We start from the raw sequence: 222641 nt of genomic DNA on the forward strand, positions 1-222641 counted from the left end.
TACTATTTAAACGCATAAAAATCCCCCTAAAGTAGTTTTACTTTTTTAAGTGTCTACTTTAGGGGGAGCATATCAATATAATGACAGGAGCCATTTTTTTATTTGAACGGGTATTGCTTTTCTTCGTAATTCTACATGACATAATCATTCTTCTTATACTTAAAATGAAGCTTAATAAACTGGTTCATCATTTTTTTATACATTCCCTCATCTCTGAGTGCAATCATCGTTTTTTCCGGCTCCAATTTCTCACAAAGTGCTCCAACGAATTGGACGAGTAATGGTTCAAAATGAAGGTAGCCTTCCTCTATCCATTCCTCAAATTGACCCTCTAATCGTTTTAAAAGATCTAGGGTTTCTTGATATTCATATTCTGTTACTTCATTTTCAAATAACATTTGGGTAAAAGGATGGTCATTTAATTTGCTTATAGAGCGCAATAAATAAAGTTGAAATTGTTGTTTTTTCAATTCTGCCTCCATTTTTGACACGTTTCCTACCACCTTTCCAAAAACCATTGTTCTATTCTAAATTTTTGCAGGCAATTTCACTCAAAAATTCTTTCGTAATTTTTTCGTAAAACCTATTGATTTTTCTTATGAAACATACTATATTCATGAGGTGCTTTTTTAAAATGAAAATAAAAACCCAATCATCCTATGTAAGAAAGAGGTGATCCAATTGAATTGTTGGGATTCCATAAATGTTACTAAGCAATTAGGGTTTTATCGTAGTATGATCCTTTCGTTATTATTCGGTTTCTTATCCTTTATATTATTATATTTGCCTTTTAATTTTATACATGAAAATACGTCGATTCGAGAATATGGACTATTCCCATTGATTGTTGGATTAGCTATACTACCATTATTACACAAATTCTTGCATATTGTACCTCTAAAATGCGCAAATAAACATCTGAAATTAAAATGGTCTTTAAAACTGAAGGTACTTCCATATTTTGAGGTTTGTAGCAATACTAAGACATCAAAGCCTGTCTTATTAATTGGTCTATTAGCACCGACAATCTTTATTACCATTCCTTGTGTTATCATGGGATACCTTTCTTCTGGCTATTATCCATATTTTATCTTATTTGGTGCCATTAATTTGAGCCTCTCCTATGTTGATTTTGTTTACGTCAATAGATTATGGCGTGCACCGAGACACTGTGTGATTGCAAATGATGATCGAGGCTATGATATACTAATTCAGAAATAATACAAGGATTTTTATCCTTGTATTATTTCTATTTTACCTAAAGGACATACTGTTCAAATATACAATTTTTTGATAAAGTAGTAACATGAGAGAAGGAGGTAAATGCATGATTTTTGTATTTATAGTATTTTCTGTATTTGTATTATTTATTTTTAATTCTTTAACATATAGGTTATGTCTACAAACCGATATGGCGAAAGAGAAACAGCCAAACGTATTTCGAACGATCAATATTCTAATTACCATCCTGCTTATTTCATCCTATGTGGAAGTAATCTATACATAATAATATTAAAATATGTAAAAATAGAGTAATCTTCTTTTTCTCTATTTATTTTTATAAAAAGTATGTTATATTATTGCAAGAACGAAAAAATAGTCTTAGAAAACAGTAGGAGTGTATGTATTATGAAAAAGTTAGCAATAACAGCAACTCTAGCAGCTAGTGTATTAACCCTTTCTGCCTGTTCCTCAGATCCCGAAACAGTGGTAGAAACAGATTCAGGTGAAGTGACAAAAGAGCAATTCTATGAAGAATTAAAGGCAAACAGTGGAGAGCAAGTTCTTCAGCAACTAGTGCTTGAAACGATCTTAAATGATAAATATGAAGTTTCTGATGAAGAAATTGATGCACAAATCGACCAAATGAAAGAACAATATGGCGATCAATGGGAAACAGCTTTAAGTGGTAGTGGTTATGCAGATGAAGATGCATTACGGGAGGATATCCGTGTTAGCCTACTTCAACAAAAAGCTGTGACCGAAGATGTGGAAGTAACCGATGAAGAGATTCAACAACGTTATGATCGTATGGGTACAAAGCTAGTGGCAAGTCATATTCTTGTTGCAGATGAGAAAACAGCGAATGAGGTTATTGAGAAATTAGATGCCGGGGAAGATTTCGCTGCCTTAGCAGAGGAATACTCAACAGATACAGCAAGTGCCGCTAATGGTGGTGAACTTGGAGAGTTCGGACCAGGGGAAATGGTACCAGAATTTGAAGATGCTGCTTACAATTTAGAAATTGATGAAATTAGTGAGCCAGTACAATCTTCTCATGGATGGCATGTCATTAAAGTAACTGATCATGTAGAAAGTGAAGAAGAACTTGAACCATTAGAAGATATCAAAGATCAAATTCGCCAAGAAATTGCGCTATCTAAAGTAGATCAAACGGCAGGTCAAGAAAAACTTCAAAGCCTAATTGATAATGCTAAAGTGGATGTTAAACTCGATGAGTTTAAAGATCTATTCAAGAAAGAAGAAGCACCTGCTGAATCAGGAGGAACAGAGTCTGGAACGGATGCAGAATCTGGAGAAGGTGCTGAATCAGAGGAAGGAACAGAATCCAACAGTGATTCTGCAGAGGAAGAAACAGAATCAAATTCTGACGCTGAGAAAGAGTCTAATGCAAATGACGGAGATGAATCTTCAGCTGAATAATTTATCTTTTCGCCCTATCTCTCCACACGAAGAGATAGGGTTTTTCTAAGCATCGAAATTTAACTCGGCTCGGTAATCTTCGAGTTTTCTATATAAGGAGTGTTATCATGACTCAACTCACCTATTTTTATGATATGATTCCCATTCAATATGAGGTAAGCGATGAATTAGCAGCACATATTACTTCCACATTCTCACTACCACCACTCCCTGAAGAAACGGCTAGTTTCGATTTAAACCAATCAAAAAAGGGTACAACGATAACAACTAGAGTATTACTGAATGAGTTTGAAATAAGACAAACAAAGACAAAAAAATCCTTTCTCAAGATCACCTTCAGTAATCAAGCTGGAAATATTCCTGCTAAAATGTGGGATAATAATGGTGCTGTACTGAATACAATACCATTACTAGAAAAGGAAGCTATTTTTGATATTCATGCACAGGTAGATGAGTTCAATGGTTATAAGAGTCTCACCATTAATAGCTTAGCACCTTGTCAGGATCAAATCGATCCATTTCAATTGCTAGCATACACGAAGCAGGATTTATCGCAGCTCCGATTGGAATTATTCGCCTATTTATATGAATTAAAAGAACCTTTTCAGCAAATTTCGATACAAGCAATGGAACAATTATGGGATGCCTTTCGACTGAGCCCAGCTGCTAAAGGGCATCATCATAATTATCTCGGTGGTCTATTAAAACATACGGTTGGGTTAATGCGATTTTGCCGATATATCGTGCTACAAGAGGAAAATCCTTTTAAAGCAGTCATGAAACTAATTAACAAAATTGAAACACAATATAAATTGGAAATCTGGGACTCATTAAAATCAGACGACCAAGTCTCCTCCTTTGTCTGGAAGGATACGATCGACCATTTATACCATATGCTACAAGGAATGACAGCACATAAGTTTGATGATGTGCATTACGATGCCTTGATAACAAGTATTCTTTTCCATGATATTGGTAAACTAATGGAATACGACTATGCCGGAAAATCATTAGATATTTTTCGTTATTTATACCCAACTGCACATTTTGCTGAAAACGATACGCGTAAGCAAGCTGGGATCACCATGGATCCATTAGGTGTATTGATTGGACATATTCCTTATGGTGTACTTCTATTAACAAAAATTATCGAGGAAAAGAAGATATCGATAAGCATGGAAGAAATTCATTTAATGTCACACTGTATTTTGTGTCATCACGGCTTACCAGAATGGGGTAGTGCTGTCCGAAAACCTCTAAATCTAGAAGGCTATATTATTCACATAGTAGATTATTTAGACAGCCGTTATGAAAATACAGAAACATTTGATCAGAAGTAAGTTACATCTATGAATAAAGGAGTTTATTAGAAAAATGAACTGGAGATTATGGGAAAAGATTAGTCTCGAAGATTGGATTCAAATCGCCATTTCGATTGGGATTATCCTTTTCTTCCTAGTATTACGCAAGCTGTTTACAAAGTATGTATTCTACCTACTTGTAAAGCTCTTCAAAAAAACGAAATCAGATTTCCTCAATCAAGTATTAGAGGCATTTGAACGACCATTAAGATGGGTGTTTATTCTAATTGGTCTTTATATTGCAGCCATCTATTTTCCGTTTTTTAATCATAGAAATGAATTATTTGGTGATTTACTTAGAGCTGGCTATATTTTACTTATTACTTGGGGACTGTTTAACTTATCCTCCAAAACTTCCATATTATTTATGAAAATTAGTAATAACTCAGCAATCGAAATCGATCAGATTCTCATCCCATTTTTATCTAAGACGGTTCGAGTGATCATCATCCTCATCAGTATTAGTGTGATTGCTGAAGAGTTCGATTATGAGGTCAGTACATTTGTTGCTGGACTTGGTCTTGGTGGATTAGCATTTGCTCTAGCTGCTCAAGAGGTGATCAAAAACTTATTTGGTGGAATTGTCATCATAACCGAAAAACCTTTTTCGATAGGGGATTGGGTTCAAACACCAAGTGTCGAAGGGGTTGTTGAGGATATTAATTTCAGAAGTACGATTATCCGAACATTTGCCGATGCCCTAATCACCATTCCAAATTCCACTTTATCCAATGAACCCATTACGAACTGGAGTAAAATGGGCAAAAGGCAAATTAGTTTCCATTTAAGATTAGAGTATGGCACCCCTAAGGAAAAAATAGAAGCAGTGACGAAAAAAATTCGAAGCCTGCTTGAGAACCACGAGGAAATTCATAAGGAAACTATATTTGCCAGATTTACTGATTTTGGCGAGAGTAGTATGGATATTATGCTATACTTCTTCACGAAAACGACAAATTGGGGAGAATATTTACGAATTCACGAGGAGACCAACCTTCTCATTCTAGAAATATTAGAAGAAGAAGGAGTCAAAGTAGCAGTTCCTGTTAGAGCAATCCATGTGAATGAACAGGATGAAAGACCAGATTCTCTGTAAACCAATCATAAAAAAAGCTCCTTCCTTCTGGAATGGAGCTTTTATTCTCTAATTTATTTTTATCATACTGCCACTGGAAACCTCAGTAGTGAAGTATAATATTTGGTGGTCCTCACTTAATTCTTGTAATATTTCTAAAATGGACTCCTTTCTGTATTGATCGAAGTGGACAAAACCATCGTCTATTAAAAAAGGTAACGATAAATCCTTTGCCATCACATTACTCAAGGCTAGCCGAATGGCAATATATAATTGGTCTTTTGTCCCTTGTGATAATTCATCTACAGTATAGAAAAATCCCTCACGATCCTCTACTTGAATCCAATTACTCTCTTCTAGTAGTACAAGCTGTTGGTATCTTCCTAATGTTAGCCTGGAGAAATAATTACTTGCATGCTGAAAAACCTTTGGCACATAAATTTCGTAGTAACGATTTTTGGCTTGTAGTAATCTTTCTAAGGCAATTTGATCAATGGCCCATTCTCCTGCTAGCTTTTCTAATTTCTCTTTTTTTAAGGCAATTTGATGCTTTAATAGTGACACTTCTTCTCTAACTTCTAGCATTTCTAGTGCTGCCCGTTGATCACTTAGCTGCTGACTTTTTTGTTTCCATTTCTCTTTTACATCGTCTATTTCCTTGCTTATTTTCGTTAATTGTTTCTTAAGCAGAACTTCATCATCATATTCCCCTGCTCTAATTTTTTTGATTTCTGTTACGTCCATCCAAACAGTAAGACTATCGAATAATTGGCTAGCCTTTTTTTCTATTTCTCGTTTCTCATGTGTTCTTTCTCCTTTTTCAATAAATTCATGCTCATCCTTCGTATTAGCTGCTTGGAATAAAAGAGAAATTTCCTCCAAATAAGGTTGCTGTCTGTCGATACAATGATTTTGTTCATCGACTAATTGTTGATAGTGATTTCGTAATTGTAAATATTCTTTTCTTTTCATCTCTTCTGCCGTTAGTTTTTCCTCTATTTCTGTAGCATCGATATTTAGAGGATTCAATGCTTCTGCTTGTTTGCTTTCTAATTGCTTAAGCTGATCCCTACAAGAGGAGTTTTTTTCCTGTTCCTTATACCTCTCTATTATTCTTTCCTGTAAAAGCATTAGCTGTTGATATAACTTTGGCCAGTAGGTTAACACGATATTTTCTAAAAAGGGATATGCTTCGATTTGATCAGTTATTTTCTCCTGTAACTGTTGATACCGACTTTGAATAGAGCTTGCTCTCTCTTCTAGTTTTAGCTTTTCCACTTGATTTGCTGTTAAATCCCTTTCTACTTTATCTAATAACTGTTGTACCTTTTCTTGTTCGGAAATTATTTCTTCCCTTTTGGTGAGGTCTTCATCGGTTAGGAACGTCTCGGTAGGATTCATTTGAAGCATCCATTTATTAAATATTCTTCGATTTAATTGGAAATAGATAAATGGTAGAGCGGTCACAATGACTAGTAGGCTTCCCCAAAGCAATTCATTTTTCCAAAAAACTAAGCCTATTGCAATAATGAGACCAACAATTAAAAGCATCATCGATAGTAGATAGCTTGTCTTTCCTGCTTGTTGGTTTGTCATTTGCTTTATTTGAGACTGTTGTTCTCTGTTTAGTTTGGATTTTTCTACCTCTTGTTGATATTTTGATATAATCGCTGCATCGACTAAGCTTGACTGACAGCTCTGCTTTTTTTCCTTTAACTCCTTGATTATTTTATCCAATGCTTGAAGTTCGTTCCTAATATATTGATTTTCTAGTTCTAGCTGATCCTTTTGTTTACTTAGGTCTGTCCATAATTCTTCTAAGTAAAAAGGTAATGTTAAGGCTTCTAATTCCTCTACTGATAAAGTAATTTGAAGTGATTGTAGTTTCGTATGCACTTCCACTTCGATATTTTTTATTTTCTGCTCGTGCTCATTCTTTTGTTTTTTCCATTGCTTTATTGCATCTGATAGCTCCATTGCTTGCTTTAATAAGCCTATATCTTCTTCTGAAAAAACGGTGTCAGAAAGTGTATCAAGTTTATGCTTGATCTCTTCTATGTTCCTTTGAAGCATGAGGTTTTCACTTTTGTATGGGAGCAGCTCTTCCTTCAATTGTTTATACCGCTCTAACCCGTGTGCAGGAAAAGCAGTCAATCCCGTTAAACGATCAAGCCGTTGGATCGTTAAATAATACTCTTCTATTTGTGCATAATAGGATAAGATCTTCTCAAGCTGTAATTGATGAGCTTGCTTTTCTTCGATTGACTTTTCCAATTGAACGATTTCTTCTTCTAATGCTCTAATTTTGGTTAGCCTGTCATTGTAAGTTGCTTCTTCCTCTTTCGCTACGCTTAACTTCTTTTTCAGCAGGCTTAACTCTGCTAATACTTGATTAATAGCTGGCTTTTTTCCAAATGGTTTAAATAGATCTGAGCGGTCTTTTTCTAGTTTTTTTTCTGCATAATAGATCCTGTCAGATCCTGTCATTCCCACTGCTAGTAGTACATCATTTAGACTATCATTATTCAATTGATGAATCTGTCTTAGATCTGCAGAATCAAAAGAGTAAATAGCTTCATATTGTGCTCTATCTATACCTCTTATGTGTTGTAGTAACCAGGCTTCCTCTTCTCTCTTCCCATTTTCCAAGTAGATAATGGCCTTTCCTTTATTTTTCCCCTGCACACGTTCAACCGTTACTTCCTTACTTGACAAAGCTGATATCACCATTCTACCACCAATTTGTGCTCCTTGTTTTGGAAGATATTTTTCGAGCTTTTTACTCGGTAACCCGAACAACATATATAAAATAAACTGTCTTAATGTAGACTTTCCAGCCTCATTTTCTCCTGTTATTTCTAGCAAGGAAGAATTATTTAAATAGAACTGTTTATTTTGCCATTTTCCAAAACCATAAATATGTACGGACTCTATTCTCATCTTTTTCACACCTCCCTCTCATGGAGCATTTGATAGACTTTCTCCTTTGCTTGTTTATTCAGATCTTCTTGCTCTTGATCGGACAGATTTTTTAACCATTTTCGACCCTCTGGATGTTGCCAAAGCGATGAAAGCAATGTCATTGTATGATTACTATCTTCAAATGTAGCTACTAATTGCTCCAAAAATTGCTCTCCATGGTGCCATTCATGAAAGCTAGCAGGTTGTTTGCTTTTGACTGAGATGATTTGCACCCAATTTTCTTGATCAATAAGAGTCGAATTGATAATTTCTATCATGTCTGTTATTAAACCTTGCCTTTGCCATACTTCAAACATTTCGGTCGTATTCGTCCATTCAATTTCAAGAAATACCTTGCCTAATTTGTTACAATGACGACGAATAACTGTTACTAATTGCTCAGTTGCATCCGCAATGTCTGTCCAATTTGTCGTATCAATGTCTAGTCTTTCAAAACGAATTTGACCTAAAGGGCAGAATTCCAATCTTGAATGGTCACCGGTCAAGATTACATGGTAACAACCTTTTATGCCCCTTTCTTTTATCGATCTACCCTGCATATTCCCTGGGTAGATAATGGGTGGTTGATTCGATAAGTGCTCCCTCTGATGGATGTGACCTAATGCCCAATAATCAAATCCTGACTCCTTCAGTCTGCTTAATTGGAAAGGAGCATAATTTGCATGATCTTTTGATTCCGAAGCTCCGAGACTACCATGAAGCATTGCAATATGATAACTAGCATTTCCTGTTTTGATGAATTCTCTTGATTTATCGATATCGACTGCTCTTTCTATATAACTAAAACCGTAAATTGTTGCAAGTATTTCTTCATCCTTTCTATAATGATATGCCTCCACTACATCCTTTTCAAAAACAAATACATTACTTGGATAATTTCGAGAAAAGGTTTGACTATTTATATAATCATGGTTTCCAAAGGATAAATAGACTGAAATATTATAGTTTTGTAATGTTTTAAACGCACGAACTAATGCGATATGTGCTTTCATACTCTGCTCTTCCTGATCAAATATATCTCCAACCATTAGAACAAAATCAACCCGGCGTTCGATAGCTGTTTGTACTAATTTCTCTAGTGCAAGAAAGGTACTATTTCTAACTTCATCAAAAAGATGTGCTGGCAAATTGCTCAATCCTTTAAATGGACTATCTAAATGTAAATCCGCACAATGGATAAAAGAAATACCTTTGCCCATTTGATCACCTACTTTCTGTATACTAGTTTATCAAAGGCAGAAACAGAATGCACGTTCGATCATTCTATCAAGAAGTTTCATTAGAAGCTATGCCTTCGATCTTCTTTTGTGAATGCCTAGTTTTGCTTATACGTGGTACCTTAAAATTTTAGTTATGTCGAAACTTCTGCTGTGTAAAAATTTAATACTTTCCTAATGTGTTAAAAAAGCTATTCCGCTTTAAATTGCGAAATAGCTTTTTTGTCTAGTCTTTTTTAGATAATTGTAAGGCTTTTTTGAAATCTTTTAACGAGGTTGATGTTCCATACATGAGTACACCACCACGATAAACTCTTGCACCAACAATAGCTAGAATAACTATGGTGATGATTAAAATAGCTATACTTAAACCTACCTCCCAGAACGGAATATTTAACATTCCGACACGTAAGAACATTGCCATAGGGGAGAAAAACGGTATATACGATGCAATGGTAACAAACTGAGAACTCGGATTGGATAAGCCGAAGATCGAGATCATAAAGGCGACTACAATTAATAATATGACTGGAGTCATCAATTGCTGGACATCCTCTGTTCTACTTACAAGGGAACCGAGCATAGCTGATAATGTCGCATATAGAAAATAGCCTAACAAGAAAAAGACAATGGCATAAACAAATGTAGAAGCACTTGTTTCGGAAAGTCCGAAAAATTCAAAAAATCCACCGACTAGCTCTTCTTGCTTTTGTTGAATGACAATATAACCTACTCCTAAATAGAGTAACATTTGCACTAATCCAACACTACCGATCCCTAAAATTTTGGCAAACATTTGGCTAACAGGAGAGGAGCTTGATATTAATATTTCCATGACACGAGAAGTTTTTTCATTGGCAATATCTGTTGCAATCATATTGCCATATGCAATGACGGCAAAATAAAGGAGAAAGAGAATAACATATACTAATCCTCTGGCACCACTTAATTCTTCCTCTGTTTTGACACTTCCCTCTTCACCCTCAGCTACAATTGGTTCTTTCTCGAAGCTCATTGGTTCATAAATTGTTGCAATAGTTCCAGGATCTAATCCAGCCTTGTTTGTAGCTATTTCTGTTTTAATTTGTTCCAATGCTTGATTCAGAGTGGATTCAATAGAAGTACTACTCATATCCGCTGTATAGTAAACAGCTGCTGGTAATTGTTCTTGTTCGGTAATTTCTAATACTGCACTATACTCTCCATCTATAACCTGTTCTTGGGCTTTCTCTAGCGTACCATTATATCGTACAATTTCAATATCTGATTCAGCAGCCTGTAGGCTGTTATCTAAAGATTCATAAAAAGAATCCGTTTCCGTTACAACAGCCACTTGGTCGACCTCTTCTTGATCAAATATATCCATAATTGATTGAATGTTTGACATAATAATAATAAAAGCTAGAAAAAGTGCAGTAGTAATAATGAAGGATTTTGCCTTTATTTTAGACATAAACGTATGAGAAAAGACAATCCAGAATTTATTCATAGGATTCACCCGCCTTTTCAATAAAGATATCATTTAAACTAGGTTCATCTAACTCAAATTTTCGTATAAATCCTTTACCTATCAATTTTTCTAATACTGCTTGTGATACTGCTTCACTCTCGATCTGGCAAACCATTCCTCCAGAAAATGGGGTTGTTTTTAGAACACCAGGTATTTGATTAACAAAGTCTAAATCACAATCTGCTTCAATGGATAAATTCTTCTTCCCAAAGGAACGTTTAATTTCTTTTAAATTCCCATGTAAAATCGTTTTTCCTTTTTGAAGCATACAGAGATGCTCACAAAGCTGTTCAACATGCTCCATCCTGTGCGATGAAAACACAATTGATGTACCACTTCTTCCAAGCTCCTCAACTGCTTCCTTAAGCATTTCTACATTAACTGGATCGAGGCCTGAGAAAGGTTCATCCAGAATTAATAGCTTAGGTTTATGTATCACTGCTGAGATGAATTGTATCTTTTGTTGATTCCCCTTGGATAACTCTTCTACTTTTTTGTCTAGATATTGTGGTACTTTTAATCGATCTAACCATTTCTTTAACTCATTGGAAGCATCGTTCTTAGATAGACCTCTTAATTTACCAAGATAAATTAACTGGTCACGCACCTTGAGTTTAGGGTATAAGCCTCTTTCCTCCGGTAGATAGCCAATTCTGTCACTATTATTGTAGTTAATTTCCTCACCATTCCACGTAATCGAGCCATCAGATTGATCGATTAAATTCAAGATCATACGAAATGTCGTCGTTTTTCCAGCTCCATTCGCTCCTAAGAAACCGAATATATTGTTCTCAGGTATTTCCAACGATAAATTATCCACCGCTGTAAATGAGCCAAATCGTTTTGTCACATTTTTTAGTTCTAATGTCAATGCTCTACACTCCCTTCTCCTTTAGATACGATTAAATAATGAAAAAGTTTCACTTATTCCTAGAAAAACTCGCATTCCTTTACAGAATGCATTCAATTTTATTATAATTTAATGCTTAAATTTGTGCTATTCCTAACATATAAAAAATGACGAGCCTATTCAGTAGGAATCCTTTCACCGAATAGAGCTCGTATTTTTGTATTGTCCTATTTTACTATTTCTTATTGCTGTTCTGCACTATATAATTCTTCTAGTGGCTTTGTAATAATGCGACTTATGTCATTAATGAGCACATTCACTCGTTGTTCCTGCTCCATTAATTTTGAAATATCTTCATGCTGTTGAACAAGTTCAACGACTTTCTTTGCCTTTTCTACTTCTTCTTCTGTGATTTCCATTCCTTGCATTTGCTTTTGCTGCAACTCTAATTGTGTGTTGCGGAAATTATCAAACATTTGTTTAGATGATGGATCTCCCATTACTTTATCGTAAGCGGCTTTTAAGTCTTGGAACTCCTCACTTTGCTCAATCGCTTTTTCTAACTCTTTTGCACTATCCTGGATCGTTGCCATAAAAATAAATCCTCCTAATATTTAAGCTTAACTAGCTGCTATTTTCTTGCGTGCATCTACCACTATAACAGAGATTATTATCATTATCCAACTAAGATAAAGAGAAGTCCTTGAATTAGTCCAATTATCCCGCCTAAGAGTGCCCCTAAGTAAGTAATTAGTTTGAATTCCTTCCTAGAAATTGACAAGATAATTTGTTCAATTCTTTCCGTTGGGAAGGCTGCCACTTGCTTTTCCACCATTTTCTCCATTTCTAAATGCTTGAAAGCTTCTGGTATATTCTTTACCATTTTCTTAAAAATAGCATTCACCACATCTGGAACTACTTTTTGCTTTATTGTAGTTGCAAATGGTCGTAAAAGGCTAGGCGCATTGGTTTGAAGCCATTTTTGAATAGGCAGATTGCTTCTAACTAATTGGTTAATCATACTTTTTATTAAATCCCTTTCTAAAACATGACGATAATCAGAGAGCGTACTATCCTTTAATTTAATCCATTCCTGTTGGACTGCTTGATGTAACCATCTATAACCATCTGCTGACTGTATATATTGAACGAACAAGACTTGTACCTTTGTGGATAAATCCTCACTACTAAACATAGATAGAACCATGTTCCCAAAAAAACCTTTTGACTGTGCATACTGGTTGATAACTTTTTCTATTTTGACCTGTGTTGATGGTGCTTCTAGCATAGAAACAATTCGTTTGTGCAAATAGGTAGAAACCTTTTCAAGTACTTCCTCTATCTCTTTTTCTGCTTCGGTATTGAAAAAATCTTTCAACTGGGTAGATTGGTGTTGATCAAGTCTTTGTTGGTATAGTTCCACTATCCACTCACCAACTCTTTTTTCTACATCTTGCTTCGATATTGACAAATGGAATTGCCGTAACAATTGATCAATGGTTATTTGTTTTTGTAAGAATTGATCGAATTCTTTAGATAAAAGCTTGATCAGTTGATTCCTTAAACGTTCTTCCTTTAATTTTGCTTGAATACTTTCCTCCGTAATTAAATGGTTGACGACAAGCTGTCCCAATTGTACAGCTAACTGATCACGCCTTTTAGGAATAAGACCTGGAGTAAATGGTATTCTCCACTTACCTATATATTTCGCTTCATATGGTCGGAAAAGCATTTTTATTGCTAGAGAATTGGTTAATCCTCCAATCAACGCACCTACGACGATCATCATACATAATGTAAGGAATATATTCATTTATAGTTAACACCTTTCTTAGATATTTACTACCACTAACCAAAGGAATAGAGCATCATTTAGTATCATATAATGGATTAACTTTTCCACATTTTAATATGTAGTCTACGGACAATTACTGTGATAAAGAAAGGAAGTATGATCATGGATCAACTTCGAATTAAGGAATATACGAACCCAAAACCACGCATTATTGTGCCACACGACATTTATCGATATAATACTGTCATCCGCAAAATTAAAAATGGACCATACTCCACTACTTGTGAATGTCTAAGTCATTACCAGCGAACGGACACCATATATATTTCCTCTGCACTGATGCAACAATTGCATCTCCAAAATAATCATCATTATTCTATGCGATTTATTGGAGATACTTGTGTGATTACTTATACCTTAGGCATATTCATCGCCAATTCGAGACAATTACATCGAAGTGCTCACCAATTAAAAGAGATTGTCCAAGTAGGGGAGAAATATGGTTTTATCACTTATGTTTTTGGATATAAGGATGTAGATTTATCGAAACAAAAAATACAGGCTTATCAATATTATAAGCAGCAATGGTTAACAACTAATGTTGACATCCCATTCGTTATTTATAACAGAATTCCAAACAGAAAATTAGAAGCTCACCATCAAATTAAAAAAATAAAGCAAGGATTACAATCCACTTCTATTATATTTAATCATGATTTTTTTAACAAATGGCAGGTGTATGAATATCTTTTCCAGGATAATGAATCAAGACATCTTTTACCACAGGCAATATTCCAGCCTTCCGAACAGTCGGTTAAGGACTGGCTAAATTCTACCTCCATCTATTTGAAACCATTACAAAAATATCGTGGGGAAGAAAGCTATTTAATAGTAAAAAGAAAGGAGCAATTTATTCTTATTCAGACGGATGCGCCCCCTAATAGCAAAGAGATGTATTTTCCTTCATTTGATCTATTAAAAACTAGACGTTTTCCCAAAGGCTTTCAGCATTATGTCATGGAGGAAGCACATGCTCTATTTACTTATCATGATAGTGAGATTATATTTCGTGTAAACAGTAATAAAAATGAAAACAATAAATGGGTAACCACGCTAATTGCAGCTTATCAAGTTAGACATTCTAATCGCTCAAACTTAGTCCCATTGTCCAACCTTTTTACCGAAAAAGAGGAGGAAGCCTTTCAAATAAAGATTGCAAAAATGGCTGTAACATTAAGTAAAATCTTAGAAAATCGGTTAGATAAAAACCTTGGTGAGCTTGCTTTTGATGTTGCTATCGATAAAGAAAAAAGAACATGGTTACTTGATGTCTACTCTCGTCCGAGCTGGAGAATTCTAGACCACGGTACGCTATATCCATTTGCTCTGGATATGATTGAGCACCTCTTCCGCTACTCCTTCTATTTACACAATCAAAAAAGAATGAACCTTTCCTAGTTTGTGCAAAATAAAAGGCAAGGAGGGATGAATATGGCAAAACCATCTTCAAAGAAAGAAAAAGATCCAAGAGAAACACATGAATTAGACGTAGATCGCATGATTAATGAAGGAATGGCAGGTGGTACTACCTATTCGATTCATGGAAGAATGCAAATCGAACAAGCTAGAGAATTACCAAAGCAAAACGACAAATTTCCATCAGAAAGCGATGATTAAATAAAGTGACTGGAAGGAAAAATCCTATGTGCACTGAAACCGCCCAATCAGAAGTTTACTCGGATTCTCTCTACTCTATTTAGTTATGTCTCAGCCTCCATGATGTTTGGTCTCCGCTTGCACTACACGAAAAGCGCACACTCAAGTGCGTTTTTTCTATTTATCATTTATGCAATCACTGTACACTTTGTTATACTAAAGTTAAGACTGAATGAAAGAGGCTAGAATATGCTTGTGCAATTACAACAAATGTTCCCTAATTTAACCAAAGCAACAGAAGAAAGCAGCTATGATTCTGCAGAGTACAAATGGTTTATAACGAAGGATAATGAAATTATTGGTATACCTGCGAGTGATTTATCCGATAGAGAAAAAGAGCTACTGGAGATTTTGTTGACACCATATTTTGCAAATGAACCTCCTACAAATGCTCGGGAAAAAAAATGGATGGATGTTTTATTTCATCATGAAATTCCTAGAACATTAATGGAGGATAGTTTTGAGAAGTATTATTTTGTTTATTTCTCCTTTTCAGATGATACCGTAGACCCTGAAGCATTTCGTGAAGCTATTTATGGGTTATTTCCTGTACAAATACCGATTCTGTGGGAAAATAATCATGAAGGAATACTTATCATAGAAGGAGAACAAACAACGGACGAGGATATTTCCTATTCTGAGATTATTGAAGTATTAACAACGGATTTCTATATGAACATCCAATTATTTATTGGGCCTACTCTCTACCATATCACAGAGGCAGCCAAATATTACCAATGGTTAAAAAAATGTTATAAGCTAACGAAAAGTCAAAACAGAGAAGTAATGTATTATATTAAGGCTATTCCATATCTTGTCATGCAACATTTATCTGATGAGGAGAAACATCTTCTTTATCACTCCATTCTTCATACTGTTATAGAAGAAGAGGAATTACTTAAGACGATACAAGTGTTCTTGGAATCCAATTCAAACACGACTCTTGCAGCTAAGAAAATGTTTATGCACCGAAATAGTCTCCAATACCGTGTAGATAAATTCATTGAAAAAACGGGGATTGATGTGAAGAAATTTGATGGTGCGTTAGCGGTATATCTGTGCCTAATTTTAAGAACACAATTGGCTTAGTATTTTTTGATGATTCTCCAACCGTGAAAGGTGGATCTCTAGGTCGATAAGCACGCTGTGAAAAGCTTGTATCCGTTTTCTGTAATCGTGCACAAAGCCCTCGACATTTTTTGTGCACGATAGCTATTTACGTTTGGATACTTTATTAGTAAACTATAACCTATAGATGAAACGCTTTCAACAAATTTAGGAGGGAATACAATGGCAGAACTATCATTAAGAAATATTGACAAAATCTATAACAAAGATGAAGGTAAAGCAGTAGATAACTTTAACCTTGAAATTAAAGACAAAGAGTTTATCGTTTTCGTAGGTCCTTCAGGTTGCGGTAAGTCAACCACATTACGAATGATTGCAGGTCTAGAAGAAATTTCAGGTGGAGAATTCTATATTGATGATAAATTAATGAATGATGTAGCTCCAAAAGATCGCGATATTGCGATGGTATTCCAAAACTATGCCCTCTATCCTCACATGAATGTATACGATAACATGGCATTTGGTTTGAAACTACGTAAATTTAAGAAAGACGAAATCGAGCGTCGTGTAAAGGAAGCTGCTCGTATTCTTGGACTAGAAGCATACCTAGATCGTAAACCAAAAGCACTCTCCGGTGGTCAACGTCAACGTGTTGCGTTAGGACGTGCGATTGTCCGTGATGCAAAGGTATTCTTAATGGATGAGCCTTTATCAAACTTGGATGCAAAGCTCCGTGTACAAATGCGTGCAGAAATTCAAAAGCTTCACCATCGCCTTCAAACAACTACTATTTACGTTACACACGACCAAACAGAAGCGATGACAATGGCAACTCGACTAGTTGTATTAAAAGACGGAATTATTCAACAAGTTGGTGCACCAAAAGAAGTATACGATAAGCCTAACAACATTTTTGTTGGTGGATTTATCGGTTCTCCAGCAATGAACTTCTTTACTGGAACATTAGATGAAGGTCACGTTAATCTTAGTGATACTAAGGTAGCAGTACCAGAAGGTAAAATGAAGGTTCTACGTGAGCAAGGTTATGTTGGTAAAGAGATTGTTTTAGGTGTTCGTCCTGAAGATATCCATGATGAGCCAGTTTTCTTAGATGCAAACCCTGGTTCCAAGATTACTGCAACTATCGACGTTTCTGAATTAATGGGTTCTGAGTCTTACCTTTATTCAGAGGTAAATGGTCAAGAATTTGTAGCACGTGTAGATTCTCGTACGGACATTCATGGTGGAGAGAAAATCGATCTTGCTTTTGATATGCATAAGTCTCACTTCTTTGATAAGGATTCAGAAGAACGTATTAAATAGTCTGCCAATTTTCAACTATATGAGTAAACGCATAGCAAGTGGTGCTATGCGTTTATTTTATTACATTCTATAACTTAGATTGTGTCTTCTTCAATACTAACTTCTTGGACATAACTACATGCTGGACAAACCCCGAAATGTATACACCTGTGTTCATCACTACTTACTGGATCACCATCAATCATTTTTCCGTCTTCTATCTCTATATAAGGGGAATAATCTCCATAAAAATCAACGACCTTCCCACCATCCCGCATCTCGGTATGACAAGCAGGACAAGTATAGGAAAAGGATTCCATCCCATTACAAACTAAACATACAAACATCATGATCACCTTCTCGAATCACATTCTATTGACGACTAGTATTGTGACAACTTATCAGTACAAAAAGAGGCGCATCATTGCGCCCCTTTCTTCATATCAAACAATTTTCGTTATTGTGGTCTTCCGCCAAACTGTTGTTCAGCCATTTGTACTAGTCTTTTAGTGATTTCTCCACCAACAGAACCGTTAGCGCGAGAAGTTGAATCTGCACCTAAGTTTACTCCAAACTCTTGTGCAATCTCATATTTCATTTGATCTAGAGCTTGTTCAACGCCAGGAACAACTAATTGATTGGAATTGTTAGTTGCCATTTATAATCACCTCCTGTACACCATATTGTGAACAAAAAGGAAATCAATATGCCAAAATCCCATTAGTAATTTCTAGCAATATATCCATTTAATAAAGGTCATTTCTATTTAGGGTAAGTCATTTCTTCAGGCTTAATCCACTCATCAAATTGTTCTGCCGTTAATAAACCTAATTCGATTGCCGCTTCTTTCAATGTAGTATTATCATTAAATGCCTTTTTGGCAATTTTAGCTGCATTCTCGTAACCAATATGAGGATTTAACGCCGTTACAAGCATCAAGGAATCATTAAGATTTTTCTTGATTTGCTCATAATTTGGTTCAAGTCCAATTAGACATCGATCATTAAATGATAGCATACTATCAGCTAAAAGTTGGGCAGATTGAAGAAAATTATATGCAATAACTGGTTTGAAAACATTTAGCTCAAAGTTTCCTTGACTTGCCGCAAAGCCAATTGCTGCATCATTCCCCATTACCTGTGTTGCTACCATTGTTATTGCTTCACTCTGTGTTGGGTTAACCTTACCAGGCATGATTGAGCTACCCGGTTCATTAGCAGGGATAGCAATCTCACCAATTCCGCAACGTGGTCCGCTTGCTAACCAACGAACGTCATTTGCGATTTTCATTAAATCTGCTGCTAACCCTTTTAAAGCACCATGAGCAAATACTAGTTCGTCATGACTTGTTAAAGCATGGAATTTATTCGGAGCTGAAATAAATTGTTTTTCCGTATATGCACTAATTTTTTCGGTCACTCGTTCTGAGAATTCAGGGTGGGCATTTAAACCAGTTCCTACTGCTGTACCACCAATTGCTAATTCCTTCACATGTGGGAGGCTGTTCTCGATCATTAACTCCGTTTTTTCGATCATACGATGCCAGCCACTAATTTCCTGACCTAACGTTAATGGTGTAGCATCTTGAAGATGTGTTCTCCCGATTTTCACAACATCATGAAACGCTTCCATCTTCTCTTTTAATGTTTGCTTAATAATGTGTAAGGCAGGTATCAATACATCCTCTAATTTTCTCACTGCAGCAATATGTAAGGCGGTTGGATAAGTATCATTCGAGCTTTGCGACTTATTTACATCATCATTTGGATGTAAGGTTATCTCACTATTTTGTTCTTTTAACCATTGGTTACCAACATATGCAATAACCTCGTTCACATTCATATTCGATTGAGTACCACTACCAGTCTGCCAAACAACTAGTGGAAAATGCTCTGTTAGTTCACCTGCTAATATTTTATCTGCTGCATAGGTTATAGCCTCAGCTTTTTCTTTTTCCATTAATCCTAATTCACTATTAACGATAGCAGCACTTCGCTTTAAAATAGCAAAGCCTTCAATTATTTCAAGTGGCATTTTTTCGTTGCCAATTGGGAAGTTTTCCTTGCTACGCTGTGTTTGTGCCCCCCAATATTTATCACTTGCGACTTTGATTTCACCAATCGTGTCACGTTCCAAACGATAATCCATTTCCACTCTCCCTCTCTAATCTTCATTCCCTTTTATTGTACCAAAAAAAGCGATAATTGTATTCTTCTATCATGTGAAAACTTTACGTCCGCCACTTGTTAATTTAAGTAAAAAAAAATAGTGACATCCATGCCACTATTTCGTCTCCACATATGGTAAGCCTGTTCGAAACAAGCCTTTTGTTTCCATGCCACCTAATCCTTTTTCTCCTGTCATCGTATTCTTTAAAACATCATATACATTGACCTTATCCATAAACGGCGTATAAGCGATCTTTGCAATGACATATACGGGGTCTAATGCATGAATATTAATGCGTTCCGGAGAACTAGCAAAATTTGCTCCAGCACGGATGATCGACTCAAAATGGGATTGACAGGCACCAGCAAAAATGATTAATTGATCTAGATTAGGCTCCCACATTCTTGCTTTTCTTACCGTTTCCACAAAGTATTTGGAGTTCCGATAGGCAGTTAGTTCCTTTTTTGCCCCTTTAGATTTGGAATAGGCATCATGTCCTGTTACTACTAAAATCTCTGGCTGTATCTTTCGAATAATAGTATCTATTTCTAGGGGAAGTTCATTTTCTTGAAGATAGACACCATGGACTTGCAATCCAAGTCTTTGATATAAATCAATGCATTTTTTTAAGTAGAGCCGGTCTCCATCGATATGGAGAACTTTAACAGGTAGCTGAAAGCGAGCAATATTACTAGGCTCATCCCGTTTATGTTTCATATCCTTCTTTTCTTTCATTAATTGGTAATCTTGACGGAACATACGATAAGAATATTCCTCTTTATCCTTCATCTCCTCTTGTCGCTCTCGTATATCATCCTCAGGTAGAACTCTAACATCTTCAATAGGAGCATCTGCTTCTAAACGTAAATCCTCACCATGGAGAATTACTGTATTCTCAACGATATTCTTAATACGAAAAACAATATCATGTTGATGGGAATATCTCGTTACTAGCATTCCAGTCATCAGTTTCACCAAATCACCAGCTTCCTTCAAAACATTGTATGTTATAGGCTATGATCATAAGTGACATTTGGTGAAATGACATCATTAATTTTTACGGATATAACCCAAAAAATTCCTCCAGCGTTGTTTGTTGTTCATACACTTCTGTTGCAATTTCTTTTCCGACATATCTGACATGCCACGGCTCATAGCTATATCCTGTAATATCATCCTTGCCTTCTGGATATCGAATAATAAAGCCATATTCATGGGCATGTTCCTCTAACCACTGTCCTTCCTCCGTCTGGATAAAGCTTGGCTCAAGAACAGAAACTAAGGCTGCTGAGGCAACATCCATCGCAAGACCTGTTTGATGTTCACTTGTTCCAGGTCTTGCAGAATATTTATCCGCATGCTCCTGACCGTTTTGTGCCACATTGTTCTCATATATTGCTTTTTGTCTATCATAGGAACGATAGCCTGAAACCGCCACTAACTCTAAGCCATCAGCTTTAGCACCTTCAAATAACTTCTCCAAGGCCGTTGCAGCTATTTGACGTAATTGACGTTTTGGATCTCCTTCTTCTGCATAAAAAGAAACATTTGGTTCCACTAAATCTGTCGGCTCATACCCATCAGGCAACCTTCTCTGTTTATTTACAATTACTTCTACACTTTTTGGATTATCAACGATTAAAAGCCCATTCTCATCCACCTTGAGCTCTTCTTCATCTGAAACATTTTTATCTTCTGTAGTACTTGCTTCTTCTGCTTTATTTTGTTCCTCTTGCTGATCATTTTTTTCTTGATCAGAAGGGGTTTCCTCCTGTTGGTTGTTTTCCACAGTAGGTGTTTCTTCTTTCTGGTCTTTATCTGTTGAATTCTCTTGTTGACATCCTACTAAAATGGTCCCCATTAGTAGCATAACGAAAAGCTTTTCCTTCATCAAATTTCTATCCTCTCTATTTTTTCACTTCTTCTACTATAACAAATATAATAAACCTCGTCACTCAATTACGGACGAGGTTTATCTCTATGCTTCCCATATATAACTTTTATAAGAATCGCTTAAGCGCTTAAATGATTCGATGTCCTGTTGATCAATAGCTTCATTTAATTTCTCTTCTAAGCGTGCTTTGTTCCAACTAAAACAAAGATCATCAAGCACTAACTGTGAAGCAAGCTTAATTTCAAATGGTATTTCTCTTTTGGCGATCAGCTTTTTATCACCGTTTTGTTGAAATGATTTTAAACGATAACTTACCTTCTGCTTTTTCATGGAGCACGCCTCCTTTAATTCTTTGTTACTAAGTAATTCCCTAAATAGAACGCCATTAAACCTCAAGAGATGCTGTGTATTTCAGGTTCGTGAAATTTATCACCGATCATTGTTCTGTAAATCTAAACAATTAGGTAATACTAATCCGTAGAGAAAAGAGTAAGACTAGACATTACTTTCATACATTTGATAAGCTTATTATACCAAAAACCGAAAGTGCGGGGACGATTCATGAATCCATATGAAAAATATAAGAAGGCGGAAATAGGAGCATGGATAAGCATTGTTGCCTATTTATTGCTTGCTACGATAAAATTGATTGTTGCTCAAATTGGGAACTCTTCTGCTCTAAAAGCAGATGGACTAAATAACGCTACAGATATTATTGCATCTGTCGCTGTGTTAATTGGTTTAAGAATCTCTCGAAAACCTCCTGATGAAGATCACCATTATGGTCATTTTCGAGCAGAAATGATTGCATCTCTTCTTGCAGCATTTATTATGATGACAATCGGTTTACAAGTATTATATGATACAATCCGGTCAATTGTTATAGGTCATTACACAGAGCCTAATTTACTTACAGCTTGGGTTGCTATCGGCTCTGCAATCTTTATGTATCTCGTTTATTTGTACAACCTCCGGCTTGGCAAAAAAGTGAATAGTACGGCACTATTAGCAGCAGCACAAGACAATAAATCAGATGCTTTAGTCAGCATTGGTGCTTTTATTGGTATAATTGGTGCACAATTTCAACTATTTTGGCTTGATCCTTTAGCAGGCTCTATTGTGGGAATCATTATTTGTAAAACAGCTTGGGATATCTTCCGCGAAGCCACTCACACGTTGACAGATGGATTTCAGCCGGATGATCTTGAGGAAATTAAACAAGCGATCTATTCTCATTCTGAGGTTCTGGAAATTAAAGATGTGAAAGGAAGAATGCATGGAAATCAGGCTCTTATTGAAGCAACGATTTTTGTTGATCCTCAGCTTACGGTTGAGGCAAGTCATCGTATAACAGATCATCTAGAGGATATGCTTAAGCATAATCACAATGTGCCCCATACGCATATTCATATTGAGCCCTTTAAGAAATAGTGAGGATCCAGTGGGGTTATTCACCCCACTGAGATCGTAAGAACCACAACGGTGAGGATGCTCAACAGAACAACGAAAATAATATGTACCCTAAACCATGCTAATAATATGGCAGCAACTCCTGCAACTAACCCGACGAAAGGCTTATCAGGAATGACAGATAGAATTCCTGGAAAAATGAGAGCACCTAATGCGGCATAAGGGATTGCCTTTAACCATTTATTTACCCACTCAGGAAAATGAATAAGATCTACGATAAAAGCCGGGATTATCCTAGGAATTATCGTCACTAATGCCATCCCAATAATAATCACCCAAATCATACCTTATCCTCCTCCAGTATAAACACTCCCGCAAGACCACCAAGAATGGTGCCAACAACAATTCCCCATCCTTGTCCAATATACGGTGTGACTAAATAATTGATAAGCATTGCAACAACACTAATTACTGCAACACGTTTATATTTCCTAACTGAAGGAATTAATAGTCCAATGAACATCGCATAAAGTGCAACTCCCATACTTTGACTGAGCCTTTCTGGAATAACATCACCTAAAACTCCTCCTAATAATGATCCTATTACCCAAGATAAGTAGGAGGTTAGTATAATGGTTCCATAAAAGTAGGCTCCATATCTATGATCTACTTGCTTTTTGTAAATGGAGGAAACGGAAAAGGTTTCATCGGTTAGCCCAAGGACAAGAGGTAGCTTCCATTTTAAAGGATATTGCTTCATTTGATTGACAAAGGAAAGACTTAAAACAAAATGCCTAAAATTAAGAACAAAGGTTGCTACAATAATCTCTAAAGCACTTGCACCTAGGCCAATCATCCCAGCTCCCATAAATTGAGAAGCACCAGCATAAACAAGAATACTCATGCCAGTTAACTCAAATAGGCTCATACCTGCTTGTTTAGCAAGTACACCATACGCTATCGCTATTGGGATATAACCAATAACAATTGGGGAACCTGCTATAAAGCCATCCCTTATCTGTATTCTTTTTAGTGATCGCTTCTGTTTGTCCATTTTAGCTTTCAGTCAATTTCTCCTTCTTGGTCTGTTAAAATCAATGGACCATCATTAGTAATAACGATCGTATGTTCAAATTGCGCAGAACGACCTCCATCAATAGTTCGAGCTGTCCAATTATTATCATCCATTTTACTTTTCCAATCACCTTCATTAATCATTGGTTCGATTGTTACGACCATTCCTTCTTTTAGACGAGGACCTTTTCCCGGTAGTCCATAGTGTGGAATATGTGGATCCTCATGAATTGTTCGACCAATTCCATGACCGGTAAAATCTCTAACGACTGAGTAACCTTCTCCTTCAGCATATTGCTGTATAGCATGGCCGATATCTCCAATACGATTTCCTGGCTGTGCTTGTTCTATCCCTTTGTACAAAGAATTTTTTGTTACATCTAATAATTTTTTGGTTTTATCGTCCGCTTCGCCAACAACATAAGTCCATGCAGAGTCGGCTAATCCACCTTTTAAATTCACTACCATATCAATTGTAACAATATCACCTTGTACTAGTTTTTCTTCCCGTGGAAATCCATGACAGATTTCATCATTCACAGACGCACAAGTAGCATAGGGATAGCCACTGTAGCCTTTTTGTTCTGGTGTTGCCCCATGTTCTGCAAGAAATTCCTCAACAAAATCATCAATTTCCTTTGTTGTTATTCCTGGCTTTATTCTTTTCGCGATTTCTTTATGGCACTTAGCAAGTAATTTTCCTGCATCGTGCATCATTTCTATTTCACGTTTACTTTTTCTTGTAATCATTTCAAACTTCCTTTCTACCAATACCAAAAACTTATATCATTCCTTAAACAGTTTATCATATTTTGCTAAGAAGTTGTGTACTGACCTCTTCACCTACAAAAAACTGGCGTGGAGCTTTTAGCCATGCCAGTTTTTTCTTTATTAAAGATAATATATAGATGAATAAAACGCAGGCTCCCGCTAAATTGCGAGAAGCCTTGTGTGAATAACCTTAGTATCCGCCGTAACCCCAAGAAGCACCGATAATGATCAATAGAATAAATAAGACAACGATTAGCGCGAAGCCTGAACCGTATCCTCCACATTGTTGTGCACCCATGATTCATCCCTCCTTTAATACTTACACTTATAACGTATGTAAAAAAGGGGAAAATGTCCTTCGTTTTTTAAAAAATGGGTTGTTACCTATACTCGGCTATATAATGTCTTTTACACTTAAGTACTCTCCATTTTTGACCAATGTAGGATTCAATAGACGATCTACTAATACTTTTGCTACTTTACTTGTATCACGTAGATTGTTTTCGGTTTTATATGCTTTAAATTTCTCTACATCTATAAATTGGCTTTTATCAGCAGATCTAATCTCTCCCTGCATATCTGTATCCATGATGCTTGGATCAAAAAGGAATACTTTATTTTCTGTTTCTAACTCTTCTTGCTCTAATGCAACTGTTTTAGTATATCGATCGAGAGCTGCTTTCGTACTTCCATAAGCATTCCAACCATAAACGGATCGATTTGCTGCTCCAGAGGTTACATTAACGAGAATAAGTGGAAATGTTGTATTTCTCCAAGCATCGAGCCATATGTTAGTGACGATCATCGGTGATGCTAAATTGATATGAACATGATCTATAATTTGATCATTGTTCTGTTTACCAACCTGTTCAATCGGTGTCACAACTGCTGCATTTTGTACCAGTACTAACGATTCTAGCTCTTTATCTTGTAATGAATGAATGATTTGGTTAAAAGTAGCTTCTGTTGCTTTTAGATCTGACAAGTCTGTTTGATAATGCTGATAGCTCCCATGTGTTGATAATTGCTTCAACTCATCATTTTGACTACGTGCTAAACCAATCACATGATAAGAAGCTTCCATAAGCAATTTTGCAATAGAAGCACCTAATCCTTTAGACGTACCAGTAATGACCGCATATTTCATTAAACTCACCTCATTTTTTAGCAATATTTAACGCATGTGTTATTGCTTCAATAATATCAGATGCTTCCTCAATTCCTACAGAAATCCGTACTAAACCTTTTGTAATTCCTAACTCCTTTTGAGCAGCTTCAGGCAAGTTTCGGTGAGAGGTTCCGATTGGATAGGATACCGTTGTTTCCACCCCTGCTAATGTTGCGACAATTTTAATCCATGCTAATGATTGGAAAAAGGTATCAATATCAGCATTTTCTGCTAATTCTATTGTAACAATAGCACCATTTCCCTGTTCAGACACAAATGTAGGATAATAAACCCTTCTAACAGCTGGATGTTCCTCTAACGATTTTGCTAGTTTTTGGGCATTTTGTACATGACGTTCCATTCTTACCCCTAATGTCTTCATCCCTCTTACTGTTAACCATGCTTCGAACGGACTCAGGTTTGCTCCTAGGTTAACACACTTCTTTCGTGCGTTCGCTATTAAATTCTCGCTGCCAACCACAACACCAGCAGTAATATCACTATGCCCACCTAAATATTTCGTAGCACTATGGACAACTAAATCTACTCCTAATACATATGGTTGAACTAAGTAAGGTGTTGCAAATGTATTGTCTATCATTGTTTTCAGCTGATGTTTCTTTGCGATTTCGACAACTTTTTTAAGATTTTCCACACGTAATAACGGATTCGTAATGGATTCTGTATATAATAAGACAGTATTTGGCTGAATATGCTCTTCTATTTCTGCATCAAAGGATATGAAGCTAACCTCTATTCCGAATTCCGTCAATTCATTGGCAAGTAGCTCATAGGTACCTCCGTACAAATCATTGGATGCTAATACATGATCTCCTGATTTCACTACAGAAAGTAATCCCACAAGTATAGCCGATAATCCAGACGATGTTGCTATCCCACTCGGAGCACCCTCAAGCTTCGCAACTGCTTGACCGAGCTCATCTGTGTTAGGATTTCCAACACGTGTATATAAATAATCACGTTCCCCTGTATAAAAGTTTTCAATATCTTCTAAATCTTTAAATGTAAAAGCAGAGGTTTGATGAATTGGTGTAACCTTTGTTGGAATTCCGTCTCGTTTCATTGTAATATGTACAGATTTTGTATCAAATCCTTGTCCCATTCTCCTCTTCCTTTCTATTTGTCTATGTATTACTTTAACGCAATCTCAACCTATTTCCAAATAAGAAGATGTCAAAGAGCTACCTCTGACATCTCCTATCCTTATTGATCGCGTAACCATGCCACACACATTGTTCCATGACCTGTGTGTACACCTGCTACTGGTACTAATGTTTGTATTTGAATTTTCAATTCCTGATAGAGCTGTTCAAGCTCACTCTTCCATTGCTGGGCTTGGTCGATTACCCCACCATGTAGAATACATATTTCCTTTAATGAATAAGCATTCATCGCTTCATCTATTAAATGAAACATTTTCTTCTTTGCCCTTTTTTTTATTCTTACTTTGTCCTTGATGACCACCTTACCATTATCAAATCCAAGAATAACATGTATATTTAACAAGGAAGCAAATATGGATTGTGTAGTGGTTACTCTACCACTTTTACGCATTTGCTCAAAGCTTTGTGGCATTAAGTACATTTGAGCAAGCTTAGGCAAATCGCGAATCTTTTCAACAATTTGTTGAAAGCTCTTACCATTTCTGTGCATTTCCAGACCATTTTTAATCATTTTCCCTAAAGCAAAATCACCTATCTTAGAATCAATGACCTCCACTTCAAATCCGGTTAATTCAGATGCAGAAACAGAGCTTTGGTACGTGCCTGTTAGTTGACTTGAAGCATGGAGTGCAATACCGCAGTCATACTCTTTTTTTAGTTTTTCATATAATTCCACAAAATCACCAAAGGCTGGCTGACTTGTTTTCGCATCGTCCCCATGCTTTTGTAAAAGCTGATAGAATTCCTCTTTCGTTAAGTCGACATCCTCACGATAGGTTTTCCCGTTTATAATAACATTAAGTGGAAGGATGTATATATTATGTTTCTCCGCGAATTCCTTTGATAAACCTGAAGAACTATCGGTAATCCATGCTATCTTTTTCATCTAACCGCCCCATTTTCTGCAATTATTTATTACCTTATATTTTATCGAACAATATATAAGAAGTAAAATTATTCGACAAATTATCACAGTATTAGTCTTTCACTATTTTTTATTTTGTATAAAGCAACTTAGATAATTTCGCTATGTTCGACTTTCTCCATTGTTAAAGGTGTAAAAAAAGCGAAGAGGTCTCCCTCTCCGCTTTTTTAGTGCGCTGCATGGCCTGATGTTAGAACCCAAATGGATCCAAATACAATAACAAGTGCTAAGAACACACTATAAACAATATTTACAATATTAATGACCCCTTCTTTACCTTCCGTTACGTGCATGAACATAAACAACTGAATTAATGCTTGGAAAATGGCAAATGCACCAATAATCCACAAGATCACCAAACTTGAGAAGTCTGTATAAAACTTAACAAAAACAGCAAGTAATGTTAGTGCAATCGACAGAAGAAACCCAATTAAAAGATTCCATGGAAAATGATTTGACTTTGCACTCATCTATATCACCATTCCTTTCAGATAGACGAATGTAAAAATAAAAATCCATACAACGTCTAAGAAGTGCCAATATAAACTTGCGATAAACAATTTACTGGAAGTCTTTTCAGTAATTCCACGGCGAACTAATTGCACTAGTAATAAACTAATCCAAATAATCCCGAAGGTTACGTGAGCACCATGAGTACCTAATAACGTGAATAATCCAGCAGTAAAACCACTCGTTTGAATGGTTGCACCTTCATGAATGAAATGAAGAAACTCATTAATTTCAAAATATAAGAATCCTGCACCCAATAATAAGGTCACAATCATCCAAGTGAGTAAGCCTTTTTTATCGTGATTTCGCATAGCGTGAATAGCAAGGCCTGAAGTGAAGCTACTAGTTAATAGTAAAAAAGTTTCGATCAAGACATCCTTTAAAACAAAAATGTCTTGACCTGCAGGACCACCTGCTGTGTTATGCTCTAGAACGAAATAGGAAGCAAACAAGGTAGAGAATAGGACAATCTCAGCACCTAAAAATATCCAAAAGCCTAATATATTCATTTGACTCTGTTGTGATTTATATTCTAAAGGTGTTTCTGTGTGTGAGCTCATTTTAATTCACCCCTCCATTCTCGTTCTTCTTCCTCTAATTCTTCAACAGGTATATGATACCCATAATCGTAATCAAAACTATTCGCAATTAATCCAATAATAATCAATACACTTGATATAATCGCTAGCGTAAACCATTCAAATACTAGGAAAAATCCAACAATGCCAAATGCTACACCAAGGAAAACTGGAGTCCAACTATTACTTGGCATATGGACAGGCTTCAATTCAGATTTTTTCAGACCTAGCTTGCCTGATTTCTTCTTGTGCCAGAAATCATCTAAACGATCAACTTTTGGAACTACTGCGAAATTGTAGTGTGGCGCAGGTGATGCTGTTGACCATTCTAGCGTTCGAGCATTCCAAGGATCATTGCCTGCATCACGTTTTGCATAGCGGAAGCTCCAGTAAATGTTATAGCATAATGCTGCAAATCCTGCCGCCATAATCAGTGATCCTACTGCAGAGACTCCTAGCCATGCTCCCCAGCCAGTGCTTTCCGCATAGGTGTATAGACGTCGAGACATACCATCTAATCCGACAAAGAACATTGGCATAAAGGTTAGGTTAAAGCCTATAACAAATAACCAGAAATGCCATTTTCCAATTTTTTCATTTAATTTAAATCCAAACATTTTTGGCCACCAGTAATATAGAGCTGCAAATACAGCAAATACGACACCTGGAATCAATACATAGTGGAAGTGTGCCACTAAGAACATGGTATTGTGATATTGGTAGTCAGCTGCTGCCATCGCAAGCATTACTCCAGTTACCCCACCGATTGTAAAACATGGAATAAAGGCCAAAGCCCAAAGCATCGACGTTGAAAATTCAATTCGACCTTTTCTTAAAGTAAATAGCCAGTTAAATATTTTTACTCCTGTCGGTATGGCAATCATCATGGTAGTTAAGGAGAAGATTGAGTTAACTGCCGCACTATTACCCATTGTATAGAAATGGTGTACCCATACGAGCATACTTAGAAATGCGATACCCGCAACGGCAAATACCATAGATTTATAGCCATATAAATTTTTACGTGCAAAAGTAGCAATAACCTCAGAGAACATACCGAAAGCTGGTAGCACAACAATATAAACTTCTGGGTGTCCCCATAACCAGAACAAGTTGAGCCATAGCATTGGATCTCCACCACTCGCCACAGTAAAGAAGTGTGTACCGAATAAACGGTCCATGGACATATATAGTAAAGCAACAGTGAAGATTGGGAATGCTGCCACGATAATGATGGATGTGATTAAACTAGTCCATACAAAGATAGGCATCTTCATCCAAGACATACCAGGTGCACGCATTTTTATAATTGTCACAACAAAGTTAATCCCTGACATCAATGTCCCAATACCGGCGATCTGAATGGCTATTGCATAATAGTTATTTCCGACGCCAGGAGTAAATTCCTTACCTGCTAGAGGAAAATAAGATGTCCATCCTGCATCTGGCGAACCGCCAATAACAAAGGATACGTTAAATAGCATCGCTGCAGCAAAGAATAGCCAAAAACTTAATGCATTTAATTTAGGGAAAGCAACGTCTCGTGCTCCTATTTGTAATGGAACAACAACGTTCATAATCCCGATTAACATTGGCATTGCCATAAATAAAATCATGATCACACCATGTGTTGTGAAGATCTCATCATAGTGCTGTGCATCTAAAAAGTCTAACTCAGGTCTGGAGGTTTGAGCCTTCATTAATAGCCCATCAACTCCCCCTCTGAAAAACATTAAGACACCTGAGATAATGTACATAATTCCAATTTTTTTATGATCAACAGTTGTAAACCATTCATTCCACAACCATTTCCATCTCTTTAAATAAGTGATCAATGCTAAAAGCCCAATCATCGTTAAGCCAATTGCAATTTGAGATCCTAGTATTAATGGATCACCAGTTACAAAAAATTCATCTAAGGACATGTTCTTCACCACCTCTTTTAATGATTAGAGTGATCTTCCATATGGGAGGAATCACTATGTTGTTCGGACTGGTCGTTTTCTGATTGATGCTTAGATTCTATTTCAGGTTGACCATCTAATTCTTGCTCTTTTTCTTCTCCATGCTGAATCTCATAAAGTTCAGGATGAATATAATCGGCTGATCCGCCTTTAGCATGGTCTATCCAATCTAAATGAGTATTATTAAAGGTCATACGACCAACCACTCCAGGCTCTAACAACTCATCATATTGATCCTCTGTTAGTTTGTTTGCTGTTTTCTTCACATCATGAATCCATTCATTAAAGTCCTCTTTAGATTGTGCTTGGACTTCGAAATCCATATGGGCATAACCTCTACCATTGAAGTTAGTATTTCTACCATAAAAAGAGCCTTCTTGGTCTGCGACTAAGTAAAGGTTTGTTTGCATATTTGCCATGGTATATTTTTGGCCACCCAATTCAGGTACCCAGAAGGATTGCATCGTTCCAGCTGAGGTTAGTTTAAATTGCACTGGATGATCCTTCGGAATATTAATATAGTTCACTGTTTCAATATTTTGGTCTGGATAGCTAAATATCCATTTCCAGTCAGCTGAAGTTACATGGATAACCAGTGGTTCTTCCTCTTCATATCCTTGCGGGATATCTTCCACTTCATAGATCGTTTTTGTTGTAGGGATCATCAATGCAATAACGATCAATACAGGGATACCAAACCATATGATTTCTAAAATATGGTTCCCTTTCTCTTCTTTCGGTTCAAAATCTCCATCATTTGGTCTTGCCCGATATTTCCACACAATGACAGTGAACAAAATGAATACTACTGCTACTATAATGAGCATAAAAATAATAGAGAATATAATTAAATCTGATAAATTTCTAGCTACAGGTCCCTTCGGATCAAAAACTATTAATTTATTTTCACAACCAGCAAGTATTAGCGGTGTGACTAATAATAAAAATAGACCATAGACCTTTTTCAATGCCTTCATCTTATTACTCCCTCCATAAAGCATCTATACAAAACAAATCCAGTTCAGTAATGGGAATGATTACCCCTCTTTCTTCTCCATTGTTACATCTAAATATGATGAAATTATGATGAAAGAAAATTTGTCATAGAAAGTTCAATTTTGAACCAAAGAGGGAATAGAAAAGGAAGTGAAAGTGTTTTACGTAATGCACAAATAGGAAATAGTGAAAAAGATCACAGACATTGATAACATAACTTTTATGATTAGATGGTTAGCACTGTGATACAACAAATTGAAAAAGACTGGAACCTTTACTATTCCATCAAATTTCTATACTATTTTAATGAGGATTATTTTAGCTAAAGAGGGATAGACATGATAAAACCGACAGTTTTAATTGTAGATGACGAAAGGCAAATGCGAACAATGCTTAAACTACATCTTCGCAATAAATATGAATGGATAGAAGCTTCCAATGGTAGGGAAGCCATTGATAAAATGAAAGAGAACGATGTAAGTATTGTGTTACTAGATATTATGATGCCGGAATTAGATGGAATGGAAGCATGTAAGAAGATGAAGGAAATGAGACCAGATGTACCTATCATCTTATTGACCGCATTAAATGATACATCACAAAAGGTAGAAGGGTTAAACATTGGTGCAGATGATTATATCGTCAAGCCATTTGAGCCAGAAGAGCTGATTGCACGTATGAAAGTACAGCTCAGACATTTTTCCCATACAAAGGAAAAGACGACGAATCAGCAGGTAAACTTTGCAGAATGGTCTATTGATCCTCAAGCTAGATCTGTGAAGGTAAAAGGAAATGAACTGAAGTATAGCCCAAAAGAATTCGATCTTCTATACTTGCTTGCCTCCCATCCAAATCGCGTATATACGAGGGAACAATTATTGGATATGATTTGGGGAATGGATGAGATTGTCGATATAAGAACAGTGGATTCACACGTTCGCTATGTGAGAGATAAATTAAAAAAAGCAGGACTTCCTTATCAGCCAATTCAAACTATTTGGGGAGTTGGTTATAAATTTATAACGGAGGATTCCAATGAGGTTAAATAGTGTGGTTTTTAAAATTGGTGCGACGATTTTATTTTTGCAATTAATCATTTTAATTCCATTTGGATATATTGTCTTACAGCTTATTCTAAATTATTCCATTAATCAAACAGAAACACAGCTTGTGCAATTATCGGAAAAATATGCTGGGGAAATTAATGAATTAGAAGATCCTGAAAATATTCAGTTATTAGAGCATTTAACAGAAATGACGAATACAAGTGCTGTCATTGTCGATCAAGATGGTAAAATTATTACAAAGGCAAATTGGCATGATGAATTAACGAATCAAATAGTAACAGACGATCAATTACAGCATCTACATAAAGGCGAAACAGTTATTGAGGAGGTCTCCTTTAATGGTTCTACCTATTTAAAGGTCGGTCAACCGATTGTGAAAGAAAATAAAAATGAGGAAAATGCTAGTGTGATCTTATTCTCGTCCTTTGGTTTAATCAGTAATTCTATTCATAATATTATCATCCTCGTAATTTTAGCAAGTCTAGGTGCAATTGGTCTGGCAATAGGCTTTACTATCTTTATTTCCAAAAAAATTGGTGGTCCACTAATAGCTATGGAGAAAGTCGCAAAACAAATAGCGGAGAAAAAAGATTTCTCTCGAAAAGTAGACTATCAAGCAAATGATGAGATTGGATCACTCGCAACTGCCATCAATCATCTGTCACAAACTCTTGAGAGATATCAGACAAACAGAAATGAATTTTTTTCTAATATTACCCATGAGTTAAAAACACCATTAACCTACGTAAAGGGATATGCTAATGCAGTAAGACATGAAATGTACCAATCAGAAGAAGAAAAACAAGAGTTTCTTGAAATTATTGAAAATGAAGCAGACCATATTAGTAATTTAATGGATGATTTAACCGATTTATCCAAAATTGAAGAGGGTAAAATTGATTTAAACAAGGAAGCATTTAATCTCAATATGCTAGCAGAAGAAATGATGCGTCGTTCACAATTTAGAGCGAATCAAAAGGGTTTAAAGCTTCATGTCTATACACCGAATACCCCTATTCACTTATATGCAGATAAGAATCGGATGGAGCAAATTTTTACTAATCTTATCGAAAATGCAGTCCGTTATACAGAAAAAGGAGAAATAAAAATAGAAGTAACCGATATAGGAAATCACATTCAGGTAAAAATTATCGATACAGGTATCGGAATAAAAAAACAAGATATTCCGTTCTTATTTGAACGGTTTTATCGAGTCGATAAATCTAGATCTAGAGCAAATGGTGGAACAGGTTTAGGACTTTCGATTGTGAAGAATCTTGTGGAAATGCACGAAGGAACAATTGACTTTGATAGTGAATTAAACAAAGGAACAACAGTTACATTAACATTCCCTAAATAAATAATCGATGGAGTTCTATGGTTAGCCCCCCTACACTTATAATAATCCTATCATTGGGTAAAATCTTACTAATGTTGTTGTGAAGGGATTGGCAAGCATGGAACTCCAATTAATCGAAGTATATATTCCTACTGACCGGTTTGAGGCATTTGAAAAAGAGATTAAGGCATATGAATATATTGAAAAATGGCATCACCAAGTCTCTAAGCAAGTACAACTAGTGAAAATAGTCCTTAATAAAAAACAAACAGAGGAAATCCTTGATTTTCTTGAAGTGAATGATGATCAAACAAATGAATTGAAAGTAATTCTATACAACATCTCCACCTATTTACCCCGAATAAAACAAGAAGTTGCTCCAAATGAAAAGGAAGAAGAAAATAGAGAAATCGCTCGAGCGAGTAGGCACGAGTTATATAATGTAGTTCAATCTTCTAGTAGAATCAACTTGAATTACATTTGGTTGCTTATTTTATCAGCTATTGTAGCAACTGCAGGAATTGTCAAAGACAGTGCTGCTATTGTTATTGGTGCAATGGTGATTGCTCCGTTAATCGGACCATTTACTGCTATTGCATTTTCTTCCATCCTAGGAGATTATCAAATAATAAAAAAAGCTGTTACAACCGCGCTACTCGGTCTTGTAATTCCTATTAGTATTGCCATCTTATTTGGAGTCATCTTTCCATTACCAAGCCAAAGTAGAGAATTTCTAGCTCGAACGAATATTGAATTAATGGATATCGTTGTGGCCATTGCAGCAGGTGCCGCTGGCGCGTTGTCTTTTGCAAGAAGAGTATCGGAGGCGCTTGTAGGCGTTATGGTATCTGTGGCATTACTTCCCCCAGCTATTGTATTCGGGATGATGATTGGTTCTGCAGCGTTTGAAGAAGCTGTTACCCCTATTTTGTTATTACTAGTCAATATTAGCGCCATCTTACTTTCTGCTATTATTATTTTTTGGATTAGTGGAATCGAACCGAACAATTGGAGTGACCTTCAAGCTGCCTATACTTCTAAAAAATATGCACTGCTTTTTGTAAGTATTGTTATCCTCATCTTAGCTACTGTCATTTACTTTATAAATTTTTAATATCCATTGTAAAGAAAAATTTACAAAATATAGCCTTGTCGATTAATGTATCTATTAGTAGAATGAGAACTAACTATTTCATTTTAAGGAGGCTTTATGAAAAAAAATTTACAAAACTATCTTAATATTTTATGGATCGCGACAAGATTGGGATTCACCTCCTTTGGTGGGCCGATCGCACACCTCGGTTATTTTCACGAGGAATACGTGCGTCGTAAAAAATGGCTAGATGAAAAAAGCTATGCAGATTTAGTGGCACTATGCCAGTTCTTACCAGGACCAGCTAGTAGTCAAGTTGGTATTGGGATTGGAATGATACGTGGAGGTATCTTAGGTGGAATTTTTGCATTTATCGGATTTACTTTACCTTCCGTTATAGTCCTTATGTTATTCGCGCTTGCGCTCCATCAATTCTCTTTTTATGATGCAAGCTTTATTCACGGTTTAAAAATTGTGGCAGTTGCTGTAGTAGCACATGCTATTATGGGTATGGGGACGAAGCTAGCACCAGATCTTTCGAGAAAAGCCATTGCACTTATAGCGCTCATTATCATGGTTGCATGGCAATCCACTTTAACTCAGGTTGCTATTATTCTAATGGCAGCATTGATTGGTTTACTTTTTTTTAAGAAGAAGGATACAACCGAATCTACCTTTACTTCCTTAGTGTTATCCAAGAAAACAGGACTATTTAGTATTTTACTATTTTTTTTATTCTTGCTCATTCTCCCTATCTTTAGTCAATTAACGAATTGGCAGTGGTTAGCTATGTTTGATAGCTTTTATCGCTCAGGTGCATTAGTTTTTGGCGGCGGTCATGTTGTTTTACCACTACTTGAGCAAGAATTTGTACCTACAGGTTGGCTTACAGAACAAGAATTTCTTGCAGGATACGGAGCAGCCCAGGCAGTTCCTGGACCATTATTTACTTTTGCCGCTTATTTAGGGACTGTTATCAACGGGATTCCGGGAGGACTACTAGCTACATTTTCCATCTTTTTACCTGCATTCCTACTTATTATTGGGGCATTACCATTTTGGCATGCATTAAGGCATGTGAAGGCTATACAGGGTGCTTTAATTGCTGTTAATGCAGCGGTTGTCGGAATATTAATTGCAGCCTTCTATCAGCCTATTTGGACAAGTACCATCACCTCAGGTAAGGATTTTATTCTCGCCGTCATCTTGTTTAGCTTGTTAGCTTTCTGGAAATTGCCTTCATGGATAATTGTCATAATCGGACTAATCGGTGGCATGCTATTACCATATCTACCCTCTTAGCAAATCTTATCATACTTATGAAAATGGTGTTGAAGATTTTAAACTTTTCTTGCACCATTTTTTATTAAGTATTATAATATGAATATATGTTCATATATTATATTATGGAGGTATTCTTATGGGACATTCACATGATCACGGTCATGGACACCACCATCATACGAATAATAAAAAAGCTTTAATGCTTAGCTTTTTTATCATTTTTGGTTATATGATCGTGGAAATAATTGGAGGATTATTAACGAATAGTCTTGCACTTTTATCTGATGCAGGACATATGTTCAGTGACGCATTTGCCTTAGGATTGAGTTTATTTGCATTTAAATTAAGTGAACGGATGGCAAGTCCATCTAAAACATTTGGCTATAAACGATTTGAGATAGTGGCAGCCTTTATCAATGGAATAACGCTTATTGCGATTTCTGTTTATATCTTTTGGGAGGCATATCATCGTTTCTTAGAACCTCCTACTGTTAGTCCGACAATGCTTTGGATCGCTATTGTTGGTTTTGTAGTCAATATTGTGGTTGCATTAATTTTGATGCTTAGTGGTGATACAGAAGATAATCTGAATATGAAAAGTGCTTTTCTACACGTATTAGGAGACCTTCTTGGATCTGTCGGAGCCATTGTAGCTGGAGTGCTAATTTTATTTTTTGATTGGTATTTAGCAGATCCTATAGCAAGTATTTTAGTAGCCATCCTCATTTTAATAAGTGGCTTTCGTGTGACAAAAGATTCAATTCACATCTTAATGGAAGGCACACCGATCAATGTTTCTTTTGAAAAGGTGGAAAATTTACTAGTAAAAATAGATGGTGTCATAAGTATTCATGATTTGCATCTTTGGACGATCACCTCTAATTTTCCTGCATTTAGCTGTCACATGATCGTTGAAAGGGAAGTCAACCGTGATGAACTATTGAAAAAAGCTTCGAAAATCTTACATGATCAGTTTGGAATTCACCACTCTACGATCCAGATAGAAGGTATTGACGCAAATATTGAGAACCATGAAGATAGCTGTAACTAAAGGAGGCAAACAGAGCAATGACTGAAAGCAAATATGAAGAACTTGATGAAGAAACGCTTTTCCTTGTGTCACAAACCTTTAAAGCACTTGCAGATCCAACTAGAATTCGTATTTTACATCTTTTATTTGAACAGGAGCTATCTGTTTCAAACATTGCTACTACCCTAGAACTAAATCAATCAAATGTTTCACACCAATTGCGCTTCTTAAAAAATTTACGTCTGGTTAAATATCGTCGCGATGGAAAAACAGTCTATTACTCTCAGGATGATGAGCATGTTATGAAGATATTACAGCAATCCATCGATCACGCCTGTCATCATTAAAGCTTTAATGCTTTGAATAAGGTTGTGGCAGTACTAAAGCCATCCAAAAGTTTAAATAAAAACATTTGGATGGCTACAATCTTTTAAACACACGTAAATGAATCAATACGTTCTAGATCTATACCAAAGTATATCCAATTAAATCCAGTCCATCGATAACCAGCTACTGATCGTCTCCCAACAAAAGTTGGATAAAACCAAAAGCCTTGGAAACGATTGAGCCAAATATACGTATATCGATATAAACAACCTCTTATTCCGCCTGGATCAACCGCTTTTACTTGTGGTCCTCCTAATGCTTGTGGCTGCTGTGGGATCTGCTGAGGTGGTGGTCCTAATGGAGCTCCACCAGGTGCTGCTTGTGGTGGAGGTCCAGGAGGTGCTTGCCCTTGACCTGATCCTGGGAATCCAGGGAATCCCGGAAAGCCTCCGCCAGGAAAGAAAGGAAACTGCCGATCCTGATAAACCAAATTACCATGATGATCATATACTTCAGAGTGAGATGGATACATATATTCCACTATTATAACCTCCTATCTCTTACACTATATGATGTAAAACAAAATAGGCAATTTGTCCATCACAAGATTCTCGGTCAAGTCCATGGCAGTTCGATATAAAGATGGTGCTCTAACTCTTTTCCTTCCACAGTATAGCCTTTATCTATTTTCATCTTTCCAGCTGATAAACCATTGAATTTCGCATAATCATACATTGCTCCAAAGGTGTTAGCGATATTTTCTCGTTTACCATTGTGAAGATGATACAAATAGTTTTTCTCTGGTATCGTTATCCTTTTCATATCACTTGGAATTTGACTTTCTCCTTCCATTTCTACACAAATAAACTGAGTATAAACCCCGTTCTCTTCATAAAGACTAATATCCATCATTACATCAGTTTTTCTGTTCTCTATCTCTGGCAACCTTTTTTTAAAATGCTCCCATTTCAGTGGCATCTCACGATGAAGTCCTTCCCAATTACTTTCGACAGTGATTCCTATTGCATGAAATTCTGGTAATTTAATCTTTTCCATATGTTTACCTCCGTTTACATTAGCTTATTAGTTCTATTATTCGATAAACGGAGACATATTCCTGCTTGAAAAGCCGAGAAAGCTCATTATGGAAAATAGCAATATATAATTCTTCTAGGCTAAAATATTATAAATACTTCTTTACTACTTTTGTTTCATGACAGGAAAAAAGGCTATCCCTGCCCTCCATAACCGTTTCTAAATGAACATCCCGCCCCCAGAGCCGATAAATATAGGGAAGCGTCTTTTCCAAATATTTTATATCTAATTCCTGACCTTCAAAATGGTGTTTTAAATAAAGCTCCCCATTTCTTGAATAATCCCCATTTTCTACTGTAATATATGGAAAACCACCATTTAATCGATCAGAAATCAGCTGGTCTCTTACCTCCTCCCAATTTTTATCAACTATCTTGTATTGGTGGTTTTGTTTCTGGAATAAATATAAATCTTCACGATCGACTAAATCCTTGGTTAAATAGTTTCGCATAAAAGAGATATCAGACTCTATTTCACGAACTTCAAATATTTTCTCACGACCTGTACCTGGCTTTATTCCCATCTTCTTCATTTCTTCTGTTGGATTATTGTAACGCGATTCTATATCCTCTAGAATCCTCACCCCGAGATAATACGGATTAATATGAGTTTTGGAAGGCTGAACCACGCTCGCATTTAATGAAGCAAACTCAATTATTTCATCACTCGTTAAGTCTAGTTCTCTTAAAATCCTTTGGTGCCAGAAAGTGGCCCAACCTTCATTCATGATTTTCGTTTCGAGCTGTGGCCAAAAATAGAGCATTTCTTCCCTCATCATTGTTAAAATATCTCGCTGCCAATCGTCCAATTCCTTGCTATGTTCCTCAATAAATAACAATAAATCCTTCTCAGGTTCTGGTGGAAAGGGTTTTTTCCGCTTTGGTTGGTTTGACGATTTATTTTCGATGTCTTTATCTAGCTCCCATAGATCATCATAAGCTGTGATTCTAGGCTTTTGTACATTCTCCTCTTGATCCTTTTCCCAATTCAGCTTTGCTTTTAGCAATGTTGGATCAATATGCTCCTGAATGGCAAGTACTGCATCTAAAAATTGTTCCACTTCCTTAATTCCGTATTGTTTTTCATATCCATTAACCCTTTCAGCAGTTGCAGCCATGCTCTCCACCATATCCCGTTTCGTATTTTGGAAGCGAATATTATTTTTGAAAAAGTCACAGTGGGCCAACACATGTGCAACAATTAATTTATTTTGGATTAGTGAATTGGAATTTAGTAAAAAAGCATAACAAGGGTTCGAATTAATGACAAGCTCATATATTTTACTCAAACCGAGATCGTATTGAAGCTTCATCCGATGGAACTGCTTACCAAAACTCCAATGGGAAAATCGGGTTGGCATCCCATATGCCCCAAAAGTATAGAGTATTTCTGGTGGACAAATTTCATACCTCATCGGATAAAAATCTAGGCCAAATTCTTCGGCTACTTCTGTAATTTCACTGATAGCCGCTTCTAACTGCTTTTTTTCCTCACTCTTCAAAGCATCTACACCCCCAACTAACGATTGTTATAGTATATGAAAGAATGCTAAAAAAAGGACATCTGATTCCAGATGTCCTTGATCTACTCTATATTTTTATTACAACACTACCTATTAGTCTGGGACGTACGAGCTTCTGCTGATGGAAATCTCTCTTAATGTCAATTATTAGTGTATTAATCCTAATCTTAAGCTAATTTACCAAATTTATCTTTGCATTTACCATTTGTTAAGCTGTAGCCTTTAATATGAAAGCCTTTATTTTTCAAAAAGCGAATGGCTACATTTTTTTCAAGATGATCAGATGCAATGATATGAAGAGAACGTCGTGGTATTTCCTGATAATACCGATGCAAATAAGGCACAGGCATGACCACTGCATCATGAATCTTGTCATTGGAAGCCTGCTGATAATCACGAATATCCAATAATACATTCTCCATCGAATCTTCCTTATGAAAATCAAGGCAAGGAATTCCTTTTATTGGAACATATCTAACGTATAACCATTGAACGATCAAAGCCAATATAGCCAATCCAATAATTGCTGTTATCAGCATTTTCTTATTCCTCCAAATTCATAGAAGAGCTTAGATTTTAACAAAACATAAGACATTACATATCGTATAAATTTACTGTTAAATTGTCAAGCTTTTCCTTTTTTGAAAATTTTATTGGCTTACTTTTCCCCAATATGTTGCGATGGTTTGCATCCCCTTCTCAAAATGATCTACAGGAAAGCTTTCATTTGGAGAATGCAAGCGATCTTCTGGTGTTCCAAACCCTAGTAATACAACAGGAATATGATAAATACTATCAAGCCATTCAACTACAGGAATAGAACCACCCATTCGAACATAAACTGCTTCTTTTCCAAACGTCTCCTCGAAGCTTTCTGCTGCCTTTTTCATTAATGGATGATTAGGATCGACTCGATATGCCTTTGCAGATAGAGGTTCTTTTTTTATTTCTGCTGTAACTCCTTCTGGTAGATGATTCTCTATATGCTTAATGAGTAAATCCTGAATTTCCTGAGGTTCTTGTCCTGGTACTAAACGACAAGTCAATTTAGCGGTTGCGGTTGCTGGAATAATAGTTTTCGTACCTTCTCCCTGATATCCACTATATAATCCATTGATCTCCAGTGTTGGTCGGGCCATTGTATGTTCTTTTGCCGTAAATCCTTTTTCAGAAACCGTTCCGCTTGCTCCAGTCGTTGTAGCATAATCTTCACTAGGCGCTTGCGCCATGAGTTCCCTTTCCTCTTCTGTTAATTCTTCTACTTGATCGTAAAATCCATTTACCAATACGACTTCCTCTAAGTTCTTCATTGATGCTAAGACATGAGCCATCGCCATCGCTGGATTCCTTATTGCTCCACCATACATACCGGAATGCAAATCACTATCAGGTCCTTTTATCGTAAACTCAAGACCCGTAAATCCTTTTAATCCATAAAGAATAGTCGGTTGATCATTGTCCACCATGCCAGAATCAGAAATAACAGCAAAATCTGCTTGGAACTGGTCTTTTTTTTCATTTAACCGTTCATAAAGGTTCGCACTTCCAATCTCTTCTTCCCCTTCAATGCAGATCTTTACATTGATAGGTAGCCTTTCTTTTGTTTGAAGATAGGCTTTAAATACTGCTAAATGCATAAAGACTTGCCCTTTATCATCACTTGCACCGCGAGCGTAAATTCTCCCATCTCTAATTTCTGGGGAAAATGGTTCACTTTTCCACTCATGAAGAGGCTCGGCAGGCTGTACATCATAATGACCATAGAACAAGACAGTTGGCGCATTATCACTTGCTTCTAACCATTCTGCATATACTAACGGATGTCCTTTTGTTTCTTGAATCTCCACTTGATTAAATCCTGCTTCTTTTAAATAGCCTGCAACAAATGTTGCTGCATCCTTCACATCTTTTTTATATGTCGAATCTGTACTTACACTTGGAATTTTTAAGAACTTTAATAATTGATCGAGATTTTCTTGTTGATGTTCATTCAAATACTTGATGACTTGTTCATCCAATCTACTCAATCCTTTCCTTTTCTATCCATTTCATAGTGTAACACGGATGATACAGAACATTCATGTTTTTTGCACTATAAAATAGCAAAAAACCATCCTTCCTAAGAAGAATGGTTCTTAAACTATACTAAAGCTTGAGATAAATCCTCGATTAGATCTTCGATATCCTCTATTCCAATGGACAAACGGATTAAACCGTCTGTGATACCTAGTTCCTCTCGTCGATCTTTCGGAATAGATGCATGGGTCATTCTAGCTGGTATCGAAATTAAGCTTTCCACTGCACCTAGACTTTCGGCTAAGGTAAAATATTTTACTTTACTTAAGACTTGATCAGCTTTTTCACTACTTCCTACATCAAATGCAATCATACCACCGTATCCAGCTGCCTGTTTACTTGCAAGTACATGGCCATGATGCTGCTTAAGACCTGGATAATATACTTTCGTAACATTCTCGTGCTGATCTAAGAAAGTAGCGATTTTATTAGCATTTTTCTCAATAGCTTCCATACGTAGTCCTAAGGTTTTGATTCCACGTAGTAATAACCAAGAATCCTGCGGTCCTAATATTGCTCCAGCAGAGTTTTGGATGAAATGAATCCTCTCTGCTAGTTGATCATCCTGGACAACCACTAAACCTGCCACAACATCACTATGTCCCCCAATGTATTTTGTTGCACTATGAAGAACAATGTCTGCTCCAAAGTCAAGTGGTAATTGAATGTAAGGTGTGGCAAAGGTATTATCTACCACAAGAAGTAAATCATGCTTCTCTGCCAATTGCTTCATTTTATTTAAATCAGTGACTTTTAATAAAGGATTTGTTGGTGTTTCTATATAGAGAATTTTTGTGTTCGGTTGAATTGCCTTTTCCACTGCATTTGGATCACTTGTATCCACGAAGCTATGGGTTAAATTCATATGGTTTAACACTTTTGTTGTTAATCGGTAGGTTCCCCCGTAAACATCATCCGTTAAGACAACATGATCCCCAGCCTTTAGCAGCATCATAACCGCATTAATTGCTGCCATTCCTGATGCAAACGCAAAGCCATGAGTACCATTTTCTAGTTCAGCTATAACCGTTTCAAGAGCGTGTCTTGTCGGATTTCCCGTTCTTGAATATTCATACCCCGTATGCTTTCCTGCTTCAGGTTGCTTGTACGTACTCACTTGGTAAATAGGGACAGAAACTGCACCCGTCCTTTCATCTCCGGTTATACCACCATGAACCATTTTCGTTTTTCTTCTCATTTTCTCCACCTCAATCAAATGAATAGATCTCTTTACTTAGATAACGTTCACTACTATCTGGGAAAATGGTGACAATATTACTGCCTTTTCTCGCGTTTTGAGCTTCTGTTAATGCTGCACACATTGCTGAACCAGAGGAGCTACCTACAAGCAACCCTTCCTTCAACGCCAGTTTCTTTACCATTTTAAATGCATCATCATCATTTATAGTATAAATTTGATCAAAATAAGAACGATCCATATATTCGGGGAGGAATTCCATCCCTATCCCTTCCGTTTTGTGGGGGCCTGGCTTCCCGTTAGCAATAACTGATCCTTCAGGCTCAACAATTACGGTCTTAATATTAGGGTCTTTGTCCTTAAAATATCGCGCAGAACCCATAAAAGTTCCACCAGTACCTGCGCCGGCTACAAAAACGGAAATATTCCCATCTAACTCTTGATAAATTTCTGGTGCGATTGATTTGTAATAAGTGTCTGGGTTCGCTGGATTAGCAAATTGCTGAACAGTATAACTATTCGGAATCTCCTTTAATAGCTGATTCGTTTTCTCGATTGCACCTTGCATACCCTTTGCTTTAGGTGTATGCACAATTTCTGCCCCTAAAGCTCGCATAAGCAATTGTTTTTCTTGGCTAAAATGCTCCGGTACACAAAATATAATGTGAAAACCTTTATTTACAGCAGCTAAAGCAATACCAATACCTGTATTACCAGCGGTCGGTTCAATAATCGTTCCACCTTGCTTTAATTCCCCAGACCTAATAGCTTGATTTATCAAATACAAGCCTAATCGATCTTTTATGCTACCACCAGGGTTAAAAAACTCTAATTTCGCAAAAAGTCTCACATCATCTGGGAGATCAAAGTTGGTGATTTCTAATAATGGTGTGTTTCCAATCAATTGCTGTATATTCCTATAAAGTGTCAACGTTAATCCCTCTTATTCAGCAAAAACAATATGCCATTCATCTTTACCTTCTAACATTTTTTTGGCGATGTCCTTCGCACCTTCTAGGCTATGATTAGCAGCCCAACCACATTGAACTTCATTACATGCTGGAACTTCTGTAGCATTTAGCACATCATGTAATGTTTTTTCTAATGCATCAACTACATCATCAAAGTTATCATTGTTAAGAATAGATAAATAAAATCCTGTTTGACATCCCATTGGACTAATATCTAATACATTATCAATATGGTTACGTATATTCTCAGCCATTAAATGCTCAATAGAGTGTAGTCCTGCCATTTCCATGTGGTCTTTATTTGGTTGACGGAAACGAATATCATATTTGTATACTTTATCACCATTTTGACCGGTAGTGACTCCGACAAGTCTCACATATGGCGCCTTTACTTTTGTATGATCTAGATTAAAGCTTTCTACATTCATTTTTTTAACCAAGTTAAACACTCCTTTTTCATTGTTTTCTTGCCATAATTAACCAAACATATTTGTTACACTGCTTTGCCTCGAATTGAAATCCATTTTGTGTAAATAGGACCTTTAAATCTTGAAGAAAAGGATAATATTCTGTTTGTAAATCATGTAATAAGTCCGTATATTCATTTGCTTCTGCTTCCTGATGAAGTTTTTGCTTCGCTGCTTGATTCTTATATACCGTATCAGCAAATACTATACGACCATTGTCTGCCAGTATTTCATAGAACTGTGTGATTGCCTTATTCTTTTCTTCATCTGTTAAATGATGAAAGGCATAGGTACTCACGATCGTATTGATTTCAACAGCTGGTTTATGATATTGAAGAAAATCTCCGTCTTTAATATCTAATTGTGGAAATTTCTTTTGAGCAAGCTCTCTCATTGGATCTGAAGGCTCAATGCCAAACACGGTGTGGCCTTTTGCGATGAGCTTTGCCGAAAGGTTCCCTGTCCCAACCCCAAATTCTAATACATTCCCTACCGTGAGCTTTGCCACTTCATTTAGTATTGTATCATATCCTTCGAATACATCTCTATATTGAGGGTCATTTCCAGTCACTGCATCATCATAGGAAGACGCCCATTCTTCAAATACATCCAAAAATTCTCTCCCCACTTTAAACCCTCCGTCAATATTATTTAATTCATACTATTTTACTCTGTTTTATCAGAATTGTTACCACTATATCATAAATAAGTAGAATATGCAAAAAAAGAACAGGTATCCATGTTCGGTACCTGTCCTTTTATATAAATAATTAAGAAGCTTCTTCTTGCTCAGGAAAAACTCGATTTAACATATTTCCAATTCGATTAAAAAAGCCTTCCACTGGCTCGCCAGCATCTAAATCTTGTGCATAACGATCAGCTAAATCGAAGAAGTCTGGATTTGTAGTAACATACACATTATCGATATCTTTATTAACAGATTTCACAATATCGGTAATCTGTTTTCGGACCTTATCACTAATTTCGTTCCCTGTTTCACTTGTATCATTTCCATCTTTGTTCCAAGATGCAGCAACATAAGCATTGTTTTCAGTCGTTAATACATATACGCGATTAATTTCTGGAAGTTCTTCCTTAATACGATCCTGTGCTTTTTCTGCGACTTCATAATTGTCGGACTCTTGATTAGTATTTTGGTTATTGTTATTCGTCCCATTATTACCATTATAGCCAGGGTTTTGATTATTCATAAAGCTACCTGGATCTCGACCTTCTTGGTTTTGATATTGATCATTTGGTCCATGACCTCTGTTTATATCTCTATCGTTCATTGGATCATCAGAGGTCTGATTATATCCAATTGGCCTAGTATTATTATTTACATCATTATTACCTTGTCCGTAATCATTATTACCACAAGCGGCTAAAGAAATTGTCGTAGCACATGTGATGGCTAGAGCAGTTCTTTTCCAATTCATGACATTCCCTCCTTTTCATCAGAATTATCATTATTATTTGTTGAAAAATAAAGGTTTATCCTTGTATTCCATATAAAAATCTTGGAAAATCCACCATAAAAACTGATGGTTTCACAACCTAGAAGTCGTGCATACTATGTATAAAGCGAGACTTTCCAACGGTTTGGGCATGTCGGACCTGCCATGATCACGACGATGAGGTGTTTTCCTTCCATTCATCCTCTACTGTTGGTTAGCAAAAATTCACATGAATAATTATCGCCTATATTAACTCTTAATTTTGGATTATTGGGCGGTATGGAAATGATAAAACGAAGAATCCCCTCCACTAGATGAAATAAAAAGGTAAGAAAGGGGAATGAATGGTGCAAAATATAGACTATGACAAAGCTTTATACTTTACTTTATGGGGGCATTGGGACGATTTGTTAGTCTTAATGGTTCGAACAAATGATGATTTACTTGCAAAAAAAATTGAACAATTTCTCCACGCCTATCATTACCCTATTTCAAGGGAATGGTTATCGATGACACATGAAGAATTGTTACACTATATAGATCATGCCTTACTAAGCCAAATGACGGTAAAGTGAGACTTCCATCAAGGGGGTGATTTTTCCCCCTTGATGGTTAGCGAAACTTACCAGGATGTTTAGCGACCGTTTCCTCCTTAACTTCCTTGAGCTTCTCCATTTTTAAGGAGATGGTTAGCGAAACTTACCAGGATGTTTAGCGACCGTTTCCTCCTTAACTTCCTTGAGCTTCTCCATTTTTAAGGAGGATTACGGACGCTTTACGCTGTGGTAAAGTGAGACTTCCATAAAGGGGGTGATTTTCCCCCCTTTATGGTTAGCGAAACTTACCAGGATGTTTAGCGACCGTTTCCTCCTTAACTTCCTTGAGCTTCTCCATTTTTAAGGAGGATTACGGACGCTTTACGCTGTAATTAAAAGAAAGTGGCCACTAATTTGGTCACTTTCTATTTCTCATACATATAAAATTAAATTATGATGACATGACTGAAAACCATTCACAATCTGAACGGTTATGGAACAAATAAAGATTATGGATATGCCCTTCTCGAATTAGGAGCAGCGTTTGATTTTCCATTCTTTGCATTATGATTAGCTTTGGAATTAAATTTTTTTTCTTGTTTCTTCTTGTTGACATTGGGTCGACTTTCTTGTTTCTTTTGATTAGCTTTTTGCTTCTTATGGTTGTCTTTACTTTGACTGATCTGTTTAGTATAGCTATTGTTTTGGTTCACACGGCTTTTTTCCTTCGCATGCTCAGGTATTCGTTCGTTTATTGTATCTTTAACTTTGTTTTGGCTCATTGCAAGACCAGGCTTCTGGGAGTTCTGCCCCTTTATTGCGTTATTTTCCCTTGCTTGATCATTAGCTTGTGGAGGTAACAGAGTGGCAACAGAATCGTTTGTTTCTTTACTTTTTTCGCTTTCAACAGGTACAGGATCGCTATCGTCTTCGTCTTCCTCTAGATGATCTTGGTAAAAATTATGAATAAGTTCTTCTTCTTCTTCATCCAAATCAGGAAGTGACTCCTCATTCTCCTCTACCGAAGATGTCGAAATAGCCGTTGCCTCTTTCTCTAGTTCCTGTGCCGCAACCTCATTCATTGACTTTTGTTCTTTTTGAGCCTCGTTTCTAATTGCTTCCTTTACCTCATATATCGCCATCTCATGTTGATTCTCCCCATAATACTGATTAAGTTCATCCATCATATTCTTCTCATTTTTTTGATGAAGATAACTAATCGCCATTAAAACAGGAGAATCATTGGAAAGTTCAAAAGTATTTTGGGATAATTCAATAATTTTTTCAGATACTATAAAAAATGATTTGTTTTGCCAATTAATTTGACTAACAACCTGCTTTGCATCTTCATTTAGCGCCTCTAATTTCAAAACTTGAAAGTTTTGGTCAATCGACACATTGATACTTGGATTAATATCAATGCTTACTACTGCGTATACGTCTTCCTTCGAAACCCATAAATATATAGGACTTAAAAGTAAAACACATATAATGGCCATTGTAGCGATTTTGAACGGTACTCCTCTAAATAGTGGCAATATATGATCCCATATGTAGGATTTAGATTTAAATTGGATTTCCATCCCAATTTCTTCCTTTTGTAATGGCCTAACCTTGTGGAACAATCCTTGCCTGTCCATGACAATGGAATACCTTTTTTTATGTTCCACAATAATACCTTTTTTCACGGATCTACCCCCTCAAGGTATTCTCTCAAGTAAACGAAATCACCAGTTAAGATGATAAAAATAGTCAGAATATATTTTCTGTTTCTTTCTAGTGTTTTCTTACTTACTGGAACTTCCTTTAGTAATTTTTTTATTGGAACCCTTTTCTTAGTCAATACATATTCCCTTAAGGCTTCTTTTTTCGCTAGAATATTCGCAGCAAACATTGCTGATTCCCTTGCATCCTGGTGTTTCGGTGAAATAAGCGTTAATTCTTGAAACGTTATTTTATATGCTTTTAATTGCCTCGTTAATTCTAGTATTTCCTGTTGTCGGTTCCATGCATCCATCTTTAATTGATGAATACGTGTTGCTTCTTTAATCTCTTGAGGTGTCTGATTAAATTCTGTTTCCTCCATGTTTTCAAGGGATGGAACAATATACTGCCTTTTTTCTTTTCTTATATAATCAATTACTTTTCGCTTAATAATCACCTGCGAAAAAGCGAGAAAAGACGTTCCTTTTTCTCTTGAATACATATTCATAGCATCATGGAAGGCAATCATACCGATACTGAATTCATCATCACTCGATTGTTCAATATACCTTTTACATACTTCGGATACACATTTCGCGATAAAAGGCTGATATGCTTTAATTATATCATTCTTTAGCTGCTCATCACCTCTTTGTATCATTTCGATCTGATCTTCTAATGTTATTTCATTTGCTAACTGGTTCTCTAGCATTGTAGATCACCACCAGCATTTATAATTTTCGCTATATTTATATTATTTTTGGCTGTATTATCCATAATATTTTTGAGAATGTTATCTAGTTGTTTATATTGTAACAATTTTCATTCACCAACTTTTAATAAAAACTTTACACTGTTCTAGTTTAATTGATAACAAAGTTACAGTGCTACCATGCTTTCATTACAAATCATTAAATTTCATTTTCAAAACCTAGTATAAAAGTCACGTTGCGGTAAAACACTCGATATCTTTATGAAAATTTACCTACCTAACCGGTAATTGGTTGTTAATTTCTTCTATTGGAATTGCTAGACCTACTTTACTATACTGTTCGTGATTTATCGTTGCGAATACGACACCTATTACTTCTCCTGCTTGGTTTAATACTGGACTACCACTATTTCCTCTATACACAGGGGCATTTAACATATACACAGGGGTATTCCAATCTGTTAGTTGTGTTGTCCCAATAATTTGGCCCTTATTGGCAATTCCATTAAAACGTAGTGGATTTCCGATAAATAAGACATTCTGATAATCTTTTTCTGTCACTTTATCCGCTAAACGAAGAAATGGTAGCTTCTCCCCGTCTATTTTCAATAAAGCAATATCTATTTCTGGTAAAGCCTTGACTACTTCTGCATGATAAAGCCCTTGTTTTTCAAAAGCTACAGTTATAGTCGGCTGTGATTCTATGACATGATAATTCGTTAAGATATACCCATTTTCAGAAATAGCAAAACCTGTTCCCTTGTTGTTTTCTCCTTCGATAACAACAACTGCTTCGCGATATTGGTTCACTTGGTCGTCTTGCATTAATATAGTGGAGGTTCTAATAAAATCAATGGCGGGTATGGAGAAGGTCTGTGGAAAAATAGCGATAACCTGGATAAACATGGCGATAACAATAGACATTAATGCCCATTTTGGAATATGAAGTGTTCTTTTCTTTTTTTCGTTTTGCTCTTCTTTTTCTAATAATTGTCGTCGTTCTTCTTCTAATAATTCGAGCATTTCTTCGGCACTCAGTTCTTCATACAAATCCTCATCTATGATATCCCATTCCTTGTCATCCGAATTTCGCATTACATCACCCACCTTACACAACATACTTAGAATAGATTATAACACTTTTCACAGGAATAGTGGGAATTAGGATTTTTGGTAAATGCTTCTTTATTAAATGTTTAATACAGAAAAATCCGATCGATAATTCGACCGGATTCGTTTCTATACTTTTGTTATTCATTTACAGAGTTCTTTTCTTCCTTCGTATGAGAACCAACCCAACCAAGAGAAGGGCGAGTCCTGCTAAAATAAAATTACCAAAGAAGCTGGAGGTGTCTGGTAATTCGTTCATTTGGCTCTCTTTATTGTCTGCAATATTTCGTTCTCTTTCACTTTTTACAACGTCAGCGTCATTTTCAGGCTGGTTGGAAGTAGGTTCTGCATTTGCTGATTCCTCTTCTTTATTGTTTACTATTGGTTCTACTGTTTGATTGTCTTCCTTCATTTCTTCCGGCAGAATAGTTACCTTTATTAGATGCTCAGAGGAATTACCTTCATCATCTGTTGCTTGATAAAGGAATTGGTATTCTCCTGGTTTTTTGGTGGAAAAGGCATTCTTCTCTATTGTTTCTCCATCACTATTTTTAATGGTTAATAATAACTCAACATTTTCATCTATATTATCTACTGCTTGTACCTCTGGAAAAGTGAATTTATCTCCGTAAGCGATGGTTATGTGGTCCTCCTCCACGCCAGTGATCATCGGAGCCTCCGTATCTTCCTTGACGATAATATTTAGGACAAGTCGATCCGTATTTTTTACAGAATCAACAGCAGTAGCTTGAAGTGTATATTCTCCTATAGCTAGGGATTTGGAGAATTCCTCCCACGCAATTTCTTCCCCTGTCGCATTGTTTGTTAGTACATTCTCAACCGGAACCTTTTCATCAAAATCATCTGTTGCCGTTATCTCAGGAAAATCAAAGGGCTCGCCAACTGGTATTGTTAACGTATCCTTTTCCCCCTCATATGCAATCACTGGTGGTTTATCAGAGTAATGTACAAGTCCAAAACCGTATTCAGAATCACGACCTTGTGGCCCTAAGTCATTGGCGAGATTTTGTGCTAATTCTCTTAATTCAGTTGCCGAATGATTAGGCAATTTTTGTTTCAGAATCGCAAGGATTCCAGTTACATGTGGTGTTGCTTGGGAAGTACCACTGTTTTGGGTATAGCTATTTTCCGTAGACAAACTAGTAATATTAACCCCAGGTGCTGTTAGTTCATTTTCTGAACCTGTTGCAGAAAAGCTTGCAATACTTTGATCACTTTCCACTGCTGAAACTGCAATCACCTCTTCAAAGGCAGCAGGATACTCTACAGCTCCACCATTATTTCCACTTGCAGCAACTAGTAGGATTCCTTCCTCATAAGCTTTTACTATCGCCTCATGAACAGCTTCATCCTCTGTTGGTGTTCCTAAGCTCATATTGATAATATCAACCTCTTTTTCAATCGCCCAACTAATCGCTTGAATTAAATCAATCGAGTTACCTTTTATTTTTCCTTTTGTTTCATCGTATTCAAATACTTTTGCACCATAAAGATCTGCATCTGGTGCTACTCCATAAGTACTTGACCCGATAATTCCTGCCACATGTGTGCCGTGTCCCTCGTAATCAACATCATATTCCTCTGTGTTACTATTCTCTTCCTCATTCTCGTTAATGGCTGAAAAGCCCTCTTTTATTTGATAATCGTCATGCTTAGCAAAGCCTGTATCTAGTATAGCGATTTTCACATTATCACCAGTAAGCTTATGCCTATGTGCATCATCTGCCCCAATCATTTCTAAGTTTGTCTCATTTATCGTAGCTTGAGGATTTTCTTCCGCAATATCTATCGTATAATTTTGATTGATGGAAACAGACTTTACATTTGGGTCTTTTTTAAATTTTTCCATTTCTGTAGTTGGCACTGTGACTATTTTCATCGATAAATTATGGAGGTTACGCTCATTTTCATATTTCTCCACATGATAGTTTTTTGATAGTTCTTTATTATTAGGTACACCATCATTATATGTAACAATAATATCGATCATTTCTTCTTCTGTTTGTGCACTCGTCATAGGTATAAATAAATGAAAGAAAGCGAAAGCGAAAACGGACATTACGACCATTCTATACCAATTTACATGTTTCAAAATTTCCTCTCCTCTTCTGTGCAGGATCATTTGCCTACTGATATCTCTTTTAATATTAAAGTTTAATAGACAATTCGTCAATTTTCATAGAGTAATAGTTTGACGATTAGAAACAGGTTTGAAACCTGCCGAAAATTGTATTATGATATTTATGTATAGAAAAAAGGAGATGGACATCATGTTATTAGATGAAATTCTTTCATTCAACGAGAAGTTTGTAGTAGACAAAAAATATGAGGCTTACGCTACAGACAAGTTTCCGAATAAGCGTGCCGTTATATTTACTTGCATGGATACGAGACTCGTTGAACTTTTACCAAAAGCATTAAACCTAAAAAATGGTGATGTCAAAATGGTCAAAAATGCTGGGGCAATTTTAGATGATCCTTATGATAGTACAATGAAAAGTATATTAGTGGCCATTCATGCACTTCAAGCAGACGAAGTATTTGTCATTGCTCACCACGGCTGTGGTATGACGAACTTCGATTCAGATGCTTTTCTTGAATTAACGAAGGATAGAGGAATTGAACAATCGGCCATTGATCAACTAAAAGTAGATCCAAATGAATGGTTGGTTGGCTTTGAGGATCCAGCGGCATCTGTCAAGAAATCGGTTGAAATTATTGAAAACCATCCATTATTGCCAGAGGATGTACCAGTACATGGTCTAGTAATCGACCCAGCAACAGGTAAACTTGATTTAGTGAAAAAAGGATATTAATGAAAAGCAACATGCGCCGGGATTATTCTAGGTGTTTTGTATGAACGAAAAAGAAGTCCAAAATGAATCCATTTTAAAATGGGTCACTTTGGACTTTTTTTTAGAATAGCTTAGCCTAAAAATCTGTTCTAAACACCATAATCAAATTTGTCAGGATGTTTACCGATTCTATTCCCGATATCCATTTCTGCGATTTTATCCATATCGTCTTGTGATAATGTAAAATCGAAAATGTCCACATTTTCTTCTTGACGATTTTTATGAACAGATTTTGGTATCGTGATGATCTTACTCTGATACTGCCAACGCACAATTATTTGGGCAGGTGTTTTCCCATGCTTTTTCGCTAACTCTTGAAGAGTAGGGTGATCAAAATACTGTGCTTTTCCAAGAGGTGCCCATGCCTCTATTAACATGTCATGTGCATGACAAAAGTCTCTTGTCTCCTTTTGTTGAAGCTGTGGATGTAATTCAACTTGATTTACAACAGGTTTAATTTCAGCTTCTTTCAACATATCCTCTAGATGATGTGGTAAGAAATTACTCACTCCAATCGCTTTTGCTTTGCCATCACGATATAATTCTTCTAGCGCCTTCCATGTCTCCGTAAATTTACCTGGTACGGGCCAGTGAATTAGATAGAGATCAACATAATCCATCTGCAATCGTTTTAAGCTGTTTGCCATTGCCTGTTTTGTGTTCTCATAACCTTGTTCATCATTCCAAACCTTTGTTGTGACAAAAATCTCATTTCTTGATATACCACTATCCTTAATGGCTTTCCCTACATCCTCTTCATTTGCATAAAGCGAAGCAGTATCAATATGACGATAGCCAATTTCAAGTGCAGAGCGAACCGCCTGATATACCTCCTCACCTGGCTCTGCCTTATAAACACCTAATCCGATGGCTGGAATTTCTGTACCATTATTTAATACTAATGTGTCTGTCAAACCCATCTATAAAACGCCTCCTTTTATTTTATAAAAAAACTTAGTTCTCTTCTTATTAGCAATTCTTTGCCGTCTGTTATAGGTTTAGCACTCTTTAAACTTAAATTAGAATTGCGGTAACACTGATTGCTTTTTTACTTATGATTTTGCTTGTTCTAAGATGATATCCATCACCTTCTGTTTTGCTTCACTCACCTTATATTCGTTCATCTTATCTTTTATATCGTATTTTTGTTGCCTTAAGTCTTTTAATGATTGAATTAATGTGGATTTCGTCACATTCTCTTCCTCTAAGACTTTGGCATATCCTTGCTTCGCAAATGATTGTGCATTAACAATTTGATCGCCCCTACTTGCTTGTAATGATAATGGAATCAAAAGCATCGGTTTATGTAATGCCAAAAATTCAAAAATAGCATTAGCACCAGCTCTAGAGCACACAAGATCCGTAATAGCTAAGAAGTCCTTTAGTTCGCCTTGTACATATTCGTATTGTACATAGCCCATTCGATTAATAGAATCATCGACCAAACCTTTGCCACAAATATGAATAATGTGAAAATCAGAAAGTAGTTCATCTAAGCCTTCCCGGATGGCATCATTTATCTTTTTCGATCCAGCACTTCCACCCATTATCAGCAATACATTCTTACGGCTATCCAGTCCAGTTAACTCATAACCTTTTTTCCGATTACCATTAAATAGCTCCTCACGTACTACTGCACCTATCCATTCCGCTTTTTTCTCGGGTAAATATTTCATCGTTTCAGGAAAAGTCGCCAAAATCTTTTTAGCAAATGGCATTGCTAACTTATTTGCAAGCCCCGGTGTATAATCTGATTCGTGAATCACTGCAGGTATTCCTCTCATTTTTGCTGCAACTAATACTGGTACAGAGACAAAACCACCCTTGGAGAAAATCACGGCAGGCTTCTTTTTCCCAATAATGCGATAAGCTTGTAAAGTCCCTTTTAACACTTTAAACGGATCCTTGAAATTTTCCTTTGAAAAATATCTTCGCAGCTTTCCAGTAGAGATCGGATGATAAGTTACTCCTTCTATTGTTGCAATTAACTCTTTTTCTATTCCAGTTTTTGAACCAATATAGTCCACATCCCACCCATCTTTAATAAACTCAGGGATAATGGCCATATTAACCATGACATGCCCAGCTGTTCCTCCACCTGTAAATATTATTTGTTTCCTATTCATTAGAGTTTCTTCCTCTCCTATCTTCACCATTCTGTTACATTTATGTATATAAAATAATGCTTTTTATAATAAACGAAGCTATTAATGATTATACTTATACTTATTCTAATCACGCAAGTAAGTATGTATGGGAGAACTGTAAAAACCTGCTCCAAATGATGGAAACAGGTTTCACTTTAATTATTTTCTCAAATTCATTACAATCAAACGTTCTTCTGTCATCTCTTCTATGGAGTATTTTGGTCCTTCCTTTCCGTTTCCACTATCCTTTACTCCACCATATGGCATTAAATCAACACGATATTGGGAACCATCGTTTATCATAAAACCGCCAACCTCTACATTTTTAGCTGCATAAAACGCTGTGTCAAGGTTTTGCGTGAAAATTCCGCCTTGTAAGCCATAATCTGATTGGTTTACTTCACGAATACATGCATCAAGATCATGGAATGGAATCACACTTGCGACAGGCGCAAAAATCTCTTCACACACTACCCTAAATTGAGGCTGCACATTCGTAAGAATGGTAGGCTTTAATAAAGCCCCCTCTCTTTCCCCACCAATAGCAATTCTTGCTCCTTTTTCTACTGCTTCTTGAATCCATTTCTCTGCTCGCTCTGCTTCTTTTACATCAATCATTGGACCGACATCTGTCTCGGGATCATTAGGATCTCCAACCTGTAATTGGTTAATCTCAGAGATCAATTTCTCTAAAAAAATGTCTTTAATCGTTTCATGCACATAAATTCTTTGTACTGAAATACACACTTGTCCAGCAAAGGCAAAGCTTTGACCAGCTAGTGTCTTAGCCGCATGATTAAGGTCTGCCTCTTTATCGATAATTACTGGCGAATTATTGCCTAATTCTAAAATGAGCCGATTAAGACCAGTTTCTTGTTTTAATTGAAGTCCCACTTTTGCACTTCCGGTAAATGTATAGAGTGCAATCCTTTCGTCATCCATCATTAATTTTCCAACAGTAGAACCAGAACCTACCAAGACTTGTAAAAGTCCAGCTGGAAGTCCTGCCTCTTCAAGAATTTTTGCAAGCTTCAAGGCGGATATAGGTGTTTTACTTGCCGGCTTTAATACAACAGCATTTCCTGCTGCAAGTGCCGGGGCAATCTTATGAGCTACTAAATTTAATGGGAAATTAAAGGGGCTGATGGCGCCAATTACACCTACAGGTACCTTTATAGTAAAAGCAAGTCGATTCTCTGAACCTGGTGCTGCCTCTACAGGCACTCCTTCACCATGAATTCTTTTGGCTTCCTCTGCGGCTATTAAAAAGGTTTGAGCTGATCTATCAATTTCACTACGCGCCTGCTTTAATGGCTTACCAGCTTCTAAAACAATCGTTTTGGCTAAATCCTCCTTATTTGCGAGCAATAATTCTGAACTCTTTTGCAAGATTTTATACCGATCATATGGAGATAGATTTTTTGTTTCGAATGCCTCCAATGCACTAGAAATTGCCAGATCCACATCGTTTTCAGATGCTTTTGATACTTTTGCAAATGGTTTCTGTGAATACTTATCCAGTACTTCTAATGTATCTTCTGTATTGATCCATTTTCCGTCTATGTACAATCCATATTTATCCATCATCTGACACCTCTTTTTTATTGATTACTAAGGTTATTCCACGTATCCATCCTTTCAAACATGCTTGATAAACCTATCTATTAAAAAAGCCGGCTCATCTTCTAACATCGCTAAGGATCGAAATTCCTCTTTCATAAATCCTTCTGATACCATATGATCTAACCATTTTGCCAATGGTTGGTAATATTGTTGTATATTTAACATACCAATTGGTTTTTGATGGATACCAATTTGAGCCCATGTAAAAATTTCAAATAATTCCTCTAAGGTTCCAGGACCACCAGGTAACGCAATGAATCCATCTGCTAATTCTGCCATTTTTGCCTTTCGCTCATGCATGGACTCAACAGTAATTAGCTCTGTTAAATTCTGATGAGCTACCTCCTGTTCAACAAAAAAATTAGGGATCACACCAATCACTTTACCGCCTGTATCTAGGACTGCATCGGCAACAGACCCCATTAATCCTGTACTTTAGCCTCCATAAATTAAGGTAATATTTCGTTTTGCCAATTCCTTCCCAAGCTCACGTGCCCCCTCTTCATAAGCTAAAGACTTACCTTTTCTCGAGCCACAATAAACCGCAATATGCTTCATCCTACCATCACTTCCTTTACTAGCTATAATCCTATTTAAAAAGCACAAATGTTTAGTAAACATTTGTGCTTTTTTAGTATATGTCAAGCTATTAATTTTATAAAAATAATCCAGCAATTGTTGCAGATAGAATGGAACCTAACGTTGCCCCGATCAATAGTTTGAAACCAAACTTCGATACGGCTGCTCCTTTTTCACTATCAATTCCTTGTACGGTACCTGCAATAATACCAATAGAAGAGAAGTTAGCAAAACTTGTAAGGAAGACAGTAACAATTCCTACAGTTTTTTCAGAGAATGTATCTACTGATGGCTGTAGCTGAAGCATTGCAACAAATTCGTTTGTAATAATTTTTGTTCCCATAATACTTCCTGCTTCGATTACTTCATTTGGAGAGATCCCCATTAATATGCCGATTGGAGCTAAGATATAACCTAATATTTGCTCTAAAGTAATGTCATTAAAAATAAATTGAATTACCCAGTTCACCGCTTCTAGTGATGCAATAAAAGCTATCAGCATTGCAGCTACGATTAAGGCTATTTTCCCACCATCTAATGCACCATTTCCCATTGCTTCAAAAAGGCTTTTTGATTCTGAAACATTCTTTACATCGATCTCATCATCATGATCCCCTACCTTAACAGGTGCAATAATGGATGCAATGATAAGGGCACTAAACATGTTTAAGGGAATGGCAACAAGAACATATTCAGCTGGAAGCATTTGCATATAGGATCCTATGATCGATGCAGAAACAGATCCCATTGCCGATGCACTTACAATATATAGGCGATTATTATTCAATTTTGAAAATTGAGATTTTACCGCAAGCAATGCTTCTGATTGACCAAAAAACATACTATTTACCGCATTGAATGATTCCACCTTTGGAAGCCCAGTAACTTTGGAAATGAGTCCCCCAAAATATTTAATAATAATTGGCAAAATTCGTAGGTAAGTAAGCACAGATAACAATGTGGCAAAGAAGATAATAATTAATAGAACATTAAAGAAGAAAACCCCTTCTCCCTCAATTCCTCCAACAACAAAATTAACCCCTTCTGTTCCAAATTCAATCAACTTGTTGAATACACTGGAAATCCAGTTAATAATAGCTGCACCAATGGATGTCATAAACATAAACCATGTAGTAACTAGCTGTGCGATTAACATAATGACAATTGCACGATAATTAATGTTTTTCCTGTCATTACTCATTGCATAAGCAATCGCTAACACTAAAATAATAGCAATAATACCTAATAAAATTCCCAATTATAGCTCCTCCTTTTCTCTTTCTTCTAATCTTTCCCTTTATATTGTATGGATAACCATATCACAAGAAAAATGGACTTAAATCTGATCATTTTCATACTTAGAAGGTAAAGTCGACTTTTTCTAAAAAAGGTACACTTTAATTTATACTATATTAAAGTGTGCCATTGCAATGATTTTTATGATATTTGTTGAACAAGAGAGAAAAATGTTACACTCTCTTACATTTCGAATTATTTTCGCAATATTTGGGCAATTTTGATAATAAAATATATAAAAAAAAGCTACCCTATAGGATAGCTTTTTCTTCATGGAAAAAGTGTTTCATTGCATAGAATACATCTTCTTTATTTCGTAAAATAAATTGCTTAAAACGAGGATGATCAATGTCTTTAAAAGCCTGAGTTAATGTCGAATAACGGTTGTATTGATTGACCTCTCCATATCCAAATAAACTTGCATGCTCCAATAATTTTGAGACAGCCTCAAGGGATCTTCGGTTATCAGAGGTTAAATTGTCTCCATCCGATATATGAAATGGATAGATATTATATCTGCTTGGAGGATATTTTTCTTCAATTAATTCTAGTGCTTTTCGATAGGCTGAAGAACAAATTGTTCCCCCACTCTCGCCTTTCGTAAAAAAGGATTCTTCATCGACTACTTTTGCTTCCGTATGATGGGCAATAAATTCGACTTCTACTGATTCATATTTTTTCCGCAAAAACCGTACAGTCCAGAAATAAAAGCTTCTAGCTACATATTTTTCAAATTGGCCCATTGACCCACTTGTATCCATCATGGCAAGCACGACCGCTTTAGATTCAGGTTTTATAATATTATCCCAGGTTTTATATCGTAAATCATCAGGATAAATAGGAGTAAACGACGGATTACCTTCTAATGCATTTCGACGATAAGATGCAAGCATCGTCCTTTTCTTATCTATATTTCCGGTTAATCCTTTTTTACGAATATCTTTAAACTCAACATCTGTTATCGTAATATTATCCTTCTCTTTTTCTTCTAAATTAGGTAAAGCTAATTCCTGAAAGAATGCTTCTTCCAGTGTTTCAAAATCCACCTCTGCTTCATAGTAATCTGTACCAGGTTTGTCACCTGCTTTTTGCCCTTTTTGACCTTTTTGTGGTGTACCGTCTTGAGCTACTATGTCTCCTACCTTACTATCACCATTTCCTTGACCAACATGCTTATTCTTCGACTGGTTGTATCGTATTTTATACTCATCTAATGAGCGAATAGGAACACGAATAATGTCCTTGCCTCGAGACATAATAATGTTTTCTTCACTGACGATATCAGGTAAGCGCTTTTTTATGGCATCCTTTATTTTCTCCTGATGTCTCTTCTGATCGTCAAACCCTTTTCTATGGAGGGACCAATCCTCTTCCGCTATAACAAAATTATAATCAGTCATCCTTCCCCTCCTCTGCTTGTATTATTTTATTGTATGCAAGTTTTGGCAGAATGATTAAGTATTTCACGATATTTTTTCATCTATTCTAATGTCCAAATTATCAAAGACTTCACCAACCCATTTGCTGTACTTTAATCATTTTTATACGCAAAAAAACGCTCATTAACCTTTTCGGTTAATGAACGTTTTTACAAATCTATCCTTCTAGCAAGAGATCGTAAGGGTCTTCCAGCAATTGCTTAATTCGAACTAGGAATTGTACTGCATCTTTACCATCTACTATTCGATGGTCATAAGACAAGGCAATATACATCATTGGTCGCACCTCAATAGAGTCATCAGGCATGACCACTGCGCGTTTTTTAATCGAATGCATCCCTAAAATACCAACCTGTGGTGTATTTAGTATTGGTGTGGATAACAATGATCCAAAGATCCCACCATTTGTAATGGTAAAGGAGCCTCCTTGTAAATCAGAAATCTGAAGTTCTTTATTTTTCGCTTTGGCACCTAACCTACCAATTTCAGATTCAATTCCTGCGAAGTCTAGTCGATCAGCGTCACGTACTACTGGAACAACCAAACCATCGTCAGTAGAAACAGCAATACCAATATCATAGAATTTCTTGAGGACAATCTCATTTTCTTGAATTTCCGCATTTATATAAGGAAATTCTTTTAATGCTCCAACAACAGCTTTTGTAAAGAAAGACATAAAGCCTAATTTCACATCATGCTTTTCTAAAAATTTGTCTTTTCTCTCGCTTCTCAGCTTCATCACTGCTGTCATATCGACTTCATTAAAGGTTGTTAACATAGCAGCTGTATGCTGTGCTTCAACTAAACGATTAGCGATTGTTTGACGACGGCGTGTCATCTTTACTCTTTCCACAGGCTTATCAAATTCCTGCTGAGAAGAGTTAGTAGAAATCTGTTGTTTACTCTTACTGTCACTTGAAGCTTGCTTTTGCTTCTCCGCTTTTAAAGCATCGGATAAATGTTCTACGTCCTCAGGACGAATTCTACCTAATGGATCTGTTGGTACGACATCATTTAAATCAATACCTAATTCACGTGCTCTCTTTCTCGTAGCAGGGGAAGCGACAACCTTTTGCTCTTTACCAGACTTTTTCGGCTCTGGTGTAGAGGCTTCGTTATTATCTGTGGCCTGCTTCTCTTCCTTAGAAGGGGCAGTAGCTTCAGAGTCCTCTGACTTCGATTCCTCTTTTGTATCTACTGCTTCACCATTTTCATCTATTTTGGCAATAACTTCTCCTACTTCCACATCATCGCCAGCATTTTTTACAAATTCTTTTAAGACACCAGCATATTCTGCGTTAACCTCAACATTTACTTTATCTGTTTCTAATTCACAAATTGGGTCGCCTTTTTCTACCGCATCCCCCTCACTCACTAACCATTCCGCAATTGTACCTTCTGTAATAGATTCTGCTAATTCTGGGACTTTAATTTCTTTCATTAGTTTTTTCCTCCTTCAGAAAGCTCTAATGCTCTTTTTACTAGGCTTCGTTGTTCTGCTTTATGGATATGTGGGTCACCTACGGATGGCGATGAGCGTTGACATCTACCAACATAATGTAAATCAATTTTCTTTTCTTCGAGCATTTTAAATAGTAGCTCTTTCACAAAATTCCAGCAACCCATGTTTCGAGGTTCTTCCTGAACCCACACTACTTCTGTTAGATTTGGACAACCTTCAATCACTTCTCGAATTTGTTGTTCAGGGAATGGGTAGATTTGCTCTAAGCGTAGAACATGAACATCTTCATACGCTGCTTGATTATCACTCATTTTGTCTTCAATATCTACCATTACTTTTCCTGTTCCGATTAGTAATCTTTTTGCTTTTTTAGAAGTCCATTCTAAACCTGGTTGCTGCATTAATGGTTGGAATTTACCATTCGTGAATTTATCAAGTGTGGAAACTACACGAGAGCTTCTTAATAGACTCTTCGGTGTCATGACAATTAATGGTCTAGCAGCTTCACTATCCACTAATGCCGCTTGTCGACGTAATAGGTGGAAGAATTGCGCACTTGATGTAACATTTGCTACTATCCAGTTATTTTCAGCTGCCATTGTTAAAAATCTTTCCACCCTACCGCTGGAATGTTCAGGCCCTTGCCCCTCATAACCATGTGGCAATAGAATGACCATATTAGATCGCTCATCCCATTTAGCACGTGAAGAAGAAATAAATTGATCAAAAATAACTTGTGCTGCATTGGCAAAATCACCAAATTGAGCTTCCCATATTACTAGTGTCTTTGGTGCTTTCACACTATAGCCATACTCAAAGCCGAGTACAGCTGCTTCTGATAAAGGGCTATTATGAACATCGAATGTTGCCTTTGCTTCATCCAAACCATGAAGTGGACAATACGTGTCATTTGTCTCTATATCATGTAATACTAAATGACGATGTGCAAAGGTTCCTCGCTCAGAATCTTGACCAGATAAACGAATTGGAATACCATCTTGCAAAATGGATGCATAAGCTAAAGCTTCTCCAACAGCCCAATCTGCTTTTTCCTCATTAGCGAAAGTATTATGACGTTTTTGAAGAATCTTTTCTAACTTTTTAAATGCCTGAAATCCTTCAGGACGCTTCAATATTCCTTCATTAAGTGATAATAGTAATTCCTTTGGAACAGCTGTTTCAATATCATTCAAGCTTGTTTGTAAGGCTTTAGGTACAGGTAATGCCTCCGGATTCTCGTTCGTGCTCTCCGTCATTTCATCATAAATACCTTGAAGTTTATTGAAAACGGCTTCCTTCATTTCTTCAAAAGCGTTTTCTTGAATAATGCCTTGGTCCTGAAGGTTCTTCGCATACACAGTTGCACAAGTGTCGTGCTGATCTATACTTTTGTACAATTTAGGTTGGGTTGCTCTTGGTTCATCCATTTCGTTATGACCATATCTGCGATAACCAACTAGATCAATTAAGACATCTTTCTGAAACTTTTTACGATAGTCATAGGCAAGCTTTGCTGCCGAAATACAAGCCTCTGGATCATCTGCATTAACATGAATGATCGGTACCTCGAACCCTTTCGCTAGATCACTAGCATAGCGGGTGGACCTTCCTTGTTCCTGTCCTGTTGTAAAACCAACTAGATTGTTGGCAATAATATGCATAGTTCCACCGGTTTTGTATCCTGGTAATGCACTAAGGTTGAAAGTTTCAGCGACAACACCTTCTCCAATAAATGCAGCATCCCCATGGATTAAAATACTAAATGCTCTTTCAAAATTTTGTTCAGTTCTTCCCTTTTGAAATCGAAAATCCTGTGCTGCTCGTGTAAATCCTTCTACAACCGGGTTAACAAACTCTAAGTGTGAAGGGTTATGAGCAAGTGTAATTTTTGTTGGGGAAGGTTTCTCTTCTCCTAATTGGCGCTTTGCTCCAAAGTGATATTTCACATCACCAGTCCATCCATAAGTAATGGCTCTTGAGCCTGGCGATGATGGAACTAATTCCTTATCAGCTGATGGATGAAATTCAGAGAATAGTTTATCAAATGGCTTACCTAATATATGAGTTAATACACTTAACCTACCTCTGTGAGCCATTCCCATTAGAATCTCTTCTGTTTCATCATAGAAGGATTTCTGTACGATATGGTCTAAGATCGGAACCATCATCTCTAATCCTTCAATAGAAAATCGCTTTTGTGCAACAAACGTTTTAGCTAAGAAGTTCTCAAATCCTTCTACATCTACTATTTTACCTAGTAACTGCCTTTTTTCGTCATCACTTAATGTAAAACGATAATTCCCTGATTCAATATTATCTTGGAACCAGTAGCGTTCGTCATCATTGTTTACATGATCGTACTCAAAAGAAATTGATCCAGCATATTGTGCCATGAGATATTCTACTACATCATTTGCAGTCGTTACTCCGACCATGTTTTTGTCCCAAACCCAATCCGCGGGAATCGCTTCCAAAATCTCTTTTGAGAGATGATAATGTTCCGGGTTTACTAATGTAGTGTCACTTGTCTTCCCTGAACCAACTGGATAAATATTCGCTTTCAAGTGTCCATAACGCCTAATAGCCTCAACAAGCTTGATTGCTGAGGTTAACTGTTTTGCATTAAATTGAGACGGCAAGCTACTCCCCTTAACGACCTCTGCTGTTCCATTGCCCGTTTCTTTAGGAGCTCCATATTGTGCAAACATTTCTTGAAGCGTTGCATCAACAGAGTCCCTGTCTTGTAAATAAAGCTCATACTGTTCCTCAAGGTATCCCATATTGGGACCGTAAAATTTTTTCCAGAATCTCTCACTGGATTCCTGCTGTGTCACGTCCTATACCCCCATTAGTAGTACTTTCTACTGCTTTACTTAACTCCCATCCAAATAAAGTAATGATTAATCATTACATCCATAATATAACCTATTTTACTATGGGAAACAACATAAAACTATAGATTATTTAAATTCTTTTTGTGTTTATTTGAAAATCTTGAAATATAGTCGTTACATTACTTAGAAAGGTGTATTTTCCTTACTAAATAATAAGTTGTCCCCTTTGACTTTAATTACTAGTGATAGCCTCGTTTATTTCATATTTCGCACTTATCTGTCGAGTTTGTTTATTACAAAAATTTCAAATTCCTAAACACACCAAAAAATTAGATGTCCTATTAATTTTGCTCAAACTAATAGAACATCGATATACTAATCACTATTTCAACCTTCTCCTGAAGATAATGGCCTCTATTCTCTCATTTTCTTTATTTCATCAGCAACAAATTGTACTTGTGTACCAACAATAACTTGAATACTATTTTTTCCTACAATATTGATTCCTGGTATACCGGTATTTTTAATTCGCTGCTGGTCTACTTTATCCATATCCTTTACCTCTAACCTTAACCTTGTCACACAATTATCTACAGATAAGACATTTTCATCACCACCAAGTCCAGCATAAATCTCCTCAGCCATTTCAGCGATTTTATCTCCTGAGGTTGTTGAAGCTGTTGAAGATTCTTCCATGTCTTCATCCTCTTCTCGTCCAGGTGTTTTAAAATTAAATTTTAAAATTAAAACCCTAAATAAAACATAATAAATGATCGCAAATACCATACCTTGAACCAATAGCATAAATGGCTGATTGGCTAAGGGAAGTCTTGAACTTAATACAAAATCAATAAAACCTGCACTAAAACCAAAGCCTGCTGTCCAATCAAACATAGCAGCAATACCTAACGAAAGACCAGTTAAAACTGCATGAACAACATATAGTGCTGGCGCTAAAAACATAAACGAAAATTCAAGCGGCTCTGTTACACCGGTAAAAAAAGAAGCAAATGCTGCTGCTAATAATAAGGCTGCAGCCATTTTCTTTCTTTTCGTTTTTGCCGTATGATACATGGCTAAGGCAGCAGCTGGTAATCCAAACATCATAACAGGGAAAAAGCCTGCTTGATACATACCAGTTACACCTTTTTCACCTTGACCAGACCAGAAATTAGCAATATCATTAATCCCTGCAACATCAAACCAAAAAACAGAGTTCAACGCGTGATGCAATCCAGTGGGAATTAGTAACCGATTGAAAAATCCATATAGACCTGCACCAATTGCATCTAAATCAATAATGGCCTTACCAAAAGAAACAAGTCCAGAATAAATGAATGGCCAAATAAAGAATAAAATTGCAGATGCCAACAACATTGTAACCGCCGACATAATAGGCACAAGTCGTTTACCACTAAAGAATGCTAGTGCATCTGGTAACTTTATATGACTAAAACGATTGTACATAATGGAAGCTACTATCCCAGATAATATTCCAATGAATTGATTTCCAATACTATCAAATGCAGCATTAACATCTTCCACATCTACTCCTTGTAATAGAGCAACCGTTTCTGTTGATAATAAGGTGGTCACGACAAGATAGGCAACTAATCCACTTAACGCAGCAGATCCATCTTTATCCTTTGACATACCAAAAGCAACACCTACAGCAAACAAAATAGACATACTAGGTCCTGAAACAATCGATTCACCCGCCTTAATTAAAAATGCGGCAACCGCACTTGCTTCTCCCCATCCTTCTGGATCTATCCAGTATCCAAGTCCCATTAAAATTGCCGCTGCAGGTAAAACCGCTACTGGCAACATTAAGGAACGACCAATATTTTGAAGATATTTCATCATAACATTCTTCCTCCCTTTTATTGTTAATTATCTGACAGAATTAAGACACCTATTTACCGTTATATTATTGAATGAAACAATTAATATTCATCTTAAATCATTTAATTAATTTTGTATCAATAACACTTACTACAACTAAATTAATCCCTTTTATATTTTCCCATGGTTCATATTTTAAGATTTCATTGGCTCCACTCCTTAGCATTTTCTCTTTTTTATTTCCAACAATCCAACCATAATGTACAGTTGTCTATACATATATTAACTTCATTTAAATTTTACGTCAATATGCTTTCTTCCTTCCATTTAATTTAGTGAAAATAAAGCGTGAACAGTTAACAATACTACATTTGTTAAGAATAGTGTTTCATTTTAATAACACCTGTATTTATGTATAGACAACTATATCTTAAATTGGTATGCTTACTATTGAATCTAAAACGTCGAATGAGGTGTGTAGTGATGAGTCAAAAATTATTGATAAAGAATGTTACGATATATACAGATACTACTATTATTGACTCTGGTTTTATCAAAATAGAAAATACAAAAATAACTGAAATTGGGACTTTAGCTGAATTGAGAATTCCAGATGGTTTTGAAATAATGGATTTGTCAGGAAAAACGATAAAGGCCATTCCTGGTTTCATTGATGTTCATATTCATGGAGCAGATGGAGCGGATGTGATGGATGGAACTTCTGAAGCCCTTCATAAAATGGCAATAGCTTTGCCGAAAGAAGGTACCACTAGTTTTTTGGCAACAACAATGACGCAAAGTAATACATCGATAGAAAAGGCATTATCTAATACTGTTAATTATATGAGCGACCAACCAGCTACACAGGCTGAAATAATAGGAATTCATTTAGAGGGACCATTTATCAATGAAACCCGTAAAGGCGCACAGCCGGCTGAACATATTCAAAAACCTAATCTGGAACTATTCAAAAAGTGGAACGAATTAGCAGAAGGAAAGATTAGATTAGTTACATTAGCCCCTGAAATAGACGGAAGTAGCGAACTGATTGAATACTTTAAAAATAATAGAATTATTGCTTCAGCTGGGCACACTGATGCAAGCTCCGAACAGATCAACCGTGCAATAAAACACGGACTATCTCATATTACTCATCTGTACAACCAAATGAGAGGCTTTCACCATAGAGAACCTGGGGTAGTTGGTGCCGCATGGAACAATGATTCCTTAATGGTTGAAATTATTGCAGATGGTGTTCATTCCACAAAAGAAGCCGTTCAAATCGCCTATCAACAAAAACAGGAAAACAAGCTTATACTTATTACCGATTCGATGCGAGCGAAATGCTTAAAGGACGGTGTTTATGATTTAGGCGGACAAGAGGTAACCGTTAAAAATCAAGAAGCAACCTTAAAAGATGGTACCCTTGCTGGAAGCACCTTAAAGCTAGGAGATGGATTTAAAAACATCATCCAATTTACAGATTGCTCTATCGAGGCTGCTATTTGTATGTCCTCGCAAAATGCAGCAAAGGAATTAGGTATTTATGAGAAAAAAGGGAGCATTACGGTTGGGAAAGACGCTGATATTGTCTTGTTGAACGAAGACAATGATGTCATTACGACCATATGCCGTGGAAATATTGCTTACAGTAATGAGTAAGATAGTCTAGAATGATAAGTAAAATGGATATTTCAAAAATCAATAGTGCTATAATAAGATTACTTAAGACATGAATGTTAGCTGGAAGGAGTTATTTACTTTATGATTGATAAACATTCGCCAATCCCAATCTATCATCAATTAGAGGAACAAATCAAAACGAAAATTGAAAGTGGTGAGTATAAGGCTGGTGATTCATTGCCTTCTGAAAGAGAGTATGCAGAGCAACTTGGCATCAGTCGAATGACAGTAAGGCAGGCCATTACAAACCTTGCGAATAAACATTATCTATACCGAATAAAAGGAAAAGGAACGTTTATTGCAGAGCAAAAGCTTGAACAAAACTTAAATGGATTAACAAGCTTTACAGAGGATATGAAGGCACGTGGTATGAAACCTAGTAATAAGTTAATTAATTTTGAAATTATACCTGCAAACGAGGGATTAGCAGAACAGCTCCATATTCCTGTTTATACACCTGTTTACGAAATTAAACGTATTCGCCTTGCAGAGGACGAACCAATGGCGCTAGAAAGAACGTATATTTCTGCTAACTTGATCAAGGGCTTAACTGACGAAATTGCACAAAGCTCTTTATATTATTACATTGAAGACAAATTGGGATTAAGGATAGGAAAAGCAAGCCAAATATTTGAAGCAACACTTGCTAATGAAGAAGAAATTCAATATTTAAAGATTGAAGAAAATTCACCAGTGCTTTTTATGAAAAGAGTAACTCAATTAGCTGATGGAACCACCTTTGAAGTTGTAAAATCTTCTTACCGTGCAGATCGGTATAAATTCATGCTAGATTTAGAACGTTGAGAAAGGAAGACTATTAATGGAAACTCCTGTAACAGAATCTGTTAATAACAACTCTCTTACTATTGACGAGATGAGTTCATTGGATATTGTTAATTTAATGCACCAAGAGGATCAAACTATTCAAAAAGCAATACAAGATAACATAGAAAAAATTGCAGAAGCAATCGACCTAATCGTAAACAAGTGGAAGATTGGGGGAAGAGTATTTATCGTTGGTGCTGGCACGAGTGGTAGAATCGGTATTTTAGATTCCGTGGAACTCCCCCCTACATTCTCTATTAATCCTGAACGCTGGAAAGGCATAATTGCGGGTGGAAAAGAAGCTATGTGGGAACCACTTGAACAGCATGAGGATGATCAAAATAATGTTATCCAAGAATTGCAACACGATTCTTTCTGTGAAAAAGACGTTCTCATAGCCATAAGTGCTAGTGGCTCCACGCCATTTTCTGTTGCAGCTCTTCGTTATGCAAACCAAGTAAAGGCAACCACTATATCCATCAGCTGTAATCAACAATCGATCTCCTCAATAATGAGTGATATTGCGATTGAATTAGTAGTTGGTCCTGAGATTATTCGTGGATCAACAAGATTAAAGGCAGGTACTGCACAAAAAATAGCTATAAATATGATCTCAACTGTCACCATGGTAAGATTAGGGAAGGTCTATCAAAATGAGATGATTGATATGATGCTGATTAATAAGAAACTGGTTAAAAGAGGAAATGAGATGCTTAAGGAATTAACCGGCATTAGTGATCAACAAGCAGAAAATTTGATGAAAGAAACGAATAATCAATTAAAAAATGCTGTTTTTATGGCAATTACAAATAGCAGTTTACAAGAGTCCGAAATGTATCTTCATAAAGCGGAAGGACATTTAAAGCAAGCGATTAAGAGTTATCTGAATGACTAAGTGTTTATTGGAAGGAAAATTCCTTTTTAGTAAATTCACTGCTTTCCTATCAAATATGAATACTATTTTCTAATCATAAAACAACTAATACCCGAACTTGAAAGAAAGTCCGGGTAAAGTTGCTATAACTTTGTTATCGATTCAACAAGCTACCTACATATCGCAATAGATCATTGGCAGATTGTGTATTGTAACCATACTCATCGACGAGTGTTGCCACAACCTCATTCATTTTCTTTAATTGTTGTTCGTCAGGTGTTTTGGTTGATGTAGTAATTTTAACGACATCTTTCAGATCAGCAAATAATTTCTTTTGAATCGCCTCACGTAATCTTTCGTGTGATTGGTAATCGAATTTCTTCCCTTTACGAGCATAGGCGGAAATTCGGATCAGAATTTCTTCTCGGAATGGTTTTTTTGCGTTTTCAGAAATTCCGATTTGTTCTTCAATGGAACGCATTAATTTTTCATCTGGATGCATTTCTTCCCCTGTTAATGGGTCTTCTAATTTCGTTTTATTACAAAATGCCTCCACATTGTCTAAATAATTATTCATCAAGGTTTTTGCAGATTCCTCATAAGAATAGACAAATGCTTTTTGTACTTCCTTCTTTGCAAGCTCATCGTATTCTTTTCTTGCGATGGAAATGAAATCTAAATAGTCCTCTTTCTGTTCCTTTGTGATAGATGGATGATCATCTAACCCGTCCTTCAATGATCGCAATACATCTAAAGCGTTTATTGCCTGCATCTCTTTTCTTATAATGGTAGAAGAAATACGATTAATAACATAACGGGGATCAATACCTGTCATTCCTTCATCAGCATATTCCTTCTTTAAAGCCACAACATCTTGATCACTAAAGCCTTCAACATCCTGACCGTTATAAAGATACAATTTTTTCAATAGACTAATATTATTTTGCTTTGATTCCTTCAATCTAGTTAATATGGTGAACATTGCTGCAATTTTCAAGGTATGTGGGGCAATATGCACATCCTGTATATCACTTTCTTCAATCATTTTTTGATAAATACGTTCTTCTTCATCCACCTTCAGATTGTACGGGATCGGCATGACAATCATTCTAGAATGTAAAGCTTCATTCTTCTTATTCGATATAAACGAACGATACTCTGATTCATTTGTATGTGCAACGATCATCTCATCTGCGGAAATTAATGCAAATCTACCTGCTTTAAAATTCCCTTCCTGTGTTAAAGAAAGTAAATGCCAGAGAAACTTTTCATCACACTTCAGCATTTCTTGAAATTCCATTAAGCCACGATTAGCTTTATTCAGTTCACCATCGAATCTGTAAGCTCTTGGATCAGATTCGGAACCATAAGTAGCAATGGTGGAAAAATCAATCGATCCTGTTAAATCGGCAATATCTTGAGATTTAGGATCTGATGGACTGAACGTACCAATTCCAACTCTTCTATCCTCTGAAAAAAATATCCGCTCTATTAAGACGTCTTCAATCCTACCACCATAGTCTTCCTCCAGTCTTAGCTGATTAAGTGGTGACAGACTTCCTTCTATCCTTATTCCATACTCTTTTTCAAAATCTGATCTTAAATGTTGAGGAATAAGATGAAGTGGATTCTCATGCATAGGGCACCCTTTTATAGCATATACAGCCCCTCTATCTGTTAACGTATATTCTTCTAACCCTCTTTTGAGAAGTGTAACTAAAGTCGATTTTCCACCACTAACTGGACCCATTAAAAGCAGGATACGCTTTTTAACATCTAATCGTTTTGCTGCCGGATGAAAATATTCTTCGACTAATTTTTCTAAAGCTTCTTCTAAACCGAATAAATCATTACGGAAGAAGGCATATTCTCTTACTCCATCTACTTCTTCTACCCCTTGATCTCGAATCATCTGATAAATTCTTGAATGGGCAGATTGTGCTAAATAAGGCCTCTCCTTTAAAAGCTCTAAATAATCGCTAAAAGTGCCTTCCCATTTTAATTGATTTTGTTTCTCCCGGTATGCTTGCACCTTTTTCAGTATATCCATTCCAAAACCTCCTGGTAAGCATTTCTTTCTATAAAAATGTTGGAACTAACGAGAAAATAATTAAGAGAAAATCTTCGGAGTGAGGGGTTCATATGCTGTTTAGCCATATGGACAATTACTGGCAGTTACCCCCCACTTACATTTCTTACTCGAAGTGAGCATCGTACCGCCAGTTTATGTGTAATATAGTAGATAATACTTAATCTAATGTATGTAAGTAAGCCAAAAAAAATGAATCACTTTCCCATACAGAAGAAAATAGACAAGCAGTTTACGAGTGAATGGAGAACGATTACAATATATATAATCGATTTTACTCAAATCCAAAGAAATAGTGCACATTATTCATTACTTTAAAAGGGGTTCATCCATTGAATAAATTATACAAGGTTCTCATTGTTGATGATGAAATGCTAATTAGACAAGGTATCATAAATTATATTGATTGGGAAAAGGAAGGCTATCAAATAATTGGGGAAGCTGCCAATGGGGAAGAGGCTTTAGCATTGTTAGAGAAGGAAAGGCCTGACATTATTATTACGGATATCGTTATGCCAGAGATGGATGGAATCGAATTAGTGAAAATAGCAAAAGAAAAAAATCCAGCGGTCAACATTATTATCTTGAGTAGCTTTGAGAATTTTGATTATGTACGAACAACCTTCCAACACGGAATAGCTGATTATATTCTCAAGCCGAAGTTAAATGCAAAGGAACTTATTCAGACACTAAATAACATTACAATAGGAAGCAAGGAACCTAAACAACAAGAGATACAATCCATTGAAGAACAGTTAAAAAAAATATTACAAGGCTACCAACCGAAACTATCCAAAACTCAATGGAAAAAATCTTTACCGTACAATCAATTTTTACTTGTAAGTATAATCCTTGAGCAAGAGGATTCATTATTCAAGACATCATTACTAGAAGAATACACAAAAAAACCTGATGTAGCAGTATATGATATTTCGGTGAATGAGAAGGAATTCTTATTGTTATATAATTTTGAGAAATATGAATTATCATCTATTAAAAAATCGATCTTACATTTTAAAGATAAATTTATGTATACTAATCATACTTGGCTGATTGCTGCACCATTCTCTTCTTTAGAGAATCTTCAGCAATGCTATCAAGACCATCTAGGCAAACTAAAGCATTACCTTTTTTATTTACCAGAAAAAAAATACATCATCTATGATCAATTACCACATGACCATGAATCAGAGCTGAATTTTGATTTGAATCAATTTATTTTTCTCTTTAAAAGGAAGGAATTTGATGATGCATTTTCCTATCTTACAGAACATATTACCATCTTAAGGAAACAGTATAGTCGTGATGTCTTCGAGTTTAAATCATGGCTTGAAAATATTATCTTTAATTCTATTGTTTTACTAGGTAATATGAAATATGAAATAACGAACCTAGAAGAATCCAAGTACCAGTATTTTGCACGTATCAATGAAGCGAATGATGCAGAAGAGGCCATTGCCATTTTTCATGAATTTCTAGAAAAAGTAAAAAGCATCGTTCACTTAGATCGAGATGAACAATCTCCTAATATGCGGATGCTCTTAAATTATATTGATAGTCATTATGCAGAACATTTAACTTTGAAAATCCTAGCAGATCATTTTCATTTTAATCCTTCTTATTTATCCAATTATTTTAGCACCCATCATGAAGAAGGATTTAGTGAATATTTAAGCAAGGTTAGAATAAAAAAATCTATGGAAATTCTTGAGACAAGCAAGGTCTCAATAGCTATGGTAAGCGAAATGGTTGGTTATTCTGATCCGAGCTATTTCTGTAAGGTCTTCAAAAAATCAACAGGCTTATCACCTAGTCAGTATCGGCGGAATTCGACAGCAAGGAATCGAGGAAGCAATGATGAAAAAAATAGTCCATATCATTCAAGATAATAATTTATTTATAAAAATTTTCCTTGTAATGGTCATTAGCATCATTGCTGTATCTATTTTTATAACGATAAGCTCTATCCGTATGTCAAGCAATCTTTTTATGGAAACATTTAGCATTACCAATACAAAAGTACTAACACAAATAAAAGATCGATTCAATACTTTTAGTTATTCGGTTGTCTCCACCTCTATAAAAGTAGATGAAAACGGTACGATAAAACGACGACTTCAGGAAGAAACGTCTAATGATATAGAAAAATCACGCTCTTATTACCAAATAAAGACGCAAATGGAACGTATTTTTGCAGAAATTGATCCGAATGAAGCCAATTTAATTATTATGAGCTTGGATAATGAAATATTTAATATGAATTATTTTAATTGGCCAGTAAAAGGTACGGAATTAAGGAACCATCCGATCACGAAACAAACAGAAGCACGTACAAATGAAATCATCTACCAATTTGATCAATCAAATTTAACCAATAACATCCCTATGGTAATTGTATCAAAGGCTTTAACAGAGCATTCAACTGGTAAAATCTATGGATATCAGTATGTTTCTATTCGAGAAAAGGATTTGAGAAGCTTCTATGAAGGCTATACGAGTGAAGGAAATAATGTTCTTCTCATAAACAGTTCCGGCCAAATCATCTCAAGTAATTTCCATCAAAAAATTGGAGAAAAAGAACCGAAGTTACTACAAACTGCTAAGAATATTGAAAACCAAGGAATCGAATACCTCAATGTAAACATTTTTAACGAAGACTATTTAATGTTAGCAGAATATTTGCCAACTTTAGATATGTATATTGTCAACCTTGTTGACAAGGATAAGGTGCAAAGCAATTTAGTTGATACAAATGAAATCATCTTGATTAGTACTCTCATTGTATTGATTGCTGTTTTCATTGTCTTTTTAATATTAAGGAAAATGACGGTTTCTATTAGTAAATTGGTTAATCAAATCTCCGATATGGCTAGGTATCAATTTACCAAGCCATTAGAAGAAACCGGTGGATATGAAGCTAAGAAAATCGCCAATTCTTTTAATTACATGTTAAACGAGCTCCATGACTATGTAGAGATACTGCTAAGAACACAGGAAAAGCAACGCAAGGCTGAGTTAGAAGCATTACAACATCAAATTAATCCACATTTTATTTATAATACACTAGCATCGATTAAATTTATGATCAAGCAAGGAAAGAAAGAGACAGCATTTAACACGATAGATGCCTTTATCTCCCTAATTCAAAATGCACTTGGTGATGTAGATGAATTGATTACAGTGGAACAGGAGCTGGGTAATTTAAAAAATTATGTACTCATAAACCATGCAAGATATGGCGATAGAATCAAGGTAAATTATTTAGTTTCACCAGATTGCCTCCATCTTCAGTTGCCAAAGCTTGTCATACAACCATTTATTGAAAATGCCTTTTTTCATGCTTTTACGAAAAAGAAGCATGGTTATATTCAGATTTTAATGGCCCAAAGAGAAAATTCACTAGTTTGTGAAATTGTAGATAACGGAGATGGAATCAATGAGGAAAAGATCGATCGTAAGGCGATTGGTATGAAAGGCAAAAGACAGCTATTTAGTGGGATCGGTGTGCGAAATGTCCATGAGAGAATCCAGTTGTTATATGGGAAAAATTATGGTGTGAACATCACAAGTGAATTAAATAAAGGAACAAAAGTAGTGATTACCCTCCCTATTATAGAGGAGCTGGAGAATCAGAAGTAACCATATCTACCTAAAAATAATACCATTTTCTAAAATAAATACCATTTTGTATTCGACAGGATAAAAATATCTAAAAATATTCAAAATATCAACTAAAGATCGTTCTAACGACCTTTAGTTTTTTTTGTTACGATAATGTTACAGCGTTGATAACGCTTGCAAATTTTTATAAGGGGGTTTTATAAAGTGAAACGTATATCAAAAAAATTACTCTTTTTCTTGTTCTTAGCTCTAATTCTTACACTAGCAGCATGTTCTGGAGGGAATGAAAGCGGTTCAGATGAAGGAGGATCTGATGGAAACACCATTACTGCTTGGGCTTGGGATCCTAATTTTAATATTGCAGCACTTGAATTAGCCAAAGAAAAATATTCAGGTGAGGAAGGAATTGAATTAGATATTATTGAAAATGCCCAAGACGACATTGTTCAAAAGCTAAATACTGGTTTAAGTTCTGGCACAATGAAAGGTATGCCCAATATTGTTTTAATTGAAGATCAACGTGCCCAAAGCTTCTTGCAGTCTTATCCAGACGCTTTTTATCCAATTGGTGACTATTTTAACAAAGAAGATTTTGCTAGCTATAAACTACCACCAACGAGTCTTGACGGAAAACAATACGGATTACCTTTTGATACAGGGGTAACAGGACTATTTTATCGAACAGATTATTTGGAAGAAGCAGGATTTACCAAGGAAGATCTTACAAACATAACTTGGAAACAATATATCGAAATTGGTAAAACAGTAAAAGAAAAGACTGGACATAATTTTCTATCATTAGACCCGAATGACTTAGGAATTCTTCGTGTCATGATGCAAAGTGCTGGTGCTTGGTATACAGATGAAGAAGGGAATATTAACCTCGTAGATAATGAACCTTTAAGATTAGCCCTAGAAAATTATAAAGCAATTATGGAAGCGGATATGGTAAAACTCAACTCTGATTGGTCACAATATATTGCAGCATTTAACAGTGGAGACGTCGCAACCGTTCCAGCAGGAAACTGGATTGCGCCTAGTATTGAAGCGGAGGAATCACAGGCTGGAAAATGGGCAGTCGCTCCTACACCAAGATTGGACATCGAAGGAACAGTTAATGCCTCTAACCAAGGTGGAAGCTCTTTCTATGTGTTAAATATAGATGGTAAAGAAAAAGCAGCTGAATTCCTTGCCAACACATTTGGCTCCAATGTTGAATTTTATGATGAGCTTGTTACAGAGGTTGGTGCATTAGGAACATATACTCCAGCAGCTGAAAGTGAAGCATATCAGGTTGAAAATGAATTTTTTGGCGGTCAACAGCTTATTTCTGATTTTTCAAAGTGGATGGAAGAGATTCCTCAAGTTGATTATGGAATGAACACTTACGGAATTGAAGATATTCTAGCAGCAGAAATACAGAATTACTTAAATGGTAAAAGCTTAGAGGATGTACTAGCAGATGCTCAATCTCAAGCGGAAGCACAATTTAAATAAGTGAGTGAAGAAGCCCTTGGGTATGTGCTAAATCTCTGCAGAAATAGTTCCCAACCAAGGGCTTTCTTTTCACTACAGGTTCCATCGTTAATCCCAAGGTAAGAGGAGTGAGAAAATGAGTCAGGTTACACACGGAACTAGTTACCCGAGTAATAAAAAAAGTTTTTCCAATAAATTGCGAAAAAATTACATTGGTTGGTTATTCATCTTATTATCTGTCCTCGGAATCAGTTTATTTTATTTCTATCCGATGGTTCAGGCATTCATTCTTTCACTGAAATCTGGAATGGGGGCAAACCTTGAGTTCGTTGGATTTGAAAACTATGCTAGACTCTTTAATGATCCAACATTTATCTCAGCTTTAACGAATACATTCATTTATTTGCTTGTCCAAGTCCCTGCAATGATTATTTTGGCACTAATTTTTTCTGTGCTATTAAATGATTCGACTTTAAAGTTTAGAGGTTTTTTTCGTACAGCTATCTTCTTACCATGTGTTACCTCTCTTGTTGCATATGCGGTAATTTTTAAATATTTATTTGCTGTTGATGGTTTAGTTAATAAATTTTTGATGGATCTTTCCCTTATTTCAGAGCCATTGGATTGGTTAGCAGATCCTTTCCTAGCCAAAATAACGATTATTATTGCGATTACATGGAGATGGACTGGTTATAATATGATTTTCTACTTATCTGCCCTTCAAAATGTAGATAAATCAATGTATGAAGCAGCTAGAATTGATGGTGCTTCTAGTATTCAACAATTCTTCTACATCACCATCCCGATGTTAAAGCCGATTATTCTCTTTACATCCATCGTCTCTACAATCGGTACGTTACAATTATTTGATGAGGTCATGAATATTACAAATGGTGGACCAGGGAATGCAACACTATCGATTTCTATGTACATTTATAACCTTTCCTTTGAATATACACCTGATTTCGGTTATGCAGCTACTGTGTCTTATGTCATCGTAATCTTAGTTGTGATCTTATCCTTCATTCAATTTAAAGTGGCAGGTGATCGAAAATGAAGAAAGTAAAACGAATATTCACCTATTTATTTCTTAGCATCGCATCGATTATCTCCATCTTCCCTTTTTTATGGATGCTTGTAAGTATGACAAATAAATCGGTCGATGTTACCCAAGGTAAGTTGTTACCTGGTACCCATTTTATAGAAAATGTTAAAGGACTATTCAACACAGTCGATATTGGAACAGCGCTAATTAACTCAACTATTATAGCTGTTATCACTACGTTCTTGACACTATTAATTGGTTCACTTGCTGGCTATGGTTTTGAGATTTATCGCTCACGTGGGAAGGACATGATATTTAATATTTTACTATTATCCATGATGATTCCATTTGCAGCAATTATGATCCCGCTCTATCGTTTCTTTGGTGGTGTATCAGCAAGTGTTCCTTTTCTAGGAATTGATACATTAGCTGCTGCGATCTTACCGACAGTTATTACTGCGTTTTTTATTTTCTTCTTTCGTCAAAACACAAAAATGTTTGCGAAGGAATTAGTGGAAGCAGGACGGATTGATGGTCTCAGTGAGTTGGGAATCTTCTTCCGAATTTATTTACCAACAATGAAAACGACTTATGCCGCAGCTGCGATCATTGCCTTTATGAACAGCTGGAATAATTATCTATGGCCATTGGTTGTATTACAATCACCCGAAAACCAGACCATTCCATTATTAATTTCAAATCTTGGTGCAGGTTATTCACCTGATTATGGCTTAATTATGACAGCAATTGTTATTGCGACATTACCGACAGCCATCGTCTTCTTTGTGATGCAAAGGCACTTTGTTGCTGGTATGATGGGTTCGGTAAAAGGATAAAGCGAGACTTCCTAAAAGCATAAGTTCCAAAAGATAAAATAACTTCACAAACCAATAATCTTTCGGTATAATAGTGGAAAGTTATTGTATATGGTTCGAACGTTTAAAAGGAGGATTATCGTGGGTCTTACATTAGTTATAGGTGTATGTATCACCTTCTTTGTCGCGATCTTTGCATCAGGCTATGAAGCAAAATAAATAACCATTAGAAAACGGGCTCTGGGAGAGCCCGTTTTTTAGTTGGAGAGAAAGTAGCTTTTCCCCACTTTTGCTATTTCTACTTCTCCTTTATAATTTTGTTTCGCTTCCGCAACTAACTGATTCAGTTCACCAAAATGTGGAAGGTGTGTTAGGATTAATTTTTTTACCTTTGCTTCCTTTGCAAGTAGGCCTGCCTGTCTACCACTCATATGACCGGGAATTTGACCTTCAAAAGACTTGTAAAGATTCGATTCACTAATTAATAAATCGACCATAGAAGAAAAGGAACCAAGCTCTACAAACCATTCTGTATCTGCAGTGAATACGACTGATTGACCCTCTACAGTTAGCTTTATCGCTAAACAATATGCTGGATGGGTAGTTTTGATCGTATGGATCACAAATGGTCCTATTGCGTATTCCTTATTTTCTTCTAATACCTTTCCCTTTGTATGTTTATTAAATGTAAGCTTTTGAAAAAAATCCTTCTCATGATTGGGGGCATAAATAGGCAATGTTTTTACATCATTGTTCAATTGACTTTGTATCAACTTACTATACTGTAATGGACCAATATCGGCCACATGATCATGATGAAAATGTGTTAGAATGACAGCGTCAAGCTCGTCTATAGAAATATAGTTTTGCAGAGAGGATAACACTCCACTACCACAATCCAATAAGAGATGAAATCCTTTATCTTCAATTAAGAACGAAGAGGTTGCACTATTTGCTTTTGGATAACCTCCCCATATACCTAAAGGAATGATTTTCATTTTTAACACCTCCTATTTTCCCATCAATAGCCGTTATAGGTTATATCCTAATTAGAAGTCTCCCTTGTCCGCCTCGCTCGCATTTTTGCTCGCTGCTTCACGGTCTTGTGCCATTTCTTCGACACTTTTGACCTTTCGTCTTGCTGCTCCTCGATAATCTTTTGTCGGTACTAAAGGACCTTCTGCTAATCTTATTTCTGCTTTCGTAATGGCATCACGGTATTGTGGTAACCACTTCGCTTGCGATACAAGCATTTCGTCAACCATTTGCCAAATTTCCTTTGGATTACAAACAGCCCCAACTAATGGATCCATCATCATTGCTTGTCGCAATAAATAATCATCACCATGAATAGCTGCTTCTACAGCTAATCTTTGAACAGAAATGCTCACATTACAAACTGCTGCTGGTCCTAATGGTAAGTCGCCAACAACGGGCATGCTTATACCATTTCGGTCTACAAACCCGGGCGCCTCAATGATCGCATCTTCAGGAAGATTGCCGATAACACCATTATTCACCACATTAAAATGGCCTCTATATGTACGTCCAGTCTCTAATCCTTCTAAAATATAAGAACCGTGCTCCTCTCCCCTATTTTCATGCTTAAATTCAAATGCCGGCTCTTTTAACCAATTAGGAAAATCTGTCTCGAACCAATTACGTCCTTCTGTACATACCCTTAAATATCCACCAGTTTCCCCGTTGATCCATGTTCCTAAATCAATCCAGTCATTAATTTCTTCTGGACGCTTTCTATACCATGGTAAATATTCACTTAAGTGGCCATTGGATTCAGTACTAAAATAACCAAATCTTCTTAACATATCAATTCTTACTTTCTCTGTTTTGCTATATTCTGAATGGTTTTCAAATGCTTCTAATAGTTCAGCTGTTTTATCCTCACCAGCTACTTTCACTTGAATATACCATGTTTGATGGTTAATACCAGCACAGATGATATCTACTTCTTCTCTTTTCTTTCCTAACACCTCGGCAATTTGCTTATGCCCATTTTGCACACCATGACAAAGCCCAATTGTACGAACCCCACCATATTGATTACATGCCCATGTTAACATAGCCATTGGATTGGCATAGTTTAATAAGAGTACCTCAGCATCTGCTACATCACGAATATCTTTACAGATCTCTAACATTTCTGCTATTCCACGTTGCCCATACATAATTCCACCAGCACTTAGTGTATCACCTACACATTGGTCTACTCCATACTTTAATGGAATTTCAATATCAGCTTTAAAAGCTTCCAATCCACCTATTCGTACAACATTAAATATATATTTTGCATTCTTTAAAGCTTCCCTGCGATTAGTTGTTGCTTTAATTTGAATATCTAAGCCATTTTCATCAATATCTCGCTGACAAAGCTGTGTAACCATTTCTAAATTTTTTTGATTAATATCAGTAAAGGCAACCTCAATCTTCTGGAATTCTGGTACGGATAATATATCTCGTAACAGTCCTCTCGTAAACCCAATACTACCTGCACCGATAAGAGCAATTTTAAATGTCATTACCATTTCCTCCTTGATAAAATCGTTTAAAAATAGCTTATCACGATTTGATTGAAAGCGATTTAAAAATAATCGCTTATCAGAAGAAAAATGTATAAAATCCTAGCATTTATATATCCCTAAAATGTCTACGATAATTAGATGGGCTTAATCCGGTACTTCTACGAAAGACACTACTAAAGTATTGACTTGTATTAATTCCTACATATGAAGAGATTTCCGTTACAGCAATATCTGTTTTCTCTAATAACATTTTGGCTTTTTCTATTCTAACCCTTGAGATATATTCGTGTAATGTCATACCTGTAGACTGTTTAAAAATTCGGTGTAAGTAGCTCGGATGGATATGAGCCACGTTCGCTAATTGCTCCACGGTTATGTCATGATCATAATTTTCGTGAATATATGTAATAACCTTCTTTACATAGTTCTCGTTCCTACCATTTTCTTCATGATTTTGTTCCCTACGCTGTCTAGCAATAATTAATAGTAACTGCAAAAGGAGGTTATCAATCATCATAGAGTTTTCGTTTGATTGATTATCTAGCTCAAATACTAAATTTCTTAACGTATAATATATATGATCAGCATCTCTTAATATAAAAAAAGGTTCCTCAGATAAAATTGCAGATGGAAATGAGTCATCTAGCTTCGCTAATTTTTCCAGTGAAATGAGTCTTTGCTCGCCACTTCTCCACTCAAACTCCAAATTTAACATTCGACAAGGTCTGTTCTTCTCAACAACAAGGCGATGCGGAATATGGCTTTGAATAATTATATATTGTCCCTTTCGCATACCAATACATTCATTATTTATCTCAACCCTACAGCTTCCACTAATTACATACATAATCTCTGTAGCTTCGTGGTGATGAAAAGGCATCTCAAATTCCTTCCATTCCTTAAAATAATAAGCTACAGCTTGAGGAAAAACATTTAAATCCAACATAGAACACCTTCTTCTTATCTTCCTATATACATCATAAACGATGAAGCAAGTGCTTGCACAAAAATTGTAGAAATATGCTATACTACAAAATAGATTTGATTTATGCTAGGTCATGGAGGAAGCAAAATGGCAGATATAACTTATAAAAATAAAATTAATCGAATACGTACCTTTGCATTGAGTCTCATTTTTATCGGTTTTGGAATTATGTACATTGGTTTACTTGTCAAAAAAGTAGAATGGCTTATGCTTATTTTTATTATTCTTGGTATGATTGCAATCGTATTTAGTACAGTTGTTTACTTTTGGATTGGGCTATTGTCCACAAGAGCAGTTCCAATAATTTGTCCAACCTGTGAAAAACCGACAAAAATGCTAGGACGTGTGGATGCTTGTATGCATTGTAAGCAGCCTTTAACATTAGATAAGAGTTTAGAAGGTAAAGAATTTGATGAAAGCTACAACTCCAAGAGAAGTTAGAATGATACTTCCATTGGTGAAGGTTTTCCTTGTTGAAATACTAAGTCTAAAGAAAAACACACGAGCAATAACTCGTGTGTTTTGATATTAAACAATTTGTTTTTTATCTTTTTTACACTCTTGACATACTCCATATACTTCCATTCGGTGGTGGCTAACATCAAATCCTGTAATTTGTTCTGCCAATGATTCCACTTCATCCAAGCTAGGATAGTGAAAATCAACTATTTTTCCACAGCTTTCACATATAATATGATAATGCTTAGAAGTATTACAATCAAAGCGACTAGAAGAATCTCCATAGGTTAGCTCTCGCACAAGACCAATTTCTCGAAAAACTCGTAAATTATTATATACGGTAGCTACACTCATATTTGGAAACTTACCTTCTAAAGCCTTATAAATATCATCAGCAGTAGGATGAATTTCTGCATTTAATAAAAATTCCAACACCGCATGACGCTGTGGTGTGATACGAACTCCAGATGACTTTAGCTTTTCAACAGCCTCTTGTAACATATGTTCCGACACCCGCCATGCACCTCGCTTTCTCCTACAATTATTTTAATCATTAATAACTAGTTTACAATATAAACTGTATTAACACAATTATTAAATTATAATCCTTATAATTAGTGTAAACCCTTCAAGTCTTTTCTGTCAATAAAAGTATACGAATTATTGCTGATTTTATGCTTTAATCACTTTTATATTGGAAAATTCGATTTGCTCAATTGTTTCTTGTTAGAAAAACTTGCTTTCGCTCGTCCTTTAGCGAATGCTCAGTTTTGCTTATACTTTGCACCATAAAATTTCAGCTACGTTGAACTTCTGCTGTGTAGAACTCTTATGCTTTCTTAACGTACAAAAAAATACAGGAATCGATCTATGCTTTCGATTCCTGTTTCCTTCATTGAGGTTTTTCATAAGCTACGGCTCGAAGGGATTAGCTTAATTCTTCACGAATATAGCTTAATGCCTTTTCAACATGTCCCTTTACTTGTACATTACGAAACTCTTTTTGAAGAATTCCTTGTTTGTCTATAATAAAGGTGGAACGAACAATTCCCATATACTCTTTACCGAATTTATTCTTTAATTGCCAAACATTAAATTGCTCCGCAACCTTCTTGTCTTCGTCAACGAGTAGTTCAAACGGCAAACTATGCTTATCAATAAATTTTTTATGACTTTCTTCGGAATCTGGACTCACTCCTAAAATAACGGCATCAAGATCCTGGAAGCTCTCATAATTATCGCGAAAGTCACACGCTTCCGTTGTACAGCCTGGTGTATCATCCTTTGGATAGAAATAAAGAACAACATGTTTCCCTTTATAATCAGATAGCTTAACTGTTTCACCTTTGTTATTCATAAGTTCAAAGTCTTGTACTTCTTGTCCAACTTCTACTGTCACTTCAAATCCCTCCAATGAAATTTACTCCTTCTAGCGTACTGGAATTAGAAGAAAGACTCAACTAAAAACTACTTGTGACGTCTATCATTTCCTTGCCAAATCTTAACAAAAAACGCGGGCGGTAAAATGTAACCAATCAATGCCTCCAGTAAAGCAAGTAGTCTCCCCCAACCGATTGGCGTAATATCTCCATAACCGACTGTCATTAAAGTAACTCCACTGAAATAAAAGGAATGTGCTAATGTTTCAAACGGTGATAACCTCTTAAGCTCACCATCTTCTAATAAGAGTACTCCGTGGAAGGACAAAACGAAATACAAGCATGCAAAGGATGTTAGAACAGTAAAGTACACTACGAGTAAAGTATAAAAAATTTCGTATGAAAAATAACTTCTTTGATGAACCTTTCCAAAAATAAATGCGTATAAGCTCCCACATAATAATACCCCAATGATCAAAACAGAAATGATTGCTATCATTCTAGACCAATCTCCACTCTATTTATATTTTCACAGCTAACTCTAAACTAATAGAACTACAGAGCTAACCATTATTGGAAAAACCTGTCCCTTGATGGCAGTCTCACTTTATTTATTCCTACTTTTAGTTTACGATGGACAAGTAGAGGTGATGACAATTGATCAAAATTTATATAGTAGAAGATGATCCAAAAATTCGAGATATTCTTGCTGATTTTTTATCTAAATATGATTATGAAATAAAAACGGTGGACGACTTCGATCTTATTCAAGAGGAATTTTTACAGTGGGAACCTCATCTAGTTCTATTAGATATAAACCTACCACGATTCGACGGTTTTTACTGGTGTCGTAAAATTCGTGCACGTAGTAATTGTCCAATCATCTTTATATCAGCAAGGGATAGCGGGATGGATCAAGTAATGGCTATTGAAAATGGCGCAGACGATTACATTACTAAACCGTTTCAACTAGAAGTTGTATTAGCGAAAATTAAAAGTATTTTAAGACGTGTATATGGAGAGTATCGCACGGAAAAATCGACTCAAGTAATCGATTTTGAAGGTCTTACATTAGATACAACGACGTTTATTCTTTCCTTTCAAGACAAAGAAGTACTATTAACAAAAAAGGAATGCCTCCTAGCTCAAGCATTTTTAACACATCCAGATCAAATTATTTCTAGGGAATTTTTACTGGAAAGGCTTTGGGACGATCAAGATTTTGTTGATGACAATACATTAAGTGTCAATATCACTCGTATCAGAAAAAAATTATCTGAGCTTGGGATTGATCAAGCCATTTCTACCATACGAGGTGCGGGTTACAAACTTGAAAAAACATGGGTGAATAATAAATGAAAGCATATGTACAGGATCAACTCATATCCATTCTTTTCTTTTATTCGCAAGTTGGTATTCTTTTAATCATCGCAAGACTGGCAAGCTCTGTTAGTGCTGAAGCGATTAGTACTGCAAATCTGATGTATATGCTCCTTGTTGCTACCAGTTTTTTAGTTATCTATCATATCTTTCGTTATATGAAGTATCGAGAAATATATCAATTTACCGCAAAGGAAACGAACGAGGCTGCATGGCTTCCAGATGCTCCAGATCAATTAACGAGACAATTAAAGGAGCATTACGAGAAACAGTATCACGCTTATAAGCAACAGTTAGAAAAGCTACATGCGGAGAAGAAACAGGAAAATATGTTTATGCAGCAATGGGTTCATCAAATGAAAACACCATTATCCGTAATAAGTTTAACCATCGAAAATGAGCAAATAAATCTCCCCCATGCATTCAAGCAGGATATGGAAGAAGAACTAGATCGGATGAAGAATGGGTTACAGCTTGCTTTATACCAATCTAGATTACAACAGTTCGAACGAGATTTCCATGTGGAAAAGATTGATCTGAATCAACTAGTCAGAACAGTCATTCAAGAGTATAAATCCAGCTTTATACGCCATCATGTATATCCAAAAATAGAGATACCATCTAATACGTATATTTATTCTGATCAAAAATGGCTAGGTTTCGTCCTTGGACAAATTACAAGTAATGCCATTAAATACGCAAGTGGAACAAAGACTAACATAACCTTTTCTACTGACAATCAATATGGTTATTATACTTTATCCATAATAGATCAAGGTATTGGTATTCCTAAACAAGACATTAAACAGGTATTTCATCCTTTTTTCACTGGAGAAAATGGCCGAAATTATCAAGAGTCCACTGGGATGGGACTCTATTTAACGAAACAAATTTGTGATGAATTACATCATCAGGTTTCCATTGATTCTGAGGTTAAGAAGGGCACTAAGATCTCCATTTCCTTTAACGCTTCATAGAAATCTTACAATAATGTAAGGTTTCTTTTTACTTTTGAAAGGATTATGAATAGGTTATCTCGACATATTGCATTTATAATAAAATTACTACAGCGGGAAAGGTTGGATTACTATGCCATTATTAGAAGCAAAAAATATCTCAAAAATATACGGAAACAATCGTGGCATTGAACATAGGGCCATCGATAATATCTCATTTGAAATTGAAAAAGGAGAATTTGTTGGGGTAATGGGTCCATCAGGTAGCGGAAAAACAACCTTATTAAATGTTCTCTCTACTATTGATCGATTATCTGCAGGTACTATCGAAATTAATAACGAGAATGTTACTAAACTCTCCAAAACAAAGCTCGCAAAATTCAGAAGAAAGCAAATGGGATTTATATTTCAAGACTTCAATTTATTAGAAACCTTAACCATAGAAGAGAATATAATGCTACCACTCACTCTTGACGGGTGTAAGGTAAATGAAATGGAGAAAAAACTTAGTAAAGTTGCCAAACAGCTAGGGATTGATACGATTTTAAAAAATAGAATCTTTGAAGTATCTGGAGGCCAGATGCAACGTGCTGCTATTGCCCGGGCAATTATTCATCAACCCGCCATTATATTTGCAGATGAACCAACAGGAAACTTAGATTCTAAAGCATCAAAGCAAGTAATGGAGGCCCTTTCCACTCTAAATGAAAAGCAGGAGGCAACAACCCTAATGGTAACACATGACCCTTTTGCTGCGAGTTTCTGTGAAAGGATACTATTCATTAAGGATGGAAGAATTTTTAACCAGCTCTATAAAGGGGAAAATCGTCAAACCTTTTTCCAGGAAATATTAAATGTTCAATCAATGCTTGGAGGTGATACAGATGACCTTCAGACAATTCGCATTTAATAATGTAAAGCGCAATGCACGTCAATATATGAGCTACTTCTTTAGCTGTATGTTCTCTGTTGCCGTGTTCTTTATCTATGCTGTTATTATGTTTCATCCTGAAATTGATGGACATGAATTTCGGGAAGGCGTCCAAAGAGGGATTATGGCAGCAGAGATCATCATATTTGGTTTTTCTTTTCTGTTCGTTATGTATTCGACTGGTGCCTTCATTAAATCAAGGAAAAAAGAGTATGGTTTGTTAATGACATTAGGAATTAGTAAGTCAAAATTAAACCGGATGCTCATACTAGAAAATACGATCATTGGTGTTGTTTCTATACTTGCAGGAATTCTAGTTGGCATGCTATTTGCAAATTTATTTATTATGGGTTTTTCCAAGATACTAGAACTAGAAGGAACATTAGGTTTTCATATAGCACCAAAGGCTATCATTATCACTGTCATAAGTTATTTCTTGATGTTTGAATTCAATTCTATTTTTGTAGTTTGGACATTGAAGACAAATGCAGTAGTAGACCTATTACGAGGAGTGAAAGCGAACAAACGCCCTCCTAAGTTCTCCTGGGTATTAAGTATCTTAGGATTAGCTCTAGTTATAGTAGCATATTATTTAGCTGCCACCTCTACCCTTATCACGATCGTTTATCGAATGTTTTACATCTTATTATTAATCATCCCTGGAACATATTTGTTGTTTACTCAATTTTCGGTTGCATTCATTTATTTATTGAAAAGAAGGAGAAATCTTTACTTTCATAAAACAAATTTGCTAACAATATCTGACTTAAGCTATAAATTAAAGGATCATGCAAGATTATTATTTTTTGTAACCATTTTAAGTGCTGTAGCATTCACTGCCTCTGGGGTATTATTTGGTGCTTTTAAAAGTGCAGAAGCAGAAGCGAACGCTTATTACCCGCAAGATGTTTCATTTTTAGCCAAAGGTGAAGATAATATTGCCATGATGGATAAAGAAATGGATACTGTCTTACAAAAATTTGAACAAGCTAACATCAACTATCAATCCATCACGGTAAATCGAACTCAGGCACAGGTCGAGAATCTAGGGGAAATGAACTGGGCTGATCTAATTTCTTTTTCCGATTATCAGCAAATAGCAGATCTAAATCAATATTCAAGTAAACAGAGTATAAAGGAAGATCAGATGTATATTATGCTTCCTAATATCGTTTTACCTGGAGAAGCTGATTTTCCTGAGGAATTAACCGTTAGCTCAAATAATTTTCAAGCTGTGCTTAATGTTGATACTATCACTTCAGTCATTAATACAACGATACACACTCGTTATACAATCGTCGTACCTGATCAAATTTTTGATGAATTCGCCAATGTTGCTGATCCAAATGAACAATATCGTTACACAGCAATGAATGTTCCTAATTGGACCAATCAAGCAGATCAAATAGTAGAGATTATGAAACATGTAAATAATGACATAGTAGAAATAGATGCAAGTGCTGATTTCTATGTAATGATGAAAAAAACTCTTGCACACACCTTATTCTTTGGGCTATTCATTAGTGTACTATTTTTCTTAGCAGCGGGGTCCATTCTCTATTTCAAATTATATCAGGATTTAGACAAAGACATTAGCAAATATAAAGCATTGTACCGAATTGGTTTAACGAGAAAAGAAATGAAGGCAAGTATTACTCAAGAGATTGCCTACTTGTTTTTTATCCCTTTTACAGTTGCAGTGATTCACGCAGGATTTGCTTTTAAGGCATTACAAAATATGTTAAGTGCTTCTGTATTATGGCCTAGTGTCATGTTAATAAGTTGTTATTTAGCTATTTATGCGGTTTACTTCTTTTTTATTAGAGGTTTATATATTTCCAAAATTAAACATGTCCTGTAACAGATTATTTTTCCCTTCATGGTAGTTAGTGCTATAATTAATCATGCATTTTCTTTCATGGAGGGATTTATTATGCAGTTTACTAATTCAGAAGCTTTACATAAAGAAGCACAGAAACATATAGTAGGTGGAGTAAATTCACCATCTCGAGCATATAAAGGAGTTGGTGGAGGATCTCCCGTATATATGGAGCGTGCAAAGGGGGCTTATTTTTGGGATGTTGACGGTAATCAATACATTGATTATCTCGGCGCATATGGGCCTATTATTACTGGTCATGCCCATCCACATATTACGAATGCTATTCAAAAGGCAGCAGAAAATGGCGTGCTATTTGGTACTCCTACAAAATTGGAAAACATTTTTGCTCAAAAACTAAAAGCTGCTATTCCTTCAATGGATAAGGTTCGCTTTGTCAATTCAGGAACAGAGGCTGTGATGACAACAATTCGAGTTGCAAGAGCTTATACAAATCGTGAAAAAATAATTAAATTTGCTGGCTGTTACCATGGACATTTTGATGCGGTACTTGTCCAAGCGGGTTCAGGTCCATCTACATTAGGAAACCCCGATTCAGCTGGAGTAACAGAAGCAACCGCAAAGGAAGTCATTACTGTTCCTTTTAATGATATGGAAGCTTTTCAAGAAGCTCTCCATCATTGGGGCGACCAAGTAGCTGCTGTTTTAGTTGAGCCAATTGTCGGTAATTTCGGCATTGTGGAACCCCACCCTGGTTTTTTAGAAAAAGTAAATCAGCTCGCGCACCAAAATGGTTCTCTTGTTATCTATGATGAAGTAATAACGGCCTTCCGTTTTACATATGGTTCTGCGCAAAAATTAGTAGGAGTCGAACCAGACATGACAGCACTGGGAAAAATAATAGGTGGTGGATTACCAATTGGTGCATATGGTGGAAAAAAAGAAATAATGGAACAGGTGGCACCATTAGGACCAGCCTATCAAGCTGGAACAATGGCAGGTAATCCTGCATCCATATCAGCTGGAATTGCTTGTTTAGAGGTTTTAAGTGAAAAAGGGTTATATGATCGCCTTGATTACTTAGGAGCGATACTCGAAGACGGAATGAACAAAGCTGCTCAAAAATATGGCATTGATATTACAGTAAATCGATTAAAAGGTGCACTAACCCTTTATTTCGGAAAGGAAAAAGTGACCAATTATGCTCAGGCAGAGGCAACGGATGGAGAGAAATTCGGTCAATTTTTTAAATTAATGCTAGAACAAGGTATTAACTTGGCTCCATCAAAATACGAAGCGTGGTTTTTAACGATTGCCCACACAGAAGCTGATATATTAGAAACCATTCGTTGTATTGACACAGCATTTCAGAAGATGAGTTAAAGGAAACCCGGAGTTTTAGTCCGGATTTCCTTTGTTAAAGAGATGGTTGCACTTTTTGACTTGGTTTGATTAAAAACAAAGTAATAAGAAAGGCTACGATGCTTAGTGCTGCTAAAAACCAATATAAAACCGACAAGTTATTCTCCATAATAATGGCAATGATAGGTGGACCTGCCGCTACACCTAAAAAACGCATACTGCTATATAATGAGGTAATCGTCCCCCTAACATCTTTTTCTACTCCTTCTGTAATAAGGGCATCAAGACAAGGTAATGACACACCAATACCAACACCTGCTATTGTTAATAAGAAAAGAACACTAACAATACTTGCATCACTCTTCACAAAAAATAAGGCACAAGCAGCAATAATATTACCGATTGCGATTAACCATTTCATCATTATTTTGTTTTTCCCTATTTTTTTTCCGGCACCATAAGAGGCAAGACAAAGAAACAAAAGCGGAATGGCAAGATAAAGCCCCTTTCTCACACCATCTATTAAGTATCTGTCCTCAAGTAATGTTGACAAATGAAACAAAAACCCAAATAAAACGAACATATTGATACTCCCAATAATAAATGTTGTCATAAGCCATTTGCCGTTATAATGAAAGACTTTTTTTAGAGATCCTAAAAACTCAGAAAATGTTTGATTTGATTCTTGTTCTTTTTTCGGTGTTTTCACCATAAATAGTACTAATATAATGGAGATTGCCGAAAATATCGGAATAAAAATAAAAGGTAAATACCAGATCGCTATAGCTAAAGCGGCACCTATAATGGGACTTAAAACCTTTCCAAACGTATTCGATGTCTCAATTAAGCCAAGTCCAGTACTGACCTCTTCTTCATCCTTGAATAAATCACCAACTGTTGGGATAACTACTGGGAACGCACCTGATGCCCCCACCCCCTGTAAAAAACGCCCAACTAATATAAGAAAATAGGGCTCATCCATACTCCATGCTGCAAACGCAGCAATCAATCCGCCAATTCCTGTCAATAATAAGCTAGGAATGATTACTTTCTTCCTGCCTATTTTGTCGGATAAGTAGCCAGCTAAAGGAATTAATATAATTGCTACAACGGAATAGACAGTAATGATTAAACTGGATTGAAAGGATGTAATGTTTATTTCTTTCTCGATTATGGGTAATACAGGTATTAACATAGAATTTCCTAATGTCATCATTAGTGGAATGGATGCTAGAGCGAATAAATCCTTTTTTTTGCCTTCCATCATGCTACTCCTTCTCATGTATACTTTATAGTTGACCTTCTTCCTATTCTTCTCTGATTTAAAATTTTCATACCCTTTCTATGCTCTGAAGTTTTTTCATTCCATTATCGGTGGTATACTTGTGAAAAAAGTGCAGTATATCTACAAAAGAGGTTGTGGGTACGTCTTTTGCAACTAATTTTAAAACGAACTAAAAGTTGGGAGGAACATTTATATGAAGCTCGGGGCACGGATGTTAAAAACAGGTATTGCTGTAGCTGTAGCTTTATATGTTGCCAATCTAATCGGAATTCCATCACCAACTTATGTTGGAATTGCAGCAGCATTTGCGATCCAACCAAACATTTACCGCTCCTTCCAGACGATGTTTGAACAAATTTATGCAAATTTAATTGGAGTCAGTATTGCAGCAATTGTTGTTTTTACGATAGGGAATGATCCTATTGTTATTGGATTTACAACTATTATCGTTATTGGAATATGTCTATATCTAAAAATGAATGAAAACACAATCGCACTTGCTATTATTGCCATACTTGCGATTATGGAAACGACTGAAATGTTGCTCCTACATTTCGCAGGATTGCGATTTTTTTCGTTAAGCTTAGGAATTGTTTCAGCATTTATCGTAAATATGGTTTTTTTACCACCTAATTATGAGCAAAAATTATTTAAACATATTAACCGAGTAACAACGGAGATTTTACAATGGCTTCGTATTTCGACAAGACACCTTTCTGATGAGCCAGCATTGAAGGTGGAAGTAGAAAAGCTACAAAGGGAAATCAAGCTTATTGACAATACTTATTTATTGTTTAGCGAGGAGAGAATTTACCGTAAAAAAAACCGAATCCCTAAAATGCGTAGACTAGCGGTTTTTAAGCAAATGATTATCACATCCAAAAAATCTCTCGAAACATTAGAAACGTTTCACCAATATGACAACAAGATTGAAACAATACCAAAGGAATTCCAAGGTGTACTTGTGAAGGAATTAGATAAAATTATTTATTCTCATGAGAGATTATTATTAAGTGCTATGGGAAGAATTAGAAGAAACCAAACAAAATTGGTGGAGGAGATTACAACACCAAACATTCCTCACGTTGTAGATCAATTGTTTCAACTTTATGAAAAGGATGAAGAAGATCCATTGTCCCTACTCCCATTAGCCGCTCGTTTAATGGAATATCATAAAGAAATTCTTCATCTGCAAACATTGCTTTACAGCTACCAAAAGTTTCATCAAGGTATGGTAATCGAAATAGAGGAAAAGAAAAAACGAATATTACCTTAAATTAAAAGCCCCTACTAGAGCTGTATAGTAAGGGCTTCATTTGGTTCAATTATTTTGTTTATCTAATTCCTGGATTTGATAGAGGTTATAATAGCTTCCTCGCTTTTGCATTAATTTCTGGTGATTTCCTTCCTCTTTAATAAGACCATTTTCAATTAAAATAATACGATCAGCATGAGTAATGGTTGACAATCGGTGTGCTACTATAAACGTTGTGCGATCAGAGGCTAGTTTCTCTAATGCTCCCTGTATTAAGCTTTCGCTCTCCAAATCTAATGCAGAAGTTGCTTCATCTAATATCAATAATGGTGGATTCTTCAAGAAAATACGTGCAATAGCGACTCGTTGCTTTTGCCCTCCTGACAATTTCACTCCACGCTCGCCAACTAGAGTATCATACCCATTTGATAATTCACTAATAAATTTATGTGCATTTGCCGCTTTAGCAGCTTCTATTACTTCTTCGTCTGTGGCATCAGGGTTTCCCATGCGAATATTCGCAGCAATTGATTCACTAAAGAGAATATTATCCTGTAACACCATACCAATCTTGTCTCTCAATGAACGAACCTTAACGTCACGAATATCCGTTCCATCGAGTAAAATCTGACCACTCGTTACATCATAAAATCTAGGTATCAGGCTAATAATGGTAGATTTTCCACCACCACTCATCCCTACTAATGCAATGGTTTCCCCTTTTTTCGCTTTTAAGGAAATATCCTGTAATACCAGTTCCTCTTCCTCGTCATAGCGAAAAGAAACATGATCAAATTCAATTTCGCCTTCTACTTCTTCTAAATTTTGTGCATTTGGTGAATCTTTAATATCGTATTTTTCGTCAATAAATTCAAAGACCCGATCCATAGAAGCAATGGATTGCACTAGTACTGTTGATGAACTAATAAGGCGTCGTAAAGGGTTGTATACAAGATCCATATAGCCTACGAAGGCAGCAATTGTTCCAACCGTTAATCCAGAAGTTATAGCAAAATATCCGGCAAAGCCAATTACTAATAATGGAGCAAGATCCGTGATCGTATTCATCACCGAAAATGTCTTCGCATTCCACGCCGTATGATCAATCGCTCTATCTAAGAAATTTTTATTCTGTTTATCGAATTGCCCCTGTTCATATTCCTCTAATGCAAAGCTTCTTGTAACAGGAATCCCTTGAACGCGTTCATGTAGATGTCCCTGTACTTGCGCCAATGCTTGTGACCTTTTTCTTGTTAATTCTCGAAGCTTTCCATAAAATATTTTTACTGATATTCCGTATAAAGGAAATAATGCAATGGCCACAATCGTTAACCAAACATCAAGATAAAGCATAATTCCGATCGCAATTAAGATGGTAACCATGTCCAGCCAAACATTCATAAGTCCTGTCATTACGAAATTTTTCGTTTGTTCCACATCATGAACAACACGTGAAATGATTTCACCGGTTTTCGTCCTTGCGTAAAACTGCATACTTAAGCGTTGGATATGATCAAATAATCTCTCACGGATATCGTATAGGATTTTATTTCCAGTCCATTGGGCCAAATATTGGCGGTAATATTCAACTGGTGGACGTAGCACAACAAAAACAAATCCAGCTACACCCATGAGCCAAGCTAATTCTGTTAATTTTTCATTGGAGCTCATTGTTTCAGAACCGATAATGTTGTCAATGACATATTTAACGATTAATGGAATTAATAAAGGGATCCCAAATTTAATGATCCCGATAAATATCGTTAATAAAATTTTCCATTTGTATGGTACAACATATTTTATATATCTTCTAATACTATCCAAATGATATTCACCTTTCTCTATGTTAGTGTAAGTTTTAAGATCGATAGGTCAAAAAAAGCTCATACCACTGATCTACAAACTCAGGTGAAAATGGTCCTTTCCTCTGTCTAATCCAATGTAATAAGTGCTCTACATTATTTTTTAATATTTTGTCTAATACTTTGGGATAATTCATCTGTTCCTTGTGCAGCTCATATTCATCCTCATCCAAAAGGGTATAAGTCATATCTGGAAATACTTTAACATCCAAATCATAATCGATATATTTAACAGCGCCATCCTCAAAAACAAACGGTGAACTAATATTACAATAGTAATGAATGCCATCATTACGTAACATTCCGATTATATTAAACCAATATTTCACATGAAAGAAACATATTGCTGGTTCTCTTGTAATCCATGTTCTACCATCACTTTCTGTCACAAGGGTTTTATCATTTGCCCCAATTACGCGATTGTTCGTTCCCTTCAATATGGTCGTTGTATCCCAGATACGATGGAGCTGACCATTATGTTTATAGCTCTGTATTTGAATGTTTCTACCTGGTTCAAGGCCATCCATACGTATCTTCCTTCCTATAATTTTTTTATTTTTATTTACATCTTAAGATGCGTCTTTTAGGTCATCCTTTATTATAACGATAAAATTTTATAAAATAAAATAATACAACTAGAATGAACCGAATATATCTATGTAAAAATAAGTAAATATCCCTATATATAGAAAAAGCTTAGATCATTGTGAGAATGATCTAAGCCTTTGATTGAAATGTTATTTTTTGTTGCTTTCAGACTTTCTGTTTTGTGCTCTTACTTCTTGAGCATTTGTTTCGCTAGCGAACTCAGTACCAAATTGTCCTTGACCTTGAGCAGCTTGTTGGTTTTGGCGCTTAACCTCTTGAGCATTTGTTTTGCTTGCTTGTGCTTGGTTAGCTTTGTTTGGTTGTTTAGCCATCATAATCACCTCCACGACCATTAATTTACCCACCTAAAAACTTTTTATCCACGAATTATAAAATAGAAAAAAATGGTTAAATCAATTCGGCCACGCGATGGCTTAATTACCGTTATATTCTTGTATTTGAGATAATACCTTTTGATGTGAAACAGGCATCGGATATTGTGTTACTTCATCTAGAGGCAGCATCAATCCTTTTGGTTGGCCTACTCCTTTTATTCGCCAAACATCCATATTCCATGTAATATGGGAAAAAACATGCTTAACTGGCTTTAATTTTTCTAATTGAATTACATCTATTTCAAACTTTTCCTTTATATAGGTTTGAAGCAATGACTCGCTTACTTCCTTTTTGCTTACCATTGGGAATTGCCACATTTGAGCGAGCAACCCAGTATCTGGTCTTTGTTCTAACATAACCTTTTCAGCATCATCTTCGATCACTAATGTAAAGTGGTCCTCTATTTTCTGTTTTGTTTTCTTTGATTTTATTGGTAATGATTGCTCTACACCTTTTGCAAATGCGGTGCAATGATCTTGAACAGGACAAAGCATACAGCTTGGCTTTCTCGGTGTACATATGAGTGCACCAAGCTCCATTAATCCCTGATTAAAATAAGATGGATTTTCCTTTGATATCAGTTCACGGACAGCTTGTTCAAAAATTTTCCTTGTTTTGGCCTTAGCAATATCTTCCTCAATCAATAATATTCTTGACAATACACGCATTACGTTTCCATCAACCGCTGGTTCTGGTTTATTATACGCAATACTTAGAATGGCACCTCTTGTATATGGACCAACTCCTTTTAGATTCCCAAGTGACTCCACCTCATCTGGCACCTTAGCATCATAATTTTCGACTACCTCCCGTACCGCTGTTTGCAAATTTCTGACTCGAGAATAATACCCTAATCCTTCCCACGCCTTTAATACTTCTTGTTCATCTGCTTCTGCTAAGGCAGATAATGTAGGAAAAGATTTAGTGAACTGATTAAAATATGGAATAACGGTATCCACTTTTGTTTGTTGTAGCATAATTTCTGACACCCATACTCGATATGGATCTTGATTTTTGCGCCAAGGAAGATTTCTTTGTTCTTTTTCAAACCAATCGATTAAATCTTTACGAAATTGGGGTATATTAATAGTAATGGCTATATGATCATGATTATTTTTCACAATAATTCATCCTTCATGTTACAATGTTGTTAGAAAAAGTGTTATTCGAGTTAGATAATTTTTTATAGGGGGCAACTAAGAATGGATACTGCAACACATATCACAATGGGCATTGCTCTTGGTGGTATTGCCACTTTAGATCCAGTTGTACAACAGGACTCTGCACTATTTACAGCTGTTATGGTTGGTACCATAGTCGGCTCCCATGCACCTGATTTTGATACAATCCTGAAATTACGAAATAATGCCACCTATTTAAGACATCACAGAGGTATTACTCATTCGATTCCATTAGTAATCTTTTGGGGAATCGCTATTTCTTCTATAATCTACCTTTTCTTACCCGAGGTGAATTTTTTACATCTTTGGTTATGGACATCTCTTGCAGTAATTCTGCATGTTTTTGTTGATATTTTTAACGCATATGGCACACAAGCCTATCGCCCATTCACAAAAAAATGGGTAGCTCACGGTTTTATTAGCACCTTTGATCCCTATATTTTTAGTCTTCATGTTATTGGGATTATTGCATGGATATTAGGTGCCACTCCAGGCTACACATGGCTTGCCATCTATTTTATTATATTATTGTATTACATTAAAAGATATATGGACAAGAGAGAAATTGTTAAATTGATTTACGAACACTTTGACTATACCGAAAAAATTGCTACTTCACCGACAACGAAGCAAAATATATGGCGAATTGCCATCACTACGAAAGACTTTTACTATGTTGGTCAAGTAGAAGATGGACACATTGTCGTAAATGACCAATTTGATAAGATGCCTGTACCAGATAATAGGTTATTCGAGATTGCGAAAAAGGATAAAAATATCGCTGCTTTTCTTTCCTTCTCCCCGATTTATCGCTGGGAATGGAACATGTATGATGACTTCAGTGAAATTCGTTTTATCGATCTACGTTATCGAACAGCTGGTCATTATCCATTTGTCGCTGTAGTACAAATCGACGATAATCAGCGAATAATGAATTCTTATACAGGCTGGATTTTTTCAGAGGAAAAACTACAAAGTAAATTAAATGTGGATAAACAGGTTTCCTCGACTTTTTAAAGGAGCTGACAATTTTTGAGTCAGCTCCTTTAATTTAGGATTATGGAGTGTCATAATCACCCTTCTATTTTATCGCCAAGAATAGATAACGGCACTGCTTCTTCTTGTTCCAAGTGTTGTCCCAATAGATTAATGCGGTGTCCCCAAGCAAATACGCCATTAATATAGGTAATTTGAAATTGATGCCCTGGGTCTTTCGCAAGCTCATATTTATCGCCTTTTTTAAAATCAGCCGGATTGACAAGATAGGCCGCTGCCATTTGTAATTTCCGTTCTAATATTTCATATTCACTTATATTACCAAGCTGTTCAGCCTTTTGTACTTTTTCCTTAAGATTTGCCATTTCTTTTCTTAATTCCTCTACAGTATAGGAACTATATCTTCTCTCCATTTTACGCACCACCATTTAATATTACTCTTATTGTAGCATGATCCAAAAGGTGAATGGAAGTAACATATCCTTACTGTTAGAACTTCTATTGAAAAAGAAGTATACTAGGGGCAGAAGGGAGAGTTTTCTTCATGATTAAATTATTTGCAACAGATTTGGATGGAACGTTATTAAAGTCTGGAAACACAATTAAAAATAAGGATATTGAAGCTATACATAGCTTATCAAAAACTGAGATCGACTTTGCTATTGCTACTGGGAGGTTAGATCGAGACATCCTTGAAATTTGTAAAGAAATTAGGAAAAATGCCCATAGAGTAAGTCAAAATGGCGCATTTGTTTTGTCTGATTCCCATGATTTTATCCACCAGAGAACATTTGATTTAGAAATGAGCTACAAGTTGCATGAGCATATTACAAGCTACTCACATCTTGTTTGTATTTCTACAAAGGATGAGATCTATATTTCGAAGAGAACAGAGGAATTAAAAGCGATGGAGAATTTTCTTTATTTCCCATTAATAGAAGGGATTGATTTCATCGATAAGTATGGAACAGAAATTAATCCCAGTAAGTATATGTTGTTAGGAGAAAACAAACAGTTAGTATCTATTGAAGAAGAAATAAAGAACCTCTTCGGAATAAGTATCGAATCCTATATTTCTGACCCGAATTGTTTGGATATCGTACCAAAAGGTGTAAGTAAAGCAGATGGATTAAAGCGATTAGCCAAGCATTTACATATTAAACCTTCGGAAATAGCCGTTATTGGTGATGCTTATAATGATATTCCAATGTTTGAAATGACACCAAATAGCTTCTGTATGTCATCAGCACCGATTGAAGTACAGGCTAAAGCAAAACACATCGTCGATGATGTATATGAAGCAATCGAACAAATCACAAGCCTTGTGAGTAATTAAGTGAAAGAAGCACGAATCCAAACACTATAGCTTGTAATTAGAGCTAAGGAGTCGTGCTCTTCCTTATAAGTCTTCCTCCATATATTCATCTATAAATCGTTGAATGGATTCTCCATCAAAGCCTTTTCTGTATAAAGCTGCTTTTACTTTTTGTTTTAGCTTATAACCTGTATCTTTCTTTTGATACTTGGTTTGTATTTTTTGACCTTGATAAACAACTGCTTGATATTCTGCTTCGGCGTCTTCTCCTAAGTCTATTTCCTGCAAAACGTCATGAATTAATTCAAGCGTAAAGCCTTTTTGAAGAATGTTTTGTTTAACGGCATTCAATTGTTGCTTGAAAGATTTCTTAGACGAATTAGTCATTTTTTTCTCAATTAATCGTTTCGTTTTCTCAAATTGCTTATCATACGTATAAAGCTCTAAGGCTCTATCAATGATAGCTGCTTCCACACCTTTGTCCTTTAACTCCTTCCTAACTAATATAGGACCTTTTGATGTTGTTTGGATTCTGGTTCGAACGAATGCTTCACTAAATGCTAAATCATCTAGTAAACTCTCCCGTTTTAATCTTTGGACAACTTCCTTGATGTATGTGATTTCTATGTCTTTTTTTTGTAAATATTCTATTAATTCTTGCTCAGATCGCATTCGGTAACTTAAGAAACGTATAGATAGGGTATACACTTTATAGGAGGCATCTTTCTCTTGAATTTGATCGATCAGTCCCTTGGTTAATTCCATACCTTTTCGGAGATGATAAGAAATTAGTAAATCTTCATCCACACTAAATGCATAATATTCCTTGTCATTTTCCTTTAAAAAAATATTATATCGATACTTTTGTTTCTTTTGAACGGTAATTTTTGAAATGGTTGGCAAAACACTCACCTCGTTTCCCTACCATTTTATCACACAAACACACGTTCTTCAAAGGGGGGGATTCTTAGATTTTTCTTACAGTCGTTTACTATTGAAAAACAAAAATAGGAGAGTGAGACGATGAAAATAGCGATAGCTGGTGGTACAGGATTTGTTGGTCAACATCTTACCAAGCATTTAATTGATCGTGGAGACGAGGTATTTATCCTAACTCGGCATCCCAATAAACATAGGAATAAGCAAAAAATAACCTATATCGGTTGGTTAAATGAGAATCTAAATCCCATTGCTCAATTACCACCATTGGATGCCATCATAAATTTGGCAGGGGAGTCCCTTTTTGGATATTGGACTAAATCAAAGAAGGATCGTATTTATCAAAGTAGAATCAAAGCTACCTATGCAATCATCGATATGATAAAAGAAATGAAATATAAACCTGCTGTGCTAATCAATGCCTCTGCAGTCGGCTATTTTGGTACTTCTCTTACAGAAACATTTACAGAATCAAGAAAGGAATCAGGAAATGATTTTTTAGCAGAAGTAACAGAAGCTTGGGAAAAAACCGCCCTAGAAGCGAATACTTATGGTGTACGTACGGTTATTGCAAGGTTTGGTGTCATTTTAGGGACGGAAGGTGCCTTGCCTTTAATGACAATGCCATTCAAATGGTATGTTGGGGGCAAAATTGGCTCAGGCGAGCAGTGGGTATCATGGATTCATATCACGGATGTCATTGGAATGATTTTATTTTCATTAGATCATCCTACGATTGATCAAGCCTTTCATATGACCGCACCAAGTCCTATAAAAAATAGCAAAATGGCAGAAGTTATTGCTCAAACACTTCATAAGCCTAACTGGTTACCAGTTCCAAGAGTTGCCATAAAGACCCTACTAGGTGAAATGAGTCTACTTGTAGAATCAGGGCAAAAGGTTCTTCCTGAAAAAGCAATAAAGAGTGGTTACTCGTTCCAATATTCTCATATCGAAAAAGCACTAGAAGATTTACTTAAATAGTTTAATTATTGGTCATATTAAAGCAAATAACTGAATATTTTGGCATTTACATTAATTAAATGTATATTTTATAAATTTTCCTTAATATTACTTCTTATTACAAAGAATTTTTTTGTTTTTTTTACAAAAAAACTATTTACAATTACAGTGATTGTTGTGTAAGATAATAATGAGTTTTTTAGTAATTTCATTTTGTTATTTGATGACATATAAGGGAAGGCAAATGGTGCGCCACCAATACTGAGATATTGGTTCTAGTGGGTTCGATTCCCACCCCGAATTTTTGTGGCTTTTTGATAAAAATTCGAGGGTGGATGAGACACACTATAGGGCAAAGCTGCCTTTTTCATCACACCCTCCATCGAATAGGAGGGATTTTTTATGTTAAAAAAGAGAGATTTACAAGACGTGCCAGCCCTATATGAATTATTGAAGCACCCAGAGGTTTTTCCATATGTAAGACAAAAGGCATATTCCACAGATGAATTTTATTTTTTAACCAAAAAGACAATGGAAGCAGAGGAGAACGGAGAATTAATTTCTCGTACTATTCTAGATGATTACTACAACCCAATTGGAACAATAAACTTGTTTGATATTCAGAATAATACAGGATTTTTAGCGACGTGGATCGGCAAGCCTTATTTTGGAAAGGGATATAACCAATTAGCAAAAGACGCATTTTTTGAAGAGCTTTTTTACCAACAAGAGATTGAGGCGATTTTTATAAAAATCCGTAAATCTAATATCCGTTCAATGAAGGCCATTTTGAAGGTGCCTTTTGTCATATATGCAAATGTTACTTATCCAGAGATTTTCCAACAAATTAACCACTCTGAAATGGATCATCCAATTTATGACTTATTTGTGATCACGAAAGCGAATTATTTGCACCATTCGGAAACAGCAAAGGAGGGCGAAGAAGCAATCTAATTTTTTGTCATCGATTGGATAAAGTGCTACGATAAGATAGTGATTTTTCATTATTTTATTTGGAGGATTTATCAGGATGAAATATATACTGGTTCCAGCGCAAATCAGTATGCTGTTTTTATTTTATTATATTGGAGAGTGGATTCAAGATCTTTTCTCTTTGTTGATTCCTGGTAGCATCATTGGCATGCTACTATTTTTTCTTTTGCTACAAGTAAAAGCAATTAGAGTTCATTGGATAGAAAAAGGAATTGACCTCTTACTAAAGGATATGCCGATCTTTTTTGTTCCCGTAACAGTAGGAATAGTGGAATACCTTGATTTTTTAAATGGTAAAGGGATTTTAATCCTACCAATAGCGTTCGTGAGTACGTTAATCGTAACTGTTATTACAGCAATTATTTCTCAGAAAATTCTTCATAAAAGAGTTGAATCCTATGAGTAGACTAATACTTGGAATATTGTTCATCATACTAACAGTGCTTATTTTCTATCTTAGTAAAAAATTGTATCACATAATTCCGACACCATTCACATTGCCTATTTTTATCACATCCCTTTTCTTTGTTTTGCTACTCATCATTTTCGACATACCTTATCAAACGTACATGATAGGTGGACAATGGTTAGATCATTTTCTAGGCCCCCTTGTCGTTGCCTTAGCATTACCTCTTTACCGGCAACGACATTTAGTTAAGAAATATGCCACAACCATTTTCATTGGTGTTGCAATTGGCTCAATCATTGGAGTTACCAGTGGAATTGTTTTTGCTAAATGGTTTTCCTTTGAGGAGGTAATCATACAATCTATTGCTCCTAAATCTGTGACAACACCTGTAGCTCTAAGTATTGCAGATTCAGTTGGTGGCAACATGACTATTGCTGCTATCGGTGTAATGATTGCAGGTATTGGTGGGGCAATGTTTGCACCACTTATGTTAAGGATTTTCCGTATTGACCATCCCGTTGCACGAGGGTTAGGTATTGGCACAGCTTCTCATGCAATTGGAACAGCAAAAGCTTTAGAACTTGGAGAGCTTGAGGGTGCTATTAGTGCATTGGCGATGACAATAACTGCCATAACTGTATCAATCATAGCCCCATTTCTTTTACAATGGCTCTTATAATGCTATAATAGCATTCATAATTTTTCTGATAAATGACAAAATAGGGCAGATGGCATTCATTTAAAAAGCGATCCTAGGAAGTCGTAAGCAGGCAAGGAAGGTGATCAAAATAGGAATCGTGGTGGTAGATGTTTGTGATAGTAATTTAATAACTACCTTTGATATAGAAGAAATTATTGAATCTGAATATCCGGAGGTTGCTGTACTAATACATGACTGTTTGAATTTTTGTGGATTGTGTCGTCTCAAGCCATACGCTATGGTAAATGGTAAAAGGGTACACGGGAAAACACCGGAGGAAACATTAGAAAAAATAAAAGCAGCGATTGAAGAAGAGCTGGCATTCTATAAATAGAAAAAAGGGCTAAAGTGAAGTGCAATCCAGTTGGGCTTGCACTGACAATAAGCCCTTTTTTTTATTCAAATATTGTCGAAAGCTCTATAAATCGTTTGTCTAACCCCTTCGCAACTGCTTCATGGACAATCTTTCCTTGATGGGTGTTCAAACCTTTAGCAAATGCTGGGTCTTTCCTCACATACCCCTGTAAGCCAAGATTTGCTAGGCGCACGATATATGGGATGGTAACATTTGTTAGTGCATAGGTTGCTGTCTTCGGTACTGCTCCTGGGATATTGGCAACTGCATAATGAGTAACTCCATGCTTCACATATATAGGATTATCATGGGTAGTAACACGATCAATCGTTTCGATCGTTCCTCCTTGATCAACGGCTACATCGACAACTACCGAGCCTTCTTCCATTGTTTTAATCATTTTTTCTGTTACCAGTTTTGGCGCTTTTGCACCTGGGATTAACACAGCACCAATTAGTAAATCTGCTGTTTTTATTTGTTCGTTAATATTGTATTCATTAGAAGCAAGTGTCCTTATTTTACCTTGGAATAGATCCTCTAATTCTCGCAGCCTTTGTATATTTATATCTAATAGCGTAACATTAGCTCCCAATCCAATTGCCATTCGTGCAGCATTTGTTCCAACAATTCCCCCACCTATAATGACAACATTCGCTGGGGATACTCCTGGGACACCGCCAACTAACACACCTTTACCACCATGAACCTTTTCTAAAAACCGCACACCTGCCTGGATAGACATTCTCCCAGCAATTTCACTCATTGGTACTAAGAGTGGTAAGCCTCCACTTCTAGCTTGAATCGTTTCATACGCGATTCCAGTTACTTTATTTTCAATAAGTGCATCAGCTACCTTTGGTTCTGCAGCAAGATGTAGATAAGTAAATAAAATTAAGCCTTCTCTAAAAAAGACAAATTCCTCTGGCTGAGGCTCTTTGACCTTTACTACTAGTTCCTGTGACCAAGCTTCTCTTGCCGTTTGTACAATTACTGCCCCAGCTTCTTCATAGGCATGATCCGAAATAGCACTGCCTAAACCAGCACCTGTTTCCACCTTCACCTCATGGCCAGCTTGGGTTAGTGTCAGCACTCCTGCTGGTGTCATAGCTACCCGATTCTCATTACTTTTCATTTCTTTTGGTACCCCTATTTTCATCCAGTTCACCTACCTTCTATTTGCTAGTATGTTATGAAAAATTCTTATTATTCGTTTTCCCTTTTTTGTATTGTTTTAATACAAAAAGTTACAGTGGTATTCAACCTGATATTATTTTTTTTGGTTATCGTGCAATGTAATTGTGACATTACCAAGATATTGCCTTTTATCTTGTAACTCATACCGTTTGGCGACTATTCTTTCGATACTTTAATTTCAAAAAACCATAGCATCAATCGCTATGGCTTAAAATCCAAAATCAAGTTGTTTCCCTGTTTCCGTAAAAGTTTTGATATTACTTAAAATCATTGGCCAATGGTCTTTCGTGCTTTTATAGGATGGATGTTCTTGTGACCATAGATCATTTATTAAAGTTAATTTCGTACAGTTTCCAACAGTAGTTAAAGTATAAGTGATACGTGTCTCAAGGTTAGCATGATCTTGATTATACGAAGGACCAGGATGTTCCGTAAAGCTCAGTTTTTCTAATGGATTACATGTCAATATCTTTCCATATACATGAACTGTCTCCTCACCATCATTACCAGGTCCGATATAGGAAATAGTCTCACCTGGTATAAAAGATGATCGGATCGTACATCCATAAAAGGTTTGCTGTACCCCCTCATCGGATACCAGCGTTTCCCATACCTTTTCTATTGGTGCATTGATATAAAAATCGTAACTCAAATCCATTTGTCATTCCTCCTATTCCATTTTACTAGTATGGTATAATAACCTCATCAAAATGTATTGTATAAATGCGACAAACATATAAGTTAGGTGTGAGAATTATTGAAAAAAGTAATTACAGTTCCAAAAGGGATTCTACATTCAAAGGAAGGAAGTAAGAAGTTTACTCTTCATCGCTATAAACCTAGTATTGAAGCATCTGCTATTGTTCAACATTATTGGTTTGTAAGATGGGATCTATTAGAGGACACACCATACGAACAACATGTTGTTTCACATCCTAATATTAATTTGGTTTTCGAAAAAGATTATGCCAGTATTCATGGAATAAAGCGCACTATTTCTTCCCATTTGTTAGAAGGTAGGGGCTCGGTATTTGGTGTAAAGTTTTTGCCTGGAGGTTTCTATCCACTCTGGAAAAAGGATATATCTCAACTAACGGAAAAATCGATCGACTTTCAAGAGGTTTTCCATATAGACAGTAAAACGATTCGAGATCAACTTTTTCAAAACCATGATGTGGCTGAACTCTCTATTCCACTAATAGACCAGCTAATATGTTCTAATCTGCCGGAACCTGATGAAAAAGTTGATTTAATCTCTCAAATTGTTTTATTCATTAGAGAAGATCGGTCAATTATCAAAGTGGAAGATGTGGCGAACAAATTCAATTTGCATGTGAGAACGCTTCAACGCTTGTTTGACCGCTATGTTGGCGTTAGCCCTAAATGGGTAATCAAGCGTTATCGACTTCATGAAGTAGTGGAAAGCATTGATAAGGGTAGTACTAAGAATTGGGCAGATCTGTACACAAGACTGGGTTACTATGATCAGGCACACTTTATTAAAGACTTTCGTTTGATTGTTGGGAAATCACCTGAAAAATATTTTAAGGAAAGCTAGGAAGTGATTATTTAATTTTTTAAAAAAAAAATGGAGCATATCGGGCTCGAACCGATGACCTTCGCGCTGCCAGCACGACGCTCTCCCAGCTGAGCTAATGCCCCGTAAATTTTATATTATCAATTAATGAAAGTTGTAGCAAGTAAAAAAGAGCATTAATTATTAATACTCTTCTATTCCGCCATTTCTTTTGTTTGAAAAATATATCTTGAAAATAGTAAAAGAATCAATGAGAGACCCAGGGTAATGGCTGATGCCATCCACAATTCATTTGGAATAGAGCCTTCAGTAAGCATAGTCGTTATATGCTCACTAATACTATTTGGTAACCAGGGTAAACGAAATGAAAAAATTTGGTTCAACACTGACATCGCCATTATTGTTATAACTGTTGATGTTAAGACAAGTCCAGGTACCTTCATCATTGTATTATAAAAAACAGTGAGCGTGACAACAAATATGAGCCAAACAAAGTAGAACAAGAATAAACTGAAGAATTCAATAATTGTAATTTCACCAAATAATAAATTTACATAATACCAACTTGCAAGCATTCCTACTAAATAAGAGACAAATACTAATAAAAGCTTGGCACTCCATTTAGCCAAAATATAAGTTACATAACGGACTGGCTTAACTAGAATAAGTTCTGCAACGCCACTTTTTCTTTCACCTGCGATAACACCCATTGTAATGGCTATTACTACTAACACGCCGAGCATACTCATTTGAGTGAGACTCATCATAATTGCCATTTCTGGTTCTGTTTCAGGTATATCAATAACTGCTCCATCTGGTAAGCCACCAACCGCTTGGATAATTTGTGGTAAATAATACGTAGATAATGGGTCCATAATACAGAACAATATAAAAACAAGTGGAACCCAGATCCATTTATAACTCCGCCAATCTTCCAATAACTCTTTCATAAAAATTGTCTTCCATTGCATCAGCTTTGCACCACCTTCATAAACAAATCCTCAAGAGATGTTCGACTTAATTCAAACTTTACTATAGGCCAATCTTCTTGCACTGCTTTTGTTAAAATCTCTGCACGGGCTCTAGCAATATCATTAACAAAAATATGAAGTTCACCTTTCTCAAGTACGATCGTATTCACAGATTCTAGCCTTTCGATTTTGTCCACATATTTATTTGCACTATCGCGCAAGCTGAGCTCAAACTTAGGTGATTGATGTCTCTTTCGCAGATCATCGATAGATCCTGATTCTAGTATTTCACCATGATGTAATAATAATAAATCATCACAAATTTCTTCTGCATCCCCTAAGATATGAGTGGAAAACAAAATAGTTGTTTCTTCCTTCAATTCTTCCATCAGTGTAAGTACTTCACGCCGACCAATTGGATCTAGTGAGGATACTGGTTCATCCAACATGAGAAGCTTCGGCTTATGCATCATCGCTTGTGCAATTCCAAGTCTTTGTTTCATTCCACCTGAATATTTGCTAATTCTTTGATTTTTCGCATCATCAATTGCTACTTTTTTTAATAATTCTTCGGCTCTTTCATTGGCTTCTTTTTTGGAAAGGTAGGCAAGCTCGCCGACATACATTAAAAATTCCTTACCTGACATCCATGAATGAAAAACTGGATATTGAGGTAAATAACCAATAGAATACCTAATATCATTTAGAGCATTCTTCTCTTGAAACTTGATCGAACCATTACTAGGCTTTAATAATCCGGAAAGCATACGTAATGTTGTTGTTTTTCCAGCGCCATTTGGCCCTAGTAAAGCAACACATCTTCCCTTATTTAATTCAAAGCTTATCCCTTTCACTACTTCTTTACCTTTAAAGACCTTTTTTAATTGCTCCACCTTTATAACCGACATGTTATGACTGTCTCCTTCCAACAATGAAATATAAGATTGGACCGATAAAAGTGAGAAAAACAATAATTACTGCCCATATAGGTTTAGGACCATTTGTGTCATCCGCCTTTATAAGTGAAATAATTGCAATAATCATTAAAATCAATTGAATAAGTATAAGTGGAGCAATAATAGGGAGGAATTCTACCAGATCTTCTATCGAACCATTAGTGAAATCTTGCATAAAGACTCACCTCCTAATCCTTGTTACGTTTAAGGTGAATAAAAGGTTTCAAAAAAGTGATACGAATGGTTAACACAATGAAATAAAGCTTGGTATGTCACCAAGCTCCAATATTTTATCTATTTGTCCTTCTTATTGGTAATGTACAGCAACGAAATGCTCCACCAGATTTGATTATCTCTGAAAACTCTACCTCTATAACCTGATAACCCCTGGCACGTAATTCAGAGTTAACATTTTTATTTTCAGGAAGAGAAATCACTGTTTTATTACCAATCGAAAAGACATTGGTACCAAGTGTAAACTGTTCATCATCCGAAACTTCGATTAGATCATACATTTCCATTAATCTATCCAGTTCTCTTTGTTTGAATGCTGATGTATATATTAAACCTTCTTTCTCACTGAGCAAATTAAATGCGCAATCTAAATGGAGAATGTCTTCACTAATCGGTATAGGCATGAGTTTCCTATCTTGAATTATTTCCTGAAGAGCATCGACAGCTTGATAGGTGGTCCTTTCGCTAATACCGATCCATACTCTATCTCCCGCAAGTACTACATCTCCTCCTTCAATGGAAGGGGTAGTTAATTTCATGTAATTAAAATTTCTATTTTTCAAAAATTCTTCTAGGAGCTCGACTTCATGTTCCCTTATTTCACTCCCCATCTTCGATATGTAAACCGTATCACCAATTGTAAAGCCTATATCACGTGTAAAAACTTGTTCATTTAGTTCTTCTTTAGGATCAATGGATAGCACCTTAACGCCATGTTCCTCTAGGGTTCTCACAAATTGCTCATGCTGTCTATTGGCAATTTCTACATCTATATTCTCGTCTTTATAAAATTTTTGTGTTTCATTTATAACATTTGTAATTCTCATATAGGTTGGTGGGCACACCATTACTTTTTCTAATACGTCGAATTCATTTTGTTGAAATACCAAATCTAGCGCCCCCTCTGTTGTAAGATAATAAAATCATGCTTTTATTATACCAAAAAATGATACTTTCATTCTTTATAGTTTGTTTCTATTCCAGACAGAATCCTTCAGGAAAAAGGTGGGTACATTTTCTAACAAATTCATTTCACCCTCTCTTTTTCGATGCTACTCTTGAGTTACAATAAAAAATGGAGGGATTTACATGAAACGAAAAAGAATGAAAAACCCTAATTTTTTTACCTTTGTCATTTTAACCTTCAGAGTCATATTTCAATAATGTTTGCATAAAATGAAATAATACTATTAAACAAGCACGGTCGACTTTCCTATCTAGTCTATCGTGCTTCCTTTTGTTATGTAATATATTGCATTAAACTCATATTCCACAAACCCCAATAAAAAACTCTAGCCGTTTCTGGCTAGAGTTTTAATTCCTTCTTATGCTTTTTTCACCACAATATCATTGTTCTCAAAGACGATTTTTAATTTCTTGACTTCTTCCTCCTCAAGAACAACATCTGTGATTCCATCTTCTACTTTATCTTGGATAACACGTCGTAATGGTCTTGCACCAAAACGTGGATCATAGCCTTTATCCGCGATATATTGTTTGGCTTCTTTAGATATAGTTATATCTAAATCTTGGTCTTTGAGGTGTTCTTCTAGTTCAGCAATCATTAAATCGACAATCGCTAATAAGTTAGCTTCTGTCAACTCATTAAAAGGAATGATTGCATCGAAACGATTTAAGAATTCAGGTTTGAAATAATCACTTAAATTTTCAAGTGTTGATACTGCTTCATTGTTGTCACTATTAAATCCGACAGTTATATTTTTCACACCTGTTCCTGCATTACTTGTCATAATAATCACCGTATCTTTAAAGCTTACGGTTCGACCATGACTATCTGTTAAGTGACCATCCTCCATAATTTGTAGGAACATATTCTGCACATCTGGATGTGCCTTTTCAATCTCATCAAGCAATATTAAGCTATAAGGATTGCGGCGGACCTTTTCTGTTAATTGTCCAGCCTCTTCATGACCTACATATCCTGGTGGCGAACCAATAATTTTGGAAACGGCATGTTTCTCCATATATTCACTCATATCAAGGCGAATCATGGCATCCTTTGTACCAAATAATTCTTCAGCGAGTGCCTTGGTTAATTCTGTTTTACCTACACCAGTTGGACCAACGAATAAAAAGGACCCAATTGGACGACCTTTTGCCTTTAAGCCTGCTCTACTTCGACGAATGGCCTTAGCTACTTTATTGACAGCTGTTTCTTGTCCTATTACTTTTCCCATTAGGTTTTGTGCTAGATTTTTCATCTTAGACTGTTCATCTGATTGAATTTTCCGCACAGGAATTCCTGTCTTTTCTTCTATTATTTGTTGAATATCCTCAATAGAAACGACAGCTTTTGGTGATTCTGTTTGTTCTTCTAGTTTTTTCTCTAATTTAATCTCTTGGTGGCGTAGATTTGCTGCTCGTTCATAATCCTCTTGTTCTGCTGCCTCCATTTTTTCTTTGGCAATTTCATCAAGTCGTTGCTGTAATGAATCATGGTCTGTTTCTGCTACCGCTAGGTTTAAACGAGCCCCAGCTTCATCAAGTAGATCAATTGCTTTGTCAGGTAAGAAACGATCTTGAATATAGCGTTTAGATAGTACTACTGCAGCGCGAAGTACTTCATCTGGATAGCTAACTTTATGGTAGTTCTCATATCGTTCTTTCAACCCTAGCAAGATTTGCTCAGCTTCCTCCATGCTAGGCTCTTTTACGATAATTGGCTGGAATCTACGTTCAAGTGCTGCATCCTTTTCAATTTTTCGATATTCTTTCAAGGTAGTAGCTCCAATTAATTGAAGCTCACCACGTGCTAATGCTGGCTTTAGGATGTTTCCTGCATCCATTTGAGACCCTTCAGCAGTTCCTGCCCCAACTAACAAATGAATTTCATCAACAAAAAGAATAACATTTTGACGTTCTTGCAACTCTGATACAAGTTGTTTCATTCTTTCTTCAAATTGTCCTCGAACCCCTGTATTAGCTACAAGAGATGCGACATCAAGGATATAGATTTCTTTATTTAAAAGCTTAGCTGGAACATTTCCTTCCACAACCTTTAGTGCTAATCCCTCAGCAATTGCTGTTTTCCCAACACCAGGTTCACCAATTAGTACAGGATTGTTTTTATTTCTACGATTTAATGTTTCTATTACACGCTTCACTTCATTATCACGCCCAATAACAGGATCAATTAAACCTGCTCTTGCTGCATCTGTTAAATTTTTACCAAGTTGATCTAGTAACCCATTTCCGTTAGATCCATTCGTCGTATAAGTACTGGAAGTTGCCTTATGAGAACCACTTGCTCCTCCTGCAAAGAAGCCTTCAAATCCTTTGTCTCCAAACATTCCAGATGGATTTTGTGCTTTGTTTTGTATTTCTTGAAAGCATGTCTCACATACATGCAAGGATTGTGTTTGGTCATTAAATCGAAGGCTTACATTAATTGTTGCTTGACGAATACCACAATGCTGACATTTCATCATTCATTCCTCCTTCAATTTTAAAGGTCAATTTGACTTTGACTATATTTGACCTTTATGTAACTCATATTATACTTTGACCTTTTTTGACTTTCAAGACTTTTGCTCAAATTTTTTTCTTTAAATTTAAAAAACAAAAACCAACCTACTATAGTAGATTGGCTCTATTGATTAAGTATCTATATTTTATATAACAACTCCAAAAGGGATAAAAATAAAGGCTAATGCTAAAATTATTGACCAAATCACTTCTTTTAGCATTGTATTCCTCCTAGTTAGCTTTTTTTCTATCATAGCATAACCGTATCCATAAATATCTCATTTCCATAAAACATTACAAACAATTTACATTTAACCGAGCTCTACGACTAATTCTATCTATTAATGTTAAAGTCCCGCTTTATTGAAAAAATTAACTATGTTAAAATAAACGTATCCTGGTATTAAGGAGTTGTTTTATATGGTCAAAATTAACCTTTTACATCATAACAAGAAAAAAATCCCAATGACAGTAACAAAATTAACGATATTCAAACAGGCCAAAATATTAGATGCTATTAGTAAAAACAATCAATATTACACAGTGATTTTTTATAAGAATAAGTGTATAAATGGTAAGAAAACTACCGAAGTAAGAAGGAACAGCTTTTTAGCTACTGCATACCGTTATGGAACTACTTACAATGCTACACACCCTCTCACTGAAGCTTTTGTATCCACTATTCAAAACTATCGCACCATTTCATTCAATCAAATGTTTCAAAAACTAAAAGATAAATATAACGATAACGAAATGCTATATATACTATCCATGTTCGACAACTTTATTAATGAGAAGAAGATTCAAGCACTTTGCAAAAAAGTTTTCTACCAATATAGACGAAATGGACAACTAAAAAAAGCGTTTAGTACCCTCATAACTTATGCACAAGTACGACCTCATGATCGATTTGCAAGTGACATGATCCATCACATAGATTTTCAAAAATATAAAGTTCTGTATGATGAAATGACAGATCTTTCCTTCGATAACGACGCCCTTTATCTAGAAGCAAAGCTTTCTCAACAACAATTATCTACTACCCAATTTAACCGTGTGATACGATTATTACAAAAAGAAGACAGAGTTTTTGATATACTTTTTGCTAACTATGATCATATCCTTCAAAATCTGCCTCCTATTAGCATTTCAGCTATAGAGCAATTCGATACATTAATCGAAGACCTATTACCTGATGACTGCATCATTTCGTTGTGGGAGAAGCTCCTTGAACACGATCCTAGCTGCTTAACGATCTACAATAAACTCGAATCAAAACAAGCATACACCACCATCGTCCATCATCTAATAAAGCAAAAAATAGCAATACCTCTTGATTTGTTAGTAAATGCTATACACCAAATGAATGGAAAACAGCTGTCGCGATACACAGAGGAGATATTTCCTTTGTTAAGTGAACTTATCGAAGATTCGGCTCAATTAGAGCCATTAATCCATCATTGTATTATTAAGCTACTGCCCTTCTATTCGATCGAAGAATTAGTGGAAAAGCTTCCAAATACAAAGCTACCTATTGCGAGAAAACTATGTAAAATGGGCCAATATGAGAACAATCCTGATGAGCAACTCGCGTTAGGAGAATTATACTTTGAACTCGAGCAATACGAGAAGGCTATTCAGTGCTTTGAATGGGAAATGGAGTTAAATCCTGAAAATCCTAAATCACTACAATATTTACAAAAAAGCTATCAGGCTATCGGTGATAAAGAACAAGCCAACAATTATCAACAGCTCTTACTTAACATGCCTTCGTAATATATTGAGCTCCCATCAGTGGAGAGTTTTTCCCCACTGATGGCTTGTGCGCTTCGTGCTGTATTATTCCATTACCGTTCCTCTATACTTCTCCACAGTGTCATCGTTGCATAGGAACGGTAAGGCTTCCATTTCTCGCTCCAGCCTTGCATCCTATCACGGGTTGGCTTCTTTTCTAGATCATAATACTTCTTTAATGCATTTTGCACCCCTATATCTGCTACTGGAAAAAGATCTTTCCTACCAAGAGAAAACATGAGCCAATTCTGGGCTGTCCATGGGCCAATTCCTCTCAATTTCGTCAATGTTGAAATGACCTCTTCATCATTTTTTGTCTCGAAGGTAGAGAGATTAATATGACCTTGAACAACTTGTTTGGCAGTATCAATGACGTATTCTGCCTTTCTTCTACTAAATTGCATTGCTTGCAGCTTTTCGTATGGAATCACTGCAACCTTGTCTGGTTCCGGATAAAACCATGTGTCTTCTACTTTTTCTCCATATGTTTTCACAAATCGCTCAGTTAAAGTTTGGGCAAAAGACATATTTAATTGCTGGTGGATTATTGTTTTCATTAGATTACTAAACAAATCAAATTCCTTTACAAGTGGTGTATAAGGATATTTCTTAAATAATTGCTTTAGGTCAGTCTGTTCAAAGAATTTTTGAATTGCCTGTAAATCCTCATCCCATGCAAAGATTTTTTTAACTTGTTCCAATACCGTCGCCTTTTGTTCCTCTTGACTTCCTTCCAATAGAAAGCTCGGTTTCTCCGTCGTACCTAGGGAGGTGACCTTTACTAATGTATTTTTATTTTTTACTCTGAGAGGAATTGTAATTCTTCGCTCCAATTTATTAATATTGTTTAGTGGATCCATAGCCAAACGCATAAGTATGTAATCAAAATCATAAGATGATGTTAGATCAATTTGCTCTTTCCACATTACAGACACACCTTTTCCTTTTTCAGTATTTTCTTTCCATTATGGTATAATCAAACCAAATACACAACAATAAAAATAGGTGGTTACAATGAAAAAGCAATATTATGCCATAATTGACATCGGTTCGAATACTATGCGCTTAGTTATCTATCTTCGAGAAAAAGGTGGTCGGTTAAAAGAGGTTGAAAATGTAAAGGCAGTAGCGAGACTTCGAACATTCTTGGATACAAACAACCAATTAACAAATGCTGGGATAGATAAGCTCATCATGACATTACTTAGCTTTAAGCATGTATTGGCTACTTATGATTTAAAAGAGATCGTATGTGTTGCTACAGCTACAATTAGACAAGCTGAGAATCAACAAGATATTCAAGCAATTGTGAAGGAAAAAACGAATCTTCATATGCGCATTTTATCTGAAAAGGAAGAAGCCTTCTATGGTTTTCTAGCTGTAGTAAACTCTACTTCTATTGAAACTGGTATTACCGTCGATATTGGTGGTGGTAGTACCGAAGTCACTTATTTTAGAAAAAGAGAACTAGTCGAATCACACAGCTTCCCATTTGGAGCATTAACTCTTAAGGAATTTTTCCAGAAGGATATTCCCACTTACGAAGAGCTTGAAAAACTTCATCATTTTCTAAGTAAGGAATTCCATCATCTGCCATGGTTAGTTGGAAAAGAAGTTCCGTTAATTGCTATTGGTGGAAGTGCTCGGAACCTTGTGCAAATCGAACAAAATCTGAAAAAATATCCGCTAGCAGGACTCCATCAATATAAGATGTATGATACAGACATCCAAACAGTTAGTCATTATTTAACCTCACGGAACAAGGAAGAACTATTAAAAGTAGAAGGATTATCGAAGGACAGAGCAGACATTATCATTCCTGCTATAGAGGTTTTCCATACACTATATCAAACCATCCAAGCAGACTGCTTTATTCTCAGTAGGAAAGGATTACGAGATGGTGTATTCTTTGAGCAATTGTCAAAGGAGATGGGGTCTCTACTCTTCCCTAATGTGTTGGAAGATAGCATTCAAGAATTAATTAATGATTATAACCTTGATCCAAAGCAAATCATTCATGTCCAATACCTTACTCGTAGGCTATTTCACTATTTGAAGGACAATGGTGTAATCCATCTTAGCAAGAAAGATTGGTCTTTATTAAAACGAGCGAGCTATTTGTGTCATTTAGGAGAATACATTGATGCAGAAGCAAGTGCTCAGCATACGTTCTATTTACTTGCAAACCGTACGATTGATGGGTTAATGCATCGCGAGCGATTAATGATTGCCTTGATTTCATCCTATAAAAATAATACGTTATTCAAACAATTTATAAAGCCATACAAAACTTGGTTCCTAAAGGAAGAACGTAAAAAGCTTCGTCATCTTGGAGCTATATTAAAATTTACTTATTGCTTAGATGCTACGAGAAGACAGATTGTTACTGATTTATCGATAACAAGAAAGCAAGATAGATTTATATTTGAGCTAGAGTGTATAGGTGATTGGTCACCAGAGGAATACCAGGCAGAAAAACAAAAAAAGCATCTCGAGAAAATAGTGAAAACAGATATTGAATTAATCTTCAAGCCAAAATTGTAAAGAATTAATTTACATGAAATTAACATAGCATTAACAAAAATTCCTTTTCATAGCGTTATGATAGAAAAGTAATGGTGAGTCTATCATCTCATTAACCACTACTAACAAATGTTCATAGTTCACGAAAAAGGAATGATTTGAATGGCTACAATTGAAACGAAAGAAGAGCTAGGTCATCCTACCTATTATAATAATAGAGAAATTAGCTGGCTTTCTTTTAATAGAAGAGTTTTAGGAGAAGCCGCTGATGAAAGTAATCCATTATTAGAACGTTTAAAATTCCTCGCCATCTTCTCATCTAACTTAGATGAATTTTTTATGGTAAGGGTGGCTGGATTAAAGGATCAAGTGAAGGCAGGATATAATCGGAAGGATAATAAATCTGGGCTAACACCTAAGGAACAGCTTGCTTATATTTCTTCCTTTAATCATGAGCTTGTTGAGGAACAATATGATATATATAAGCTACTTCACGATTCATTAAGTAAAACGAATATAAAGATTTTATCAATGGAAGATCTAACAGTTGAACAAATCAACATGTTAGAGATATATTTTGATGATCAAATCTTTCCAGTGCTTACCCCAATGGCTATCGATGCATATAGGGCATTTCCTATGCTCTTAAATAAGTCGATCAATTTAGCGGTTCGGCTTGAGGATTTATATGATCAAGCTGTTAAAACAGCTATAGTTCAAGTACCTGCATTACTGGATCGTTTTATCCAAGTAAATTCAGGACATGACTATATATTGTTAGAGGACTTAATCTGTTATTTTATCGGCAAATTTTTTAAAGGCTATCAAGTAAAATCAACAACTACTTTTCGCATTACTCGAAACGCCGATATGACTATACATGAGGAAGGGGCACGGGATTTATTAAAGGAAATTGAAAAGGAACTTAAAAAACGAAAATGGGGGGCGGCAGTTCGTCTAGAGGTCGATGCCCGTGCACAATGTCCAAAAATGATTGATTTTTTACTACATGTATTAGAAATCCATCATAAAGATTTATACGTGATAGACGGTCCCCTCGATTTGACCTTTTTATCTGATTTCTGCAACCATGTTAAAAAAGATTTTGATCAGCTAATTTATCAAACCTTAATCCCCCAGCCTCCCCAGGATATTTATGAAGACGAAAGTATCTATGATGCTGTACGTAGACGAGATGTATTCCTACACCATCCATACGAATCATTTGAACCTGTTGTAGATTTAATAAGCGAAGCAGCTACTGATCCAAATGTATTAGCAATTAAACAAACCTTGTATCGAGTAAGTGGCGACTCTCCGATCATTGATGGGTTAAAGCGAGCAGCGGAAATGGGAAAACAAGTGACCGTCCTTGTGGAATTAAAGGCACGTTTTGATGAAGAGAATAATGTTCAATGGGCAAAAGAACTTGAAAAGGCTGGATGTCATGTTATATACGGAATGATTTCCTTAAAAACACATAGTAAAATCACCTTAATTGTAAGACGAACCAATCAAAAAATTGAAAGAATCGTCCATTTAGGAACAGGTAACTATAATGATCAAACGGCAAAGTTTTATACAGATATGTCTTATTTAACGACAAAACGCAAATTTGGGATTGATGCTACTAATTTTTTTAATTATTTAAGTGGTTATACAGAAAAACCAACCTTTCATCATCTATCCATGGCACCATTTGATATTAGAAATGATTTGCTTCAATATATAGATACAGAAATTCATTATCAGAAACAATATGGTAATGGGAGAATCATTGCCAAAATGAATTCCTTAACAGATAAACCATTAATCCAAAAATTTTATGAAGCCTCTCAGGCTGGTATTCAAATTGATTTGATTATTCGAGGAATTTGCTGTTTAAAACCAGGCTTGGATGGAGTGAGTGACAACATTCAGGTAAGGAGTATTGTTGGACGGTTTCTTGAGCATAGTCGGATTTACTATTTCCATCATAATGGAGAAGAAAAACTGTTTCTTTCCTCTGCTGACCTTATGACTAGAAATATGGTAAAACGTGTGGAGATAATGTTTCCTATTTTTGAGGGGAGAATTAAATCAAGAATTTATCATATACTGCAAATTATGCTACATGATACAGCAAAAGCGCGCATCCAAGATAGTGATGGAAGCTATACTCATATTAAAGATCAATCCGCTGAGCCTATAATGGATAGCCAGTTAACATTATTTGATATGGCGTACAGAGTTTTAGAAGATGAAGAATAAAAGGACGGGGATTTTTGCACAAAAAATCCCCCGTCAATAGAAAATTATTCGAAACCTAGTACAGACTGTGGTAAAAGCTGTTTTAGCATTAAATCGTCTAAGCTTTTAAATTTATAGCCTTTCTTACGTAAATCATCAATAAGATAGCTTAAAGCATCCGCATTGTCCTTAGATACAGTATGCATCAAAATAATGGCACCTGGGTGTATTTGTTCCATCACTTGATCGTAGGCATTCTTCCAGCCTTTTTCTGAGCCTTCATTCCAATCTACAAAGGCTAAAGACCAAAAAATATGTGTATAACCCAATTCGTTCGCCCATTGTAATGATTGCTCATTAAAAGTTCCTTTTGGTGGTCGTACATACTGAACATTGGTATCTTCTGATACCTTTTTAATTTTTTTCGTTAAAACCTCAAGATCTTCTGTAAATTCCTGCTTAGAAAGCTTCGTAAAATCTCGATGACCATCTGAATGATTTCCAATTGTATGACCATCGTCAAGCATTCGCTTCGTTAGCTCAGGCTGATCCTCTACATAATGGCCAGTCAGAAAGAACGTTGCTGGTGCATTCTTTTCCTTTAACACATCTAAAATTTGTTCTGTATATCCTGCCTCATAGCCATTATCAAAGGTTAAATAAACATGCTTATCTCCTGAGGGATCGACATAATAGCTATTATATTTCTCTAGAATCGGCTTATATTTTCCCACTTCTGGTTGAGTATGATCTGTTGTTTTTTTGTATCCCCAACCATAGCTATTGGCATAGGCCTGCAGTGGAAAAAAACTGAAACAAAATATTACCAATAAAATTACATAAGAATTTTTCATCCAAATCACCTTTTTTATTTTTAGCTTCCCGTGAACGGATGAAGTTATGCTTTTATCCTTTTATAATAATAATGGTATAATTACCAATTTACCCCTTTGGGAGGTATTGTAAAGTAACATAGTTCTTAACAGGAATAAAGGCACCTACCTCCTGCTTCGTTACATTCTGAATCACAATCTTTTTCTTTGTCCCTCTTAATTCAATATAAACCTCCCCAAAGGTTACTTCTCCTTTTTCGAGTAAAGCAGGAACATATGCAGCTAATTCACCCTTTTGACCCGCGGGAACCTCATATGTCTTACTTAATTTCGTATCTTCGCCAAACACAGTCTGGAAGGAAAGTGGTAAAGAATAACTTTTCTTTGCTTCTTTTAAAATAAGCTGCTTTATTTGGTCAGGCTTTTCTACTTTGGCAGTCAATCCACCATTTACGCGTTTTTCTTCTAACTGCTGATAATAAATCTCTTCATCATTTTCAACACTTTTATTTTCCACTTCATTTGTGTTAACTAATTGAAAATCCCACTTAATGTTTGATTTCTCCGATTCATAATTTAATGGCCAATGACCTAAATAAATATTGCCGCGATAACCTATAGAAAAGAAGGATGGTTTTATTTTCGTTTCATTCAGCATCTTGATTAAGCTCTCATTTTCGATCTTTATATCTTCATCATCCAATAATTTTTTAACCGATTTGTCTAATTTAACCTGTTTTTCTTTGTTATTTGATTGATGATACGTATTCTCTTCCTTAATCGATTCAACATTTTCAGGTATTTTTTCTTTTGCCGTTACTAATAGTGGTGTACTAAGTGTCATTAAACAAAGCACAACCGTAAGCCCTATTTTCTCCATCGCTCTCGCCCTTTCGTTTTTTGCTTAGTTTGACAAAAGGATAGGAAAATTATACATTATTTGCTAAGTGGGATAATTTCTAGTTTTTCAGTAATGTCTACACAGTTCTCTATTGTACGTATCATCGAACAATTTTTTCTTGCAATCTCTAGACTCTTCTCTAAAATATCCCGGTCTAAATGATGTCCTTTCACCATAAATGTCAGGGAAATAGAGCTAATCCTGTTAGCTTGTATAGGATCCCGTTTTACTTCTGCTGATATAGTTAAATCATCGATATTGATGCGTTTTTTAGTGAGAATCTTTTGGAATACAGAAGCACTACAGCCTGCCACAGACGCAACCATTAGTTGAAATGGACGAAATCCGAATTCTTCATTTCCAGAAATGTCTAACTGATCATAGGGAAGCTTGGTCCTTACTCCTCCTTCTTTCACATAGAAATCCATGTCCACCCTCCTATTAAGGAATTTATTGTAACTTTCCAGCATATTATTTTCTAGTAGATCTTTTATAATCTTTAAATACAATGTATTTCACCATAAAAAAACTGGCTAATGAAGATAATAGCATTGCTAGTCCCTTTGCAATATTATATCTTAACCAGTTTTGAACATGTAGCCATTCCAAGAAATTATTTAATCCAATAAATACAGCGTTACTTATACCTAAACTAATCATGCTTTGAATTAAAAAACCGATTCTTTGGTAGCTACTCCCTTTCGATGTACGGTTAAAGGTAATATTCGCATTCCAGAAATAACTATTCGCTATTGCTAAAGTATACGAGATGGAATTATAGATAGTTAGCATCATTCGATCCTCAGTATAAAATAGGATTAATAAAAGATTTAAGGTACCAATATCAATTAATGCATTACCAATCCCGATTACGCCGAATTGTAAAAACTGAAAGGGACCACTTTTTCGTTTATTATTCGTTTCTTTTGAACGCTTCATAACAAGACACTAACCTCTATTATTTGTTTTGCTTTTTCGATACTTGATAGCTGTTGTTCTTTTTGCCCGCTAGTTGGAGATAAAAATTTAATACCTGCTTCGATTGTTCATCCCAACCCATCTCTGCAATCTCTTCTCTTGCCCTTTTTGCTAACCTTTTTCTTAATGTTTCATCTTCGAATTGCAATATAGTTGTTGTAAAGTCTTCCTTCCTATTTGGATCATATAGTAAACCCGTCTGACCATCACTGATTTGTTCACAGGTCGGTCCACTTTTCGCTGCAACAATTGGTAGACCTGAAGCCATTGCTTCCGTTATCACTAAGCCTAACGTTTCTGTTGTTGATGGAAATACAAAAACATCTGAGGAAGCATAAGCCTCAGCTAGTGCTTGTCCATGCAAGAACCCTGTAAAGACAGTATTCGTTCCAGCAAAATGCCGCTCTAATGAACTGCGATGTGGACCATCCCCCACGATAGCTAATACGAACTCTGATGATGCCTCTAACACATGCTTAATCTTTTCAATTTCTTTTTCTGGAGCCAATCTCCCAACATAGAGTAAAAGTTTTTTATCTGTATGGCCGCCAGATAAAGTCTCCCGCATTTTTTTATGAAAATTACGTGGATGGAATAAGGAGGTATCTACTCCGCGTTTCCATACATGTAAATTTTTAAAGTTCTGTTCCACCAATTCTTTATGCACTACCTGAGATGTACAAAGATTTAGATCAGCATTGTTATGTAATTTCCGAAAATACCACCATAGCAATCCTTTAAAAATCGATAAATGGTAGTAGTCAGCATATTTGGGTACTTGCGTATGGAAGGAAGCAAGCAATGGATAGTTTAACCTTTTTCCATAGTAAATACCCGCTGCCCCAATAAGTGCAGGATTGACAACATGCATAACATCAGGATCGAAATCTCGAATCATCTTTTTTACTTTTGGTGTAGGAAAGGCAAATAGTTTAGAACGATAAAAGAATAAACGACGGGCCTTAACACCAATAACCTTAGCACCTTCAAATTCATACACACCGAGATCAGGTGCAATAATCTGCACCTGATGCCCAGCTTTAATGAAATATCGGATACTATTGGTTAGTCGTGTTACGACACCGTCGGTTGAAGGTAAAAATGTTTCGGTGATCAGTAAAATTTTCATTCGGAAATCATCCTTCAGAATTTGGAATTTGTCAGGAGAGCCAACATATTATTTCCAAGTAACTTTTGGTAAAATATTCGCTTCGATGACACGATCCTTATGGTTTTCTACTGTTTTAAGGATTTCTCTTATCACTTCATCATCTAATAAATGTGGTTCCAATCCAAGATCTTTTAATTTCGTATTTTCTGCATGGAAAAAGTGATCTTCAAGCTCTACTCTTGGATTTTCTAAATTCGAAATGTTGACTTGATATCCTTCTTGTTGTGCTACATTTTGGACCTTATTTGCTAAATCTCCAACGCTAAATTCTTCTGTGAATTGATTAAAGACTCGGAATTCGCCATGATCTGCAGGATTTTCAGCTGCAATTTCAATACAGCGTACGGTATCTTTAATATGTAAAAAGCCTCTTGTTTGTCCGCCTTTTCCATACACTGTTAGGTCATGACCAACTGTTGATTGAATAATAAATCGGTTTAATGCGGTACCGTATACCCCATCATAATCTAATCGATTGGTTAGTACGGGATCAAGTCGTGTTTCTTCTGTATCTAATCCATAAACGATTCCTTGATTTAAATCTGTCGCCCGGATGCCCCAGATCTTACAAGCAAACATAATATTGTGGCTATCATGTACTTTTGACAGGTGATAGAAGGAGCCAGGCTGTTTCGGAAATGGTAGTACATCTTTTCTACCTTTATGTTCGATTTCAATATAGCCTTCTTCTATCTGAATATTTGGAGTACCGTATTCTCCTAGTGTACCCAACTTTATCAAATGACAATCAGGGACCAATTCTTTTATACCAAAAAGAACATTCAGTGTACCGGTTACATTATTCGTCTGAGTATACACCGCATGTTCTCGATCAATCATTGAGTAAGGAGCAGATCTTTGTTCAGCAAAATGGACAAAAGCATCTGGTTCTTCTCTTTTCAAAACTTCTTTTAAGAAATCGTAATGCACAAGATCTCCTTCATAAATTCGGATTTCTTTTCCCGTTAGTTCTTTCCATTTTGCAACTCGTTCTTCAAGACTTGCAATTGGTGTAAGTGAATTAGAATGTAGCTCACTATCAATCTTTCTTCTTACCATGCTATCAATAATAGAAACATCATGGCCTCTTTTAGATAAATAAAGTGCGGTAGGCCATCCACAAAAACCATCTCCACCTGCTACGATAATCTTCATCAATACGACACCTCTTTTTCTCATATAAGTCTTTCAAACTAAAGTAATTCTATTTCATAGTATCATAGTCAAAAAAAGAATAAAATTATAATTACAATGTTTACAGAATTTTTAGAAAGAGTGAGTATGGACTTTTTTTGGATGGATCACCTCCCAAAATAATAGGACAATGTAGGTTTAGTTTTCTATGATTTCCTCGGTATAATGGTGTTTATTCACTGGATAACAGCCATTTTCACCTTAATTATCTGGCAAAATGGCTGTTATTGCCTTGATAACGGATATCTTCATCTTATTCCTTGAGCAAAATGGCCTTCCATACTTTGAGATATCCATTTTGTTACTAATTTTTGACTAACTCATTAAATACTATTTCTACCAATGTTCTATTTTTCCTTTCTCATCCTTATATACAACATGCTGGCGATTAAATTTTATTGGAGAATCTAAACCAGCCGCAGCGGCTACTCTATAAAGTCCTTTTCTCATCGTTATAACATAGTTAGCTGTTCGCCATTTCTTTTCATCAATGACGAGTGCCTTCTGCAATTCTGGATCTGTTGTTGCTACACCAACAGGACATGCATTGGATGCACATTTTAATGTTTGAATACATCCTACTGTTATCATGAAGCCACGAGCAATGTTTATAAGATCTGCCCCCATTGCTAATGCGATAGCTACACGATCAGGAGAAAATAATTTTCCGGAGGCAATGATTTTGACTTGATCTCGTATCTCATATTTTTTTAATGCTTCATCAATTAGTGGTAATGCAGACCGAATCGGAAGGCCAACACTATCAGCTAACTCTTGGTAGGATGCTCCTGTTCCACCTTCACCACCATCAATTGTAATAAAGTCGGGACCGGTAGCTAAATCGCGGATACTTCGTGCTAATTCATCTGCTTCATCAGGACTGCCAACAACAATCTTCATACCAACAGGTTTGCCAGTATGTTGACGAATTTGATCAATAAATCCAAACAATGATGGAATATCGCTAAAATCAGTAAAACGATTAGGGCTATCTATAGATTTATATGGCTCAACACGACGAATTCTTGCGATTTCTTCTGTTACTTTTTCTCCATCAATGTGACCACCACGTGTTTTCGCTCCTTGGGCCAGCTTTACTTCAAATGCTTTAACTTGAGGTAGTTTACTCTTTTCAAGTAGTTCATCCCAATCAAAGTTACCATCCCTATCCCGAACACCGAATAGGCCGGGGCCAATTTGCATAATAATATCAACCCCACCTTTTAAATGATATTCAGATAATCCCCCCTCCCCTGTATTCATCCAAGTACCTTTAGCAATACCTAGCCCTTCAGACAAAGCCGTAATTGCTTTTTCTCCAAGCGAACCATAGCTCATAGCAGACATCCCAATTTGCCCTCTTACTATGAAGGGATGTGTCGTTTTTTCTCCAATTACTATTGCATCCTCTTCTGGTAATAAATAAGCTTCTGATTCATGTTTTTCAAGCTTTTCTTCTCTATCCATAAACAAGGGATCCTTTAACAGCAAATAACGATATGTAGCTACCCTTGTATCATGATCCATTTTTAACTCTTCTGTTAGCTTCGGAAACAATGAATTGCGAATATAGAAACCCGCTTCCTCAAAGTCCCTTTGTGATCCAAAACCAATGACATCACGCTTATATTTTGCTTTTCGAACAATATGTTGGTAATCCCTACGCGAGAAAGGTTTTCCTTCATTATCATTGTTAAAAAAATATTGTCTGAGCTCTGGTCCAATTTTTTCAGAAAAGTAACGGATACGTCCGATTACAGGATAATTTCTTAGTACAGGGTGTTGTTTTTGCGATCGGTCTATTAGGTATAGATAGATTCCCATCACGATTAGAACAAGCAATATTACCGTAACAAAGATAAAACCAATAATTGTCATGATGTCCGCGATATTCAATCCAATCAACCTACCTTTATAACAGTTGTACCTATTTCGAAACCAAACAATTTTAAGATAGCATATGATGGATCATCCTATATTATTCAAAAACAAGTTTCATTGAAGGGAACTTTCTAAGCATTATAAAATTCACTTATAGTTCACGCTGTTTACTTGTTTATTCATAAAAGGAACCTCCCGAAAAAACTTTTTATTGTTTTTCCCCCTTAAATAGCTTATTCTCTATACATACTCAAAACTCCTTCCAAAATGGCTAAATATTGCTTTATCGATTGGAAGTTGATTGAAAACTTTTTTTATTACTTATATACTATTTATAATTTTAAGTGGGAGGGGTTTCATGGCGATTGACTCTTGGAATGCAACATTATATGACCAAAAGCATGTATTTGTCTCAAAATTCGGAGAGGATGTCATTGATCTTTTAGCACCAAGGAAAAGGGAAAATATTCTTGATTTAGGCTGTGGTACAGGGGATTTAGCTGAGAGAATCTCGAAATACGGGACAAATGTCATCGGAGTCGACCAATCGGAAAATATGATCAACAAAGCAAGAGCAAAATATCCTAATATTCATTTCCAAGTACAAGATATCCTACAACTGGACTATTCCAATGAGTTTGATGCTGTGTTTTCCAATGCTACCCTTCATTGGGTAAAACAACCTGAAATAGCCCTTCGCAACATTCACCATGCTTTAAAGCCTGGAGGAAGATTTGTAGCAGAATTTGGTGGTCAAGGTAATGTTCAAACTATAACTGACCAATTGAAAAAACATTTAAAAGTTAGTGAGAATTCTGATCGTTACCCATGGTATTTTCCTAGTATTGGTCAATACTCTGCTCTAATGGAGAAAGTAGGATTTCGAGTTGTATTTGCTCATCACTTTGATCGACCTACCGTTCTTCATGGTGAGGATGGCTTAAGAAATTGGATCGAAATGTTCGCTTCTAATATGTTTATAGATATGGATACACAAGCGATGGTGAAAACACTAGAAAGTATTGAAGCCGAAGTAAAAGATAAGTTGTATATCGATGGAAAATGGGTAGCAGATTATAAAAGGCTGCGAGTTATCGGTATAAAACAGTAAATGCTCATCTAAGATGGGGTCTATTAATGGCTAAAACCATTGTCCAAGAAGTCCCAGACTCACCGCATTTTTGAAATCCTAATTTTTGATATAAGTGTAATGCTGTTAAATTATCTGGGTCGACACTTAGTGATAAGGAGGAAAAACCATCATCATTAGCCGACTTGATTAAACTTTTCATGAGTATGGTTCCAACTCCTTTTCCTCTTCCTTCACTACTAATCGCAATACCTAATTCAGGAGTTTGTTCATCGATATAGCCGTAACCTTGGTTTTCTTTTGTAAATAAACGATACCAAGCTGCCCCGATAGGATTACCTTCATTCGTATAAGCAATAATGGCTCTATCCCCTTCTCTCCCCCAACCTTCACTGTATTTTTTCAACTGGGATGAAGTTAATAACACTTCCTTGGAAGGCTTATTTTCTGGAATGTAAAACGACTCGTATAACATATCTGTGAAAAAGTCAAAATCCTGCTCATTCATTAATTGAATGTTTATCAATAGAATTATCTCCTTTCTATAGTAAGATTTTCTTTTTTCATTTTATCATCAACAAGAGAGAATTACTTTAAAAAATTTAGAGCCATCTTGGCGCAATTGACCATGAACATGGCTTGATCCGTGTCGATAACAAGATCTAATCTAGCTAGAATGAAGATATCATGACAAGAAGAAGGGGGTTGTCTTTTTGAAGATCATCATGATTTCACTTGATTCTCTCAGAGCAAACAGATTAGGTTGCTATGGATATAGTAAACCAACAAGTCCTTATCTTGATCAAATTGCCTCAGAAGGCGTGCTGTTTGAAAAAGCATTTGCATCTGATATACCAACAGAAGTTGCTCATACATCCATTTTCACTGGAAAAGTAGGACTGCGAACAAGAGTAGTCTCGCACGGATCACAACTAAGTATCCTTTCTAAATCTACACAATGGCTACCCACTATGTTACGCCAATCTGGATTTACAACTGGTGCTGTAGATAACTTATACCAATTAAAAGAATGGTTTGCACGAGGATTTCGTTACTATATTAATAGTGTTGGAAATAGACGTTGGATCGACGGTGCCACGATAAATGAACTGGCGAAACCTTGGCTCAGGGAGCACAAAGATGAAGACTTTTTTCTATTCCTTCATTACTGGGATCCTCATACTCCATACTTACCTCCAAAAGAATATGTGAAAAATTTTTATGATTTCAGCAAAGACCCTTATGATAAACAAAACAAGAGTATGGAACCAGCCTATAGTCATTTAGCCTATCCTTTTTTTAAACATCATCATTTTGACTTATTAGGTCCTGTCACAGATGCTGAATACGTCAATGCATTATATGATGCAGAAGTACGCTACTTAGATGATAAATTAAGGGAAATAGATGACTATTTAGAGAGACTGAATATTAAGGAAGAAACAATGCTTATTATTTTTGGTGATCACGGGGAAAGTTTAACAGAACATGACATCTACTGGGATCATTGTGGCCTATATGATACAACCGTACAAGTTCCATTGATTATAAGATGGCCTAACCAAATCCCTGAAGGAAGAAGAGTAAAAGGAATGGTTCAACAAGTCGACTTGATGCCTACGATCTTGGAAGCAATTGATTTATCTTCCACATTACTAAAAGACATTGATGGTAAAAGTTTATGGCCGTCTATGTTGGGGGAAACTAACGGAACAGAGTCCACTATCTATTTAAGTGAATGTGCATGGCAAGCAGCAAGAGGTGTAAGGAATGATCGTTTCAAATTGATTCGTACAAGAGACAGTGGCCCCTTCTCTCGTCCACCAAGGGAATTATATGATTTGCACCACGATCCACAAGAAACAGTAAATCTAATACATTCTCATCCTCAGATTGCAGACAAACTAGAGAATCAACTAGATAATTGGATCGAGAGCATTTTAGAAGGGCAAGAAGACCCGATGGAAATGCAACTGGAACAAGAAGGTCTTCCCTTCCATAGAAGAATTGAAGAAATTCTAAGGTATGTAGGGCTAACCTGGGAGGATTGGTTAAAGAATCCTTCCTCCAAAAGACTCGAGAAACTTTTACAAAAATAAACGAGTATTCTATTCGACGTGAAGGAATAAACGTCGAATGGAATTACTCCTGTCCAACAAAACATCATCTAATCCTTTAAGACTAGATGATCTATTATTATATTCATTTCTCACTACTTAAACGCTTTTTAATCGCCAAATATTAGAAAAGGACTGATATGCAGAAAACATCACTAAAAAGGCAAATAGACTAGGTCCTATCATAACCACTAGCCCTAAGAAATTCCTGAGCAATAAGTATAGTATAATACTTCCGGCAGCTATCATCAATGTAGAAAGGGGAGATACGATCATCGTTAAAAAGGAGTGTTTTAACACGCTGATAACGGACATTTTATAATGAACAAAAACCGGAAATGCGTACAAGGCTGTTAAGATATACATAAAGGTTAACACGGCAACTACGTAAGAGATAATCGTTATCCAAGCATTATTACTGGCATGCTGAAGCAATTGAAAATCAATATATAAAGTGATTCCAACAACAAACAGAATCAGCCCCAGCAAATTACTCTTTATAAAATCCTCTTTATAAAACAACCAAAAACTCCTTAGTATTGGAATGTCTGTATCACCCATGATCCATTTTCGAAAAATCGCAAACATGGAAATAGTAGCTGGTATCAAACCAAACAGAAACAAACCTATTAGAGAAAAACTAATCCATAACAGATTAACATAGATGAACTTTATTATCCATTCAGGAATTTTAAGTATACCAAAAGTCCCCATAAGCTTCCCTCCTTTTAGAGAACGGGACAAAAGAGTAGGAAGAAGAAAAATACGAACATTAATATTTGTGCACAGCATTCTGCTTACTTTGCAAAGTGGCAGAGTCAAGCTGGTTCAGGTTCTCATTCTCCCCTATTGTCCCAGTCTCTTTATTTGGCTTGAATCTTTCGTGCATTGGATATCGAACCAAGATATAACTTATCATAAGCTTCTTGAGAAGATTTTAGTGGTCCTTCCTCTAATCCGTGATAATGAATATTTGTATAGATAGGATTTACCCTTCCGGTCTCTGCTTCACGTTCAGCAATATAATTTTTCATTCTTTGCTGTAAAACGTTTACCATTTCAGGTTCTTCACTAGCTAGATTATGAATTTCCTCAGGATCCTTCACCAAATGATATAATTCTATTTCTGGTTTAAAATGAAAATCTGGCTCCAATGCTTGGATCAGCTTCCATTCTGGTGTACGCCAGCCATGCTTTCTCATCCATGTACATTCCGTGATATAAAACTCTGCTATTGGTGCCAATTCCTCCCCTTTTATAGCACGGGCTAGACTTTGTCCATTAAAAGCAATATCTGTTTCAATCCCTAATAACTCTAAAATAGTTGGTGTTATATCTTGGATCACCGTAGTATCTGTGATACGTTTTCCTTCCGTTAATTGTCCAGGGAACTTAAGAATGAGGGGAACAATTAAACAATTGTCATACATGCCATGATGATCAAAAAAGCATTCATGCTCATATAATGTCTCACCGTGATCTGATGTCAACACGATCAATGTCTCTTCTTCAATTCCTAACTCTTCTACCGTAGTAAAAATATGCTGAATACATGCATCCATATAGGCTATAGCGCCTTCGTATTGGGCGCATACATAGCGTTGATCGGTAACTCCTTGTGGAATCCATGACTTAAAAAAGTCTGCATGTGGTTTAAAGTTATACACAGGTTCCATCGATTGATTGGTTGGATCTTTTTCATCACCATCATAGAAAATGCGTTCAAATGGTCTTGGTGGCAAATACGGTGAGTGAGGATCCATATGTCTTAAAAATAAAAAGAATGGTTTATCTTCTTTATTCAGCCGCTTTAATTCAGGAATAGCTACTTCATTCAAATTTTCGGCTTTTGGACATCTTCCTGTTTCGTCAGGCTGCCATGCTTCATATTCTAAGTATTTTTGAAATCCTCTTGAAGAAGGGTTATTGGTAAAACCAATACATGTTGTATTATAATCATGTTGCGCCAAAATTTCTGGTAATGTTTTCACATGATTTCCTAGGCCTCCTTGATGTCTTAACGCCACAACATCCGTACCAAAGCAATCCATACCTGTAAGCATAGAAGCATATGCTGGCGTAGTCGGTATACTCGGACTGAAATGATTTTCAAATAACACTCCTTCACTTGCAATTTTGTCCATGTGTGGTGTAGTCAAGCGATGATATCCGTAACTACTCATATAATCACGTCTTAAACTATCGATACCAAACATAATAACATTCGGTTTTTTCATTATAGAATCCTCCCTATACAATTGATTAACAGCCTGGCAGATCACTTTGTAAGGTTTCTACATTACTTTGATCACGATATTTTCCAGGTGAGCAACCGACCTTCCTCGTAAATAATCGAGTGAAAAATGCCGGATCATCATAACCTACGTCCATCGCAATCCAAATTACCTTTTCATTCGTCTCTGTTAACAATTTCATTGCTCTTGTAATCCGAATGTGATGAATAAACTCAATAACTGTCTTTCCTGTCTCCGCCTTGAAAGTTCGATTCAAATGACGAGTACTAATATTGAATAGTTCAGATAGACTAGCAATGGTTATCTTCTGATCGTAATGTCTTTCCAAATAACCGCAAATCCGTTGTATAAACATTTTCCTTTCATGTGCTTTAACATTTAATGGTTCTGTAATAACGTTTTGTCTTACGTAGATTCTCGATAATACAATAAGCAACTGTACTAGTTGTAGGCGAATTAAAGGAGAATATCCCTTTCTTTTACTTTTAAATTCGTCTGCAAGTTCTTCTAACTTAGCTCGAATATCTTCTGCCTCTTGTCCTCTTAATTTTAAGCAACGATGGAATCGTTCGCATTTTTCTAAAAATGGATGTACATAGAAATAGTCCATCGATTCAGATATTCCTAGTCCACGTAACCATGCTTCATTAAATAAGCTAGGCATGAAAAGACAATTAACAATCCCTAATTCACTATTTGGTTTGACTTGATAGGTGTGTACTTCCCCAGGATTAATGATGAAGACATCCCCTTTTGATAATGGATAGTGCTCCCCTTCAAAAAGATGCTCCGCCTCGCCTTCTGTGACATAAACTAACTCAATAAAATCATGTGCGTGTATTGGTGGTGTGTTACGGGTTGTATGAACAGTATGGTCAATCCAGAATGGAAACTCTTCTTCTTCCATATACAAACTGCTTTCTATCCTCAATTCACATCCCACTCCTTTCACAATCATTTTTTTACTCGTTAGAATTTGCCAAGCTAATTCACAAAATAATTAATTATTCGCTGATAATAGGAGACCTTTATCAGTGGGGGCTTCGTCGTCCCCACTGATTTTAGACAATCTTATTGTTCGTTTAATCGAATACGCTTACGAATTCATGCTATGGTTTATGTTAAATTTCCTTATCTATTTTGGGAACTTCCATAACCTTACCATTTGCCATTTGTGATTGAATAGCTGCTTCGATTACTTCCTGACTAGCGAGTGCATGCACACCTGATGCTTCCATATTGTCGGGTTCTACTTCATCTAATATTTGCTTGATAAAATGGTCTAATCTATTTTTAAATGTCTTTTGAAAACTACCAACACCGGTCATGATAGAATTCCGCAAAACTAGTAATTCTTCATTCTCATGTGGATAATACGTGAAATTTTCATAGACATTGTCAATAACAAATCGCCCTTTATTCCCAGCCACTTCACAGTATTCTATCGGATGACGACCAGACATATCATAACTACCAGTCAAATGACCAACAGCGCCAGAGGCAAACTCTAGATTAATGGAAGCGGTTGACCAAATATTTCGCCCAGGTGCCTTTGTCATAAAAGCTTGCACTCGTTTAATATCACCTGCAAAATAACGGATCACATCAATCGAATGTGGATGAAGTGCCCGTAAGTGGAACCATGGACTTGTTTCATTCGGGTTTTGGATCGTTAGTTTCATATTTACGAAAAGTATTGTGCCTAAATCACCTTTTTCGATTAATTCTTTGCCTTTATAAGCTACTGGAACGAAACGATGATTTAAATTACTTACTAGGCGAACATTCTTCTGAGAGGCAAGTCGAACCATTTCGCGAGCTTTTTCGATATTATTGGAAATGGGTTTTTCCACGAGCACATCTTTTCCTGCTTCTATTGCCATTACGGTAGGAGTATAATGATCTCCACCATTTTCCTCTCCCGCTGTAGCAATACTTATAATATCTATTTCCTCTTCCTTCAGCATTGTCGCCATATCTTGATACGCCTGGATTCCGTACAGATTAGCCATAGCTTGTGCACGCTCTTCGATTAAATCACATGCCGCAACCAATTTTACATCTGGATTTTCACTATAATATTTACAATGTATTTTTCCGATATTACCAACACCGACAACTGCTACTTTTAACACTGGAATTCCCCCCTCTTTTCCTTCGCCTCTTCGATTAAACGCTGTAAGTATCCTTTACTTTCTGCGGCAATCGCCGTAATCTCAGGTAATTCGTAGTCCTTTGCTCCAATTATCTCTAATACTGTCGCCCCTTGATAATCGACCTCCGTCATTTTATCCACCACTTCTTTTAGTGGAACGGTTCCCCTACCTGCTGTTTGAAATTCAGGGGAAGCAATCTGTAGTTGTTCCATAAAGGTATCACGGATATGTGAATGAATAATATGATCTGACAGAACATCCAATGCTTCGACTGGATCGTCTCCCACACGACCAACATGGGTAGCATCAAAATTCAATCCTAATGCTGAATGTTTCACTTCATCCATCAACCGAAGAGCTGTTTTCGTATTGTAAATACTTTGCCCATAGTGTAATTTTAATGCATATTGTATACCCATATCATTTGCTGCCTGTGTTAATTCTTCAATCGCTCGGATGGAATCTTCTGTGCTTTCTTCATCATCAGACTTTCCACCACTTCCTGTTGTTACCATCGGAATTCCCAGTTTGGCGGCACGTTCAAAAACTCTTTTGGTTCGTTCACGGTTCTCGGCAACAAGTATATTTGTTGCAGCCTCGACACAATAAAGATCAAGTCCAACCTCTTCTACCATTTTCCTTATTTCAGCAAGTTCTGCATCACTTGCTGTATCTGTCAAATGCTCCACCATGCCTACAATAGATGATAGTTCGATACCGTCATAGCCACAAAATTTGATGTATCGAATGGCTGTCTTTAGATCGTATCCACTAAAAAGAACGGAATTAACGCCTAATTTCATTTTTTCTCCTCCTTCATTAGACTACTACTCCTAGCATATAAGGTGGCAATAGGCCCCGCATAGCTTATTACGCCTTTCACTAGGTCATTTACGACACCCCTTTTAGCCTTTCACTGCCCCAGCAGTCATTCCATCTACTATTTTTTTATTGAAGAAAATAAACAAGATTAACGGTGGGATGGAAATCAACAATACGTCTGCGAACAATAAGTGATAAGATGTTCCATAAACACCCGTAAAGTTATAAAGTGTTAGTTGGACGGTGGCATTTTCCGCACCTGGAAAGAAATAGAGCATATTTTCAAAGTCATTATAAATCTGTATGGAAGATAATACGATAACCGTAGAAGTTACTGGCTTTAATAATGGAAAGATAATCTTAAAGAATAATTGAAATGGCCCACATCCATCCATCAATGCTGCTTCATCAAGTTCTCGTGGAATGGTAGCAACAAAGGCCGTATACAATAAACAAGCAAATGAAAAGTGCAACGCAGATTCTAGTAAAATAATGCCTGGAAATGACTTAAAAAGTCCTAACTGTTGTAACACCCAAATAGTAGGAACAATGGTTGGAGGAATCATCAGCCCCATTAGAATCACGTAATTGAGTTTTTTTGCCATTCCTTGTCTGCGTGATAATACAAAGCCTGCCATCGAGCAAATAAAAATGATGATTATAATCGATGCGATTGTAATAAGAGAGCTATTCAAAAATGCCCTCAATACGACCCCGTCATTTAATGTTAATACTTCCTTATAGTTGGCGAAAAATTGAAATGCCTCTGGCCATGCTAGGCTCAATTTCGCTGCATCTGCACTATTTTTAAAGGAATTAATAATCACAAAATAAAATGGAATTCCAAAAAAGATAGCAGCAAATAAAACAGCGAAAGTCTCAAACAAAAACCACTTCTTCGAAGCTTTTTTCTTTGTTTCTAATCGTGTAGTTGCTTGTTCTATAACCCCTTCTTGTTTCCCACTCATAGGTCCACCTCTTTCCGATTAAGCAGTTTGAAGATTGGGAAAGCTATAAAACCAACAAACAAAAACAATAGGACATTACCTGCAGTTGCAAGACCGAAAAAGCCACTTGCATACTGTTTGTAGACAATCGATGCTAAAAGGTCAGAGCTAAAGCCTGGCCCACCACCAGTCATCGCCCATACTAAGTCAAAGGTTCGCAATCCACCGATTAATGCTAGAATGATTACAGTATTTAAGGCTGGTCGTGAAAGTGGTAAGGTAATGTAAAAAAACGATTGCAACGCATTCCCACCATCTATTTTTAATGCTTCATAATAATGATTTGGTATCGCCATAATCCCTGCAATAAAAATAACAGTAGCAATCCCAACCCCTTTCCATATATCTGTCATCGCAACTGATAATAATGCTATCTTTGCATCTCCGAGCCAATTAGGTCCTGTTATCCCTACTAATGATAATGCTTTATTAATAATCCCATCTGTTGGGTGCATTAATGCGCTAAAAGTAAAACCTACAGCAATCGTACTTAACAATGCAGGGAAGAATACAATAGAACGAAGAAAATCTTTATTCTTTATTTTTGAACATAGGAATACTGCAAGGAATAAACCAAGTATCACCTTTCCGCCCATTGTCGTGAAAGCATAAATCAATGTATTACGGAACCCAATTCTTAAGGAAGGCTCTTGAAAAAACTGCACAAAGTTTTCAAAACCAATAAATTCCCAATCATCTAATGTCCACCATGTCATACTGTAGAAGAACGCCATTAATGTTGGAAACAAGAAGAAAGTACAATAAACAAGTGCGGCAGGAATGAGAAAAACGAATGGGTACATTTTCTTGGCCGAACTATTCATCTATGTCAGCTCCTTTCTATCAGAAAGTAAAATTCCTTTAGAGTCAGAACGGGAATAACTGTTTCATGATTACCTTAGTCCCATTCCATCCCTAATTGTTTCGCTTGTTTCTCAACATCATCATCGTACATTTCAGCAGCTTCTTCTGCTGTCATTTGTCCAGTGCCTACAGCTGTGCATATTTGGGGCAAGTTCGGCCCTTTGATTGGAGAGACAAACTCTAATGCAGGTGCGACATCCCCTGACTCAAAGTAAGGCACTACGTCTTTTACCGCAGTATACGAATCCTCTGGAAGCTCAACACCCTCTATGACGTACGGTCCAATACTTTTCGAGTTTTCTTCGTAAAGCTTTATTGCCTTATCTGACAGGAAATAGTCCATCCATTTTTTTGCTGTTTCCACCTTTTCTGAATCTTTGTTAATTAAATATGCATTCGGCATCCAAACAGTAAACCCATTAATACTAGGGTCATCACTAGGCTGTGGGAAAATACCAATATCATTTACTAGCTCAGGGAAATCTTCATTTATATTTTCTAATACTTGGGTTAGCATTGGATAATGAACTCCTTCCCCCTCCGCCAACATTTGTCTACCTTGACCATATTCTGCAACAGTGTAATCCTCATTCATAAAACCGCGCTCATATAATTCCTGTATTCTTTCAAATCCTCTTTGAGCTTCTGGAGTATTAGAAAATTTCGCCTTTCCAGCAGTGTATTCCTCTGCAAAATTTGGCACCTCTGCTTGCACATTGTAGAAATCAGCAAGAATCGGTAATTGAGAAGTCCAAATTTCACCATGGGTACCGATGACAGGTACTTTACCAGCTTCCTTAATTTTTTCATTATTCTCCATTAATTCATCCCATGTTTTCGGAACCTCTAAGTCTAGTTCCTCATAGACACGCTTGTTATATAACCAGCCTCCTACTTGACTCGATCCTTCTGGAATACCGTATATTTTTCCTTCTTCACTCACTACCTCTTTATAAGAATCCATTATTTTGTCAACGAATGGCTCATCCGACAAATCGACAAAATATTTTTCCGGATTTAATGCCATTAACAATGATCCAGAATTAAATAATAAAATATCCGACATTTCCCCAGTGGCGAGACGAGTCTTTACAATATTTTCTCCTTCTGGTCCTCCTGGACGTAATTCAATTTTTGTTTTGATCCCAATATCCTCTTCCATCGCCTCCATTACCGCTCTAAAACCTTCCGTATCATCTGCCTCTCCCATTAACAATGTAATTTCTGTCATTTCTTCATTACTTGCCTCACCTTCTGTGCTCTCTTTTTCATCAGTTGTTATTTCTTCATTTGAGCTACTACACCCGAAAAGAAGAAACGAAGATAGTAAAAACCAAACTATTACCGTAAGATAATTAACACGCCCCATTTTTTCACTTCCTTTTATAAAATAGTTTTTGTCGAATCGTGTAATCGCTTACATTTTATAAGTTAAACATTTGATTTTCCTTGGACATTTGATTTTCCTTGGACATTTGAAATATCCACTACTTCCCCACCATTTTTTTGAGATTGAATAGCGGCTTCGATCACTTCCTGTACAGCAAGAGCATCATGGCTAGAGGCATTCATTTCAGCAGGTGGTACACCTTCTTTTACCTGTTGGATAAAATCAGCAAAACGATACAAAAAGGTATCATGGAAGCTTCCAATATCTAAAAAAATAGAATTATGTTCCACAAGTATCTCATCTCTGTTATGTGGAAAAAACAGTAATCGTTCGAACACATTGTCTATTTCAAAACGACCTTTCGTTCCACCAACTTCGCAATATTCAATCGGATGAATTCTAGACATGTCATAGCTTCCCGTTAGATGACCAACTGCTCCTGAAGCAAATTCCATATTTATCGAAACAGTAGACCATGTGTTTCTCTCGGGAGCTTTTGTCATAAAAGATTGTACACGACGTATTTCTCCTCCAAAGTAACGCATAACATCAATTGAATGTGGATGCAATGCCCTCATATGGAACCACTCTGTCATGTCCTTTGGATTTTGGATCGTTAACTTCATATTAAGAAATAATAAAGCTCCTAGACTACCATTGTCGATTAAATTCTTTCCTTTACTAGCTATAGGGACAAATCGATGGTTTAAATTACATACAAAACGTACATTTTGATGTGTTGCAAATTGCACCATTTCACGTGCTTCCTCGATACTATTAGATATTGGCTTTTCCACTAACACATCTTTTCCTGCTTTAATTGCAGTCATAGCCGGCTTAAAATGATGACTACCGTTTTCTACCCCTGCAGTCGCGATACTTACAATATCAATTTCCTCAGTTTCGAGCATTTTTTCTAGATCCGTATAACATGCTGTATGATACGTTTCTGCCATTTGCTGTGCACGATTCTTAATCAAATCACAAACGGCTACGAGCTCAGTGTCATTATGTTGATGATAAAATTGGCAATGAAGCTTCCCGATTTTGTTAACTCCTACAACAGCAACCTTTAGCATAACGCCCCACCCTTCATCAAACCATTGAAATACTAACAACCAATTGGTTAGTTATATAGTAAAGCAACTTGGAGACGCAATCATAGCTATTTAAGCCAATTTTTCTAAAGGAAAAATGGGAAAATAGTTATGTTAGAGAAATAGTGCATGCTAATTATACAGTGTAGCCTTTACCCTGTTGACTATATTTCCTTTTTGTGATCAAGTTTTTTTCTTGTTCATTTACGCCATAAAGGGAATTCACTAATCATAAGTAATTGTATGTATCTTAAATGTGAAAAAAAGAACAAATCATTGATTTGTCCCTCTATTTCACATATCTACTAAAACGCTCTTCCATTTTTTCTTGAAAATAGGCAATGATAATACAAAGCGGCCAATATATAAGGGCAACTAATATATACATCGTTAAGGAATCAAATGTACGACCACCTGCAATTTGCGCCTTTTGGAAAAGTTCAGGCACTGTAATAACTGCAGCCAGAGAGGTTGCCTTTACTAAATCTAAAAAAACATTGGTCAACGGTGGCATTGCAATTCTCGTTCCTTGTGGTAATATAATTTTCATTAATGTTTGCCAATAATTAAATCCAAGAGCCTTTGCCGATTCCCACTGTCCTTTTGGTACGCTGTTTAAGGAAGAACGAATTACCTCAGCAATATATGCAGCACTATTAAGGCCAAACCCTAAAACTGCAGCTAGATATGCCGATAAATTTAAATCAACCATTGGTAATCCATAATATAAAATAAACAAAAACACTAGAATTGGTGTTCCGCGCATAAAAGAAATATAGACTCTAGCCGGATAACGCAATATAAGATATTCTGAGCTTCTAGCTAAGGAAATAAATAGCCCTAGCACGAGCCCTAATCCCATTGCTACGAATGAGACAGCAATAGTCATCGGGAGCCCGCCTAAAATAAATGGTAAATTTTCTAATGCTAGTTTGACATCAAAAAAATCTTGCATTTATATTTCACACCTTATAGATCAAGACCTTCAATCTCCTCAATTTCACCTTCAGGTTTTTTAGAGGCATCCTCTTGATAAAATTTTATTGCTAATTCAGATAATGTACCATCTTCACGCATCTCTTGCAATGCGTCGTTTATTTTTGTTTGTAATACCGTTGCTTCTTTATCCATTACCACAGCTTGTTCTGTTGGATGAAATTTCAAATCTGGATGAAGGGTTATATCAAACTCTGGGAATGCCGCTACACCAAATTTTGATAAATAATAGTCATTGACAATCACGTCTGTATTCCCATTGTGCACATCTCTTAAATATGCCTCGTTTGGTGCATTCCCATAGGTGACAACCTCTGCACCAAAATGCTCCGCAATTTGACTAAAAATTGTTGTTGCTCCACCACCAGCACGCTTTCCTTCTAAATCCTCTAAGCTATTTATTCCAGAATTATCTTCTTTACGAACAACCATTGTCGTGTAGGAATACTTATATGGATTAGAAAATGCAAATTGTTTTTTTCGTTTGTCTGTTATCTCAATATCATTTACAGCAACGTCTATTCTTCCACTTTGGATAGCCGGTAGCATACTGTCAATTCCCATGATTTCAAACTTAACATCAAGCCCTAATCGCTTACCTATCTCGCGCATCAGCTCTACGTCATATCCTGTTAATTTGTCTGTACCTTCCTCATATGTAGAAGCTCCAACTAATGTACCAGATGTCCCAGCAATAATTTTACCTCTTTTTTCGATCCCACTCCAGACAGCATCCTCTTTCGTTGCTGAAGCCTCCTCTTTTTCATTACCTGTTCCGCAGGCAGAAAGAACCATCATTACTAAAATAGCAATAAACAAATAAAATCTCTTCATTTTTCGCCACCCCTTTAAGTTGTTATATATTTTTCTTAATTTAAAAGATAACAGTTTATGCTTTATATTTCAACATTTTAATTCACTGTATTTATCACCAAAAATTAACTGTTACACATTAATCACAAGTTAAGGAATGAACCTATTGACTTTTGTCATAATTAATTTATAATTATATTAATTATTAATTTATAATAATTATAAATAATAAGAATGAATTTCATTCTCGTTAGGAGGCAAAATGATGAGTTATATTAAGATGTTTTTTGAAAATTCTATTGGTATTCCTTTTTCTTTTTCTGTCATTAGCAAAAAATTAAAAACACACCTTGAGCTAATCATGGCTCTCACTAGTGGTCTTCTAATATTGCTTGCATGGATTTTTCATGAAACACCTTCCGAAACACCATCCATTATTCTCTTACTTACCGCATTTATCGTTGGTGGATATGCCAAGGCCAAAGAAGGAATAATCGAAACGATAAAAGAAAAGAAACTGAATGTAGAACTTTTAATGGTGTTAGCTGCAATCGGCTCTGCTTCGATTGGTCATTGGACAGAAGGGGCCATTTTAATTTTTATTTTTGCTCTATCTGGTGCACTAGAAACCTATACCGAAAACAAAAGTAGTCATGAATTAAAGGCATTAATGGACTTGCAACCTGAGACTGCGAACCTATTATTAAATAATAAAGTACAAAAAGTACCTGTCGCTAATTTAAAAATAGGTGACCACATCTTAATAAAGGCAGGAGAACGAATTCCAACAGATGGTTTAATTGTTAAAGGACATACATCGGTTGATGAAAGTGCCCTTACAGGAGAATCACTTCCTGTTACCAAATCAAAAGAAGAAGCCGTCTTTGCAAGTACAATCAACCTAAATGGTAATATAACTGTTCGTATTCATACCCTTCCATCGCAAACTTTATTTCAAAAAATCATTCAGTTAGTACAACAAGCGCAAGCGGAAAGATCACGCTCTCAGGCATTTATTGAACGTTTTGAAAACAGTTATGTGAAAGTAGTCCTTGGGATGGTTGCGATGATGATGGTTATCCCTCATTTTTTATTAGACTGGTCTTGGAATGATACGATCTATCGAGCTATGATTTTACTTGTAGTAGCATCTCCATGTGCACTAGTTGCATCTATTATGCCTGCAACTTTGTCCGCTATCTCTAGTAGTGCAAGAAATGGTGTTTTGTTTAAAGGCGGGGCGCATTTGGAGACATTAGGGGAGATCGACGCAATTGCCTTTGATAAAACAGGAACCTTAACAGAAGGGAAACCTGTCGTAACAAATACATTTTTCGAACATATTGACCAACGTCTTATCGAAATCATTTATTCGGTCGAAAGGTATTCCAATCATCCACTTGCACACGCTATTTCTAATTGGTGTGAAGAGCAAACGGAGATCAAAGCGATAGAAATAGAAGATATCACTCATCTTGATGGAAAAGGAATTCAAGCTAAAGTAGGTGATGTGCATTGGCTAATAGGGAATACGCGACTTGTGGGTGATGCTAGTGTGGAGCAATTTGTCCAAAAACATAATATTTCAAGTGACAGATGGTTGGGGAAAACAGTCATTTTTGTAAAAAGAAATGAAGAAATTCTTGGATTATTCGTTCTTCAGGATAAGCTAAGACAAGAGGCTATGGACGCAGTAAATGAATTAAAGCAATTAGGAATCAAAACCATCATGTTAACAGGAGATAATGAGCAAACAGCACAAGAAATAGCAAAAGAAATTGATATTCATGATTTTAGGGCTAATTGTTTACCAGAGGATAAGGTAGATGCAATTAAACAAGAGAAAAATAGTGGTTTCAAGATAGCGATGATCGGAGATGGAATTAATGATGCTCCTGCACTTGCTACTGCTAACTTAGGTGTTGCTATGGGGGCTGGTACGGATGTGGCATTAGAAACAGCAGATATGGTTCTGGTAAAAAACAGCCTACCTAAAATAGTAGATTCTATTAAACTATCCAAAAAAATGAATCGAATTATTAAACAAAATATTCTCTTTTCCATTGCAGTTATCCTTACACTCATTGCCTCCAATTTCCTTCAGGCAATTAATTTGCCATTAGGTGTCATTGGTCACGAAGGCAGTACCATACTTGTTATTCTAAATGGACTACGATTATTGAAGAAGAATAAGCAATAACAGAAATGAAAAAATGGATGCCTAGCTTTTAGACATCCGTTTCTTTTCATAAAATGCATTAATTTCACAGCCTATTATAATGATAATTCCAGATAAATAAAACCAAATCATTAAAATGATAACACCACCAAGACTTCCATAGGTTGCAGAATAATTACCTAATGTAGAAACATAATACGAAAAGGCCAGAGAGGTTAACTGCCAACCTACCGTAGCAAAAATTGCTCCAACATATATATGCTTAAAGTATACCTTTTTACTAGGAGCTAAACGATAAAGAACGATTAAAACAATAAAAAAAATAACAGAGGAGATTACCCACCTTAGCGTATTCCACAGATTTATGAAATCATCGGATAATCCCATAAAGGAGAAAATATAAACACCAATCGCCCGCCCAAAGATTGGTAGAATAAAGGCGACCAAAATAACTAAAAGCATTACAATCGTAAGAAAAATCGCAATTGAACGAGTGATGAAAAAAGGGCGCTCTTCCTCAATATCGTAAGCACGATTAAATGAACGAATCAAGGCATTAATTCCATTCGACGCAGACCATAATGTCCCAATAATACCAATCGACAACAAGCTTCCATTACGACTATTCATGATTTGTGTTAGATTGTTATTGATAAGTGTCATAATTTCTTCAGGTGCGTATTTAGAAATAAGATTTGTGACACTAATATCATCAAACGGTAGATATCCGATTAGTGTTACTAAAAAAATCATAAAAGGAAATAATGATAACAAAAGAAAATAGGCGAGCTGAGCCCCAAGCCCCGGAACATCATCATCAATAATCTCATGGAGTAATTGCTTACCATTAGCAAGAATAGAGGAGCCCGCCCTATTGTTCAGACTCATTTTTTATCGATCTTTCTCGTCATTTCTTGTAGCTGATTTAAAATCTCCAGGGCTTGAGACAAACCTGTTGATAATTGCTCGGAGCCTTTTTGATAAAATTGATTAAGCTCACGGACTAAATCGGAAGGATTTTTGATATAGAATTGGGCCCTTTGTTTGGTCACCTGACATTTAGAACGAACATACCTTCTCGTATCTCGATCCCCTAAGGATACTAATCCTCCAATCACTGCCCCAAAAATAATTCCTTTGACAAGTTTTTGTTTTCCCATAATTTATCCACCTCTTATTCTCATTTATCTCATAGATGCTTCCTTTTTATATAAGCATACAATGATTCACAGCCTTCTTTTACAAGTTCATACGTATAGTCAAAATTCTTGGTGAAATATGGATCCGGCACATTTTCTTCCTTAGCATTTTCAACGAAATCCATCAGCTTTTTGATTACTACTTTTTCTGAATTTTTACCCAGTTCTGCTAAATCATTGATATTTTGCTGATCCATTGCAATAATATAATCAAAATTCTCCAGATCCTTTGGATTTATTTGTCTCGCTTTTTGTCCTTCATATGTAATTTTCATTTGATCTAGCTTAGCTCTAGTCCCTTGATGTGGCGGCTTTCCAATATGCCAATTCCCCATTCCAGCAGAATCAATAAAGAAGCGTTTCTCCATTCCATCTTCCTTGGCTATTTGACGAAAGACCGCTTCTGCCATTGGCGAACGACAAATATTCCCTAAACAAATAAATAAAACATTAATCATATAATACCACCTATTCTAATTTGTTAATCCTAATATTTTAGAAAAACTCTATTTTCTAGAAAAGTTATTGATTTAACTTGTTAGCAGCTTATCCATCACCTTGTCTGCTTCTAGTGGCTGACTATAGAAATAGCCTTGATAGTAATCACACGCTACATTACGAATAAAACTTAATGCATGTTCTCCTTCTACCCCTTCCGCTACTACTTTTAAACCAAAGGTATGACCAAGATGAATCATTGATTTAATAATTTCGGCACTTCCAGAATCCGTACATACATCCTTCAAAAAGGATTGGTCAATTTTTAGATAATCTATCGGGAATTTTTTTAAATACCCTATCGAGGAATAGCCGGTACCAAAGTCATCAATCGATAAAGAAATTCCTATACTTCTTAACTTTTCCATTGTTTCAATACATTCTTCTGGGTTATGTATAAAGCTATTTTCTGTTATTTCCATCTCCAGATACTTTGGATCCATCCCCATCTGCTCTATAATACGGATTACTCGATGATAAAAGCAAGGTTGCTGTAACTCGAGTGCAGATACATTAATGGCAATCAAAATTGGTGGAACACCAATACGCTTCCATTCCAGGTATTGTTGACAAACTGCTCTTAATACCCATTCTCCAATAGAATGGATCATACCGATTTTCTCTGCTATCGGAATAAATCTAGATGGTGAAATTTCTCCTAATTGATGATGTTTCCACCTTAATAAGGCTTCTAGTCCGATCATTTTATTTGTCTTAACATCTACCTTAGGCTGATAGACAAGATAGAACTCATTGAATTGTACTGCTTTTATGATATCGGATTCCAGTGAGATTAACTCATTATATATTGCTCCCATAAAGCTTTTATATTCATTTACTTGATTTCCACCTTTTGTTTTTCCATGCCTTACTGCGAACCTTGCTTGATGGATATGTTCAGAAGGCTTTATATCAGACTCTTGAATATGACTAATGCCGATCGTTGCGGTAAGGTAGAATTCATGATTCTCCGCAAAAATTGGTCGTTGAATAGCTTTCATGAGCTGGTTTGCAAGCGAGAAGCTCTGACTGACTGTGTTGTCAATTGACACCAAAAATTGATCACCAAAAAGATGATACAAATTACAAGTTTCTGGAAGATGTTCATTAATCCTGTCTTCGACTAGTTCAATTACCTGATCTCCTATCTGTCGGCCTGCAATATCATTCACATTTTTAAATCGATCTATATCAAAGAAAAGAATCGACTTTGGTCTTTGAGCATCTAACTTCATCGACTCTTCGAGATCTTCTATCCATCTATAACGATTGTCGAACGGCATTTCGCTAATTCGATTTATTCTCTCATTCCGCTGTGATGTTTTATTTAATATTTGATCTATAAACGTTTGAAACATTATCGTCACCTTTAATTTTCTAAATATTATTGTCATGCCAATTGGGACATATGCATAGACAGGGTTATCTTTAGATATCACAAATTTTGAGGTTCCTTCATCTCTAAGGACGAACTAACGCTGTGATAAACGATCTAATTTGTGACGATATTGCCTATACACAGGTGATTTTTTTATACCGCGTTTTTCGATAAGCATCCTTAGTCGTAGCTCTTTTTCTGTAAGTTTTTTCTCCAGACGTTTTTTTTCTGATTCGCTATCACATGACTTGATCAAATCTCTTAATGTTACTAATTCTTTGTTTATTTGTAATTCCTCTGGAAGAAAACCACTATTCTTTAACAGACGGTATCCCATCCGCAAATCCTCTGGAACGTGTGATAAATCATCTTGCTTTAATGGCTTCCCTCTCCCTTTTAGTTGATCAAATTCCCCTTCCTCTATAGCTTTTTTATCCTTTCCTCCGCTAATTGTGCAAATACATCCATATTAATCATCCTAGATTATTTTTTTAGGCACGCTTCTATTCACTCATCTATTTTATCATTCGACTAGACAGGAATCTTATCCACACGTCTGATGCTATTAACTACCTTTATTATACTAGATTATCAACAGAAGTTTTATTATAATGAATTTTTCGCTTTTAAAATTTCACACTAAAGTTAGTTTTTTTGCATTAACAAAAACTTCCATCCATAATACGGTCATAATTTCCTATGAAAAATAGAACAATTATAAAGGTAGAGATTTATGATATAGAATTAATGGAGGGTACGTAATGTTTGCAAATACAGAAATTGGTATTGACCTAGGAACCGCAAATATATTAATTTATACCAAAACCAAAGGAATTATATTAAATGAACCTGCCGTTGTGGCACTAGATACAAAGACAAATAATGTCGTTGCTGTCGGAAATGAAGCGAAAAGTATGATTGGGAAGACTCCAAAACATATTATTCCAATTCGCCCATTAAGAAATGGCGTGATTGCAGACTTTGATTCCACTACTCAAATGTTAACAGCTATGTTAAAGAAAGTCAGTAAAAAAGCTGGAATCTCTATGCGAAAGCCTACCGTTGTCGTTTGTACGCCATCAGGTAGTACGGCTGTAGAACGACGCGCTATTGATAATGCTATTAAAAGCTATGGAGCGAAAGAAGTTCATCTAATAGAAGAACCGATCGCAGCTGCTATCGGTGCAGATCTTCCTGTGGCAGAGCCTCAAGCAAGTATGATTGTCGATATTGGCGGCGGAACAAGCGAGGTAGGGATTATTTCTTTCGGTGGTGTTGTTGCAAGTAGATCTGTTCGAATTGGCGGGGATCACATCGATGAAGAGATTATCCAGTATATAAAAAGACATTTCAATGTCCTTATTGGGGAAAGCACAGCAGAAAAGATTAAAATAGAAATCGGACATGCCCTCATTGAACATGATGAAAAAACAATGGACGTTCGTGGACGAGACCTTGTAACAGGGTTACCTAAAGTGATTGAAATTAAATCTACCGAAGTACAATACGCGATAAAAGAAGTATTAGAGGCTATTCTAAACTCCATTCGAGACACATTAGAAAATTGTCCACCAGAGCTAAGTGGAGATATAGTAGACCAAGGGATTACACTGACTGGAGGGGGAGCATTACTACAAGGGATGGAAAAATGGCTTTCTAAAGTAATCAATGTTCCCGTACATCTTGCTCCAAACCCGTTAGAATCCGTAGCAATTGGTACAGGTAGATCGCTAAAAATGATTCAAAAATTGCAAAAAGCTGCGAAATAACTTGCTAAAGACAGCTCGTGTTGATAGGCTATAGGAAATCATTACCTAATGAGAGGAGTCATTAACATGAAATCCCCCTTTACATTGAGTCATGAAGAAAGAAATGAATTTATTACTCTCATTCAAGATTACTACTTAAGAGAACATAACGAGGAATTAGGAAATTTACAGGCAGGATTTCTTCTAGATTTTTTTATGAGGGAAATAGCTCCAACCTTTTATAATTTAGGGGTAAGAGATTCCCATACTTATGTAAGTAATAAACTAGACGATTTATTTGAAATAGAAAAAAGGTAATTTTCCATCAGTAGGGTTATGTCCTTGAGCCTAGAAAAACCGAACTATATTTAGAGCCTTAAGAAAAAGCTCTAAGTAGTTCGGTTCCTTTCTTTATCCATTCTTTCACCTAATCAAAATCGACAAAGAATGTTTCTGGACCTGTAGGAGTTTTACTGCCTCCCAATGGTTCTACACTTGCTTTTATATGCTTATATTCCGATAAGTCATTTAAACGATATAATACTTTTGCCTCACCATTCGTATCTACCATTAATAATTCACCTTCAGCATGATTATCCTGGTCAACGATCCAAAGCTGATAATCATTTTGCTCCAAGCCCTCTAGCCCCTTTACTTTAAGTAACATCTCCTGTGTTTCTTTATTGACCCATAAAGCACCGTCAATATTACTAGTATTGGAAAACGAAACAAGCTGTTGTACTTCTACATGTGGACTATTGGTAAATAAACTTTCCTCATTGATTTCATTATTTTGATAAATTTCATATTCCGGTTGAACCGTATTACTTTGGTAAACAATATCATTTAATCCCCAGAACAGAAAAGCCACAATTGCTAGACTAGCGGTGAGAATTATTGGTTTAAATGAAATGAAACGATGACTTTTTTTCTTTTCGATCGATTCATCTAATCTCTCCTTTAGTGAAGGAGAAGGGGAAACATCTGTCATACTTTCCATCGTATTTTGCCAAAATTTATATACTCCTTGGCATTTTGGGCATGTATTTATATGGTTTTGAATTTCAAATTTTTCTTCTTCTGAAACATTACCATCAAGCAGGTCGATGATTTTTTCTTCCTTCAAATGGTTACTGCTCATTTATTTGTCACCTCCACTAGAACCATACCAACGTAGTAATGATTTTTGCTTCCGTAAATTTTGGAGTCCATAACGAATAGATGATTTAACAGAACCGAGTGGTCGGTTATACCTAAATGCAATCTCCTTTTGGGTAAAATGCTCAAAATACATATGATAGATTGCTTGTTGTTGCTCCTTTGGAAGACGGCTCATCGCATTAACGAGTAGCTCCTTTTCCATTCTTTCTATTACATATTGATCTGCAGAAGGAGAAGCATTCATCAGGATATCTTCGAGCTTATTTGTTAACAGACCTGATTTTTTCCGCAAACGATCTATTGCTCTTGACCTTGTCTTCACTCCTATCCATGCTTTTACACTTCCTCGTTCGGGATTGTATTGTATCGCTTTTTGATAAATCTCGAGAAAAACATCGTGGCAAATATCTTCCGCCTCACTACGATTACTCACAACCTTATAAGCAATTTGAAAAATGTAGATATGATATTTTTCGTAGAAGCTATCAAATGCTTGTTTTTGTCCATCTGCCATTCGTTTTAATAACAAATGATCTTCTTCCAACATGATCCCCCCTCTAAGAGTTCATCAACAATTTATTTACATTGTACAAATTTTTTTCAAAAAAACAAATCCAACTACGTAATTTCCACGTATCACTCACTGAAAAATCATTTTAAGGAGGATCTAACCATGTATAAAAAAATTATATCTTTAATATGTTCCGTGTTGTTATTATTTCCTATTTTATTTATTGGAAAAGTAGAAGCAGCAGGTGGAATCTCTCTTTACACACCTTATACAGGCTTATCCGTCACACCAGGAGAAACATTAAGCTATGACGTCACTGTGCTTAACAAAAGTAGTTCGATATCGAATATGACCTTTGATGTAGAAGGACTCCCGAAAGGTTGGAACTACACAATTACTGCTGGTGGAAATGATATTAGTCAATTATCTGTACGCGAAAATGGTGAGCAAAGTATCCAATTCGATGTAACCGTTCCATTAGAAATTAAAAAGGCGGATTATCAATTTACGCTTATTGCAGATGGTGAAGGCGATGATTATGCAGAATTACCTTTTATTACAACGGTATCGGAGGAAGGTACATCTGCGACTGAATTAACATCGGAACAGCCAAATATGGAGGGGCATGCTGATGCTACCTTTTCTTATACAGTGAGCTTAAAAAATCGTACTGCTGAAGAACAAACCTATGCTTTGAGTGCAGGAACAAAAGAAGGCTGGGGTGTACAATTTAAAGCAGATGGAAAAGCAGTAACTTCAGTAGCACTAGAACCAAATGCATCAAAGGATATTACAGTGGAAGTAACACCACCGACAAATGTAAAAGCAGATACCTACTCCATCCCAATAAAAGCAGCTAATAGCTCTACCTCTGCAGAAACAACGTTAGAAGCCGTTATAACAGGTTCGTACGAATTGAAAATAAGTACTCCAGAAGGAAATTTAAGCACAGATGTTACAGCAGGAAATTCCCGTACTGTGAATTTAGTAATCGAAAATACTGGTACTGCTACCCTATCTGATATTTCCGTAAAAGCTTCCACTCCGCCTAATTGGGAATCAGAATTCAATTCAGACAAAATTGCTTCATTAAAAGCAGGAGAAACCAAAACAATAAAAGCAACACTAACCGCACCGGATGAAGCCATTGCAGGGGATTATGTAACCACCTTCACAGCGGAAACTGCGGAAGCTTCCTCGGATGCAAGTTTTCGTGTAGCAGTCGAAACCTCTACATTATGGGGCATTGTAGCTATTCTTATCATTCTCATCGTGATAGGTGGCCTTTACTTTATATTTAGAAAATTTGGGAGGAGATAATTATGTCATCACCGATCATTACACTAGACGAAATCTCCAAGCAATATGACGAACAATATGCAGTTGATCACCTCTCCTTAGCGATAAAAAAAGGTGAGATCTTTGGATTATTAGGACCCAATGGAGCAGGAAAATCCACTTCCATCTTAATGATGCTTGGATTAAGTGAGCCAACAACTGGGTCCGTTCATGTTTGTGGAATTAACTCTACATCCAATCCAATTGAAGTGAAGCGTAGAGTAGGATATTTGCCAGATGACCTTGGCTTTTACGAGCATATGACTGGATTTGAAAACCTCCTCTATACCGCGAGCTTAAACGGCTTGTCACGCAAACTTGCAGAAGAACGTGCTAACTATCTATTACAAAGGGTCGGACTAACAGATGCAACAAACAAAAAAGCAGGAAAATATTCTCGGGGTATGCGTCAACGATTAGGGCTTGCGGATGTCTTAATGAAAGATCCTGAAGTCATTATTTTAGATGAACCAACCCTCGGTATTGACCCTGAAGGTGTTAGAGAAATACTGAAATTAATACAACAATTGAATAAAGAAGATGGAATTACTGTACTACTTTCTTCCCATCAATTACATCAGGTACAGCAAATTTGCGATCGTGTTGGCATCTTTGTCAAAGGGAAGCTTTTAGCAGAAGGAAATATGGAGGAATTAGCTAAACAATTATTTTTTGAAGATTTATTCATCATCTATGTCAAAGCAGAACCTATTGATTCTGAATTAATCGAAAAAATCCGGACATTAAGGGGTGTCAATCATATTGAACAAGCTTTAGATAAATTAGAAATTTATGTGGATCATGATATATCTGCAGATATAGCGAAAATCATCGTTCAGAACAATATATCCTTAACACAAATACAAAAGAAAAATTATGGCCTCGACGAAATTTATCATCGATATTTTGAAGGAGGTGATAGTCGTGGAGAGGCTCCAAACTCTTAAAGGGAACATACAAAAATGGTTTACCATCCCGAACAGAGAAAAAAGTAGTCATATGACCGCATTCCAGGCGATCGTTCGAAAGGAATTTACAGATTATATTACGAGCTGGAGAATAATTATTTTGCTCCTTATTATTACCTTTACTTGTATCGGTTCACTCTACACTGCTATTACAAATATTCAGGATGCCTTAGATGCCGCAGCTGAGGAAACAAAAGAAGTGGCAAGAAGTGCTTTTCTATTTTTAAAGCTTTTTACCATCTCTGATGGAACCTTACCTTCTTTTATTACATTCGTAGGTTTTTTAGGACCATTACTTGGTGTTGCTCTTGGGTTTGATGCCATTAATTCAGAACGTAATAAAGGGACCTTAAGTAGATTAATGGCACAACCTATACCTAGGGATTTTGTTTTGAATGGGAAATTTGCGGCAGCATTACTTATAAATGCTCTGTTGTTCTTTGCATTAGGCTTTTTAGTAATGTCCTTCGGTATTCTAATTTTAGGTATTCCACCTACATTAGAAGAATTCTTACGAATTATTTGTTTCTTAATTTTGTGTATTGCCTATATTGCCTTCTGGCTTAATTTAGGTATCCTGTTTTCCGTTCGATTCAAGCAAGCTGCTACATCCGCATTAGCATCGATTGCAATATGGATTTTTTTTAGTCTATTCTATTCAATGCTAGTAGAGCTATTATCAAAGTCGATTCTCAATCCTGAGAATATCGCAAGCACATCAGACGCAATAAGTAAACAAGGACTGGTGCTCAATTTAATGAGAATTTCTCCAAACTACCTTTTTACAGAATCGACAACGACACTCATGTCACCATCTGTTCGAAGCCTAGGTCCTTTAACAGTTGAGCAAACGACAGGTGCTATAGCAGGTCCGCTTCCTTTGAGCCAAAGTCTTTTATTAATTTGGCCTCAATTAACTGGACTCATTGCTGCAACTCTTGTATGTTTTGCCCTATCCTATTTACTCTTTATGAGACAAGAAGTTAGATCCAAATAACGAGTGATTCTCAAAACCAGTTTGCATCAGAGCTTACTGGTTTTTTGTTTTTCACTTTCGAATAAACATGTTATGATGGGTAAATTGGAGGTGATTAGATGAAGGCATATTTATTATTAATTCTGGCTGCTATCTTCTATGCTGGTAATCTAATTATCGGAAAGCCAGTAACCGCAGAGATTCCACCAATTACACTATCTTTCTTCCGCTACATTATTGCAGCATTCGTTATATTTCCTCTTGGATACAGAGAATGGAAGAACAACCGTGCCCTTTGGAAAAAGGAATGGAAAGCTATTTTAGCACTTTCTGTGACAGGTCTCGTATTATTTAATATTTTTGTCTATTTAGCATTAAATTACACTACTACAATTAATGCTGGAATTGTAGAAGCATCTACACCTATTTTCACGCTTCTTTTGGCATTCATATTATTTGGCGATCGCTTTACAGCAAAACAGCTATTCGGTGTATTTATTTCTTTATTTGGCGTATTTTTTGTTATCACGAAGGGATCATTAGAGGTCATTACCAATCTCCAAATAAATATTGGAGATTTAATTATGCTACTAGCAATGGTAAGTTGGTCCGTTTACTCTATTTTCATTAAGCAACACACTTGGAAATTCCCAACATATGGTGCATTACTCGTTATGTCTGTCATTGCTATTATCCTCTTTATTCCATTACTCCCGATCGAGTGGGAGGAGATCAAACAAATTAATTGGTCTTGGGCGATCATAGGTGGAACCTTATATCTCGGTATATTTCCATCACTTATCGCATTGATGGCATACAACAAAGGAGTACAAGAGCTTGGTCCATCAAGGGCTTCTATTTTTCTTAATTTAATTCCTGTATTTACCATGATTGGTGCTGTCATCTTTTTAAAGGAGCAAATCTCCTTCGTTCAAATTTTAGGAGGATTATTCGTCATCATCGGGGTCATGATTACAAATCGGATGGGGAAAAAGAAAAACAAAAGTACTACGGAAATAGAATCCTAACTTAGACTGAGATTAGTAAGAAATTCTTCTTGTTAAACTGTACGTACAAAAAAAGAGCCAAGCAAAGGATAGAAGAAATCCTCTACTTGGCTCTTTCTTAAACATAGTATTAGTTATTCACCAAACGTCCACTCTGCTAAGCTATCTATTGAATAGGTTGGCTTTGCTTCTATTGTTTCTAAATCTTTTTTCGTTGTCACACCTGTATGCACTAGTACAGAATCAATGCCAGCATTCATTCCTGCTAATATATCTGTAGCATAATTGTCACCAACCATAAGTGTTTCTTCCTTCTTTGTGCCAAGTACTTCTAGAGCTTGGTCCACAATGATTGATTCAGGCTTACCTATAAATGTTGGTTGTATTCCTGTAGTAACAGATAGAACAGAAATAAGGGAACCAGCACCAGGTAAGAAGCCTCTTTCTGTTGGTAATGCTACATCACCATTTGTTGCGACAAATTTTGCGCCCTTGCGAATATTTAGTGCCCCTTTTGTTAGCTTTTCATAATTTATATTTCGATCCAGTCCCATTACGACAAAATCTGCATCTTCTTCTACGAGCTCAAGCCCACATTCCTTAAGCGCCATATAGAGTCCTTCTTCACCGATTGCATAGACTTTTGCATTCGTTTTTTGTCCCTTTATATAGCTTGCTGTCGCCATACTTGTCGTAAAGACATGTTTAGCTGTACTTGGGACGCCCATATTAACTAATTTTTCTGAAACATCCTTTGGATGCTTGGTAGAATTATTTGTTAGAAATAGATAGGGGAGCCCCTTTCGTTCTAATTCTTTCACAAACTCTATAGCCTCTATGATTTTTTCTGTACCTTTATACACTGTTCCATCTAAATCAATTAGAAATCCTTGGTAATTTTTCATCATATCCTCCTGAATTTTTTGAAAATTCTATGTATTTTGTTTTGTCATTTTTTTAATAAGTGATAGTATATATTTATGACAATCACGTCATTTTACCAATTTATATGTTATCATGTATAATTAGCAAATGAAATAAAAGCCATTATGCATTCCTATTTTTTAAGAAACATTTTGATTATAGCATATCGTGACACATATGCGTATAACTCGCTTATTAATAATTAAATGAAGAAAGGTAGTTTAAGTTAATGACAACGAATAACCCAAAAGCAGTTATTGTTATATTTGGTGCAACAGGTGATCTTGCAAATAGAAAACTCTATCCTTCCATCTATCGACTCTATCGTAATGGAAAATTATCAAAGAACTTTGCCGTAATTGGTGTTGCAAGACGACCACTAACGAATGAAGACTTCCGAAATAATGTAAAAGAATCTATAAACGGGTTAAATGATCCAAGTATTGATCCAGATGAATTTGCTAGCCATTTTCATTATAACCCTTTCGATATTCAAGACCTTGAGCATTATGCAGAGTTAGAGAACCTTATCAATCAGCTTGATGAGAAGCATGAAACTGACGGAAATCGTCTATTCTACTTTTCGATGGCGCCTAATTTCTTTGGTACACTTGCTGCAAACTTAAAGTCAGAAGGTTTAACAACAACAAAAGGTTGGACTAGACTTGTTATCGAAAAACCATTTGGTCATGACTATGAGTCTGCCGAAAAATTAAATAACCAAATTCGTGAAGCTTTTACTGAGGATCAAATCTATCGTATTGACCATTACTTAGGAAAAGAAATGGTCCAAAACATTGAAGTAATTCGATTTGCCAATGCATTATTTGAGCCACTCTGGAATAATCAATATATTTCAAATATTCAAATTACGTCAAGTGAGATTCTAGGTGTCGAAGAGCGTGGACGCTATTATGATAGTGCTGGTGCCTTAAAAGACATGATGCAAAATCATATGTTGCAAATGCTCGCATTGATCGCTATGGATCCACCAATTAAGCTAACACCTGAAGAAATTCGTAGTGAGAAAGTAAAAGTGTTGCGTGCATTGCGCTTCTTTGAAGAAGACAATCTTGACCAATATATTGTCCGTGGTCAATATGGCCGTGGAATGGTAAATGGTGAGGAATTACCCGCATACCGCGAAGGAAATGGTGTGGACCCTGAATCAAATACAGATACGTTCGTAGCAGCAAAACTCATGATTGATAACTTCCGCTGGGCTGGAGTTCCATTCTATATTCGTACAGGTAAGCGTATGGAGAAAAAATCCACTGAAATTGTAGTCGAATTTAAAGATTTACCGATGAACCTCTATTATGGAGAAGAACATGAAACGAAGTCTAACTTACTCGTTATCCATGTCCAACCACATGAAGGGATCACATTGCATGTTAATGCGAAGAAAGGTGACTATAGTGCTGCCTCTACTCCAATCACATTAAGTTATGACAATAATTCTGGTGACAAGATGAATACTCCAGAAGCATATGAAATTCTGTTACATGATTGTATGCGCGGTGATTCCACTAATTTCACACACTGGGATGAGGTTGCTCTTTCTTGGAAATTTATTGATATTATCGCAAATGCTTGGTCCAAGAAAAAAGCAGACTTTCCAAATTATGAATCAGGAACAAATGGACCGAAGGAAGCTGATGAGTTATTAGCGAAAGACGGTTTTAAATGGTGGAACATTACACCTGAAAAATAGTAGAACAAGAGGAAGAGCAATCGTTTTAGGTTGCTCTTTCTTATCTAAAAAGGAGAGATTAAAAGTGAAATTCTATGATATTTCAATGACGATTCATCCAGAAATGCAAGTATGGGAAAATATTCAAGCAATTAAACCACATTTTGACCGAAATACCTCCGGTTATGTTACAAGTACAACAATGGAATTAAATCTTCATAGCGGAACCCATATTGATGCACCCCTTCATATGTTGAACGACGGGGATACATTTGAATCGATCTCATTAGAAAAATTAATTAGAAAGGTAAAGGTATTAGATTTAACGAATGCTAAAGATGGAATAAGTCGCACAGATTTGGAAGCGCATTCTATTTTTGAAGATGATTTTCTTTTATTGAAAACAAAAAATTCCTCCTTTGCGAAGAACGAGTTTGATTTCGACTTTATTTATTTAAAAGAAGACGGCGCTGACTACCTCATTCAAAAGCAGGTCGCGGGTGTAGGAATAGATACATTAGGAATCGAACGTAGTCAAGAAGGGAACCCAACTCATCGCAAGCTTTTCACAGAAGAGATTATTATTATGGAAGGTCTACGTCTTGCTGAAGTCACACCTGGAGAATATTTGATGGTCGCTGCACCATTAAAATTAATTGATACAGAAGCAGCCCCAGCTAGAGTGCTATTATTCGAAGAAGGTCTATGATAATAATAAAATCCCTCTCGCATATATGCAAGAGGGATTTTATTATTAGTCCTCTAACCACTCTGTATGGAAGATTCCTTCTTTGTCCACACGTTGGTATGTGTGTGCGCCAAAGTAATCACGTTGTGCTTGTAAAAGGTTAGCAGGCAATGTTTCTGTACGATAGCTATCATAATAAGCTAAGGCACTTGCAAAGCCAGGAACTGGAATTCCACGCTCCATTGCGATCGATAATACTTTACGCAATGATTCTTGATAGCCTTCTACAATTTCTTTGAAGTAAGGATCTAGTAAGAGATTAGCAAGACCTGGCTCACGATCGTATGCATCTTTAATTTTTTGTAGGAATTGTGCACGAATAATACATCCTCCACGGAAGATCATGGATATATCTCCATAACGTAGATTCCAATCATTTTCCTCAGATGCTGCTCTCATTTGAGCAAAACCTTGTGCATAGGAAACAATTTTACTCATATAAAGGGCTTTACGAATCGCTTCAATTAGTTCATCCTTATCTCCTTCATACGGCTTGTCCGCTGCAGATGGCCCTTGTAATACCTTGCTCGCTGCCACACGCTCTTCTTTCATTGCTGAAATAAAACGCGCGAATACAGATTCTGTAATAACCGGTAATGGTACCCCTAGATCTAGTGCGCTTTGACTTGTCCATTTTCCCGTACCTTTTTGACCAGCAGTATCTAGGATCACGTCCACCATTGGTTTTCCTGTTTCAGCATCCTTTTTCTTAAAGATATCTGTTGTTATCTCGATTAAATAGCTATCTAGTTCACCTTTGTTCCATTCTTTAAATACTTCATGAAGCTCCTCAGCACCTAGACCTAGCACGTGTTTCATAATAAAATATGCTTCACAAATAAGTTGCATATCTCCATATTCTATACCATTGTGAACCATCTTGACATAGTGTCCAGCACCATTCGGTCCGATATAAGTTACACAAGGGTCGCCATTTACTTTAGCAGAAATTGCTTCGAAAATTGGTGCAACTAAATCATATGCTTCTTTTTGTCCACCAGGCATGATGGAAGGGCCTTTGAGTGCTCCTTCTTCCCCACCTGATACACCTGTTCCAATAAAGTGGATTCCAGATTCATCAAGCTCAGCATTACGACGCATGGTATCTTTAAAGAACGTATTCCCACCATCGATTAAAATATCACCTTTATCAAGTAATGGCCGTAGGGAAGCAATCGTCGCATCAGTAGCTGGCCCTGCTTGTACCATTAACATAATCTTACGCGGCTTCTCTAAGGAATCAACAAATTCTTCAATCGTTTTTGCTCCAACGAAATTCTTCCCTTTTGCTTCATTGTTCAAGAAGTCTTCTGTTTTTTGATAAGTTCTATTAAAAACTGCTACAGAATAACCTCTGCTCTCTACGTTTAAGGCAAGGTTTTTCCCCATAACAGCAAGACCTATCACACCAAATTGTTGTTTTGCCATTCTCCTAATCGCTCCTTTTGTTAATTTATCACTACTTATGTATTATTCCATATCCTCTATTTTAGCACGAAATGGAACAATGCGTAAGTCCAGTATAAAAATTCACTCCATATAATAAGTTATTACATCAAATGGTTCACTGCAAGTAATAGCTACCTATTTTCAGAAATTTCTATCATTTCTAGCAAATATTTCAGGATCCAGCACTACACGAAAATACTTTACTGTTAAGTCGATGATAATACCCACTTTTCAATAGCAAGGGCTACTCCGTCCTCATCATTAGAAGCGGTTACCCAATCAGCTGCTTTTTTTACAGGTTCCTGAGCATTTCCCATCGCGATGCCTAATCCAGCTAATTCTATCATTTTTATATCATTCAAACTATCACCAGCCGTCATCACCTGATCCATGGTGATACCAATTCTTTCACAAACCTTTTCAATTGCCGCTGCTTTATTTACTCCGACTGCATTGACTTCAATATTGGTTAGACTAGAATTACTTACCTCGACATCCTCCCATTCTGACAATGTTTGGTTAATTTTTTCCTTTATTTCTGGGGCGTCTGTGTCAAAGCCAAATTTCAGCCATTCATGTGCTTCAATATCCTCAGGAGTCTCTCCCCGCCAAATTTTATCAACAGAAGCAAGCCAAGCCCATGTTTGATGCTCCTCTCTAAGCTTTACAAGCTTCATAACAATACTTGGATCCAATGTTTGTCTTGCAATTAAGTCACCATGCATTGTCCAAATCTCACTACCATTCACCGTAATCAAATAATGTAAACCTAATTCTTTTGCAATAATAGAGCTTGTTTGATAGTGACGACCTGTTGAGATAATCACCTCTACCCCATTATCTTGGGCTCTTTTTATTGCAGTTTTATTTACATCGGAGACTTGGTGCTGATTATTTAAAAGCGTGCCATCCATGTCTAATGCAATCATTTTAATTTCCTTCATCAGAAGCCCTCCAATTCTTAATACCCCTATATTTTATGCGAAAATAATGGTTTTAGCAAAAATGCGATATCGATATTCCGTGTTATAATGAGCATACTAACGAAATAGAGGTGATAAAATTGAAAAAACGAGCAGTAGTAAGTGTTGTAGGTAAGGATAAAGTAGGAATTATAGCTAAAGTTACTAATGTATTAGCAGATAATCATATAAATATTTCTGACATAAGTCAGACGATTTTGCAGGATTTTTTCACAATGATTATGATTATAGATATTCAAGACAGTAGTAATATTAATCATTTAAAACAAAAATTCGAACCTGTTGAAAAGGAACTTGGACTGAATATTAACATTCAACTTGAAGATGTTTTTCAAGCAATGCATCGTGTTTAAGGAGGAAATCAATTATGCCAATAGGATTCACAGAGATACAAGAAACAATACGAATGGTAGAAATGGAACATTTAGATATTCGAACGGTTACAATGGGGATTAGCTTACGGGATTGTATGGATTCAGATTTTGATAAATTAAAAGAGAATGTTTATAAAAAAATTACGCACTATGCAAAGGAGCTTCAAACAACTGCTGACCAAGTCGCGGAGGAATATGGGGTGCCAATTATCAACAAACGAATTGCGATCTCACCTGTCGCAGAATTACTAGGAAATGCATCAAAGCAACAAGTAATAGAATTAGCCAAAATATTAGATGACGCAGCTAAATGTTTAGATGTGGATTTCATTGGTGGATTTTCTGCATTGGTACATAAAGGGATAACCAAGGGAGATCAAGCCCTACTTTCTGCACTCCCAGAGGCACTAAGCTTCACAGAAAGAGTATGTGCTTCTATTTCTGTTGCTACAACGAAAACAGGAATAAACATGGATGCTGTAGCAAGCATGGGATCGATTATAAAGCGAACAGCGGAGCTAACGAAAGATCATAATAGTATTGGTTGTGCCAAACTAGTTGTTTTTTGTAATCCGGTTGAGGATAATCCATTTATGGCAGGAGCCTTTCACGGCACGGGTGAAGGGGAAGTAGTGTTAAGTGTTGGAGTAAGTGGTCCTGGTGTTGTATTAAATGCATTAAAAAAATTCCCAAATGCCGATTTGGGAGAAATAGCTGATGTGATCAAAAATACGGCATTTAAGATTACAAGGGCAGGTGAATTAATTGGGCGTGTAGTAGCACAAAGACTAAACGTCCCATTTGGTATAATGGACTTGTCGCTTGCACCAACCAATGCTATGAATGACAGTGTTGCGGAAATACTAGAAGAGATTGGTTTAGAACGTGTCGGTACACATGGAACCATTGCCGCATTAGCACTCATGAACGATGCGGTCAAAAAAGGTGGGGCGATGGCCAGCTCCTACGTTGGTGGTTTAAGTGGCGCTTTTATACCAGTAAGTGAAGATAATGGAATGATTCGTGGTATTGAGGATGGTGCTCTTGAATTATCAAAGCTTGAAGCGATGACATGTGTCTGCTCTGTTGGATTAGACATGATTGCACTAGATGGATCAGCTAGCGAAGAAACCATTGCTGCCATCATAGCGGATGAAGCTGCAATAGGCATGATCAATCGAAAAACAACAGCTGTACGTGTTATTCCAGTGATCGGCAAAAAACAAGGCGAATCGGTCGAATTTGGCGGACTACTTGGTCGAGCACCGATAATCGGAGTTAGTTCTTTTAGTTCTGAGAAAATTATTCAGCGTGGTGGAAGGATACCTGCACCAATTCAATCCCTTACCAATTAAGGATCCAGAGATACTAATGTTAAAAGAAGTCTATAAAAGCAATGCAGCTATCATAGACTTCTTCTAGCATTATTTCGCTCGTTTTATCTGATTTACAATTAATGTAACAAAAAATGCTACTAGACATGGTACAAGCATTGCAATGATGAAGCCAAGAGAGTGATTGGCAAGCAATGGTGCCGTAAAGGTAGGAACATAGGCTGTTCCACGAACCTCAAAAAAGCCAACTAATGCACCACCTATCCCCCCAGATAGAAGAGCTCCAGCGAAAATCCATTTGCTCGAAAACATAAATGGGTAGGCTGATTCAACAAAGGTTCCAAAGCCAAGATTGATTAGAAAGCCTGGAACGGCAACTGCTGCCTCTCCTTTATCACGTGGTCGAATAATATTCGCTAAGTTAATACCAGCAGCTACCATTACTAATCCCACCATATCAACAGCACCTAAAAAGCTGTTCCCCGTACGCTCCATTTCTAGCAATACAATCGGCAAGATGGCAGCATGATAGACCCCACCAATAATGGCTGGCCAAATTAACACTCCCGCAATGGTACCAGCAAGAATCGGATTAAAATCTACCGCAAGCTCAATTAACTGTTTTATTCCATCACCTATAAATAAAGCAATTGGTGCAATAAAATAATAAACTAATAATCCAGAGAATAATCCAGCAATTCCACCTGCAGCAATGTTGACTGTTGTCATTGGAAAGCGCCATTCAACAAATTTTCGGAAGAGTATACGCACCAGGACCCCTGCAAGAATACCAGCGATCATTCCACCAATAATCCCGCCATCAACCGACAATACTCCTGCAATAACACCTGCAACAATAGACACTTCATCTAATTCTGAAACCTGCTTTGCGGCAATAACGGCAATAACAACAGGAAGTGCACCAATTAATAGATCGAACACCTCACTTAAACCAGAAAGTGCTGGTATTTTACTTAATGCCAATATAAGAGCCATTGCGATAAAACCTGGTAATGCCGACATCATGATCCCACGAATATTGATATTTCGCCATCCGAGCCCATTTGATATTTGATTGGATGGATTGCTTCCTAAAATCGGGCGATACGACAGTTGAAATTCTTTACTTAAAGAAGTAATAAACGAAACAGCCCTCGTTCGATTGGTTGTTCCAGTGGTACCAGAGGTTGCTATTACTCTAGCACCCAAGGTGGCAATAGTTGCCATAGAAGTACCACCAGTTCCTACTACTGGTACTTGTTTCTTAGCGGCAGCACGAATGACGTGTTGATTCGTATCATTTGGATCACCACTCATTACAATTAATCCATCTATTTGCTCTTCTTCTATTAAATCGGCAATTTTCTGATCCAATAATCGCGCTTCTTCATTTACGACACTAAGATTAGCTCTTTCACTTTGAGTAAATGTTCCACTTTCATCAAGTTGCCATAAAGACGCCTTTGTGTCTTGTTTTGCAGAGTCCATGCTTTCTTCAGCACCAACGAACTGGACAGCGTGAAGCTTCATTCCTGCACTGTTTGCTTGAACTCTAATTTCTTCTAGTAGCTTAGCTGGTTTTTTTCCACCAAGGTTATAGAGGTTCCCACCACTACTACCAATTATTGCGATATGTTTCATCTCTTAACCTCTTTTCATTTAATCTACCAATTGTCTATTATAGTCGAAAATTGTCTAATACGCTACTATAGTAGAGTAAAAGAGTAAAAATTATTCAAAGTACTAGAGTTTAATTTTCTGAAAAGTCCGATGATTACAACAATTAGTAGACTTATTGACTTCACTTATTTGTCATGCTATGATTACCTTTATAATAAAAGTAATACTCTTATCAAGAGAGGTGGAGGGACTGGCCCTATGAAACCCAGCAACCGTCAGATGATTCTGATAGGTGCTAATTCCATCAAAGCAAGTTCGCTTTGAAAGATAAGAGGACTAAGCGGAGCATACATCCTTTCTGTCCTCTTGTACAGAAAGGATTTTTTGTTTTTCTACCCCAGAGAAAGGAGTGGGCTGATTGATTAAGATTGAAAACTTATCAAAGCTATATCAGACAAATAAACAACAAGTGCAAGCTGTCAATAATGTTTCATTAAACATAGAAAAAGGAGAAATATTTGGTGTAATTGGCTATAGTGGTGCTGGAAAAAGTACCTTTATCCGATTGATTAATCGATTAGAGGAACCAACAAATGGTACTGTTTCAATACAAGAGCTTGATATAACGAATATGTCTCAAGCTCAGCTGCGGAAAAAACGTCAAAAGATCGGTATGATCTTCCAGCATTTTAACCTCCTTTGGTCTAGAACCGTATTTGATAATATTGCCTTTCCACTAGAGATAGCAGGTGTACCAAAAGCCAAGAGATCTGAAAAGGTAACTGAATTAATTCATCTAGTAGGATTATCTGGAAAAGAAAATTCCTATCCTGCACAACTAAGTGGTGGTCAGAAACAAAGAGTTGGCATTGCCCGTGCACTTGCCAATGATCCAGAGGTATTGCTTTGTGATGAAGCTACTTCTGCATTAGATCCTGAAACAACCGATGATATTCTCGAATTACTTGTGTCCATTAATCAGAAACTAGGTCTTACTATTATTTTGATCACACACGAGATGCATGTCATTCAAAAAATATGTAATCGAGTCGCTGTTATGGAGAGTGGAGAAGTTGTCGAAACGGGAGACGTATTGGATGTTTTTGTTCGTCCGAAGTCAGCTACTACAAAGCGATTTGTTCAGCAATTAAATCCATTAGAGCATGAACAAGATAAATTGCAGAACTTCATAACCAATCATGACAATAGTGAAGTAATCAAGCTACACTTTATTGGTAATGATGCTAAAAGGGCCCTCATTACAGAAATCGTTAGAAAATTTGATGTAGAAATTAATATTCTACAAGGCTCTATTGCCCCAACTAGAGAAGGTGCCTATGGAACATTGTATATTGAATTAAACGGAGAGAAAGATATTCTATCCAAAACTATTCAATTTATTGAAACCTCTGGTGTGGAAGTTGAGGTGTTACGTCATGCTTAAAGAATTATTTCCAAATGTAAACATGGAGGATTTATGGACAGCAACAGAAGAAACCTTATACATGACACTCATCTCCGTAGCTGGAACTCTCATTCTCGGAATTACACTTGGGCTATTGCTGTTTTTAACAGATAGAGGAAACCTTTGGCAAAATCGCTTTATTAACTTTGTCACTGCAACGGTTGTCAATGTGTTTCGAGCCATACCATTTATTATCTTGATCCTACTCTTATTTCCTTTCACTGATTTTCTAATAGGTACGATTCGAGGATGGAAGGCTGCACTCCCTGCATTAATTATTGGAGCGGCTCCCTTTTATGCACGACTGGTAGAGATAGGATTAAAAGAAGTAGACAAAGGTGTTATCGAAGCAGCAAAATCAATGGGGGCAAAACCTCACACCATCATTTTTAAGGTGCTTTTACCGGAATCAATGCCTGCTCTTATATCAGGTATTACGGTAACAGCTATTTCCTTAATCGGCTATACAGCAATGGCTGGTATAATTGGTGCAGGTGGACTTGGGGATCTTGCCTATATGAAAGGTTTCTTAAGAAGAGATTTCGATGTAGTCCTTATATGTACCATATTTGTTATCGCTATTGTGTTTGTTTTTCAATTAATTGGGGATTTACTATCCAAAGCGGTAGATAAAAGATAAAATTTAGAAGGGATGATTTATTTTGAAAAAATTACTAGCTTTATTATTCACAGCATCTGTATTAATCGTATTGGCAGCTTGTGGAACTTCAGAGAATGAGGATGCAAGCAATGAAGAAGGAAACCAGGAGACAACTTCTATTACAGTTGGTGCGACCAGTGTGCCACATGCTGAAGTATTAGAAAAAGCTGCTCCTATTTTAAAAGAAGAAGGCATTGAACTTAAGGTGGAAGCCTATCAAGAGTACACATTCTTAAATGAAGACTTAAATAATGGAACATTAGATGCGAACTATTTCCAACACATACCTTACTTCGAGCAACAAAAAGAAGAATTTGATTTTGATATTGTTAATTTAGGTGGTATTCATATTGAGCCAATGGGAATTTATTCAAAGAACATAAACAATATCGATGATATTCCAGAGGGTACAACTTTTATTATGAGTCGTAATGTACCAGACCATGGAAGAATTCTTGCTCTATTAGAAAAAGAAGGTTTAATCAAAATTGATGAGAATGTAGATAAACAATCTGCAACTGTTGATGATATTGTTGAAAATCCTCTAAACCTTGAATTTGATGCTAGTATCGACCCAGGCTTTTTACCTGAGTTCTATGAAAGAGAAAAAGATGCTATTCTAGCTATTAATACTAACTATGCCTTAGAAGCAGGTTTAGTTCCAACAGAGGATGCATTAATCTTGGAAGGCTCTGAGTCACCATATGTTAATATTATTGCAGCTCGTAGCGAAGACGAAAACAATGAAGCATTGGCAAAATTAGTAGAAGTGCTTCGCTCTGATGAAATTCAAGAATTTATCGAAGAAGAATACAACGGATCAGTTGTACCAGTATCAGAATAACGAAGAAGCAGGCACAACATGTGGTGCCTGCTTTTTGCTTTTCCTTCATAAGTATGATTAAATCAAAGAAAGTTATAGGGAGATGAGCAAATGCAACGATTATTATTAGAAGCCGCTTGGGAAAAGACCATTGCTAAAGGTGATTTAGCCATAATTGAACAGGTGTTTCACTCAACAAAGGAAGATCAGAAACAAGCGATTACCTTCAATACCATTCGCTATGCTTTTAACCATAAAGATCAATTGTTGTATACGAATTTAATTCACAATTTTTCCGAAACAGGAGTGGATTTAAGCAAGGTAGATTTAGTTATTTTTCAAGAGCAAGAAATGATTGCTGGTCATTCATTTCAAGAAAATAGATTACACATCCCTCCAAAAACAAGCATGCCCTGGACCTTTATTTTCCCAAAAGGAAGCTACCAATCAGATAAGGTGTCAAACACGATGAAGATGGAAATCAAGAAAGCGGACTAATTTTTTGTCTCTAACGAGAAAAAGACCAGATTCTCTTATGGGAACCTGATCTTTATATATATTAGGCACTTTCACTCTTCTGCAGATTATTATTCTCTTTTTCTTGTAGTTTACGAAAAACAGTTGCTACAATCGGTCCAGAAATATTATGCCATACACTAAATATAGCACTAGGAACAGCAGAGAGTGGATTAAAGTGTGCTGCTGCCAGCGTAGCCCCAAGACCAGAATTTTGCATCCCGACTTCTATTGATACAGCTTTTTGCTGTTTTGGATCCATTTTAGTAAGTTTTCCAAGCCCATAACCTAATAGATAGCCAAATGTATTATGAAGGACGACAATAAGAAATATTAATAAGCCCATTTTTGCAATTTGTTCTTGATTCACACTTACTACTGCTGCAACGATTGCTACGATACCAATAACTGATACTAATGGAATTGCCTTTACACCTGCTTCTACTTTATCCTTCAACAATCCTTTAACAAGTAAGCCTAACAAGATCGGTACTAAAACAATCTGTACGATTGATACAAATAAGGAAGCAGCCGATACTTCTAGCCATTGGCTGGCAAAAAGAAAAATAAGTGCAGGTGTCAAAACCGGTGCCAGAATCGTAGAAACCGCAGTAATCGAAACCGACAATGCTGTATCTCCTTTGGATAAGTATGTCATCACATTGGATGAAGTACCACCTGGACAACATCCAACGAGAATCACTCCAATTGCGACCTCCTTTGATACAGGTAGAATGGTTACAAGCGCAAAGGCAATTAATGGCATGATTAGGAATTGTCCTACAACTCCTATTGCTACTTCCTTTGGTCGTTTAAATGCTTCTTTGAAATCACTAGTGGAGAGTGTGAGTCCCATACCGAACATAATAATTCCTAATAATGGCGTAATATATGCTGCTAACCATGTAAAGCCTGCTGGTACGAGAAATGATAAGATTGCAAATAGTACGACCCAAATCGCAAAGGTATTTCCAACAAAACTGCTAACTCTTTCTAATGCTTTCATTTTATTCCCCCTCTTATTATCATTTCAGAAATTATATCTTATTTTTTGAAAAATTCAAATATTATTTAATTAATCCTTTATGTATATTGACAAAAAAAGACTGGGACAAAAGAATAATTAAATAGAGAAAATCCAAACATTAATATTTCTGCACTGTAACCCAGTCAGAAAATTGTTCGGATTCCCCATTAACCCTATTTAATTATGTCCCAGCCACTAGCCGATAACATCTCTTTTTCGAAAACCAATAAATCCAGCAACGGTGCCTATTAGACTTAGCCCGATTAGAACAATGATTGGTAACCAATCAAATGCCTCGACCGGGAGCTGTGGAATATGTGAATAGCTGGATAACTGTGCTAACCATTCCGGCAAATCTAACATTTCACCTAAATAAACCACGATGAAGGAGAAAACTAAATATCCCCAAATTATTGGGGTCCATTTAGGCAGAAACCCAAAGATACAGAGAGCGATTGTGAGTAAAAACCAGCTTGCTGGTAAATAAGCCATCCCTGCCTTCCAAAAGTTAATAAAAGGAATCGGCTCCTCCATGACAAAGCTAGAACTAATCCACAATCCATAAACAGCCAAAAATTGTGAGATAGTGGATAGAAGGATTCCGATTAAATAATAGACACCGACAATGTTCCATCTCGATACAGTACCTGTTAGGAGCATTCCCAAGCGTTCTTTCTTCTCTTCTCCTTTTATTTTGAGAAAGGTTATAAGGGCTGGAATCGTAGAGAATATAGCTAGTATTACCATTAGCATAGTAATAAATTGTTCGGTTAAGGAATAGTTCGCATTACTGCCAAGCATTTGCTTCATCGCTTCATTATTTTCAAAAAAGGCCTCTAGATCTCCAAACACTGATCCGTAAGATAGCCCTAATAGAAGCATCGCCACTAACCAAGCAATGATAGAGGTTCTCTGAATTCGAAGAGCTAATCCTATAGTTGAAAGAATCCACCCTGATGCCTTTTTTCTACCAGGCTTGGTAGCAATTAATCCTGCTCCAACATCTCTTCGATTATTCAATAAAAAGGCGACAGCGACAAGGATTAGATAAACCATGAACGTTATAAGAATTGGCCACCAATAGTTGTGCACAAATACTTCCACTCGAAGAAGGAGACCTAGTGGAGAGCTTAAGCTTAAAGCCTCATTTGATACGTCTCCAATAGCTCGAATAAAGTAAAACAAAAGTAAAAAGGTAAAGGAATAGCCTAGTGTTCCCCTTGCAGTCTGTGATAATTGGGCAAAAATTGCCGTAATCGCTGTAAAAATTAACCCACCACAAGCAAGCGTTATTCCATATAAGAAAGATCCCTCTATTCCAATACCATCGAAATTCATGGCCACAAGACCAAAAGCTATCAATAAACCGATGATAATATTATAGGAGGAAACAGTAATGAAGGAAGCCATTAATGGTGAAAGCCTTCCAACAGGTAAAGCTCTAATTAATTCTAGTTTACCATCCTCTTCTTCTGCTCTAGTTTGTTTACTAACCATTAGAATGCTCATCACAGCAAAGGCAATCATCGTAAATAAAAGCATTTCATGTGCCATCATCGCACCATTAGTATAATTACTTAAACCATATCCTGGTCCAACCATAGCTGTCATTGCAGGATTTTCCATCGTCTGTGCCATTGCAGCCCTTTCCTGCTCATTTTGATATAACCCACTAAAAGCACTGGCAGTAGCAACAGTAATCAGTACTAGAGAGACTCCCCAGATCATAAAACTAACTCTACTTTGTCTCCACTTCCATGCTAGTAGTTTCTGTAAGGAATGAAATCGCATATTCATCCTCCTTTCTATCCTTTTTGCTCATAATGACGCATAAACAAATCCTCTAAAGTTGGCGGCTTACTCTCGATTTTTATAATTCCATAGCTACTTAATTTAGTCATAATTTCTGGCAGTTTATCTGTATCAACCTGGAATATATAATCACCATTTTCTTTCTGAAGCTCATGTATCCCTGACCATTCAGACAAATCCTTGATCGCACTATTTGTTGTTAGCTTCAAATTTGTTCTTGTTAAATAACTTAATTCCTCTAAAGTACCTGTTTCAATCATCTCACCCTGTCGAATAATCCCGACTCGGTCACATAGCTTTTCAACTTCAGAGAGAATATGACTAGAAAGCAAAACACTTTTTCCATTCTTCTTCACTTCTGCAACACATTGCTGAAATACTTGTTCCATTAATGGATCTAATCCAGAGGTTGGCTCATCTAGAATGAACAATTCTGCGTCCGATGCAAATGCAGCGATTAGAGCTACCTTTTGTCGGTTCCCTTTTGAATAGGTCCCACATTTTTTCCTTGGGTCTAATTGAAATAAATCGATAAGCTTCTCTTTTTTCTTATAATCCACCTTACCTCTGAGCCTTAGAAATATATCAATCACTTCCCCACCAGTTAGGTTTTCCCATAAATGAATATCACCAGGTACATAGGCAATTCTATGATGGATTTGTACAGCCTCCTTCCATACATCCATTCCAAAGATCTTTGCACTTCCTGCACTAGCTTGGATGATTCCTAACAACACACGGATAGTCGTCGATTTCCCTGCCCCATTCGGTCCGATAAAACCGAAAACCTCTCCTTTATTTACTTGTAAATTAATCTTATTTAATGCTTGAAAGGAGCCAAACCTTTTTTCTACATTTTGAACCTGTACAACGGTCATCCTATCCCCTCCAATTTAATCAACCCAATAAAAGTTTTGAAATATTATACTTTATATATTTCATAATATTAGATTTCATTTGATTCTGCAACCTCTTTATGAAATATTTTACTTGTTTTATTTCAAAACTTTACATACAATATGAAGTGAGGTGAAGGAAATGGACGGATTTGAAAGAAGAAAACAAAAAAAACAAAACAACATTTTAAATACAGCTGTTTCTCTTTTTTTACAAAAAGGGATTAAAAGTGTGTCCATAGCAGAAATTGCGAATACGGCTAGCGTCTCTCAAGTGACCATTTATAATTATTTCGGAAGTAAAGATAAGCTACTAAAGCAAGCCATGATTTTTTATGTCGAAGAGTTATTTGGCGAGTATGTGGAAATACTCGATTCCGATCAACCATTCCCCGAGAAAATAAAGCAGTTCATTTTTCATAAAGCGGAATTATCGGAACAAATTCATGAAGAAGTTTATGAATACTTATTAAACGACTTGCATGGAGCACCGTCTTTTTTAGAGAAGATCTATCAAGAAAAATCAATTCCTTTCTTCCATCAATTAATTCAATTAGGGAAAAAGGATGGTTATATTAACGAGCAGATTTCCGAAGAGTCTATTATGATGCATATTCAAATGTATAAAAATTTCCTTCAACAGAAAAATATCGGTAATAAAATTCTTCCATATACAGAGGATATTATGAATCTTTTCTTCTACGGAATTATGGGCAAGGAAAAATGATTCGAGTTTTTTTGCAAAAACAAAAAATAATGAAACAATTTGCCAAACACTTCCGTATGTAACATAAGCGAAGTGTTTGTTATTTTATTGAAAAGGAGTAGGGTCATTTTGAAAAAAAAGCAAAATAAATTTCTATCACTTATTCTATCTACTAGAATTCCAAGATTAGCACTTGTGATTGGGTTAGTTGGAGGTTTATTCACGACATTAGTGGGGTTAACCATCCCACTTTTAACGCGTCAAATGGTCGATGGCTTTGATGCCAGCAATCTGAATATTACATTAATTGCTGTTATTGTAATCGTGTTCATCTTACAAGCAGTGCTTGATGGTGTGTCTACCTATTCCTTGGCCTATGTTGGTCAGAAAATAGTTGCGAGATTAAGAGAACAGATGTGGACAAAGTTTATTCGTTTACCCGTCTCCTACTTTGATAAAAATAAAAGTGGAGAATCAGTCAGCAGGGTTGTCAATGATACGAGTATTGTGAAAGATCTCATTACACAACACTTCCCTCAATTTATTACAGGGATTATTACAATCATTGGTGCGATTATCATCTTATTTATTATGGATTGGAAAATGACCTTACTCATGCTTATTTCTGTACCGATTGCGGTCACTGTTCTATTACCACTAGGAAAGAGAATGTCTAAGATTTCTAGGAATCTACAGGATGAAACGGCAAACTTCTCTGGTAGTATTCAGCAAACCTTAGGAGAAATACGCTTAATGAAGTCCTCTAATGCGGAAAAGGCAGAGCAAACAAAAGGCTTTAAAAACATTACAAAGCTTTTTAGTTTTGGTTTAAAAGAAGCCAAAATTTTTGCGTTAGTCGGGCCAACGATGTATTTGATTAATATGATTGTCATAGTGATGATCATCGGCTATGGAGGAATTCGAGTCGAGGAAGGAACGATGACAACAGGTTCTCTTGTTGCCTTCCTACTTTACCTTTTTCAAATCATTTATCCAATCACATCCTTTGCGATGTTCTTTACCCAATTACAAAAAGCACAGGGTGCCACGGAAAGAATAATGGAGATTCTCGATTTGAAATTAGAAGAGGATAAGGAAGGTATTGATCTAGATATTGCAAATAAAACAATATATTTTGATCATGTCACCTTTGGCTACGATAAATCAGAGATTGTTTTAAAAGATATATCATTTGAGGTTCATCCTGGAACAATGGTTGCTTTTGCTGGCCCGAGTGGTGGTGGTAAAACGACGATCTTCGGTTTAATGGAACAATTTTATCGACCATCATCAGGTATTATACGTATAGGAGATACACCTATTCAAAAGCTTTCCATGAAATCTTGGCGTGGTCAGATTGGTTATGTTTCTCAGGATAGCCCCATGATGGCAGGTACAATAAGAGAAAACCTTTGTTACGGGATGGAAGACATTTCAGAAATTGATGATCAACGTTTATGGCAGGTTGCTGAGATGGCTTATGCTGCTCAGTTTATTAAAGAATTTCCTAATGGGTTAGATACAGAAGTCGGAGAACGCGGAGTGAAGCTATCAGGTGGTCAACGCCAAAGAATTGCGATTGCTCGCGCTTTCTTACGCAATCCGAAAATCCTAATGATGGATGAAGCGACAGCAAGTCTTGATAGCCAGTCAGAAGGCATTGTTCAAAAAGCTTTAATGAAACTCATGGAGGGTAGAACGACCTTTGTTATTGCCCATCGCCTGTCTACTATTATAGATGCAGATAAAATCCTTTTTATCGAAAAAGGGCAAATTACAGGTGTTGGAACACACCAGCAATTAGTCGCAAATCATGCACTTTATAAGGAATTTGCCGAACAACAATTAACATAATGTTAGCCAGGTGCAACAAGTTGCGCCTGGCTAACCATTTAACTATCAAATTTTTGTAACTCAATTAGATATCCACTCATTTTCTCATCATAATCTGGATAATGATAACCAAAGTTTTTAGCCAATTCTATCGAAGTCTCCCTAAAGAGTTGAATTGCGATATATAATGCATCCCAACAGGCAGTAATGCTATCTAGCTTATAAGTAGTAAGAATCCGATTCCATACATCCTTCGAAACATATTTATCTAGATATTTATGTGATTTGCCTACACTTAATTGGAATTTTGTTTCCACACCAACCTTCCATTCAAGCATTCGAAATAATTCTTTGCGAACAATTTTTTCAAAATGATCAGCTGCAAATAGAAATTCCTTACGACATAGTCCCTTCGCTACATAGGTTGTTACCCACCAAAATTCATTACAACAATCATCAAATTCTGCTGCACTCGGTTTTTTTACATGATAATCTCGATCATTAGGTATTGGCTTCTCTCTGATTCGATCGTCTTTATCCAACAATATTTTTGTTAAAGAATCATCCCCAAGATAGGCATCCAACTCTTCTAAAGGAATTAACATTAAATCAATGCGATTTCCGTCTTCGAATAACATTAGATAAGAGAACCAATTACCTAATGTTGCTGGATATAGGGTCATTGCTTCAGGTGTTTGTAGGATTAATCTTTTTCCAAAATAATCTATCCAGTCTTTATTTCTAATAAACGAGGACATATCCTTTACAATATAGACAATGTCATAATCTTGGAACAGGTCTTTTTTTACTCTGTCATTTGTTCTTGAACCATTCATACCGACTACCCTTACACGCTCATCCATTTCAGCAAAGTCCATAACTAGACTCATTATTTCTTGCTCTGATCGCAATATTTTCCCCCTCCTTTATGCGGTATATTCTATAATTCTATAATACATCAAGTGAGACTTCCATCTCCAAATGAAATAATACTATTTTTGAGATATTTGGGTTATACTTGATAACAAAGGAGAGGGAACAGTTCTTTTCAACACGAAGGGAGCATGCATTGATGCCAAACGATTGGTTGGAAGCAGATCCTTATTTGTCAACAATAAAAGTTATTTCAAATTCTGATAACGAGCCTGTAACGATTGAAGGCAATTCTGATGTATTGAAGTGTATCGGAATCGGAACAGATGCTGCTGTATTTCAATATATACATTTACCTCAATATGCTTATAAACTATACTCTGAGGAAAAGAAAGAAAAAATAAAACAAGAAGCTGAGATTTATCATCGACTCGGTACCTCTTCTTATTTCTCGACATGCTATGGTTATCATAAAAATTACCTTGTTTTGCAATATGAAGAAGGAATAACGCTTTACGACTGTCTGCTTAGAGGGATATACATTCCAAAACAGGTTGTACAGGATGTAGATAATGCAAGAGAATATGCTCGTCAGAAAGGAATGAACCCTAGAGATATTCATCTAAGAAATATTCTTTTACAAAATGGCAGGGCCAAGGTAATTGATGTTTCTGAATATTTAAACACTGGTAATGACTATCGATGGGAACATTTACGCAAGGGGTATGATGAATATTATCACCTCATTGCAGGTAAATCTATCCCTATTTTTATATTGGAATCAATTAGAAAATGGTACAGCCAAAGAAGGATCGGAGAAAACCAAATCGACGATTTTATGCAGAATATTTCGAAGCTTATTAATTTTTGGAAATGAATTTGGATCCATACCATTGTATAAAAATAATTTTTATTGTATTATTATACAAAAGGTAGGAGGGCTAAGTATGTTACCCGAATCAAGTTATCTTCCAGATTACTTAGAAGAATCCGATATTATAGATTTTTCTAATCCATTAATTGAAAGGAAATGTAATCATCTATTCGATCGGCCATCTTCATCTTCGGAATTGAAAAAGGTTAAAATAGCATTCGAATTTGTCCGAGATGAGATCCCACATTCTTGGGATATCCAAGGATCTGTGGTAACTTGCAGTGCCTCAGAAGTGCTAAAACATCAACAAGGAATCTGTTATGCTAAGTCCCATCTTCTAGCTGCAATATTAAGAAGGGTGGGTATTCCAACAGGCTTCTGCTACCAAAAACTTATGCTCTTTGATACACCTGACAAAGGTTATGCTATTCACGCATTAAATGGTATTTATCTTCATTCACTCGAAAAATGGATTAGATTAGATGCAAGAGGGAACAAGCCAGGTGTTAAAGCTGAATTTTCTTTAACTGAGGAAAAATTAGCCTTTCCGATACAAGAGCAATATGGTGAAAGGGATTATCAAACAATCTTTACGAAACCAAACCAAAAAACTATTACTACCTTAAAAGATAATTCAAATGTCATCGAAATGTACAAAAATAAATTACCAGATGAGTTATAAAGAAATCATTGAAAGGGAGCCAACTTAATTGCTCCCTTAATTTTTATTTTGTCACCTTAATACTTCCATTATAGGTCTTTAATTTTACTAGATTATCACCATCACCAATAATGTTGGAAAAATTAGTGTCATCCAAAATGGTAATCTTCCCATTGTAAACACTTGTATCAAACCTAACATTAGTTGGCTCTTTTTCCGTCTGAATATTTATTTTCCCGTTGTGTGTTTCAAGATCAATTGGACGATCTAAATCGCTTGTTACAAGAGAAATCGAGCCATTATTTGTTCTTCCCTTCAAATCGCCTATTATATCACTCATCTCTATCTCCCCATTTTTAGTACTCACCTGAATATAATCGGAAATAATATCCTCAAGATGAATGCTCCCATTGTTTGTACTAATCATAGAAGTTACAGTTTGTAAATGGTTCATATCAATCTCTCCATTATTTGTATCCACTTCTAAATCAGTAGTACGGACTTCTTCCATCTCAAGCTCTCCATTGTTAACTTTTATTGTTATTGCTTGATAGTCTTTCTCTGGTATAAATAATTTAAGCTTCTGTTTCCAATTATGAAAATGAAAGCTAAAAAATGAACGCTCTTTATCTTCTATCTGAATTTCTGCAGTGTCATCCTTTTCATCAACCGTAAACGTACTATTGGTTATTCCTTCCCTTGTAAGTTCAGCCTTTATAGTTGTGCCAGACGTAGGGATAACCTCCACTCTTTGATTATCCACCTTCATCTTAATATTTTCGATATTTTCAGCATTTATTTCTTTTGTTTCCACACTAGATGACTGTGCATACATGCGGTACGAGAAAATAGTTCCTAGTCCACCAACAATAATACAAATAAATGCTCCTAGTAATACCTTTTTTAATTTAGTCATGCTTCAACCCTCCCTTTACCATACGAACATTAAACTTCAGATATTGAATAAATCCTTTCTGTGACCAGTAGGTAACGTAATACATGCCAATAATTAATAAAAGACCAATACCCGTTAGAGCAATAGATGAAAACAAATCAAGATAATTAAATTGTCCAGGGAAAATGATTATATTTATAAGAAACAAAAGTGGCGATATCGTAAATGCTCCTCCGGCAACCCACCCACTTAAAATAATTGCTGCTATCGCAATTAAAGGACCTGCAACAATAACCAGATTAAAAAATCCTAAACCAATTACAGCCCATATGGCACTAAAAATATTTTTAGTCGATGAAGTTGTTTCTATTTTCTCTAAATAGTAATTAGCTAGAATTTCTTTTGCAATTTGGTTTGGTGATCCTAATGCTGAAACGATCTCCTTCTCTGATTTATTTTCTGTTTTTCCTATTTCAAAATGTTCCTGAAAGTCTTGTATAATATCTTTCCGTTCTTCATACGGTAGTCTGTTTAAAGACTTATCTAGCTTATTCAGAAATTCATTTTTATTCATGCTTGACACCTTCCTTTATAATCTGATTTACACCGTTTGTGAAATGTTGCCATTCTTCCATAAGTTCATGTAAATGCTCCCGCCCTTTATTTGTCAATTGATAATATTTACGTGATGGGCCTTCGGTTGATTCCTGTAAATAGGTTGTGAAATATTGCTCCTTCTTTAAACGCCTTAATAATGGATACACGGAACCTTCAGAGATAGCTATTTGATCCGAAATTTTTTGGACTAATTCATAGCCATATCTATCCTGTTTATCCAGTAAAGCGAGTACACATAGTTCTAGGGCACCCTTTTTAAATTGTATATTCATTGTTATCACCTACACTTATATTCACTACTGTTTAATAAACAGTACCTGAATAAAAATAATACTTATAATTATATAATATCACTCACTATTGTTTAATGCAAGGTACTGTTTATAATATTTATTTGATGAATATTTTAGATATAGCGATAAACAAAACAGATTTTGTAAAATGCAAAACCCGGACTTTACCTCAAGTTAATGAGATAAAGTCCGGGTTACTACTGAGAACAAAGACCTCAATCCAGCCTTATTCTATTATATACCTAATATATTATACCCTGAATCAACATAAACGATCTCACCAGTCACCCCACGAGACAAATGGCTCATCATGGCGAGTGTCATGTCACCGACTTCTTCTTTTGTAACATTTCGTTTTAATGGAGCATTTTCTTCAATTTTGTTCAATACTTCATTAAACGATGGGACACCCTTTGCCGCAAGTGTCCGAATGGCACCAGCGGAAATTGCATTGACTCGGATATTATCTTCTCCAAGGTCTGCAGCTAAATATTTTACTGATGCCTCTAATGTAGCTTTTGCAACTCCCATAACATTATAGCCACGAACAACACGCTCTGCTCCATAGTAACTCATCGCAATGATGGAGCCACCCTCTGTCATATATGGTCTTGCAGCCCTAGCAACAGCTACAAGCGAGTATGCACTTGTATCTTGCGCAAAAGCAAATCCATCACGTGAGGTATTAACAAAATCATCATTAAGATCTTCAGAGTGCGCAAAAGCAATGGAATGAACAATACCATGTATAACCTTCACGTCTTCCCCAATTTCAGAAAAGGCATGTGCAATACTTTCATCATTATTCACATCACATTGAATGACTGCCTTTGCTTCTACTTCATTTGTGTCCAACAGTTTATTTAATTTCTTTAATGAACGCTCTTTACGATAAGTAAAGAAAAGGTTGGCTCCCGCTTTACTCAAAGATTCGGCCACTCCCCATGCAATACTTCGCTCATTAGCAACTCCCATAATTACAATGTTTTTGTCTTTTAGTTGTAGTAAATCTTCCATGTTGCCCTCCTGATACCCTATTTTTCTATTTGTATATACCATAAGTTGCATTTACATCCTGTACAAAGATAATTCCATTTCCAGGTTCGTCTATTTTTAAATCTTTTCTAATTTTATCGACAATCCCATTTGTTGCTTTTTCCTCCGATAAAATCATCACTATTTCTTTTTCAGGTTCAATGTTCATCGCAAATAATTTACTTGTCTCATGAATTCCTGATCCTCTTGCATTAATAATTGTACCACCCTTAGAACCAGCAGACTCCGCTACACTAATGACATCCTCTGCTACTCCTTTATCCACGATAACCATAATGTTTTGAAACATGGACTTTCTGTCACCTCTTTCTTCTGTACCATTGATTTGACAGCTTCTAGTTCCGAGCAAAGTCGTGATTAAAGTAGTAAAAGCTATACCATGATTTGGTTTATCAAACTCAAATACTTTGTTCAAATGCTTTAATACTATTTCAGAAATATGTTTATTCGAAATCATTAGAACTACTTCTTTTCGAACATCCGATATAGCTAATAGGTTCAATATTTTATGATGAATGGTACCTTTTCCAAGCATAATCGTTCCACCTGATACGCCACATTTTTTGGCCTCTTTGATCACTTTGCTTCCTAAACCATACTTCACAATGACATACATTAATTCGAAGTGAGGTGTGGTGCTTTCATTCATCATATTAGGATAAACCTCCCTTTCTAGACTTAGCCTTAAAAATGAGCCCTAGAATCTGTAGCGTAATTAATGGAGTCAATGCTACCATAGCTATCATACCAAATCCATCAACAATAACATCCGCCCCTTCCACAGCATCAGCAACCCCTTGTGTAAAGGCTAGAATAAAAGTTGCTGTCATTGGCCCTGAAGCAACCCCACCAGAATCAAAGGCTATCCCAACGAATAATTTTGGTGTAAGATAAGTCAAAATAATGGCGAGTAAGTATCCAGGTAATAAATAATGCCAGAGCTGTAGTTCTGGGATCAATATTCTTAACATCGATAAAGCAATGGCAATACCAACACCAATTGCTAAAGTGATTAATACAACTTTTCTGTTTACATAACCACTAGTAACATCTTCTATTTGATTTGTTAAAACATATACAGCTGGCTCTGCTAAAATCGTAACAATACCAAGAATAAGACCTATGACCACAATATAAACCTTATTGTCCAATAAGGCAATACTATATCCTAATTCCATACCTAAATCCATAAATCCTGCATTTACACCAACTAAAAATAAAACTAATCCAATAAATGTAAAAACAAGACCTTTGATCACCTTTCGAAAACTCTTTCTTGATAATTTGAATGAAATTTTTTGAAATACTAGAAATATGACTATAATAGGCAGCAAAGCAATTAATACCTCTTGTGCTATATGACCAAATTCCGTTAAAAACGGTCCAATGATCGAGTTCGAAATCGTATGATCCTGTTCTGAACTACCTTTTAATTCTTCTGCACCAGAAAAAATACTCATCAGCATAACAGTAATAATCGCGCCAATCGAGGCGATAGCCACAAGCCCAAAGCTATCTTTTTCTGACGCCTTACTATCCTTCTTCAGTACAGATATCCCTAAAGAAAGTGCTAAGATAAACGGCACAGTCAAGGCACCCGTTGTAGCACCAGAAGCATCGAATGAGATTGCTAAAAATTCTCTAGAAGCAAATAAAGCAATAATAAATACTAATCCATAAAGAATCGTTAAAAGCTTATATAAGGGGAAGCTATAAACAATTCGTACAAGTCCAGTTGCTAATAACACTGCAATCCCGATGGACACAACAACCACGATAATGAATTTTGAAATCACTCCTGATGTTACCGTCTCTACTTGGCCAGCCAAAATGTGTAGATCAGGCTCTGCTATGGAAATAAAAAATCCTAAAAAGATTCCAGCACCAATAACAATCCATAATTTATTCGATTTAGCAACCGTTTTCCCCATTAATGTACCTATAGGTGTAATACCAATATCAACCCCAAATAAAAAAATGGAAAGACCAATAATAATAAATACAGCGCCAATCAGAAAACGGATTATAAGAGAAATATCAAGAGAAGTTAAAGTGAAGTTCAATATGAGTACAATAACAGTTATCGGTAAAACAGATAAGATAACTTCAGAGAATTTTGACCATAATACGCCCAAGCTCTACACATTCCTCTCTTCGTTTGAATTATTTATGTACGTAGGTTGATGATTTACCGAGGAAAATAGGAATAAATTTTTATTCGTGGAAATATTCTTTACTATTATAGCATAGTCATGGAATTACTAACAAAGCATTAACTCTTCCTAAAAAAGAGGCTTGTTTTTTGCTTTACAGCAGTGTATCATTTAATAACAACGTTTTCATTCTATTAGAAAGGGGGCATGATACGAAAAAATGGTTTATTTTCTTTCACAGGTCGATCGCGCAATTCTGACTTGTGATGTATTCTCTTAAAATAGTTATAAAGGGGCGGAGAAATATTGAAAAATTGGTCAAAAGTACTTATCCCATGTTACCTTGTTTTAATCGGATTTTTGTTATTAGGTTGCAGCAATAATGAAAGCGCTTCAAATAATAAGGGTGGAAATAGTGACTCTGGACCACAAGAAATTTCAATCATGTTAAATCTGCACGTTCCGGAAGTACCTGACAAACGTTTGGAAGAATTAATAGAAAAAGAAACGAATACCAAGCTAGATATTAGATGGGTACCAGATAACAATTATGCAGAAAATTTAAATACTGCTATTGCTACAAATAACCTTCCTGATGTCTTTTTATTAAAAGATGTGACATTAGACCAGCAAAAAGCTGCTATCCGTGACGATCAATATTGGGAAATTGGGCCATATTTAGATGATTATCCGAATTTATCAAAGTTGAATAAAGATATCCTTAAAAACACAGCCGTAGATGGTAAAATCTATACTTTGTATGCTGGCAGACCATTATCCCGCCAAGGATTAATCTATCGTAAGGATTGGGCCGATAATCTAGGGCTTGGTACTCCAACCAATTTGGAGGAATTATATGAAATGATGAGAGCATTTACAGAGGATGATCCTGACGGAAATGGAAAGGACGACACAATCGGATTAACAGACCGTGAGATATTAGGTACCTTTGAAAATTTTGCTACATGGCATGGTGCTCCAAATAATTGGGGAGAAAAGGATGGGCAGTTATTACCACAATTTATGTTCCCTGAATATAGAGAAGCAATGGACTATTTTAAAAGTTTATTTGATAATGGTTATATAAATAAAGATGCACCAGTAACAAGTAAAACAGATCAACAAGAACTACTAAAGAATGGAACTGCTGGTGTGTATATTGGAACAATGGGTGATGTGGAAAGCATGTATCAAGATGCCCTTGCAATCAATCCAGATGTAGTTTTAGATGTTCACAACTATATTGAAGGGCCAGATGGTGAATATCGAACAAGATCAATTCCTGGCTATGGCAGTATGCTGATCTTTCCTAAAGCAGCAGTTGAAACAGAAGAAGAGCTCAAAGGCATTTTATCCTTCTTCGATTATCTCATGACACCTGAAGGGGCAAATCTCTTATTATGGGGAGTGGAAGGCGAGCATTATGAGGTTGTCGATGGAAAAGGAAAAGTAATTGAAGAAAATAGAGATACGTTTAATCGACAAATATTACCATATACTTCATTAGAAATTGGTGAACCAGATACCAATGGCCGTTATATTGGTTATTTTGAATATGAACCACGTGCAAAGGCTGAAGAATTATATAAAGATAACAATGATTATTTAGTGCATGACCCAACCGCGGCACTAGAATCTGCGACCTGGGCATCCAAATCAGAAACCTTAACACAAATAATAACAGATGCGACTTATCAATATTTCTTGGGCCAAATTGATAATGAGGGATTTGATCAGGCAATCGAAGAATGGAAAGAAGCAGGAGGCGCACAAGTAATAGAAGAATACAATGAGCAATAGCAACAACAAAATTAAAAGTTTCACTTCCATCAGTGGGGTTTTCTTATCCCCACTGATGATTGCACATAACGACTTATGACTCCCTTAATTTTTTCCTCAATCTGTCTTCTTTTAAATGAAGTAGCCGATACTTAACTCAATTTTTACGAGCTATTCATGCGGGCTTAAAACTCTTCCATTATACTAGTGACCAATACTAAAAATTGGAGGGAACATATGCATGAATCGATTTAGCCTAAAAACGAAAATAGTCTGTTTTACGGTTTCTTTACTTGTCTTTGTTGTTTTTCAATTTCCTCTCACGGCTTTTTCTGCTCAAGAAACAGATCAGCAAAATATGAACAAAGGACAAAGGCCAGAGGTCATTTTCCCTGTCATCAGCGATGTTCATATAGAAAAAAACGGGATGGAGGACCTACGAAAGTTTGAAACCGCTCTGAATCAACTTAATGAACATGCCCCCCATCAAGATGCCTTTGTAGTTGTAGGGGACTTAACTGATTACGGATTAAAGGAGGAATATGAACGTTTTTTTTCGATTTATAATGAGAAAAAAAATCCTCAAGCCGTTTCCCTCTTCACAATTGGGAACCATGATTATTGGAACGGACTCTCAATAGAAGATGCCCAAAAGCGATTTCTCGACGAAACTGGAATGGGTGCGATATATGGGCACAAAGTCATCAAAGATTATCACTTCATATGGCTGGGCCCGGAAAACGGGGTCACGGAAGGTTATTACTCCAAAGAACAGATTCAGTGGCTAGACAAACAATTGAACGAAGCAGAAAAGGACGATCCCAGAAAACCAATTTTTGTCTTCCTGCATCAGCCCCTCACAGAAACTGTTTTTGGAAGTGAATGGGGAACTGTTACTAACCGGGATCTTCTCTATAACACTTTGAAAAAATACCCACAAAGCATAAATTTTTCTGGTCATACCCATTACCCTTTGGATGATCCTAGAACAATCCACCAAGAAAACTTTACGTCTGTCGGTACTTCCTCGGTTAAATATATGTGGACAGAAGCCGGTTACTTGCAAGGGGAATTACCTCCTGGTCATGAAACGATCAGCCAGGGGCTCATCGTGGAAGCGTACAAAAACAAAGTTGTGATAAAGCGGCGTGATTTTCATAATGATGCATGGGTGGGTGAAGATTGGGTTATCAAGCGTCCTTTTAAGCCTCAAACATTTAAATACACTGAAACGAGAGATCATAAAGCCCCTTATTTTACAAAAGATGCCGAAATTTCCGCTGTGAAAAATCCAGCTTCCTCAGACCGGGTTGTAATTAAGTTCACACAAGCAGACGACAATCTGTTGGTACATTCTTATAAGGTGGTCGCTAGAGAAAAAGATACCGGTCAGGTTGCTCTAGAGTACGAGGCTTTCTCGGAATATTATAGGAATCCGGTACCTGATCCTCTATTACTGCCGGTTCAAGGCCTTAAACCGGACACAGGCTATACAATAGAGGTAACAGCAATCGATGCATTTGAGAATGAGAGTCAAAGTAATTTAACTCTTGATGTTAAAACAAAACCCTAGTAACAAGCGTTTATCAATAATACACCACTGGATGAATCAAATTAGACAGGAACAATAAAACATCTTGGAACTCATCAAAACGATGAGTTCCAAGATGTTTTTCTACATTAAATAAAAAAAGTGCAGAGGAACTGGATGAAAGGATACTTCGTGGACAAAATCAAAAGGAAAGGAAGAATCAACATTTTTATCCTAACTTTGATCTTCTTAAACTTTGAGGTAGAAGACTTACGATCGGTTAGAGCTTAAATAAAAAATTGCCCCATGAGTGTTGTGCTCATAGGTGCAATTTTCTTATTTAATCCTTACGTTTACTGCTTTTTGTGGATAGTCTGTAATAATTGAATTCACTCCTAAATCTATCAATTTTTTCATCTCGTCTTCTTCATTCACAGTCCAAACACGAACATACTCACTCACTGTATGAAATGGATTATATAAGCTAGAAAGAATCAAATCCTTTTCTACATGTAATGCCTCTAGTTCGAATGTCTCGATATAGTCTTTTGGATTAGAAATAGGAGCATGTAGTAACCAAGCAATATTAACGCTTGGATCTGTATTTTTTAATCTTACCAAGCTTGGTAAGTGAAACGAGGAGTAAACGATTTTAGCATCGCTATTCCAACGATTCACAATAGATAGGAGTTTTTCCTCTAAGCCAGAATAGGTGATAATAGAAGTTTTCAGTTCAATATTCAGTTCAATATTTTTGCCAGTTATAAGCTGTAGAACTTCCTCCAATGTTGGCACTTTTTCGTTATCCCAACTACTATGGTAATTTTCGAAATGGTCAAATTTGCTTCCCGCACTTACCGTTTTAATATAACCTAGCTCCAAATCTTTAATGTATCCTGAACCATCTGTCGTGCGATCTAACGTTTCATCATGGATCACAACAATTTCTCCATCTCTTGTCATATGAACATCTAATTCTAGGCCTTCTACCTCATCATTCAATGCTTTTTGAAAGCTTAATAGCGTATTCTCTGGGTATTCCCCTTTACTACCACGATGACCATAGATTTTTGTCATCTCTTTCCCCTCCTGATAGAAAAATCCATCAAAGCGAAATAATATTCACTTTGATGGGAAAGATATAATATTTACTCACCTCTAGCTGCATTTGCGTTTTTAATAGCTTGATTTAATTGTTCTACCGTATTTTGATAAGCTTCATCAACATCTCCACCATTATAGACCGTTTCAAGTGCAGTTTCCACAATTCTACGACCTTCTGGAATCATATCCATAATTGCACCTTGTGTCGCAAAAGAAGATTTGGTAGATTGCAATTGCTCGACTGTTACTTGTAATTGTGGCATCTCCTTGTAAGCGTCAAGTACGACTTGCTCTTCATATGCAGCTGGATTGATTGCGAAATACCCTGTTCCCACATGCCATTCTGCTTGAACTTTTGGTGTTTGCAAGTACTTCATAAATCCCCATGCTGCATCTTTTTCTGCTTGCTCTTTTCCATCTACCATCCATAGACTAGCTCCGCCAATGACAACTCCTTCTCGCTCCGTGCTCTCTGGATGTGGAATAAAGGCAACCCCTACTTCAAATGGTGCATTATCAATGACATCACGAGCACTTGCAGATGATTGCATAAACATCGCTACATCTTCCGCCAAGAAACCAGAAACCATGTTATCACCATTCGTTCCATAATTAGCAAATGTTTCCTCATCAATCATATTTTTTACCCAATTGAATATTGACTTCCCTTGTTCCTCTGTAAAGCCGATTTCAGTAGGAGTATCAGAGCGGCCATTGTCCTTATTCATTAAAAGGGCACCCTGGTTTGCTAATAATTGCTCAAATAACCATCCATATGCTTGTAACGCAAATCCTTTCATTTCTGGATTGCTCTCTGCAATTTTTCTACTTGCATCTTCAATCTCTTCAAAAGTTGCTGGTGGATTTTCAGGGTCTAACCCAGCAGCTTCAAATGCATCCTTGTTGTAGTACATAACAGGAGTAGACGAGTTAAACGGCATGGAATAGAATTTATCTTCTATTTTATAATAGTTGATTATATTTTCCTCTAAGCCAGTCATATCATAATCATCTTTATCTACATAATTTTGAATAGGCTCGATATGTCCACTGTTAATCATCGACATTGTACCAATTTCAAAAACCTGTATCATTGTCGGCGCACTGTCCGTACCTGCCACTGTATGAAATTTGGTCAAAGCTTCATCATATGTACCTTGGTATTCTGCATTAACCTGAATTTTGTCCTGTGATTGATTGTAATCATCTACAATTTTGTTAAGGGCTTCCTGTGCAGCACCACCCATCGCATGCCAAAATGTCACAGTTTGTTTCTCCTCACTAGAATCTACTTCTTCACTAGATCCATTACTTGTTTCTTCTCCCTCACTTGCATCGGCATCATTCGAATTACAGCCTACTGCGATAAGCGCAAAAAATAATAACATCAAAGCTAACCACATTTTTTTCATTTGTTTTAAACACTCCTTTATTTTTGATTATTTGAAAACTATAAAGCTTTACTTACTTCAGTGCCCCTTCTGCCAGACCTTTTTGTAATTTGTTTTGTCCTAAGAATAAAAGAATTAATGTTGGTAGAACTACGATAATTGCTCCCGCCATAATAACGCCCCATTCATTCAATTGCTCCTGTGACTGCAATTGTCGTAAGCCAATCTGAACAGTTCTTGTTGTTTCATCTGTTGTAGCGAGCAATGGCCATAAATACATATTCCATGAGGTTAAAAAGCCATAAACCCCTAGTGTAACAAGACTCGTTCTTGCCATCGGTAGAACAACAGTTAAATAAAACTTGAAATCACCAATTCCTGCTATCTCACTAGCTTCCTTCAATTCTTTAGGAATTTGCTTAAAGCTTTGTCTTAACAAGAATGTTCCAAAGGCCATCGCAAAAAATGGTAGTGTAAGACCTGTATATGTATTAATCCATCCCATGTCCCGAACTGTTTGAAAGTTCGGAATGATCGATGCTTCAAAAGGAACCATCATTGTTGCAATGAAAACAAAGAACAAAAGATCTCTTCCTTTAAACTCTAAGAAAACAAATGCATATGCTGCTAAACTAGATAAAGTAAGTTGTCCTACCATAATAGCTAATGAAACAATAAGACTATTTAGCAAAAACTGAAATAAGGGAAATCTATCAAAGACTTGCACATAATTATCCAATGTAAAGGAAGAGGGTATTAATGTCCCTGTCATGATCTCTTGATTTGACATAAAACTCATTGAAAAGGCTATAATTGCAGGCGCAAAAATTACTATAGCTGAAATCGTAAGCAATAAATAAAAAATTATCTTTTGGTGAATCGGTACGGTCATTGGTAATGCACCTTCCTTTCTCCTAGCTTAAACTGGATAAGAGTCAGGACTAATATAATGACAAATAAGACGATCGCCTGGGCACTTGCAGAACCATGCTGATAATTCATAAAAGCTTCTTGGTAAATGGAATACACGATAACATTTGTTTCATTCTGTGGTCCACCTCTTGTTAACATATCTACCTGTCCAAAGGTCTGGAAAGCATTAATAAAGGAAACCGTAATAACAAAAAATAATGTCGGTGAGAGCATTGGAATCGTGATTCTTCTAAGCTTGTAAAAATAACTTGCCCCATCAATATCAGCACTCTCATATAAATAGGAATCAATAGATTGAAGTCCACCTAGCAAAATTAAAAACGTAAAACCTATGTTCATCCATATTGTTGAAATAGAAACAGACAAAAGTGCCCAATCTGGATCTGTTAACCAACCAATAGCCTCTATACCTAATGTTGCTAAAATTTGATTCAGCCAGCCAATCGTAGGATGGAATAGAAACATCCAGAAGACAGAAGCTGCTGCAACAGAAATACCCATTGTGGAAGAAAATATCGTGCGAAAGATACCAATTCCTCTCAATTTTTCATTAGCTAGAATGGCCAGTACAAGACTGATTAAAACTGTTCCCGGAACGGTATAAACAACAAATAGCAATGTGACTTTTAAGCTTTGCAAAAATATGGGTGACGAAAAAATTGCTTTAAAATTATCAAGGCCCACATACACTGTCGTCGCCCCACTATTATCAGTTAAGAAAAAGCTTAGATAAATGGTCTTCATCATTGGATAAAACAAAAAGACACTAAACAGCAAGATAGAAGGTAAAAGAAACAGGATACCTTTAAAAAATGACTGAATTCGGTGTATCTTTTTTATTTTGTTAAATTCTATTGCATAATCTGTCTCAGTACGAACCGTTATATCATTCATATGGCAATAACCCCTTGATCTCTTGTTACATTTGGAGCAGCTTGTACCAATTCAGTTGTTTGAGTATCAAAGAAATGCATATTGTCAATAGATATTTGGACTGGAACCATATCCCCAGCTGTAACTTGCCATTGCCCTAACCATTTTGCTGTCCAAAACTGTTGCCCAACTTCAAATGTAAGTAATGTTTCATTTCCGAGATGTTCCACATTGATGATTTCTAATTGATGTGTCTTGTTTTCTGGTGTTCCTTTGAATAAATGCTCGGCTCTTATTCCTATAGTAAGATGATCTCTTTTTTTAAGATTTGTTATATCAGCATTTTGAAGCGGTATATGTAAGCAATCCTCAATAATAATTTCTTCTTCTTTGATCATAGCTTGACCGAGATTGATTTTTGGTGATCCAATGAAAGAAGCAACAAATAAATTAGCGGGGTTATTGTATAAAGAGATAGGATCGCCAACTTGTTGGATTTTACCATCATTTAAGACCATAATCCGATCTCCCATTGTCATTGCCTCGACCTGATCATGGGTGACATAAATCATCGTTAATCCTAGTTTCTTTTGTAGACGCCTAATCTCCATGCGCATATGTGCTCGAAGCTTTGCATCTAAATTGGATAGAGGCTCATCCATTAAGAAAAGAGGTGCTTCACTTACAACAGACCTAGCCAAAGCAACTCTCTGTCTTTGCCCACCTGAGAGTTGTTTGGGCTTTCGTTTTAACAGTTCTGTTAGTCCCATCATTTCAGCTGTTTCGGTCAATCTTTTTTTCTGTTCTTGTTTTTTGACCTTTTTCGCATTCAAGCCAAATAAAATATTTTGTTCCACTGATAAATGTGGATATAAAGCATAGTTTTGAAATACCATAGACAAATTTCGATCCTTTGGGCGTAAATGATTCACTACTTTATCATTAATTTTTAATATTCCACCAGATATCTCCTCAAGCCCTGCAATCATTCGTAATAATGTACTTTTACCAGATCCTGAAGGTCCTACAAGAACAAAAAATTCTCCTTCTTCTATTTCTAAATCAATACCATTTAACACATAATGCTCTTTATCATAGGACTTTGCTATATTTTTCATTTCAACATGCTGCAATTTTATAACCTCCTCGCCTACTAAAGTTGCTCCATATATCAAACTAAAGCTATTAAAACATATAAATACAGCAATTTTGTTCTTTTTACAGAATTCAAACAAACAATATATACAGGATTAACAAACTTAACATTGATTTTACACTGAGGTTTTCTTAATCGATATTTTCACATTAAAAGGTATAGGTGAATATCCTAAATAGGAGAATTAACAATTAAGCAAAAATGCGATTATAAGAGAGGGGAGTAAAATCATGCATTATCAAAATCAAACATTACCTGCTTATCAAACTAGTAATATGAAGAACCTGTGTGATCGTTATAAGGATTATTATGTAATGGGACAATTAAGTAATGGAACACAATTTGAAGGGATTATCCAAGCAGTAGATAATGACAATGTAACGATTCTCATACCAGAAAATGTAGAAGAGGGAGAAACAGACCGTCAATTCGGTTATGGCTATTATCCAAGAAGATATTATCGTCGTTTTCGACCATACCGTTATCCATTAGGTTTACTAAGTGGCCTGCTACTGTATCCATTTCTTTTTCCGCCGTATTATCCACCTTATTACTAAAAAAAGAAAGCAGAAAGGGTATCATAGCCCTTCTTGCTTTCTTTTTATTAAATGGAAATTTTCCATCAGCGGACGTGCGGTTAGCGAAACGTTAACGTTCGTTATCTAAAACGTTCTTCTTTGAACTATCATTCCTGTCAAAATGATATCCAAGCTTGTATGCTCGTTGGAACCAATGCTCTGTGTAGCCCGACTTAACCTTTATCGTGTCATAGAATAGCTCAAATTGAGAACTAGGTATCCCGCAATAATCTGCCAAGCCTATATTAAAATAATGGTTCATCATTGAATCATATTTTCTTTTTTCGAACCTTTCTATTGGTGCCCCTGCTAAACTAAGCCAAAGCACATGATGATGTTTCAATCTTTGGTTACCGTAAGCAAAATGATAATTCCATACTCTATCAATATAACCTTTTAACATGGCAGGCACACTCCACCACCACAACGGAAAAATGAAAGCTAATGCCTCATACTTCTCCAAACGCTCCATTTCTTTTTCTACTTCCCATGAGAACTGTTGTTGTTCTGCTTGCCAATCCGGTTCATCCTCCTCCTTTAATACTGGATTAAATCCACTTCGATATAAATCAAGCACTTCTATCTCATGACCTGCATCTCTTAGGCCTTGCATAAATTTATCAGCAACTGCAAATGTTAACGATTCCTCTCTCGGATGTGTGACAACAGTCAATACTTTCATATTCCTCATCCTTCCTATAACATCTCGTTTTTTCCTTATATTTAGTGTATAATACATTTAATGTTCAGTAAAATAGATATTTTAGATAATTTAGTTCAGAAAAAATGATAATGATGAGGTGAAAGAATGGAATTACGTCATCTAATTACCTTTCGTACAATTATAGATGTAGGCGGCTTTAAGAAAGCGGCAGAACAATTAGGTTATGCACAGTCTTCTATAACCGCACATATAAAGGAATTGGAGAAGGAGCTTGGTTATCCACTTTTTGACCGTCTTGGAAAAAAAGTCGTATTAACTCAAACTGGGGAGCGTTTTCTCCCATATGCGTTAGATATCATTCGTTTATATACGGAATCGAAGGAAGTCATAAGACAAACAGATCAACCGAGTGGGGATCTAACCATTGGGGTGAGTGAATCCTTACTAATCTATTGGCTCCCTAACATTATCACAGCATTTATGCATCAATACCCTGAAGTCCATTTAACAGTAAAACCGATCGACTATGAGGATTTAGCGGATCAATTAAAACAAAATGAAATCGATGTGGCGCTCCTTGTGGAAACGAACAGTTGGCTCTCTTCCGAATTAAAAATTCACAAACTGACTGACGAAAAACTAGTTTTAGTACATCCTCCCAAAAAAGAAACGACAAACATGCTGGTAACAGAATATACTTGTAGCTGGCGACCAATCATTGAGGAATATTTAACTTACCATAGTCAGCCTACAGAGAATAAATTGGAATTACCAAGTATAGAAGCTATTAAAAAATGTGTTCTCCTGGGTCTAGGAAAATCAATGCTCCCGCAATTTGTTGTTAAAGAGGAAATCGATCAAGGCAAACTTCATTATGAAAAGACAAAATTTGAGGACAGTATTGCTATTTATGCTGCTCACCATAAAGATAAATGGGTATCTGCTAACATAAATGCATTATTAGAGCTATTACCATAAACAAGTTTGCGATGTTTGTTGAATCTTACCAAACTTTTAAATGCGGACTTAAAAATACAAGCTGACTAAATGCTGTCAGCTTGTATTTTTGTTTACTCCCCATTTTCTAACCAATCTACTTCATTGGAAGAAAGTTCAATTTCTGATCCTTCCAAGCAGGATACTAGTTCTTGTTCATTCTGTGCACCAATTAATGCACATGTTGGAAATTTTTGATTCAGGACATAGGCTAAAGCAATTTGAATTGCTGTTACTCCTTTTTCTTTTGCTAATTTTTCTGCTCGTCTTAAACGATCCCAATTCGCGTCACTATAGAAGACACGGACAAGATCCTCATTACTACGATCCTCTGGTGTGAATCTTCCAGTGAAAAATCCTCTAGCTTGTGAGGACCAAGATAGGATAGGTAATTGTGTCTTTTCATGCCATTTTATATCAGCACTATCTGTTGAGACACATCCTTTCCAAAATGGTTCATTTGCCTTTGCTAGACTAAGGTTTGGGCTACTAAATGAAAAGCCTATCAAACCTTTTGAACTAGCATAATCATTTGCCGCTTGGATTCGTTCTGTCGTCCAGTTGGAACCACCAATAGCCTTTATTCGGCCAGCTTCGATATGCTCATTTAATGCATCAATGATGACACTGACTGGCACATCTGGATCATCTCTATGGAGTGCATATAAATCAATATAATCTGTTCCGAGTCTTTCTAGACTCTCGGAAAGATCTTGTTTTATCGCCTCAGGATTAACACGTGGCCCATTTTGGTCATGATGCGCTCCTTTCGTTAAAATAACGATATCCTCACGATTGTTGAGCTCCTTCAGCCATTGACCAATCGCAATTTCACTTTCCCCACCACAATAAATATGGGCAGTATCTATTGTATTCCCACCAATTGCAACATATCGATCTAACACCTGACAAACTTTATCATACACACTTGGCTTGAAATAATCGGAACCTTGAATTAAAGTAGTGACCGGCTTATCAAGTCCGTTAATTTGAATGGTATTCACGTTATTCCTCCTCCTTAATCTCTACACGCCTTCTCTCTTCAGCAGAGGTCAAACAAGCATCAAGCACCTTCATGTTCAAAATAGCATCACTTGCAGGATATGGTAAAGGCTTACCGTTTAGAATACTTTGTCCCACCGCATCTGCTTGCAATGCGTATTGATTAACATATGGAACCTCTACTTCTTTAGTGCCTTTACTCGTGTGAACAAAGAAATGATCTTGTTCGTTTTGATTGACAACAAATGCAGATGGCACCTCAATTTTACCTTCTGTCCCTAGAATTTCTAATCGATTACGGAAGTCTGCCCACATCCCACAATCAAAGGTAAGTGCCACACCATGATCGAATTCCAAAATTCCTGATGCCATCATGTCAACCTGATCATGTTGTTCTGAAAAAAGTGCATGAACGGTTGCTGCCTGAGGTTCCTCTTTCAGAATCATTCTTGCAGCACTAATTGGATAAACCCCAACATCATACAAGGAACCTCCACCCCACGCCTTTTTAAACCGCACATTTTCTTTCGCAGATGCACTATTAAAGGTAAAAACTCCATGAAGTCCACGAATTTCTCCAATCTCACCTTTCGCCAATAACTCTTGGATCATTTGATACCTAGGATGATAACGATACATAAATGCTTCGGCAAAAACCACTTCAGCCTTTTTGCTTGCTTCCACCATTTCCCGAGTTTCCCTTGCATTTAATGCCGCAGGTTTCTCACAGAGTACATGCTTTCCTGCCTCCATCGCTTTAATGGACCATTCTTTATGTAAATGATTTGGTAACGGGATGTATATGGCATCAATATTCGAATCTGCTAATAATTCTTCATAGCTTCCGTACGCAACCGGAATGTCTAATTGCTCTGCTATTGCTTTTGCGTTTTCTAAGTTACGACTAGAAATCGCATAGATTTCACCTGTTTCCGATTCCTTAATCCCCGGAATCACTGCTTTTTGTGCGATATTCGCTGTGCTTATAACTCCCCATTTAATCGACATATAATTACCTCCCCTATAACTTTATTGTTATTATAATCGATTTAATTTAAAATAAAAATAGAAGCTTTTTGCTATCAAATAACAGAATATTGTCCTTATGGAGGTATGAAAATGTACCGTCAGGTTTTGCTACCAACCTTAAAAAAACATGAATATATGATTCTACCTGAGTCAGTCGGGTGTTACGAATCAGCGAAAGACCATGCTGTCTATCGTGAAGCAGGATCATTAGATAATTTCAGTATTCATTTTATTCTTTCTGGAAGTGGTTTTTTAGAAATAGAAGGGAAGCAATACACCTTACATAGAGGGGATGCTTTTCTTTATTTTCCACAACAGGAACAAAGATATTATAGTAGTACAAAGGATCCATGGAGTATTAGATGGGTACATTTTTATGGAAGTACGTTGCATAGCTTTTTATCAGAGACTGGTTTTGGTAGGTTTATTCTATGGCGATTACCAGATATCGCAAAATTGGAGAAGGTGCATGAAAAGTTATTACAAGAGGCAGATGATAATAGCTTTTTACAGCTAATCCAATTATCAACCATTACTTATTCTTTTCTAGCTACGTTTACTAATATAGCGGTACCTATGGAATCAACTTCTAAACAAGAATTGGATTTAAGAATCCAAGCACTGTTACCAAAAATGCAAGAAAAAGCTCCAGAGCCATTTGACCTAGAATACTGGGCAAAGGAAACTGGAGTAAGTACTTATTATTTCTGTCGATTGTTTAAACGGGTAACACAGATGACTCCAATGGCTTTTGTAACACTTTGCCGTATGCAATGGAGCAAGCAATTATTATTAGAAGAGAGAAAACTTACGATTAAAGAAATTGCCGAAAAATCCGGTTATCCTAATCCAAGTTATTTTAATAAGCTTTTTCTAGAAAATGAAGGTATGACTCCAACAAAATATCGACAAATGTATGTTTAACCTTCTGGATAAGTTTTTCGTAAGAATTGAATGGAATGTTGAATTAATTCCTTCAACACTTCCACGTCTACATCCGCTAATTTGTTAATATACACACAAGCTTTTCCAGAAGTATGCTTACCAAAACGAGATAACAATTCCTCTCGTTCGGCACCTGTAGCAAAATACAAACTAATCTTGGCTTTTCTCGGAGAAAATCCGACGAGTGGTGCATCTCCTTCATGTCCAGAAGCATATTTATAATGATATGAACCAAAGCCAATGATAGTCGTGCCCCACATTTTTGCAGGATAACCCGTCGTTTTTGTAAAAATATCGAGTAGTTTTAATGCATCTTCACGCTTTCTATCATGCTCAATTGCTTCAATAAATTCAAGTACATCTCGATCATTTTCTCTTGTTTTTAATTCATACATCGTTTTACTCCTCTCCCATTTTGAAGCACTAATCCTTATGTTCCACAAAACGTTTGTTGTGGTCGCTTTGACTTTGGTGGAAGTGCTGCATACTCCACTTGTTCTTTCGTATGTGCATAAGGATCAGCGAGTATATCAAGTAGGTTCTTCATTACACTATCGTCCTCTTTTGTGACAGCCGCTTCAATCGCCTCTTCGACCAAATGATTTCGAGGAATAACTGCAGGATTACTTTTTTTCATTAAGTCTAGGACTTCTTCTTCGGACTCTGCTTGTCTTTCGCGTCTTTGTTTCCATTTTGTTTGCCATTTTTTAAATTCATCCCGTTCAAATAATACCTGACTGTTGGTTTGATGAAAAGTCAAAGCTCGAAAGGTGTTCGTATAATCCGCATTATATTGCTGCATCAATTGTAGGAGTTCTTCAATTAATTTTTCATCCTCTTGCTCCTCATTAAATAACCCTAGCTTTCTTCTCATCCCTTTTATCCATTCGGCATAAAATATATCGGAGAACTCCTCAATCGCACCTTGTGCTAATTCAAGGGCTCGTTCTTCTTCATCGTGTAATATAGGTAATAGGCTTTCCGCAAATCTAGCTAAATTCCAGCCACCTATATTTGGTTGATTGCCATATGCATAACGACCTTGAATATCGATGGAACTAAAAACAGTTGCGGGGTCGTATTCATCCATAAAGGCACATGGGCCATAATCAATGGTTTCCCCACTTATTGTCATATTATCGGTGTTCATCACACCATGAATAAAACCGACAAGCTGCCATTTAACAATTAATTTCCCTTGTCTGTTTACAACTTCTTTTATTAAAGAAAGGTATGGATTAGGTTTACTTTTCAAAGTTGGATAATGTCGTTTAATTGCATAATCGGCTAATTGTTTAATGTCGTCTTCTTCACCAAAAGCAGCAGCATATTGGAATGTACCAAAACGCAAATGGCTAGAAGCTACACGAGTTAAAATCGCACCAGGTAATTCCACTTCTCGTCTAACCTCTTCACCAGTCGTAACCACCGCCAAACTACGTGATGTCGGTATTCCCAATTGATACATTGCTTCACTTATAATATATTCTCTTAACATCGGGCCTAAGGTTGCCCTGCCATCACCACCTCTAGAATAGGGTGTTTTCCCTGCCCCTTTTAACTGTAAGTCAAATTTATCACCTGCTGGGGTAAGCTGCTCTCCAATTAATACAGCTCGTCCATCTCCAAGCATCGTAAAATTCCCAAATTGATGTCCTGCATATGCTTGTGAAATAGATTGGGTACCTTCCGGCATCTTATTACCAGAAAAAACTCCGAGCATTTCAGTTTTTGATATTGCTGCTAAGCCAAGGCTTTGGAGTAATGCATGATTAAGTACTCTTATTTCTGGATCTTTAACATGTGTTGGCTCTACTTTACTATAAAAAAACTCAGGCAAATCTTCATAGCTATTGTCAAATTTCCATCCTGCTTCTGTTGAGCCCATTTTATCTTCCTTTCGTTGAATATTTATACCTATAGTTTATTATACCCCTTTCCAGTAAATCATGTGTGATGATTATAGCAAAAACAGACAGCCGATCGCTGTCTGCTCTCATCATCGAAGCATTTCTTCGACAAGCTTTTCATTTCTTTTTTTGAAAATATCATTGTGGGAAGAAACCATGGCGATTTCCGCGGCATTGGGCTCTAAATACTTTTTGGCACTATTTACAGCATTTGTAGCATCATGGAAAGCCCCCATTATTAAATGTACCTTACCATCGTGCTTAATAATATCTCCCGCAGCAAATAAGCCATCAATGGAAGATTCTGATTTTGTACTTCCTTTTATAAAGAAGTCATCCAACAATTCAATTTCAATCTTACTGTTTTTTATTAAGGTAGAATCTCGATCAAAGCCATGATTAATCACAAGTTCATCAATATCAACATATGTAGACTCATTCGTTTCATTATGAGTGATCTCCACCTGATTAATGGTTTTTCTGTTAGAGGAGATAAGCTTGGTAATCGAGGATTGAAAAAAGCACTCCACCGAGCTATTTAATAGCTGTGTTACTTGCGATTCGTGACCAGTTAGGCTATCTCTTCGGTACGTAATATATACCTTTTTCGCGATTGGTTCTAGCTCATTAGCCAAGTCAATCGCTGCGTCACGTCCCCCTGAAATGAGAACTACTTTATCCTTAAAGCGCTTATATGATTGAACCGTATAATGTAAATTCGATACTTCAAAACGATCTGCACCTTTAATATTTAACTTTTGTGGTTTTAAGATACCACTACCTGTTGCAATGATAACCGTTTTGGAATAATGGATTTTCCCACTACTTCCTCTAAGAATAAAAAGATTATTTTCGTCTTTTTCAATTGATTCTATCTTTTCATTTAACACAACTTCAGGCTCAAAGGTTAAGCCCTGTTCTACTAAATGATCAATAAGCTGTGTTCCTGTTACAGGCGGTAATCCACCAACATCCCAAATCAATTTCTCTGGATATACATGTATCTTCCCACCCAATTGTGACTGAAATTCGATAATTTTTGTTTTCATCTCTCTCAGTCCACTATAAAAGGCTGAATAAAGTCCAGCCGGGCCTCCACCGATAATGGTTACATCGAAACATTCTTCTTTAAGCAAATGGATTTCCTCCTCCAAAGGTATTTCTATTTAAATTTATATTGACAAACGATAATGATAACTATTATCATTATAATCGAAAATGATAATCAATATCAATAAGTTTTTCTAAAAGGAGATAATTTTTATGAGAAAAATAAGCTTCGCACTCGTTATTTTAGTTATTCTATTTATTACAGGTTGTAGTAGCAATAAAGAAACGAATGGAGAAACTGTCAATGAAAAGGAGACAGAAACCATTACGTATGAGTCAGAAAATGGTCCTGTGGAGGTGCCCGCTAATCCAGAGCGTGTGGTTGTCGTTTCTACTTATGCTGGTAATGTTCTAGCACTTGATGTACCACTCATTGGAGTAGATTCTTGGGCTAAGCAAAATCCACACTATGACCTGGAAGGTGTAGAGGAGATATCAGAAGAAAATCTTGAAAAAATTATGGAGCTGAATCCTGATTTGATCATTGGTGCTTCTACGACAAAAAATATTGATAAATTAAAAGAAATTGCACCAACGGTTACCTTTACATATAACAAAGTGGATTATTTAACACAGCACCTTGAAATCGGTAAGCTACTGAATAAAGAAGAGGAAGCCGCTAACTGGATTAAGGATTTTAAGGCAAGATCTAAACAAGCTGGCGAAGAAATTAAAGCGAAAATTGGTGAAAATGCTACAGTAACGGTTATTGAGAACTTCGATAAGGAATTATACGTATTTGGAGATAACTGGGGTAGAGGTACAGAAATTCTTTATCAAGAAATGGGCTTGAAAATGCCTGATAAAGTGAAGGAGAATGCATTGGAAGCTGGTTACTATACATTGTCTCCAGAGGTATTATCTGATTATGTTGGAGATTATTTAATCATTAGTAAGACGGAGGAAACAGAATCATCTTTTATGGAAACGAAGACATTCAAAAATATTCCCGCCGTTCAAAAAGATCATGTCTTTGTTGCAGATGCGAAGGGATTCTATTTTAATGATCCAATAACATTAGAATACCAATTAGAATTTTTCAAGGAACATTTTTTGGATGAATAATTATTATTCTAACTTCGTTCTGCATTACGATTGACTCGATAAAAAAGAAGAAAGCTGAGATATCATGATCAATAAATCCAAGTATTTTTCATTCAAATTAATAGCTAGCATCTGTTTCATGCTAGGCTCGTCTATATTGGCCTTATGGCTTGGTGCGGCTAACACTTCCTTACACGATGTATGGCTTTCTATAACCACATCTTTGGAAAGCGAGACCCTCACCATGCTTAGGGAGATTCGGTTACCCCGAATTATTGCTGCACTTTTTGTTGGTGCTGCACTAGCAGTTTCAGGGACAATCATGCAAGGGGTAACAAGAAACCCACTAGCAGATCCAGGGTTACTAGGTGTAACTGCTGGAGCAAATGTAGCACTGGCTATTACCGTAGCTTTTTTCCCTTCTGCTAATTACTTTACCATTATGATCGCCTGCTTTATTGGTGCTTCACTTGGAACACTACTTGTTGTTGGCATAGGATCTGTCCAAAAAGGGGGCTTTTCTCCATTAAAAATTGTGCTCGCAGGCGCTGCTGTTTCTGCCTTTCTTTACGCGATTGCTGATGGAATTGGCATATATTTCAAAATATCGAAGGATGTTTCGATGTGGACTGCTGGGGGGATGATCGGAACTAATTGGAATCAGCTAAAAATGGTTGTGCCTTGTATTTTAATAAGTGTCATCATCTCCTTGTTTTTAAGTCGACAGCTATCCTTGCTCAGTTTGAATGAAGATGTAGCAACTGGATTAGGGCAGAATATACTTATCATCAAAGCAATACTATTTCTTCTCATTAGTATTTTAGCAGGAGCAGCTGTTGCTTTGGTAGGGAATTTAGCCTTCGTTGGTCTTATGGTTCCACATATTGTGCGTGCTATAATCGGAGCAGACTATAACAAAATTCTCCCACTATCTGTTTTTATTGGAGCGACATTTATGGTATTAGCAGATTTGGCTGGCCGAACAATTAATGCACCTTTTGAAACACCTGTTGCAGCCATTGTAGCAATAATGGGACTCCCTTTCTTTTTAATCATCGTTCGTAGAGGGGGGAAAGCATTTTGATTCCGACTACTAGTAAAACAACAAAACAGCGTATTATCGTAATAAGTCTTGTTGCTTCCGTTATTTTAATTGCCGTGATCAGCTTAGGGATTGGTTATTCTTCTGTTTCATTTAATCGCATCATTCCTACTTTTATAGGGCAGGGTACGTTTAAAGAGGAGTTTGTTATTTATTCTATTCGTTTGCCAAGAATAATCATTACTATCCTGGCAGGTATGGCATTGGCAGTATCTGGTGCCATTTTACAAGGTATCACGAGAAATGATTTGGCTGACCCTGGGATTATCGGGGTTAATGCAGGTGCAGGCATTGGGGTTGCCATTTTCTTTTTATACTTTCCTATTGATGTTGGTTCCTTTATTTATGCACTACCTATCATTGCATTTATCAGTGCCTTTCTTATTGCGATATTAATTTATATTTTTTCTTATACTAAGGGAATTGGGTTACAACCAATTAAACTGATACTAGTAGGTGTTGGTTTCTCGATGGCCTGCTCGGGACTTATGGTTGTCCTTATATCTTCATCTGAGCGAGAAAAAGTAGATTTTATCGCCAAATGGTTAGCGGGTTCGATATGGGGTACTGATTGGCCATTTATTATAGCAATACTGCCATGGCTATTAATTCTTATTCCATTCACTCTATATAAAGCGAATAAGCTTGATCTGCTCAGCTTCAGTGAGCCTGTTGCGGTTGGAGTGGGAGTTCGTGTTGAGAAGGAAAGGGTGTTACTTTTGGTTGCAGCTGTTGCACTCGCTGCAGCTGCCGTATCGGTAACAGGCGGAATAGCCTTTGTTGGTCTAATGGCTCCACATATTGCCAAATCCATTATAGGGCCAAGAAACCAGCTTTATCTTCCAATTGCCATTTTGATTGGTGGCCTTTTATTATTAATTGCAGATACGATTGGTCGAAACATTATTGAGCCAGAAGGCATTGCGGCAGGTATCATGACAGCATTAATCGGTGCCCCCTATTTTATACTTCTATTATTGAGGAAATGAAAAAGTGGCTGAGGCATAAACTAAATAGGGTGAATGAGAATCCGAACATTCTTCTGACTGAGCGAAGTATTTTGACGAAGCAGCTTCAGTGCAGAAATATTAACGTTCGGATTTTTCTTTCTTTACTATTCTTTTGACCCAACTAATTTCAACGGGCTGGCTTAATACTCACGATTCACAAAAAAATCTAACAGCTGTCTTAAAAAATTTGTTTCATATGGTAATCTATCGATCGTTTCTACGGCTTCACAGTAGTGGTTCCACATCTCTTTCTTAGCACCGTCCATTCCTAAAATGGTTACGAATGTAGAGCTGTTGTTTTGTTGATCATTGCCGACTGGCTTACCAAGTAATTGTAAATCACCCTCTACATCCAAAAGGTCATCTTTTATTTGAAAAGCGATACCTGCATGGTAGGCAATCTTTTTAAGTGAACTTCTTTCTTCTTCCGATGCTTTTGCGAGAATGGAAGGCATGACTAAAGATGCCTCAAAGCCAATTCCCGTTTTATAAAAACACATATCATTTAACTCTTCTATTGTTAGTTCCTTTCCTTTTGCCGCTAGATCAATAGCTTGGCCTCTGCACATTTCTGCTGTTTTTTGAGCAGAATATTGAATTAATTGTAATACAGTACTAGGGTCAAAGGAATTAAGTGAGGCTTGTTCTTCATACGCTTTTTGCGTTAGAAATAAGCCTGTTAATTCAGCAATGGCTGTATTATATTTCTCGTGTAATGTTTCTCTTCCACGGCGATAGGAGGCATTATCTTGAGATGGCAAATCATCAAAGATTAAGGAAGCCGTGTGCATATATTCTAAAGAACGGATTAATGGAATAATGGAGGATGGTTGAAAATGATAAACTTGGACACCCATTAACCAAGTAACAATCGGTCTTAATCTCTTCCCTGCCCCTTCTATGCTATAATTTGCTGCATGAGAAATCGATTCTCTTGCTCCATTCCCTTCCTTGATTGGTAATAATTGATTAATTTGATTTCTTATATCCTTGATCGTTTGGAAAAAATCCGTTTTTGCTTGTTTTTGATTCCGTAGATTTTGAACAAAATGATCCCGAAGTAATTTATCAAAGAAATCAACATTATCCGCTTTTTGGACTAAATGCTGAATGAAGCGATTAAATTCAGGCATTCGTTGTGTCAGAATCTTCATAAGTTCTGTATAAGCCTTTTCACCCATACGAATTTTCAAACGCTTTAAACCATTTATCGCACGATTTAAAATTATTTCACACGTTTTTTGATCGGAATCATATACGCGATGAATCAAATGATAAATTACCGTCCAATAAAGTTCAAAAGGATTTACTAAGTCTGATCTTTGCTGATAGTATTTCAAATAATAAGTATAGGAAGAAACGGCTCCACTTTTCTGATCTTGATTAATATCTGCTAGATCATCTGCTAACTGATTATAAATTCCGTAAAAGAACATTCGTTGTTGATTTGTCTCATTGTCCTTCATTCCGATCAAGGATCGGACAATCATTCTAGAGCATGCTGATTTTAAGATAATAGGTAAATACAATTCATCATTCGTGTAATTAGGATGATCTATATCTTTATCCCGATCCAATTCCTGGGCATGAAAAAACAGATAGCTTAACTCGAAAAAATGATGTTCATCAAGATTTGCTTGAATCATCCTTATATACTCAAAGGCTTCCTTCAATTCCTTATAAACAAATCGGACTAAATCACCGTTTTCTCCTTCCCAATTCTTTAATTCAGCTACCTTTTCTTTCGCTAGTGTTGTTCGGATCCAAGAGGAAAATTGCTCTTCCTCTTTTTTGGACAATATATTGGCATCTAGTAAATCATCGATAAACGGATAGGTTAATCCATAGCTATAACCTAGCCTCACCGCTTGGTCTAGTCTATTTCTACGCAAGTCAGCGGAGGACTGTTCATCTAATTGATCGAGCTCCTGCAACAATACTCCTGCTATAATTTTTAGTAATTTTCGTTGTGCATTTTCTTTATCCATAGCTTCTGGAAGTTGCTTGGAGACTAATTTTAATTTTTGAATTAACCAAAAAAAAGTCGATTCTATTCCTTCCTTTTGCGCCCATCTATAGAGAGTACTTAATCGAAAAGGCTCGTGATTACTAGTGTCTATTACATAATTCTTCACAAAATTTGTTGCACGATTTATCTTTGCTTGAATCCCATGATCAGCTAATGAATAACCTAGATCTCGCATGTATATGTAGGAAATACTTCGATCTAAATATTCGTCTAATTTACCCGTATATTTCAGCCATTTTAAATAAGGTTGATAGTTCGTATCTTTTCTCGATTTTCTTAATAGAGAGGGGCGAATGTGAGACTGCTTCCATGCTTCTAAATCTGTCGTTAAAGTATTGACAAAGGATTGTTCGCGAACATCTTCAAATAGCTGATTAAAATACTCTTTTGCCTTCTCTACTTTTGGTTGTATCCAAGAGTCTTTATAATGTTGGATGTCCATTTATCTTACCTCAATTTCCAATCAAATTTCTTTCATCATAACATTCATACGTAATAAGGGGAAAAAAAGTTTCAGAAGAAATTTTAAAAAATAGCGGCTTCGTTGTTTTTCTATCGTCATTTTTACTGGTCTAGTATTCCGGTTCTTTGTGCAAAAAAGGCGATCCCCAGTATGGTAGATCACCTTTTCCCTAAGCATTTGCATGCTGTAATTTTCCCTTTTTATCTGCTCTGGTCAGGAACTGAATAACAAATAATATGAGGAAAACTCCTAGACCAATAATATCAGAATAACCTTCTGGATACATGAGCATTAGGCCTGTCAGCAGTGTAATAATCCGCTCGGTCCAATGTAATTTGCGATACCAGAATCCAATCATACAAGCTCCTATGACGAGCATTCCTAGCATCGCTGAGATAAGTGCCCAGCCTATATCCAAATAACTTCCCTCAATCATTAGCAGGGTCGGATTAAGGACAAACATGTACGGTATAATGAATGCTGCAATAGCAAGTTTTGCTGCATTAAAGCCAGTTCGGATCGGTTCCCCACCAGAAATCCCAGTTGCCGCAAAAGCTGCCAATGCAACAGGAGGTGTAATATCTGCAAGGATTCCGAAGTAAAACACAAACATATGTGCTGCTAATACAGGAATAGCTACTTCTAAACTATCATTTAAAGCAAGAATTGCCGGTAAAGCAATAGTAGATGTAATAATATAATTGGCTGTTGTTGGTGAACCCATTCCGAGAATAATAGATGCAATCATTGTAAAGAACAGGGTAAGTAATAGCTGGGATTCTGTTGAAAAAGAGATAGAACCTGCAATATCTACTAGACCATTTCCTAATTTCAACCCTAGACCCGTCTTTGTGACTACCCCAACAATAATACCTGCACAAGCAGTTGCTGCTGCTACACCTAATGCTGTTCTCGCGCCTTGCCGCAATGCCTCAACAAACTTTCGTGGTGTAATTCTCGTGTCTTTTCTAAACAGGCTGACAATAATGGTAGCTAAAATACCATATAATGCTGCTCTTTCTACACTCATTCCTTGAAATAGGAACAAAACAATAGCAAGGATTGGTAATAAAAGATGAATCTTTTTAAACACTTCTTTCTTTTTTGGCAATTCCTCATCTTTTAAACCATGTAACCCTGTTCGTTTTGCTTCAAGGTGTGTCATAATCCAAATCCCAGCAAAATATAAAATTGCTGGGATAATTGCTGCTTTCGCAATATTCCAATAGCTTTCACCAGCAAATTCAATCATCAAAAATGCTGCAGCACCCATAATCGGGGGCATAATCTGCCCACCAGTGGATGATGCTGCTTCTACTGCACCTGCAAAGTTTTTACGGTATCCTAATTTTTTCATCATTGGAATCGTATAGGATCCTGTTGTTACGGTGTTCGCAACAGAGCTTCCCGAGATAGTACCATTAAGGGCACTTGAAAAAATAGCTACCTTTGCCGGTCCACCAGTTCGTTTGCCTGCTATAGCAATCGCTAAATCATTAAAATATTGTCCCACTCCTGTTTGAACGAGAAAGGCGCCAAATAATAGAAATAAGAAAATGTAAGTAGAAGACACTTGTAGTGGTGTCCCTAAAATTCCTTCTGTTGTAAAAAACATCGACTCGATTAATTGATCTAAACTAAGCCCTCGATGTATGAGCATGCCAGGCATTTGAGGACCAAATAATGCATACAATAGAAATAGCATGGAGATAATCGTGATTGGTAGGCCTACAGCCCGTCTCGCTGCTTCTAAAACCAAGAGAGTGGCAATACCTCCAATTATCATTTGTACTTGGTTGATACCTCCAATTTGCTGAACGAGAGTGTCATAGTAAACTGGCCAATAAGCACAAACGACAATGGCAAGTAACGCTAACAGGTAATCATACCAAGGTATTTGATCCTTTTTCTTTTTTCGGATTGCAGGAAACAGGAGAAAAATTAAAACTAGGGCAAAACCAAGGTGAACAGTTCGTTGGAGATAAGCTGTATATTGTCCAAAAACACCTGTATATATTTGAAACAAGGAAAAAGCAATCAGGATAACAAAAACGGCCTTTGCCATGATTCCTTTTAAATTCCTAGTATTTGATTCGGCATCATATTTTTCGAGTAATTTTCGTTGCTCTTCTTCCGTTACTTTATTGACTTGTTTTTCTTCACTCATGAATTCTCACTCCTTTCCAATATTCCCACAAGGTAAGTTTCTCTACCTCTATATGAAACCAAGCACCTGGTTTAAAATATTGATTGAACCAGATCATATGACCATCATCTGGCTCTCCTGCAGTACCCCAGACAAGACGATTTTCTGAAACAGTTTTTCCATTTCGAATATTCATAGATGGAAAATAATTGTTTAGATTTTTAATATGATACTTCCCATCTTCATAGACAAATTCTTCTCCTTCTTGTGCATTTGAGGGCATGCCAATACCAAAATGCTCATAAATGATTTCAAATTGCTCCATTCCTAAGTCGTCTGTAATTTTATATTTTTCGACAACGTCTGTAAGATGAATCGAGTGGGTAAAAATAATCTGAAAAACTTCACCTTTTTCAATTGGCAAAAATGCATTCATTTGTTCTGTATTTTCTTTATAGAAAACCAATGCTGTTATAAAAGGAAGCTTAAAAGTTACGGTAACAAGTGCAGCACAAAGAACGAAAATGATGCTAGAGGCAAATAGTTTACGTTTCATTTAATAGTCACCCGTATTTATAATTGAATAAAGACAGAAAAGCCGCCTGCCATTTTAAAAAAACAGTAGGCAGCCGGCTAAGTAGTTCATTTATAGCATCGATGCCACTTATTCCGCACTAATACCTTTTTCATCGAAATATTTTTGTGCTCCTGGGTGTACTTCAATGCCAATTCCATCTAGAGCAGTTTCAAGTGAAATGAGAGATGCCTTATCATGTGCCATACTGTCTGCATTTTCATAGATAGCTTTAGTAATTTCATAAACAGTGTCTTCTGGAACATCGTCAGTAACTGCAAGCATTGCTAGAACTGCAACGGTGTTGACATCCTCCTCTAGTCCATACGTGCCTTTCTTTACCGTATCTTTTGCATAGAATGGATATTTTTCTACTAGATCATTAATTTTTTCCTCTGCAATTGGAATAATCGAAACATCGACTGTTGCCCCTAATCCTTCGACCGCTCCTGTCGGTGTACCTGCAGTAATAAAAGCTGCATCAATATTACCATCCTGGATTCCACCAGTGGATTCACCAAAATCTAAATTTTGTGCATCAATATCGTCGATGGTCATCCCGTGTATTTCTAAAATTTGTTCTGCATTTATATACGTACCAGAGCCAGGTGCCCCGACAGATACTTTTTTACCAGCTAAGTCTTCCACTGAACTTATTCCAGAGTCTTTTGTTGTTACGATTTGGATCGTTTCTGGATAGAGTGATCCGATGGCTTGCACGTTTTCTACTTTGTTTCCTTCAAATGCATTGACACCATTTACTGCATTATCGATCACATCTGTTTGAACAAAAGCTAATTCTGCCTCCCCCTCTTGCAATGCGATCACATTGTCTGCCGAAGCATTTGAGGATAAAGCATCTGTTTGTATACCTGTAGCATCCGTAATCGTAGACGCCATTTCCCCGCCCAGAGGATAGTAAGTACCACTTGTTCCCCCAGTAAGAATACTTAAGAAATCAGGTGCTTCTTCTGTAGCTTCTCCACCATCACCTGAATTTGAATCCGCATCTCCTTCTACTTCTGAATCATCACTTCCACACGCTACAAGAAATAATGATATGGCAAGTAGTGAAATAAGCATAAATAGTAAGCGCTTTAATTCCATAAAAATACATCCCCCCATTTAATTATAAGTATGTGTATAATACTATGAATTTATTAATATTGTCAAATAATTCTATATCACTTAAATACTGCTAATATCACGTTCTATATTTACAATTTATCATATAATTTATCATATTCCATCCTATTGTTAGAAATGCTAACGAAATTTATGAGCAATATCATCCTATTACTATATTTATATCGACAATAGGTTATCGATGAGAAGAAGAGGAAGATTGGCATATAAGCGATCTTCCCCCTTCCTTCTACATATCCATATTCCAGTTAATAAGTAGCCCTGCCTGTGTCAATCCCCCACCAAATCCATATAATAAGATTTTATCATTATGCTTAATTTTCTGATCACGTACTCCATTATCTAATGCCAGCGGTATCGTAGCTGACGATGTATTTCCATATTGAGTAAGACTATATAATGTGTGATTTATCGAAAAGCCACTCTTCTCACAAATAGATTCAATCATTCTTAGATTAGCACTATGAGGAATAAACCAATCAACATCCCTAAGTTGGAATGATTTTTTTTCTAATAGCGTGTTCATTCCTTTTGGGACGGTTTTAACTGCCCATTTATAAACCTCTCGTCCGTTCTGAACAATAAAATCGTTATTCTTAATTTCCAAGCCGTTCAATTGTGTGGATAGTGAACTACAATATAAATGCTGTCCACCTTCTCCTTCTGACGATAAATGTGCAGAAAGAAAACTAGGCTTTTTCTCATCATACTCTACTAGTACAGCCCCTGCTCCATCACCAAATAATACACAAGTTGTACGATCGGTAAAATCCGTTATCTTTGATAAAGTTTCTGCACCAATGACGAGAACTTTTTTATGTAATCCTGAGGTGATTAATCCATTAGCAAGATGAAGGCCATAGGTAAAGCCTGCACATGCTGCATTTACATCTATCGCTCCAGTGTTCCTAATTCCAAGTCTTGCTTGTAAATTGGAAGCTACACTAGGGGTACGATAATCCGGTGTAATGGTGGAGACAATGATAAGGTCCACATCCTCTAAGTCTTTTCCATAGCGCTCTATTAGATCCTGTACTGCTTTATAGCTAAGATCACTAGTATGTTCTGTTTCCTCGGCAATCCTCCTTTCCTTAATTCCAGAGCGTTGCACAATCCACTCATCACTAGTTTCTACAATCTTTTCTAAATCAAAATTAGTTAGAATCTTCTCAGGGACATAAGTACCAATTGCGGTAATCCTTGCTTTAGAATCCATGCTCCATTCCTCCCTTATAAAAGTGATTTTCATTTAAACTCTCTTATATTTTAACACTAGATATTAATACTTGGTACTAATTTATGATTAAAAAGGAAATTTTACTACCAAAAGTATCTATTATTTCTAAAGGGTTCACTTAATAACCATAATATTTTAAAATAATAAGTAGTAAATCTATCAAACACTTAGGAGGAAAAGGGATGTTTAAAAAAATCGCAAGTGATGCACTAGGGTTAAGTGATATTGGAAAGATTATTCAACCAGAGGATTTTGACAAAACAGAATCCGATGATTATGTTCTGCATGAGGATGGAGAGAAGATTCATTTTTTAATTAAATCGAAATCAGATGAATATTGCTTCACTAATCGTGCTCTTATTCACTTAGATGGAGAAAAGGCAACAAGTAGTAAGCGTAATATATACAGATATGACTATTATCGCCATCCTATTAAAAATGTATCTGTAGAAACAGCAGGTACAGTAGACTTAGATTTGGAGATTAAATTTTCCTTAGGTGGAAAAGCTATATCGGTTGATATCGATAAAAAAGAAGGGGAAGCCATCGCAGATTTATATAAATCCTTAGTCGCGATTTCCCATATACAAGATGAAAATGAACGAAAAAAGGAATTTGCACAAAATAGTTTAAACGTTTCTCAATCATTATTTACGGACAATCGTTTCCATGATGGGACCATTTCAACAGAATTTGAAAAAGCAACTAAATTTGCTTTTGACTGGTTCAATACGACTTATGATGAAAACACACAAAAGGATTTTAGCGAAGTTTTTAATAAATATATCCAAAATTAATCTCCAGCCATTGAACCTTGGCTGAAATGCAAAAGATGCATTCAGCCCTAGGTTCTCATTGCCTAAGTAAAATTATCGTTAATATGGATAACTAATTCCTTTCTCCTTTAACTCTAACTGTCTCTTAAAGCAAAATTGAATAATTTTTCTTCGGTCTTTCTCCTCAATATCGGTAAATTGAATCGCCGTTTTTTTTATTTTAATATTGCTATTTTGGGCTACTACTCTTACGATCTTTGCTAAGAAAGAAACCTCGTATTTTTCTGTACGAAAAGGAAGTTCTAAGATTCCTGCTACTCGATCACCTTTCTTAAAAGAACAAGTTTTATCATAAAAGGAAAGTCCACCAGCACTTACATCAATAGTATAGAAGGTAGAGTTTTCCCCATCTTGTACGATTTGCATGTCAATATTGGCTGGAACGCGAAAATTCTGCCTTAATTGGATTTTTTCGATATCTGCTTCACTCGGTCTTTTTAAAAGTAGTAGTGGAATTTTGTCTTCTGTTTTACCGTTGATTTCCGAAGTGAATTGAAAGCGGCTATTTTGATGAATCAAATCTATCTTTAGCTTCGTACCAGGGTGAAATATGACGGGATCCCATTCTTTTTCTAGGGATAATGGAAACTCAATTATTAAAGTTTCCTCTTGGATATCCGCAATCCTTGATAAGAATAATTGTGATTGATTATTTTGTCTAATGGTAATGTTAAGTATTTGGTTAATATGAAGTATTGCCACCATAATTTCCTCCCGAACCTATGATCACGATTAAATCATAGTGAAACTTTTTATCTAGTAATAATATACTATAAAAAGGACGATTAGGGAAGTTTAATATTAGTTGTTTCTCTCTATGAAGGCCAAAATATTTATTTTATAGTTTTTCAAATCCTTTTATCATCAAAAATAAATTTTCCATTACTTCTTCTGTTCTACTCTCCACGCCTTCTTGATTTTCTGCAATCCATAATATGGCTTCATTCATTGCACCAGAGAGACAATGTGTCATGGCATCGATGGATACAGGCATTAACAATTGATGGTCTTTCATTTTTAACAATTGTTCCTTTAGCGATTTCATGGAATACTTTTCATCCATTAAGCGGAAGGTATCCCAGCCTAGCACGGCTGGCCCATCTATTAATAATATTCTTTGATTTTGGGATTTAACGGAAGAAGTGATAAACGCTCGACAGCCAAGCAAAAGCTGCTCCCACATATCAGAGCTTTTTGCCGCTTCTTCTTCCACCTTTTCTCCAACTTCTCGTTGAACAGCTTCAAATACGGCAAGAAACAGCCCGTGTTTATTTTTAAAATGGTGATATAATGCTCCACGTGTCAAACCTGCTTCTTTAACTATCTCTTCTAATGCTACGTTCGCGTAGCCCTTTTCAGTGAAGAGGCTTCTCGCAATCTTCAGCAATTCTTGAATCGTTAATTCTGTATCTTCTTTGGTTTTCCTCATAACAGCTCACACCTTACTTAATTCTTTCTTCTATTTCTAAAGCTTTCCCATTTCCTAACTTCCTTAATGATCTCAAACCATGTGTAAGGATTTGCGGATGAAAAGCTTTTTGTTCCATATGGTTCTCTATCCATAATAGCACATCGTCAGCAGATTCTTTTGTTAAGTCATTGAGATGGTTGGCGACAGATTTTCTTACATATCGAGAAGAATCATTCATCAATGGTTCTAAAAGTTGAAGATTTTGCTCTACTTCTCCTTTTATCCAACCGATTCGTTTTGCCCATGGAAGTCGTGGCCGCGTTCCTTCACTTACTAACCTTCTAACATGTGGATTGGTATCAACGGACCATAATTTTAAATAGGCAATAGATTTTTCTGTGTTTTTTGCTAAAAATGGACGAATGGCATATTCCGATGTATGGCGTTTAGTGATTTCATGTAATGCATTCATAGATAGGTCAAAATGGTCTAGCCCATATTTCTCAACAAAAAAGGCAACCGGCATCAGAAAATAACCTTCCTTAAACATCCCCTCTTCCTTTTCATTTTCTGGACCAAGACACTGTAATAAAATCGATAAGCTATCTTCATAATTTTCCGGTAAAAATTCCCTAAGTGCATCTGTAATGACTTCGACACGTTGTTTTAACTCCTTATTCTCTACTAAAGATGATACCGTCTTAATAAAAGCAGTCGCTTCAAAGTTGGTATCGTGAGGCTCGATCAACTTTGCTAATCGAATCGCTAATTCCGTTCCAAAATAATATTTTAATGATACGTATTCCCCCACCTCTATTCCTCCCATACTTCTTCTTTATATTGTTCCAAAAAGGATGAATCTGGAGGAATAATTTTAATCACGTCTATCAACACACCATTCGGATCTCTTGTCATGAAATGACGTTGTCCAAATGCTTCATCACGAAGATCTAGTTGTAAAGGCAGCTTTTCTTGTACAATTAATTTTTCATACAATGAATCAACATCCTCCACCTCGAAGTTTAAAATTAAGCCTTGGGCTGTTTGGCGAAATGGGTTTGGAACAGTTTGGTGAGCTTGATTTAAAACGGCAAGCTCATAATCATTTGTCTCATGCTTTAAACTAACATACCAATCAGCATCAAATGTGACATGAAAAGCGAAATACTTAGTATAAAAATCCTTTGTACTATTAACCTCATTTGTCATGATAACTGGATAAAAACTATTTAGTTTCAATATAATCCCACCTTCTTCTTATTTTATTCCACTTTAACATACATACCGAATGTTTGTAAACAAAAATATGTGAATGGGGGACGTAAGGGATGTTTCTTCTCAAATGGTTTTTATTCTGGCTATAAACGTCATTTCACAATGGCTTTCCTTTTATTTTGGCTTTTATTCCGGCTATAAACGTCATTTCACAACGGCTTTCCTTTCATTTTGGCTTTTATTCCGGCTATAAACGTCATTTCACAACAGCTCTCCTTTCATTTTGGCTTTTATCCTGACTATAAACGTTATTACACAACAGCTCTCCTTTCATTTTGGCTTTTATTCTGGCTATAAACGTCATTTCACAACGGCTTTCCTTTCATTTTGGCTTTTATTCTGGCTATAAACGTCATTTCACAACGGCTTTCCTTTCATTTTGGCTTTTATTCCGGCTATAATTTATTCCGGCTATAAACGTCATTTCACAACGGCTTTCCTTTCATTTTGGCTTTTATTCCGGCTATAAACGTCATTTCGTGCAGCTTTTCCTTTCAAAATGGACTTTATTTTAGCGAGTAATCTTCATTTCTACAATAAACAAAAAAACCGCCTATAAAAGCGGTTTAAATAAAGATACAAACTCGGGCGTTAGCTTTTAGACTGTCGTAAGAAGCGTGGGTAAGAAACGAATGCAATGATTGCACCAATGAGCCCAAAAGATAGCAAAATCAGAATAGAAAGCCAAATATCCATTATTGTACCACCTTCTAATAGGATATTCTTATAGCCATCTAATGCCCAGAATTGAGGAAGAAATTTTGCAGTTGCTTGTATAAATGCTGGCATCATGTCAAGTGGCATCCATAATCCACCTAGCATCGCACCACCTAATGCAATAATTTGCGTTAAGGCGATTCCCATGTTTTCTGTTTTTACTAGGACTGCCATTGCCATACCCCAGCTAGTCGAAAGAAAAGCAAGGACAAATGATAAGACAATAAGGGAAAGCGGATCTCCTAAAGGTAAATCATATACCAACACCCCAAAGGAAAATAGTACAATAATCTGAATGATCACAATAAGCATAAAGGGTATCCATTTTCCGATAAAATATCGATTAATGGGTAAAGGAGTACTGGCAATTCGAGCAACCATTCCTCCATCCCGTTCTTTTACAAAAGCAATGACAATGGAAATCATGATAAAGAAGGAAAACATTACTGTATATCCAGGGACAATCTGTGTTACTAATGCCTGTGTGTCCATCTCTTCCCCACCGGAAAAAATAGCGATAAAACCGACAATAAATACAATTGGTAGAATAAAAGTCCAAAACCAAAGCCCTTTATCTTGAGCATTCTTTTTTAATTCTGTTAATGTTATTGCCCACATACGATCAACTCCTAACCATTGTCTCTTAAACGGAGACCCGTTAATTGAAAGAAAATATCCTCTAATCTAGTTTGGCTTAATTCTAGCCTCTCTGGAGTAATACCATTTTCACGAAAATGCTCAATCATTATTCCCATTGTCGATAAAGGGTCAGCACAATTTATAAAAAAACCGGCATCTGTTTGCATAACATCTCCATATGCTGTCAATTCTTCTGTCACCATGCCATCTTTTGCAACAAAAATGGCAGCATTTCGGTGTTTATCAAGCACCTGCTTCATCGTTCCGTGTTCTACCAATTTCCCTTTATCAATAAAGCCAACACTGTCACATATTTGCTCAACCTCCTCCATGTAATGGCTCGAATAAATAATCGTACTTCCGAGTTCTTTTAGTTCAGAAATCAATGAAAAAATAGAATGTCGTGATTGTGGATCAATTCCGACGGTTGGTTCGTCTAATACGATGACGGAAGGCTCATGAAGAATCGCACAGCCGATATTTAAACGGCGCTTCATTCCTCCAGAAAACTTGGAAATTTTGTCATGTGCTCTTTCGCTTAAACCAATTTGTTCTAAGACAACTCGTATTCGATTACGTAAATGTTCACCCGATAAACCATAAAGTCTACCAAAGTAGGTTAAATTATCATTAGCTGTTAGTGTTTCTTCTAGACAGATATCCTGCGGAACGTAACCGATGCATCTTTTTACCGCTAACTGATCTTTTTTCACAGATTGATTAAAAACTTGGATATCGCCATCAAAACGATCAATGACACCTACCAGTATTTTCATAAAAGTAGATTTACCCGCACCATTAGGCCCTACTAAGCCAAAGCAACTCCTTTCATTAATAGAGAAGTCTAAGTCATTCAGTGCTTTTATCGAACCATATCTCTTACTAATACCCTGAACATTAATCATGTACCTACCTCCTGTGCATCATCTTTTTTCAATACTTTCATTCATTGATTTTTCAAGTTTTTTGTAATAGGTATATATGCCAATCCACATTATAAAATACGTCAATAGAAATATACCTAATCCTATTATTAGCGACCAAAGAGTGAAAGGAACCCAACCAGCATATATAGATACAATAGATATGACTATTAAGGATAGTACAAAATGGATGATGGTTTGTTTCAACAAACTCCCACGCTCAGATTCAAATATAAGTGATGCTAAGCTAAAATAAACACCCATAAGCATACTAGAAAGAAAGTGCCTCCATATCTCGATTACAGTAGATTCAATGGAGAAAATAACAAGAATCGTTAACGCTACAAATGTTACTAATGCACCTATTGCAATACCTATTATACTTCTTCTCAATACTTCAATAATCATGTAATTCTCCCCCTTCGACAATTTGTGCTTTTAATTGCTGCACATATTTTCTACTAACATATTCCTTACTTCCAGATTTAAAAAAGACACACAAATTGCCGTTAAAGGATAATTCAAATCGATCGATCTGATTAATGTTGCCTACAACAGACTTGGAAAAACGGATAAATCCAGAGACATGAAGGATTTTTTCTACTTCATACAATTTCATCTTTAGTTCCATACATTCCCCACCTATCATGGCAAACACCTTGCGATTTCTAGCAAACACATAATCAATTTCTTCAGGGTTTAATAGAATGGATCGATCTTCTTGAACAGATACAATTCTTTTAGGCTGTTTGTTTTGCAATAAGTTAACTAGCTCTTCGACTTCCTTCGTCCATTCCTTAGCATGAATGGTAATCGATGACTCTTCATGCTTGGCATCAATATCTATTCGTATCTTCATCTTTTCCCTCCTTCTTTATTATGCAACGTTCTTTCTTTCATTTGGCAAAATGTCACATCAGTTGCGGAAATAGTGGAATAACAGGTAGGAAACATAACATAAGATGGTCCCAGCATTTGCTAAACTTATTATAACTTGTCCAGTGCATTCCTTCTTCAATAAAAAGAACTTCCATAGTAGAAAATCTCGCATTCGCTCGACCTTTAAAGGATACGTTAGAGTTTGTTATACTTTGACTTCAAAATTTCCGTTTCGTCGTATTATTCTTTCCTAACGTATAAAAAAAGCGGCTGTAACTTTTTACAGACGCTTTTCCCTTCCACTTCGGCCATTATCCTTCTGCTGCCATGGCATCCGCTTTTCTACGATGCACCGTACCAAAAGGATGCTCAGGTGGTGCATATATTGAATAAAGTTTGATTGGAGAATTTCCTGTATTGATCAAATTATGCCATTTACCTGCTGGTACCATAATAGCACTATTCTTGGCTACCTGTTGTCGAAAAGTTAATTGATTTGGATGATCTCCCATCAATACAATTCCTTGCCCTGATTCAATACGTAAAAACTGATCAGTACTTGGATGTCTTTCTAATCCGATATCCTCCCCAACTCCTATGGACATTAACGTAACTTGTAAATGCTTCCCAGTCCATAATGCTGTACGAAATGTATTATTTACTAATGAAGCTTGCTCGATGTTCACGACAAATGGATTCATGCCATGGTCTGAAAACATCTGTTGATGGCCTTGCCATTGATTAGGATTATGCCCCCAATAGTGAGAATGCTGTTGATTTGTCCAATAAGGCATCGTTATTTCATCCTCTCCTTTATTTTACTTTATTATCCTATTCATCAGCCTATAAGAAGGTAAGTCTTACTTTAGGAAATAGGCATATATACATTAGATCCTTCCTTCTTTTATTAATTAACTATCAAAATAAGTCGATTTGTTATATTTCTTGCAGTTCATGGAGAGAATGTTTTAATAAAAACTCTAATAATTTTGGGTGATCTATATGCGGAAGGGTAAAAATAAATCTAGTAAGCTTTTCCCAATAAGTGTCGATAAATTAAAAACATTGATGGAGAGTAAATTTGAGAATAACCCAGATTTATCCTTTACCATTTTTGAGAAGTCTGAAGCGAGGATTGCTGTCTTTTACATCTCCTATTTAGTGGAACCAGAGATGGTCGAGCAATTTATGTTAAAGCCTTTATTAGATGGTAAATCAAAATGGACAAATCAATCGATTCTAAATGAAATACCTTTAAGAAGTGGGAGCAAGATTGAAAAACTCGAAGAAATACTAGATAAAATACTAATTGGAGAAGTATATATCTATGTAGAAAATGAAGACGCGGCGTTATCTTATTTATTAGATAAAAAAGAAAAACGAGATTTAACACAAGCAGAAACAGAATCCCTAGTTTTAGGACCGAAAGTTGCTTTTACTGAGTCGATGATTACTAATTTGAATATTGTTCGTTGGAGTATTCGTTCCACAGACCTTGTCTTAGAAAAAATAATGATAGGTGAGCGTTTCCCTCGCGAAGCACGTTTAGTTTACGTCAAGTCTCTCGCCGATGAAACAGATATTAATACAATGCGTCAGCGATTAAAGGAACTAGAAGTGGACCAAATTGAAGACAGTTCTGTATTAATGCAATATATTGAGGACTCTTCGCTAACTATTTTCCCACAATTTTATTTAACAGAGCTACCCGATCGATTTGTCTATGCTATAGATAAAGGTAGGATTGGCTTATTAGTGGAGAATAGTCCGACAGCAACTATTGCGCCTTCGTCTTTTTTTAGTTTTTTTGAATCTACAGAGGATCTTTACATGCGTTGGCATGCAGGTACCTTTTTAAGATCTGTTCGTTTCATTGCGATTTTTTTATCCATCTTTCTGACACCTTTATATGTAGCTGCCACTACATTTCATTATGAGATTATTCCAATAAAGGAGCTATTAACTATCGGGAATTCTAGAGCAATCGTACCGTTTCCACCGATTATTGAGGTGTTAATTCTAGAGTTTTTCATCGAATTACTGCGAGAAGCTGGAGCAAGGCTGCCAACAAAGATTGGGCAGACCATCGGTATTGTAGGAGGTATTGTCATCGGAACTGCTGCTGTTCAGGCAGGGATAACAAGTAATTTCTTAATCATTCTTGTCGCAATTAGTGCACTAGCTTCCTTCACCATCCCTAATTACTTAATGAGTACAGCCATACGAATCATTCGTTTTCCTATGATTATATTAGGCGGATTATTAGGCTTAATCGGTATAATGTTCGGGACTTGTTTTTTGCTCATCCATTTATTAAAAATAAAATCTTTAGGAAGACCATATTTAACACCTATTTATCCCTTTAGATGGGAAGATCTCAATAAAGCATTGTTCCGGTTACCTATTGCCTATCAGAGTAAAAGATTTTATTCCTACCAGCCAAAAGATATAAAACGATACAAGAAAAACAAAGCGAAGACAAAGAAAGACATAGATGAGTAGGTGAATTATGGACATTAATGTGAAAGTAAAATCGAATTTACGCATTCAAGCATTTTATTTATTTTTCCTTATAAGCTTTATTCAAATAGGTGTAGGAATAATGGGGGTTCCTAGGTTTATTTTTAAAGAGTCACAACAAGATGCTTGGATTTCGGTTATACTTGCTTCTTGTTTTATTGTAATGGTCATATCTGCCATGCTATTTATCCTTAAGCAGTATGAAAATGCTGATATTTTAGGAATTCAAACCGATCTATTCGGGAAATGGTTAGGAAAATTGCTCGGGACTATTTACATTATCCATTTTATCCTAGCGTTTTTATCAGTGATAATAACCTATATCGAAGTATTAAAGATTTTTATCGCTCCAAACTTAAACAATTTCGTGGTCGCTTTACTATTATTAAGTTTAGTTGTTTACAGTGTTCGAGGAGGACTTCAAGCGATTGTTGGCGTTTTTTTTCTCTTCTTTTTTCTCTCGATTTGGCTACTTGGATTGCTTGTAGAGCCGATAAGGTTCATGCATTTTAACCACTTTCAACCAATGTTTCAAGCATCATTTACGGAATTATGGAAAGGGGCAAAGGCAACCTCTTATACCTTTATGGGATTTGAAATCCTGTTCTTTGTTTATCCATTTATTCAAAACAAACAGAAGGTCCGTTTCCCAACTTATCTAGCAATTATATGGTCATCAATGATCGTCTTGATATTGACTGTTATATCCATTGGGTATTTTAGCCGTGACCAATTGTTAAAACTAGAATGGACAGTTCTAGACATGTTCAAAATACAAAATCTTACCTTTATTGAACGATTTGATTACATCGTCATAGCTGAATGGATGATGGTTGTCGTACCAAATATGATCTTATTGATGTGGGCGATAACCTATGGAATAAAAAGACTGTATCAGGTTAAACAAAAAACAACCTTATATATTTTAGCAATCGTCATATTGATTGCTAGTACCTTTATCGATGATTATTTTCTTATCCGAAAAATCATTGATAGTGTAGCAGAATTTGGTTTTTGGATTGTTTATGTTTATCCTCTCTTACTTCTTCCAATGGTACTTATAAAAAAAAGATGGAAACGAAAGAGTGGTGGTCGAGATTTATCGCATTAAGTTTGTATTTGTATTAATTTCATTCGTCTTTTTAGCTGCCTGCATGCAGACCAAAATTATAGAGCAACATGCCATTATCAATACATATGGTATCGATATTAGCGAAGAATCAGAAAATCTTATAGAAACCGTTATTCTCTCTTATATTTTTGATGAACAAGCAGAAAACGTAACAACGATAAATTATGGTAAAGGAAAAACCATTAAAGAAGCGAATCAAAACGCAGAAAAAAAATCATCCTTTACTTTTTTACCTGGCCAAATTCGTTTAGTTCTATATGGAAAAGAAACGGCAGAGAAAGGGTTTAAAAACTATTTGAATGTCTTAATTCGAGATGCGCGTCTTTCCGATATGATGTATTTAGCGGTGAGTGAAACGACCGCAAAGGACATACTTTTACTAGGACAAGAAAATGCTGATATTGATATGGGTCAATATATGGAAAAATTAATTGAAAAGGAAATTAAGGGGGACAGTATACCGAATGTTTCCCTTCATGAACTTACCCATACATATGAAGACCCTGGCAAGGATCCCATCATGCCTTTAATCTCCTTAACGGATAATAAAATTGCAATAACTGGTATGGCACTATTTCAAAATGACAAATACGTGGGGAAAATATCAATGGAGGATGCCTTTTTAGTGAATTTATTTCAAAATAAAGTACACGATAGGCAGATACATCTCTCCATCTCTCGTGAACCTTTTTTAAAATATTTAAGTGCCCCTCAAGCAAATCGGGATCAGCTCCATCTTAGTTTCTTAATAATAGATGGAGAAAGTAAGACAAGGTTAACCGACATTAAGGAATTGTCTTACCGAACAGATGTAAATCTTAAAGTCATTTTAAACGAAACATCAGAAACCTTTAAGGACGAGAATGAACAGTTTGCCAACTTATTAGAAAAAGAAGTAGAAGAAGAAGTAAAAAGGCAGTACAAAAAGCTTTTAGCTACTTTACAAAATGCTAACTCTGATCCACTTGGACTTGGTAGCATATATCGGGCACATAAAAAAAACGGGAAATTAACTGCAAAGGAATGGCACCAAAAATTTCCAGAAACCACAATTAATTTAAATGTGGATGTAAAACTAATTAATACTGGGATAAAGCAATAAACTCTTAAACCGTGCACAACCTCAATTTGATCAAGAGGCCACTCAAGTGGCCTCTTATCATTAAGGCTGAACTACCCCTACACCTGCATACTGCGTTACCATTGCTTTCACATCCTCAACAGGAGTTAAAGTATAATTATACGACACAGTATAATTAGTTGTTGATGTGGTTGGTTGACTACCAGTGCTATTAATATATAGATTATTGGAGACATTCCAGTATCCCGGTTCATCACTATACCAGTAACCTAAAGGATCCTTAGAATCCTCAAAGACATTGTTTTCTACCAGTAGCTCAGCGCCCATGCGAGCATTGATTCCTGTATCAATAATCCCTTCGAAATAATTATTATATAAGTGACCTTCTCCATAACGGAAAGCAGGAACACGTGAATTTAGATCTTGAAAGTGATTGTGGTGAAAGGTAATATTTCGATCACCATCATCGCTATCGGAAGAGCCCATTAACATTGCTTTCCAGCTGTCGTGCACATAATTCCAAGAAAATGTAATATTATGGGCATCTCTTTTAACATCAAATAAACCATCATAATAATCTTTATCTACATTTAAGTCACCATACAGTTCATTATGATCTACCCATATATTATTAGAAGGACCCTCAATACTGATCGCATCCTTATCACCAGCTCTAACTTCATGGATCGTGAGGTTTCGAATGATCACATTATCTGCTCGCCATACTTTGATTCCTATTCCATCCAACTCTCCATTTGTACCAACACCTAAAATGGAAACATCAGAGACATCTTTAATATTGATCTTACTATCTGATGTATTGTTTGGTGTAATCGTACCATCAACATAAATCGTTAGTGGGGTATTATCATCCTTATTCTTTAGTGCCTGGATAATATCATCTCCAGTTTGGGCTGTTATCGTATCTCCACCTTCTCCACCAGTGGTTCCACCATCAAAGGTAGCAAAGCCCGTCATACTAAAATCCGGTGTACTTGCAGAAACAGATTGAAATGATAAACCGACAAGAAGAGTGAAAATTAGACTAGTTACAAGCAATTTAACAAAATTTTTTCTCTTCATTTTCTCACGTCCTTTTCATTTTTTGTTCTATATATTCCGTCTCTAAACTTCAGCCCTCCTTTCTTTAAAGATAGTTTCATCATATCATGTATGCGCTTACAGTAAATAATCATTATTTCAGATAAATGTTATTTATGTAATAATTAACCATCAGAAGTGAGTGGTGTTTATTTTTTAGTACAAAATGACCATCATTGTTGATGAATTCAGCAAAATACGACAAGGATAGACCGCAATTTTTGCAGATACCTTTTTTTGGCTATTTTAGTCTATAGCTAACATAATGATTATTACTTCTAGGGTTATATCGTAGGTTCATTTTTTCTGTTATGCTATTCTAAATGAATTACTAAAAACAAGGAGGTCTACAATTGAAACAATTTGATGATTTACTTGAACTAGATGCATTAGGTCAAAAACAGCTACTTGATAAAAAAGAACTTACTCCCCTTGAACTTACCGACTTTTATATTTATCAAATAGAAAAATATAACCCGATACTAAATGCAGTGGTTCTCGAAATGTTTGAAAGTGGTCGAGAACAAGCAAAGAGAATGCCGCAAGCTACTAATGGAAAAGTTGCGGGACTTCCATTTCTGATAAAAGATTTAAATGCCATTAAAGGGGCTAGGCATACAAGTGGTTCTGTTATGCTCCAAGATGTCATCGCACCTGAAAATGATGAGATTGTTAACCTATTTGAACAAGCTGGCCTCATCTTCCTCGGAAAAACCAATACACCTGAATTTGGCTTTCTTCCTACCACTGAGCCCGAGCTTTTCGGCCCAACGAGAAACCCTTGGGATCTCGAACGCTCTCCAGGTGGCTCAAGTGGGGGATCTGCAGCAGCCGTAGCCGCTGGCTTAATACCCTTTGCTCATGCTAACGATGGTGGAGGATCGATTCGAATTCCAGCATCTGCTTGCGGATTGTTCGGTTTTAAGCCAAGCCGAGGGCGTTTGCCATATAGCCCTTATGTGAATCATTTCTCCATTAATCATGCAGTTACAAGGTCTGTTAGGGATAGTGCTGCATTGTTAGATATCTTAAATGGAGTTGGAAAACATACAATATATCCAAGCTTCAAGACATATACGAATTTTTTAGAGAACGTAACGAAAAAAACAAATAAACTAAAGATTGCTGTTCGCTATCAGCCTAATTCCCATGTTTCATTTGACAATGATACAAGAAAGAATATGGAAGAAACAGTAGAGTTAATGAAGGATTTGGGACATGAAGTCGTGGACAAAATGCCAACATTTGATTTAGATTCACTCGCACATCACTTTATTAATATTTGGCTTGGAAGTGGCTCTACCATTATAAAACATTCTGGACTAATGATAGGCCAAGAGGTGAATCGTGATAATGTAGAAAAGCTTACTTATGAGATTTTGGAATTCGGTAAAAATTTATCAGCCCTAGAATATGAGGAGTCACGTGTTTATATTCAAAGCGAAGCACAAAAAATATTAGAATTCCTTGAAGAAATAGATGTATGGATGACTCCAACCTTGAATCAGTTACCAAAAAAAATCGGAGAAAACAAAGAGACTAAGCAAACGGCCTATCAACAAATGTTAAATAATATGCTAGATTACAATCCACTAATGCCAATTGCTAATGCTACGGGACAGCCTGCAATGAGTGTTCCAACCTATTGGACTGAAGATGGATTACCGGTTGGGACCCACTTCTTTGCTAGACTCGGTGAAGATGACCTGTTACTTCAGCTAGCTGCCCAAATCGAAGAAAGACAGCCTTGGTTTCATCATTATAAAAAGATTAGAAAAAGTCTCTTGTAAATTGATATGCTCCCCCTAAAGTAGACACTTAAAAAAGTAAAACTACTTTAGGGGGATTTTTATGCGTTTAAATAGTA

At 36.2% G+C, this 222641-nt stretch carries 212 protein-coding genes, 1 tRNA gene, 1 pseudogene and 1 riboswitch; of the genes and pseudogenes, 78 read left to right on the top strand and 136 right to left on the bottom strand.

What is annotated here, in order from left to right; translation table 11 throughout:
* Positions 1-131: 131 nt before the first annotated feature.
* Positions 132-482 carry a DUF1878 family protein gene (locus DLJ74_RS17975; RefSeq protein ID WP_245902390.1) on the bottom strand — a complete coding sequence of 117 codons (351 nt, stop codon included), beginning with the start codon at positions 480-482 and terminating at the stop codon, positions 132-134.
* A 190-nt stretch (positions 483-672) separates the two neighbouring features.
* Here DLJ74_RS17975 and DLJ74_RS17980 point away from each other — a divergent pair, with 190 nt between their 5' ends.
* From DLJ74_RS17980 to DLJ74_RS18000, 5 genes are all read left to right on the top strand, one after another.
* Positions 673-1221, top strand: coding sequence for a DUF3267 domain-containing protein (locus tag DLJ74_RS17980; RefSeq protein ID WP_245902386.1), 549 nt, complete (start codon positions 673-675; stop codon positions 1219-1221).
* Positions 1222-1327: 106 nt separating this feature from the next.
* On the top strand, positions 1328-1507 hold the full coding sequence (locus tag DLJ74_RS17985; RefSeq protein WP_054788841.1) for a hypothetical protein: 180 nt from the start codon (positions 1328-1330) through the stop codon (positions 1505-1507).
* 122 nt (positions 1508-1629) lie between these two features.
* Positions 1630-2664, top strand: coding sequence for a peptidylprolyl isomerase (locus DLJ74_RS17990; protein ID WP_109985514.1), 1035 nt, complete (start codon positions 1630-1632; stop codon positions 2662-2664).
* 107 nt (positions 2665-2771) lie between these two features.
* Entirely contained in the window at positions 2772-4004 is a 1233-nt protein-coding gene (locus DLJ74_RS17995; protein WP_054861339.1) for a hypothetical protein, read from the top strand.
* A 34-nt stretch (positions 4005-4038) separates the two neighbouring features.
* Complete coding sequence (locus DLJ74_RS18000; RefSeq protein WP_109985515.1) at positions 4039-5121, top strand: mechanosensitive ion channel family protein; 1083 nt, start codon at positions 4039-4041, stop codon at positions 5119-5121.
* Positions 5122-5169: 48 nt separating this feature from the next.
* Here the strand turns inward: DLJ74_RS18000 and DLJ74_RS18005 are convergent, their stop codons facing one another.
* The 6 genes from DLJ74_RS18005 to DLJ74_RS18030 form a co-directional block, all read right to left on the bottom strand.
* Positions 5170-8040: an ATP-binding protein gene (locus DLJ74_RS18005; RefSeq protein ID WP_109985516.1), complete on the bottom strand. Its 2871-nt coding sequence runs from the start codon at positions 8038-8040 to the stop codon at positions 5170-5172.
* A 5-nt stretch (positions 8041-8045) separates the two neighbouring features.
* A complete protein-coding gene (locus tag DLJ74_RS18010; RefSeq protein WP_054861344.1) occupies positions 8046-9281 on the bottom strand; it encodes a metallophosphoesterase family protein in 1236 nt (411 codons plus the stop codon).
* A 244-nt stretch (positions 9282-9525) separates the two neighbouring features.
* Entirely contained in the window at positions 9526-10788 is a 1263-nt protein-coding gene (locus DLJ74_RS18015; protein WP_054861345.1) for an ABC transporter permease, read from the bottom strand.
* Entirely contained in the window at positions 10781-11680 is a 900-nt protein-coding gene (locus DLJ74_RS18020; RefSeq protein WP_109985517.1) for an ABC transporter ATP-binding protein, read from the bottom strand. The genes DLJ74_RS18015 and DLJ74_RS18020 overlap by 8 nt, the downstream gene beginning before the upstream one ends.
* 221 nt (positions 11681-11901) lie before the next feature.
* Positions 11902-12252, bottom strand: coding sequence for a YlbF/YmcA family competence regulator (locus tag DLJ74_RS18025; RefSeq protein WP_054788495.1), 351 nt, complete (start codon positions 12250-12252; stop codon positions 11902-11904).
* Between the two features lie 83 nt (positions 12253-12335).
* A complete protein-coding gene (locus DLJ74_RS18030; RefSeq protein WP_054861347.1) occupies positions 12336-13472 on the bottom strand; it encodes a DUF445 domain-containing protein in 1137 nt (378 codons plus the stop codon).
* Between the two features lie 144 nt (positions 13473-13616).
* Between DLJ74_RS18030 and DLJ74_RS18035 the strand changes: the two genes are divergently transcribed.
* The 4 genes from DLJ74_RS18035 to DLJ74_RS18050 all read left to right on the top strand — a co-directional run bounded on the left by DLJ74_RS18035 (position 13617) and on the right by DLJ74_RS18050 (position 17561).
* Positions 13617-14912 carry a YheC/YheD family protein gene (locus DLJ74_RS18035; RefSeq protein ID WP_181397662.1) on the top strand — a complete coding sequence of 432 codons (1296 nt, stop codon included), beginning with the start codon at positions 13617-13619 and terminating at the stop codon, positions 14910-14912.
* A gap of 33 nt (positions 14913-14945) precedes the next feature.
* Positions 14946-15131, top strand: a complete 186-nt coding sequence (locus DLJ74_RS18040) for a hypothetical protein (protein WP_054788501.1) — start codon at positions 14946-14948, stop codon at positions 15129-15131.
* 228 nt (positions 15132-15359) lie between these two features.
* Entirely contained in the window at positions 15360-16259 is a 900-nt protein-coding gene (locus tag DLJ74_RS18045; protein ID WP_054861350.1) for a PucR family transcriptional regulator, read from the top strand.
* A gap of 201 nt (positions 16260-16460) precedes the next feature.
* The gene (locus DLJ74_RS18050) at positions 16461-17561 is read left to right on the top strand and encodes an ABC transporter ATP-binding protein (RefSeq protein WP_054861351.1); all 1101 of its coding nucleotides are present in this window, start codon (positions 16461-16463) and stop codon (positions 17559-17561) included.
* A 74-nt stretch (positions 17562-17635) separates the two neighbouring features.
* Here the strand turns inward: DLJ74_RS18050 and DLJ74_RS18055 are convergent, their stop codons facing one another.
* From DLJ74_RS18055 to DLJ74_RS18080, 6 genes are all read right to left on the bottom strand, one after another.
* Positions 17636-17887, bottom strand: a complete 252-nt coding sequence (locus tag DLJ74_RS18055) for a hypothetical protein (protein ID WP_109985519.1) — start codon at positions 17885-17887, stop codon at positions 17636-17638.
* A 110-nt stretch (positions 17888-17997) separates the two neighbouring features.
* Complete coding sequence (locus DLJ74_RS18060; RefSeq protein ID WP_054788504.1) at positions 17998-18198, bottom strand: alpha/beta-type small acid-soluble spore protein; 201 nt, start codon at positions 18196-18198, stop codon at positions 17998-18000.
* A gap of 104 nt (positions 18199-18302) precedes the next feature.
* The gene (gene fumC, locus DLJ74_RS18065; RefSeq protein WP_109985520.1) at positions 18303-19688 is read right to left on the bottom strand and encodes a class II fumarate hydratase; all 1386 of its coding nucleotides are present in this window, start codon (positions 19686-19688) and stop codon (positions 18303-18305) included.
* Positions 19689-19823: 135 nt separating this feature from the next.
* Positions 19824-20684, bottom strand: a complete 861-nt coding sequence (yabG, locus tag DLJ74_RS18070; protein ID WP_109985657.1) for a sporulation peptidase YabG — start codon at positions 20682-20684, stop codon at positions 19824-19826.
* Between the two features lie 82 nt (positions 20685-20766).
* A complete protein-coding gene (locus DLJ74_RS18075; protein WP_109985521.1) occupies positions 20767-21600 on the bottom strand; it encodes a M15 family metallopeptidase in 834 nt (277 codons plus the stop codon).
* An 87-nt stretch (positions 21601-21687) separates the two neighbouring features.
* Positions 21688-21933, bottom strand: coding sequence for a hypothetical protein (locus DLJ74_RS18080; protein WP_054788506.1), 246 nt, complete (start codon positions 21931-21933; stop codon positions 21688-21690).
* A 231-nt stretch (positions 21934-22164) separates the two neighbouring features.
* On the opposite strand from DLJ74_RS18080, the gene DLJ74_RS18085 reads away from it, so the two are divergent.
* The gene (locus DLJ74_RS18085) at positions 22165-23034 is read left to right on the top strand and encodes a cation diffusion facilitator family transporter (protein WP_109985522.1); all 870 of its coding nucleotides are present in this window, start codon (positions 22165-22167) and stop codon (positions 23032-23034) included.
* A 20-nt stretch (positions 23035-23054) separates the two neighbouring features.
* Here DLJ74_RS18085 and DLJ74_RS18090 read toward each other — a convergent pair whose 3' ends face one another.
* From DLJ74_RS18090 to qoxA, 11 genes are all read right to left on the bottom strand, one after another.
* A complete protein-coding gene (locus DLJ74_RS18090) occupies positions 23055-23357 on the bottom strand; it encodes an AzlD domain-containing protein (RefSeq protein WP_109985523.1) in 303 nt (100 codons plus the stop codon).
* Positions 23354-24067 carry an AzlC family ABC transporter permease gene (locus tag DLJ74_RS18095; RefSeq protein WP_054788508.1) on the bottom strand — a complete coding sequence of 238 codons (714 nt, stop codon included), beginning with the start codon at positions 24065-24067 and terminating at the stop codon, positions 23354-23356. Before DLJ74_RS18095 ends, DLJ74_RS18090 begins: the two co-directional genes overlap by 4 nt.
* A gap of 8 nt (positions 24068-24075) precedes the next feature.
* On the bottom strand, positions 24076-24837 hold the full coding sequence (gene map, locus DLJ74_RS18100; protein ID WP_109985524.1) for a type I methionyl aminopeptidase: 762 nt from the start codon (positions 24835-24837) through the stop codon (positions 24076-24078).
* Positions 24838-25048: 211 nt separating this feature from the next.
* On the bottom strand, positions 25049-25156 hold the full coding sequence (locus tag DLJ74_RS18105; protein ID WP_109985525.1) for a YjcZ family sporulation protein: 108 nt from the start codon (positions 25154-25156) through the stop codon (positions 25049-25051).
* 96 nt (positions 25157-25252) lie between these two features.
* The gene (locus tag DLJ74_RS18110; protein ID WP_109985526.1) at positions 25253-26005 is read right to left on the bottom strand and encodes a (S)-benzoin forming benzil reductase; all 753 of its coding nucleotides are present in this window, start codon (positions 26003-26005) and stop codon (positions 25253-25255) included.
* A 10-nt stretch (positions 26006-26015) separates the two neighbouring features.
* On the bottom strand, positions 26016-27149 hold the full coding sequence (locus DLJ74_RS18115; RefSeq protein ID WP_109985527.1) for a trans-sulfuration enzyme family protein: 1134 nt from the start codon (positions 27147-27149) through the stop codon (positions 26016-26018).
* A 101-nt stretch (positions 27150-27250) separates the two neighbouring features.
* Positions 27251-28096 (bottom strand): DegV family protein, encoded by an 846-nt coding sequence (locus DLJ74_RS18120; RefSeq protein WP_109985528.1) that lies wholly within the window; start codon positions 28094-28096, stop codon positions 27251-27253.
* A 206-nt stretch (positions 28097-28302) separates the two neighbouring features.
* Positions 28303-28605, bottom strand: a complete 303-nt coding sequence (gene qoxD, locus DLJ74_RS18125) for a cytochrome aa3 quinol oxidase subunit IV (protein ID WP_054788510.1) — start codon at positions 28603-28605, stop codon at positions 28303-28305.
* Entirely contained in the window at positions 28606-29205 is a 600-nt protein-coding gene (qoxC, locus tag DLJ74_RS18130; RefSeq protein ID WP_054861357.1) for a cytochrome aa3 quinol oxidase subunit III, read from the bottom strand.
* Positions 29202-31148: a cytochrome aa3 quinol oxidase subunit I gene (qoxB, locus tag DLJ74_RS18135; protein WP_109985529.1), complete on the bottom strand. Its 1947-nt coding sequence runs from the start codon at positions 31146-31148 to the stop codon at positions 29202-29204. The genes qoxC and qoxB overlap by 4 nt, the downstream gene beginning before the upstream one ends.
* A gap of 17 nt (positions 31149-31165) precedes the next feature.
* The gene (gene qoxA / locus DLJ74_RS18140; RefSeq protein WP_109985530.1) at positions 31166-32164 is read right to left on the bottom strand and encodes a cytochrome aa3 quinol oxidase subunit II; all 999 of its coding nucleotides are present in this window, start codon (positions 32162-32164) and stop codon (positions 31166-31168) included.
* 357 nt (positions 32165-32521) lie between these two features.
* Here qoxA and DLJ74_RS18145 point away from each other — a divergent pair, with 357 nt between their 5' ends.
* From DLJ74_RS18145 to DLJ74_RS18170, 6 genes are all read left to right on the top strand, one after another.
* On the top strand, positions 32522-33232 hold the full coding sequence (locus DLJ74_RS18145) for a response regulator transcription factor (RefSeq protein ID WP_109985531.1): 711 nt from the start codon (positions 32522-32524) through the stop codon (positions 33230-33232).
* Entirely contained in the window at positions 33219-34610 is a 1392-nt protein-coding gene (locus DLJ74_RS18150) for a sensor histidine kinase (protein WP_109985532.1), read from the top strand. Before DLJ74_RS18145 ends, DLJ74_RS18150 begins: the two co-directional genes overlap by 14 nt.
* A 97-nt stretch (positions 34611-34707) precedes the next feature.
* The gene (locus DLJ74_RS18155) at positions 34708-35703 is read left to right on the top strand and encodes a TIGR00341 family protein (protein ID WP_109985533.1); all 996 of its coding nucleotides are present in this window, start codon (positions 34708-34710) and stop codon (positions 35701-35703) included.
* A 96-nt stretch (positions 35704-35799) separates the two neighbouring features.
* Complete coding sequence (chrA, locus tag DLJ74_RS18160) at positions 35800-36984, top strand: chromate efflux transporter (RefSeq protein WP_109985534.1); 1185 nt, start codon at positions 35800-35802, stop codon at positions 36982-36984.
* A 118-nt stretch (positions 36985-37102) separates the two neighbouring features.
* Positions 37103-38017: a cation diffusion facilitator family transporter gene (locus tag DLJ74_RS18165; protein ID WP_109985535.1), complete on the top strand. Its 915-nt coding sequence runs from the start codon at positions 37103-37105 to the stop codon at positions 38015-38017.
* Between the two features lie 17 nt (positions 38018-38034).
* Positions 38035-38343: an ArsR/SmtB family transcription factor gene (locus DLJ74_RS18170; RefSeq protein WP_054788511.1), complete on the top strand. Its 309-nt coding sequence runs from the start codon at positions 38035-38037 to the stop codon at positions 38341-38343.
* Positions 38344-38426: 83 nt separating this feature from the next.
* Here DLJ74_RS18170 and DLJ74_RS18175 read toward each other — a convergent pair whose 3' ends face one another.
* From DLJ74_RS18175 to DLJ74_RS18220, 10 genes are all read right to left on the bottom strand, one after another.
* Positions 38427-38855, bottom strand: coding sequence for a hypothetical protein (locus DLJ74_RS18175; RefSeq protein ID WP_181397674.1), 429 nt, complete (start codon positions 38853-38855; stop codon positions 38427-38429).
* Between the two features lie 83 nt (positions 38856-38938).
* Positions 38939-39379, bottom strand: a complete 441-nt coding sequence (locus DLJ74_RS18180) for a GyrI-like domain-containing protein (protein ID WP_109985536.1) — start codon at positions 39377-39379, stop codon at positions 38939-38941.
* 127 nt (positions 39380-39506) lie between these two features.
* Positions 39507-40919, bottom strand: a complete 1413-nt coding sequence (locus DLJ74_RS18185) for a SpoVR family protein (RefSeq protein ID WP_109985537.1) — start codon at positions 40917-40919, stop codon at positions 39507-39509.
* Positions 40920-41107: 188 nt separating this feature from the next.
* Positions 41108-41479, bottom strand: coding sequence for a rhodanese-like domain-containing protein (locus tag DLJ74_RS18190; RefSeq protein ID WP_054861362.1), 372 nt, complete (start codon positions 41477-41479; stop codon positions 41108-41110).
* Positions 41480-41590: 111 nt separating this feature from the next.
* The gene (locus DLJ74_RS18195; RefSeq protein WP_109985538.1) at positions 41591-42958 is read right to left on the bottom strand and encodes a dipeptidase; all 1368 of its coding nucleotides are present in this window, start codon (positions 42956-42958) and stop codon (positions 41591-41593) included.
* Between the two features lie 122 nt (positions 42959-43080).
* Entirely contained in the window at positions 43081-44214 is a 1134-nt protein-coding gene (locus tag DLJ74_RS18200; RefSeq protein ID WP_109985658.1) for a bifunctional cystathionine gamma-lyase/homocysteine desulfhydrase, read from the bottom strand.
* Between the two features lie 10 nt (positions 44215-44224).
* The gene (locus DLJ74_RS18205) at positions 44225-45145 is read right to left on the bottom strand and encodes a PLP-dependent cysteine synthase family protein (protein WP_109985539.1); all 921 of its coding nucleotides are present in this window, start codon (positions 45143-45145) and stop codon (positions 44225-44227) included.
* A 12-nt stretch (positions 45146-45157) separates the two neighbouring features.
* The gene (locus tag DLJ74_RS18210) at positions 45158-45625 is read right to left on the bottom strand and encodes an S-ribosylhomocysteine lyase (protein ID WP_054861363.1); all 468 of its coding nucleotides are present in this window, start codon (positions 45623-45625) and stop codon (positions 45158-45160) included.
* 16 nt (positions 45626-45641) lie between these two features.
* Positions 45642-46280, bottom strand: a complete 639-nt coding sequence (locus DLJ74_RS18215) for a class I SAM-dependent methyltransferase (RefSeq protein WP_054788514.1) — start codon at positions 46278-46280, stop codon at positions 45642-45644.
* Positions 46281-46422: 142 nt separating this feature from the next.
* Positions 46423-47091 carry a YhcN/YlaJ family sporulation lipoprotein gene (locus DLJ74_RS18220; protein WP_109985540.1) on the bottom strand — a complete coding sequence of 223 codons (669 nt, stop codon included), beginning with the start codon at positions 47089-47091 and terminating at the stop codon, positions 46423-46425.
* A gap of 365 nt (positions 47092-47456) precedes the next feature.
* Here DLJ74_RS18220 and DLJ74_RS18225 point away from each other — a divergent pair, with 365 nt between their 5' ends.
* Positions 47457-47684 carry a YhdB family protein gene (locus DLJ74_RS18225; protein WP_109985659.1) on the top strand — a complete coding sequence of 76 codons (228 nt, stop codon included), beginning with the start codon at positions 47457-47459 and terminating at the stop codon, positions 47682-47684.
* A gap of 470 nt (positions 47685-48154) precedes the next feature.
* On the opposite strand, the gene DLJ74_RS18230 is transcribed toward DLJ74_RS18225, so the two are convergent.
* From DLJ74_RS18230 to DLJ74_RS18245, 4 genes are all read right to left on the bottom strand, one after another.
* The gene (locus tag DLJ74_RS18230; protein WP_109985541.1) at positions 48155-49333 is read right to left on the bottom strand and encodes an anti-sigma-I factor RsgI family protein; all 1179 of its coding nucleotides are present in this window, start codon (positions 49331-49333) and stop codon (positions 48155-48157) included.
* Positions 49330-50061 carry an RNA polymerase sigma-I factor gene (gene sigI / locus DLJ74_RS18235; RefSeq protein WP_109985542.1) on the bottom strand — a complete coding sequence of 244 codons (732 nt, stop codon included), beginning with the start codon at positions 50059-50061 and terminating at the stop codon, positions 49330-49332. The genes DLJ74_RS18230 and sigI overlap by 4 nt, the downstream gene beginning before the upstream one ends.
* 273 nt (positions 50062-50334) lie before the next feature.
* Positions 50335-51156: a S1C family serine protease gene (locus tag DLJ74_RS18240; RefSeq protein WP_109985543.1), complete on the bottom strand. Its 822-nt coding sequence runs from the start codon at positions 51154-51156 to the stop codon at positions 50335-50337.
* A gap of 163 nt (positions 51157-51319) precedes the next feature.
* Positions 51320-53284 carry a S8 family peptidase gene (locus tag DLJ74_RS18245; protein ID WP_181397664.1) on the bottom strand — a complete coding sequence of 655 codons (1965 nt, stop codon included), beginning with the start codon at positions 53282-53284 and terminating at the stop codon, positions 51320-51322.
* Positions 53285-53459: 175 nt separating this feature from the next.
* Here DLJ74_RS18245 and DLJ74_RS18250 point away from each other — a divergent pair, with 175 nt between their 5' ends.
* Positions 53460-54008, top strand: a complete 549-nt coding sequence (locus tag DLJ74_RS18250) for a beta-class carbonic anhydrase (RefSeq protein ID WP_109985661.1) — start codon at positions 53460-53462, stop codon at positions 54006-54008.
* Between the two features lie 128 nt (positions 54009-54136).
* On the opposite strand, the gene DLJ74_RS18255 is transcribed toward DLJ74_RS18250, so the two are convergent.
* The 9 genes and pseudogenes from DLJ74_RS18255 to nagE all read right to left on the bottom strand — a co-directional run bounded on the left by DLJ74_RS18255 (position 54137) and on the right by nagE (position 67293).
* Positions 54137-54967 (bottom strand): aldo/keto reductase, encoded by an 831-nt coding sequence (locus tag DLJ74_RS18255; protein ID WP_109985544.1) that lies wholly within the window; start codon positions 54965-54967, stop codon positions 54137-54139.
* Positions 54968-55099: 132 nt separating this feature from the next.
* Positions 55100-56173, bottom strand: coding sequence for an undecaprenyldiphospho-muramoylpentapeptide beta-N-acetylglucosaminyltransferase (locus tag DLJ74_RS18260; protein WP_109985545.1), 1074 nt, complete (start codon positions 56171-56173; stop codon positions 55100-55102).
* Between the two features lie 180 nt (positions 56174-56353).
* Positions 56354-57778 carry an aldehyde dehydrogenase family protein gene (locus DLJ74_RS18265; RefSeq protein WP_109985662.1) on the bottom strand — a complete coding sequence of 475 codons (1425 nt, stop codon included), beginning with the start codon at positions 57776-57778 and terminating at the stop codon, positions 56354-56356.
* A 54-nt stretch (positions 57779-57832) separates the two neighbouring features.
* Positions 57833-58375 (bottom strand): annotated as a pseudogene (locus DLJ74_RS18270) (LOG family protein).
* 97 nt (positions 58376-58472) lie between these two features.
* A complete protein-coding gene (locus DLJ74_RS18275) occupies positions 58473-59654 on the bottom strand; it encodes a NupC/NupG family nucleoside CNT transporter (protein ID WP_109985546.1) in 1182 nt (393 codons plus the stop codon).
* Positions 59655-59943: 289 nt separating this feature from the next.
* Entirely contained in the window at positions 59944-61092 is a 1149-nt protein-coding gene (gene yhbH, locus DLJ74_RS18280; RefSeq protein WP_109985547.1) for a sporulation protein YhbH, read from the bottom strand.
* Positions 61093-61288: 196 nt separating this feature from the next.
* Entirely contained in the window at positions 61289-62572 is a 1284-nt protein-coding gene (odhB, locus tag DLJ74_RS18285; protein ID WP_109985548.1) for a 2-oxoglutarate dehydrogenase complex dihydrolipoyllysine-residue succinyltransferase, read from the bottom strand.
* Positions 62572-65373 carry a 2-oxoglutarate dehydrogenase E1 component gene (locus tag DLJ74_RS18290; protein ID WP_245902391.1) on the bottom strand — a complete coding sequence of 934 codons (2802 nt, stop codon included), beginning with the start codon at positions 65371-65373 and terminating at the stop codon, positions 62572-62574. Before DLJ74_RS18290 ends, odhB begins: the two co-directional genes overlap by 1 nt.
* Positions 65374-65841: 468 nt before the next feature.
* Entirely contained in the window at positions 65842-67293 is a 1452-nt protein-coding gene (gene nagE / locus DLJ74_RS18295; protein ID WP_054861479.1) for an N-acetylglucosamine-specific PTS transporter subunit IIBC, read from the bottom strand.
* A gap of 462 nt (positions 67294-67755) precedes the next feature.
* Between nagE and nagA the strand changes: the two genes are divergently transcribed.
* The 3 genes from nagA (at position 67756) to murQ (ending at position 70675) form a co-directional block, all read left to right on the top strand.
* Positions 67756-68934, top strand: coding sequence for an N-acetylglucosamine-6-phosphate deacetylase (gene nagA / locus DLJ74_RS18300; RefSeq protein WP_109985550.1), 1179 nt, complete (start codon positions 67756-67758; stop codon positions 68932-68934).
* A 102-nt stretch (positions 68935-69036) separates the two neighbouring features.
* Positions 69037-69759, top strand: a complete 723-nt coding sequence (locus DLJ74_RS18305; RefSeq protein WP_054787318.1) for a GntR family transcriptional regulator — start codon at positions 69037-69039, stop codon at positions 69757-69759.
* Positions 69760-69775: 16 nt separating this feature from the next.
* Positions 69776-70675, top strand: coding sequence for an N-acetylmuramic acid 6-phosphate etherase (gene murQ, locus DLJ74_RS18310; RefSeq protein WP_109985551.1), 900 nt, complete (start codon positions 69776-69778; stop codon positions 70673-70675).
* 133 nt (positions 70676-70808) lie between these two features.
* Here murQ and DLJ74_RS18315 read toward each other — a convergent pair whose 3' ends face one another.
* A complete protein-coding gene (locus DLJ74_RS18315; protein ID WP_109985552.1) occupies positions 70809-72704 on the bottom strand; it encodes a PrkA family serine protein kinase in 1896 nt (631 codons plus the stop codon).
* 371 nt (positions 72705-73075) lie between these two features.
* On the opposite strand from DLJ74_RS18315, the gene DLJ74_RS18320 reads away from it, so the two are divergent.
* The 5 genes from DLJ74_RS18320 to DLJ74_RS18340 all read left to right on the top strand — a co-directional run bounded on the left by DLJ74_RS18320 (position 73076) and on the right by DLJ74_RS18340 (position 79721).
* The gene (locus tag DLJ74_RS18320) at positions 73076-74632 is read left to right on the top strand and encodes a response regulator transcription factor (RefSeq protein ID WP_109985553.1); all 1557 of its coding nucleotides are present in this window, start codon (positions 73076-73078) and stop codon (positions 74630-74632) included.
* Positions 74601-76382, top strand: coding sequence for a sensor histidine kinase (locus DLJ74_RS18325; RefSeq protein ID WP_109985554.1), 1782 nt, complete (start codon positions 74601-74603; stop codon positions 76380-76382). Before DLJ74_RS18320 ends, DLJ74_RS18325 begins: the two co-directional genes overlap by 32 nt.
* 186 nt (positions 76383-76568) lie before the next feature.
* Positions 76569-77861, top strand: a complete 1293-nt coding sequence (locus tag DLJ74_RS18330; protein WP_109985555.1) for an ABC transporter substrate-binding protein — start codon at positions 76569-76571, stop codon at positions 77859-77861.
* A 115-nt stretch (positions 77862-77976) separates the two neighbouring features.
* The gene (locus DLJ74_RS18335; RefSeq protein WP_109985556.1) at positions 77977-78897 is read left to right on the top strand and encodes a carbohydrate ABC transporter permease; all 921 of its coding nucleotides are present in this window, start codon (positions 77977-77979) and stop codon (positions 78895-78897) included.
* On the top strand, positions 78894-79721 hold the full coding sequence (locus DLJ74_RS18340; RefSeq protein WP_109985557.1) for a carbohydrate ABC transporter permease: 828 nt from the start codon (positions 78894-78896) through the stop codon (positions 79719-79721). Before DLJ74_RS18335 ends, DLJ74_RS18340 begins: the two co-directional genes overlap by 4 nt.
* Positions 79722-79957: 236 nt before the next feature.
* Here the strand turns inward: DLJ74_RS18340 and DLJ74_RS18345 are convergent, their stop codons facing one another.
* The 3 genes from DLJ74_RS18345 to DLJ74_RS18355 all read right to left on the bottom strand — a co-directional run bounded on the left by DLJ74_RS18345 (position 79958) and on the right by DLJ74_RS18355 (position 83186).
* Positions 79958-80698, bottom strand: a complete 741-nt coding sequence (locus DLJ74_RS18345; protein WP_109985558.1) for an MBL fold metallo-hydrolase — start codon at positions 80696-80698, stop codon at positions 79958-79960.
* 51 nt (positions 80699-80749) lie between these two features.
* A complete protein-coding gene (melA, locus tag DLJ74_RS18350; protein WP_109985559.1) occupies positions 80750-82237 on the bottom strand; it encodes an alpha-glucosidase/alpha-galactosidase in 1488 nt (495 codons plus the stop codon).
* Between the two features lie 109 nt (positions 82238-82346).
* Entirely contained in the window at positions 82347-83186 is an 840-nt protein-coding gene (locus DLJ74_RS18355; RefSeq protein WP_054861473.1) for an AraC family transcriptional regulator, read from the bottom strand.
* A gap of 126 nt (positions 83187-83312) precedes the next feature.
* On the opposite strand from DLJ74_RS18355, the gene DLJ74_RS18360 reads away from it, so the two are divergent.
* The gene (locus tag DLJ74_RS18360) at positions 83313-83666 is read left to right on the top strand and encodes a YgzB family protein (RefSeq protein ID WP_109985560.1); all 354 of its coding nucleotides are present in this window, start codon (positions 83313-83315) and stop codon (positions 83664-83666) included.
* A gap of 87 nt (positions 83667-83753) precedes the next feature.
* Here the strand turns inward: DLJ74_RS18360 and perR are convergent, their stop codons facing one another.
* From perR to DLJ74_RS18375, 3 genes are all read right to left on the bottom strand, one after another.
* On the bottom strand, positions 83754-84185 hold the full coding sequence (perR, locus tag DLJ74_RS18365; RefSeq protein WP_425454603.1) for a peroxide-responsive transcriptional repressor PerR: 432 nt from the start codon (positions 84183-84185) through the stop codon (positions 83754-83756).
* Between the two features lie 427 nt (positions 84186-84612).
* Positions 84613-85083: a thioredoxin-dependent thiol peroxidase gene (gene bcp, locus DLJ74_RS18370; protein WP_054861482.1), complete on the bottom strand. Its 471-nt coding sequence runs from the start codon at positions 85081-85083 to the stop codon at positions 84613-84615.
* Positions 85084-85151: 68 nt separating this feature from the next.
* Positions 85152-85562 carry a potassium channel family protein gene (locus tag DLJ74_RS18375; protein ID WP_109985561.1) on the bottom strand — a complete coding sequence of 137 codons (411 nt, stop codon included), beginning with the start codon at positions 85560-85562 and terminating at the stop codon, positions 85152-85154.
* 158 nt (positions 85563-85720) lie between these two features.
* Here DLJ74_RS18375 and DLJ74_RS18380 point away from each other — a divergent pair, with 158 nt between their 5' ends.
* The 5 genes from DLJ74_RS18380 (at position 85721) to DLJ74_RS18400 (ending at position 91553) form a co-directional block, all read left to right on the top strand.
* Positions 85721-86422 carry a response regulator transcription factor gene (locus DLJ74_RS18380; RefSeq protein WP_054861470.1) on the top strand — a complete coding sequence of 234 codons (702 nt, stop codon included), beginning with the start codon at positions 85721-85723 and terminating at the stop codon, positions 86420-86422.
* A complete protein-coding gene (locus DLJ74_RS18385; RefSeq protein ID WP_054861469.1) occupies positions 86419-87420 on the top strand; it encodes a sensor histidine kinase in 1002 nt (333 codons plus the stop codon). The genes DLJ74_RS18380 and DLJ74_RS18385 overlap by 4 nt, the downstream gene beginning before the upstream one ends.
* A gap of 112 nt (positions 87421-87532) precedes the next feature.
* Positions 87533-88309: an ABC transporter ATP-binding protein gene (locus tag DLJ74_RS18390; RefSeq protein ID WP_109985562.1), complete on the top strand. Its 777-nt coding sequence runs from the start codon at positions 87533-87535 to the stop codon at positions 88307-88309.
* A complete protein-coding gene (locus DLJ74_RS18395) occupies positions 88284-90191 on the top strand; it encodes an FtsX-like permease family protein (RefSeq protein WP_054861468.1) in 1908 nt (635 codons plus the stop codon). Before DLJ74_RS18390 ends, DLJ74_RS18395 begins: the two co-directional genes overlap by 26 nt.
* A gap of 72 nt (positions 90192-90263) precedes the next feature.
* Positions 90264-91553: a glutamate-1-semialdehyde 2,1-aminomutase gene (locus tag DLJ74_RS18400; RefSeq protein WP_109985563.1), complete on the top strand. Its 1290-nt coding sequence runs from the start codon at positions 90264-90266 to the stop codon at positions 91551-91553.
* Positions 91554-91587: 34 nt separating this feature from the next.
* Here DLJ74_RS18400 and bcbE read toward each other — a convergent pair whose 3' ends face one another.
* A complete protein-coding gene (gene bcbE / locus DLJ74_RS18405) occupies positions 91588-92796 on the bottom strand; it encodes a bacillibactin exporter BcbE (protein ID WP_109985564.1) in 1209 nt (402 codons plus the stop codon).
* Between the two features lie 214 nt (positions 92797-93010).
* Here bcbE and DLJ74_RS18410 point away from each other — a divergent pair, with 214 nt between their 5' ends.
* A complete protein-coding gene (locus DLJ74_RS18410) occupies positions 93011-94093 on the top strand; it encodes an FUSC family protein (protein WP_109985565.1) in 1083 nt (360 codons plus the stop codon).
* Positions 94094-94138: 45 nt separating this feature from the next.
* Here DLJ74_RS18410 and DLJ74_RS18415 read toward each other — a convergent pair whose 3' ends face one another.
* From DLJ74_RS18415 to mutY, 4 genes are all read right to left on the bottom strand, one after another.
* Entirely contained in the window at positions 94139-95896 is a 1758-nt protein-coding gene (locus DLJ74_RS18415) for an ABC transporter ATP-binding protein (RefSeq protein WP_109985566.1), read from the bottom strand.
* Positions 95897-95930: 34 nt separating this feature from the next.
* Positions 95931-96461 (bottom strand): nucleoside tri-diphosphate phosphatase, encoded by a 531-nt coding sequence (ntdP, locus tag DLJ74_RS18420; RefSeq protein WP_109985567.1) that lies wholly within the window; start codon positions 96459-96461, stop codon positions 95931-95933.
* Between the two features lie 210 nt (positions 96462-96671).
* A complete protein-coding gene (locus tag DLJ74_RS18425; protein ID WP_054787376.1) occupies positions 96672-96854 on the bottom strand; it encodes a gamma-type small acid-soluble spore protein in 183 nt (60 codons plus the stop codon).
* Positions 96855-96956: 102 nt separating this feature from the next.
* A complete protein-coding gene (gene mutY / locus DLJ74_RS18430) occupies positions 96957-98039 on the bottom strand; it encodes an A/G-specific adenine glycosylase (protein ID WP_245902387.1) in 1083 nt (360 codons plus the stop codon).
* 81 nt (positions 98040-98120) lie between these two features.
* On the opposite strand from mutY, the gene DLJ74_RS18435 reads away from it, so the two are divergent.
* Positions 98121-99116 carry a metal-dependent hydrolase gene (locus tag DLJ74_RS18435; protein WP_109985568.1) on the top strand — a complete coding sequence of 332 codons (996 nt, stop codon included), beginning with the start codon at positions 98121-98123 and terminating at the stop codon, positions 99114-99116.
* A 56-nt stretch (positions 99117-99172) separates the two neighbouring features.
* Here DLJ74_RS18435 and DLJ74_RS18440 read toward each other — a convergent pair whose 3' ends face one another.
* Positions 99173-99508 carry a YfhH family protein gene (locus tag DLJ74_RS18440; protein WP_054787310.1) on the bottom strand — a complete coding sequence of 112 codons (336 nt, stop codon included), beginning with the start codon at positions 99506-99508 and terminating at the stop codon, positions 99173-99175.
* Between the two features lie 131 nt (positions 99509-99639).
* Between DLJ74_RS18440 and DLJ74_RS18445 the strand changes: the two genes are divergently transcribed.
* Positions 99640-100431 carry an HAD family hydrolase gene (locus DLJ74_RS18445; RefSeq protein WP_109985569.1) on the top strand — a complete coding sequence of 264 codons (792 nt, stop codon included), beginning with the start codon at positions 99640-99642 and terminating at the stop codon, positions 100429-100431.
* A 63-nt stretch (positions 100432-100494) separates the two neighbouring features.
* Here DLJ74_RS18445 and recX read toward each other — a convergent pair whose 3' ends face one another.
* Positions 100495-101313: a recombination regulator RecX gene (recX, locus tag DLJ74_RS18450; RefSeq protein WP_054861465.1), complete on the bottom strand. Its 819-nt coding sequence runs from the start codon at positions 101311-101313 to the stop codon at positions 100495-100497.
* Between the two features lie 120 nt (positions 101314-101433).
* Here recX and DLJ74_RS18455 point away from each other — a divergent pair, with 120 nt between their 5' ends.
* The 5 genes from DLJ74_RS18455 to DLJ74_RS18475 all read left to right on the top strand — a co-directional run bounded on the left by DLJ74_RS18455 (position 101434) and on the right by DLJ74_RS18475 (position 104748).
* Positions 101434-102333, top strand: a complete 900-nt coding sequence (locus DLJ74_RS18455; RefSeq protein ID WP_109985570.1) for a TIGR01777 family oxidoreductase — start codon at positions 101434-101436, stop codon at positions 102331-102333.
* A gap of 381 nt (positions 102334-102714) precedes the next feature.
* Entirely contained in the window at positions 102715-103266 is a 552-nt protein-coding gene (locus DLJ74_RS18460; RefSeq protein ID WP_054861558.1) for a GNAT family N-acetyltransferase, read from the top strand.
* A 76-nt stretch (positions 103267-103342) separates the two neighbouring features.
* Entirely contained in the window at positions 103343-103711 is a 369-nt protein-coding gene (locus DLJ74_RS18465; protein WP_054861557.1) for a CidA/LrgA family protein, read from the top strand.
* A complete protein-coding gene (locus DLJ74_RS18470) occupies positions 103704-104393 on the top strand; it encodes an LrgB family protein (RefSeq protein ID WP_054787303.1) in 690 nt (229 codons plus the stop codon). Before DLJ74_RS18465 ends, DLJ74_RS18470 begins: the two co-directional genes overlap by 8 nt.
* A gap of 109 nt (positions 104394-104502) precedes the next feature.
* Positions 104503-104748, top strand: a complete 246-nt coding sequence (locus DLJ74_RS18475; RefSeq protein WP_054787375.1) for a YuzB family protein — start codon at positions 104503-104505, stop codon at positions 104746-104748.
* A 61-nt stretch (positions 104749-104809) separates the two neighbouring features.
* Here the strand turns inward: DLJ74_RS18475 and ald are convergent, their stop codons facing one another.
* Both ald and DLJ74_RS18485 read right to left on the bottom strand, forming a co-directional pair.
* A complete protein-coding gene (gene ald / locus DLJ74_RS18480; protein ID WP_109985571.1) occupies positions 104810-105925 on the bottom strand; it encodes an alanine dehydrogenase in 1116 nt (371 codons plus the stop codon).
* Positions 105926-106171: 246 nt separating this feature from the next.
* Positions 106172-106621 carry an SRPBCC domain-containing protein gene (locus DLJ74_RS18485; protein ID WP_054787302.1) on the bottom strand — a complete coding sequence of 150 codons (450 nt, stop codon included), beginning with the start codon at positions 106619-106621 and terminating at the stop codon, positions 106172-106174.
* 99 nt (positions 106622-106720) lie between these two features.
* Between DLJ74_RS18485 and DLJ74_RS18490 the strand changes: the two genes are divergently transcribed.
* Complete coding sequence (locus tag DLJ74_RS18490) at positions 106721-107521, top strand: helix-turn-helix domain-containing protein (RefSeq protein WP_054861553.1); 801 nt, start codon at positions 106721-106723, stop codon at positions 107519-107521.
* A gap of 31 nt (positions 107522-107552) precedes the next feature.
* On the opposite strand, the gene DLJ74_RS18495 is transcribed toward DLJ74_RS18490, so the two are convergent.
* The 6 genes from DLJ74_RS18495 to DLJ74_RS18520 form a co-directional block, all read right to left on the bottom strand.
* A tRNA-Ala gene (locus DLJ74_RS18495) sits at positions 107553-107625 on the bottom strand.
* A gap of 69 nt (positions 107626-107694) precedes the next feature.
* The gene (locus DLJ74_RS18500; RefSeq protein ID WP_054861552.1) at positions 107695-108471 is read right to left on the bottom strand and encodes an ABC transporter permease; all 777 of its coding nucleotides are present in this window, start codon (positions 108469-108471) and stop codon (positions 107695-107697) included.
* On the bottom strand, positions 108471-109379 hold the full coding sequence (locus tag DLJ74_RS18505) for an ABC transporter ATP-binding protein (protein WP_109985572.1): 909 nt from the start codon (positions 109377-109379) through the stop codon (positions 108471-108473). The genes DLJ74_RS18500 and DLJ74_RS18505 overlap by 1 nt, the downstream gene beginning before the upstream one ends.
* A 1-nt stretch (position 109380) precedes the next feature.
* A complete protein-coding gene (locus tag DLJ74_RS18510; protein WP_054787301.1) occupies positions 109381-109602 on the bottom strand; it encodes a PLD nuclease N-terminal domain-containing protein in 222 nt (73 codons plus the stop codon).
* Between the two features lie 115 nt (positions 109603-109717).
* Positions 109718-110551, bottom strand: a complete 834-nt coding sequence (locus tag DLJ74_RS18515; RefSeq protein ID WP_054787300.1) for a dimethylarginine dimethylaminohydrolase family protein — start codon at positions 110549-110551, stop codon at positions 109718-109720.
* Between the two features lie 435 nt (positions 110552-110986).
* Positions 110987-113107 (bottom strand): ATP-dependent Clp protease ATP-binding subunit, encoded by a 2121-nt coding sequence (locus DLJ74_RS18520; protein WP_109985573.1) that lies wholly within the window; start codon positions 113105-113107, stop codon positions 110987-110989.
* Positions 113108-113567: 460 nt separating this feature from the next.
* On the opposite strand from DLJ74_RS18520, the gene DLJ74_RS18525 reads away from it, so the two are divergent.
* Positions 113568-114923, top strand: a complete 1356-nt coding sequence (locus DLJ74_RS18525) for a tetratricopeptide repeat protein (protein ID WP_054861549.1) — start codon at positions 113568-113570, stop codon at positions 114921-114923.
* A gap of 71 nt (positions 114924-114994) precedes the next feature.
* Here DLJ74_RS18525 and DLJ74_RS18530 read toward each other — a convergent pair whose 3' ends face one another.
* A complete protein-coding gene (locus DLJ74_RS18530) occupies positions 114995-115867 on the bottom strand; it encodes a DNA-3-methyladenine glycosylase family protein (protein WP_109985574.1) in 873 nt (290 codons plus the stop codon).
* Positions 115868-115955: 88 nt separating this feature from the next.
* On the opposite strand from DLJ74_RS18530, the gene DLJ74_RS18535 reads away from it, so the two are divergent.
* Positions 115956-117485: a Ppx/GppA family phosphatase gene (locus tag DLJ74_RS18535; protein ID WP_109985575.1), complete on the top strand. Its 1530-nt coding sequence runs from the start codon at positions 115956-115958 to the stop codon at positions 117483-117485.
* Positions 117486-117626: 141 nt separating this feature from the next.
* Positions 117627-119714 (top strand): RNA degradosome polyphosphate kinase, encoded by a 2088-nt coding sequence (locus DLJ74_RS18540; protein ID WP_109985576.1) that lies wholly within the window; start codon positions 117627-117629, stop codon positions 119712-119714.
* A 44-nt stretch (positions 119715-119758) separates the two neighbouring features.
* Here DLJ74_RS18540 and pdaA read toward each other — a convergent pair whose 3' ends face one another.
* The 7 genes from pdaA to DLJ74_RS18575 all read right to left on the bottom strand — a co-directional run bounded on the left by pdaA (position 119759) and on the right by DLJ74_RS18575 (position 126666).
* On the bottom strand, positions 119759-120547 hold the full coding sequence (gene pdaA / locus DLJ74_RS18545; protein ID WP_109985577.1) for a delta-lactam-biosynthetic de-N-acetylase: 789 nt from the start codon (positions 120545-120547) through the stop codon (positions 119759-119761).
* An 88-nt stretch (positions 120548-120635) separates the two neighbouring features.
* Positions 120636-121406: a YfkD family protein gene (locus DLJ74_RS18550; RefSeq protein ID WP_109985578.1), complete on the bottom strand. Its 771-nt coding sequence runs from the start codon at positions 121404-121406 to the stop codon at positions 120636-120638.
* Between the two features lie 56 nt (positions 121407-121462).
* Positions 121463-121855: an OsmC family protein gene (locus DLJ74_RS18555; RefSeq protein WP_109985579.1), complete on the bottom strand. Its 393-nt coding sequence runs from the start codon at positions 121853-121855 to the stop codon at positions 121463-121465.
* Positions 121856-121898: 43 nt separating this feature from the next.
* Complete coding sequence (locus tag DLJ74_RS18560; protein ID WP_109985580.1) at positions 121899-122366, bottom strand: GtrA family protein; 468 nt, start codon at positions 122364-122366, stop codon at positions 121899-121901.
* A 19-nt stretch (positions 122367-122385) separates the two neighbouring features.
* Positions 122386-123534 (bottom strand): glycosyltransferase family 4 protein, encoded by a 1149-nt coding sequence (locus DLJ74_RS18565; protein ID WP_109985581.1) that lies wholly within the window; start codon positions 123532-123534, stop codon positions 122386-122388.
* Between the two features lie 48 nt (positions 123535-123582).
* Entirely contained in the window at positions 123583-124731 is a 1149-nt protein-coding gene (locus tag DLJ74_RS18570; protein ID WP_109985582.1) for an NAD-dependent epimerase/dehydratase family protein, read from the bottom strand.
* 375 nt (positions 124732-125106) lie between these two features.
* Positions 125107-126666, bottom strand: a complete 1560-nt coding sequence (locus tag DLJ74_RS18575; RefSeq protein WP_109985583.1) for an FMN-binding glutamate synthase family protein — start codon at positions 126664-126666, stop codon at positions 125107-125109.
* A gap of 343 nt (positions 126667-127009) precedes the next feature.
* Here DLJ74_RS18575 and DLJ74_RS18580 point away from each other — a divergent pair, with 343 nt between their 5' ends.
* Positions 127010-127762, top strand: a complete 753-nt coding sequence (locus DLJ74_RS18580) for a class I SAM-dependent methyltransferase (RefSeq protein ID WP_054861543.1) — start codon at positions 127010-127012, stop codon at positions 127760-127762.
* 4 nt (positions 127763-127766) lie between these two features.
* Here DLJ74_RS18580 and DLJ74_RS18585 read toward each other — a convergent pair whose 3' ends face one another.
* Positions 127767-128267, bottom strand: coding sequence for a GNAT family N-acetyltransferase (locus tag DLJ74_RS18585; protein WP_109985584.1), 501 nt, complete (start codon positions 128265-128267; stop codon positions 127767-127769).
* Positions 128268-128454: 187 nt separating this feature from the next.
* On the opposite strand from DLJ74_RS18585, the gene DLJ74_RS18590 reads away from it, so the two are divergent.
* Entirely contained in the window at positions 128455-129840 is a 1386-nt protein-coding gene (locus DLJ74_RS18590) for a sulfatase family protein (protein ID WP_109985585.1), read from the top strand.
* Positions 129841-129957: 117 nt separating this feature from the next.
* Here the strand turns inward: DLJ74_RS18590 and DLJ74_RS18595 are convergent, their stop codons facing one another.
* From DLJ74_RS18595 to DLJ74_RS18645, 11 genes are all read right to left on the bottom strand, one after another.
* On the bottom strand, positions 129958-130572 hold the full coding sequence (locus DLJ74_RS18595; RefSeq protein ID WP_181397666.1) for a YesL family protein: 615 nt from the start codon (positions 130570-130572) through the stop codon (positions 129958-129960).
* Between the two features lie 149 nt (positions 130573-130721).
* A complete protein-coding gene (locus tag DLJ74_RS18600) occupies positions 130722-132095 on the bottom strand; it encodes a sulfatase family protein (RefSeq protein ID WP_181397668.1) in 1374 nt (457 codons plus the stop codon).
* A 25-nt stretch (positions 132096-132120) separates the two neighbouring features.
* Positions 132121-133044 carry an AraC family transcriptional regulator gene (locus DLJ74_RS18605; protein WP_181397669.1) on the bottom strand — a complete coding sequence of 308 codons (924 nt, stop codon included), beginning with the start codon at positions 133042-133044 and terminating at the stop codon, positions 132121-132123.
* 190 nt (positions 133045-133234) lie between these two features.
* Positions 133235-134248: a Gfo/Idh/MocA family protein gene (locus DLJ74_RS18610; protein ID WP_054861538.1), complete on the bottom strand. Its 1014-nt coding sequence runs from the start codon at positions 134246-134248 to the stop codon at positions 133235-133237.
* Positions 134242-135072, bottom strand: coding sequence for a sugar phosphate isomerase/epimerase family protein (locus DLJ74_RS18615; protein ID WP_109985588.1), 831 nt, complete (start codon positions 135070-135072; stop codon positions 134242-134244). Before DLJ74_RS18615 ends, DLJ74_RS18610 begins: the two co-directional genes overlap by 7 nt.
* Before the next feature lie 102 nt (positions 135073-135174).
* Positions 135175-136059: a carbohydrate ABC transporter permease gene (locus DLJ74_RS18620; protein ID WP_109985589.1), complete on the bottom strand. Its 885-nt coding sequence runs from the start codon at positions 136057-136059 to the stop codon at positions 135175-135177.
* Complete coding sequence (locus DLJ74_RS18625; protein WP_054861536.1) at positions 136056-136922, bottom strand: carbohydrate ABC transporter permease; 867 nt, start codon at positions 136920-136922, stop codon at positions 136056-136058. Before DLJ74_RS18625 ends, DLJ74_RS18620 begins: the two co-directional genes overlap by 4 nt.
* A gap of 74 nt (positions 136923-136996) precedes the next feature.
* Positions 136997-138331 (bottom strand): ABC transporter substrate-binding protein, encoded by a 1335-nt coding sequence (locus DLJ74_RS18630; protein ID WP_109985590.1) that lies wholly within the window; start codon positions 138329-138331, stop codon positions 136997-136999.
* 62 nt (positions 138332-138393) lie between these two features.
* Positions 138394-139431: a Gfo/Idh/MocA family protein gene (locus tag DLJ74_RS18635; protein ID WP_109985591.1), complete on the bottom strand. Its 1038-nt coding sequence runs from the start codon at positions 139429-139431 to the stop codon at positions 138394-138396.
* Between the two features lie 307 nt (positions 139432-139738).
* Positions 139739-140404, bottom strand: a complete 666-nt coding sequence (locus DLJ74_RS18640; protein WP_109985592.1) for an amino acid ABC transporter permease — start codon at positions 140402-140404, stop codon at positions 139739-139741.
* Between the two features lie 14 nt (positions 140405-140418).
* The gene (locus tag DLJ74_RS18645; RefSeq protein WP_109985593.1) at positions 140419-141279 is read right to left on the bottom strand and encodes a transporter substrate-binding domain-containing protein; all 861 of its coding nucleotides are present in this window, start codon (positions 141277-141279) and stop codon (positions 140419-140421) included.
* A gap of 259 nt (positions 141280-141538) precedes the next feature.
* Between DLJ74_RS18645 and DLJ74_RS18650 the strand changes: the two genes are divergently transcribed.
* Complete coding sequence (locus tag DLJ74_RS18650) at positions 141539-143458, top strand: heavy metal translocating P-type ATPase (protein ID WP_109985666.1); 1920 nt, start codon at positions 141539-141541, stop codon at positions 143456-143458.
* Positions 143459-143479: 21 nt separating this feature from the next.
* On the opposite strand, the gene DLJ74_RS18655 is transcribed toward DLJ74_RS18650, so the two are convergent.
* From DLJ74_RS18655 to DLJ74_RS18675, 5 genes are all read right to left on the bottom strand, one after another.
* The gene (locus DLJ74_RS18655; RefSeq protein ID WP_054861217.1) at positions 143480-144325 is read right to left on the bottom strand and encodes a YihY/virulence factor BrkB family protein; all 846 of its coding nucleotides are present in this window, start codon (positions 144323-144325) and stop codon (positions 143480-143482) included.
* A complete protein-coding gene (locus DLJ74_RS18660) occupies positions 144322-144597 on the bottom strand; it encodes a hypothetical protein (RefSeq protein ID WP_054787284.1) in 276 nt (91 codons plus the stop codon). Before DLJ74_RS18660 ends, DLJ74_RS18655 begins: the two co-directional genes overlap by 4 nt.
* A 29-nt stretch (positions 144598-144626) precedes the next feature.
* Positions 144627-145094 (bottom strand): low molecular weight protein-tyrosine-phosphatase, encoded by a 468-nt coding sequence (locus DLJ74_RS18665; RefSeq protein ID WP_054787283.1) that lies wholly within the window; start codon positions 145092-145094, stop codon positions 144627-144629.
* Between the two features lie 72 nt (positions 145095-145166).
* A complete protein-coding gene (locus DLJ74_RS18670; protein WP_181397671.1) occupies positions 145167-146492 on the bottom strand; it encodes a putative bifunctional diguanylate cyclase/phosphodiesterase in 1326 nt (441 codons plus the stop codon).
* Positions 146493-146606: 114 nt separating this feature from the next.
* Complete coding sequence (locus tag DLJ74_RS18675) at positions 146607-146972, bottom strand: DnaJ family domain-containing protein (RefSeq protein WP_342767757.1); 366 nt, start codon at positions 146970-146972, stop codon at positions 146607-146609.
* A 301-nt stretch (positions 146973-147273) separates the two neighbouring features.
* Here DLJ74_RS18675 and mreBH point away from each other — a divergent pair, with 301 nt between their 5' ends.
* On the top strand, positions 147274-148281 hold the full coding sequence (gene mreBH / locus DLJ74_RS18680) for a rod-share determining protein MreBH (protein ID WP_109985596.1): 1008 nt from the start codon (positions 147274-147276) through the stop codon (positions 148279-148281).
* A gap of 66 nt (positions 148282-148347) precedes the next feature.
* Entirely contained in the window at positions 148348-148578 is a 231-nt protein-coding gene (locus DLJ74_RS18685; protein ID WP_109985597.1) for a DUF2164 domain-containing protein, read from the top strand.
* A gap of 109 nt (positions 148579-148687) precedes the next feature.
* On the opposite strand, the gene DLJ74_RS18690 is transcribed toward DLJ74_RS18685, so the two are convergent.
* Together DLJ74_RS18690 and DLJ74_RS18695 are read right to left on the bottom strand one after the other, a co-directional pair.
* Positions 148688-149401, bottom strand: a complete 714-nt coding sequence (locus DLJ74_RS18690; protein WP_109985598.1) for an anti-sigma factor — start codon at positions 149399-149401, stop codon at positions 148688-148690.
* A complete protein-coding gene (locus DLJ74_RS18695) occupies positions 149402-149965 on the bottom strand; it encodes an RNA polymerase sigma factor (protein WP_245902389.1) in 564 nt (187 codons plus the stop codon). It abuts the gene before it with no gap.
* 129 nt (positions 149966-150094) lie between these two features.
* Between DLJ74_RS18695 and DLJ74_RS18700 the strand changes: the two genes are divergently transcribed.
* From DLJ74_RS18700 to DLJ74_RS18715, 4 genes are all read left to right on the top strand, one after another.
* Complete coding sequence (locus DLJ74_RS18700; RefSeq protein ID WP_109985600.1) at positions 150095-151252, top strand: COG1470 family protein; 1158 nt, start codon at positions 150095-150097, stop codon at positions 151250-151252.
* 2 nt (positions 151253-151254) lie between these two features.
* Positions 151255-152217, top strand: coding sequence for an ABC transporter ATP-binding protein (locus DLJ74_RS18705; RefSeq protein ID WP_109985601.1), 963 nt, complete (start codon positions 151255-151257; stop codon positions 152215-152217).
* Positions 152195-153235 (top strand): ABC transporter permease, encoded by a 1041-nt coding sequence (locus DLJ74_RS18710; RefSeq protein ID WP_425454602.1) that lies wholly within the window; start codon positions 152195-152197, stop codon positions 153233-153235. The genes DLJ74_RS18705 and DLJ74_RS18710 overlap by 23 nt, the downstream gene beginning before the upstream one ends.
* Positions 153236-153333: 98 nt before the next feature.
* Positions 153334-154242: a DMT family transporter gene (locus DLJ74_RS18715; RefSeq protein WP_109985603.1), complete on the top strand. Its 909-nt coding sequence runs from the start codon at positions 153334-153336 to the stop codon at positions 154240-154242.
* A 113-nt stretch (positions 154243-154355) separates the two neighbouring features.
* Here the strand turns inward: DLJ74_RS18715 and DLJ74_RS18720 are convergent, their stop codons facing one another.
* Positions 154356-155126, bottom strand: coding sequence for a TIGR01457 family HAD-type hydrolase (locus DLJ74_RS18720; RefSeq protein WP_109985604.1), 771 nt, complete (start codon positions 155124-155126; stop codon positions 154356-154358).
* A 248-nt stretch (positions 155127-155374) separates the two neighbouring features.
* On the opposite strand from DLJ74_RS18720, the gene zwf reads away from it, so the two are divergent.
* A complete protein-coding gene (zwf, locus tag DLJ74_RS18725; protein WP_109985605.1) occupies positions 155375-156859 on the top strand; it encodes a glucose-6-phosphate dehydrogenase in 1485 nt (494 codons plus the stop codon).
* Between the two features lie 64 nt (positions 156860-156923).
* Complete coding sequence (locus DLJ74_RS18730; protein WP_109985606.1) at positions 156924-157547, top strand: cyclase family protein; 624 nt, start codon at positions 156924-156926, stop codon at positions 157545-157547.
* Between the two features lie 45 nt (positions 157548-157592).
* Here the strand turns inward: DLJ74_RS18730 and gndA are convergent, their stop codons facing one another.
* On the bottom strand, positions 157593-159014 hold the full coding sequence (gene gndA, locus DLJ74_RS18735) for an NADP-dependent phosphogluconate dehydrogenase (protein ID WP_109985607.1): 1422 nt from the start codon (positions 159012-159014) through the stop codon (positions 157593-157595).
* A 227-nt stretch (positions 159015-159241) separates the two neighbouring features.
* Complete coding sequence (locus tag DLJ74_RS18740; RefSeq protein ID WP_109985608.1) at positions 159242-159979, bottom strand: Cof-type HAD-IIB family hydrolase; 738 nt, start codon at positions 159977-159979, stop codon at positions 159242-159244.
* Between the two features lie 119 nt (positions 159980-160098).
* Here DLJ74_RS18740 and DLJ74_RS18745 point away from each other — a divergent pair, with 119 nt between their 5' ends.
* Positions 160099-160371 carry an ACT domain-containing protein gene (locus DLJ74_RS18745; protein ID WP_054861205.1) on the top strand — a complete coding sequence of 91 codons (273 nt, stop codon included), beginning with the start codon at positions 160099-160101 and terminating at the stop codon, positions 160369-160371.
* A 14-nt stretch (positions 160372-160385) separates the two neighbouring features.
* Entirely contained in the window at positions 160386-161747 is a 1362-nt protein-coding gene (locus tag DLJ74_RS18750) for a PFL family protein (RefSeq protein WP_109985609.1), read from the top strand.
* 69 nt (positions 161748-161816) lie between these two features.
* Here DLJ74_RS18750 and DLJ74_RS18755 read toward each other — a convergent pair whose 3' ends face one another.
* The gene (locus tag DLJ74_RS18755) at positions 161817-163367 is read right to left on the bottom strand and encodes a PTS sugar transporter (RefSeq protein ID WP_109985610.1); all 1551 of its coding nucleotides are present in this window, start codon (positions 163365-163367) and stop codon (positions 161817-161819) included.
* 205 nt (positions 163368-163572) lie between these two features.
* Positions 163573-163680: riboswitch (SAM riboswitch) on the top strand.
* Between the two features lie 84 nt (positions 163681-163764).
* Here DLJ74_RS18755 and DLJ74_RS18760 point away from each other — a divergent pair.
* The 4 genes from DLJ74_RS18760 to DLJ74_RS18775 all read left to right on the top strand — a co-directional run bounded on the left by DLJ74_RS18760 (position 163765) and on the right by DLJ74_RS18775 (position 166793).
* Positions 163765-164790 carry a methionine ABC transporter ATP-binding protein gene (locus tag DLJ74_RS18760; RefSeq protein WP_109985611.1) on the top strand — a complete coding sequence of 342 codons (1026 nt, stop codon included), beginning with the start codon at positions 163765-163767 and terminating at the stop codon, positions 164788-164790.
* The gene (locus DLJ74_RS18765; protein ID WP_109985612.1) at positions 164783-165451 is read left to right on the top strand and encodes a methionine ABC transporter permease; all 669 of its coding nucleotides are present in this window, start codon (positions 164783-164785) and stop codon (positions 165449-165451) included. Before DLJ74_RS18760 ends, DLJ74_RS18765 begins: the two co-directional genes overlap by 8 nt.
* Before the next feature lie 22 nt (positions 165452-165473).
* On the top strand, positions 165474-166316 hold the full coding sequence (locus DLJ74_RS18770; protein WP_109985613.1) for a MetQ/NlpA family ABC transporter substrate-binding protein: 843 nt from the start codon (positions 165474-165476) through the stop codon (positions 166314-166316).
* Positions 166317-166406: 90 nt separating this feature from the next.
* A complete protein-coding gene (locus tag DLJ74_RS18775) occupies positions 166407-166793 on the top strand; it encodes an SLAP domain-containing protein (protein WP_054787272.1) in 387 nt (128 codons plus the stop codon).
* Between the two features lie 61 nt (positions 166794-166854).
* Here DLJ74_RS18775 and DLJ74_RS18780 read toward each other — a convergent pair whose 3' ends face one another.
* The 3 genes from DLJ74_RS18780 to DLJ74_RS18790 form a co-directional block, all read right to left on the bottom strand.
* Positions 166855-167817 (bottom strand): bile acid:sodium symporter family protein, encoded by a 963-nt coding sequence (locus DLJ74_RS18780; protein ID WP_109985614.1) that lies wholly within the window; start codon positions 167815-167817, stop codon positions 166855-166857.
* A 216-nt stretch (positions 167818-168033) separates the two neighbouring features.
* Positions 168034-169629 (bottom strand): ABC transporter permease, encoded by a 1596-nt coding sequence (locus tag DLJ74_RS18785; RefSeq protein ID WP_109985615.1) that lies wholly within the window; start codon positions 169627-169629, stop codon positions 168034-168036.
* 14 nt (positions 169630-169643) lie between these two features.
* Positions 169644-170528 carry an ABC transporter ATP-binding protein gene (locus tag DLJ74_RS18790; protein WP_109985616.1) on the bottom strand — a complete coding sequence of 295 codons (885 nt, stop codon included), beginning with the start codon at positions 170526-170528 and terminating at the stop codon, positions 169644-169646.
* Positions 170529-170688: 160 nt separating this feature from the next.
* On the opposite strand from DLJ74_RS18790, the gene DLJ74_RS18795 reads away from it, so the two are divergent.
* Both DLJ74_RS18795 and DLJ74_RS18800 read left to right on the top strand, forming a co-directional pair.
* Positions 170689-171273, top strand: coding sequence for a TetR/AcrR family transcriptional regulator (locus DLJ74_RS18795; protein WP_109985617.1), 585 nt, complete (start codon positions 170689-170691; stop codon positions 171271-171273).
* 108 nt (positions 171274-171381) lie between these two features.
* Positions 171382-173106, top strand: coding sequence for an ABC transporter ATP-binding protein (locus DLJ74_RS18800; RefSeq protein WP_054787269.1), 1725 nt, complete (start codon positions 171382-171384; stop codon positions 173104-173106).
* A gap of 38 nt (positions 173107-173144) precedes the next feature.
* Here DLJ74_RS18800 and DLJ74_RS18805 read toward each other — a convergent pair whose 3' ends face one another.
* Complete coding sequence (locus DLJ74_RS18805; RefSeq protein ID WP_109985618.1) at positions 173145-173996, bottom strand: aminoglycoside 6-adenylyltransferase; 852 nt, start codon at positions 173994-173996, stop codon at positions 173145-173147.
* Positions 173997-174157: 161 nt separating this feature from the next.
* On the opposite strand from DLJ74_RS18805, the gene DLJ74_RS18810 reads away from it, so the two are divergent.
* Together DLJ74_RS18810 and DLJ74_RS18815 are read left to right on the top strand one after the other, a co-directional pair.
* Complete coding sequence (locus DLJ74_RS18810; protein WP_109985619.1) at positions 174158-174835, top strand: serine/threonine protein kinase; 678 nt, start codon at positions 174158-174160, stop codon at positions 174833-174835.
* A gap of 70 nt (positions 174836-174905) precedes the next feature.
* Positions 174906-175514: a transglutaminase-like domain-containing protein gene (locus DLJ74_RS18815; protein ID WP_054861218.1), complete on the top strand. Its 609-nt coding sequence runs from the start codon at positions 174906-174908 to the stop codon at positions 175512-175514.
* Between the two features lie 43 nt (positions 175515-175557).
* Here DLJ74_RS18815 and DLJ74_RS18820 read toward each other — a convergent pair whose 3' ends face one another.
* The 6 genes from DLJ74_RS18820 to DLJ74_RS18845 all read right to left on the bottom strand — a co-directional run bounded on the left by DLJ74_RS18820 (position 175558) and on the right by DLJ74_RS18845 (position 180490).
* Positions 175558-176409 carry a DUF4097 family beta strand repeat-containing protein gene (locus tag DLJ74_RS18820; protein ID WP_109985620.1) on the bottom strand — a complete coding sequence of 284 codons (852 nt, stop codon included), beginning with the start codon at positions 176407-176409 and terminating at the stop codon, positions 175558-175560.
* A complete protein-coding gene (locus DLJ74_RS18825) occupies positions 176402-176962 on the bottom strand; it encodes an HAAS signaling domain-containing protein (protein ID WP_109985621.1) in 561 nt (186 codons plus the stop codon). Before DLJ74_RS18825 ends, DLJ74_RS18820 begins: the two co-directional genes overlap by 8 nt.
* Positions 176955-177278, bottom strand: a complete 324-nt coding sequence (locus tag DLJ74_RS18830; protein WP_054861195.1) for a PadR family transcriptional regulator — start codon at positions 177276-177278, stop codon at positions 176955-176957. Before DLJ74_RS18830 ends, DLJ74_RS18825 begins: the two co-directional genes overlap by 8 nt.
* A gap of 255 nt (positions 177279-177533) precedes the next feature.
* Positions 177534-178316 carry an enoyl-ACP reductase FabI gene (gene fabI, locus DLJ74_RS18835; RefSeq protein ID WP_054787373.1) on the bottom strand — a complete coding sequence of 261 codons (783 nt, stop codon included), beginning with the start codon at positions 178314-178316 and terminating at the stop codon, positions 177534-177536.
* Between the two features lie 25 nt (positions 178317-178341).
* Complete coding sequence (locus DLJ74_RS18840; RefSeq protein ID WP_219987241.1) at positions 178342-179007, bottom strand: P-II family nitrogen regulator; 666 nt, start codon at positions 179005-179007, stop codon at positions 178342-178344.
* Between the two features lies 1 nt (position 179008).
* Positions 179009-180490, bottom strand: a complete 1482-nt coding sequence (locus tag DLJ74_RS18845) for a DUF1538 domain-containing protein (RefSeq protein ID WP_109985622.1) — start codon at positions 180488-180490, stop codon at positions 179009-179011.
* A 324-nt stretch (positions 180491-180814) separates the two neighbouring features.
* Between DLJ74_RS18845 and DLJ74_RS18850 the strand changes: the two genes are divergently transcribed.
* Together DLJ74_RS18850 and DLJ74_RS18855 are read left to right on the top strand one after the other, a co-directional pair.
* Positions 180815-182308: an extracellular solute-binding protein gene (locus DLJ74_RS18850; protein ID WP_109985623.1), complete on the top strand. Its 1494-nt coding sequence runs from the start codon at positions 180815-180817 to the stop codon at positions 182306-182308.
* Positions 182309-182528: 220 nt separating this feature from the next.
* Positions 182529-183860 carry a metallophosphoesterase gene (locus DLJ74_RS18855; protein ID WP_109985624.1) on the top strand — a complete coding sequence of 444 codons (1332 nt, stop codon included), beginning with the start codon at positions 182529-182531 and terminating at the stop codon, positions 183858-183860.
* A gap of 294 nt (positions 183861-184154) precedes the next feature.
* On the opposite strand, the gene DLJ74_RS18860 is transcribed toward DLJ74_RS18855, so the two are convergent.
* From DLJ74_RS18860 to DLJ74_RS18880, 5 genes are all read right to left on the bottom strand, one after another.
* Entirely contained in the window at positions 184155-184895 is a 741-nt protein-coding gene (locus tag DLJ74_RS18860; protein ID WP_109985625.1) for a glycerophosphodiester phosphodiesterase, read from the bottom strand.
* Positions 184896-184966: 71 nt separating this feature from the next.
* The gene (locus DLJ74_RS18865; RefSeq protein ID WP_109985626.1) at positions 184967-186334 is read right to left on the bottom strand and encodes an ABC transporter substrate-binding protein; all 1368 of its coding nucleotides are present in this window, start codon (positions 186332-186334) and stop codon (positions 184967-184969) included.
* Between the two features lie 52 nt (positions 186335-186386).
* Positions 186387-187205, bottom strand: coding sequence for a carbohydrate ABC transporter permease (locus tag DLJ74_RS18870; RefSeq protein ID WP_109985627.1), 819 nt, complete (start codon positions 187203-187205; stop codon positions 186387-186389).
* Positions 187202-188140 (bottom strand): carbohydrate ABC transporter permease, encoded by a 939-nt coding sequence (locus DLJ74_RS18875; RefSeq protein ID WP_109985628.1) that lies wholly within the window; start codon positions 188138-188140, stop codon positions 187202-187204. Before DLJ74_RS18875 ends, DLJ74_RS18870 begins: the two co-directional genes overlap by 4 nt.
* Positions 188137-189252, bottom strand: a complete 1116-nt coding sequence (locus tag DLJ74_RS18880; protein ID WP_109985629.1) for an ABC transporter ATP-binding protein — start codon at positions 189250-189252, stop codon at positions 188137-188139. Before DLJ74_RS18880 ends, DLJ74_RS18875 begins: the two co-directional genes overlap by 4 nt.
* 253 nt (positions 189253-189505) lie before the next feature.
* Here DLJ74_RS18880 and DLJ74_RS18885 point away from each other — a divergent pair, with 253 nt between their 5' ends.
* Positions 189506-189832: a hypothetical protein gene (locus DLJ74_RS18885; RefSeq protein WP_054789041.1), complete on the top strand. Its 327-nt coding sequence runs from the start codon at positions 189506-189508 to the stop codon at positions 189830-189832.
* Between the two features lie 91 nt (positions 189833-189923).
* Here DLJ74_RS18885 and DLJ74_RS18890 read toward each other — a convergent pair whose 3' ends face one another.
* On the bottom strand, positions 189924-190535 hold the full coding sequence (locus DLJ74_RS18890) for an NAD(P)H oxidoreductase (protein ID WP_109985630.1): 612 nt from the start codon (positions 190533-190535) through the stop codon (positions 189924-189926).
* A gap of 126 nt (positions 190536-190661) precedes the next feature.
* Between DLJ74_RS18890 and DLJ74_RS18895 the strand changes: the two genes are divergently transcribed.
* Positions 190662-191495 carry a LysR family transcriptional regulator gene (locus DLJ74_RS18895; protein WP_109985631.1) on the top strand — a complete coding sequence of 278 codons (834 nt, stop codon included), beginning with the start codon at positions 190662-190664 and terminating at the stop codon, positions 191493-191495.
* A gap of 92 nt (positions 191496-191587) precedes the next feature.
* Here the strand turns inward: DLJ74_RS18895 and DLJ74_RS18900 are convergent, their stop codons facing one another.
* Entirely contained in the window at positions 191588-192517 is a 930-nt protein-coding gene (locus DLJ74_RS18900) for an aldo/keto reductase (RefSeq protein ID WP_109985632.1), read from the bottom strand.
* 1 nt (position 192518) lies between these two features.
* The gene (locus DLJ74_RS18905; RefSeq protein ID WP_054789040.1) at positions 192519-193523 is read right to left on the bottom strand and encodes a Gfo/Idh/MocA family protein; all 1005 of its coding nucleotides are present in this window, start codon (positions 193521-193523) and stop codon (positions 192519-192521) included.
* A gap of 111 nt (positions 193524-193634) precedes the next feature.
* Here DLJ74_RS18905 and DLJ74_RS18910 point away from each other — a divergent pair, with 111 nt between their 5' ends.
* Positions 193635-194468, top strand: a complete 834-nt coding sequence (locus DLJ74_RS18910) for an AraC family transcriptional regulator (protein WP_109985633.1) — start codon at positions 193635-193637, stop codon at positions 194466-194468.
* Here DLJ74_RS18910 and DLJ74_RS18915 read toward each other — a convergent pair.
* The 3 genes from DLJ74_RS18915 to DLJ74_RS18925 form a co-directional block, all read right to left on the bottom strand.
* On the bottom strand, positions 194465-194884 hold the full coding sequence (locus DLJ74_RS18915) for a DUF1801 domain-containing protein (protein WP_109985634.1): 420 nt from the start codon (positions 194882-194884) through the stop codon (positions 194465-194467). The genes DLJ74_RS18910 and DLJ74_RS18915 overlap by 4 nt on opposite strands.
* Before the next feature lie 35 nt (positions 194885-194919).
* Positions 194920-196377: a protein adenylyltransferase SelO gene (locus DLJ74_RS18920; RefSeq protein ID WP_109985635.1), complete on the bottom strand. Its 1458-nt coding sequence runs from the start codon at positions 196375-196377 to the stop codon at positions 194920-194922.
* 111 nt (positions 196378-196488) lie between these two features.
* The gene (locus DLJ74_RS18925) at positions 196489-197535 is read right to left on the bottom strand and encodes an NAD(P)/FAD-dependent oxidoreductase (RefSeq protein ID WP_109985636.1); all 1047 of its coding nucleotides are present in this window, start codon (positions 197533-197535) and stop codon (positions 196489-196491) included.
* Positions 197536-197662: 127 nt separating this feature from the next.
* On the opposite strand from DLJ74_RS18925, the gene DLJ74_RS18930 reads away from it, so the two are divergent.
* The 3 genes from DLJ74_RS18930 to DLJ74_RS18940 all read left to right on the top strand — a co-directional run bounded on the left by DLJ74_RS18930 (position 197663) and on the right by DLJ74_RS18940 (position 200644).
* On the top strand, positions 197663-198574 hold the full coding sequence (locus DLJ74_RS18930; protein ID WP_109985637.1) for an iron-hydroxamate ABC transporter substrate-binding protein: 912 nt from the start codon (positions 197663-197665) through the stop codon (positions 198572-198574).
* Between the two features lie 64 nt (positions 198575-198638).
* Positions 198639-199637 carry a FecCD family ABC transporter permease gene (locus tag DLJ74_RS18935; RefSeq protein WP_109985638.1) on the top strand — a complete coding sequence of 333 codons (999 nt, stop codon included), beginning with the start codon at positions 198639-198641 and terminating at the stop codon, positions 199635-199637.
* Positions 199631-200644, top strand: a complete 1014-nt coding sequence (locus DLJ74_RS18940) for a FecCD family ABC transporter permease (protein WP_109985639.1) — start codon at positions 199631-199633, stop codon at positions 200642-200644. Before DLJ74_RS18935 ends, DLJ74_RS18940 begins: the two co-directional genes overlap by 7 nt.
* Before the next feature lie 161 nt (positions 200645-200805).
* On the opposite strand, the gene DLJ74_RS18945 is transcribed toward DLJ74_RS18940, so the two are convergent.
* The 5 genes from DLJ74_RS18945 to DLJ74_RS18970 all read right to left on the bottom strand — a co-directional run bounded on the left by DLJ74_RS18945 (position 200806) and on the right by DLJ74_RS18970 (position 208239).
* Positions 200806-203136: a polyprenyl synthetase family protein gene (locus tag DLJ74_RS18945; RefSeq protein WP_109985640.1), complete on the bottom strand. Its 2331-nt coding sequence runs from the start codon at positions 203134-203136 to the stop codon at positions 200806-200808.
* Between the two features lie 190 nt (positions 203137-203326).
* On the bottom strand, positions 203327-205324 hold the full coding sequence (locus DLJ74_RS18955; protein WP_109985642.1) for a TRAP transporter permease: 1998 nt from the start codon (positions 205322-205324) through the stop codon (positions 203327-203329).
* Positions 205317-205859 carry a DUF1850 domain-containing protein gene (locus DLJ74_RS18960; RefSeq protein WP_054789039.1) on the bottom strand — a complete coding sequence of 181 codons (543 nt, stop codon included), beginning with the start codon at positions 205857-205859 and terminating at the stop codon, positions 205317-205319. Before DLJ74_RS18960 ends, DLJ74_RS18955 begins: the two co-directional genes overlap by 8 nt.
* 108 nt (positions 205860-205967) lie before the next feature.
* On the bottom strand, positions 205968-206984 hold the full coding sequence (locus DLJ74_RS18965) for a TAXI family TRAP transporter solute-binding subunit (RefSeq protein ID WP_109985643.1): 1017 nt from the start codon (positions 206982-206984) through the stop codon (positions 205968-205970).
* A gap of 268 nt (positions 206985-207252) precedes the next feature.
* Entirely contained in the window at positions 207253-208239 is a 987-nt protein-coding gene (locus tag DLJ74_RS18970; protein WP_109985644.1) for a ketoacyl-ACP synthase III, read from the bottom strand.
* 203 nt (positions 208240-208442) lie between these two features.
* On the opposite strand from DLJ74_RS18970, the gene DLJ74_RS18975 reads away from it, so the two are divergent.
* Positions 208443-209057: a PH domain-containing protein gene (locus DLJ74_RS18975; RefSeq protein ID WP_109985645.1), complete on the top strand. Its 615-nt coding sequence runs from the start codon at positions 208443-208445 to the stop codon at positions 209055-209057.
* A 78-nt stretch (positions 209058-209135) separates the two neighbouring features.
* On the opposite strand, the gene DLJ74_RS18980 is transcribed toward DLJ74_RS18975, so the two are convergent.
* The 9 genes from DLJ74_RS18980 to DLJ74_RS19020 all read right to left on the bottom strand — a co-directional run bounded on the left by DLJ74_RS18980 (position 209136) and on the right by DLJ74_RS19020 (position 215734).
* Positions 209136-209798 (bottom strand): flagellar brake protein, encoded by a 663-nt coding sequence (locus DLJ74_RS18980; RefSeq protein ID WP_181397673.1) that lies wholly within the window; start codon positions 209796-209798, stop codon positions 209136-209138.
* Positions 209799-209934: 136 nt separating this feature from the next.
* Positions 209935-210525: a TetR/AcrR family transcriptional regulator gene (locus DLJ74_RS18985; RefSeq protein WP_054789036.1), complete on the bottom strand. Its 591-nt coding sequence runs from the start codon at positions 210523-210525 to the stop codon at positions 209935-209937.
* A gap of 13 nt (positions 210526-210538) precedes the next feature.
* A complete protein-coding gene (locus DLJ74_RS18990; protein WP_109985647.1) occupies positions 210539-211318 on the bottom strand; it encodes a DNA alkylation repair protein in 780 nt (259 codons plus the stop codon).
* 2 nt (positions 211319-211320) lie between these two features.
* The gene (locus DLJ74_RS18995; protein WP_054789035.1) at positions 211321-211746 is read right to left on the bottom strand and encodes a VOC family protein; all 426 of its coding nucleotides are present in this window, start codon (positions 211744-211746) and stop codon (positions 211321-211323) included.
* Between the two features lie 627 nt (positions 211747-212373).
* The gene (locus DLJ74_RS19000) at positions 212374-213117 is read right to left on the bottom strand and encodes an ABC transporter permease (RefSeq protein WP_109985648.1); all 744 of its coding nucleotides are present in this window, start codon (positions 213115-213117) and stop codon (positions 212374-212376) included.
* Positions 213118-213128: 11 nt separating this feature from the next.
* Positions 213129-214043 carry an ABC transporter ATP-binding protein gene (locus DLJ74_RS19005; protein ID WP_054861680.1) on the bottom strand — a complete coding sequence of 305 codons (915 nt, stop codon included), beginning with the start codon at positions 214041-214043 and terminating at the stop codon, positions 213129-213131.
* A gap of 18 nt (positions 214044-214061) precedes the next feature.
* Positions 214062-214469 (bottom strand): DUF3021 domain-containing protein, encoded by a 408-nt coding sequence (locus tag DLJ74_RS19010; RefSeq protein WP_109985649.1) that lies wholly within the window; start codon positions 214467-214469, stop codon positions 214062-214064.
* Positions 214459-214920, bottom strand: a complete 462-nt coding sequence (locus DLJ74_RS19015) for a LytTR family DNA-binding domain-containing protein (protein WP_109985650.1) — start codon at positions 214918-214920, stop codon at positions 214459-214461. Before DLJ74_RS19015 ends, DLJ74_RS19010 begins: the two co-directional genes overlap by 11 nt.
* A 331-nt stretch (positions 214921-215251) precedes the next feature.
* Entirely contained in the window at positions 215252-215734 is a 483-nt protein-coding gene (locus DLJ74_RS19020; RefSeq protein ID WP_109985651.1) for a cupin domain-containing protein, read from the bottom strand.
* Between the two features lie 208 nt (positions 215735-215942).
* On the opposite strand from DLJ74_RS19020, the gene DLJ74_RS19025 reads away from it, so the two are divergent.
* The 3 genes from DLJ74_RS19025 to DLJ74_RS19035 are packed head-to-tail and all read left to right on the top strand — an operon-like array spanning position 215943 to position 219694.
* The gene (locus DLJ74_RS19025) at positions 215943-217442 is read left to right on the top strand and encodes a spore germination protein (RefSeq protein WP_109985652.1); all 1500 of its coding nucleotides are present in this window, start codon (positions 215943-215945) and stop codon (positions 217440-217442) included.
* Between the two features lie 7 nt (positions 217443-217449).
* Complete coding sequence (locus DLJ74_RS19030) at positions 217450-218571, top strand: GerAB/ArcD/ProY family transporter (RefSeq protein ID WP_109985653.1); 1122 nt, start codon at positions 217450-217452, stop codon at positions 218569-218571.
* Positions 218546-219694, top strand: coding sequence for a Ger(x)C family spore germination protein (locus tag DLJ74_RS19035; RefSeq protein WP_109985654.1), 1149 nt, complete (start codon positions 218546-218548; stop codon positions 219692-219694). The genes DLJ74_RS19030 and DLJ74_RS19035 overlap by 26 nt, the downstream gene beginning before the upstream one ends.
* Before the next feature lie 60 nt (positions 219695-219754).
* Here DLJ74_RS19035 and DLJ74_RS19040 read toward each other — a convergent pair whose 3' ends face one another.
* Positions 219755-220756 carry a pectate lyase family protein gene (locus DLJ74_RS19040; RefSeq protein ID WP_109985655.1) on the bottom strand — a complete coding sequence of 334 codons (1002 nt, stop codon included), beginning with the start codon at positions 220754-220756 and terminating at the stop codon, positions 219755-219757.
* Positions 220757-221127: 371 nt separating this feature from the next.
* On the opposite strand from DLJ74_RS19040, the gene DLJ74_RS19045 reads away from it, so the two are divergent.
* Positions 221128-222564, top strand: a complete 1437-nt coding sequence (locus DLJ74_RS19045) for an amidase (RefSeq protein WP_109985656.1) — start codon at positions 221128-221130, stop codon at positions 222562-222564.
* The last annotated feature ends 77 nt before the right edge of the window (positions 222565-222641 follow it).

It is taken from the genome of Gracilibacillus dipsosauri, assembly GCF_003176895.1.
In the GTDB taxonomy this organism is placed as follows: domain Bacteria; phylum Bacillota; class Bacilli; order Bacillales; family Amphibacillaceae; genus Gracilibacillus; species Gracilibacillus dipsosauri.

Bases quoted from the DNA above. Each gene is read 5' to 3' on its own strand.
- DLJ74_RS17975 (WP_245902390.1), bottom strand. From the start codon at position 482: ATGGAGGCAGAATTGAAAAAACAACAATTTCAACTTTATTTATTGCGC.
- DLJ74_RS17985 (WP_054788841.1), top strand. From the start codon at position 1,328: ATGATTTTTGTATTTATAGTATTTTCTGTATTTGTATTATTTATTTTT.
- DLJ74_RS17990 (WP_109985514.1), top strand. From the start codon at position 1,630: ATGAAAAAGTTAGCAATAACAGCAACTCTAGCAGCTAGTGTATTAACC.
- DLJ74_RS17995 (WP_054861339.1), top strand. From the start codon at position 2,772: ATGACTCAACTCACCTATTTTTATGATATGATTCCCATTCAATATGAG.
- DLJ74_RS18000 (WP_109985515.1), top strand. From the start codon at position 4,039: ATGAACTGGAGATTATGGGAAAAGATTAGTCTCGAAGATTGGATTCAA.
- DLJ74_RS18005 (WP_109985516.1), bottom strand. From the start codon at position 8,040: ATGAGAATAGAGTCCGTACATATTTATGGTTTTGGAAAATGGCAAAAT.
- DLJ74_RS18010 (WP_054861344.1), bottom strand. From the start codon at position 9,281: ATGGGCAAAGGTATTTCTTTTATCCATTGTGCGGATTTACATTTAGAT.
- DLJ74_RS18015 (WP_054861345.1), bottom strand. From the start codon at position 10,788: ATGAATAAATTCTGGATTGTCTTTTCTCATACGTTTATGTCTAAAATA.
- DLJ74_RS18025 (WP_054788495.1), bottom strand. From the start codon at position 12,252: ATGGCAACGATCCAGGATAGTGCAAAAGAGTTAGAAAAAGCGATTGAG.
- DLJ74_RS18030 (WP_054861347.1), bottom strand. From the start codon at position 13,472: ATGAATATATTCCTTACATTATGTATGATGATCGTCGTAGGTGCGTTG.
- DLJ74_RS18035 (WP_181397662.1), top strand. From the start codon at position 13,617: ATGGATCAACTTCGAATTAAGGAATATACGAACCCAAAACCACGCATT.
- DLJ74_RS18040 (WP_054788501.1), top strand. From the start codon at position 14,946: ATGGCAAAACCATCTTCAAAGAAAGAAAAAGATCCAAGAGAAACACAT.
- DLJ74_RS18045 (WP_054861350.1), top strand. From the start codon at position 15,360: ATGCTTGTGCAATTACAACAAATGTTCCCTAATTTAACCAAAGCAACA.
- DLJ74_RS18050 (WP_054861351.1), top strand. From the start codon at position 16,461: ATGGCAGAACTATCATTAAGAAATATTGACAAAATCTATAACAAAGAT.
- DLJ74_RS18055 (WP_109985519.1), bottom strand. From the start codon at position 17,887: ATGTTTGTATGTTTAGTTTGTAATGGGATGGAATCCTTTTCCTATACT.
- DLJ74_RS18060 (WP_054788504.1), bottom strand. From the start codon at position 18,198: ATGGCAACTAACAATTCCAATCAATTAGTTGTTCCTGGCGTTGAACAA.
- fumC (WP_109985520.1), bottom strand. From the start codon at position 19,688: ATGGATTATCGTTTGGAACGTGACACGATTGGTGAAATCAAAGTCGCA.
- DLJ74_RS18075 (WP_109985521.1), bottom strand. From the start codon at position 21,600: ATGAAGGAAAAGCTTTTCGTTATGCTACTAATGGGGACCATTTTAGTA.
- DLJ74_RS18080 (WP_054788506.1), bottom strand. From the start codon at position 21,933: ATGAAAAAGCAGAAGGTAAGTTATCGTTTAAAATCATTTCAACAAAAC.
- DLJ74_RS18085 (WP_109985522.1), top strand. From the start codon at position 22,165: ATGAATCCATATGAAAAATATAAGAAGGCGGAAATAGGAGCATGGATA.
- DLJ74_RS18090 (WP_109985523.1), bottom strand. From the start codon at position 23,357: ATGATTTGGGTGATTATTATTGGGATGGCATTAGTGACGATAATTCCT.
- DLJ74_RS18095 (WP_054788508.1), bottom strand. From the start codon at position 24,067: ATGGACAAACAGAAGCGATCACTAAAAAGAATACAGATAAGGGATGGC.
- map (WP_109985524.1), bottom strand. From the start codon at position 24,837: ATGATTACAAGAAAAAGTAAACGTGAAATAGAAATGATGCACGATGCA.
- DLJ74_RS18105 (WP_109985525.1), bottom strand. From the start codon at position 25,156: ATGGGTGCACAACAATGTGGAGGATACGGTTCAGGCTTCGCGCTAATC.
- DLJ74_RS18110 (WP_109985526.1), bottom strand. From the start codon at position 26,005: ATGAAATATGCGGTCATTACTGGTACGTCTAAAGGATTAGGTGCTTCT.
- DLJ74_RS18115 (WP_109985527.1), bottom strand. From the start codon at position 27,149: ATGGGACAAGGATTTGATACAAAATCTGTACATATTACAATGAAACGA.
- DLJ74_RS18120 (WP_109985528.1), bottom strand. From the start codon at position 28,096: ATGAAAAAGATAGCATGGATTACCGATAGTTCTTCAGGTTTATCAAAG.
- qoxD (WP_054788510.1), bottom strand. From the start codon at position 28,605: ATGAGTGCAAAGTCAAATCATTTTCCATGGAATCTTTTAATTGGGTTT.
- qoxC (WP_054861357.1), bottom strand. From the start codon at position 29,205: ATGAGCTCACACACAGAAACACCTTTAGAATATAAATCACAACAGAGT.
- qoxB (WP_109985529.1), bottom strand. From the start codon at position 31,148: ATGTCCTTAGATGAATTTTTTGTAACTGGTGATCCATTAATACTAGGA.
- qoxA (WP_109985530.1), bottom strand. From the start codon at position 32,164: ATGAAGGCATTGAAAAAGGTCTATGGTCTATTTTTATTATTAGTCACA.
- DLJ74_RS18145 (WP_109985531.1), top strand. From the start codon at position 32,522: ATGATAAAACCGACAGTTTTAATTGTAGATGACGAAAGGCAAATGCGA.
- DLJ74_RS18150 (WP_109985532.1), top strand. From the start codon at position 33,219: ATGAGGTTAAATAGTGTGGTTTTTAAAATTGGTGCGACGATTTTATTT.
- DLJ74_RS18155 (WP_109985533.1), top strand. From the start codon at position 34,708: ATGGAACTCCAATTAATCGAAGTATATATTCCTACTGACCGGTTTGAG.
- chrA (WP_109985534.1), top strand. From the start codon at position 35,800: ATGAAAAAAAATTTACAAAACTATCTTAATATTTTATGGATCGCGACA.
- DLJ74_RS18165 (WP_109985535.1), top strand. From the start codon at position 37,103: ATGGGACATTCACATGATCACGGTCATGGACACCACCATCATACGAAT.
- DLJ74_RS18170 (WP_054788511.1), top strand. From the start codon at position 38,035: ATGACTGAAAGCAAATATGAAGAACTTGATGAAGAAACGCTTTTCCTT.
- DLJ74_RS18175 (WP_181397674.1), bottom strand. From the start codon at position 38,855: ATGTATCCATCTCACTCTGAAGTATATGATCATCATGGTAATTTGGTT.
- DLJ74_RS18180 (WP_109985536.1), bottom strand. From the start codon at position 39,379: ATGGAAAAGATTAAATTACCAGAATTTCATGCAATAGGAATCACTGTC.
- DLJ74_RS18190 (WP_054861362.1), bottom strand. From the start codon at position 41,479: ATGCTGATAACAGCAATTATTGGATTGGCTATATTGGCTTTGATCGTT.
- DLJ74_RS18200 (WP_109985658.1), bottom strand. From the start codon at position 44,214: ATGAGAAGAAAAACGAAAATGGTTCATGGTGGTATAACCGGAGATGAA.
- DLJ74_RS18220 (WP_109985540.1), bottom strand. From the start codon at position 47,091: ATGAATTGGAAAAGAACTGCTCTAGCCATCACATGTGCTACGACAATT.
- sigI (WP_109985542.1), bottom strand. From the start codon at position 50,061: ATGCTAGAGAACCAGTTAGCAAATGAAATAACATTAGAAGATCAGATC.
- DLJ74_RS18240 (WP_109985543.1), bottom strand. From the start codon at position 51,156: ATGCGAAATTCGGATGACAAGGAATGGGATATCATAGATGAGGATTTG.
- DLJ74_RS18255 (WP_109985544.1), bottom strand. From the start codon at position 54,967: ATGGGTTTGACAGACACATTAGTATTAAATAATGGTACAGAAATTCCA.
- DLJ74_RS18260 (WP_109985545.1), bottom strand. From the start codon at position 56,173: ATGAATAGGAAACAAATAATATTTACAGGTGGAGGAACAGCTGGGCAT.
- DLJ74_RS18265 (WP_109985662.1), bottom strand. From the start codon at position 57,778: ATGGATAAATATGGATTGTACATAGACGGAAAATGGATCAATACAGAA.
- yhbH (WP_109985547.1), bottom strand. From the start codon at position 61,092: ATGACTGATTATAATTTTGTTATAGCGGAAGAGGATTGGTCCCTCCAT.
- odhB (WP_109985548.1), bottom strand. From the start codon at position 62,572: ATGAAAGAAATTAAAGTCCCAGAATTAGCAGAATCTATTACAGAAGGT.
- DLJ74_RS18290 (WP_245902391.1), bottom strand. From the start codon at position 65,373: ATGGGATACCTTGAGGAACAGTATGAGCTTTATTTACAAGACAGGGAC.
- nagE (WP_054861479.1), bottom strand. From the start codon at position 67,293: ATGATGAAATATCTTCAAAATATTGGTCGTTCCTTAATGTTGCCAGTA.
- nagA (WP_109985550.1), top strand. From the start codon at position 67,756: ATGAGTCAAAAATTATTGATAAAGAATGTTACGATATATACAGATACT.
- DLJ74_RS18305 (WP_054787318.1), top strand. From the start codon at position 69,037: ATGATTGATAAACATTCGCCAATCCCAATCTATCATCAATTAGAGGAA.
- murQ (WP_109985551.1), top strand. From the start codon at position 69,776: ATGGAAACTCCTGTAACAGAATCTGTTAATAACAACTCTCTTACTATT.
- DLJ74_RS18315 (WP_109985552.1), bottom strand. From the start codon at position 72,704: ATGGATATACTGAAAAAGGTGCAAGCATACCGGGAGAAACAAAATCAA.
- DLJ74_RS18325 (WP_109985554.1), top strand. From the start codon at position 74,601: ATGAAAAAAATAGTCCATATCATTCAAGATAATAATTTATTTATAAAA.
- DLJ74_RS18335 (WP_109985556.1), top strand. From the start codon at position 77,977: ATGAGTCAGGTTACACACGGAACTAGTTACCCGAGTAATAAAAAAAGT.
- DLJ74_RS18340 (WP_109985557.1), top strand. From the start codon at position 78,894: ATGAAGAAAGTAAAACGAATATTCACCTATTTATTTCTTAGCATCGCA.
- DLJ74_RS18345 (WP_109985558.1), bottom strand. From the start codon at position 80,698: ATGAAAATCATTCCTTTAGGTATATGGGGAGGTTATCCAAAAGCAAAT.
- melA (WP_109985559.1), bottom strand. From the start codon at position 82,237: ATGACATTTAAAATTGCTCTTATCGGTGCAGGTAGTATTGGGTTTACG.
- DLJ74_RS18355 (WP_054861473.1), bottom strand. From the start codon at position 83,186: ATGTTGGATTTAAATGTTTTTCCTCAAGCTGTAGCTTATTATTTTAAG.
- DLJ74_RS18360 (WP_109985560.1), top strand. From the start codon at position 83,313: ATGGCAGATATAACTTATAAAAATAAAATTAATCGAATACGTACCTTT.
- perR (WP_425454603.1), bottom strand. From the start codon at position 84,185: ATGTTACAAGAGGCTGTTGAAAAGCTAAAGTCATCTGGAGTTCGTATC.
- DLJ74_RS18375 (WP_109985561.1), bottom strand. From the start codon at position 85,562: ATGATAGCAATCATTTCTGTTTTGATCATTGGGGTATTATTATGTGGG.
- DLJ74_RS18385 (WP_054861469.1), top strand. From the start codon at position 86,419: ATGAAAGCATATGTACAGGATCAACTCATATCCATTCTTTTCTTTTAT.
- DLJ74_RS18390 (WP_109985562.1), top strand. From the start codon at position 87,533: ATGCCATTATTAGAAGCAAAAAATATCTCAAAAATATACGGAAACAAT.
- DLJ74_RS18395 (WP_054861468.1), top strand. From the start codon at position 88,284: ATGACCTTCAGACAATTCGCATTTAATAATGTAAAGCGCAATGCACGT.
- DLJ74_RS18400 (WP_109985563.1), top strand. From the start codon at position 90,264: ATGCAGTTTACTAATTCAGAAGCTTTACATAAAGAAGCACAGAAACAT.
- bcbE (WP_109985564.1), bottom strand. From the start codon at position 92,796: ATGGAAGGCAAAAAAAAGGATTTATTCGCTCTAGCATCCATTCCACTA.
- DLJ74_RS18410 (WP_109985565.1), top strand. From the start codon at position 93,011: ATGAAGCTCGGGGCACGGATGTTAAAAACAGGTATTGCTGTAGCTGTA.
- ntdP (WP_109985567.1), bottom strand. From the start codon at position 96,461: ATGGATGGCCTTGAACCAGGTAGAAACATTCAAATACAGAGCTATAAA.
- DLJ74_RS18425 (WP_054787376.1), bottom strand. From the start codon at position 96,854: ATGGCTAAACAACCAAACAAAGCTAACCAAGCACAAGCAAGCAAAACA.
- DLJ74_RS18435 (WP_109985568.1), top strand. From the start codon at position 98,121: ATGGATACTGCAACACATATCACAATGGGCATTGCTCTTGGTGGTATT.
- DLJ74_RS18440 (WP_054787310.1), bottom strand. From the start codon at position 99,508: ATGGAGAGAAGATATAGTTCCTATACTGTAGAGGAATTAAGAAAAGAA.
- DLJ74_RS18445 (WP_109985569.1), top strand. From the start codon at position 99,640: ATGATTAAATTATTTGCAACAGATTTGGATGGAACGTTATTAAAGTCT.
- DLJ74_RS18455 (WP_109985570.1), top strand. From the start codon at position 101,434: ATGAAAATAGCGATAGCTGGTGGTACAGGATTTGTTGGTCAACATCTT.
- DLJ74_RS18460 (WP_054861558.1), top strand. From the start codon at position 102,715: ATGTTAAAAAAGAGAGATTTACAAGACGTGCCAGCCCTATATGAATTA.
- DLJ74_RS18465 (WP_054861557.1), top strand. From the start codon at position 103,343: ATGAAATATATACTGGTTCCAGCGCAAATCAGTATGCTGTTTTTATTT.
- DLJ74_RS18470 (WP_054787303.1), top strand. From the start codon at position 103,704: ATGAGTAGACTAATACTTGGAATATTGTTCATCATACTAACAGTGCTT.
- ald (WP_109985571.1), bottom strand. From the start codon at position 105,925: ATGAAAATAGGGGTACCAAAAGAAATGAAAAGTAATGAGAATCGGGTA.
- DLJ74_RS18485 (WP_054787302.1), bottom strand. From the start codon at position 106,621: ATGGATTTGAGTTACGATTTTTATATCAATGCACCAATAGAAAAGGTA.
- DLJ74_RS18500 (WP_054861552.1), bottom strand. From the start codon at position 108,471: ATGCAATGGAAGACAATTTTTATGAAAGAGTTATTGGAAGATTGGCGG.
- DLJ74_RS18505 (WP_109985572.1), bottom strand. From the start codon at position 109,379: ATGTCGGTTATAAAGGTGGAGCAATTAAAAAAGGTCTTTAAAGGTAAA.
- DLJ74_RS18510 (WP_054787301.1), bottom strand. From the start codon at position 109,602: ATGCAAGATTTCACTAATGGTTCGATAGAAGATCTGGTAGAATTCCTC.
- DLJ74_RS18520 (WP_109985573.1), bottom strand. From the start codon at position 113,107: ATGAAATGTCAGCATTGTGGTATTCGTCAAGCAACAATTAATGTAAGC.
- DLJ74_RS18525 (WP_054861549.1), top strand. From the start codon at position 113,568: ATGGTCAAAATTAACCTTTTACATCATAACAAGAAAAAAATCCCAATG.
- DLJ74_RS18530 (WP_109985574.1), bottom strand. From the start codon at position 115,867: ATGTGGAAAGAGCAAATTGATCTAACATCATCTTATGATTTTGATTAC.
- DLJ74_RS18535 (WP_109985575.1), top strand. From the start codon at position 115,956: ATGAAAAAGCAATATTATGCCATAATTGACATCGGTTCGAATACTATG.
- DLJ74_RS18540 (WP_109985576.1), top strand. From the start codon at position 117,627: ATGGCTACAATTGAAACGAAAGAAGAGCTAGGTCATCCTACCTATTAT.
- pdaA (WP_109985577.1), bottom strand. From the start codon at position 120,547: ATGAAAAATTCTTATGTAATTTTATTGGTAATATTTTGTTTCAGTTTT.
- DLJ74_RS18550 (WP_109985578.1), bottom strand. From the start codon at position 121,406: ATGGAGAAAATAGGGCTTACGGTTGTGCTTTGTTTAATGACACTTAGT.
- DLJ74_RS18555 (WP_109985579.1), bottom strand. From the start codon at position 121,855: ATGGATTTCTATGTGAAAGAAGGAGGAGTAAGGACCAAGCTTCCCTAT.
- DLJ74_RS18560 (WP_109985580.1), bottom strand. From the start codon at position 122,366: ATGAAGCGTTCAAAAGAAACGAATAATAAACGAAAAAGTGGTCCCTTT.
- DLJ74_RS18565 (WP_109985581.1), bottom strand. From the start codon at position 123,534: ATGAAAATTTTACTGATCACCGAAACATTTTTACCTTCAACCGACGGT.
- DLJ74_RS18570 (WP_109985582.1), bottom strand. From the start codon at position 124,731: ATGAAGATTATCGTAGCAGGTGGAGATGGTTTTTGTGGATGGCCTACC.
- DLJ74_RS18580 (WP_054861543.1), top strand. From the start codon at position 127,010: ATGGCGATTGACTCTTGGAATGCAACATTATATGACCAAAAGCATGTA.
- DLJ74_RS18595 (WP_181397666.1), bottom strand. From the start codon at position 130,572: ATGGGGACTTTTGGTATACTTAAAATTCCTGAATGGATAATAAAGTTC.
- DLJ74_RS18600 (WP_181397668.1), bottom strand. From the start codon at position 132,095: ATGAAAAAACCGAATGTTATTATGTTTGGTATCGATAGTTTAAGACGT.
- DLJ74_RS18615 (WP_109985588.1), bottom strand. From the start codon at position 135,072: ATGAAATTAGGCGTTAATTCCGTTCTTTTTAGTGGATACGATCTAAAG.
- DLJ74_RS18620 (WP_109985589.1), bottom strand. From the start codon at position 136,059: ATGAGTGGGAAACAAGAAGGGGTTATAGAACAAGCAACTACACGATTA.
- DLJ74_RS18625 (WP_054861536.1), bottom strand. From the start codon at position 136,922: ATGAATAGTTCGGCCAAGAAAATGTACCCATTCGTTTTTCTCATTCCT.
- DLJ74_RS18630 (WP_109985590.1), bottom strand. From the start codon at position 138,331: ATGGGGCGTGTTAATTATCTTACGGTAATAGTTTGGTTTTTACTATCT.
- DLJ74_RS18635 (WP_109985591.1), bottom strand. From the start codon at position 139,431: ATGCTAAAGGTTGCTGTTGTAGGAGTTAACAAAATCGGGAAGCTTCAT.
- DLJ74_RS18640 (WP_109985592.1), bottom strand. From the start codon at position 140,404: ATGCAAGATTTTTTTGATGTCAAACTAGCATTAGAAAATTTACCATTT.
- DLJ74_RS18645 (WP_109985593.1), bottom strand. From the start codon at position 141,279: ATGAAGAGATTTTATTTGTTTATTGCTATTTTAGTAATGATGGTTCTT.
- DLJ74_RS18650 (WP_109985666.1), top strand. From the start codon at position 141,539: ATGTTTTTTGAAAATTCTATTGGTATTCCTTTTTCTTTTTCTGTCATT.
- DLJ74_RS18655 (WP_054861217.1), bottom strand. From the start codon at position 144,325: ATGAGTCTGAACAATAGGGCGGGCTCCTCTATTCTTGCTAATGGTAAG.
- DLJ74_RS18660 (WP_054787284.1), bottom strand. From the start codon at position 144,597: ATGGGAAAACAAAAACTTGTCAAAGGAATTATTTTTGGGGCAGTGATT.
- DLJ74_RS18665 (WP_054787283.1), bottom strand. From the start codon at position 145,094: ATGATTAATGTTTTATTTATTTGTTTAGGGAATATTTGTCGTTCGCCA.
- DLJ74_RS18670 (WP_181397671.1), bottom strand. From the start codon at position 146,492: ATGTTTCAAACGTTTATAGATCAAATATTAAATAAAACATCACAGCGG.
- mreBH (WP_109985596.1), top strand. From the start codon at position 147,274: ATGTTTGCAAATACAGAAATTGGTATTGACCTAGGAACCGCAAATATA.
- DLJ74_RS18685 (WP_109985597.1), top strand. From the start codon at position 148,348: ATGAAATCCCCCTTTACATTGAGTCATGAAGAAAGAAATGAATTTATT.
- DLJ74_RS18690 (WP_109985598.1), bottom strand. From the start codon at position 149,401: ATGAGCAGTAACCATTTGAAGGAAGAAAAAATCATCGACCTGCTTGAT.
- DLJ74_RS18700 (WP_109985600.1), top strand. From the start codon at position 150,095: ATGTATAAAAAAATTATATCTTTAATATGTTCCGTGTTGTTATTATTT.
- DLJ74_RS18705 (WP_109985601.1), top strand. From the start codon at position 151,255: ATGTCATCACCGATCATTACACTAGACGAAATCTCCAAGCAATATGAC.
- DLJ74_RS18715 (WP_109985603.1), top strand. From the start codon at position 153,334: ATGAAGGCATATTTATTATTAATTCTGGCTGCTATCTTCTATGCTGGT.
- DLJ74_RS18720 (WP_109985604.1), bottom strand. From the start codon at position 155,126: ATGAAAAATTACCAAGGATTTCTAATTGATTTAGATGGAACAGTGTAT.
- zwf (WP_109985605.1), top strand. From the start codon at position 155,375: ATGACAACGAATAACCCAAAAGCAGTTATTGTTATATTTGGTGCAACA.
- gndA (WP_109985607.1), bottom strand. From the start codon at position 159,014: ATGGCAAAACAACAATTTGGTGTGATAGGTCTTGCTGTTATGGGGAAA.
- DLJ74_RS18740 (WP_109985608.1), bottom strand. From the start codon at position 159,979: ATGAAGGAAATTAAAATGATTGCATTAGACATGGATGGCACGCTTTTA.
- DLJ74_RS18750 (WP_109985609.1), top strand. From the start codon at position 160,386: ATGCCAATAGGATTCACAGAGATACAAGAAACAATACGAATGGTAGAA.
- DLJ74_RS18755 (WP_109985610.1), bottom strand. From the start codon at position 163,367: ATGAAACATATCGCAATAATTGGTAGTAGTGGTGGGAACCTCTATAAC.
- DLJ74_RS18765 (WP_109985612.1), top strand. From the start codon at position 164,783: ATGCTTAAAGAATTATTTCCAAATGTAAACATGGAGGATTTATGGACA.
- DLJ74_RS18775 (WP_054787272.1), top strand. From the start codon at position 166,407: ATGCAACGATTATTATTAGAAGCCGCTTGGGAAAAGACCATTGCTAAA.
- DLJ74_RS18780 (WP_109985614.1), bottom strand. From the start codon at position 167,817: ATGAAAGCATTAGAAAGAGTTAGCAGTTTTGTTGGAAATACCTTTGCG.
- DLJ74_RS18785 (WP_109985615.1), bottom strand. From the start codon at position 169,629: ATGCGATTTCATTCCTTACAGAAACTACTAGCATGGAAGTGGAGACAA.
- DLJ74_RS18790 (WP_109985616.1), bottom strand. From the start codon at position 170,528: ATGACCGTTGTACAGGTTCAAAATGTAGAAAAAAGGTTTGGCTCCTTT.
- DLJ74_RS18795 (WP_109985617.1), top strand. From the start codon at position 170,689: ATGGACGGATTTGAAAGAAGAAAACAAAAAAAACAAAACAACATTTTA.
- DLJ74_RS18810 (WP_109985619.1), top strand. From the start codon at position 174,158: ATGCCAAACGATTGGTTGGAAGCAGATCCTTATTTGTCAACAATAAAA.
- DLJ74_RS18815 (WP_054861218.1), top strand. From the start codon at position 174,906: ATGTTACCCGAATCAAGTTATCTTCCAGATTACTTAGAAGAATCCGAT.
- DLJ74_RS18820 (WP_109985620.1), bottom strand. From the start codon at position 176,409: ATGACTAAATTAAAAAAGGTATTACTAGGAGCATTTATTTGTATTATT.
- DLJ74_RS18825 (WP_109985621.1), bottom strand. From the start codon at position 176,962: ATGAATAAAAATGAATTTCTGAATAAGCTAGATAAGTCTTTAAACAGA.
- DLJ74_RS18830 (WP_054861195.1), bottom strand. From the start codon at position 177,278: ATGAATATACAATTTAAAAAGGGTGCCCTAGAACTATGTGTACTCGCT.
- fabI (WP_054787373.1), bottom strand. From the start codon at position 178,316: ATGGAAGATTTACTACAACTAAAAGACAAAAACATTGTAATTATGGGA.
- DLJ74_RS18840 (WP_219987241.1), bottom strand. From the start codon at position 179,007: ATGATGAATGAAAGCACCACACCTCACTTCGAATTAATGTATGTCATT.
- DLJ74_RS18855 (WP_109985624.1), top strand. From the start codon at position 182,529: ATGAATCGATTTAGCCTAAAAACGAAAATAGTCTGTTTTACGGTTTCT.
- DLJ74_RS18860 (WP_109985625.1), bottom strand. From the start codon at position 184,895: ATGACAAAAATCTATGGTCATCGTGGTAGTAAAGGGGAATACCCAGAG.
- DLJ74_RS18865 (WP_109985626.1), bottom strand. From the start codon at position 186,334: ATGAAAAAAATGTGGTTAGCTTTGATGTTATTATTTTTTGCGCTTATC.
- DLJ74_RS18870 (WP_109985627.1), bottom strand. From the start codon at position 187,205: ATGACCGTACCGATTCACCAAAAGATAATTTTTTATTTATTGCTTACG.
- DLJ74_RS18875 (WP_109985628.1), bottom strand. From the start codon at position 188,140: ATGAATGATATAACGGTTCGTACTGAGACAGATTATGCAATAGAATTT.
- DLJ74_RS18885 (WP_054789041.1), top strand. From the start codon at position 189,506: ATGCATTATCAAAATCAAACATTACCTGCTTATCAAACTAGTAATATG.
- DLJ74_RS18890 (WP_109985630.1), bottom strand. From the start codon at position 190,535: ATGAAAGTATTGACTGTTGTCACACATCCGAGAGAGGAATCGTTAACA.
- DLJ74_RS18895 (WP_109985631.1), top strand. From the start codon at position 190,662: ATGGAATTACGTCATCTAATTACCTTTCGTACAATTATAGATGTAGGC.
- DLJ74_RS18905 (WP_054789040.1), bottom strand. From the start codon at position 193,523: ATGTCGATTAAATGGGGAGTTATAAGCACAGCGAATATCGCACAAAAA.
- DLJ74_RS18910 (WP_109985633.1), top strand. From the start codon at position 193,635: ATGTACCGTCAGGTTTTGCTACCAACCTTAAAAAAACATGAATATATG.
- DLJ74_RS18915 (WP_109985634.1), bottom strand. From the start codon at position 194,884: ATGTATGAATTAAAAACAAGAGAAAATGATCGAGATGTACTTGAATTT.
- DLJ74_RS18920 (WP_109985635.1), bottom strand. From the start codon at position 196,377: ATGGGCTCAACAGAAGCAGGATGGAAATTTGACAATAGCTATGAAGAT.
- DLJ74_RS18930 (WP_109985637.1), top strand. From the start codon at position 197,663: ATGAGAAAAATAAGCTTCGCACTCGTTATTTTAGTTATTCTATTTATT.
- DLJ74_RS18935 (WP_109985638.1), top strand. From the start codon at position 198,639: ATGATCAATAAATCCAAGTATTTTTCATTCAAATTAATAGCTAGCATC.
- DLJ74_RS18945 (WP_109985640.1), bottom strand. From the start codon at position 203,136: ATGGACATCCAACATTATAAAGACTCTTGGATACAACCAAAAGTAGAG.
- DLJ74_RS18955 (WP_109985642.1), bottom strand. From the start codon at position 205,324: ATGAGTGAAGAAAAACAAGTCAATAAAGTAACGGAAGAAGAGCAACGA.
- DLJ74_RS18960 (WP_054789039.1), bottom strand. From the start codon at position 205,859: ATGAAACGTAAACTATTTGCCTCTAGCATCATTTTCGTTCTTTGTGCT.
- DLJ74_RS18965 (WP_109985643.1), bottom strand. From the start codon at position 206,984: ATGGAATTAAAGCGCTTACTATTTATGCTTATTTCACTACTTGCCATA.
- DLJ74_RS18970 (WP_109985644.1), bottom strand. From the start codon at position 208,239: ATGGATTCTAAAGCAAGGATTACCGCAATTGGTACTTATGTCCCTGAG.
- DLJ74_RS18975 (WP_109985645.1), top strand. From the start codon at position 208,443: ATGTTTAAAAAAATCGCAAGTGATGCACTAGGGTTAAGTGATATTGGA.
- DLJ74_RS18985 (WP_054789036.1), bottom strand. From the start codon at position 210,525: ATGAGGAAAACCAAAGAAGATACAGAATTAACGATTCAAGAATTGCTG.
- DLJ74_RS19000 (WP_109985648.1), bottom strand. From the start codon at position 213,117: ATGTGGGCAATAACATTAACAGAATTAAAAAAGAATGCTCAAGATAAA.
- DLJ74_RS19005 (WP_054861680.1), bottom strand. From the start codon at position 214,043: ATGATTAATGTTCAGGGTATTAGTAAGAGATATGGTTCGATAAAAGCA.
- DLJ74_RS19010 (WP_109985649.1), bottom strand. From the start codon at position 214,469: ATGATTATTGAAGTATTGAGAAGAAGTATAATAGGTATTGCAATAGGT.
- DLJ74_RS19015 (WP_109985650.1), bottom strand. From the start codon at position 214,920: ATGAAGATACGAATAGATATTGATGCCAAGCATGAAGAGTCATCGATT.
- DLJ74_RS19020 (WP_109985651.1), bottom strand. From the start codon at position 215,734: ATGCCTTATTGGACAAATCAACAGCATTCTCACTATTGGGGGCATAAT.
- DLJ74_RS19025 (WP_109985652.1), top strand. From the start codon at position 215,943: ATGCGGAAGGGTAAAAATAAATCTAGTAAGCTTTTCCCAATAAGTGTC.
- DLJ74_RS19030 (WP_109985653.1), top strand. From the start codon at position 217,450: ATGGACATTAATGTGAAAGTAAAATCGAATTTACGCATTCAAGCATTT.
- DLJ74_RS19040 (WP_109985655.1), bottom strand. From the start codon at position 220,756: ATGAAGAGAAAAAATTTTGTTAAATTGCTTGTAACTAGTCTAATTTTC.